At 64.2% G+C, this 221,046-nt stretch carries 230 protein-coding genes, 2 tRNA genes, 1 other RNA gene and 1 pseudogene (1 of these 234 only partly in view); 94 read left to right on the top strand and 140 right to left on the bottom strand.

Features of this window, described 5'->3' with window-relative positions:
* A protein-coding gene (locus B6V72_RS04295) for an L-malyl-CoA/beta-methylmalyl-CoA lyase (protein ID WP_075773975.1) crosses the window boundary here: on the top strand, positions 1–861 show its 3' portion. Its footprint begins 96 nt before the window's first position; the window shows 861 of its 957 coding nt (coding positions 97–957); its start codon lies beyond the left edge, outside the window; it ends in the stop codon at positions 859–861.
* Between the two features lie 191 nt (positions 862–1,052).
* Here the strand turns inward: B6V72_RS04295 and B6V72_RS04290 are convergent, their stop codons facing one another.
* Positions 1,053–1,520, bottom strand: a complete 468-nt coding sequence (locus B6V72_RS04290; protein ID WP_088734814.1) for a GyrI-like domain-containing protein — start codon at positions 1,518–1,520, stop codon at positions 1,053–1,055.
* Positions 1,521–1,703: 183 nt separating this feature from the next.
* Between B6V72_RS04290 and B6V72_RS04285 the strand changes: the two genes are divergently transcribed.
* A complete protein-coding gene (locus tag B6V72_RS04285; RefSeq protein WP_075773973.1) occupies positions 1,704–2,663 on the top strand; it encodes an acetyl-CoA carboxylase carboxyltransferase subunit alpha in 960 nt (319 codons plus the stop codon).
* Positions 2,664–2,702: 39 nt separating this feature from the next.
* Here B6V72_RS04285 and B6V72_RS04280 read toward each other — a convergent pair whose 3' ends face one another.
* Positions 2,703–3,923, bottom strand: a complete 1,221-nt coding sequence (locus B6V72_RS04280; RefSeq protein WP_088727373.1) for an MFS transporter — start codon at positions 3,921–3,923, stop codon at positions 2,703–2,705.
* Positions 3,924–4,006: 83 nt separating this feature from the next.
* Here B6V72_RS04280 and B6V72_RS04275 point away from each other — a divergent pair, with 83 nt between their 5' ends.
* Complete coding sequence (locus B6V72_RS04275) at positions 4,007–4,339, top strand: helix-turn-helix transcriptional regulator (protein WP_075773971.1); 333 nt, start codon at positions 4,007–4,009, stop codon at positions 4,337–4,339.
* Positions 4,340–4,438: 99 nt separating this feature from the next.
* Here B6V72_RS04275 and B6V72_RS04270 read toward each other — a convergent pair whose 3' ends face one another.
* From B6V72_RS04270 to B6V72_RS04260, 3 genes are read right to left on the bottom strand one after another with little or no spacing between them, the layout of a single operon-like run.
* Positions 4,439–5,215: a lysophospholipid acyltransferase family protein gene (locus B6V72_RS04270; RefSeq protein ID WP_240496944.1), complete on the bottom strand. Its 777-nt coding sequence runs from the start codon at positions 5,213–5,215 to the stop codon at positions 4,439–4,441.
* Positions 5,215–6,099, bottom strand: coding sequence for an FtsX-like permease family protein (locus B6V72_RS04265; RefSeq protein WP_088722625.1), 885 nt, complete (start codon positions 6,097–6,099; stop codon positions 5,215–5,217). Before B6V72_RS04265 ends, B6V72_RS04270 begins: the two co-directional genes overlap by 1 nt.
* Before the next feature lie 8 nt (positions 6,100–6,107).
* Entirely contained in the window at positions 6,108–6,779 is a 672-nt protein-coding gene (locus tag B6V72_RS04260; RefSeq protein ID WP_075773969.1) for an ATP-binding cassette domain-containing protein, read from the bottom strand.
* Between the two features lie 138 nt (positions 6,780–6,917).
* On the opposite strand from B6V72_RS04260, the gene B6V72_RS04255 reads away from it, so the two are divergent.
* Positions 6,918–8,030 carry a zinc-ribbon domain-containing protein gene (locus B6V72_RS04255; protein ID WP_088734812.1) on the top strand — a complete coding sequence of 371 codons (1,113 nt, stop codon included), beginning with the start codon at positions 6,918–6,920 and terminating at the stop codon, positions 8,028–8,030.
* 53 nt (positions 8,031–8,083) lie between these two features.
* On the opposite strand, the gene B6V72_RS04250 is transcribed toward B6V72_RS04255, so the two are convergent.
* From B6V72_RS04250 to argH, 5 genes are read right to left on the bottom strand one after another with little or no spacing between them, the layout of a single operon-like run.
* Positions 8,084–10,843 carry a DUF4175 domain-containing protein gene (locus B6V72_RS04250; protein ID WP_240497680.1) on the bottom strand — a complete coding sequence of 920 codons (2,760 nt, stop codon included), beginning with the start codon at positions 10,841–10,843 and terminating at the stop codon, positions 8,084–8,086.
* A gap of 39 nt (positions 10,844–10,882) precedes the next feature.
* A complete protein-coding gene (lysA, locus tag B6V72_RS04245; RefSeq protein WP_088719544.1) occupies positions 10,883–12,148 on the bottom strand; it encodes a diaminopimelate decarboxylase in 1,266 nt (421 codons plus the stop codon).
* Between the two features lie 12 nt (positions 12,149–12,160).
* The gene (locus tag B6V72_RS19480; protein WP_255415012.1) at positions 12,161–12,286 is read right to left on the bottom strand and encodes a hypothetical protein; all 126 of its coding nucleotides are present in this window, start codon (positions 12,284–12,286) and stop codon (positions 12,161–12,163) included.
* Positions 12,283–12,441, bottom strand: a complete 159-nt coding sequence (locus tag B6V72_RS19120) for a hypothetical protein (protein ID WP_157771608.1) — start codon at positions 12,439–12,441, stop codon at positions 12,283–12,285. Before B6V72_RS19120 ends, B6V72_RS19480 begins: the two co-directional genes overlap by 4 nt.
* Entirely contained in the window at positions 12,438–13,844 is a 1,407-nt protein-coding gene (argH, locus tag B6V72_RS04240; RefSeq protein WP_088734810.1) for an argininosuccinate lyase, read from the bottom strand. The genes B6V72_RS19120 and argH overlap by 4 nt, the downstream gene beginning before the upstream one ends.
* A 27-nt stretch (positions 13,845–13,871) precedes the next feature.
* On the opposite strand from argH, the gene B6V72_RS04235 reads away from it, so the two are divergent.
* Entirely contained in the window at positions 13,872–14,420 is a 549-nt protein-coding gene (locus B6V72_RS04235) for a TlpA disulfide reductase family protein (protein ID WP_088734808.1), read from the top strand.
* A gap of 280 nt (positions 14,421–14,700) precedes the next feature.
* Here the strand turns inward: B6V72_RS04235 and B6V72_RS04230 are convergent, their stop codons facing one another.
* Complete coding sequence (locus B6V72_RS04230) at positions 14,701–15,948, bottom strand: PAS domain-containing protein (RefSeq protein WP_088734806.1); 1,248 nt, start codon at positions 15,946–15,948, stop codon at positions 14,701–14,703.
* A 198-nt stretch (positions 15,949–16,146) separates the two neighbouring features.
* Here B6V72_RS04230 and B6V72_RS04225 point away from each other — a divergent pair, with 198 nt between their 5' ends.
* From B6V72_RS04225 to B6V72_RS04210, 4 genes are all read left to right on the top strand, one after another.
* The gene (locus tag B6V72_RS04225; RefSeq protein ID WP_088735087.1) at positions 16,147–16,965 is read left to right on the top strand and encodes an EAL domain-containing protein; all 819 of its coding nucleotides are present in this window, start codon (positions 16,147–16,149) and stop codon (positions 16,963–16,965) included.
* 141 nt (positions 16,966–17,106) lie between these two features.
* Positions 17,107–18,282, top strand: a complete 1,176-nt coding sequence (locus B6V72_RS04220; RefSeq protein WP_075773962.1) for an acetyl-CoA C-acetyltransferase — start codon at positions 17,107–17,109, stop codon at positions 18,280–18,282.
* Between the two features lie 105 nt (positions 18,283–18,387).
* A complete protein-coding gene (locus tag B6V72_RS04215) occupies positions 18,388–19,110 on the top strand; it encodes a beta-ketoacyl-ACP reductase (protein WP_075773961.1) in 723 nt (240 codons plus the stop codon).
* A gap of 67 nt (positions 19,111–19,177) precedes the next feature.
* Positions 19,178–20,098, top strand: a complete 921-nt coding sequence (locus tag B6V72_RS04210) for a DMT family transporter (protein ID WP_088734804.1) — start codon at positions 19,178–19,180, stop codon at positions 20,096–20,098.
* Between the two features lie 80 nt (positions 20,099–20,178).
* Here the strand turns inward: B6V72_RS04210 and B6V72_RS04205 are convergent, their stop codons facing one another.
* From B6V72_RS04205 to B6V72_RS04195, 3 genes are all read right to left on the bottom strand, one after another.
* Positions 20,179–20,346 (bottom strand): DUF465 domain-containing protein, encoded by a 168-nt coding sequence (locus tag B6V72_RS04205; RefSeq protein WP_075773960.1) that lies wholly within the window; start codon positions 20,344–20,346, stop codon positions 20,179–20,181.
* Between the two features lie 118 nt (positions 20,347–20,464).
* Entirely contained in the window at positions 20,465–21,232 is a 768-nt protein-coding gene (locus B6V72_RS04200; RefSeq protein ID WP_088719539.1) for a methyltransferase, read from the bottom strand.
* A gap of 4 nt (positions 21,233–21,236) precedes the next feature.
* Entirely contained in the window at positions 21,237–21,449 is a 213-nt protein-coding gene (locus tag B6V72_RS04195; protein ID WP_075773958.1) for a DUF2007 domain-containing protein, read from the bottom strand.
* Positions 21,450–21,485: 36 nt separating this feature from the next.
* Between B6V72_RS04195 and B6V72_RS04190 the strand changes: the two genes are divergently transcribed.
* Positions 21,486–22,520, top strand: a complete 1,035-nt coding sequence (locus B6V72_RS04190; RefSeq protein WP_240497679.1) for a polyprenyl synthetase family protein — start codon at positions 21,486–21,488, stop codon at positions 22,518–22,520.
* Between the two features lie 46 nt (positions 22,521–22,566).
* On the opposite strand, the gene B6V72_RS04185 is transcribed toward B6V72_RS04190, so the two are convergent.
* The 3 genes from B6V72_RS04185 to B6V72_RS04175 all read right to left on the bottom strand — a co-directional run bounded on the left by B6V72_RS04185 (position 22,567) and on the right by B6V72_RS04175 (position 27,120).
* Positions 22,567–23,448, bottom strand: a complete 882-nt coding sequence (locus B6V72_RS04185; RefSeq protein ID WP_088734802.1) for a 4-(cytidine 5'-diphospho)-2-C-methyl-D-erythritol kinase — start codon at positions 23,446–23,448, stop codon at positions 22,567–22,569.
* Positions 23,435–25,309: a tetratricopeptide repeat protein gene (locus B6V72_RS04180; RefSeq protein WP_088734800.1), complete on the bottom strand. Its 1,875-nt coding sequence runs from the start codon at positions 25,307–25,309 to the stop codon at positions 23,435–23,437. The genes B6V72_RS04185 and B6V72_RS04180 overlap by 14 nt, the downstream gene beginning before the upstream one ends.
* A gap of 164 nt (positions 25,310–25,473) precedes the next feature.
* Positions 25,474–27,120, bottom strand: coding sequence for an electron transfer flavoprotein-ubiquinone oxidoreductase (locus tag B6V72_RS04175; RefSeq protein WP_088734798.1), 1,647 nt, complete (start codon positions 27,118–27,120; stop codon positions 25,474–25,476).
* A gap of 237 nt (positions 27,121–27,357) precedes the next feature.
* Here B6V72_RS04175 and greA point away from each other — a divergent pair, with 237 nt between their 5' ends.
* Both greA and B6V72_RS04165 read left to right on the top strand, forming a co-directional pair.
* A complete protein-coding gene (gene greA / locus B6V72_RS04170) occupies positions 27,358–27,828 on the top strand; it encodes a transcription elongation factor GreA (protein ID WP_078522518.1) in 471 nt (156 codons plus the stop codon).
* Between the two features lie 63 nt (positions 27,829–27,891).
* A complete protein-coding gene (locus B6V72_RS04165) occupies positions 27,892–28,938 on the top strand; it encodes a hypothetical protein (protein WP_233242995.1) in 1,047 nt (348 codons plus the stop codon).
* A gap of 74 nt (positions 28,939–29,012) precedes the next feature.
* Here the strand turns inward: B6V72_RS04165 and B6V72_RS04160 are convergent, their stop codons facing one another.
* On the bottom strand, positions 29,013–29,600 hold the full coding sequence (locus tag B6V72_RS04160) for a GNAT family N-acetyltransferase (RefSeq protein ID WP_240497678.1): 588 nt from the start codon (positions 29,598–29,600) through the stop codon (positions 29,013–29,015).
* Positions 29,597–30,199, bottom strand: a complete 603-nt coding sequence (mobA, locus tag B6V72_RS04155; protein ID WP_255415013.1) for a molybdenum cofactor guanylyltransferase MobA — start codon at positions 30,197–30,199, stop codon at positions 29,597–29,599. Before mobA ends, B6V72_RS04160 begins: the two co-directional genes overlap by 4 nt.
* 88 nt (positions 30,200–30,287) lie before the next feature.
* Between mobA and B6V72_RS04150 the strand changes: the two genes are divergently transcribed.
* Together B6V72_RS04150 and B6V72_RS04145 are read left to right on the top strand one after the other, a co-directional pair.
* The gene (locus B6V72_RS04150; protein ID WP_240497064.1) at positions 30,288–31,034 is read left to right on the top strand and encodes an AzlC family ABC transporter permease; all 747 of its coding nucleotides are present in this window, start codon (positions 30,288–30,290) and stop codon (positions 31,032–31,034) included.
* Positions 31,031–31,360, top strand: coding sequence for an AzlD domain-containing protein (locus B6V72_RS04145; RefSeq protein ID WP_075773953.1), 330 nt, complete (start codon positions 31,031–31,033; stop codon positions 31,358–31,360). Before B6V72_RS04150 ends, B6V72_RS04145 begins: the two co-directional genes overlap by 4 nt.
* A gap of 353 nt (positions 31,361–31,713) precedes the next feature.
* Here B6V72_RS04145 and rpmG read toward each other — a convergent pair whose 3' ends face one another.
* The 4 genes from rpmG to rnpB form a co-directional block, all read right to left on the bottom strand.
* Positions 31,714–31,881, bottom strand: coding sequence for a 50S ribosomal protein L33 (gene rpmG, locus B6V72_RS04140; RefSeq protein ID WP_036638206.1), 168 nt, complete (start codon positions 31,879–31,881; stop codon positions 31,714–31,716).
* A gap of 158 nt (positions 31,882–32,039) precedes the next feature.
* A complete protein-coding gene (locus B6V72_RS04135) occupies positions 32,040–32,750 on the bottom strand; it encodes a tellurite resistance TerB family protein (RefSeq protein WP_088719534.1) in 711 nt (236 codons plus the stop codon).
* Positions 32,751–32,830: 80 nt separating this feature from the next.
* Positions 32,831–33,214 carry a DUF302 domain-containing protein gene (locus tag B6V72_RS04130; protein WP_075773951.1) on the bottom strand — a complete coding sequence of 128 codons (384 nt, stop codon included), beginning with the start codon at positions 33,212–33,214 and terminating at the stop codon, positions 32,831–32,833.
* A gap of 195 nt (positions 33,215–33,409) precedes the next feature.
* An RNA gene (gene rnpB, locus B6V72_RS04125) (RNase P RNA component class A) lies at positions 33,410–33,824 on the bottom strand.
* Positions 33,825–34,021: 197 nt separating this feature from the next.
* Between rnpB and B6V72_RS04120 the strand changes: the two genes are divergently transcribed.
* On the top strand, positions 34,022–34,456 hold the full coding sequence (locus B6V72_RS04120; protein WP_075773950.1) for a DsrE family protein: 435 nt from the start codon (positions 34,022–34,024) through the stop codon (positions 34,454–34,456).
* Between the two features lie 175 nt (positions 34,457–34,631).
* Positions 34,632–35,651 (top strand): hypothetical protein, encoded by a 1,020-nt coding sequence (locus B6V72_RS04115; protein ID WP_088734794.1) that lies wholly within the window; start codon positions 34,632–34,634, stop codon positions 35,649–35,651.
* A 49-nt stretch (positions 35,652–35,700) separates the two neighbouring features.
* On the opposite strand, the gene B6V72_RS04110 is transcribed toward B6V72_RS04115, so the two are convergent.
* The 5 genes from B6V72_RS04110 to B6V72_RS04090 form a co-directional block, all read right to left on the bottom strand.
* The gene (locus B6V72_RS04110; protein WP_146696165.1) at positions 35,701–36,582 is read right to left on the bottom strand and encodes an SPOR domain-containing protein; all 882 of its coding nucleotides are present in this window, start codon (positions 36,580–36,582) and stop codon (positions 35,701–35,703) included.
* 65 nt (positions 36,583–36,647) lie between these two features.
* A complete protein-coding gene (upp, locus tag B6V72_RS04105) occupies positions 36,648–37,280 on the bottom strand; it encodes a uracil phosphoribosyltransferase (protein ID WP_075773947.1) in 633 nt (210 codons plus the stop codon).
* An 11-nt stretch (positions 37,281–37,291) separates the two neighbouring features.
* Positions 37,292–38,509 carry a phosphopentomutase gene (locus B6V72_RS04100; protein WP_088734790.1) on the bottom strand — a complete coding sequence of 406 codons (1,218 nt, stop codon included), beginning with the start codon at positions 38,507–38,509 and terminating at the stop codon, positions 37,292–37,294.
* Positions 38,506–39,828 carry a thymidine phosphorylase gene (locus tag B6V72_RS04095; protein WP_088734788.1) on the bottom strand — a complete coding sequence of 441 codons (1,323 nt, stop codon included), beginning with the start codon at positions 39,826–39,828 and terminating at the stop codon, positions 38,506–38,508. The genes B6V72_RS04100 and B6V72_RS04095 overlap by 4 nt, the downstream gene beginning before the upstream one ends.
* Positions 39,828–40,220 carry a cytidine deaminase gene (locus tag B6V72_RS04090; protein ID WP_088734786.1) on the bottom strand — a complete coding sequence of 131 codons (393 nt, stop codon included), beginning with the start codon at positions 40,218–40,220 and terminating at the stop codon, positions 39,828–39,830. Before B6V72_RS04090 ends, B6V72_RS04095 begins: the two co-directional genes overlap by 1 nt.
* A gap of 242 nt (positions 40,221–40,462) precedes the next feature.
* On the opposite strand from B6V72_RS04090, the gene B6V72_RS04085 reads away from it, so the two are divergent.
* The 4 genes from B6V72_RS04085 to B6V72_RS04070 all read left to right on the top strand — a co-directional run bounded on the left by B6V72_RS04085 (position 40,463) and on the right by B6V72_RS04070 (position 47,990).
* A complete protein-coding gene (locus tag B6V72_RS04085) occupies positions 40,463–42,739 on the top strand; it encodes an NADP-dependent malic enzyme (RefSeq protein ID WP_075773943.1) in 2,277 nt (758 codons plus the stop codon).
* Positions 42,740–42,945: 206 nt separating this feature from the next.
* Entirely contained in the window at positions 42,946–44,838 is a 1,893-nt protein-coding gene (locus B6V72_RS04080) for a propionyl-CoA synthetase (protein WP_075773942.1), read from the top strand.
* Positions 44,839–45,169: 331 nt separating this feature from the next.
* Entirely contained in the window at positions 45,170–46,543 is a 1,374-nt protein-coding gene (locus tag B6V72_RS04075; protein ID WP_168173008.1) for an ATP-binding protein, read from the top strand.
* On the top strand, positions 46,530–47,990 hold the full coding sequence (locus tag B6V72_RS04070; protein ID WP_088734782.1) for a sigma-54 dependent transcriptional regulator: 1,461 nt from the start codon (positions 46,530–46,532) through the stop codon (positions 47,988–47,990). The genes B6V72_RS04075 and B6V72_RS04070 overlap by 14 nt, the downstream gene beginning before the upstream one ends.
* Before the next feature lie 3 nt (positions 47,991–47,993).
* Here the strand turns inward: B6V72_RS04070 and B6V72_RS04065 are convergent, their stop codons facing one another.
* A complete protein-coding gene (locus B6V72_RS04065) occupies positions 47,994–48,758 on the bottom strand; it encodes an NAD kinase (RefSeq protein ID WP_199224616.1) in 765 nt (254 codons plus the stop codon).
* 157 nt (positions 48,759–48,915) lie between these two features.
* Between B6V72_RS04065 and glyA the strand changes: the two genes are divergently transcribed.
* A complete protein-coding gene (gene glyA, locus B6V72_RS04060; RefSeq protein ID WP_088722290.1) occupies positions 48,916–50,208 on the top strand; it encodes a serine hydroxymethyltransferase in 1,293 nt (430 codons plus the stop codon).
* A 72-nt stretch (positions 50,209–50,280) separates the two neighbouring features.
* Here glyA and B6V72_RS04055 read toward each other — a convergent pair whose 3' ends face one another.
* A complete protein-coding gene (locus B6V72_RS04055) occupies positions 50,281–50,652 on the bottom strand; it encodes a hypothetical protein (RefSeq protein ID WP_075773939.1) in 372 nt (123 codons plus the stop codon).
* A gap of 143 nt (positions 50,653–50,795) precedes the next feature.
* Here B6V72_RS04055 and B6V72_RS04050 point away from each other — a divergent pair, with 143 nt between their 5' ends.
* Positions 50,796–51,584: an alpha/beta fold hydrolase gene (locus tag B6V72_RS04050; protein WP_088734780.1), complete on the top strand. Its 789-nt coding sequence runs from the start codon at positions 50,796–50,798 to the stop codon at positions 51,582–51,584.
* Between the two features lie 19 nt (positions 51,585–51,603).
* Here the strand turns inward: B6V72_RS04050 and B6V72_RS04045 are convergent, their stop codons facing one another.
* The 3 genes from B6V72_RS04045 to B6V72_RS04035 form a co-directional block, all read right to left on the bottom strand.
* Positions 51,604–52,095: a cytochrome b/b6 domain-containing protein gene (locus B6V72_RS04045; RefSeq protein WP_088719525.1), complete on the bottom strand. Its 492-nt coding sequence runs from the start codon at positions 52,093–52,095 to the stop codon at positions 51,604–51,606.
* A 123-nt stretch (positions 52,096–52,218) separates the two neighbouring features.
* Positions 52,219–52,401 carry a hypothetical protein gene (locus B6V72_RS04040; protein ID WP_075773936.1) on the bottom strand — a complete coding sequence of 61 codons (183 nt, stop codon included), beginning with the start codon at positions 52,399–52,401 and terminating at the stop codon, positions 52,219–52,221.
* A 111-nt stretch (positions 52,402–52,512) separates the two neighbouring features.
* Positions 52,513–52,830: a hypothetical protein gene (locus B6V72_RS04035; protein ID WP_088734778.1), complete on the bottom strand. Its 318-nt coding sequence runs from the start codon at positions 52,828–52,830 to the stop codon at positions 52,513–52,515.
* A gap of 361 nt (positions 52,831–53,191) precedes the next feature.
* On the opposite strand from B6V72_RS04035, the gene B6V72_RS18930 reads away from it, so the two are divergent.
* Complete coding sequence (locus B6V72_RS18930) at positions 53,192–53,329, top strand: entericidin A/B family lipoprotein (RefSeq protein WP_109171601.1); 138 nt, start codon at positions 53,192–53,194, stop codon at positions 53,327–53,329.
* 98 nt (positions 53,330–53,427) lie between these two features.
* On the opposite strand, the gene B6V72_RS04030 is transcribed toward B6V72_RS18930, so the two are convergent.
* Both B6V72_RS04030 and lepA read right to left on the bottom strand, forming a co-directional pair.
* Entirely contained in the window at positions 53,428–53,907 is a 480-nt protein-coding gene (locus B6V72_RS04030) for a pyridoxamine 5'-phosphate oxidase family protein (RefSeq protein WP_088734776.1), read from the bottom strand.
* Positions 53,908–54,050: 143 nt separating this feature from the next.
* Positions 54,051–55,850, bottom strand: a complete 1,800-nt coding sequence (gene lepA / locus B6V72_RS04025) for a translation elongation factor 4 (RefSeq protein ID WP_075773933.1) — start codon at positions 55,848–55,850, stop codon at positions 54,051–54,053.
* Between the two features lie 119 nt (positions 55,851–55,969).
* On the opposite strand from lepA, the gene B6V72_RS04020 reads away from it, so the two are divergent.
* Both B6V72_RS04020 and B6V72_RS04015 read left to right on the top strand, forming a co-directional pair.
* The gene (locus B6V72_RS04020; RefSeq protein WP_075773932.1) at positions 55,970–56,161 is read left to right on the top strand and encodes a heavy metal-associated domain-containing protein; all 192 of its coding nucleotides are present in this window, start codon (positions 55,970–55,972) and stop codon (positions 56,159–56,161) included.
* Positions 56,162–56,365: 204 nt separating this feature from the next.
* Positions 56,366–56,674: a hypothetical protein gene (locus B6V72_RS04015; RefSeq protein ID WP_075773931.1), complete on the top strand. Its 309-nt coding sequence runs from the start codon at positions 56,366–56,368 to the stop codon at positions 56,672–56,674.
* Between the two features lie 23 nt (positions 56,675–56,697).
* On the opposite strand, the gene B6V72_RS04010 is transcribed toward B6V72_RS04015, so the two are convergent.
* The gene (locus B6V72_RS04010) at positions 56,698–57,168 is read right to left on the bottom strand and encodes a low molecular weight protein-tyrosine-phosphatase (RefSeq protein WP_088727391.1); all 471 of its coding nucleotides are present in this window, start codon (positions 57,166–57,168) and stop codon (positions 56,698–56,700) included.
* Between the two features lie 28 nt (positions 57,169–57,196).
* On the opposite strand from B6V72_RS04010, the gene B6V72_RS04005 reads away from it, so the two are divergent.
* Positions 57,197–57,886 (top strand): NAD-dependent deacylase, encoded by a 690-nt coding sequence (locus B6V72_RS04005; RefSeq protein WP_088734774.1) that lies wholly within the window; start codon positions 57,197–57,199, stop codon positions 57,884–57,886.
* Positions 57,887–57,920: 34 nt separating this feature from the next.
* On the opposite strand, the gene B6V72_RS04000 is transcribed toward B6V72_RS04005, so the two are convergent.
* Genes B6V72_RS04000 through B6V72_RS03990 form a run of 3 tightly spaced genes read right to left on the bottom strand, consistent with a single transcriptional unit; the run spans position 57,921 to position 60,619 of the window.
* Positions 57,921–59,291, bottom strand: a complete 1,371-nt coding sequence (locus B6V72_RS04000; RefSeq protein WP_088734772.1) for a glutamate--cysteine ligase — start codon at positions 59,289–59,291, stop codon at positions 57,921–57,923.
* 51 nt (positions 59,292–59,342) lie between these two features.
* Positions 59,343–59,897 carry a hypothetical protein gene (locus tag B6V72_RS03995; RefSeq protein WP_088734770.1) on the bottom strand — a complete coding sequence of 185 codons (555 nt, stop codon included), beginning with the start codon at positions 59,895–59,897 and terminating at the stop codon, positions 59,343–59,345.
* On the bottom strand, positions 59,894–60,619 hold the full coding sequence (locus B6V72_RS03990) for a 16S rRNA (uracil(1498)-N(3))-methyltransferase (protein ID WP_088734768.1): 726 nt from the start codon (positions 60,617–60,619) through the stop codon (positions 59,894–59,896). Before B6V72_RS03990 ends, B6V72_RS03995 begins: the two co-directional genes overlap by 4 nt.
* A gap of 12 nt (positions 60,620–60,631) precedes the next feature.
* Between B6V72_RS03990 and ubiA the strand changes: the two genes are divergently transcribed.
* From ubiA to B6V72_RS19115, 4 genes are all read left to right on the top strand, one after another.
* Positions 60,632–61,612: a 4-hydroxybenzoate octaprenyltransferase gene (gene ubiA, locus B6V72_RS03985; protein WP_075773925.1), complete on the top strand. Its 981-nt coding sequence runs from the start codon at positions 60,632–60,634 to the stop codon at positions 61,610–61,612.
* Between the two features lie 78 nt (positions 61,613–61,690).
* On the top strand, positions 61,691–63,778 hold the full coding sequence (locus B6V72_RS03980) for an OmpA family protein (RefSeq protein ID WP_088734766.1): 2,088 nt from the start codon (positions 61,691–61,693) through the stop codon (positions 63,776–63,778).
* Between the two features lie 11 nt (positions 63,779–63,789).
* Positions 63,790–64,116 (top strand): hypothetical protein, encoded by a 327-nt coding sequence (locus B6V72_RS03975; RefSeq protein ID WP_075773923.1) that lies wholly within the window; start codon positions 63,790–63,792, stop codon positions 64,114–64,116.
* Positions 64,117–64,348: 232 nt separating this feature from the next.
* Positions 64,349–64,507, top strand: coding sequence for a hypothetical protein (locus B6V72_RS19115; RefSeq protein ID WP_168173007.1), 159 nt, complete (start codon positions 64,349–64,351; stop codon positions 64,505–64,507).
* On the opposite strand, the gene B6V72_RS03970 is transcribed toward B6V72_RS19115, so the two are convergent.
* From B6V72_RS03970 to B6V72_RS03950, 5 genes are read right to left on the bottom strand one after another with little or no spacing between them, the layout of a single operon-like run.
* Entirely contained in the window at positions 64,495–64,707 is a 213-nt protein-coding gene (locus B6V72_RS03970; protein ID WP_088722284.1) for a formate dehydrogenase subunit delta, read from the bottom strand. The two genes, B6V72_RS19115 and B6V72_RS03970, sit on opposite strands and share 13 nt — an antisense overlap.
* Positions 64,704–65,474: a formate dehydrogenase accessory sulfurtransferase FdhD gene (fdhD, locus tag B6V72_RS03965; protein WP_088727394.1), complete on the bottom strand. Its 771-nt coding sequence runs from the start codon at positions 65,472–65,474 to the stop codon at positions 64,704–64,706. Before fdhD ends, B6V72_RS03970 begins: the two co-directional genes overlap by 4 nt.
* Entirely contained in the window at positions 65,471–68,356 is a 2,886-nt protein-coding gene (gene fdhF / locus B6V72_RS03960) for a formate dehydrogenase subunit alpha (protein ID WP_088727395.1), read from the bottom strand. Before fdhF ends, fdhD begins: the two co-directional genes overlap by 4 nt.
* Complete coding sequence (locus B6V72_RS03955; RefSeq protein ID WP_088734764.1) at positions 68,353–69,876, bottom strand: formate dehydrogenase beta subunit; 1,524 nt, start codon at positions 69,874–69,876, stop codon at positions 68,353–68,355. Before B6V72_RS03955 ends, fdhF begins: the two co-directional genes overlap by 4 nt.
* Entirely contained in the window at positions 69,873–70,325 is a 453-nt protein-coding gene (locus B6V72_RS03950; protein ID WP_075773918.1) for a formate dehydrogenase subunit gamma, read from the bottom strand. Before B6V72_RS03950 ends, B6V72_RS03955 begins: the two co-directional genes overlap by 4 nt.
* A gap of 138 nt (positions 70,326–70,463) precedes the next feature.
* On the opposite strand from B6V72_RS03950, the gene B6V72_RS03945 reads away from it, so the two are divergent.
* From B6V72_RS03945 to B6V72_RS03905, 9 genes are all read left to right on the top strand, one after another.
* Complete coding sequence (locus tag B6V72_RS03945) at positions 70,464–71,303, top strand: S49 family peptidase (RefSeq protein WP_075773917.1); 840 nt, start codon at positions 70,464–70,466, stop codon at positions 71,301–71,303.
* A gap of 4 nt (positions 71,304–71,307) precedes the next feature.
* The gene (locus B6V72_RS03940) at positions 71,308–71,520 is read left to right on the top strand and encodes a hypothetical protein (protein WP_075773916.1); all 213 of its coding nucleotides are present in this window, start codon (positions 71,308–71,310) and stop codon (positions 71,518–71,520) included.
* On the top strand, positions 71,517–72,497 hold the full coding sequence (locus B6V72_RS03935; protein ID WP_088719512.1) for a calcium/sodium antiporter: 981 nt from the start codon (positions 71,517–71,519) through the stop codon (positions 72,495–72,497). Before B6V72_RS03940 ends, B6V72_RS03935 begins: the two co-directional genes overlap by 4 nt.
* Positions 72,494–73,270 carry an SDR family oxidoreductase gene (locus B6V72_RS03930; protein WP_088722277.1) on the top strand — a complete coding sequence of 259 codons (777 nt, stop codon included), beginning with the start codon at positions 72,494–72,496 and terminating at the stop codon, positions 73,268–73,270. Before B6V72_RS03935 ends, B6V72_RS03930 begins: the two co-directional genes overlap by 4 nt.
* A gap of 298 nt (positions 73,271–73,568) precedes the next feature.
* Positions 73,569–75,476, top strand: coding sequence for an excinuclease ABC subunit UvrC (gene uvrC, locus B6V72_RS03925; protein WP_077701319.1), 1,908 nt, complete (start codon positions 73,569–73,571; stop codon positions 75,474–75,476).
* A 1-nt stretch (position 75,477) separates the two neighbouring features.
* On the top strand, positions 75,478–76,536 hold the full coding sequence (locus B6V72_RS03920; protein WP_088734762.1) for a lysine-2,3-aminomutase-like protein: 1,059 nt from the start codon (positions 75,478–75,480) through the stop codon (positions 76,534–76,536).
* Positions 76,537–76,581: 45 nt separating this feature from the next.
* Positions 76,582–77,211, top strand: coding sequence for a CDP-diacylglycerol--glycerol-3-phosphate 3-phosphatidyltransferase (gene pgsA / locus B6V72_RS03915; RefSeq protein WP_075773912.1), 630 nt, complete (start codon positions 76,582–76,584; stop codon positions 77,209–77,211).
* Positions 77,204–77,452 (top strand): molybdopterin converting factor subunit 1, encoded by a 249-nt coding sequence (gene moaD / locus B6V72_RS03910; RefSeq protein WP_088719508.1) that lies wholly within the window; start codon positions 77,204–77,206, stop codon positions 77,450–77,452. Before pgsA ends, moaD begins: the two co-directional genes overlap by 8 nt.
* Position 77,453: 1 nt before the next feature.
* A complete protein-coding gene (locus B6V72_RS03905) occupies positions 77,454–77,894 on the top strand; it encodes a molybdenum cofactor biosynthesis protein MoaE (RefSeq protein WP_088725420.1) in 441 nt (146 codons plus the stop codon).
* On the opposite strand, the gene B6V72_RS03900 is transcribed toward B6V72_RS03905, so the two are convergent.
* A complete protein-coding gene (locus B6V72_RS03900) occupies positions 77,895–78,713 on the bottom strand; it encodes a sulfotransferase family protein (protein ID WP_088719506.1) in 819 nt (272 codons plus the stop codon). It lies immediately after the preceding gene.
* Positions 78,714–78,863: 150 nt separating this feature from the next.
* On the opposite strand from B6V72_RS03900, the gene B6V72_RS03895 reads away from it, so the two are divergent.
* Entirely contained in the window at positions 78,864–80,438 is a 1,575-nt protein-coding gene (locus tag B6V72_RS03895) for a DUF5928 domain-containing protein (protein ID WP_088734760.1), read from the top strand.
* 11 nt (positions 80,439–80,449) lie between these two features.
* Complete coding sequence (locus B6V72_RS03890; protein ID WP_075773907.1) at positions 80,450–80,830, top strand: HIT domain-containing protein; 381 nt, start codon at positions 80,450–80,452, stop codon at positions 80,828–80,830.
* A 40-nt stretch (positions 80,831–80,870) separates the two neighbouring features.
* Here B6V72_RS03890 and B6V72_RS03885 read toward each other — a convergent pair whose 3' ends face one another.
* Positions 80,871–81,857, bottom strand: a complete 987-nt coding sequence (locus tag B6V72_RS03885; protein WP_088722272.1) for an adenosine kinase — start codon at positions 81,855–81,857, stop codon at positions 80,871–80,873.
* A 19-nt stretch (positions 81,858–81,876) separates the two neighbouring features.
* Positions 81,877–82,521, bottom strand: a complete 645-nt coding sequence (gene nth, locus B6V72_RS03880; protein ID WP_088719503.1) for an endonuclease III — start codon at positions 82,519–82,521, stop codon at positions 81,877–81,879.
* 115 nt (positions 82,522–82,636) lie between these two features.
* Here nth and B6V72_RS03875 point away from each other — a divergent pair, with 115 nt between their 5' ends.
* The 3 genes from B6V72_RS03875 (at position 82,637) to B6V72_RS03865 (ending at position 85,173) form a co-directional block, all read left to right on the top strand.
* Positions 82,637–83,491 carry a methylated-DNA--[protein]-cysteine S-methyltransferase gene (locus B6V72_RS03875; RefSeq protein WP_088734758.1) on the top strand — a complete coding sequence of 285 codons (855 nt, stop codon included), beginning with the start codon at positions 82,637–82,639 and terminating at the stop codon, positions 83,489–83,491.
* 141 nt (positions 83,492–83,632) lie between these two features.
* Positions 83,633–84,313, top strand: a complete 681-nt coding sequence (locus B6V72_RS03870) for an OmpA family protein (protein WP_075773903.1) — start codon at positions 83,633–83,635, stop codon at positions 84,311–84,313.
* 98 nt (positions 84,314–84,411) lie between these two features.
* Positions 84,412–85,173 (top strand): FCD domain-containing protein, encoded by a 762-nt coding sequence (locus tag B6V72_RS03865; RefSeq protein WP_075773902.1) that lies wholly within the window; start codon positions 84,412–84,414, stop codon positions 85,171–85,173.
* A gap of 58 nt (positions 85,174–85,231) precedes the next feature.
* Here the strand turns inward: B6V72_RS03865 and B6V72_RS03860 are convergent, their stop codons facing one another.
* The 5 genes from B6V72_RS03860 to B6V72_RS03840 form a co-directional block, all read right to left on the bottom strand.
* A complete protein-coding gene (locus tag B6V72_RS03860; protein WP_088734756.1) occupies positions 85,232–85,789 on the bottom strand; it encodes a F0F1 ATP synthase subunit B in 558 nt (185 codons plus the stop codon).
* Positions 85,790–85,793: 4 nt separating this feature from the next.
* Positions 85,794–86,357, bottom strand: a complete 564-nt coding sequence (locus B6V72_RS03855; protein ID WP_088734754.1) for a F0F1 ATP synthase subunit B' — start codon at positions 86,355–86,357, stop codon at positions 85,794–85,796.
* 91 nt (positions 86,358–86,448) lie between these two features.
* Positions 86,449–86,685 carry a F0F1 ATP synthase subunit C gene (locus B6V72_RS03850; protein WP_038144344.1) on the bottom strand — a complete coding sequence of 79 codons (237 nt, stop codon included), beginning with the start codon at positions 86,683–86,685 and terminating at the stop codon, positions 86,449–86,451.
* Positions 86,686–86,749: 64 nt separating this feature from the next.
* Positions 86,750–87,505 carry a F0F1 ATP synthase subunit A gene (locus B6V72_RS03845; protein WP_233243003.1) on the bottom strand — a complete coding sequence of 252 codons (756 nt, stop codon included), beginning with the start codon at positions 87,503–87,505 and terminating at the stop codon, positions 86,750–86,752.
* Between the two features lie 7 nt (positions 87,506–87,512).
* A complete protein-coding gene (locus tag B6V72_RS03840) occupies positions 87,513–87,869 on the bottom strand; it encodes an AtpZ/AtpI family protein (RefSeq protein WP_075773898.1) in 357 nt (118 codons plus the stop codon).
* Between the two features lie 215 nt (positions 87,870–88,084).
* Between B6V72_RS03840 and B6V72_RS03835 the strand changes: the two genes are divergently transcribed.
* Positions 88,085–88,495 (top strand): metalloregulator ArsR/SmtB family transcription factor, encoded by a 411-nt coding sequence (locus B6V72_RS03835; RefSeq protein WP_088722268.1) that lies wholly within the window; start codon positions 88,085–88,087, stop codon positions 88,493–88,495.
* Here the strand turns inward: B6V72_RS03835 and B6V72_RS03830 are convergent.
* Positions 88,492–89,241 carry an SDR family oxidoreductase gene (locus tag B6V72_RS03830; protein WP_088734752.1) on the bottom strand — a complete coding sequence of 250 codons (750 nt, stop codon included), beginning with the start codon at positions 89,239–89,241 and terminating at the stop codon, positions 88,492–88,494. The two genes, B6V72_RS03835 and B6V72_RS03830, sit on opposite strands and share 4 nt — an antisense overlap.
* 220 nt (positions 89,242–89,461) lie before the next feature.
* Here B6V72_RS03830 and B6V72_RS03825 point away from each other — a divergent pair, with 220 nt between their 5' ends.
* Positions 89,462–90,523: a hypothetical protein gene (locus B6V72_RS03825; RefSeq protein WP_088734750.1), complete on the top strand. Its 1,062-nt coding sequence runs from the start codon at positions 89,462–89,464 to the stop codon at positions 90,521–90,523.
* A 182-nt stretch (positions 90,524–90,705) separates the two neighbouring features.
* Here the strand turns inward: B6V72_RS03825 and B6V72_RS03820 are convergent, their stop codons facing one another.
* Positions 90,706–91,482, bottom strand: a complete 777-nt coding sequence (locus tag B6V72_RS03820; protein WP_075773894.1) for a cell cycle transcriptional regulator TrcR — start codon at positions 91,480–91,482, stop codon at positions 90,706–90,708.
* A 132-nt stretch (positions 91,483–91,614) separates the two neighbouring features.
* On the opposite strand from B6V72_RS03820, the gene B6V72_RS03815 reads away from it, so the two are divergent.
* The gene (locus B6V72_RS03815) at positions 91,615–92,265 is read left to right on the top strand and encodes a ribonuclease T2 (RefSeq protein WP_088734748.1); all 651 of its coding nucleotides are present in this window, start codon (positions 91,615–91,617) and stop codon (positions 92,263–92,265) included.
* Between the two features lie 4 nt (positions 92,266–92,269).
* On the opposite strand, the gene B6V72_RS03810 is transcribed toward B6V72_RS03815, so the two are convergent.
* From B6V72_RS03810 to B6V72_RS03800, 3 genes are all read right to left on the bottom strand, one after another.
* A complete protein-coding gene (locus B6V72_RS03810) occupies positions 92,270–92,734 on the bottom strand; it encodes an STAS/SEC14 domain-containing protein (RefSeq protein ID WP_088734746.1) in 465 nt (154 codons plus the stop codon).
* A 64-nt stretch (positions 92,735–92,798) separates the two neighbouring features.
* Complete coding sequence (locus B6V72_RS03805; RefSeq protein ID WP_088735084.1) at positions 92,799–93,785, bottom strand: NAD(P)H-quinone oxidoreductase; 987 nt, start codon at positions 93,783–93,785, stop codon at positions 92,799–92,801.
* A 14-nt stretch (positions 93,786–93,799) separates the two neighbouring features.
* Entirely contained in the window at positions 93,800–94,468 is a 669-nt protein-coding gene (locus B6V72_RS03800; RefSeq protein WP_077701322.1) for a COQ9 family protein, read from the bottom strand.
* A gap of 107 nt (positions 94,469–94,575) precedes the next feature.
* Here B6V72_RS03800 and rpsU point away from each other — a divergent pair, with 107 nt between their 5' ends.
* On the top strand, positions 94,576–94,782 hold the full coding sequence (rpsU, locus tag B6V72_RS03795; protein WP_011748553.1) for a 30S ribosomal protein S21: 207 nt from the start codon (positions 94,576–94,578) through the stop codon (positions 94,780–94,782).
* 206 nt (positions 94,783–94,988) lie between these two features.
* Positions 94,989–96,437, top strand: coding sequence for a TrkH family potassium uptake protein (locus tag B6V72_RS03790; RefSeq protein WP_088734744.1), 1,449 nt, complete (start codon positions 94,989–94,991; stop codon positions 96,435–96,437).
* Between the two features lie 3 nt (positions 96,438–96,440).
* Here the strand turns inward: B6V72_RS03790 and B6V72_RS03785 are convergent, their stop codons facing one another.
* The gene (locus tag B6V72_RS03785) at positions 96,441–96,905 is read right to left on the bottom strand and encodes an Lrp/AsnC family transcriptional regulator (protein WP_075773891.1); all 465 of its coding nucleotides are present in this window, start codon (positions 96,903–96,905) and stop codon (positions 96,441–96,443) included.
* Positions 96,906–97,048: 143 nt separating this feature from the next.
* On the opposite strand from B6V72_RS03785, the gene ald reads away from it, so the two are divergent.
* A complete protein-coding gene (gene ald, locus B6V72_RS03780; protein ID WP_088725415.1) occupies positions 97,049–98,173 on the top strand; it encodes an alanine dehydrogenase in 1,125 nt (374 codons plus the stop codon).
* A 100-nt stretch (positions 98,174–98,273) separates the two neighbouring features.
* Here the strand turns inward: ald and mscL are convergent, their stop codons facing one another.
* The 4 genes from mscL to B6V72_RS03760 all read right to left on the bottom strand — a co-directional run bounded on the left by mscL (position 98,274) and on the right by B6V72_RS03760 (position 101,431).
* On the bottom strand, positions 98,274–98,702 hold the full coding sequence (gene mscL / locus B6V72_RS03775) for a large conductance mechanosensitive channel protein MscL (RefSeq protein ID WP_075773889.1): 429 nt from the start codon (positions 98,700–98,702) through the stop codon (positions 98,274–98,276).
* A 107-nt stretch (positions 98,703–98,809) separates the two neighbouring features.
* The gene (locus B6V72_RS03770) at positions 98,810–99,484 is read right to left on the bottom strand and encodes a hypothetical protein (RefSeq protein ID WP_088734742.1); all 675 of its coding nucleotides are present in this window, start codon (positions 99,482–99,484) and stop codon (positions 98,810–98,812) included.
* Between the two features lie 105 nt (positions 99,485–99,589).
* Entirely contained in the window at positions 99,590–100,381 is a 792-nt protein-coding gene (locus B6V72_RS03765) for an inositol monophosphatase family protein (RefSeq protein WP_075773887.1), read from the bottom strand.
* Positions 100,382–100,525: 144 nt separating this feature from the next.
* Positions 100,526–101,431: a LysR family transcriptional regulator gene (locus B6V72_RS03760; protein ID WP_088734740.1), complete on the bottom strand. Its 906-nt coding sequence runs from the start codon at positions 101,429–101,431 to the stop codon at positions 100,526–100,528.
* 93 nt (positions 101,432–101,524) lie between these two features.
* Between B6V72_RS03760 and metF the strand changes: the two genes are divergently transcribed.
* From metF to B6V72_RS03745, 3 genes are all read left to right on the top strand, one after another.
* A complete protein-coding gene (gene metF / locus B6V72_RS03755) occupies positions 101,525–102,391 on the top strand; it encodes a methylenetetrahydrofolate reductase [NAD(P)H] (protein ID WP_088725413.1) in 867 nt (288 codons plus the stop codon).
* A gap of 222 nt (positions 102,392–102,613) precedes the next feature.
* Positions 102,614–102,946, top strand: a complete 333-nt coding sequence (locus B6V72_RS03750; RefSeq protein ID WP_075773884.1) for a GYD domain-containing protein — start codon at positions 102,614–102,616, stop codon at positions 102,944–102,946.
* 90 nt (positions 102,947–103,036) lie between these two features.
* Entirely contained in the window at positions 103,037–103,528 is a 492-nt protein-coding gene (locus tag B6V72_RS03745) for a PaaI family thioesterase (protein ID WP_088734738.1), read from the top strand.
* Here B6V72_RS03745 and B6V72_RS03740 read toward each other — a convergent pair.
* Positions 103,430–104,650: a DUF2235 domain-containing protein gene (locus tag B6V72_RS03740; protein WP_088734736.1), complete on the bottom strand. Its 1,221-nt coding sequence runs from the start codon at positions 104,648–104,650 to the stop codon at positions 103,430–103,432. The genes B6V72_RS03745 and B6V72_RS03740 overlap by 99 nt on opposite strands.
* Positions 104,651–104,838: 188 nt before the next feature.
* Here B6V72_RS03740 and B6V72_RS03735 point away from each other — a divergent pair, with 188 nt between their 5' ends.
* Positions 104,839–107,958, top strand: a complete 3,120-nt coding sequence (locus B6V72_RS03735) for a valine--tRNA ligase (protein ID WP_088734734.1) — start codon at positions 104,839–104,841, stop codon at positions 107,956–107,958.
* Positions 107,959–108,048: 90 nt separating this feature from the next.
* Here B6V72_RS03735 and B6V72_RS03730 read toward each other — a convergent pair whose 3' ends face one another.
* Positions 108,049–109,344, bottom strand: coding sequence for an MFS transporter (locus B6V72_RS03730; protein ID WP_088727411.1), 1,296 nt, complete (start codon positions 109,342–109,344; stop codon positions 108,049–108,051).
* 137 nt (positions 109,345–109,481) lie between these two features.
* Between B6V72_RS03730 and B6V72_RS03725 the strand changes: the two genes are divergently transcribed.
* Together B6V72_RS03725 and B6V72_RS03720 are read left to right on the top strand one after the other, a co-directional pair.
* Positions 109,482–110,591, top strand: a complete 1,110-nt coding sequence (locus B6V72_RS03725; protein ID WP_088734732.1) for a pyridoxal phosphate-dependent aminotransferase — start codon at positions 109,482–109,484, stop codon at positions 110,589–110,591.
* Between the two features lie 135 nt (positions 110,592–110,726).
* Complete coding sequence (locus tag B6V72_RS03720) at positions 110,727–110,933, top strand: hypothetical protein (RefSeq protein WP_075773878.1); 207 nt, start codon at positions 110,727–110,729, stop codon at positions 110,931–110,933.
* Here B6V72_RS03720 and B6V72_RS03715 read toward each other — a convergent pair.
* Positions 110,924–112,135, bottom strand: coding sequence for an aminotransferase class V-fold PLP-dependent enzyme (locus B6V72_RS03715; RefSeq protein WP_075773877.1), 1,212 nt, complete (start codon positions 112,133–112,135; stop codon positions 110,924–110,926). The genes B6V72_RS03720 and B6V72_RS03715 overlap by 10 nt on opposite strands.
* Positions 112,136–112,332: 197 nt before the next feature.
* On the opposite strand from B6V72_RS03715, the gene B6V72_RS03710 reads away from it, so the two are divergent.
* The 3 genes from B6V72_RS03710 to B6V72_RS03700 all read left to right on the top strand — a co-directional run bounded on the left by B6V72_RS03710 (position 112,333) and on the right by B6V72_RS03700 (position 115,546).
* Positions 112,333–114,033, top strand: coding sequence for an ABC transporter ATP-binding protein (locus B6V72_RS03710; protein WP_088719486.1), 1,701 nt, complete (start codon positions 112,333–112,335; stop codon positions 114,031–114,033).
* A 50-nt stretch (positions 114,034–114,083) separates the two neighbouring features.
* Positions 114,084–114,815 (top strand): folate-binding protein YgfZ, encoded by a 732-nt coding sequence (locus B6V72_RS03705; RefSeq protein WP_088734730.1) that lies wholly within the window; start codon positions 114,084–114,086, stop codon positions 114,813–114,815.
* Between the two features lie 398 nt (positions 114,816–115,213).
* The gene (locus B6V72_RS03700; RefSeq protein ID WP_075773874.1) at positions 115,214–115,546 is read left to right on the top strand and encodes a DUF6280 family protein; all 333 of its coding nucleotides are present in this window, start codon (positions 115,214–115,216) and stop codon (positions 115,544–115,546) included.
* Positions 115,547–115,732: 186 nt separating this feature from the next.
* On the opposite strand, the gene B6V72_RS03695 is transcribed toward B6V72_RS03700, so the two are convergent.
* The 3 genes from B6V72_RS03695 to B6V72_RS03685 all read right to left on the bottom strand — a co-directional run bounded on the left by B6V72_RS03695 (position 115,733) and on the right by B6V72_RS03685 (position 119,330).
* Positions 115,733–117,040 carry a hypothetical protein gene (locus tag B6V72_RS03695; protein WP_146696164.1) on the bottom strand — a complete coding sequence of 436 codons (1,308 nt, stop codon included), beginning with the start codon at positions 117,038–117,040 and terminating at the stop codon, positions 115,733–115,735.
* Between the two features lie 144 nt (positions 117,041–117,184).
* Positions 117,185–118,546, bottom strand: a complete 1,362-nt coding sequence (locus B6V72_RS03690) for a TolC family outer membrane protein (protein ID WP_075773872.1) — start codon at positions 118,544–118,546, stop codon at positions 117,185–117,187.
* A gap of 133 nt (positions 118,547–118,679) precedes the next feature.
* On the bottom strand, positions 118,680–119,330 hold the full coding sequence (locus B6V72_RS03685; RefSeq protein ID WP_088719483.1) for a protein-L-isoaspartate O-methyltransferase: 651 nt from the start codon (positions 119,328–119,330) through the stop codon (positions 118,680–118,682).
* A gap of 194 nt (positions 119,331–119,524) precedes the next feature.
* On the opposite strand from B6V72_RS03685, the gene B6V72_RS03680 reads away from it, so the two are divergent.
* Positions 119,525–119,598, top strand: a tRNA-Cys gene (locus B6V72_RS03680).
* Between the two features lie 142 nt (positions 119,599–119,740).
* Here B6V72_RS03680 and B6V72_RS03675 read toward each other — a convergent pair.
* The 26 genes from B6V72_RS03675 to rpmC all read right to left on the bottom strand — a co-directional run bounded on the left by B6V72_RS03675 (position 119,741) and on the right by rpmC (position 137,964).
* Complete coding sequence (locus B6V72_RS03675; protein WP_088734726.1) at positions 119,741–120,472, bottom strand: hypothetical protein; 732 nt, start codon at positions 120,470–120,472, stop codon at positions 119,741–119,743.
* A complete protein-coding gene (locus B6V72_RS03670; RefSeq protein ID WP_240497677.1) occupies positions 120,462–121,400 on the bottom strand; it encodes a sugar kinase in 939 nt (312 codons plus the stop codon). Before B6V72_RS03670 ends, B6V72_RS03675 begins: the two co-directional genes overlap by 11 nt.
* A gap of 12 nt (positions 121,401–121,412) precedes the next feature.
* The gene (locus tag B6V72_RS03665) at positions 121,413–122,363 is read right to left on the bottom strand and encodes an NAD(P)-dependent oxidoreductase (RefSeq protein WP_088734724.1); all 951 of its coding nucleotides are present in this window, start codon (positions 122,361–122,363) and stop codon (positions 121,413–121,415) included.
* Positions 122,360–123,103 (bottom strand): amino acid ABC transporter ATP-binding protein, encoded by a 744-nt coding sequence (locus tag B6V72_RS03660; protein WP_075773869.1) that lies wholly within the window; start codon positions 123,101–123,103, stop codon positions 122,360–122,362. Before B6V72_RS03660 ends, B6V72_RS03665 begins: the two co-directional genes overlap by 4 nt.
* A gap of 58 nt (positions 123,104–123,161) precedes the next feature.
* Positions 123,162–123,989 carry a transporter substrate-binding domain-containing protein gene (locus B6V72_RS03655; RefSeq protein WP_088719476.1) on the bottom strand — a complete coding sequence of 276 codons (828 nt, stop codon included), beginning with the start codon at positions 123,987–123,989 and terminating at the stop codon, positions 123,162–123,164.
* A gap of 35 nt (positions 123,990–124,024) precedes the next feature.
* Entirely contained in the window at positions 124,025–124,681 is a 657-nt protein-coding gene (locus B6V72_RS03650) for an amino acid ABC transporter permease (protein ID WP_088734723.1), read from the bottom strand.
* Between the two features lies 1 nt (position 124,682).
* Complete coding sequence (locus B6V72_RS03645) at positions 124,683–125,351, bottom strand: amino acid ABC transporter permease (protein WP_088719475.1); 669 nt, start codon at positions 125,349–125,351, stop codon at positions 124,683–124,685.
* 142 nt (positions 125,352–125,493) lie between these two features.
* Positions 125,494–126,507 (bottom strand): LacI family DNA-binding transcriptional regulator, encoded by a 1,014-nt coding sequence (locus B6V72_RS03640; protein WP_088722250.1) that lies wholly within the window; start codon positions 126,505–126,507, stop codon positions 125,494–125,496.
* Between the two features lie 123 nt (positions 126,508–126,630).
* Positions 126,631–128,079 (bottom strand): DUF2252 family protein, encoded by a 1,449-nt coding sequence (locus tag B6V72_RS03635; RefSeq protein ID WP_075773864.1) that lies wholly within the window; start codon positions 128,077–128,079, stop codon positions 126,631–126,633.
* A gap of 82 nt (positions 128,080–128,161) precedes the next feature.
* Positions 128,162–129,097, bottom strand: a complete 936-nt coding sequence (locus B6V72_RS03630) for an asparaginase (protein WP_088734722.1) — start codon at positions 129,095–129,097, stop codon at positions 128,162–128,164.
* Positions 129,098–129,107: 10 nt separating this feature from the next.
* Entirely contained in the window at positions 129,108–129,653 is a 546-nt protein-coding gene (locus tag B6V72_RS03625) for a biotin transporter BioY (protein WP_075773862.1), read from the bottom strand.
* 1 nt (position 129,654) lies between these two features.
* A complete protein-coding gene (locus B6V72_RS03620; protein ID WP_088734721.1) occupies positions 129,655–130,269 on the bottom strand; it encodes an energy-coupling factor transporter transmembrane protein EcfT in 615 nt (204 codons plus the stop codon).
* Positions 130,244–130,990: an ABC transporter ATP-binding protein gene (locus B6V72_RS03615; protein ID WP_233242999.1), complete on the bottom strand. Its 747-nt coding sequence runs from the start codon at positions 130,988–130,990 to the stop codon at positions 130,244–130,246. Before B6V72_RS03615 ends, B6V72_RS03620 begins: the two co-directional genes overlap by 26 nt.
* 107 nt (positions 130,991–131,097) lie before the next feature.
* Positions 131,098–132,738 (bottom strand): BCCT family transporter, encoded by a 1,641-nt coding sequence (locus B6V72_RS03610; RefSeq protein ID WP_088725397.1) that lies wholly within the window; start codon positions 132,736–132,738, stop codon positions 131,098–131,100.
* A gap of 38 nt (positions 132,739–132,776) precedes the next feature.
* Positions 132,777–133,193 carry a universal stress protein gene (locus B6V72_RS03605; protein WP_075773859.1) on the bottom strand — a complete coding sequence of 139 codons (417 nt, stop codon included), beginning with the start codon at positions 133,191–133,193 and terminating at the stop codon, positions 132,777–132,779.
* Between the two features lie 485 nt (positions 133,194–133,678).
* The gene (rpmD, locus tag B6V72_RS03600; RefSeq protein ID WP_075773858.1) at positions 133,679–133,864 is read right to left on the bottom strand and encodes a 50S ribosomal protein L30; all 186 of its coding nucleotides are present in this window, start codon (positions 133,862–133,864) and stop codon (positions 133,679–133,681) included.
* Between the two features lie 12 nt (positions 133,865–133,876).
* On the bottom strand, positions 133,877–134,446 hold the full coding sequence (gene rpsE, locus B6V72_RS03595; RefSeq protein WP_075773857.1) for a 30S ribosomal protein S5: 570 nt from the start codon (positions 134,444–134,446) through the stop codon (positions 133,877–133,879).
* A gap of 114 nt (positions 134,447–134,560) precedes the next feature.
* Positions 134,561–134,920 carry a 50S ribosomal protein L18 gene (gene rplR / locus B6V72_RS03590; protein WP_075773856.1) on the bottom strand — a complete coding sequence of 120 codons (360 nt, stop codon included), beginning with the start codon at positions 134,918–134,920 and terminating at the stop codon, positions 134,561–134,563.
* Positions 134,921–134,931: 11 nt separating this feature from the next.
* Positions 134,932–135,465, bottom strand: a complete 534-nt coding sequence (gene rplF, locus B6V72_RS03585; RefSeq protein ID WP_075773855.1) for a 50S ribosomal protein L6 — start codon at positions 135,463–135,465, stop codon at positions 134,932–134,934.
* A 10-nt stretch (positions 135,466–135,475) separates the two neighbouring features.
* Complete coding sequence (gene rpsH / locus B6V72_RS03580; RefSeq protein WP_088719470.1) at positions 135,476–135,874, bottom strand: 30S ribosomal protein S8; 399 nt, start codon at positions 135,872–135,874, stop codon at positions 135,476–135,478.
* Between the two features lie 10 nt (positions 135,875–135,884).
* Positions 135,885–136,190 carry a 30S ribosomal protein S14 gene (gene rpsN / locus B6V72_RS03575; protein ID WP_075773854.1) on the bottom strand — a complete coding sequence of 102 codons (306 nt, stop codon included), beginning with the start codon at positions 136,188–136,190 and terminating at the stop codon, positions 135,885–135,887.
* Positions 136,191–136,209: 19 nt separating this feature from the next.
* On the bottom strand, positions 136,210–136,767 hold the full coding sequence (gene rplE / locus B6V72_RS03570) for a 50S ribosomal protein L5 (protein ID WP_075773853.1): 558 nt from the start codon (positions 136,765–136,767) through the stop codon (positions 136,210–136,212).
* A complete protein-coding gene (gene rplX / locus B6V72_RS03565; protein ID WP_088734720.1) occupies positions 136,767–137,072 on the bottom strand; it encodes a 50S ribosomal protein L24 in 306 nt (101 codons plus the stop codon). Before rplX ends, rplE begins: the two co-directional genes overlap by 1 nt.
* Positions 137,072–137,440, bottom strand: a complete 369-nt coding sequence (rplN, locus tag B6V72_RS03560; RefSeq protein WP_075773851.1) for a 50S ribosomal protein L14 — start codon at positions 137,438–137,440, stop codon at positions 137,072–137,074. Before rplN ends, rplX begins: the two co-directional genes overlap by 1 nt.
* Before the next feature lie 77 nt (positions 137,441–137,517).
* Entirely contained in the window at positions 137,518–137,751 is a 234-nt protein-coding gene (rpsQ, locus tag B6V72_RS03555; protein WP_075773850.1) for a 30S ribosomal protein S17, read from the bottom strand.
* Positions 137,752–137,763: 12 nt separating this feature from the next.
* Positions 137,764–137,964 (bottom strand): 50S ribosomal protein L29, encoded by a 201-nt coding sequence (gene rpmC / locus B6V72_RS03550; protein ID WP_088734719.1) that lies wholly within the window; start codon positions 137,962–137,964, stop codon positions 137,764–137,766.
* Between the two features lie 187 nt (positions 137,965–138,151).
* On the opposite strand from rpmC, the gene B6V72_RS03545 reads away from it, so the two are divergent.
* Positions 138,152–138,787: a 2OG-Fe(II) oxygenase family protein gene (locus B6V72_RS03545; RefSeq protein WP_088719469.1), complete on the top strand. Its 636-nt coding sequence runs from the start codon at positions 138,152–138,154 to the stop codon at positions 138,785–138,787.
* Between the two features lie 82 nt (positions 138,788–138,869).
* Positions 138,870–139,403 (top strand): flavodoxin domain-containing protein, encoded by a 534-nt coding sequence (locus B6V72_RS03540; RefSeq protein WP_088728040.1) that lies wholly within the window; start codon positions 138,870–138,872, stop codon positions 139,401–139,403.
* Positions 139,404–139,477: 74 nt separating this feature from the next.
* Here the strand turns inward: B6V72_RS03540 and rplP are convergent, their stop codons facing one another.
* Genes rplP through rplB form a run of 5 tightly spaced genes read right to left on the bottom strand, consistent with a single transcriptional unit; the run spans position 139,478 to position 142,120 of the window.
* Positions 139,478–139,891 (bottom strand): 50S ribosomal protein L16, encoded by a 414-nt coding sequence (gene rplP / locus B6V72_RS03535; protein ID WP_075773846.1) that lies wholly within the window; start codon positions 139,889–139,891, stop codon positions 139,478–139,480.
* Positions 139,892–139,905: 14 nt separating this feature from the next.
* Entirely contained in the window at positions 139,906–140,613 is a 708-nt protein-coding gene (gene rpsC, locus B6V72_RS03530) for a 30S ribosomal protein S3 (protein WP_075773845.1), read from the bottom strand.
* Complete coding sequence (rplV, locus tag B6V72_RS03525) at positions 140,613–140,993, bottom strand: 50S ribosomal protein L22 (protein ID WP_078521290.1); 381 nt, start codon at positions 140,991–140,993, stop codon at positions 140,613–140,615. The genes rpsC and rplV overlap by 1 nt, the downstream gene beginning before the upstream one ends.
* Before the next feature lie 5 nt (positions 140,994–140,998).
* Positions 140,999–141,277, bottom strand: coding sequence for a 30S ribosomal protein S19 (rpsS, locus tag B6V72_RS03520; RefSeq protein ID WP_075773843.1), 279 nt, complete (start codon positions 141,275–141,277; stop codon positions 140,999–141,001).
* Between the two features lie 3 nt (positions 141,278–141,280).
* A complete protein-coding gene (rplB, locus tag B6V72_RS03515) occupies positions 141,281–142,120 on the bottom strand; it encodes a 50S ribosomal protein L2 (protein WP_075773842.1) in 840 nt (279 codons plus the stop codon).
* A gap of 256 nt (positions 142,121–142,376) precedes the next feature.
* Between rplB and B6V72_RS03510 the strand changes: the two genes are divergently transcribed.
* Positions 142,377–142,682 carry an SH3 domain-containing protein gene (locus tag B6V72_RS03510; RefSeq protein WP_075773841.1) on the top strand — a complete coding sequence of 102 codons (306 nt, stop codon included), beginning with the start codon at positions 142,377–142,379 and terminating at the stop codon, positions 142,680–142,682.
* 124 nt (positions 142,683–142,806) lie between these two features.
* Here B6V72_RS03510 and B6V72_RS03505 read toward each other — a convergent pair whose 3' ends face one another.
* The 21 genes from B6V72_RS03505 to secE form a co-directional block, all read right to left on the bottom strand.
* Positions 142,807–143,103: a 50S ribosomal protein L23 gene (locus B6V72_RS03505; RefSeq protein WP_075773840.1), complete on the bottom strand. Its 297-nt coding sequence runs from the start codon at positions 143,101–143,103 to the stop codon at positions 142,807–142,809.
* Entirely contained in the window at positions 143,100–143,720 is a 621-nt protein-coding gene (rplD, locus tag B6V72_RS03500) for a 50S ribosomal protein L4 (RefSeq protein WP_075773839.1), read from the bottom strand. Before rplD ends, B6V72_RS03505 begins: the two co-directional genes overlap by 4 nt.
* On the bottom strand, positions 143,717–144,583 hold the full coding sequence (gene rplC / locus B6V72_RS03495; RefSeq protein WP_075773838.1) for a 50S ribosomal protein L3: 867 nt from the start codon (positions 144,581–144,583) through the stop codon (positions 143,717–143,719). The genes rplD and rplC overlap by 4 nt, the downstream gene beginning before the upstream one ends.
* Before the next feature lie 10 nt (positions 144,584–144,593).
* Entirely contained in the window at positions 144,594–144,902 is a 309-nt protein-coding gene (rpsJ, locus tag B6V72_RS03490; protein WP_036639457.1) for a 30S ribosomal protein S10, read from the bottom strand.
* A gap of 213 nt (positions 144,903–145,115) precedes the next feature.
* Positions 145,116–146,291: an elongation factor Tu gene (gene tuf / locus B6V72_RS03485; RefSeq protein WP_077701325.1), complete on the bottom strand. Its 1,176-nt coding sequence runs from the start codon at positions 146,289–146,291 to the stop codon at positions 145,116–145,118.
* Between the two features lie 60 nt (positions 146,292–146,351).
* Entirely contained in the window at positions 146,352–148,475 is a 2,124-nt protein-coding gene (gene fusA / locus B6V72_RS03480; RefSeq protein ID WP_075773837.1) for an elongation factor G, read from the bottom strand.
* A gap of 18 nt (positions 148,476–148,493) precedes the next feature.
* On the bottom strand, positions 148,494–148,964 hold the full coding sequence (gene rpsG, locus B6V72_RS03475) for a 30S ribosomal protein S7 (RefSeq protein ID WP_075773836.1): 471 nt from the start codon (positions 148,962–148,964) through the stop codon (positions 148,494–148,496).
* A gap of 12 nt (positions 148,965–148,976) precedes the next feature.
* Entirely contained in the window at positions 148,977–149,348 is a 372-nt protein-coding gene (gene rpsL, locus B6V72_RS03470; RefSeq protein ID WP_038074720.1) for a 30S ribosomal protein S12, read from the bottom strand.
* Positions 149,349–149,592: 244 nt separating this feature from the next.
* A complete protein-coding gene (locus B6V72_RS03465; protein WP_168173006.1) occupies positions 149,593–150,321 on the bottom strand; it encodes a phosphatase PAP2 family protein in 729 nt (242 codons plus the stop codon).
* Between the two features lies 1 nt (position 150,322).
* Positions 150,323–151,771 carry a glycosyltransferase family 39 protein gene (locus tag B6V72_RS03460; RefSeq protein WP_088734717.1) on the bottom strand — a complete coding sequence of 483 codons (1,449 nt, stop codon included), beginning with the start codon at positions 151,769–151,771 and terminating at the stop codon, positions 150,323–150,325.
* Positions 151,746–152,051 carry a lipid-A-disaccharide synthase N-terminal domain-containing protein gene (locus tag B6V72_RS03455; RefSeq protein WP_075773834.1) on the bottom strand — a complete coding sequence of 102 codons (306 nt, stop codon included), beginning with the start codon at positions 152,049–152,051 and terminating at the stop codon, positions 151,746–151,748. The genes B6V72_RS03460 and B6V72_RS03455 overlap by 26 nt, the downstream gene beginning before the upstream one ends.
* Before the next feature lie 5 nt (positions 152,052–152,056).
* Positions 152,057–152,806: a glycosyltransferase family 2 protein gene (locus B6V72_RS03450; RefSeq protein ID WP_075773833.1), complete on the bottom strand. Its 750-nt coding sequence runs from the start codon at positions 152,804–152,806 to the stop codon at positions 152,057–152,059.
* 117 nt (positions 152,807–152,923) lie between these two features.
* Positions 152,924–153,634, bottom strand: a complete 711-nt coding sequence (locus B6V72_RS03445) for a hypothetical protein (RefSeq protein WP_088725392.1) — start codon at positions 153,632–153,634, stop codon at positions 152,924–152,926.
* Between the two features lie 135 nt (positions 153,635–153,769).
* Positions 153,770–157,996, bottom strand: coding sequence for a DNA-directed RNA polymerase subunit beta' (rpoC, locus tag B6V72_RS03440; protein WP_075773831.1), 4,227 nt, complete (start codon positions 157,994–157,996; stop codon positions 153,770–153,772).
* A 50-nt stretch (positions 157,997–158,046) separates the two neighbouring features.
* Complete coding sequence (gene rpoB / locus B6V72_RS03435) at positions 158,047–162,183, bottom strand: DNA-directed RNA polymerase subunit beta (protein ID WP_075773830.1); 4,137 nt, start codon at positions 162,181–162,183, stop codon at positions 158,047–158,049.
* Positions 162,184–162,431: 248 nt separating this feature from the next.
* Positions 162,432–162,806 carry a 50S ribosomal protein L7/L12 gene (rplL, locus tag B6V72_RS03430; protein ID WP_075773829.1) on the bottom strand — a complete coding sequence of 125 codons (375 nt, stop codon included), beginning with the start codon at positions 162,804–162,806 and terminating at the stop codon, positions 162,432–162,434.
* A gap of 66 nt (positions 162,807–162,872) precedes the next feature.
* Positions 162,873–163,385 carry a 50S ribosomal protein L10 gene (rplJ, locus tag B6V72_RS03425; protein ID WP_075773828.1) on the bottom strand — a complete coding sequence of 171 codons (513 nt, stop codon included), beginning with the start codon at positions 163,383–163,385 and terminating at the stop codon, positions 162,873–162,875.
* Positions 163,386–163,643: 258 nt separating this feature from the next.
* Positions 163,644–164,342: a 50S ribosomal protein L1 gene (gene rplA, locus B6V72_RS03420; protein ID WP_075773827.1), complete on the bottom strand. Its 699-nt coding sequence runs from the start codon at positions 164,340–164,342 to the stop codon at positions 163,644–163,646.
* 3 nt (positions 164,343–164,345) lie between these two features.
* On the bottom strand, positions 164,346–164,798 hold the full coding sequence (rplK, locus tag B6V72_RS03415; RefSeq protein ID WP_075773826.1) for a 50S ribosomal protein L11: 453 nt from the start codon (positions 164,796–164,798) through the stop codon (positions 164,346–164,348).
* A gap of 106 nt (positions 164,799–164,904) precedes the next feature.
* Positions 164,905–165,444, bottom strand: coding sequence for a transcription termination/antitermination protein NusG (gene nusG / locus B6V72_RS03410; RefSeq protein ID WP_075773825.1), 540 nt, complete (start codon positions 165,442–165,444; stop codon positions 164,905–164,907).
* A 243-nt stretch (positions 165,445–165,687) separates the two neighbouring features.
* Positions 165,688–165,873, bottom strand: a complete 186-nt coding sequence (secE, locus tag B6V72_RS03405; RefSeq protein WP_075773824.1) for a preprotein translocase subunit SecE — start codon at positions 165,871–165,873, stop codon at positions 165,688–165,690.
* Between the two features lie 240 nt (positions 165,874–166,113).
* Between secE and B6V72_RS03400 the strand changes: the two genes are divergently transcribed.
* Both B6V72_RS03400 and B6V72_RS03395 read left to right on the top strand, forming a co-directional pair.
* Positions 166,114–166,605, top strand: a complete 492-nt coding sequence (locus B6V72_RS03400) for a DUF4405 domain-containing protein (protein WP_088734716.1) — start codon at positions 166,114–166,116, stop codon at positions 166,603–166,605.
* Positions 166,606–166,721: 116 nt separating this feature from the next.
* Positions 166,722–169,091, top strand: coding sequence for a glycosyltransferase (locus B6V72_RS03395; RefSeq protein WP_168173005.1), 2,370 nt, complete (start codon positions 166,722–166,724; stop codon positions 169,089–169,091).
* Between the two features lie 3 nt (positions 169,092–169,094).
* Here B6V72_RS03395 and B6V72_RS03390 read toward each other — a convergent pair whose 3' ends face one another.
* Positions 169,095–170,162, bottom strand: a complete 1,068-nt coding sequence (locus tag B6V72_RS03390) for a DUF2793 domain-containing protein (protein WP_088734714.1) — start codon at positions 170,160–170,162, stop codon at positions 169,095–169,097.
* Positions 170,163–170,305: 143 nt separating this feature from the next.
* Here B6V72_RS03390 and B6V72_RS03385 point away from each other — a divergent pair, with 143 nt between their 5' ends.
* Positions 170,306–171,703, top strand: coding sequence for a phosphomannomutase (locus B6V72_RS03385; RefSeq protein ID WP_088734713.1), 1,398 nt, complete (start codon positions 170,306–170,308; stop codon positions 171,701–171,703).
* Here B6V72_RS03385 and B6V72_RS03380 read toward each other — a convergent pair.
* The 3 genes from B6V72_RS03380 to B6V72_RS03370 form a co-directional block, all read right to left on the bottom strand.
* Positions 171,700–174,426: a DUF4214 domain-containing protein gene (locus B6V72_RS03380; RefSeq protein WP_088734712.1), complete on the bottom strand. Its 2,727-nt coding sequence runs from the start codon at positions 174,424–174,426 to the stop codon at positions 171,700–171,702. The genes B6V72_RS03385 and B6V72_RS03380 overlap by 4 nt on opposite strands.
* Before the next feature lie 134 nt (positions 174,427–174,560).
* On the bottom strand, positions 174,561–175,214 hold the full coding sequence (locus B6V72_RS03375) for an ABC transporter ATP-binding protein (RefSeq protein ID WP_075773817.1): 654 nt from the start codon (positions 175,212–175,214) through the stop codon (positions 174,561–174,563).
* Positions 175,215–175,219: 5 nt separating this feature from the next.
* Positions 175,220–176,449 carry a hypothetical protein gene (locus tag B6V72_RS03370; protein WP_146696163.1) on the bottom strand — a complete coding sequence of 410 codons (1,230 nt, stop codon included), beginning with the start codon at positions 176,447–176,449 and terminating at the stop codon, positions 175,220–175,222.
* Positions 176,450–176,524: 75 nt separating this feature from the next.
* On the opposite strand from B6V72_RS03370, the gene B6V72_RS03365 reads away from it, so the two are divergent.
* Positions 176,525–177,322, top strand: coding sequence for an ABC transporter permease (locus B6V72_RS03365; RefSeq protein WP_088734710.1), 798 nt, complete (start codon positions 176,525–176,527; stop codon positions 177,320–177,322).
* Here the strand turns inward: B6V72_RS03365 and B6V72_RS03360 are convergent.
* The 3 genes from B6V72_RS03360 to B6V72_RS03350 all read right to left on the bottom strand — a co-directional run bounded on the left by B6V72_RS03360 (position 177,288) and on the right by B6V72_RS03350 (position 181,120).
* Entirely contained in the window at positions 177,288–178,448 is a 1,161-nt protein-coding gene (locus tag B6V72_RS03360) for a hypothetical protein (RefSeq protein ID WP_146696162.1), read from the bottom strand. The two genes, B6V72_RS03365 and B6V72_RS03360, sit on opposite strands and share 35 nt — an antisense overlap.
* Complete coding sequence (locus tag B6V72_RS03355; RefSeq protein WP_146696161.1) at positions 178,445–180,775, bottom strand: glycosyltransferase; 2,331 nt, start codon at positions 180,773–180,775, stop codon at positions 178,445–178,447. The genes B6V72_RS03360 and B6V72_RS03355 overlap by 4 nt, the downstream gene beginning before the upstream one ends.
* Before the next feature lie 269 nt (positions 180,776–181,044).
* Positions 181,045–181,120: transfer RNA gene (locus tag B6V72_RS03350), tRNA-Trp, on the bottom strand.
* A 162-nt stretch (positions 181,121–181,282) separates the two neighbouring features.
* Between B6V72_RS03350 and B6V72_RS03345 the strand changes: the two genes are divergently transcribed.
* A complete protein-coding gene (locus B6V72_RS03345; protein ID WP_075773814.1) occupies positions 181,283–181,843 on the top strand; it encodes a type 1 glutamine amidotransferase domain-containing protein in 561 nt (186 codons plus the stop codon).
* A gap of 9 nt (positions 181,844–181,852) precedes the next feature.
* Here the strand turns inward: B6V72_RS03345 and B6V72_RS03340 are convergent, their stop codons facing one another.
* The 4 genes from B6V72_RS03340 to tuf (B6V72_RS03325) form a co-directional block, all read right to left on the bottom strand.
* Complete coding sequence (locus tag B6V72_RS03340; RefSeq protein ID WP_088734707.1) at positions 181,853–182,839, bottom strand: zinc transporter ZntB; 987 nt, start codon at positions 182,837–182,839, stop codon at positions 181,853–181,855.
* A 70-nt stretch (positions 182,840–182,909) separates the two neighbouring features.
* Positions 182,910–183,578, bottom strand: coding sequence for a CatB-related O-acetyltransferase (locus B6V72_RS03335; RefSeq protein ID WP_088734706.1), 669 nt, complete (start codon positions 183,576–183,578; stop codon positions 182,910–182,912).
* Between the two features lie 123 nt (positions 183,579–183,701).
* A complete protein-coding gene (locus B6V72_RS03330; protein ID WP_088734705.1) occupies positions 183,702–184,577 on the bottom strand; it encodes an alpha/beta fold hydrolase in 876 nt (291 codons plus the stop codon).
* 142 nt (positions 184,578–184,719) lie between these two features.
* Positions 184,720–185,895, bottom strand: a complete 1,176-nt coding sequence (gene tuf / locus B6V72_RS03325; RefSeq protein WP_077701325.1) for an elongation factor Tu — start codon at positions 185,893–185,895, stop codon at positions 184,720–184,722.
* 167 nt (positions 185,896–186,062) lie between these two features.
* Between tuf (B6V72_RS03325) and B6V72_RS03320 the strand changes: the two genes are divergently transcribed.
* On the top strand, positions 186,063–187,439 hold the full coding sequence (locus tag B6V72_RS03320; RefSeq protein WP_088734703.1) for a cytochrome P450: 1,377 nt from the start codon (positions 186,063–186,065) through the stop codon (positions 187,437–187,439).
* 132 nt (positions 187,440–187,571) lie between these two features.
* On the opposite strand, the gene parC is transcribed toward B6V72_RS03320, so the two are convergent.
* Positions 187,572–189,800 carry a DNA topoisomerase IV subunit A gene (gene parC / locus B6V72_RS03315; RefSeq protein WP_075773808.1) on the bottom strand — a complete coding sequence of 743 codons (2,229 nt, stop codon included), beginning with the start codon at positions 189,798–189,800 and terminating at the stop codon, positions 187,572–187,574.
* Positions 189,801–189,969: 169 nt separating this feature from the next.
* Between parC and B6V72_RS03310 the strand changes: the two genes are divergently transcribed.
* From B6V72_RS03310 to B6V72_RS03295, 4 genes are all read left to right on the top strand, one after another.
* Positions 189,970–190,497: an SH3 domain-containing protein gene (locus tag B6V72_RS03310; RefSeq protein ID WP_088734701.1), complete on the top strand. Its 528-nt coding sequence runs from the start codon at positions 189,970–189,972 to the stop codon at positions 190,495–190,497.
* A 121-nt stretch (positions 190,498–190,618) separates the two neighbouring features.
* The gene (locus tag B6V72_RS03305; protein ID WP_088734699.1) at positions 190,619–191,458 is read left to right on the top strand and encodes an SDR family NAD(P)-dependent oxidoreductase; all 840 of its coding nucleotides are present in this window, start codon (positions 190,619–190,621) and stop codon (positions 191,456–191,458) included.
* Positions 191,459–191,519: 61 nt separating this feature from the next.
* Entirely contained in the window at positions 191,520–191,723 is a 204-nt protein-coding gene (locus tag B6V72_RS03300; RefSeq protein ID WP_075773805.1) for a twin transmembrane helix small protein, read from the top strand.
* Positions 191,723–192,295 carry a cob(I)yrinic acid a,c-diamide adenosyltransferase gene (locus tag B6V72_RS03295; protein WP_075773804.1) on the top strand — a complete coding sequence of 191 codons (573 nt, stop codon included), beginning with the start codon at positions 191,723–191,725 and terminating at the stop codon, positions 192,293–192,295. The genes B6V72_RS03300 and B6V72_RS03295 overlap by 1 nt, the downstream gene beginning before the upstream one ends.
* A gap of 63 nt (positions 192,296–192,358) precedes the next feature.
* Here the strand turns inward: B6V72_RS03295 and B6V72_RS03290 are convergent, their stop codons facing one another.
* Positions 192,359–194,548 (bottom strand): primosomal protein N', encoded by a 2,190-nt coding sequence (locus tag B6V72_RS03290; protein WP_088735080.1) that lies wholly within the window; start codon positions 194,546–194,548, stop codon positions 192,359–192,361.
* 137 nt (positions 194,549–194,685) lie between these two features.
* On the opposite strand from B6V72_RS03290, the gene fsa reads away from it, so the two are divergent.
* The 5 genes from fsa to B6V72_RS03265 all read left to right on the top strand — a co-directional run bounded on the left by fsa (position 194,686) and on the right by B6V72_RS03265 (position 198,371).
* A complete protein-coding gene (fsa, locus tag B6V72_RS03285; RefSeq protein WP_088719447.1) occupies positions 194,686–195,336 on the top strand; it encodes a fructose-6-phosphate aldolase in 651 nt (216 codons plus the stop codon).
* Positions 195,337–195,460: 124 nt separating this feature from the next.
* Positions 195,461–196,183, top strand: coding sequence for a DUF484 family protein (locus tag B6V72_RS03280; RefSeq protein WP_240497676.1), 723 nt, complete (start codon positions 195,461–195,463; stop codon positions 196,181–196,183).
* A complete protein-coding gene (locus B6V72_RS03275) occupies positions 196,183–197,103 on the top strand; it encodes a tyrosine recombinase XerC (RefSeq protein ID WP_088734697.1) in 921 nt (306 codons plus the stop codon). The genes B6V72_RS03280 and B6V72_RS03275 overlap by 1 nt, the downstream gene beginning before the upstream one ends.
* Positions 197,104–197,145: 42 nt before the next feature.
* On the top strand, positions 197,146–197,838 hold the full coding sequence (locus B6V72_RS03270; protein WP_088719445.1) for a CDP-alcohol phosphatidyltransferase family protein: 693 nt from the start codon (positions 197,146–197,148) through the stop codon (positions 197,836–197,838).
* A gap of 50 nt (positions 197,839–197,888) precedes the next feature.
* Positions 197,889–198,371 carry a hypothetical protein gene (locus B6V72_RS03265; protein WP_088734695.1) on the top strand — a complete coding sequence of 161 codons (483 nt, stop codon included), beginning with the start codon at positions 197,889–197,891 and terminating at the stop codon, positions 198,369–198,371.
* A gap of 4 nt (positions 198,372–198,375) precedes the next feature.
* Here the strand turns inward: B6V72_RS03265 and B6V72_RS03260 are convergent, their stop codons facing one another.
* Positions 198,376–199,212, bottom strand: coding sequence for a DMT family transporter (locus B6V72_RS03260; RefSeq protein ID WP_075773798.1), 837 nt, complete (start codon positions 199,210–199,212; stop codon positions 198,376–198,378).
* A 332-nt stretch (positions 199,213–199,544) separates the two neighbouring features.
* Here B6V72_RS03260 and truA point away from each other — a divergent pair, with 332 nt between their 5' ends.
* Positions 199,545–200,312 carry a tRNA pseudouridine(38-40) synthase TruA gene (truA, locus tag B6V72_RS03255; RefSeq protein WP_075773797.1) on the top strand — a complete coding sequence of 256 codons (768 nt, stop codon included), beginning with the start codon at positions 199,545–199,547 and terminating at the stop codon, positions 200,310–200,312.
* Here truA and B6V72_RS03250 read toward each other — a convergent pair.
* Together B6V72_RS03250 and B6V72_RS03245 are read right to left on the bottom strand one after the other, a co-directional pair.
* On the bottom strand, positions 200,274–202,391 hold the full coding sequence (locus B6V72_RS03250) for a polysaccharide biosynthesis protein (RefSeq protein ID WP_088734693.1): 2,118 nt from the start codon (positions 202,389–202,391) through the stop codon (positions 200,274–200,276). The genes truA and B6V72_RS03250 overlap by 39 nt on opposite strands.
* Positions 202,388–203,005: a sugar transferase gene (locus B6V72_RS03245; protein ID WP_088734691.1), complete on the bottom strand. Its 618-nt coding sequence runs from the start codon at positions 203,003–203,005 to the stop codon at positions 202,388–202,390. The genes B6V72_RS03250 and B6V72_RS03245 overlap by 4 nt, the downstream gene beginning before the upstream one ends.
* 198 nt (positions 203,006–203,203) lie before the next feature.
* Between B6V72_RS03245 and B6V72_RS03240 the strand changes: the two genes are divergently transcribed.
* From B6V72_RS03240 to B6V72_RS03180, 13 genes are all read left to right on the top strand, one after another.
* Positions 203,204–204,070, top strand: coding sequence for a branched-chain amino acid aminotransferase (locus B6V72_RS03240; protein ID WP_075773794.1), 867 nt, complete (start codon positions 203,204–203,206; stop codon positions 204,068–204,070).
* Between the two features lie 74 nt (positions 204,071–204,144).
* Entirely contained in the window at positions 204,145–204,600 is a 456-nt protein-coding gene (locus tag B6V72_RS03235; protein ID WP_075773793.1) for a universal stress protein, read from the top strand.
* 3 nt (positions 204,601–204,603) lie between these two features.
* Positions 204,604–205,062, top strand: coding sequence for a DUF2267 domain-containing protein (locus B6V72_RS03230; RefSeq protein ID WP_088722214.1), 459 nt, complete (start codon positions 204,604–204,606; stop codon positions 205,060–205,062).
* 70 nt (positions 205,063–205,132) lie between these two features.
* Positions 205,133–205,693: a NifU family protein gene (locus B6V72_RS03225; protein ID WP_075773791.1), complete on the top strand. Its 561-nt coding sequence runs from the start codon at positions 205,133–205,135 to the stop codon at positions 205,691–205,693.
* Complete coding sequence (gene tsaB, locus B6V72_RS03220; RefSeq protein ID WP_088734689.1) at positions 205,686–206,336, top strand: tRNA (adenosine(37)-N6)-threonylcarbamoyltransferase complex dimerization subunit type 1 TsaB; 651 nt, start codon at positions 205,686–205,688, stop codon at positions 206,334–206,336. Before B6V72_RS03225 ends, tsaB begins: the two co-directional genes overlap by 8 nt.
* The gene (rimI, locus tag B6V72_RS03215; protein WP_088719439.1) at positions 206,336–206,761 is read left to right on the top strand and encodes a ribosomal protein S18-alanine N-acetyltransferase; all 426 of its coding nucleotides are present in this window, start codon (positions 206,336–206,338) and stop codon (positions 206,759–206,761) included. The genes tsaB and rimI overlap by 1 nt, the downstream gene beginning before the upstream one ends.
* A gap of 153 nt (positions 206,762–206,914) precedes the next feature.
* On the top strand, positions 206,915–207,904 hold the full coding sequence (locus B6V72_RS03210) for a BMP family ABC transporter substrate-binding protein (protein ID WP_088725366.1): 990 nt from the start codon (positions 206,915–206,917) through the stop codon (positions 207,902–207,904).
* Positions 207,904–209,586: an ABC transporter ATP-binding protein gene (locus B6V72_RS03205; RefSeq protein WP_077701331.1), complete on the top strand. Its 1,683-nt coding sequence runs from the start codon at positions 207,904–207,906 to the stop codon at positions 209,584–209,586. The genes B6V72_RS03210 and B6V72_RS03205 overlap by 1 nt, the downstream gene beginning before the upstream one ends.
* Complete coding sequence (locus B6V72_RS03200; RefSeq protein WP_075773787.1) at positions 209,586–210,683, top strand: ABC transporter permease; 1,098 nt, start codon at positions 209,586–209,588, stop codon at positions 210,681–210,683. Before B6V72_RS03205 ends, B6V72_RS03200 begins: the two co-directional genes overlap by 1 nt.
* Position 210,684: 1 nt before the next feature.
* Entirely contained in the window at positions 210,685–211,650 is a 966-nt protein-coding gene (locus B6V72_RS03195; protein WP_075773786.1) for an ABC transporter permease, read from the top strand.
* Positions 211,634–212,434 carry a purine-nucleoside phosphorylase gene (locus B6V72_RS03190; RefSeq protein WP_088728018.1) on the top strand — a complete coding sequence of 267 codons (801 nt, stop codon included), beginning with the start codon at positions 211,634–211,636 and terminating at the stop codon, positions 212,432–212,434. Before B6V72_RS03195 ends, B6V72_RS03190 begins: the two co-directional genes overlap by 17 nt.
* A gap of 78 nt (positions 212,435–212,512) precedes the next feature.
* On the top strand, positions 212,513–213,430 hold the full coding sequence (locus B6V72_RS03185) for a sulfite exporter TauE/SafE family protein (RefSeq protein WP_075773784.1): 918 nt from the start codon (positions 212,513–212,515) through the stop codon (positions 213,428–213,430).
* The gene (locus tag B6V72_RS03180; RefSeq protein WP_166504624.1) at positions 213,430–214,254 is read left to right on the top strand and encodes a TIGR02186 family protein; all 825 of its coding nucleotides are present in this window, start codon (positions 213,430–213,432) and stop codon (positions 214,252–214,254) included. Before B6V72_RS03185 ends, B6V72_RS03180 begins: the two co-directional genes overlap by 1 nt.
* Here the strand turns inward: B6V72_RS03180 and B6V72_RS03175 are convergent.
* The 3 genes from B6V72_RS03175 to B6V72_RS03165 form a co-directional block, all read right to left on the bottom strand.
* Positions 214,251–214,967, bottom strand: coding sequence for an SDR family oxidoreductase (locus tag B6V72_RS03175; protein WP_088734687.1), 717 nt, complete (start codon positions 214,965–214,967; stop codon positions 214,251–214,253). The genes B6V72_RS03180 and B6V72_RS03175 overlap by 4 nt on opposite strands.
* Positions 214,968–215,017: 50 nt before the next feature.
* Positions 215,018–216,562 carry an AAA family ATPase gene (locus B6V72_RS03170; RefSeq protein WP_088734685.1) on the bottom strand — a complete coding sequence of 515 codons (1,545 nt, stop codon included), beginning with the start codon at positions 216,560–216,562 and terminating at the stop codon, positions 215,018–215,020.
* A 145-nt stretch (positions 216,563–216,707) separates the two neighbouring features.
* Positions 216,708–218,690, bottom strand: a complete 1,983-nt coding sequence (locus B6V72_RS03165; RefSeq protein ID WP_276206141.1) for a protein meaA — start codon at positions 218,688–218,690, stop codon at positions 216,708–216,710.
* 163 nt (positions 218,691–218,853) lie between these two features.
* On the opposite strand from B6V72_RS03165, the gene B6V72_RS03160 reads away from it, so the two are divergent.
* Both B6V72_RS03160 and ccrA read left to right on the top strand, forming a co-directional pair.
* Complete coding sequence (locus tag B6V72_RS03160) at positions 218,854–219,159, top strand: hypothetical protein (RefSeq protein WP_088719433.1); 306 nt, start codon at positions 218,854–218,856, stop codon at positions 219,157–219,159.
* Positions 219,160–219,307: 148 nt separating this feature from the next.
* Positions 219,308–220,600, top strand: a complete 1,293-nt coding sequence (ccrA, locus tag B6V72_RS03155; protein ID WP_075773779.1) for a crotonyl-CoA carboxylase/reductase — start codon at positions 219,308–219,310, stop codon at positions 220,598–220,600.
* A 285-nt stretch (positions 220,601–220,885) separates the two neighbouring features.
* Here ccrA and B6V72_RS19350 read toward each other — a convergent pair.
* Positions 220,886–221,046, bottom strand: a pseudogene (locus tag B6V72_RS19350) (sugar ABC transporter ATP-binding protein); the annotation flags it as partial.

Below are 221,046 nucleotides of genomic sequence, written 5' to 3'. Positions count from 1 at the left end.
GCTTCCGCCGCCGATGTGATCAATCTCGACCTCGAGGATTCGGTCGCCCCCGATGACAAGGCGCAGGCGCGGCGCAACATCATTCAGGCCAGCCACGAGATCGACTGGGGCAACAAGTACCTCTCGGTGCGCATCAACGGTCTCGACACCCCCTACTGGTATCGCGACGTGGTCGAATTGCTCGAAGAAGGTTCCGAGCGCATAGACCAGATCATGATCCCGAAAGTCGGCTGTGCGGCGGATGTCTATGCGGTCGATGCGCTGGTCACGGCGATCGAAACCGCGAAGGGCCGCAGCAAGAAAATCTCGCTCGAAGTCATCATCGAAAGCGCCGCCGGTCTCGCGCATGTCGAGGAAATCGCTGCATCTTCTTCGCGTCTGCAGGCGATGAGCCTCGGCGCGGCCGACTTCGCCGCCTCGATGGGCATGCAGACCACCGGCATCGGCGGGACGCAGGAAAACTACTACATGCTGCGCAACGGCGAGAAGCATTGGTCCGACCCGTGGCACTGGGCACAGGCCGCGATTGTCGCCGCCTGCCGCACGCACGGGATTCTGCCCGTCGATGGCCCGTTTGGCGATTTTTCCGACGATGACGGGTTCCGCGCGCAGGCGCTCCGCTCGGCGACTCTGGGCATGGTCGGCAAATGGGCGATCCACCCCAAACAAATTTCCCTTGCAAATGAGGTCTTTACGCCGTCAGATGAGGCGGTCACCGAGGCGCGCGAAATCCTCGCAGCGATGGAAGAAGCCAAGGCACGCGGGGAAGGCGCGACGGTTTACAAAGGCCGTCTCGTTGACATAGCGTCGATCAAACAAGCTGAAGTGATTGTAAGACAAGCTGAAATGATTAAAGATTAAGCCGCGCGCGAACGAATCGCGATATAGTTATCGAATCCCGGAGCGGTTGGGAGGGGAGGCCCGGCCGCATGAGGGAAAAGGAGCGCCCTGGCCCCGTGCCGGGGCGTTTCCGTTTTCTGGAATCGGGCACTCTCGCCGCGTAACCTTTCTTAACAGCCCCGTGCGACCGCCCCGTGACAGACCGCCACCGCTCAGTCCTTGAGCGGCAAACGAATCTCCGTCAGCAGATTTCCGGGCTTCGGCTCGAAGGGATCGTTCAGATAGACCTCGTAGCGATCGAGACCGCGCGGCGCTTCGCCCGACGCGGGATACCACTCCTGCGCCAGCCAGCGGTACGCCTCGGGCAACTGGTCATAGGGCCCTGCGATCGTCAGGATCGCATATCTCCCTGCGGGATAGCGGATTTCCTCGAGAGGCGGGAAGATCACGAACCCCTCGCCCACTATGAAACAGGCATGCGAACGCAGATCCTCCGCCGGGACCGTGCGCGGATTGTCATGCCCGATCATCGCCGGATGCTCGACCTCCGCCCAAGACGGCTCGGGAATCAGCGAAACGAGCCTCCGGAACACCGGCGCCACCGCAGGATAGGGTCCGGTATGCGCCAAACCCGCCAACCGCACCGGCGGCAGCGTCCGTATCTCGACCTCGTAGGCCATCGCACCCTTCCTTGAAAGCTAACCGGGCCTCGCCTCGAGCAGTTTAGCACTCCGCGCGGGCCCGCCTATCTAGCAGGCTCCCGCCACCCGCACATCTGCGATAGGCTACCCATGCGCCACCCAGTTGCAATTCCCGAGCGTTGAAGACATTAAGGGCCCGAGTTTCCGGATGCGGAGTGATCCATGACCTATCTCGAATTCGAAAAGCCGCTGGCAGAAATCGAAGGCAAAGCCGAAGAGCTGCGCGCGCTGGCCCGGCAAAGCGAAGAGATGGATGTCGACAAGGAAGCGTCGGCCCTCGACAAGAAGGCCGAGACGATGCTGCGCGATCTCTACAAGGATCTGTCGCCCTGGCGGAAATGCCAGGTCGCGCGCCATCCCGACCGGCCGCATTGCAAGGACTATATCGACCAGCTCTTCACCGAATACACGCCGCTCGCAGGCGATCGCAACTTCGCCGACGACCATGCGGTGATGGGCGGCCTTGCGCGTCTCGGCGACAAGCCGGTGATGGTGATCGGCCACGAGAAGGGCAACGACACCGCGAGCCGCATCGAGCGCAACTTCGGCATGGCCCGCCCCGAGGGCTACCGCAAGGCGATCCGCCTGATGGACATGGCCGCCCGCTTCGGACTGCCCGTCGTCGCCCTGATTGACACGCCCGGCGCCTATCCCGGCAAGGGCGCGGAAGAGCGCGGCCAGTCCGAAGCCATCGCCCGCTCGACCGAGAAATGCCTGCAGATCGGCGTTCCGCTGATCTCGGTCATCATCGGCGAGGGCGGCTCGGGCGGCGCCGTGGCCTTCGCCACCGGCGACCGTGTCGCGATGTTGGAACATTCCGTCTATTCGGTGATCTCCCCGGAGGGCTGCGCCTCGATCCTCTGGAAGGATGCCGAGAAGATGCGCGAAGCCGCCGAGGCGCTGCGCCTGACTGCGCAAGATCTCAAGAAGCTTGGCGTGATCGACCGCATCATCTCGGAGCCGATGGGCGGCGCACAGCGCGACCCCAAGGCGACCATCGCTTCGGTCGGCTCTGAAATCTCGCTGATGCTGGCCGAGCTGGAGGGCAAGAAGGCCGCCGATCTCATCAAGGCCCGGCGCAAGAAGTTCCTCGACATGGGCGCGAAGGGGCTTTCGGCCTAAACCGAAACTCCTCCCGAAACGCAAAGACCAGCGCCGGCCTCACGCCGGCTCCGCCTGCCTGCGCATCAGCCCCGCCCCGAGCGCGAGCGCGATTATGACCGCGCCATAAATCTCGGTCGTCAGCCGCAGTCCCAGTTCCGGCACCGCCAGCCCTGCGAGCACCGCAGGCACCCCGAAGGCCGAATATGCCAGTGTGAACAGTGCCGCGAACAGGCCGCCACGCTCATCCGGCGCAGCCAGCGGCGCAAGCGAACGTAACACCCCCGCGAAGCAGGTGCCGAACCCGATCCCGGCGAGAATGACGCTCGCGATATAGAGCGGAAAACTCTCCGTCATCAGCGCCGCCAGCGAAAGCAGCGTGCCCAGCACCAACCCGTCCGTGCCCAGAAGCGCAATCCGGCGTGGCGCCAGATTGCGCGTCGCATAGCACGAGGCCGCTCCGGTCGCCGCCAAAAGCGCCACGATCGCGCCCTGCGCCAGCGCTGTGTGAACCTCGAAGACCTGCGCCACGATGGGCGCGCCCAGCGACAGGAACAGCGAGCCGGTCCCCCACCCCGCCACGACGGCAGGCGCGCCCCGCCGGAACGCTGCGCGAATATGCGGCGGGACCGAGACCTGCGGGCGCAGCGAGGCGAGCGTCCCCGCATGGCGCGGCGCGGTCTCCGGCGGCAGCCAGACCAGCAGCGCCAGCACGGCATAGACCAGAGCAAGTCCAAGGAAGGTCACCAAACGCGGCGCGGGCACATAGGCCAGCAATGCCCCACCCGCGAGCGCGCCGAGTGCCAGCCCCGCCAAGGGCGCAACTGCATTCCAGACCGCCGCCAGTCCGGGCCGCGCCGGCGGCTCGTGATCGGTCGAACTCGCGCTCAGCGTCGAGATCAGCAGACCGCTCGCCAATCCTTGCAACACCCGCGCCATTAGCAGCGTCGTGGCCGTATCGGCCCGGAGGAATTCGAGCATCCCGACCGCCAGCAGAACGAACCCCACTGAAAGGACGGGCCGCCGCCCGAGGTGGTCGGAGAGCCGCCCGAAGACCAGCAAGGTCACCAGAAGAGCCCCGGCATAGATCGCGAAGATTCCCGTCATCATCGCCGAGGAAAAGCCGATCTGCGCCTGCAGCACCGGGTAGAAGGGCGACGGCGCACTGGCCCCGGCCAGCATCAGCACGAGCCCTGCAAGGGCCAGAACGAAGCCCGCGCGGCTCCGCGTTGGCGGATTTGGAGAGGTGGGGCGCGGGCCGGGACGGGTCTCATCGGTCATCGCTGTCTCCTGATGCGATAGGTTCGAAAATTGTTGAACCTCCACATACTCGACACAGCCGATGGTTCAAGTATTATCGAACCATGAGCACGCCCCCCGAACTTCCTCACCCGCCCGCAGACTCGCTGTCGCTGTCGCAAGTGCTGTTCGCGCTCAGTGATCCGGCGCGGCGCGAAATCGCCCGCAACCTGCGCGAGGGCCCGCTTGAAGCCGCCGCCTGCAGCTCTGCGGGCGCGGGCGTTCCGAAATCTACGAAATCCCATATTCTCAAGGTCTTGCGGGAATCCGGCGTAATACGGAACGAGCCGAATCCGAACGGCCGCGGCCGCCTTCTCACCCTGCGCCGGGACGATCTCGAAGCGCGCTTCCCCGGCCTGATCGACCCGATCCTCGACGCCGATCTACGCGAGGGATGATCACGCCAACGTGTTCCGCGCCCGCGCTTCGCGGCGCCGCCGCACATCTTCCTCTTGGCTAAAATATCCCCGCCGGAGGCTCCCTCCCCCGGCATCCACTCAGGGCTTCGGCAGCTCGAACCCGGCCTCCGCCATGAGCGCATCGGAGCGCGGCTCCACCACCGCTTCGACCGCCGCCAACGTCTGTGGTGCCGAGCCAGCCGCGTCGATCACCGGCAGGAACTCGGTCACCGCCACGCCCGAGCGGATCGGCCAGCCTCGCTTGTTCCAGAACAGCCCGGCATTGGTCGCGGCGGGCACGACCGGCAGCTTCGTGGCCTCCGCCACCACCCCCACGCCCTGCTTGTAACGGCGTTTCTCGCCCGGCGGCACGCGCGTGCCCTCGGGATAGATGATCAGTTGGCCCAGCCCATGCGTCGCACGCGCCTCTTCGACCGCCCCAAGCATCACCTTCATCGCCTCCGACCCCTTGGAGCGATCGATCGGAATACACCCCGCCTTGTGCGCGAACCAGCCCATCACCGGCACGTTCAACAGCGCCTTCTTCATCACGAAAGCCCGGCGCGGCAGGTGATTGGCGAGGATAAGGATGTCGAAAAAGCTCTGATGCTTGGCCGCGATGATGCAGTCGCCCTGCGGCGGCGTGCCGCGCAACTCGTAGCGCAAACCCAGATAGACGCGCGCCATCGTCAACAGATGCTGCGTCCAGATCCCGGCCACGCGATGCACCCCGTCCCGCCCCTTTGGGAGCACCTGAAACACAAGGCCCCACGCCCCGATCAGCACCGTCGCGAGCGCAATGTGGACGTAGTAAATTCCGGTCATCACATGGGTCAGCGGCGTGACCTTTCCGGGTCGGTGCGAAGGATCGGACATCAGCGAAGTCTCCTGAGCATACGCAGCGCGGCGAAACGCGTGGCGGCAAAGGCCACGATCGCGGCGATCGGCGGAATGATCAATGGCCAGAGCCATGCGGCCCCGGAAAAGCCCAGGCCGGTGAGGAAGCCGCCCGCGGCCTCGGTCGAGGGGAGCAGCGCCACCGCGAGCATCCCCAACACCGTGCCCGCCACCGCACCGATCAGTCCGCGCGTGGTGAACCGGCGCACGAAGGCCCGCGCGATGAAGGCGTCGCGCGCGCCCACAAGCCGGAGCGTCGCGATCACCTGACCATTCGCGGCCAGCGCGGCCTGCGCGGCCAGCGTGATCATCCCCGCCATCGCGCCGAAGATCAGCAGCAGCGAGAGCAGCCCCAGCGTCCGGATCCGCTGCGCGGCGGCCACCAGCGGGCGCCGCCAGCGGGTATGGTCGTCGAAGATCGCGCCGGGCGCTTCAGCCTGCAGCCGCAGCCGCAGCCCCTCGGCATCGACGCCCGCGCCGGTCTCGGTCACCGCGATCAGCTTCGGCAACGGCAACGCATCCACCGGCAGATCGGGACCGAACCACGGCTTCAGCAGCCCCTTCATCTCGTCATCGCCCAACACCCGCGACGAGGCGACACCCGGCGTCGTTTTCAGCACCTCCTGCACGGCGGCAACCTGCGCATCCATCTGCTCGGGCGGGGCGGAGATGCGGATCGTGGCGGACCGCGCGAGGCTATCCGCCCAGCGATCGGCAAGCCGCCCGGTCGCCAGCGACAGAGCGAGCGCAAAAACCGCCAGAAACGCCATCGCGGCGGCCGTGAACAGGGTCAGCCGCGCGGTAAACCCGGTCGGCGGCACGACACGATCCGGCCCCGTGGTCTCGGATGCGAATGTCAGCATGGTCAGCTTCACAGATCGGCCCCCGCCGTATGCAGATGGCGCTTCGCGATCCGCAGCACCCGCGCCGAGACCTGCGGCTTCGCCTGCCGGATCAGGTTCAGATCGTGGGTCGCGATCACCACCGTCTTGCCCATCTTGTTCAGCTCGACCAGCAAAGACAGCAGCCGCAGCGACATCTCCCAATCGAGGTTCCCCGTCGGCTCGTCCGCAAGGATCACGTCGGGCGACATGATGACGGCCCGCGCCAATGCAACCCGTTGGCGCTCCCCGCCCGACAGCTGCGGCGGCAGCGCATTCGCCTGCCGCTTCAGCCCGACCCACGCCAGCAATTCGCGCAGCTGGGTCATGTCGGGGGTGCGGCGATTGACCGTCATCGGCAGCGCCACATTTTCTTCCACCGAGAGGTGATCGAGGAACTGGCAATCCTGGTGCACGACACCAATACGCTGGCGCAGCCCCGCGATTTCGTCGCGGCTCATCGTGCGCACATCCTTGCCGAACAGAGACAAATGACCCGCCGTCGGCAGCAGCTCCGCGTAGCACAATTTGAGAAATGTGGTCTTCCCCGCGCCCGACGGCCCGGTGAGAAAATGAAATGACCCTGGGGCAAGCGTCAGGGACATATCGCTCAATAGCTCCGCCCCGCTATAGCTCATCGCCACATTTTGCAGCTCGATCACTGCCAGCCCCTCTATTTGGTGCGCGTTTCGCGAATTAAGCGGCCCAAATCATTTGGACATTCCGCCCGCGCTTGCTACAACATAAGACAGTGGTTGGCCAGAACGGCAAAACGCCAACACGGGCAGGGATGGGACAATATGCGGTTGGTTTGCCCCAATTGCGGTGCGCAATACGAAGTGGATGACGCCGTCATCCCAGACGGCGGACGGGATGTGCAATGCTCCAATTGCGGGCATGGCTGGTTCCAGCCGAGCAAGGATATGCTCTCTGCCGACAGCGACCCGACAGGCCCTGCGGCCCCGCCGGCAGGCTGGGATCCGGATCCCGACACCGAAACGGCCTCAGAACCTGAAACCTCCCGAGCCGAGACAGAGGCGCCCGTTGCCTCAAAGGCGACCGAGGAGCCGTCCGAGCCCGCGCCGATGCCGGAGCCCGAACAGCAACCCAGCCACGACACGGCGACCCATCTGCCCGAGCCCGAGCCGGTGGTGACGCAGCAAAGCGACGATGATACCGATGCAGCCGTCGCGGCGATGGTCGCGGCGCCGGAGGTCGAGGAAGATGACGCGGACGAGCCGGGCCTAGGCCCCGCCCCGCGCGTCGGGGCCAAACCGCGCAAACCGCTCGATGACGGGCTCCTGTCGATCCTGCGCGAAGAGGCCGAGCGCGAAGCCGCGCAGCGCCGCGCCGAAGGCTCGAGCGAATTGCAGACGCAAGAGGAGCTGAACCTCGAAGAACGCGAAACCAGCGAAGATGCTGAACGCGCCGCAGAGGCCGCCGCCGCCGATCTGGCGCGCCGTCGCAAACGCGCACAGGATTTTTCCGACCTCCGCGATCCCGACGCCGAGCGCGAAGAAGATCGCGTGGCCGACCTGCTCGGCGAGGACGATGAGGACCTGCAGACGATCCGCGGGCGCGAACGCCTGCCCGATATCGACGAGATCAATTCGACCCTCACCGCGACCTCCGATCGCGAAGGCGACAGCGTCGCCGAATTCTCGCCGGAGATGGCGCGCCGCCGTCGCTCTGGCTTCAGCCGGGGCTTCATCTTCGTGATGGCCGTGACTGCGGTCTTGGCGCTGCTCTATGCTTTCGCGCCGGACATCGCAGCGAAGTTCCCGGCGCTGAAATCGCCGCTGACGCAATATGTCGTCGCGGTGGACGAGGGGCGCATCTGGCTCGACGACCAGCTCCAGATCCTCACCCATCGCCTCTCGCCAGAGACGGCCTCGGACGGCTTCACCGAATAAGTTTTCCTAATATTTCGACGCCGCGCATAAGTTGAACTTATGCGCGCCCGGCATCAGCCCGCATTCGAGAACTGATCGAGCAGCCGCTTGAGGTAATCCAGTTCTTCCTCGGGGCGCAGACGATCGGCCGAGCGGCGCCGGATTTCATCGAGCAGGTCCTGCGCCCGGCGATAGACATCCTCGCCGTTGAGCATCTGACGATCCGTGCCGAGCTGGTTGCCCTCGCCCTGCGCCCGGCCCAGCGGATCGCGTGGCATTTCGCGCCCACCGAGTTGTCCAGGTTGGCCCGCCTGCTGATTGCCCTGCTGGCCGGGCTGCTGACCGTCGCGGCGCGCCTGTTCGTTGCGCATCGCCTCGCCCAACGCGCGCATCCCTTCGCGCAGCGCCTCGATCGCGTCGGCCTGACGGTCGATCGCCGCCGAATTGTCGCCCTGGCGCAGGGCCTGCTCGGCCTGATCCATCGCGCGCCCGGCGTCGTCGAAACGCTTCTCGGCCTGCTGGCCCGCCTCGTTGCCAAAGCCCGGCAGCAGCCCGCGCTGGCGGTCGAGTTCGCGGCGGAGCGCACGTTGGCGATCCGCGAGGCTCTGGCCGTCCATACCGCCCTGCCCGCCGTTCATGCCGGGCTGGTCGCCCTGCCCCTGGCCGTCGCGCTGCGCTTGTCCGTCCTGGCCTTGGCCGGGCTGCTGGCCCTGACCTTGTTGGCCTTGCTCACCGTGCTGGCCTTGTTGCCCCTGCTGACCTTGCTGCTGACCCTGTTGCCCTTGCTGACCTTGTTGGCCCTGCTGACCGTTCTCGGCCTGCTGCTGGCGCTCCTCCGGGGTCATGAACTGGTCCTGCAGGTCGCGGAACGCGTCGTCCGAAAGCTCCTGCTGCTTGCGCAAGGTGTCCTGCATGTCGCGCATGGCCTGACCGCCGGGCATGTCGCCCTGACCGTTCTGGCCCTGCTGGACCTTGAGGTTCTCCATCATCCGCGAGAGCTGATCGAGCAATTCCTGCGCCTCGGCCATCCGGCCTTCCTCCATCAGCTTCTGGATCTGGTCCATCATCTGCTGGATCTGGTCGCCGGTTATCTGCTGGCCCTGCTGCGGCTGCTGCCCAAATTGCGGACCCTGATCCTGCTGTTGCGAGCGTTCGGCGAGCATGCGGATGTAATTGTCGGTGGCCTGTTTCAGCTCCTGCATGAGCTTGGCGATTTCGTCCTTGGAGGCCCCGTTGCGGATCGCTTCGGAAAGCTTCTCCTGCGCCTTCTGCATCGCGGCCAACGCATCGGCCAAGCCGCCATCTTCGACAAGCTCCGCCATCTTCCACAGCGCCTCGGCGATCTCGTCGCGGGCCTCGGGGGACAGGTCGGGATCGTCGAGCCGCCCGATCACGAGGCGGATCATCAGATACACCTCCTCGCGCTTGATGAAGCCCTCGTGCCGGTTCGAGATCGCGCGGAGAAGCTGATCGGCATAGCCGCGGTTGTCGCGCGACCACAGCAGATCGCGGCGCACCTCAATCAGCGCGGCGGCGAGCGGGTCGAAGAAGCGCTTGCCGGGCAGGATGATTTCCTGCGTGCCGGAGGTGCCGGTCTGGCCGCGCCCGTCCTCGACATCGAGCGTAAGCTTCACCGGCAGGTTCGCCCAAGGATGCTTCGCGGCATCCTCGACAAGGCTCTCGGTGAAATCGGCGCGCGAGCCGGAAATCGGCAGCGGCAGATCATAGATCAGATCGTCTCGCGGCTCGGGCGGGATCTCCAGGCCGTAACGGCGATCGACCTTCGCCAGATCGAGCGAGATCACCGCATGGCCCTTGGTCACGGCGTAGTCGTCCTGCGCGGTGAAGGGCAGGCTCAGCTTACCATCGGCGCGGCGGTCGGGGGTACCGGCCAGCGCGACCGAGGGCGCCTCGTCGGGGCGCACCACCACGTTGAAGCGGCGCGCGGCGGGGCCCTTGAACTCCAAAAGCCCGTCGCGGACCGCTTCGAATTCGTGGGTCTCGATGCCGCTGGCGGTCTGCGCCGCACCCTGTTCGGGCAGCGCGGCCGGATTCGAAACGCTCTCGGAGAAGCCGATCGCGCCGGACGAGCCGTACAGCCGGATCGAGAAACGGGTGCCCTCGGGCACGATCAGTTCGTCGCCCTCGACCTTGTTCAGATAGAGCCCTGGCTTGCCGGTATAGCGCGGCGGCGCGGCCCAGCCTTCCCAGCTCGGTCCCATCGCGGCCTCGGCAGAGCCTGCAGGCGTCGGCAGCCCCTCGGTCGGATGCAACAGTCGCTGCGGCACCCCGAAGATCACCGCGACGACCAAGGCCGTGAGCGCAGTCAAACGCAGCGCATAAGGATCACGGCGGGCGAGATCGGGTTTCGGTCGCGGCGCGCGGGCGGCCTGCGCGGCTTTCGCCATGCGCCGCAGATGCGCCATCCAGAGCGCGCGGGCTGCGGGATCGTTCTGCCCCAGCGCCATTTCGTCGGTCAGCGCGGAAAGTGGCCGGCCCGGCAACGTCGCATCGAGACGCGCGATCGCATCGGTCCGGCGCGGCCAACGCATCCGCCACGCGCCCCAGCCCAAAGCCACGAGCGACGCGATCAGCGCGACCAGCCAGAACCAGCGCCCGCCCGGCCCCAGATAGGCGGGCAGCGCGAAGGCGATGGCGGTGGCGATCAGCGCGAGAACGGAGAGAAGCGGCCAGAAGGCGGCCAGCCCTCGCTCGAGGATCATCCCGGCATGGGTCAGCAAAATAGGCTGGGCGAGCGGGGCCAGAGCGGCCTGCCCGTCCTCCTTCGTCGCGGTATCGCGCGAAGCTTTGCTGAACCAGCTCCTGACCGGCATTCTCTCCCTATCCGTCGGCCCTGATTCCCTTCCTACGGATCAGAGCCACTCCGGGATCGTATCGCGGGAGAGCATTTCCTCAAAGCTCGGTCTTGCACGAATGAGAGCGAATTCGCCCCCCCGCACCAGAACCTCGGGGATCAGCGGGCGGGAATTGTATTCCGACGACATGACCGCGCCGTAGGCCCCCGCCGAGCGGAAGGCGACCAGATCGCCCGGGCCCAGCGGTGTCAGGTTGCGCGCCTTGGCGAAGGTGTCGCCGGTCTCGCATACCGGGCCGACGATGTCGTAAGGCGCGGAGTCGGTGCCCGGCTCTGGTTCGAGCACCGGGACAATATCGTGATAGGCGCCATACATCGAGGGCCGCACGAGGTCGTTCATCGCTGCGTCGAGAATGAGGAAATCGCGTCCCTCGCCCTCTTTCAGCCAGATCACCGAGGAGACCAGCAGCCCGGCATTGCCCGAGATCAGGCGGCCCGGTTCGATTTCGATCTCGCAGCCCAGATCGCCCACGGTGCGCTGGATCACCTGCCCGTATTCGATGGGCAGCGGCGGCGCGGAGTTAGAGCGCTCATAGGGAATGCCCAAGCCGCCACCGAGGTCCAGCCGACGGATATCATGGCCATCCGCGCGCAACGTCTCGGTCAGTTCGCGGACCTTCAGAAAAGCCGCCTCGAACGGCTCCAGATCGGTCAGCTGCGAGCCGATATGCACATCGATGCCGACGACATCGATGCCCGGCAGCTTCGCAGCCTCGGCATAGACCGCGCGCGCCTTGGCGATCGGGATGCCGAACTTGTTCTCGGATTTCCCGGTCGCGATCTTCTCATGGGTCTTCGCGTCGACATCCGGGTTCACCCGCAGCGCGATCGGCGCGGTCACGCCCATCGACGCGGCAATCTCGGAAATCGCCAGTAGCTCCGGCTCGGATTCGACATTGAACTGGCGGATGCCGTTTTCGAGAACGTAGGCGATCTCCTCGCGGGTCTTGCCCACGCCCGAGAACACCACCCGCTCGCCCGGCACGCCAGCCGCCCGCGCACGGCGATATTCACCGCCCGAAACCACGTCCATCCCCGCGCCGAGATCGCCCAGCACCTTCAGTACGGCGAGGTTCGAGTTCGACTTGATCGCGAAGCAGATCAGGTGTTCGGTCCAGCCAAGCGCCTCTTCGAACAGCTTGAAATGCCTCTCCAGCGTGGCGGTCGAATAGACGTAGAACGGCGTGCCCACGGCCGCCGCAATCTCGGGGATCGGCACATCCTCTGCATGAAGGACGCCGTCGCGATAAAGGAAATGATCCATGAGAGGTCTCGATTACTGGGCCGAAGCCTGCTGGGATTGCGCGCTGTCCGCCTCGGACGGAGGAACGGGCGGGCCGTCGACACCGCAGGCAGCGAGCGAAAGAAGAAGCGTCAGGGCGAGGGTCAGGGTCTTGGTCATGGAGTCACCGACAGGGTCATGATGCCGACACGCGCCGTCGCGGCGGGATAGACTTTGATGCCGTCACGATTGATGCCGACATGCGTATGCAAGGCCGGGTCGGCGGCGCAGCCGCCAAGAAGGCCGATCAGCACGAAAGGGACCGCGAAGTTCATCCAAGCAGTTCCTTCCAGCGGGCGACCTGCGCGCGCACCTGATCGGGCGCGGTGCCCCCGTAAGACTGACGCGAGGCGACCGAGTTGTGAACCCCGAGCACGTCGAACACGCTCTCGGTGATCGCCGGGTTGACCGATTGCATCTGCTCGAGGCTCAGATCGGGCAGATCGCAGCCCCGCTCCTCGGCCATCGCGACCAGCGAACCGGTGACATGGTGAGCGTCACGGAACGGTAGCCCCGCCTCGCGCACCAGCCAGTCGGCCAGATCAGTCGCGGTGGAGAACCCGCCCGAGGCCGCGGCCTCCAGCTTGTCGGCATTGACGGTCATGTCGCCGATCATCCCGGCCATCGCGGCGAGCGCGAGCATCAGGTTGTCGGCGGCGTCGAAGACCTGTTCCTTGTCTTCCTGCATATCCTTGGAATAGGCGAGCGGCAGCCCTTTCATCACGGTGAACAGCGCGACCGACGCCCCGAGGATGCGTCCGATTTTGGCGCGGATCAGTTCTGCCGCGTCCGGGTTGCGTTTTTGCGGCATGATCGACGAGCCCGTCGACCACTTGTCCGACATCGCGACGAAACGGAACTGCGCGGAGGACCAGATCACCAGTTCTTCGGCAAGGCGCGACATGTGCACCGCGCAAATCGCAGAGGCCGACAGGAACTCCAGCGCGAAATCGCGGTCCGACACCGCGTCGAGCGAGTTCGCCATCGGCCGATCGAAACCGAGCGCCTCGGCCGTGGCATGACGGTCGATGGGGAAACCTGTGCCAGCAAGCGCCGCCGCCCCTAGAGGAGATTCGTTCATCCGTTTGCGCGCATCAATGAACCGGGATTTGTCGCGCGCGAACATCTCGACATAGGCCATCATGTGGTGGCCAAAAGTCACCGGCTGCGCGGTCTGCAGATGGGTGAAGCCGGGCATGACCCAATCGGCGCCTTCCTCGGCCCGGGTCAGCGCGGCGCGGATCAGCGTGTCGAGACCCGAGATCGCGGCGTCGCATTGTTCGCGCACCCAGAGGCGGAAATCGGTCGCGACCTGATCGTTGCGCGACCGCGCCGTGTGCAGCCGCCCCGCCGGTTCGCCAATGACCTCTTTCAGCCGCGCCTCGACATTCATGTGGATGTCTTCGAGCGCGGTAGAGAACGGAAAGCCGCCCGCTTCGATCTCGGACAAGACGGTGAGCAAACCTTCCCCGATCGCCTCGGCATCCTTGTCGCTGATGATGCCCTGCGCAGCGAGCATCGCGGCGTGGGCCCGGCTGCCGTGAATGTCCTGCGCGTAGAGCCGCTGATCATACCCGATCGAGGCGTTGATCGCCTCCATGATCGCATCAGGTCCCGCGGCGAAACGCCCGCCCCACATCGCGTTGGAGGACTTGTTCTCGTCGGTCTGATCGGTCATGGTCGAAGGCCCTTGCTAGGAGGCTATATGTTACGGTTTCTCGTCCTTTATACGGCGCTGGCGCTGGGTGCAAATGTTGCGCAGGCTGCGGATCTCGATGCGGTGAAATCGGGGCAGATGGAATCCCTCGTTACCTATGACGAACCGCTGCCGCTGCCGCCCTTCACGGTGACCGATGAAGGCGGCGACGAGCATTCGATGAAAGATTTCGAAGGCAAGGTTGTGCTGATCAATTTCTGGGCGACGTGGTGTCCGCCCTGCCGCGAGGAGATGCCTTCGCTGAATGCGCTGCAAAAAGAGTTCGGCGAAGATGGATTTCAGGTGATGACGATCGCCACGGGCGGATCGAACTCGCCCGAGAAAGTCGCCGCCTTCTTCGACAAGGAAGGCATAGACGTCTTGCCCCGTTTCCACGACGACGCCAATTTCGCCGCCCGCGCGATGGGAGTGCTGGGACTGCCGGTTTCGGTTCTGGTCGACAAGAACGGCCACGAGGTTGCACGAATGATCGGCGGGGCGGAATGGGATTCGCCCGAGGCGAAGAAGGTCATTCAGGCATTGATCGACGAGGATTGAGGCGCGATGACGCCGTGACGCGTGTGGTTTAAGGCGAACCGCTGCGCCATCGCGGTATCCTCGTAGATGCTGTGCTGCGCATTTATACTGTACTTCGCATATACTGTACTTCGCATTCCACTTCATATGGCGCATGCGTTCGGACACCCGATGACGCCCCGTGGGCTCCGCGCTTCGCGAAACCTCGCTTATTTTCTTTGAGCGATGTGGCACTGCTAATGCCACAAGGCTCTGGGCGCCTCATGGCCGTGATAGCACAGCCATAAGCCCTGAGACACGCTCATGCCGCGGTTCTTTCGGCTCGGAGGTAGCGCCCTAGCCAATGCTCGATCTCTTCGGATAGAGAAAGGATAGCCTCGAGCCGTCCCTTGATGTCGTCATGGAAGCTGTCGAGCTGGTCTATTGTGGCCGCGAGCCCACCGTTGGTATCCCGCATGCGCCCGCACTCGACCCGCCCGAGAACCCGGATCGTGTCGAGCCCGAGCAACTGGCGACGAAGATCTCGACTTTGGTCCATCATATCGTCAGCGAGTTCTGCCGCTTGGCGCATCGCGGCATTCGCATCGGCAGTGCCCCTGACGACGAGAGACTGAAGCAATGTGCGCTCCTCGTCTCGGGTATGACCTTCGCGAGGTTGGCTAGGCTGCGCCTCTTCGCCCATGAAATTTTCGCTCATCTCGTTGAGGACACGAGCGCATCCTAGTTGGAACACGGCGCGCGCAACCTGGTAGGCCATCTGGCCACAAAGATTGTCGCGGCCGGCGACGAATTTGCGCAGCCGTTCCGATATAACGGCAGACGAGGCTTTGTAATTTTCCGAGATTGCGGACACAGGCCCCCCGGATGGTTCCAACCGCGAAGCGACAATCCGCATATTGTTGGGCACGGATTGCAGCGCCTCGAAACTGCGCAAAAGTCCGAATTGTTCCTTCGTTAGCCGTCCCATCGCGGTGTTCAACTCGGCCAGCATCCGCGTATTCTCATCGGCAGTTCGACCGAGGCGGCGATCCCGTTCGGTCAGTTCAAGCGCCAGGGCATAGGCCATGAAGGCCGTGTAGTTGGAGTAGACGCCACGCTCTGCGAAATCGCGCAGCAGACCCGCGCTCTCCCCCGGGTCGAGGGCCTCTGCCCGCTCGCGCGCAGAGAGCTCGCGATAGAATGAATGAATCCGATCGGAGAGGTCGCTCGTCGGCTTCAGCCGGACGGAAACATAACCGCTCTCGATCGGCATGACGACCGCAAACACCCAGTACCAACCGCCACCTTTCGCCCTGTTTTTCACATAGGCGCCCATGGGATAGCCCTCTTTGATCGCATCCCACAGCACCCGGAACACCGCGCGCGGCGTATCGGGGTGGCGCACGATCTTATGCGGGGCACCGATCATCTCGGACCACTCGAAGCCCGCGGTGCGGCGAAAAATTTCGTTACCCGATTGGATCACACCGCGCGTGTCGGTGCGCGAGTAGAACAATTCTTCCAGCGCGAAAGGCACCTCGCTGGTGCCGCGCATTTCCGGCTGCCCCATTGTCGTTATCGCCCATTCTGTTCCATCAAGACTCACCCTAGGCAACCGGCGGTTACGAACGGCTTAACGCTGCAGAAGAATTTTTTGTTAACCACGAGTCCGATGCCTTTCCCCCTCTTTACCGCTTCTTAGGCGCTTGCGGGGATGCTTGTTGCGAAGGTGAAGGAGGGGCACATGACGATTCGAAACGCGAAAGCCATGCCCGTGCATCGTGACGAAGACAGCCCACTGAGCTTCGCGGCTGCGGAGCAAAGACGACAGTCCATTGCCATGGTGCACGCGGCGATCGATAGGCACGACGTCATGCTGGCCTTTCAACCCGTAATCCAAACCTGTCGTCCCGACCGTCCTGCCTTCTATGAAGGGCTGATCCGTGTGCTCGACGACCGCGGGCGGATTATCCCGGCCAAAGATTTCATGGACGCGATCGAACGCACGGAGGTCGGGCGAAAGCTCGACTGCCTCTCGCTCGAACTCGGTTTAAAGGCGCTTCTCGGGCAACCGGATCTGCGCCTTTCGGTCAACATGTCGGCGCGCTCTATCGGCTACGCGCCCTGGACCAAGGTGCTTAATCGCTGCCTCGCAATCGATGAAACGGTCGCCGATCGCCTCATACTCGAAATTACCGAAAGCTCGGCCATGGAAATGCCTGAGCTGGTCAGCATCTTCATGGAGGACCTGCAGGCCCGAGGTGTCAGTTTCGCGCTCGACGATTTCGGGGCGGGCTACACCTCCTTCCGCTACCTTAGGGATTTCTACTTCGACATCATCAAGGTCGACGGTCAGTTCATTCGCGGCATCTCCCGCGATCCGGACAATCAGGCGTTGACGAAATCGCTGCTCGATGTAGCGCGCCATTTTGAGATGTTCACGATCGCCGAAGCGGTCGAGTCGCTGGAGGATGCCGAATATCTGGCGAGCCTCGGCATCGATTGCATGCAGGGCTATTACTTTGGCGCGCCGACGATCCACCCTCCGTGGAGCCAGACGCCCGAGCCGCAGAGGAGGCGCGCATGACCCCGGCGAAAGCGCAATAAACTTGCGCTAACAATTTCCCGAGCGACGGGATTAAGCTTGACCTCTCGCCTCCATCCGCCATGCTGCGCAGCAGCAGAACGGACGCGCTTTCGCGCCCGCTTAAGTGATGAGGAGGATCCCATGACCAATGTCGTCATCGTCTCGGCCGCGCGCACGCCCGTCGGCTCGTTTTTGGGCGCGTTCGCCAATACGCCCGCACATGACCTCGGCGCCGCCGTGATCGAGGCCGTCGTCGCCCGCGCCGGGATCGAGAAGTCCGATGTGTCCGAAACGATCCTCGGTCAGGTGCTGACCGCGGGCCAAGGCCAGAACCCCGCCCGCCAAGCCCATATCAACGCGGGCCTGCCGATCGAAAGCGCCGCCTGGTCCATCAACCAGGTCTGCGGCTCGGGCCTGCGTACCGTTGCGCTCGGCGCCCAGCATATCATGTGCGGCGATGCCGATATCGTCGTAGCCGGCGGTCAGGAAAGCATGTCGCTCAGCCCCCATGTCGCGCATCTGCGCGCGGGCCAGAAGATGGGCGACATGAAGATGATCGACTCGATGATCAAGGACGGGCTGTGGGACGCGTTCAACGGCTACCACATGGGCCAGACCGCCGAGAATGTCGCGACCCAGTGGCAGATTTCGCGCGAGCAGCAGGACGAATTCGCGCTCGCCTCGCAGAACAAGGCGGAAGCCGCGCAGAAGGCGGGTAAGTTCGCCGACGAGATCGCACCCTTCACCGTGAAGACGCGCAAGGGCGACATCGTCGTGGATCAGGACGAATATATCCGCCACGGCGCGACCATCGAGAACATGCAGAAGCTGCGCCCCGCCTTCACCAAGGACGGCTCGGTGACCGCGGGCAACGCGAGCGGCATCAACGACGGCGCGGCAGCAGTGCTGTTGATGTCGGAAGAAGAGGCCGAGAAGCGCGGCCTCACGCCGCTGGCCCGCATCGCGTCCTACGCGACCGCCGGCCTCGACCCGTCGATCATGGGCTGCGGTCCGATCCCCTCCTCTCGCAAAGCGCTGGAAAAAGCGGGCTGGAAAGCCTCCGATCTCGACCTGATCGAGGCAAACGAAGCCTTCGCGGCGCAGGCTTGCGCCGTGAACAAGGATATGGGCTGGGATGTCAGCAAGGTGAACGTCAACGGCGGCGCCATCGCCATCGGCCACCCGATCGGCGCAAGCGGCGCGCGAATCCTCAACACCCTGCTCTTCGAGATGAAGCGCCAAGGCGCGAAAAAAGGCCTCGCCACGCTCTGCATCGGCGGCGGCATGGGCGTCGCAATGTGTATTGAAGGCCTCTAACGGCAAAAAAATGCTGCATCTGCAAAAAGAGCGCGCAACTTTGTTGCGCGCTCTTGTCATTTTCGGTAACAGCGTTTCAAGGGGCAATCCATTGGAGGAGGAATCATGTCGAGAGTTGCATTGGTCACCGGCGGATCGCGCGGCATTGGCGCGGCGATCTCGAAGGCGCTTCAGGCGGCGGGCTACACGGTCGTCGCGAACTATGCCGGCAATGACGAGGCTGCGGCCAAGTTCACCGAGGAAACGGGGATCAAGACCTACAAGTGGTCGGTCGCCGATTACGACGCCTGCGCGGCGGGCATCGAGCAGATCGAATCCGAAGTCGGCCCGATCGACGTTTTGATCAACAACGCCGGCATCACGCGTGACGCGCCCTTCCACAAGATGACCCGCGAGCAGTGGAGCGAGGTGATCGACACCAACCTCAGCGGCATCTTCAACATGACTCATCCGCTCTGGACGAAGATGCGCGAGCGCAAGTTTGGCCGCGTCGTGAACATCTCCTCGATCAACGGCCAGAAGGGCCAGTTCGCGCAGGCGAACTACTCGGCAGCGAAGGCGGGCGATCTGGGTTTCACCAAAGCTCTGGCGCAGGAAGGCGCCCGCGCAGGCATCACGGTGAACGCGATCTGCCCCGGCTATATCGCAACCGAAATGGTCATGGCGGTGCCGGAGAAGGTGCGTGAGTCGATCATCGGCCAGATCCCGGTCGGGCGTCTGGGCGAGCCCGAAGAGATCGCGCGCTGCGTGGTGTTCCTCGTCTCCGACGATGCGGGCTTCATCACCGGCTCGACGATCACCGCGAATGGCGGTCAGTATTTCATCTGATTTCGCCTCTTGGCATTCTCGACGGGGGCCCGCATTTTGCGGGCCTCTTTGTTTTGGCGGGGGCAGGATGACGCGCGGCAAAGCCACTTCGATCGGGTTCACGGCAGTGTTGCTGTGGGCGCTTCTGGCGCTGTTCACCGTGGGATCGGATCCGGTGCCGCCCCTGATGCTGAACGCGCTGTGCTTCGCCCTTGGCGGCGCGGTGGGCATAATCTGGCTGTTCGCGACCGGCGCGCTAGGGCAACTGCGGCATGTCTCGTGGAAGGTCTATCTCGCCGGAACCGCGGGGCTTTTCGGATATCATTTCCTGTATTTCTCGGCGCTACGTCTCGCGCCTCCGGCCGAGGCCGGGCTAATTGCCTATCTCTGGCCGTTGCTGATCGTGCTGTTTTCCGGGCTGCTGCCCGGCGAGCGGCTGACCCTTTGGCATGTCGCGGGCGCGGTACTGGCCTTCGGGGGCGCCGCGCTGATCCTGGGAGGCGGGATTTCCGCCGATCCGGAGGCGCTGCCCGGCTATGGGCTGGCGCTGATTTGCGCGCTGACATGGTCGAGCTATTCGCTGCTGTCGCGGCGCTTCGGCGCGGTGCCGACGGCGGCGGTCGCGGTCTATTGTCTGGCGAGCGCAGCGCTGTCCGCCGTCGCCCATCTGGCGCTGGAGCCAACGATCTGGCCACAAAGCGCGGTCGGCTGGGCCTCGGTGATCGGCTTGGGACTGGGGCCCGTCGGGCTCGCTTTCTACACATGGGATCTTGGCGTGAAGCGCGGCGATATTCAGCTGCTAGGCACGGCCTCCTATGCGGCACCGCTGGTCTCGACGCTGGTGCTGGTCGCCGTAGGGATCGCGAGCGCGCGCCCGACCCTGCTGATTGCGGCAGCGATGATCGCCGGGGGCGCGGGGCTGGCGGCGCTTGGCGGTCGGGGTCGGCGCGCCTCGCCCCCTCCGCCGGACATGACCGGGCAAGAGATACCGCGGAAAGGTTCGGCCTGAGTAGGCGCCCTCTCGAACGGCCCCGTTATAATGACACGGGCCGCCCAAAGGACGGCCCGGTTAAACTCGTGGGAGGGCCCTCAGGCCGTTTCGAGGCGGCGGATTTCCTCTTTCAGCCGAAGTTTTTGCCTTTTCATCTGAGCGATTTCAAGATCGTCGACGCCGGGTCTGCGCGCAGCGCGCTCTACCTCCATCGACAGAGCCTCATGTTTCTTGCGAAGTTCGGTGATATGCGAACCAAGCGACATGGCAGTCTCCTCTCCAGTTGTCAGCCCGTCGATTGCAGCACAGCTTTTGAGTCGTGTCACGGAAATGTCGTATAGTGACGGGGCATCTCCATCATTTTCGCGAAATCTTGCGAAAGCACTAACGAGGAATAGGCAATTTTTGACCTTCGCGCAGAATTTCGCGCGCAATATCCGTCAAATCCTCCGCATCGTGTGAATGCATCGGCGCCGCGTGCAAGATCAGCGGCGCGAGAAGCTGCAGCGGCGTTCGCACCCCCTTGCGCGCCGTCACGATCACCCGCCGCGCCGGGCGCCCCAACCGCGGCGCGATCGGCAGGACGGTGATCGCGCCCGCGCGCCCCTGGAGCCCCGCCAGAAGGTCTGCCAGCCGGTCGGCCTGCTGGATGAGCGTGATCCGCCCCTCGGGCTTGAGACGCCGCAACCCCGCGTCGAGCCATGCGCTGATCGGCGTCGCCTCCCGCTGCGCGCGCTCGCGACCGGGATCGGCGGCGGGCGTCCCGTCTTCGGGGCTGAAATAGGGCGGATTGGCGATGACGTGATCGAAACTGCGCGCCCGCAATTCGGCGGGCATCTGCGCCAGATCGCCTTCGATCACCTCGAGCGCGATCCCGTTATCCGCCGCGTTGCGCCGGGCGAGATCGGCATAGGCGGGCTGCAGTTCCAGCCCGCTTTGCGCAAGCCCCGGCACCCGCCAGCCAAGACACAGGCTCGCCACCCCTGCCCCGCAGCCGAGCTCGAGAACCGACTGACTCGCTTGCGCTGGACAGGCCGCCGCCAGCAGGACCGGGTCCATCGCGGCGCGGTAGCCCGCGCGCGGCTGGGCGATCCGCAACCGCCCGCCGAGAAAGCCATCGACTGTCAGATCTTCGGGCGCGAACCGATCCATGCGCTCAATCCGATTTTATCTCGTTATCGCGCAGCACCGCCTGCGCCATGAACATGTCGCTGTCACGCACCATCAGGCGGCGCGGGAGAATCCCAAGCGAGCCTTCCAGCACGCTCGTATGGACGTCGAGTTGAAACGTGCTTATACCCTCGCCCTCGAGAAGGGCGGTCGCCATGGCCAGTTTCACCGGGTCCGTGCTGCGCAGTAGCTCTTTCATATCCCTCACTTACGGCCCCTTGCTAGGGCTGTCGAGATGAGGCAGATCGAAGGGATGAACATGAGCCTCGACGACAAGCCCGACAACACAGCGAAACCGCATGACCGGCTCGCGGAAGCCTTGGCCGACGACATGGCGGCGGTGGATGCGCTGATCGCCGAGCGCATGGCCTCGGAGAACGCGCCGCGCATCCCCGAAGTGACCGCCCATCTGGTCGGCGCGGGCGGCAAGCGGCTGCGGCCGATGCTAACGGTGGCGGCGGCACGGCTGTGCGGCTACGAGGGCAATCTGCACCACAACCTCGCCGCGGCGGTCGAATTCATCCATACCGCAACGCTGCTGCATGACGATGTGGTCGACGAGAGCAAGCAGCGCCGGGGCCGCCCGACCGCGAACCTGCTCTGGGACAACAAGTCGAGCGTGCTGGTTGGCGATTACCTCTTCGCGCGGTCGTTCCAGCTGATGACGGATACAGACAACCTGCGGGTTCTGTCTATCCTGTCGAACGCCTCCGCCGTCATCACCGAAGGCGAGGTGCTGCAGCTCTCGGCGGCCGAAGACCTGAACACGACCGAGGACACCTATTACAAGGTGGTGCGCGGCAAGACGGCGGCTCTGTTCTCGGCGGCGACCGAGGCGGGCGCGGTTCTGGCCGGCGCGCCGGAGGAACAGATCGCGGCGCTGCACGATTACGGCGAGAGCCTCGGGATCGCCTTCCAGGTGGTCGACGATCTGCTGGATTATCTCAGCGATGCCAAGACGATGGGCAAGAACGTGGGCGACGATTTCCGCGAGCGCAAGCTGACGCTGCCGCTGATCAAGGCGCTGGCCAAGGCCGACGGCGAGGCCCGCGCTTTCTGGACCCGCACCATCGACAAGGGCGATCAGCGCGAGGGCGATCTGGAGCATGCGTTGGAGTTGCTGAAGGCGACCGGGGCGCTGGAAGAGACCCGCGCCGCAGCCCTCGAGTGGGCCGATCGCGGGCGCGAGCGCCTGCAGATCCTGCCGGAAAGTGAGCTGCGGCAGATGCTGGACGATCTGGCCGATTACTTGGTGGCGCGGTTGCGCTGAGGGGGCACTACCCCCCGCCCTGCGGGCTCCCCACGGGATATTTGGGTCAAGAAGTAGAGGCGCGGCTATGGGGCTGCGCCTTTTGCGTCTGATCGCCGAGCATGCCGGAGGCCCGCCACCAGCCAGGGCGGCGCTGAGCCAGCGTGGCTTCCGCAGCCTGCGCGGCGTCCAGCGTCTCGAACAGCGCGAAACAGGTCGCACCAGAGCCCGACATGCGCGCGAGACGACAGCCGGGGAGCGTCATGAGCGCGTCCAGCACCTCCCCGATCACGGGGGCCGAGGCGATGGCAGGCGCCTGCAGATCGTTACGCTGCGTGGCCAGCCAGTCGATGCAGTCAGGCGCGCCAGTAAAAGTCGGCAGCACCTCGGGCATCGGCGGATTGTCCTTCGAATCTAGCCCCTTGAAGATCGCAGGCGTCGGCACCTCCACACGCGGGTTCACCAGTAGCGCGGGCAGCGGCGGCAGCGACACGAGGTCGAGCGCCTCACCAATGCCGCGCACGCGCTGGGGGCGTGGCGTCAGGCACATCGGCACGTCTGCCCCAAGTTGTGCGGTCTCCGCCGGAAGCGGATGGTCCCAAAGCGCAGCCAGCGCCCGCAGCGCAGCCGCCGCGTCTGACGATCCACCGCCGATGCCCGAGGCGGGCGGCAGATATTTGTCGAGATGGATTTCTGCTCCCTGCCCCGCCGGGCGCGACAGGAGGGACGCGGCTTTCAGCACGAGGTTCGACGGATCGGCAGGCACGCCCGCCGCCTCGGGGCCTGCCACGCTGAGCGACAGCGCGTCGCTCTCGCGCAGCACCAACCGGTCGCCCATCGGCCCGAAAGCCACGAGACTGTCGAGCAGGTGATAGCCATCGGCCCTCTGGCCGATGACATGCAGCGTCAGGTTGATCTTCGCAGGCGCGAAAGCGTCAATTATTCGCATCGCTCGCGGGCGTTTCGGGGGCGGCCTTGGGGCTATCCTTGCTCGGGCCCTTATCCTCGAGCGGCGGCAGACCCTGCTCCTTGCGCTGCTGGTCCAGACCTACCTCGATCTTGCGGCGGATCGCGTCGGGATCGAGTTCCTCGGTGGTCTCCGCATCGTCGGTCGCGAAGGACAACGCGCGGCGCCACTGGAATTTCGCCTCGCGCTGGCGGCCCACGGCCCAGAGCACATCGCCCAAGTGGTCGTTGAGCAGCGGATCGCGCGGCTCGAGCTCCACGGCTCGCTCCATCTTCTGGGCCGCCTCTTGGTAATGGCCAAGCTTGAACAGCGCCCAGCCGAGGCTGTCGATGATGAAGCCCGCATCGGGACGCTCGGCGGCGGCCTTGCGGATCATGTCGAGCGCCTCGTCGAGGTTTTCGCCCTTGTCCACGTAGGAATAGCCCAGATAGTTCAGCACAGAGGGCTGATCGGGCGAAAGGCGCAGCGCCTCGCGGAAACCCTTCTCAGCCTCGTCCCAGTTACCCGAGCGTTCCTGCGCGATGGCGCGCGAATACCAGACGAACCAGTCCTTCGGCTCGGGTTGACCGAGCAGATCGATCGCCTTGTCATAGGCTTTCGCAGCCTCGGCAAAGCGGCTCTCGCGGCGGAGCGTATCGCCCAGAGCGGTCCAGACGCCGACGAGGTTGGGTCGGCTGCGCGACAGGTTCTCGAGCACTTCGATGGCCGCATCGTTGCGGCCCGCGCGCACCATCGATTCCGCGCGCCCGATTTCGGCGGCGTGGTAGATCGGGCTGTCGGGCTTGATATCGGCATAGGCTTCGATGGCCAGATCGTATTGGCCCTGCTGGTCGAGCATCGACGCGGTCAGCAGAGTGGCGTCATCCATGTCGGGCCGGATCATGTTGGCCAGCCGCGAATGCACCAGCGTGAACGTGTCGGGCGCATCGCCGATCAGGGCCTGCGCGACCGAGTAATAGACCTCTGCAACGCCGTCGGACGCATTGCGCACAACGTCGAAAGGCAGCGTGTCGCCCGCCTCCAGCTTGGAGCGGATATCTTTAAGCTGCGGGTCGAGATCCTTGCCGAAGCGATCCTCGATCAGCTTCAGCGCCTCCTTGTTCTTCTCGAGTTGCGAGAGCACCTCGACATGGGCCAGAACGCCGCGACGGGTCGAGGTGATCTTCTCGCCATCTTCGCCCGAGAGGATCGCATCAGCCCCCTCGTAATCGCCGACGAGCGCTAGTGCGAGCGCCTTGTGGAAACCCGCGAAGGCTGCGAGGCCCTGCTGCTTGCCGACCTCGTCGAAGGCAGCGGAGGCGTCGGACATCTTGCCGTCGCCCGCAAGCACCCAGGCCTTGGTCAGCCCGCCCACGAGCGGCCCCGGATCGGCATCGCTGTCGAGCAACTTGAGCGCGGCGCTCCAGTTCTTGTCATGCGCGTCCGCAGCGAGCACGGTCAGCGCCGCGATCTGGCTTCCGGTGCCGGCCTCGACCATCTGCTGCGCAAGCGGCGTGGCACGGTCGAAATCGGCGATCGCGATCTCTGAGACGAGCGTGGCCTCTGCCGTCGTGCCACTGGTATCGCCGCTGGCCATCAACTGGCGGTAGTAATGCGCGGCTTCGGCGAAATCGAATTGCTGCGACGCGATGCGCGCGGCGAGATAGGCCCCCGCCTCCGCAGGGCTCGGGTCATTCGCGGTGTCGCCTGCATCGCCTTTGGCAGCAGCAGTATCGGCAGCCTGCGCGGCATCCTCGGCGCTGCCGGCCGTCGGCGCATCCTGAGCGAACAGCGGCAGGGGCGCGGTGGAGCCCATCAAGAGGGCGAAGAGCGCAAGGCGCAGCGGGGTCTTAAAACTCGGCACGAAACGGTCCTCTCATTCGGGTCGAAATCGAGCGTAACGGGGCGCTGCGGGCATTACAATGAGCCGAACCACCGCACGCGGGAAGCCGCCGTTACAGACACGGCGTTGTGATGGGGGCGAGGAGCGGTGGAAACGAAAAAGGGGCCCGCAGGCCCCTTTCGCGATCACATGTTCGGGTAGTTCGGCCCGTCGCCGCCCTGCGGGGTGGTCCAGTTGATGTTCTGGCTCGGGTCCTTGATGTCGCAGGTCTTGCAGTGGACGCAGTTCTGGAAGTTGATCTGGAACTTCGCGTCGTCGCCCTCGCCGACCACCTCGTAGACGCCCGCCGGGCAATAGCGCTGCGCGGGTTCGTCATATTTCGGCAGGTTCACCGAGATCGGGATCGACGGATCCTTCAGCTTCAGGTGGCAGGGCTGGCTCTCTTCATGGTTGGTGTTCGAGAAGCTGACATTGGTCAGGCGGTCGAAGCTCAGCTTGCCATCGGGTTTGGGGTAGTCGATCGGCTTGAAGTTCTTCGCCTCGCCGGTCGCTTTCGCATCCGATTTGCCATGCTTAAGCGTGCCGAACAGCGAGAAGCCGAAGAGATCGTTGGTCCACATGTCGAGCCCGCCGAGGACGAGCGAGGGGACCATCCCCCATTTCGACCACATCGGCTTCACGTTGCGGACCTTCTTGAGGTCTTCCGCGATCGGACCGGAGCGCAGATCGGTCTCGTACTCGGTCAGCTCGTCGCCCGAACGCCCGCCCTTGATCGCGGCTGCCGCGGCTTCCGCCGCCGCGATGCCGGAGAGCATCGCGTTATGGTTGCCCTTGATGCGCGGCACGTTCACGAGCCCCGCCGAACAGCCCAGCAGCACCGCGCCCGGTACGGTCAGTTTCGGGATCGACTGCCAGCCGCCTTCCGAGATCGCCCGCGCGCCGTAAGCCACGCGCTTGCCGCCCTCCAGCAGCTCCGCAACCATCGGGTGATGCTTGAAGCGCTGGAACTCCATATAGGGGTAGAGATGCGGATTCTCGTAGTTCAGGTGCACGACGAAGCCGACATAGACCTGATTGTTGTCGAGGTGATAGATGAACGACCCGCCGCCCGCATTGCCGCCCAAAGGCCAGCCCATCGTATGGGTCACGGTGCCCTCGCGGTGCTTCTCGGGGTCGATCTCCCAGATTTCCTTCATGCCGAGGCCGAATTTCTGCGGGCAGTGACCGTCGGAGAGGTTGTGCTTCTCCATCACCACCTTGGCGAGCGAGCCGCGCACGCCCTCGGCGATCATCACGTATTTGCCACGCAGTTCCATGCCCGGCTCGTAGCCCGGGCCCTCGGTTCCATCAGGGTTCTTGCCGAATTCGCCCGCGACGACACCGGCCACCCGGTCTCCATCCCAGACGATTTCCGACGCGGCCATGCCCGGGAAAATCTCGACGCCGAGGGCTTCAGCCTGCTCGGCCATCCAGCGGCAGACATTGCCCATCGAGACGATGTATTTGCCATGGTTCGACATCAGGCGCGGCATCGGCCAGTTCGGAATGCGCATCGCTCCGGCCTCTCCGAGGACATAGAAATTGTCCTTCTTGACCGGCACGGTGATCGGCGCGCCCTTGTCCTTCCAGTCGGGGATCAGCTGATCCAACCCGCTGGTGTCGAGCACCGCGCCCGACAGGATATGCGCGCCCACTTCCGAGCCCTTCTCGAGCACGACGACCTCGAGCTCCGGGTCGATCTGTTTGAGGCGGATCGCCGCCGAAAGCCCTGCAGGCCCCGCGCCCACGATCACCACATCATATTCCATCGACTCGCGCGTCACGTCGGTCATGTCTGTCGAACCCCTTGTTGGTCGTCCTGGCTGGCGTCCTGCCTAGCCTACCTCGCGTAACGAGGCAATTGTTACGCTGCGATGCCGCGCAACAATCTTGCGCCAAATTACGCCGCCTTCCCGAACTGACGAGATCGGCAATTCGCCGCGAAAATCGCGCTGTCCACTTGACTTCCGGGGGTGAGAGCAGATTTAGATGCCCTGAATTGGGGACAGTTCCGAGTTCGGGAGCCTTCCATGGACAAACAACCGATGACGCGCGCAGGTTTTGACGCGCTCAATACAGAATTGAAAAAGCTCAAGTCCGAAGAGCGTCCCGCGATCATTGCCGCGATCGCGGAAGCGCGGGAACTGGGCGACCTCTCGGAGAATGCCGAATACCATTCGGCACGCGAGAAGCAGGGCTTTATCGAAGGCCGGATCAAGGAGCTCGAAGGGCTTCTGGGCCGTGCCGAGGTAATCGACCCGTCGAAGATGTCGGGCGCCGTGAAATTCGGCGCGACAGTGACCATCGTCGACGAGGACACTGACGAAGAGAAGACCTACCAGATCGTCGGCGAACCCGAAGCCGATCTGGAGAAGGGCAAGCTCAACATGAAGTCGCCTCTGGCGCGCGCGCTGATCGGCAAGGACGAGGGCGACTCTGTCGAGGTTCGCACGCCGGGTGGCGACAAGGCTTACGAAATCCTCAAGATCGTTTTCGCCTGACACGGACGCCCCTGCGCGGCTGCCTCTGAGCATGTGCCCGTGCGCCACTGACGGAGAGCCTGAATGGAAGGACCCGCAGAGCAGGACAAGGATCGGTTCGCCATGCCCGGCGGATCTCACCCGCCTGCCGGTCGTCCACGCCTCAAGACACGCTTTCCCGGCGCGCCGGAATGGATCGCGCTGGGGCTGAGCATCCTGTGGGTCTTCCTGGTCGCGGCCTTCTGGTTCTTCGCACCCGGGATCGCGCGCGCCGCGTCGCTGTTTGCCACCGTCAGCCTCGTCGTGGGGATGGCGGTGCCGATCGTGATGGTCTGGGTCGCCGCCGTGACCGCGCGCGCTACCCGCGAGATGCGCGCCGAAACCGCCGCGCTGCGACAATCGATCGAGGCGATGCGTACCGCCTGGCTCAATCAGCAGGCGATGCGTACCGATCAGAATGTCGAGAAGAAGCTCGACGAGATCGCTGCCGTCGCCCGTCAGGCGGAGACCACGATCGCGACCTTCGCCTCGCGCCGCGACGTGCAGGCAAGCCAGCCCTCCGCCGACCGCAAGGCGGCGCTGGTCGCGCCGCCCCCGCCCCGACCCGATGACAGCGAACCGATGCTGGCGCTCGGCACCCCGGCGGAGGACCTTCGCGCGCCGCTCTCGGTCGCGGATTTCGTCCGCGCGCTGAACTTCCCGGATTCGCCCGACGATACCGAGGGCTTCCGCGCGCTACGCCGCGCGCTCGAAGACCGTTCGACGGCAAAGCTGCTGCGCTCGGCGCAGGATGTGCTGAACCTGCTCGCGCAGGACGGCATCTACATGGATGACCTCAAACCCGACCGTGCCCGGCCCGAACTATGGCGCCGTTTTGCGCAAGGCGAGCGCGGCCGCGAGATCACCAGCCTCGGCGGCATTCGCGATCGCTCGTCGCTGGCGCTCAGCGCGGGCCGGATGCGCGGCGATACGATCTTCCGCGACGTGGCGCATCACTTCCTGCGCCAGTTCGACCGGACCTTCGCCGAGTTCGAGAAGAACGCCTCCGATCAGGACATCGCCGAGATGGCCGAAACCCGCACCGCGCGCGCCTTCATGCTTCTGGGGCGCGTCACCGGCAGTTTCGACTGAGGGGCCAGCCCCTCGGGCTTCGCCCTCACCCCCCGGGGATATTTGAGCCAATACGAAAGGGCGCGGCGGAGCCTTCAGAGCGCGCGGCGCATCAGTTGCACCGAACGGAAATCGAAGACCAGCCGCGTCAGTCGCGAACTGCGCCGCCCCGTCACCTCGAAGCCCAGCCGTTGGTACAAGGCGCGTGCGCGCAGGTTCTCGTCGATCACGTCGAGACAGAGCGCCCGGTAGCCACGCATGCGCGCCTCGTGGGACAGCGCCTCGATCAGCGCGCGCCCGATGCCTGCGCCGCGCAGTTCCGGGTGGACGGCGATCCCGTCGACCATCATTCCGCCTTCGGGCAAATCGTGGGCCAGAAGATGCAGGCAGGCGCCGCGCCAGAGCCCGCCACCGCGCCCGTAATGGCTGCGCAGATCGGCCCAGCTACCGCCGACGAAGGAGCCGCGCAGCGTGCGAAACCCGACCACCCCGACCAGCGCGCCATCGCCATCGAGCGCCGAGAGCGCGTGGCTCGGATCGATCACCTCGGCGATGAAGCCCAAGGCGCGCTGCTCCGGCCCCATCACGCGGCCGAGCTTGCCGCCGAAGGCCTGCCAGTAAAGCTCCGCCGCCGCTGCGCGATGCTCGCGTGCGAGCCCGTGCCGGATCGACACCTGGGTCACCGGGTCGCCTCAGCCAGATGCGCGGCCGCCGTGGCGAGATCCTCGGGCGTGTTGAGATTGGTGAACGGGTCTGGGCTGCCCTCGAACGCCACCCGCGTCGCCTCCGGGAAGGCCGCACGCAATCGGCGTTCGCCCGAGGCGAACAGCTCGGCTATCCGCGGCCGCTCCATGACCGGGCACAGCGCGACGCTCGGGTGGTCGCGACCGGCCGAGGCGGCGTAAGCCGCGCCGCCGGGAGCGCGCAGCCGGGCAACGAGGTCGCGGGGCAGGAAAGGTGTGTCGACGGGAACGCTGAGCAGCATATCCGCGCCCTGCTCCGCCGCCCAATCCAGCGCGCTCAGGAGCCCCGCCAGGGGGCCCTCGCCCTGCCTTTGGGGCGGATCGGGTAGAACGGGGATCGGAGCGAATCGAACCGCCGCACCATTGGCGGAGATCGCGAGCCCTGCCACCTGCGGACCGATCCGTGCTGCGACATGGGCAAATAGCGGGCGTCCGGCGAGCATCACCATCGCCTTGTCGACGCCGCCCATGCGCCGGCCCTGCCCGCCCGCAAGGATCACCGCGACCACGCGCGGCCCGACTTCTTCGCCAGCGGTCAAGATGATTGCCTCCAATACAATCGCGCGCTTTGCCTTTGCCCGCATCCTTCCCTATCTGTCCCGCAACTGAGAACGGGAGACAAGCATCATGTCGGACATGACTGCGAACGGGACGGCCCCGAAAGGCGCGGTGCGGGCCGCCTATTGGCGCGGATTTCGGCATGGCCTGCCGTTCCTTCTGGTCATCGTGCCTTTCGGCCTCCTGTTCGGCGTGGCCGCAACCAGTGCGGGGCTCGATCTGGTCCAGGTGATGGGCTTCTCGGTGATGGTCATCGCGGGCGCCGCGCAGTTCACCGCATTGCAACTGATGGGCGATCACGCGCCGGTCGTGCTGATCCTCGCAGCCTCGCTTGCGGTCAATCTGCGCATGGCGATGTATTCGGCGGCCCTCACCCCGCATTTCGGCAAGGCGAAGACGTGGCAGAAGGCGTTGGTGGCCTATTTCATGGTCGATCAGGCCTATGCGATGGCGGCCAATGAATACGAGGCCGAGCCCGACATGAGCCGCGCCGAGAAGCTGGCCTATTACGCGGGTGTCTGCTCCCCGGTCTGCCCGAACTGGTATGTCGCGACCCTTGTCGGCGCGTTGGTCGGCGCGCAGATCCCGCCGGAATTCGCGCTCGATTTCGCGGTGCCGATCACCTTTCTTGCGATGATCGGGCCGGCGCTGCGCACGTTGGCCCATGTCGCCGCGGCGGCCGTCTCGGTCGTGGGCGCACTGGCGCTGAGCTTCCTGCCCTCAGGCGTTGGGCTGATGATCGCCGCCGTCGCCGCGATGGTGACAGGCGCGCAGGTCGAGCTTTGGGTCGCGCGTAGAAAGGCGGTGCGGGAATGAACGGCTATTCGGACGCTTTGGTCTGGGGAATCATCGTCGCACTGGGGATCGGCACCTACTTCCTGCGCTATTCCTTCATGGGGTTTCTCGGCGACCGGCAATTGCCCGAATGGGCGCTGCGCTACCTGCGCTACACGCCGGTTGCGGTGCTGCCGGGGCTCGTGGCCCCGCTGGTGCTGTGGCCCGCAGGTACCGGCGGTGAGACCGACCCCGCGCGGATGATCGCGGCCTTCGCGACGCTCGGCGTCGGGATCGCGACGCGCAACACGCTGTGGGCGATTCTGAGCGGGCTCGCAGCGCTTTACCTCTCGCTGTGGCTGGTGTGAGCCGCAGCCTGCGCTGAAGGCGCAGATCGGGGACTCCAGAGAAGCCACCGAAGCGGCGAACGCGGATTGCGCGAGCAATGCACCGGGGAAACCCCGGTAACTCCATTTTGAGCCTCCAGAGGGCCGCGCCCGACCTCGGGTGGGCGCTTTCCCCGCCTATGGCAGGGTGCTTTATCTCGCAAGCCCGCAAGACACATAGACCCGCGACGACATCGCCAATGCGCCCTCCCCGGGGGAGAGGTCGGGCGCGGCCCGGGCGACTTCGCGGCTGATCCGGGCAGCCAGCTTCCAATACAAAAAGAAAAAGGCCGTGCCCGGAGGCACGGCCTTCTAACCGTCAAGGTCAGGCGATCTTACTTGATCTTGCCTTCCTTGTATTCGACGTGCTTGCGCGCGACCGGATCGTATTTGTTCACGGTCATCTTTTCGGTCATGGTGCGGGCGTTCTTCTTGGTCACATAGAAGTGCCCGGTGCCCGCCGTCGAGTTCAGACGGATCTTGATCGTCGTCGGCTTCGCCATTGTCTATCTCCTAGCTCCGGGCATCGAAAAAACTACGCACCCGCGGAATCCTTGAAGCCCGCCTTTTAGCGATGCGCGATGCGGAGTCAACCGGCAAACCGGGCCGCAAGCTGAAAATTCTTCGCCCGCGCCCCATAAAGCCGGAAGGCTCTCTCCGCTCAGATCAGCGGCTTGCCCATCGTCTCGTGGATCTGGGCGACTTTCTCCGTCTCGAGGCCCAGCGCGGCAGCCAGATTCGCCAGATATTGCTTCTCCGCCTCGGTATCGACTGTGATCGGAAGAAGCGCTGCGGAATAGACCTGCGACTTCATGTGATCCGAGGTGGCATTGGCCAGAGCGGTGATGTCGATCGGGCCGTCGAGTTCGGCCTTCACGAAGGCGATTTCCTCATCGGAGGCATCGGACAGGTGATCGAGAATGGTCTGCCGCTCTTTGTCGTCGATCTCGCCATCGGCTTTCGCGGCCTGAATCATTGCGCGGATCATCAGCTTGGCCTGATCTTCCATCATCGCGTTGACCGGCGTGCCGGAGGTCACGGCGCCGAGCATTTCCGAGATATTGCCCGCGCCCGTCTTCGCAGCGCCGGTCATGGCGCCGATCAGCGCGCCCAGTCCCGCCTCGGTCGCAGCCGTCGCGGAGGCCGCCTGAGAGCCGAATTGGCCGAACAGACCGCGCACGGTCTCCTTGCCGCCGGGCATGCCCATCTTCTCGGCCCACTCGCCCATCTGGTCACCCATACCGCCGGGTTCGCCCGCCTTGCCGAGCGCGTCCTTCATGCCGTCGAGACCGCCCATCTTGTTGAAACGCTCCACGCCCTTGGCAGCGGCGAAGCCCACCGCGAGCGTGGCCAATGTCTTCACGAAGCTCATATCATTCCCCCGAAATTCGGTTTCCTGTTGCGACAGCTTCGCGCGCGTCGGCGCGCTTGGCTAGAAAAAACTCGTGCGGCCTACAGTTTGGCGATCACGTCGGCGAGCATCTGGCGCACCTGGCTGGCGACTTCCACGAGATCGTCGTTCTCGACCGCCAGCATCGAAGCCACCGGGTCGACCGCGCTGACCTCGATCCCGTTTTCGACCTCGCGCAGGACCACGTTGCAGGGCAGCATCGCCCCGATCCGCGGCGCGAAGCCGATCGCCTCGTAGGCCAACTTCGGGTTGCAGGCACCGAGGATTTTGTAGCGCGGCATGTCCTTGTCGAGCTTGGCCTTCATCGTGGCCGAGACGTTGATCTCGGTCAGCACGCCGAAGCCCGCATCAGCCAATCCCTCGCGCACTTTCGCCTCGACCTCGTCGAATGCCCCGGTCATCACCTTGTCGATCGTATAGCCCATGGCAATCTCTCTCCCCTATTCGTCTCAGCTTTGTTTGCCTTTGCTTCGAGCGTGGTTAATTCGGTCCGAAACGCAAGTCACGATCATGGCGAGGCCTGTGCTTCAACGCGCGCTCGCTGTGCCGCAATGGCGGGAACCCGTGCGGGTGGGAGCTTGTTCCATGCCCGCGTTTTCTGGCGATAGTGGAAGCGGAATTTGCGCGGACGGCCTGTAAGCCGGATTTTGTCCCGAGGGCTCGCGCCCCCGTGGATGACCATTCCTCTCGCCCTGCGATTGCTCGCAGGGTCCAGCCGCCAACCCGGATCGCTCGGGGCGAAGCTCCCCTGCCATCACCGCAAGCGGCGCAGCACACGATCCCTATTCGGCGTTGCTCCCGGTGGGGCTTGCCGTGCCGGTCCTGTTGCCAGTCCCGCGGTGGGCTCTTACCCCACCGTTTCACCCTGACCCCGGCCGAAACCGGGGCGGTCTGTTTTCTGTGGCGCTTTCCGTCGGGTTTCCCCGCCCGGGCGTTACCCGGCACCGTTGCTTCATGGAGTCCGGACTTTCCTCGGGCACCCGGCTGCCCGCATTGCGCGGGGCTACGAGCGCTCGCGGCCATCCAGCCATCCGCGCAAGGCAGCAGATAGACATTCGCACTCATGCGGTCAATCGCCCGGATGGGCGCACCGCGCGCGCCCGTAGCCGGGCCGAGAGCGCCAGCCATCCATCACGAGGACGTGAAATTTGCGGAGCGATCCGTGCAATCGCTTGCTTTTCGACCCCGGCACGTCGAGGCTGAGCTTCCATTGAAGTGAAAGGGAGATCACGATGGACAAGGGAGGACTGCGCCTCGGGCTCGCGCTCGCGGCGATGGTTTGGGCGTTGCCCGCGATGGCGAACGAGAAGATCGCGATTCAGGTCAACAGCGCCGACCCACAAGTGATGAACATGGCGCTCAACAACGCGCTCAACATGATCCAATACTACAAGGACCAGGGCGAAGACGTGCAGATCGAGCTGGTCACCTACGGGCCCGGTCTCAACATGCTGCGCGCCGATACCTCGCCGGTGAAAGCCCGGATCGAGGAAATGGCGATGCTGGGCCAGCCGATCCATTTCCGCGCCTGCGCCAACACGCTCGCCGGTATGACGAAGAAGCTCGGCAAGGAGCCTCCGATGGTCGAAGAGGCGGAGATCGTCCCGTCCGGCGCGGCCTACCTCGTCGATCTGCAGCGCGACGGTTACGCCTATCTGCGCCCCTGACGGACGAGAGCGCGGGCAGCACCACGCATCCCGCGCACTCCACTCTGAATTGCGCCCCAGATCGCCCCGCTCGGCCTTCCGAGCGGGGCGGCTTACGTTGCAGGCAGGGCTGTTTGATTGACCCCCCGGCAGGATCGGCTATCCTCTTGACAAACAAGAGCAGTAACGGGCCCGCATGACCGCCCTTTCCGAATATGAGCGCCTCGAGGCGATCGGCATATGGCGTCCCGATGCGGACGCACAACGCCGCGAGGTGATCCTCTCGCTGGGCGACGCGACGCTTGTGCTGTCGGAGGTGCGCTCCGGCACGGCACTCGCACATTGGTCGCTGCCCGCGATGCACCGTCGCAATCCCGGCAAGCGCCCCGCGATCTTCGCCCCATCCGAGGAGCCGGGCGAAGAGCTCGAGGTCGAAGACGAAACGATGATCGCCGCGATCGAGAAGGTTCACGCGATGATCGCCGCACAGCGCCCGCATCCGGGGCGGCTGCGCGGCGTGCTCATCGGGGCGGTTCTGCTGGCAGTCGGCGCGGTGGCGCTGTTCTGGCTACCCTCGGCGCTGGTCGATCATGCCGCGCGCGTCGCACCCCAGGCAAAGCGCGTCGAGATCGGGCGTAAGCTGCTGTCGGAGATGGTAAAGATGACGGGCGCTGCCTGTCACAGCCCCGCCGGCGATCGCGCGCTCTCGGCCCTCGCCGAGCGACTGCCCGGACAATCGGCGATCGCGGTCCTGCCGCAGGCGCTCGAAGGGGCGCGGCTGTTGCCCGGCGGGATGACCGTGGTCGGTCGCGACACGATCAACGGGCCGGACACCCCCGAGGTCGTCGCGGGCTACATCATCGCCGCGCAGAACAGCGCCGCCGGAGAACGCCCGCTGCACCGGATGCTCGACCGTCTCGGGCCCGCGGCGGCGCTGCGGCTGCTGACGACGGGCGACCTTCCCGAGAGCGGACTGGCCGAATATGCGCAGGACCTGTTGCAGCGTCCACCTGCTCGCGCCGATGGCGACACGCTTCTGCGCGCCTTCCGCGAGGCCGGGGTCAGCGCGACGCCCTACGCCTACGCGCTCGACCCGACCGGAGAGTCCGTGCTGGGCCTGATCGAGGCCGATCCGTTCAAGGGCCAGCCCGCGCCGAAGCCGGTTCTCGAAGATGCGCAATGGGTGGCCCTGCAGGATATCTGCTCAGCGCAATGAAAAACGGCCCCGAAGGGCCGCTCGATCTTGCTTCGGTCGTCATACTTCCTCAGCGCACGAGCGCATCGGGAAAGCCCGCTCGACGCGCCGAGGCCAGCGCCGAGTTCAGCTTCGCGGTATCGTAGAACGGCCCGGCATAGACCACAGTCAGCTCCTGCGTCTTGGACGTCGCGACCGGCAGGCCCAGCGCCTGCAGACGCTTCGTCGCGGTCGCAACATTCGCGACATTGGCGAAGCTGCCGACCTGCACATATTGCTTGCCGTTCGAGCCGACCGGCGCGACCGATTTGTTCGACACAGTGACGGTCGGCACCACCACGATCCGGGTTCTTGGCACCGGCGGGTGAGAGCTTTCGACATAGACCTGATCGGGCGTCGCGGTGGGCCGTAGCTGCATCGGCGTCTCCTCGGTCCAGCGCGCCCGCATCTGTTCGTTGCCCTGGACGGTGCGTGGACCGCGATAGGGGTTGAGGCGCCCGTCCTCGAAGGCATTCGTCCAGCCGTTCTCCGGCTGGGGCGCGCGGGTTACGATCGGGGCGAGCCCACCGACGCTCACCCTGTGCGACACGCGCGCGCTGCCGCGCGGCGCGGGCGGGGACGCAGGGGTCGGCGAATAGGGAGCGCGCGTTGCCACCTTCGCCCGGGTGGCAGGTTTCGCGGTTGCAGGCTTCGCCGCCAGCGTCACAGTAGGCTTGTAGCCGCAGACGATGCCGCGGTCGCTATTCATTCGTGGCACCCAGCGCACGGCGCCACCATAGTCGGCGCGCACGAAGACGCAGCCCTCGCTGTCGACATATTGCGGCTCGGTATAGCTTGCCGGGGGCATCTCGGCGGGCGCATATTGCTGCGCCCGCAATTCCGATGCGAAGCCTCCCAGCCCCAGCGTGAGAATTGCGGCCAGACCGACCGCTGCTCCTGCGTTCAATCGCATATACAACCCCTAAACTATCTAGGGGGAGGATAGCCGGGTTTTCCTTTGAGTAAAGGACGTTGCCCTTACTTCGTCCCGAACATCCGGTCGCCCGCGTCGCCCAGACCCGGCACGATATAGGCGTGCTCGTTGAGCTTCTCGTCGAGCGCGGCGGTCACGATCGGCACGTCCGGGTGCGCCTCTTTCATGCGCGCGACGCCCTCGGGGGCGGCCAGCAGGCACATGAAGCGGATGTTCTTCGCGCCCTTTTCCTTGATCAGGTCGATCGCCGCGACCGAGGAGTTGCCGGTGGCCAGCATCGGGTCGACCACGATGGTCAGACGATCTTCGAGCTCGCTCGGCAGCTTGCAGTAATACTCGACCGGCTTCAGCGTCTCGGGGTCACGGTAGAGACCGACGAACCCCACGCGCGCCGCCGGCACCAGTTCCAGCACCCCATCCAGCAGACCGTTGCCCGCCCGCAGGATCGAGACCAGCGCGAGCTTCTTGCCCGCGAGGATCGGCGCGTCCATTTCCTGAAGCGGCGTCTCGATGTTCTTCGAGGTCAGCTCCAGCTCCGACGTGATCTCGTAGGCCAGCAGCAGGCTGATCTCGCGCAGCAGACGGCGGAAGGACGCGGTCGAGGTGTCCTTCTCGCGCATCAGGGTCAGTTTGTGCTGCACCAGCGGATGTTTGACGACGGTCAGATGGTCACTCATGGTCTTGTCCCTCACAGAAAGCTTTTGCCCGGCCCTTGCGCCGGAATGTTCAGATGCGTGGCGAGCGAGGCCGCTAGGTCGACATAGCCCACATTCCCCACGCTGCGCGACCCGATACCCGGGCCCGCGCCCAGAACAGGCACGCGTTCGCGGGTGTGATCGGTGCCGCGCCAGCTTGGATCATTGCCGTGATCGGCGGTGAAGATCGCCAGATCGCCCGGTTGCAGGCGGTCGAGAAATTGCTCCGCCACCGTGTCGAACCATTCCAGCGCGCGGGCATAACCCGAGATGTCGCGGCGATGGCCGTAGAGGCTGTCGAACTCGACGAAATTGGCGAAGGTGAGCGAGCCCTCCTCAGCCTCACCCGTCAGCCGGATCAGGTGATCGGCCAGATCGGCATCGCCCTTGCCCTTGTGCAGATGGGTGATGCCGCGATGCGAGAAGATATCCCCGATCTTGCCGATCGCATGTGTCACGCGGCCCGCGTCATAGGCCCAGTCCAGTAGCGTCGGAGACGGTGCCGGGATCGCGTAATCGCGGCGGTTCGGCGTGCGGGCGAACTCGCCATTCTCGCCGCTGAACGGCCGCGCAATCACACGCCCCACCTTCATCGCATGCAGCGTCGGCGCGAGCCCCTCGCAGAGCTTCAGAAGGCGGTCGAGGCCGAAATGTTCTTCATGGGCTGCAATCTGGAACACACTATCGGCAGAGGTGTAACAGATCGGCCAGCCGGTACGGATATGCTCGTCGCCCAGTTCCTCGATGATGTTCGTGCCCGAGGCGTGGCAATTGCCCAGGATGCCGTCGGTACCCGCGATCTCGCAGGCTTTCGCGACGAGATCCGGCGGGAAGCTGTTAACCTTGTCCGGGAAGTAATGCCATTCCCACGGCACCGGCACACCTGCCAGTTCCCAATGGCCCGAGGGCGTGTCCTTGCCGGGAGAGACCTCGGTGGCCGCGCCCCAGAGCCCGACAGGTTCAGTCATCAGCCCCGGCGCATCCTCGCCCGAGGCGAGCTTCACCGCAGCGCCCAGCCCCAGACCGGCCAAAGTCGGCATCTTCAGCGGCCCCGAGCGGCCCTCCTCTGCCCGTCCTTCGGCGCAGGCCTGCGCGATATGGCCCACGGTATTCGCGCCCGTATCCGGCGCGCCGTCGTTGAAGAAACGATCCGCATCGGGCGCGCCGCCGATCCCGACGCTGTCCATGACGATCAGAAAGGCGCGGCTCATTGCACATCCTCCGGGCCGATACGTTCGTGGATCAGGGGCGGCTCTTCGGGGGCCTCGTCGCTCAGCTCGATCGCAGCCAGAAGGGCCGCTTCGGCGGCATCGGCGTCGCGATCATTCGCGGCATGGATCGTCACCAGCGGTTCGCCCGATGTCACGTCGTCGCCCAGCGAGACGATCTCCCACAGCCCGACCGAGGGATTGATCCTGTCGGTGCCGACCAGACGCCCGCCGCCCAGATGCACCACCGCTTCGCCCACCGCGCGGGTGTCGATGCGGCCGACGAAGCCTGCGCGCGGCGCCTCCACGGCGCGGATCACCGGGGCGGAGGGCAGTCGGTCGGGGAAACGTTCGACGAAATCGCTCGGGCCACCCAACGCGGCGACCATCTTGCCGAACACCTCGACCGCGCGCCCGTTGCTGAGCACCTCGTCGATCCGCGCCGTGCCGTCGACCGCGTCCTTGGCCAACCCCGCGAGAACCAACGCCTCGCCGCCCAGAGCCGCGGTCACGTCCCAAAGCGCCTCGTTCACACCGGTGCCGGTCAGCGTCTCCATCACCTCGATCACTTCCAGCGCATTGCCCGCCGAATGGCCGAGCGGCTGGTCCATGTCGGTGATCAGCGCCGTGGTCTTGCAGCCCGCACCGTTCGCGGTGGCGACGAGGCTCTGCGCAAGCGCCTTCGCATCCTCGGGCCGCGCCATGAACGCGCCCGAGCCGACCTTAACGTCGAGGATCAGCCCTTCGAGCCCGGCGGCCAGCTTCTTCGACAGGATCGACGCGGTTATCAGGTCGATGCTCTCGACCGTGCCCGAGATGTCGCGGATCCCGTAGAGGCGCTTGTCGGCCGGGGCGATCTCGCCCGTCGCGCCGACGATGGCGCAGCCGACCTCGCCCACGACCTTGCGCAACGCGCCGATACCGGGGGTCGCGTCATAGCCGGGGATCGCTTCCATCTTGTCGAGCGTGCCGCCGGTATGGCCCAAGCCCCGTCCCGAGATCATCGGCACGTAGCAGCCACAGGCCGCCAGCGCGGGCGCAAGCAGCAGCGAGACGGAATCCCCTACCCCGCCGGTCGAGTGTTTGTCGATCACCGGGCCGGGCATGTCCCAGCGCAGAACCTCGCCGGAATCGCGCATCGCCTGCGTCAGCGCCACACGACCGTCGGTGCCGATACCTTTCAGCAGGACGGCCATCGCGAAGGCCCCCGCCTGCGCATCGGAGACCGAGCCGTCGGCCAGACTGCGCGCGAACCATTGGGCTTGATCTGCGCTCAAGCTTTTGCCGTCGCGCACCGATTGGATAATGCTGCGGGCATCCATCAGGTGTTTTCCATATGGCTCATATCGAAGCGACCGGGCAGCAGATCGCCCACCGTCGTATCGAGTCGCTCGCCCTCGGTCGTGGCCAGCGTCACCGGCGTGTCGTGACGAGCGAATTCCGCCAGCTTCTGACGGCAGCCGCCACAGGGCGGGACCGGCGTCGGGCTGTCGGCAATCACGGCGACCTCGGTGATCTCGGTCTCGCCCGCGGCCACCATCGCGGCGATCGCGCCGGCCTCGGCACAGGTGCCTTCGGGATAGGCCACGTTCTCGACATTCACGCCGCTATAGACGGTGCCGGACGCCCCGCGCACCGCCGCACCGACCTTGAATTTCGAATAGGGCGCATAGGCGTTTTCGCGCACCTGACGGGCAGAATCGAGCAGCGACATCGGCGGTCTCCGGTCCGTGGCCGGAGCGTAAAATTTGTCCAGCCGGTTGAGTTCTCCCGATCCTGCGCCGCACCTGCTCCGGATGCAAGCGCTCACCTCGCGCTACCCGTCCGCCTCGCGCGGAGTTCATGCCGCGACGTAATTCGCAGGGGTTGCAATCACTCCCGTCGTGCTATCTAGAACGACGGGAGAATCGCGCGCGAAAAATTAGTTTAGCGCTAAACCAGTTCGGGGAGGATCTCATGGAAGAGGCGCGTCAGGACACCCTGCGTCAGTCGGCACTGGAATATCACGCCAAGCCGAAACCCGGAAAACTGGAAATTCGTGCGACGAAGCCGCTCGCGAACGGCCGCGATCTGGCCCGCGCCTATTCGCCCGGCGTGGCCGAGGCGAGCCTCGCCATCAAGGAAGATCCCGACACCGCGCATGACTACACCGCGCGGGGCAACCTGGTGGCTGTCGTCACCAACGGCTCGGCGGTGCTGGGTCTGGGCAATATCGGCCCGCTCGCCGCGAAACCGGTGATGGAAGGCAAAGCGGTTCTGTTCAAGAAATTCGCCAATATCGACGCGTTCGACATCGAGGTGAACCAGAACGACCCCGAGAAGCTGGCCGAGATCGTCTGCGCGCTCGAGCCCTCTTTCGGCGCGATCAACCTTGAAGACATCAAGGCGCCCGACTGCTTCATCGTGGAGAAAATCTGCCGCGAGAAGATGAACATCCCGGTCTTCCACGACGACCAGCATGGCACCGCGATCGTTGTGGGGGCAGCCGCGACCAACGCGCTGCGCATCGCGAAGAAGAACTTCGAGGACATCAAGATCGTCTCGACGGGCGGCGGGGCGGCGGGCATCGCCTGTCTCAACATGCTGCTGAAGCTGGGCGTGAAGCGCGAGAACGTCTGGCTCTGCGATATCGAAGGGCTGGTCTACAAGGGCCGCGAAGCTGACATGACGCCGCAGAAGGCCGAATTCGCGCAGGACAGCGATCTGCGCACGCTCGACGAGGTGATCGAAGGCGCGGACATGTTCCTCGGCCTTTCCGGTCCCGGCGTGCTGAAGCCCGAAATGGTGCAGAAGATGGCAAAGCAGCCAATCATCTTCGCGCTGGCGAACCCGAACCCGGAAATCCTGCCCGATCTCGCCCGCGAGGTCGCCCCCGACGCGCTCATCGCGACTGGGCGCAGCGATTTCCCGAACCAGGTCAACAACGTGCTGTGCTTCCCGTTCATCTTCCGGGGCGCGCTGGATGTGGGCGCGACGACGATCAACGACGAGATGCAGATCGCCTGCGTCGAAGGGATTGCCAAACTCGCGCGGCAGACCACCTCCGCCGAAGCCGCCGCCGCCTATCGCGGAGAGAAACTCACCTTCGGCGTGGACTACCTGATCCCCAAGCCGTTCGACCCGCGGCTGATCGGCATCGTCGCCTCCGCTGTGGCGAGAGCCGCGATGGAGACCGGCGTGGCGACCCGCCCGCTGGAAGATCTCGATGCCTACAAGGTCCAGCTCGACAGTTCGGTATTCAAATCGGCCCTGCTGATGCGTCCTGTCTTCGACGCCGCTGCGACTGTGAGCCGCCGTATCGTTTTCGCCGAGGGCGAGGACGAGCGAGTGCTGCGCGCCGCCAACGCGATGATCGAGGAAACCACCGACACGCCGATCCTGATCGGTCGTCCCGACGTGATCGAGATGCGCTGCGAACGGGCTGGCCTGCCGCTCGATCTCGGCGCGGTCGAGATCGTGAACCCGGAGAACGACCCGCGTTACCGCGACTATTGGGGCACCTATCACGAGCTGATGGCCCGCCGCGGTGTCACGCCCGACCTTGCGCGTGCGATCATGCGCACCAACTCCACCGCGATTGCCGGCGTTATGGTCCATCGCGAGGAAGCGGATTCGCTGATCTGCGGCACATTCGGGCAGTATCTGTGGCACCTGAAATACGTGCGCGAAATCCTTGCCCGCGACGGGCTCCATCCTCAGGGCGCGCTGAGCCTGATGATCCTGGAGGACGGCCCGCTTTTCGTGGCCGACACCCACGTCCATCACGCGCCGACGCCGGAGCAGATCATGGAAACGGTCTGCGGCGCGGCGCGGCACGTCTCGCGCTTCGGGCTGAAGCCGAAGATCGCGCTGTGTTCGCATAGCCAGTTCGGCAATCTCGACAGCGACTCGGGCGAGCGGATGCGCGCCGCGATGAATCTGCTGATCCAGCGCGAGGTGAATTTCGACTTCGAAGGCGAAATGCATGTCGACGCGGCGCTCGACCCCGACACCCGCGCCCGCCTGATGCCGAATTCGCGCTTCGAGGGGGCGGCCAACGTGCTGGTCTTCGCCAATACCGATGCGGCGTCGGGCGTGCGCAACATCCTCAAGATGAAAGCGGGCGGTCTGGAAGTCGGGCCGATCCTGATGGGGATGGGCAACAAGGCGCATATCGTCACGCCCTCGATCACCTCGCGCGGCCTCCTGAACATGTCGGCCATCGCAGGCACGCCGGTGGCGCATTACAGCTGAGTCGCACTCGCCAGCGAAATTTGCAAACCCCCACGAGGGTGCAAATAACCTGAAAACTCGCCCGCAGTTTGCAAAAGTTTGCGGGCGATTTGTCGCGGTTTCTGCAAATTTCTTGGCAGGGCAACCGATTGTGCGCGGTAACATTCTTGCGTCAGCCGTTTCCGCTCCGTAACACATCTCCAAATTCCTGAGGAGGAGATGTTCGCATGGGCTACAAAGAGGTCTATTCCGCCTGGCAGGCCGATCCCGAGAAATTCTGGATGGACGCCGCCGAGAAGATCGACTGGGACGAGAAGCCCTCGAAGGCCCTGTTTGACGGGAACGCGCCGCTCTACGAGTGGTTCTCGGACGGGATGGTCAATACCTGCTGGAACGCGGTCGACCGCCATGTCGAGGAAGGACGTGGCGATCAGATCGCGATCATGCATGAAAGCCCGATCACCCACTCGACCAAGGGCATCACCTACAAGGAATTGCAGACCCGCGTTGCCTCGCTGGCGGGCGCGCTGAAGATGCGCGGCGTCGAGAAGGGCGATCGCGTCATCATCTACATGCCGATGATCCCCGAGGCGCTGGAGGCGATGCTCGCCTGCGCCCGGATCGGCGCGGTCCATTCGGTCGTGTTCGGCGGCTTCGCAGCGCATGAACTCGCGGTGCGGATCGACGACTGCACCCCCAAGGCGATCATCGCGGCCAGCTGTGGTCTCGAGCCGGGCCGCACAGTGCATTACAAGCCGCTTCTCGACGAGGCGATCGAGCAGGCCGAGCACAAGCCGGAATTCTGCGTCATCTTCCAGCGCGAACAGGAAGTGGCGAAGCTGATCGAGGGGCGCGACTTCTCGTGGCACGGTTTCCAATATGGCGTGAAGCCCGCAGACTGCGTGCCGGTCGAAGGCAACCACCCGGCCTATATCCTCTACACCTCGGGCACGACCGGACAGCCGAAGGGCGTCGTGCGCCATACCGGCGGCCATCTCGTCGCGCTGCAATGGTCGATGAAGAACATCTACAATATCGAGGCGGGCGACCGCTTCTGGGCGGCGTCCGATGTCGGCTGGGTCGTGGGTCACTCCTACATCTGCTACGGCCCGCTGATCGCAGGCGCCACCACGGTGGTGTTCGAAGGCAAGCCGATCGGCACGCCGCATCCGGGCGTATTCTGGCGGATTATTCAGAACAACCGCATCAAGAGCTTCTTCACCGCCCCCACGGCGCTGCGTGCGATCAAGCGCGAAGACCCGAATGGCGAGTGGATCAAGCGCTATGCGCTGCACGACCTGCAGGCACTCTACCTCGCAGGCGAACGGGCCGATCCCGCGACCGTCGAATGGGCGCAGAAACATCTTGGCGTGCCGGTGGTCGATCACTGGTGGCAGACCGAGACCGGCTGGGCCATCGCCGCAAACCCGATCGGGATCGAGGAACTGCCGACCAAGGTGGGCAGCCCCTCGGTGCCGATGCCGGGCTATGACATTCAGGTGCTCGACGAGGGCGGCCATCCGGTCGGGGCGGGCCAGCTCGGCGCCATCGCGATCAAGCTGCCGCTGCCTCCGGGCACGCTGCCGACGCTGTGGAATGCCGAGGCGCGCTTCAAGAAGGCGTATCTCGAACAGTTCCCCGGCTATTACGAGACGGGCGACGCGGGCTATGTCGACGAAGATGGCTATCTCTACATCATGGCGCGCACCGATGACGTGATCAACGTCGCCGGTCACCGCCTCTCGACCGGCGCGATGGAGGAGGTTCTCGCAGGGCATCCCGACGTCGCCGAATGCGCCGTGATCGGCGTGGCGGACGAGCTTAAGGGGCAGACGCCGCTGGGCTTCCTGTGCCTCAGTTCTGGCTGCAACCGCCCGCATGAAGAGATCGTCAAGGAATGCGTGAGCCGCGTGCGCGAACAGATAGGTCCGGTCGCGGCCTTCAAGCTCGCCACTGTGGTGGATCGGCTGCCAAAAACCCGCTCTGGCAAGATCCTTCGCGCGACGATGGTGAAGATCGCGGACGGGCAGGAGTGGAAAATGCCTGCCACCATCGACGATCCGGCGATCCTCGACGAGATAACCGAGGCGCTCAAGGGGCTCGGTTATCCCCGAAAGTAAGGCAAGCTTATAATAAGCGTCGCTGATTGTGAGAGACGCGAATAGGCACCACTTTAGAAGTTTACGCGAAAGTTAAGAAGCCGCATCCACAATGGGTGCGGCTTTACGTTATTGTTTATGCTATCAAAGATTGATTTGAGAACCGCACCCCGGAATCATCCATCGAGGGGTTATTTTGATGAACCGAGAGCTACCAGACCCCGCTGACCAAGCCCCTCTCGCGACATCGCGATGCGATCGGGGGCCTCTATGGCAGCACGATCTGCGCGCCGCGCTTGCCGATGTGATGTGCGGATTGGACGCGGCGCTCGCCGATCCCGGCGGGCGAGGCATGCATGGGCAACTCCAACGCGCACGCGAAGCGGCGAACGATCTCGCTCAGCTGATCGATCTGGACGACGCGGTGGCGGGTGCGCCCGTGGTCCAGAGCGATGACGCAGCCGATCGGGGCACCCCCTCCGAGACACCGCCCTTGGTCATCGCCGATGCGCTTGAACGTGTGCGCCGTCGCTGGACCAGCGCGGCCTCCGGTCGCGGCATGGCGCTCGCAGTTCATATGTCCCCCGATATTCCGCCGGTGCTGGCGATCGACCGCGTGCCGCTCACCCGCATCTTCGCCAACCTGATGCGCAACGCACTGTGCTATGCGCAGCGTGGCACGATCCATCTGTCGCTTGACTTCGACCAAGCCGAGGGGCTTTTGCTGACCGTGCGGGACGAGGGGGATGGCTTTCCCGCCGAACGCCTCAGCGATCCGGCATGCGCGGGGCAACGCAGCGAGACCGCGACGTTCCGCAGTCCAGAAGGGCAAGGCCTGGGGCTCGCGATCTGCCACGCGCTGGTGGCGGAGGCCGGCGGCCGGATCGAACTCGCCAACGCACCGGAAGGCGGCGCCGAAATTCGCGTGTCGCTTCCCGCCCGTCCCGTCGATATCGGCTCCACGATGCCAGACGCTCCGCTGCCCGATCTCAGCGGATGGAACGTGCTCGTCGCGGACGACAGCGAGACGAGCCGCGCCTTGCTCGAACAGTTCCTGAGCGCGTTGGGCGCGCAAGTGACAGGGTTGAGCAACGGCGACACCGCCGCTGCCCAGTTATTGACCGAACGGTTCGATCTCGCGGTGCTGGACATCGAGATGCCGGGTCTCCGCGGCACCGAGGTGATTGCGGCTATTCGCCGCTCCGGGCTGCCTTGGGCGGACCTTCCGATCATTCAGTGTAGCGGCCATCGCGGAGCTCAGATGGGTGGGGCCGATGCCTGCCTCCTCAAGCCGATGCTGGGTCTGCAGCCGATCCTGCGCGCTCTGGAAGACGCCGGCTGCACGACGACGGTGCCGCGGGTGACCACACCGCCGCGCGGTCTGCTCGCGCACCTGCGCCTGACCGAGAAGGCGCTGCCGGAAGGGCTCGGGCGCGAGTTGATCGCCGATCTCGAGACGGTACGTCACGGACTCTCGCTCGCGTTGCCCCCTTTCGACCTCTGCGCCCTGCAATTACTTAGTCATAAGCTCAGTGCCGTGGCTGGAGCCGCCGGTGACACACCCCTGTCGCGGCAAGCACGGGCGCTTGACAGCGCTACCCGTCATGGGACTTATGAAGATATTCAAACCCTTGGCCGTGTCGCCCTCATTTTCATCGACCGGCTGATCGCCACCACTCGAAATAATTTGAACACGAAGACTGATTTACAGCATGAGACCCAGTGACTCCGATACGAAGACCCCGGACAGCGAGACGCACGGGGGGACGGACGACCAGCCTTACGCGTCAGGCCGACGCGCGCGGGACGGCGAAGACACAGAAGCCGATCATTTCCTTCTGATCGAAGATGTCGGATCGCTGCGCGCGATCTACGACGCTTATCTGCGCAATGCCGGCTTCGTCACCCATCTCGCGGCAAGCGCCGAGGAAGGGATGCGCATCTTCCGCGAGAACCCGATCCGCATGGTTCTGCTCGATCTGATGCTGCCCGACCGTGATGGTGATGAGCTGATCGCGGAGATGCTGGCCCTCCGCCCCTACACGGCGATTATCGCGGTCACCGCCGACCGGTCGATCGATCGCGCGGTGCGAGCGATGCAGGAGGGCGCGATCGACTTTCTCGTCAAACCGATCGACGAACCGCGCTTCCGAAGCGCCATCGAGAGCGCGCGCAGCCTGTCGCTGCGAGCGGATGCCAACGATGCGAACGCGGTCGAAGCGACGGTCGGGGAGTTCATCGGCAGCGCGCCGAAGATGCGCGCGCTCTATGCCCGGACCCGCGCCGCCGCCCGCTCGACCGCGCCGGTCTATATCTGGGGCGAGAGCGGCACCGGCAAGGAACTCTGCGCCCATGCGGTTCACAGCACGAGCCCCCGCGCCGACGGCCCCTTCGTCGCGCTTGATTGCGGCGCCCTGCCCGCGGAACGGATCGACAGCGAGCTGTTCGGTCACAGCCGCGGCGCCTTCCCCGGCGCCTTGGAAGACAAACCCGGTGCGCTCCATGACGCAGATGGTGGCACTCTGTTGCTCGACAATATCGGCGAGCTCGCTCCCACCGCGCAGATCAAGCTGCTGCGATTTTTGCAAAGCGGCCAGATCAAACCGCTCGGTGCCAGCCAGGCGATTGACGTCAACGTGCGTATCGTCTGCGCCGCCACCAGTTCGCCGACGGCACTGCTGCAAAGCGGCGCGATCCGCGAAGACCTCTATTACCGGCTAGTGGTGCTCGCGATTGAGATGCCGCCGCTGAGGATGCACCGGCAGGATATCGGCCCTCTGGCGCGGATGGCGCTGGAGCGGTTCGCCTCCGAGGAAGATCGCTGCTTCAGCGAGATCGAGCCCGAAGCGATCGCCCGTCTTGAAGACCGCCCCTGGCCCGGCAACGTGCGCGAACTCATGAACGTGATCCGCGCGACGATCGTCATGCATGAGGGGCCGGTGCTGCGCGCCCATATGCTTCCGGAGTTCGACCCGACGATGGCCGCCGCCGCCGCGCCCGCCGCGCAAGCCGCCGATCCCTTCGCGAACCGCACCCTGGCAGAGATCGAGCGCGCCGCGATCGAAGCCGCGATAGACCGCCATGACGGATCTATCCCGCGGGCGGCGCTGGAACTGGGGGTCGCGCCCTCTACGATCTATCGAAAGCGCGATGCGTGGCTGTCGAAGGACTGAGCGTCAGGCGAATTGCTCGCGCATCAATCGCTCTTCGAGACCGTGGCCGGGATCGAAGAGGATGCAATGCTCGATCTCCGGCTCGGAGCGCACCTCGACCCATTTGACCGGCTTGACCGATCGGCTGTCCGCATCGGCCATGACCGGTCGCTTGTCGGATTCCAGAATGTCGAAGCGCACGAGCGCGGAGGATGGCAGGATCGCGCCCTGCCAGCGACGTGGCCGGAAGCTCGCGATGCCGGTCAGCGCCAGCACGTCGGAGCCGATCGGCAGGATCGGCCCGTGGGCGGAGAAGTTGTAGGCGGTCGATCCGGCCGGGGTGGAGACGATCGCGCCGTCGCAGACCAGTTCTTCCATCCGCACCTTGCCGTTGATCGAGATCTTCAGCTTCGCGGCCTGCGGACCCGCGCGCAGCAGCGAGACCTCGTTGATGGCGAGCGCCTCATGCAGCATCCCGTCTTCTGTCTCGGCTTTCATCGACAGCGGATTGATCACCGCCTGCTCCGCCGCCTCCAGCCGCTCTGGCAGATCGTCGGCGACATAGTCGTTCATCAGGAAGCCGACCGAGCCGCGGTTCATCCCGTAGACCGGCAACCCCGTGCCCTCGTGGAGGCATTGCAGCATGAACCCGTCACCGCCAAGCGCCACGATCACATCGGCCGCATAGCGCGGCACCTGCCCGTAACGCGCCACCAGATCCTCGAGCGCCTTCTGCGCCGTCTCGGCATGGGAGGCTGCGAAATGGATATGGGTAAATTGCTTCGCCACCGCGCCGTCCTCCTGCTTGTCCAAGGTGTTGCAAGGGCTTGGACGAAAGACAAGCGTCAATCCGGCGCGGAAATGACCGATTTGGTCGTTTGTCTGCTTTCAGCCCTGCGAAATCTGCGCTAAACGGTCGGCGACCGGATCTTTGCGAGGAATGGCCATGAAAGACCAACGCGATGCGGGCTTCTTCACCGAAAGCCTCTCCAGCCGTGACCCCGAACTGTTCAAGTCGATCACCGATGAACTCGGTCGCCAGCGCGACGAGATCGAACTGATCGCCTCGGAAAACATCGTCTCGAAGGCGGTGATGGAGGCGCAGGGTTCGGTGATGACGAACAAATACGCCGAAGGGTACCCGGGCAAGCGCTACTACGGCGGTTGTCAATATGTCGACGTCGCGGAGAACCTCGCGATCGACCGCGCCAAGCAGCTCTTCGGCTGCGAATTCGCGAACGTCCAGCCGAACTCGGGCAGCCAGGCGAACCAGGGCGTGTTCACCGCGCTTCTGAAACCCGGCGACACCATCCTCGGCATGAGCCTCGATGCGGGCGGCCACCTGACCCACGGCGCCAAGCCGAACCAGTCGGGCAAATGGTTCAACGCGATCCAGTACGGCGTGCGCAAGCAAGACAGCCTGCTGGACTACGAGCAGGTCCGTGAACTCGCGCTGGAGCACAAGCCGAAGCTTATCATCGCCGGTGGCTCGGCCATCCCGCGCCAGATCGACTTCGCCAAGTTCCGCGAAATCGCGGACGAGGTCGGCGCCTACCTGATGGTCGACATGGCCCACTTCGCGGGCCTCGTGGCGGGCGGTCAGCACCCCTCGCCCTTCCCCTATGCCGATGTCGCGACCACCACGACGCACAAGACGTTGCGCGGTCCGCGTGGCGGCATGATCCTCACCAACAACGAGGAGATTGCGAAGAAGGTGAACTCTGCGATCTTCCCGGGCATTCAGGGCGGTCCGCTGATGCATGTCATCGCCGGCAAGGCCGTGGCCTTCGGCGAAGCGCTGCGCCCCGAGTTCAAGAACTACGCAGCCCAGGTCGTGAAGAACGCTCAGGCGCTGGCCGACGAGCTGATGAAGGGTGGCCTCGACATCGTCACCGGCGGCACCGACACCCACGTGATGCTGGTCGACCTGCGCCCGAAAGGCGTGAAGGGCAACGCGACCGAGAAGGCTCTGGGCCGCGCGCACATCACCTGCAACAAGAACGGCATCCCGTTCGACCCGGAAAAGCCGATGGTCACCTCGGGCATCCGTCTGGGCACCCCGGCGGGCACGACCCGTGGCTTCGGCGAAGAAGAGTTCCGCGAGATCGCACGCCTGATCGTCGAAGTGGTCGACGGGCTCGCTGCGAATGGCGAAGAGGGCAATGGCGAGGTCGAAGCGGCCGTGAAGGCCAAGGTCTCGACCCTGCTGAGCGGCTTCCCTATCTACCCCGAACTCTGATCCGGATTCGAGATCACGACGAAGGCCCCCGCGTTCCGGGGGCCTTTTTTCATGTGGGAGATTGCGGGCGGATCAGATCGCCCCGGTCCAGACCATCGCCGCCAGCAAGGTGCCGCCCACGATCACCACGATCACCGCGATCGACGTGGCGAGGCCAAGCGCCGCTGAGCGCAACCGCTCTGCCGCGCCCAGCGGTTCGAGATAATCGCGGCAGGTCGCGAAGGCCGCCTCCACCCGGCGGGCATCCAGTTGTCGGGCGATCTTGGGGGCCTGCATCTTGCGCTCGGCATCGATCAGCACCAGCGCCGCCTTGCGCACCTTGCGCGGCAGCGCCCGGGCCCGCGAGGCGACCCGCGCCTCGAGCGTCGGCCCCTTAGCGCCCAGCCGCTGCGCCAGAAGCCGCGAGACCTGCCGCACCATCTCGTTTATCTTCTCCGGTCCCATGCGACCCTCTCCCCTACGCGGCGTTCGGCACGACCGCACCGGACGCTAGCCGCCGCGCGAGATCAGCGCAACAGCGCGCATGGCCGCAGTTTTTTTCGCATCCGCTCTGGAAGCGCCTGGAAGAGCGATCTAGCTTAGGCCCCATGTTGAACACGACCCTCTACTCCTCCGACAGCAATCCCGGCGCGCGGCCCCTGATCATCGCGCCCGGCCTTTTCGGATCGGCCCGGAACTGGACCGCGATCGCCAAACGGCTGAGCGCGGACCGGCCCGTGATCGCGCTCGACATGCGCAATCACGGCGACAGCTTCTGGGACGACGATCACAGCTATGAGGCGATGGCGGGGGATATCGCCGAGGTGATCGAGGCGAATGGTGGGGTCGCGGACGTTCTGGGCCATTCGATGGGCGGCAAGGCGGCGATGACGCTCGCCCTGACGCGGCCGGAACGTGTCGAGCATCTCATCGTCGCGGATATCGCGCCCGAGAACTACGACCACGGCGACAACCACACTGCGCTGATCGAAGCGATGCAGGAGATGGATATCAGCGATCTGACCTCGCGCTCCACCGCGGACGAGCGGCTGGGCGAGCAGGTCTTCGATCCGGGCACCCGCGCCTTCCTGCTACAATCGCTGGTGCTGCGCGACGGCCCGCCGCGCTGGAAGTTCAACCTTGCGGCGCTGAAGGCGAATATGGACGGCATTCTCGACTGGCCCGAGACACTCGAGGGCAAACAGTTCGACGGACCGACGCTGTTCCTGTCCGGCGCGGACTCGCATTATGTCCAGCCGGAGATGCACGAGCGTATCCGCGGCTTCTTCCCGCAGGCTCGCTTCGAGGAAGTCGACAACGCGGGGCACTGGCTGCACGCCGAGAAACCCCGCGAATTCGAAGCCGACGTGGCGCGTTTCCTCAACTCCGCGAGCTGAGGAAACCGCGTCCCTTCGTTCAGGCGCCCGGCTTCATCATCCGGCGGAGCAGATGATCGCGCTTGACGTATTGGTGGTAGAGCGCGGCCGCCACATGCAGACCGGCGAGCCACAGGAGGGCCGTCGTCAGGATCGAGTGCGTCTCGGCCGCCCATCCCAGCTGCCCGTAATAGGCCACGAGCCCCGCAATCGGGATCAGGAAGAGCAGCACGTAAAGGAGCCAGTGGATTGCCGCTGCGCCGAACCGCAGAATGGCAGGATCGTTCTCCGGCGGCTCGGGTGTTCCATGGCCTGCGCGCAGCGCCAAGCGCCAAATCGCAAGCACGAGCACCGTGATGCCGATGACGATGTGACCATAGGTCAGAAACCCGGCATCGGCCGATCCGTTCTTCATCAGGTCATGGAAAGTGTGGCCCATCTCGTCATTGAACAGGTACTGGACGATGAGCAGCAGGACGACGGCCCAGTGAAGCCATATCTGCGTTTTCGAATAACCGGGGGCGTAGGACATGTTACCTCTTCAAAATTGGCGAAACGGCTCTGCGCTTCGCCAGACTAGCGCGAGGAAGGCGCAGAGGTTCCGCCCCGTCACGAAGTTGGGATTCCCCCGCGACGACGGCTCGCGCGAATGCGATCAGGCGTTTTCGCGGATCGCCTTGGCGACGAACCACGCGATCGGAAGGGCCACGAGGAAGCCGATTACTGCCGAAACGATGATCGCGTTGGTCGTGACCATATTCATCGTCAATACGGCGATAATGAGGATGCCCGCAAGGGTCGGTCCGGCGAGGGCGTAGATGATACCGAAGAGGCGCATATCTGATCTCCAGTGAGAACACATTTCGGACGTCAGATTGGCCACGATCACGGCGATGTTACCTTGATCCGCATCAAATCCGCCCTCTCGCCGCTGCGGCAGGGCGTCGCATCAGCAATCGAGCTGGAAGCGCGCTTCGCCCGTATCGCCGGGCAGCGAGGGCGACCGATAGAGCCCGCCCGCCGAACCCGTGACCTGGCAGCCAGATACCTGTTCCGCCGCTCGGATCAACAGGGGCGGCACGCGGCCCCTCTCTGCCCGGCGCAGATAGCCCATTCGCACGACCTCCGCCCGGTCCCCCTTGAGGAATACGACGAAATCGATGCCGTCGAGCCTCACCTCGTGCCGCGACGCACCGAGGAACTGCGGCGCCGGGGAAGCGCAGCCCGCGAGGAGGCAAAGAGCGAGGAAAAACGAGGCTCTAGACATGGAAAGGCTCCGGGGAGGGACAACCCGGAGCCTTTCAGAGCTTGATTAACAATGAGTTAACCAGCTCGGGCGGAGTGTGCGGCCCCCGCGAGGGACATAGCAGGGGCCGCAAGACCGTTCTGACAGGGATCATGCCTGGCGGGGCGGCCAGAACGGGTCATTCCTTTTGTTACGCCGCTCGGACCGGAGTCCGGCTAAAATGCTGTCCGGGAGGGCGACGACGAATAGGCGCAGAGGCGTCTTTCTTCGGGCTCTCCCTTATGTGTTCGAGGGCAAAACGCCGCTTCTTGCCTACAGTTCCACGGAACCGTAAATTTTTTCGTACGTTGGCCGACAATGGCTTAATAGGAGAGCGTAAGAGATGACGAAATCGGTTCAAATGGCAGCAATGACCGTGATTCTTCTGGGCCTCGCGGCCTGCAACACGGTGCAAGGCGCGGGGCAGGATCTGTCCGTCGCGGGCAGCACGATTGCGGGTGAAGCCCGTCAGGCGCGCTAAGCACGACCGAAGCTTGCCGGAAACATCAAAGGCCCCGGAAATTTCCGGGGCCTTTGCATTTCGAACTTCGGACCGATGCCGTCCGGGATGCGTCCGGCTCAGTATTTCACATGGGCGACGCGATCTTTCATCGACTCGCCCGGGTCCGACGACAGAAGGATTTTCGCGCCCGCCACCAAGGCATTGCCGCTGTCCCAGATCTCGGCCGCATCCGCATCGAAGCGCAACAGCACCAGCTTCGGGTCGTCCTTGCCGTCATACCAGGCGCTGACAAAGGGGTTCCACAGACGCTCGACGATCTCCGGGTCGGTGTTCTCCGTCAGACTGCCGGTGACGGTCGCGAAGACATCATGCCCCTTGTCGGCGAAGGTGAACATCGCACCGGCGCCGGGGTCCAGCCCGTCCATCAATTCCGTGTCGCGCGCGGTGAAGAACCACACAGGGCCGGGCTTTTCCTCGACGATCGCCGTCATCGGACGCGGCGCCGCCGTATCGACGCCGGCCCGCGCCAACATCACTGTGCGATCCGAGTCGAGGGCGTCCCAGAAATCTTTCTCGATCTTGGCTTGGTCGGTCATGTCGTTTCCTCCTGAAATAGGTCTGGGAGGAGAACGTGAGCCCGCCTTCCCATGTTCCTCAGAAAGGCCGCCGCCCTGCGCCGCCAGAAATGAAACGGCCCGGCTCAATCGCCGGGCCTTCAATCAAGAAATTTCGAAGAGGATCACTCGTCCATCTTCAGCGCAGCGATGAACGCGCTTTGCGGGATCTCGACCTTCCCGAACTGGCGCATCTTCTTCTTACCGGCTTTCTGCTTTTCCAGCAGCTTCTTCTTACGGCTCGCGTCGCCGCCATAGCATTTCGCGGTCACGTCCTTGCGCATCGCCGAAAGGGTCTCGCGCGCGATCACGCGGCCTCCGATGGCGGCCTGGATCGGGATCTTGAACATGTGGCGCGGGATCAGGTCCTTGAGCTTCTCGCACATCGCGCGGCCCCGGGCCTCGGCCCGGTCGCGGTGAACCATGATCGAGAGCGCGTCGACCGGCTCGTCATTCACCAGAATCGACATCTTCACGAGGTAGTCCTCGCGATATTCGGTGATCTGGTAATCGAAGCTGGCGTAACCCTTCGTGACCGATTTCAGCCGGTCGTAGAAGTCGAACACGACCTCGGCCAGCGGCAGGTCATAGACCACCATCGCGCGGCCACCGACATAGGTCAGGTCCTGCTGGATGCCGCGGCGGTCCTGACAGAGCTTGAGCACATCGCCCAGATATTCGTCCGGCACGAGGATCGTCGCCTTGATGCGCGGCTCCTCGATATGGTCGACATAGGTCAGGTCGGGCATGTCGGCGGGGTTGTGAAGCTCGATCACCTCCCCGTCCTTCATGTGAACCTTGAACACCACCGAGGGCGCGGTGGTGATCAGGTCGAGATCGTATTCCCGCTCCAGACGGTCGCGCACCACTTCGAGGTGCAACAGCCCGAGGAAGCCGCAGCGGAAGCCGAAGCCGAGCGCTGCCGAGGTTTCCATCTCCGCCGAGAAGCTCGCATCGTTCAGCTGCAGTTTCTCGATCGCGTCGCGCAGCGCCTCGAAATCGTTCGCATCGACCGGGAAGAGGCCGCAGAACACGACTGGGATCGAGGGTTTGAAGCCCGGCAGCGCGTTGGCGCAGGGCTTCTTTTCATGGGTGATCGTGTCGCCGACCTTGGTGTCGCGCACCTGCTTGATCGAGGCGGTGAAGACACCGATTTCGCCGGGGCCCAGCTCGTCGATATTGACCATCGCGGGTTTCAGAACGGCGAGACGGTCGAGCTTGTAGGTCGCCCCCGTCTTCATCATCTTGATCTGGTCGCCCTTCTTGATCACGCCATCCATGACGCGGATGAGAACCACGACGCCCAGATAGGGGTCGTACCACGAATCCACCAGCATCGCTTTCAGCGGCGCGTCACGGTCGCCCTGCGGGGCGGGCAGACGATGGACGATAGCTTCCAAAACGTCCGGGATGCCCAGGCCGGTCTTCGCGGAAATCTCGACCGCCTCGGAGGCGTCGATCCCGATCACATCCTCGATCTGCTCCTTCACGCGCTCGGGCTCTGCGGCCGGAAGGTCGATCTTGTTGAGGACCGGGACGATCTCGTGATCCGCGTCGATCGCCTGATAGACGTTGGCCAGCGTCTGCGCCTCGACGCCCTGCGAGGCGTCCACAACCAGCAGCGATCCCTCGACCGCCTGCATCGAGCGCGACACCTCATAGGCGAAGTCGACGTGGCCGGGGGTGTCGATCAGGTTCAACACATAGGTTTTGCCGTCCTTGGCGGGATAGTCGATCCGCACCGAGTTGGCCTTGATCGTGATGCCGCGCTCTCGCTCGATATCCATCGCGTCGAGGAGCTGGTCCTTCATATCGCGTTCGGCCACGGTACCGGTCAGCTGGATCAGCCGGTCGGCAAGCGTGGATTTACCGTGGTCGATATGCGCCACGATGGAGAAATTGCGGATGCGATCAAGATCAGTCATGGGCGCGCGTATACAGGGGAAAAAGCGGGCCGGGAAGAGGGATTGAACGCCATCTGCCATTGACCTCGGCCCGGTCGCGTCCGACATATCCCTGAGACACGAAACACGGGAGACGCAAGATGATCTATTCCGTTCCGAACATGACCTGCGGGCATTGCAAAGCCTCGGTCGAAGCCGCGATCGAAGAGGTGGGCGGCAAGGCCGATGTCTATCTGGAAGATCGCGAGGTCGAGGTGGAAGGGCTGCCCGAATCCACCGTGATCAGCGCGTTGAAAGGCGCGGGCTACGAGGCCACCCCGGTCGAAGAATGATCTGGAGGGGCGTCGCGGTCCAGATGTAGTAGGCCCAGCGCCGCGCAACGCGACGGTTAGAAATCGGGTTCCCTGCCCTGCCCCGGACAAGCGAAATCCTGCCTGTTTTATTGCCTGCTTTTTGAAATTTGTTTAGAATCGCGGACAAATGAGCAGGCAGGATCGGCAAATACATGCCGGCCGCAACGACAAAAGGGGCAGTAGATGACTTTCAAGACGACACTCGGACTCTGCGCATTCTCGGGCGCCGTGGCGCTCGCTTCGATGGCCTCGGCCGGGCCCATCGACAACGCCTGCCTGAAGGCGGGGCGCGCCAGCAATCCCGGCACCTGTGGGTGCATCCAGCAAGTCGCCGACATGACGCTGAGCCACCGCGACCAGCGCCGCGCCGCCAGCTTCTTCCACGATCCCGACCGCGCGCAGGAAGTGCGGATGTCGGATCGCAAGTCGGATTCGGACTTCTGGGACCGCTACAAGAACTTCGCCTCCACCGCGGAAGGCTTCTGCAAGTAAGCGGTCAGTCTGCGGCGCGCGGTCTACTGCCCGCGCCGCTTTTCTTCCTCATCGGCCAGCAAATCGGCGATCAGCTGATCCGCGCCCGCCTCGATCATGTCGAGGGCTCCCTCGAAATTGCGGGTAAAATAAGGGTCGGGCACATCGCGCGGCCCGTCCGGCCCGTCGATGAACATCTGCACCTGCGCGCGCATCTCGCGCGGCGCCCCGTCCAGCGCATCGCGCAGGTTATTTTCATCCATCGCCAGGATCACATCGAACGCGTCGTAATCGGCGGGCTCGATTTTCCGTGCACGCAGAGCGCGCATGTCATAGCCGCGCGCCTCCGCCGCCGCGATCATCGGTTCGTAGGGCGGCTCTCCCAGATGCCAGCTACCGGTGCCGGCGCTGTCGAACTCGATATCGAGGCCGGCCGCGGCGGCCTTGTGACGGGTCACCGCTTCGGCGGCGGGCGAGCGGCAGATATTGCCAAGGCAGAGAAAGAGGATACGCATAGGAGGAGTGATAACGGAGGGCAGCGCGATGGCCAAGGTCGTGATTCTGACTGGCGCCGGTATTTCCGCCGAAAGTGGTCTCAAGACGTTTCGCGCGAGTGACGGCCTTTGGGAAGAGCATCGCATCATGGACGTGGCGACGCCGGAGGGTTTTGCGCGCGACCCCGAATTGGTGCATCGCTTCTACAATGCGCGCCGGGCGGCGGCGCGCGCGGCACAGCCAAACCCTGCCCATGTCGCGTTGGCGGAACTCGAGGCCGATCCGGGCCACGAGGTTCTGGTGGTGACGCAGAATGTCGATGACCTGCACGAGCGCGCTGGCTCTCGGCACGTGATCCACATGCACGGCACGCTGTTTGGAGCCTTGTGCCACGCATGCGGCCATCGCTGGCCCGCGCCAGAAGCGATGAAGCCGCGTGACACCTGCCCCGAGTGCGGGCGAAAAGCCACGCGGCCCGACATCGTCTGGTTCAACGAGATGCCCTACCAGATGGACCGGATAATCCGAGAGCTGGAAGCCGCGGACCTCTTCGTCTCGATCGGCACCAGCGGCAACGTCTATCCGGCGGCAGGCTTCGTACAGGATGCCGCGATGGCCGGTGTCGAGACGCTGGAGCTGAACCTCGACCGCTCGGCGGGCAGCGAGATGTTCGACATCTCGCGCCAGGGACCGGCGAGCGTGCTCGTCCCGCAATGGGTGCGCGAGCGGCTGGGATAGAGCGGCGGGGCGGCTAACCGCCCTGCCCTGTCCGTTAGTAGCTGTATTCGGCGTAGATCTTGCTCAGATCGCCATTCCACTCGCCGTGATATTTCTCGAGTAGTTCGTCGGCAGGCACGCGGCCGGTCTCGACGCTCTCTTCCAGCGCGTTGAGGAAATGGGTCTCGTCGGGGATCATTCCGCCTGCGCCGGGCTTCGCCCGTGCCGCCAGACCGGATTTCGCGATCGCCACCGTTTCGCGTGCGAGGTCATGCAGCTTCACGCCGTTGAACTCGCCCTGCAGCGCATCGACCGCCGCCGCACGGCGCAGACCTTCGCGAGTCTCGTGATCGAAGCCCTTCACCAGATCCCAAGCGGCATCGAGCGCGGTCTGGTCATAGCACAGGCCGACCCACAGCGCGGGCAGCGCACACAAACGCCGCCAGGGCCCGCCATCGGCACCGCGCATCTCGATGAATTTTTTCGCCCGCGCCTCGGGGAAGACGGTGGTCAGGTGATCGGCCCAGTCACTCAGCGTCGGCTTCTCGCCGGGCAGCGCGGGCAGCTCGCCCTTGAGGAAGTCGCGGAACGACTGGCCCAGGGCATTGATATATTTGCCGTCGCGATAGACGAAATACATCGGCACATCTAGAACGTAGTTCGCGTAGGCCTCGTAGCCCGCGCCCTCTTCGAACATGAAGGGCAGCATGCCCGTGCGCGCATCGTCGAGGTTCTGCCAGATATGGCTGCGCCACGATTTCATGCCGTTGGGCTTGCCATCGAGGAAGGGCGAGTTCGCGAAGAGCGCCGTCGCGACCGGCTGCAGCGCCAGCGCCACGCGCATCTTCTGCACCATGTCGGCCTCGGACGCGAAGTCGAGATTCACCTGCACGGTGCAGGTGCGATACATCATCTGCGTGCCCAGCTCGCCCACGCGCCCCATGTAATCGGTCATCAGCCGGTAGCGCCCCTTGGGCATCATCGGCATCTGCTCCTGCGACCAGATCGGAGCCGCGCCAAGGCCGATGAACCTTACGCCGAGATCGTCGGCGACCGACTGCACTTCGCGCAGGTGGAGGTTCACCTCGTCGCAGGTCTGGTGGATCGTCTCGAGCGGCGCGCCCGACAGTTCCAGCTGCCCACCGGGCTCGAGGCTCACATTCGCGCCGTTCAGCTCCAGCCCGATGATGTTGCCCTGCTCTTCCACCGGCTGCCAGCCAAAGCGGTCGCGCAGACCTTCCAGCATCGCCTTGATCGACCGCAGGCCGTCATAGGGCAGCGGCAATTGCTTGTCCGCGCAATAGCCGAATTTCTCGTGTTCGGTGCCGATGCGCCAATCGTCGCGCGGCTTCTCGCCCGCGGCCAGATATTCGGCCAGTTGCTCGAAGCGCTCGATCGGGCCACCGCCCTGCTGCGGAATGGACATGTCTTTTCTCGCGTCGCTTTATGGAGCGCCACAGGTGGCGCGGGGGCTAGCTCAAGTCAAGCGTGAAACCTGTTTACGAATCCAGAGGCTCTGTGCGGTAGTCTGCTGGTCGAGCGCGGCGGAGATTTTCCCCATATCGATCCCCGGCAAGCTCGCGAAGGCATCGTAGAGCGCATCCGCTCCCGCCGCATCGAGCGGGATCAGAAGCGCCTCCCCCGACAGGCTGCGAAGCCGCCAATATTGCTTGCCCTGCAGTGTCAGCAGACGGATTTCGGCCAGTTCGCGCAGCGGCAATTCGCCGCCCATCCCGAGCGCCGAGACATTGCTGCCCGGCCCCGCAATGGCGCGCGCCCGGCTGGCTGCGAAATAGGAGATACGACCCTCGTCGATCTCGACCAGACCCGGCGCGCTGGTTTCACGCGCGAAGCGCAACCGACGCCAGCCGATCAGCGCCCAGCCGAGGCCGAGCACGACCGCGACCAGTCCCAGCGGCATAAGGATCAATCCTCCGAGCCAGATCAGCCACGCGCCGAACGCCACCACGACGCCCGCCGCGATCACCTCGCCCCAGCGCTTGAAGCCTTCTGCGACCTCGGGACGGATCACCGCCAGTCTCCCAGCGCCGATTGCCACAATGTAATCGCCGCGCAGACCGCCGTATCGGCGCGCAGGATGCGCGGGCCAAGGCTGACCGGAGTGACGAAATCGCGGGCACGGAGCATCTCGCGCTCGGCCTCCGAGAACCCGCCTTCGGGCCCGATCAGGATCGCCCAAGGGCCGGGCCGCAGCCCCGCGAGCGTCTCTGCGGGGCCAACCAAAGCCTCGTCGGCCCAGAGGATGCGACGGCTCGGATCCCAGCCATCCAGCAGCTTCTTGAGCCCCTGCAAATCCTCGACCGGGGGCACATAGGTGCCCAGACATTGCTCCGCCGCCTCCTTGGCATGGGCCTGCAAGCGGTCCTGCCGGATGCGCGCGGAATTGGTGAACTCGGTCTGCACCGGCAGCACCTTGGCGCAGCCCAGCTCGGTCGCCTTTTCGACGATGAAATCAGTGCGCTCTTTCTTGATCGGTGCGAAGATCAGCCAGAGATCGGGCGGCGCGAGCTGCGGCGCGGCCTGCTCGACGCAGGCCAGAATACCGCGCTTCTTGTGAGCCTCGACGACCTCCGCCGTCCACTCGCCATCGCGCCCGTTGAACAGCGCGACACGGGCGCCCACGGCCAGCCGCATCACCGCGAAGAGGTAATGCGCTTCGTCCTGAGTCAGAGGCACGGCTTGCCCCGCGCCCAGCGGGTGCTCTACACAGAGCCTGATCTTGGCACGTTCCATGAGGCGGACTTTATGAGCGGAAAACCCGAAACGCCAGAGGCGGCGGAAGACGCAAACGGTACGGTCGCGGATGCCTATCGCGGCAACTGGGTCGACCGGCTGGCCCCGGCATGGACGCGGCCCTATCTGCGCCTGAGCCGCGCCGACCGGCCTATCGGGACGTGGCTGCTGCTGCTGCCCTGCTACTGGTCGATCGCGCTGGCGGCGTCCTCGACGGGCGGCTTCATCTGGTGGGATCTGTGGCTGGCCATCGGCGCCTCCGTCGGAGCCTTCCTGATGCGCGGCGCGGGCTGCACCTGGAACGACATCACCGACCGCGACATCGACGCCGGCGTGGCCCGCACCCGCTCGCGCCCGATCCCCTCGGGGCAGGTTTCGACGAAACAGGCGCTGGCTTGGGCTGTGATCCAGTCGCTGATCTCCTTCGCGATCCTGCTGACCTTCAACACCCCCGCGATCATTCTCGGGATCGTCTCGCTCGGCCCGGTCGCGATCTACCCCTTCGCCAAGCGCTTCACCTGGTGGCCGCAGATCTTCCTCGGGATCGCCTTCAACTGGGGTGCGCTGCTGCTGTGGGTCGCGCATACCGGAAGCCTCAGCTGGCCGCCCGTCGTGCTTTATTTCGCGGGCATGGCCTGGACGTTGTTCTACGACACGATCTACGCGCATCAGGACAAGGAAGACGACGCGCTGATCGGCGTGAAATCCACCGCGCGGCTCTTCGGGGACGACAGCGCGAAATGGCTGGGCGGCTTCCTGATGACCTCCGTCGCGCTGATGACCATCGCCGTGATGGGCGCACTGTTGCCCGGCGCGCCGCCGCTGCGCCTCGCGCTCTCGTTGCTCGCGCCCTGGGCGATGGGGTGGCACATGCTCTGGCAGATGCGTCAGCTCGATATCGACGACCCGGACACCTGTCTGAAACTGTTCCGCGCGAACCGCGATACGGGCCTGATCGCTGCGCTGTTTCTCGCCGTTGGCGCAATCGTGTAACGGCGTATCGATTGATCCCCGCGCCCCTGCACCTTAAGGAAACGGGATAAAGATTCCCCTGGGGAGGGCCTGAGACCGATGCGCAGCCGCGCCACCTTGTTGACGATCGCCGCCTTTGTCCTCGCACTCGTCGTCTCCGCAGTCATCGCGGGCGGCGCGGCGACAATTGTCGAAAAATCCACGAAACAAGAAGTGCGCGTCGCGATGGAGGCGCAGGGCTACGGCTGGATGCGTATCCATACCGATGGGCTGCAGGTGATCCTCTCCGGCACCGCCCCGACCGAGGCCGAGCGCTTCCGCGCCGTTTCCGAGGTCGACAAATACGTCGACAGCTCGCGGGTCGTCGACAATACCGACACCCAGATCACGAAGCCGATCACGCCACCCGCCTTCTCGCTGGAAATGCTGCGCAACGAGAACGGCATCTCGCTGATCGGGCTGGTGCCATCCTCGATCGACCGCGAGGCGATCGTGGAGAAGCTCTCGAAAGTCGCAGGCGAGGATGGCGTCACCGACATGCTGGAGAGCGCCGATTACCCGGTGCCCGGCGGTTGGGACGAAGCGATGAAATTCGCGATGACGACGCTCGAGACGCTGCCGCGCTCGAAAGTGTCGGTCAGCGCTGGCAAAGTCTCGGTGGAGGCGATCACCGACAGCCCCGCCGAAAAGGGTCGAGTGGAGACTTCGCTGGCACGCCGCCGCCCCTCCGATCTCAAGCTCAGCTTCGACATCTCCGCACCGCGCCCGGTGATCACCCCCTTCACGCTGCGCTTCCTCATCGACAAGGCGGAAGGCCCGCATTTCGACGCCTGCTCCGCCGATAACGAACGTGCGCGCGACCGCATCCTGACTGCGGCCCGCGCGGCTGGCGCGAAAGGCACGCTGAGCTGCACGATCGGGATGGGCACGCCTTCGCCCGACTGGTCCAAGGCCGCGCAGATGGCGATCAAGGCGCTCGGCGATCTCGGCGCGGGCTCGGTGACCTTCTCGGATGCCGATATCGCGCTGGATGTGCCTTCGACCGTCGATCAGCAGCAATTCGACGATGTCGTGGGTGAGCTGGAATCGAACCTGCCCGGGGTGTTTTCGCTCAAGGCCAAGCGCGAGCCCGCCCCCGAGGCGAAAGCCGGCGAGGCGAGCTTCACCGCCACCCGCGACGGCAATGGCCATGTCGACCTGAAGGGCCGCGTGACCGATGCGCGTGAGCGCCAGACCGTCGAGAGCTACGCACGCGCCAAGCTCGGCCATGCCAATGTCCATGGCGCGACCCGCGTCGACAAGGAGCTTCCCGCCGGTTGGCCGGTACGCACGCTGGCCGCCCTCGACGCCCTGTCGGTGCTGCACGAAGGCAAGGTCACCGTGACCCCCGACGGCATCTCGGTCAGCGGCGTCTCGGGCGATCCGCAGGCCTCCGACACGATTTCGCGCATCCTGACGAGCGAGCTTGGCGAAGATGCGCAGATCGACCTGAGCGTGAAATACGACAAGCGCCTCGATGAGCAGCTCGCCCTGCCGACCGGCAAGGAGTGCGTGGCCCGCCTGAACGACACGCTGAAGAAGAAGAAGGTCGATTTCGATCCGGGTTCGGCGCAGGTCGCTGCGGAAAGCCTCGACGCGCTCGACGCGTTGGCCAAGGCAATGAAGAACTGCACCGACTTCAAGATGGAAGTGGCCGGCTATACCGACAATCAGGGCCGCGAGGAAATGAACCTGCAGCTCTCGCAACAGCGCGCGCAGGCGGTGATCCGCGGGCTTCTGGACCGTGGCGTGCTGATCGGCAACCTGGAGGCAAAAGGCTACGGCGAAGCCCAGCCCATCGCCTCGAACGACACCGAAGCCGGCCGCGAGCAGAACCGCAGGATCGAGTTCGTGCTGCTGGACGAGGCGCCGGTGGGTGACGAGGCGCTGCCCGATGCCACGGCAGACGCGACGGCAGGCGCTGACGAGGGGACTGGGGATGGCGCTGGCGAGCCGCACTGGAACGGCGCCGTGACCGATGACGGCGCCCCCGCCACCGAGAACGGCGCGCAGGACAAATCCGGCGATGGGGACACCGCCGCAGAACCGGGGCAACAGACCCCGCAACAAGAAGAAATTCCGGTCGAGACGCCCGGCGAGAAGACGCCGCGCCCGCAATCCCGGCCGGAGGACCTGTCGAAGGGCTGAAGGGACGCCATATGAACAGAGACGAATTCATCATAGCCACAGCGATCATCCTTTTCGTGGCTTTCGCGCTTGGCTGGTTCGCAAGCTGGCTGATCCACCGCCTCACCCGTGTGAGCCAGGCCGATATGGGCGAGCTGGAGCAGATGGCGCAGGCTTTGCATGAAGCCGAGGAGACCCGCGATCAGGCGCTCGTCTATGTCGAGCAGCGCGAAGCGGAACTGGCCAATCAGCTCAGCCAGACCGAGGCCGAGCTGCGCGCGGCGATGGATGGATTGCGCGACGCCCGTCACGAGGCCGAGGAATTGCGCGCCTATATAGAGCGTACGAAAGAGGCCTGATCTCTCGCGGCTCCCCGCCCAATATTGCCGCAGATTCTCCAAACGCTCATGTCAGGCGGCAGACGCCCGTGGCGCTTTGGCCCGCGCCCCGAAGTTGGTATCGAGTCCTGCCCGCCATGCGCGGCCGATCTGCAAGCCAATAGCTGCGCCATGCTCCAGACCTTTCCCGTGGCTCCCTCCCCTGCCGGACCGCGCTCGGCGGTGCGCGCGGGCTTGACGATGCGCAGATGATATGTCCGGGGCAGGTCTTCCGCGCGCGACCTATCCAGACCATCCCGACTGGACGATCGGACCGGGGCAGCGGTTCGCGGCCCCCTACCCCTTCGCGGATGAGGCGAAGTTCACCCTCTCGGTCGCGCCAATCGTGACGCCGGGCGATCAGCCGCGCTGAGGGGGACGGATATCCGGCAGGGCCGCTTTCACCAGCGGGTGCAGCTCCAGCTTGTCCGCCGCCGCGAGGAACGTGTCGCGCATGGTGGGCGCCCAATTGGCATTGATGTGATCTGCCACGGCATGCGCCTGATCGCCGGGCTGGCTTTCGAAGAACTGTGCGATCTGATTGGCCATCCCGGCGAGTTTCTCAGGCTTCATGCGGTGGCCTCCTGCGGCGCGGTGTAAAGCGCGAGGCCCCGGCCTGCGCGTGCAATCACGGTAAGGCCCGCGTCCCGCGCCTCGCTCACCGCCAAAGCGGTGGGGGCGGAGGGGCCGACTATCACCGGGATACGTAGGGTCGCGACCTTCTGGATCAGGTCGACCGAAAGCCGGGAGGTCATCACCAGCGCGCCGCTCGCCGGATCTATCCCGCCCCGGATCAGCGCCCCGATCAGCTTGTCGAGCGCGTTGTGGCGTCCGACATCTTCGCGCGTCAGCACGATCCCCTTGCCCGGCTGCCAGAAGCTTGACGCATGGGCGGCGCGGGTTTCGTCCTGCAGAGGCTGATGGTCACGCAGGGTCTCGAGCGCCTCCGAGGCCTGTTCCGGCGTCATGGTAAAGGCGGGCGGGAGAACCGGAGCGAGCTTGCGCCGCGCCTCCTCCAGCTGCTCGATCCCGCAGAGCCCGCAGCCCACCGGCCCCATCGTAGCGCGGCGGCGTTCGGCAAACCGGGCGCCTGCCGGAGCTGCCAGCCAGTTGCGCGCTTCGATCCCGGCCTCGGTCACTTCGAGCTCCTGCCGGGTGATCTCGGACGCGTCCTCGATGAGCCCTTCAGAGAGCGCGAATCCAAGTGCGAAATCCTCCAGATCGGCGGGACTCGCCATCATCACCGCCTGCGTCACCCCGTCGAAAGACAGCGCCACGGGCACTTCCTCGGCAAGGCGCTGCACAGCGCCGCTGGGCATTTCCCAATCGGTCGCCGTCATTCAGCAGCCTCGACGCGGCGGGTCAACTTGGTCTGCGCGGTGTAGAGCTCCTGCCAGTCCGACGGCCCGTTCGACAGCCCCACCTGCACCGCCGTAACCTTGTATTCCGGGCAGTTCGTCGCCCAATCGGAATTGTCGGTGGTGACGACGTTCGCCTGCGTTTCGGGGTGGTGGAAAGTCGTATAGACGACGCCGGGCGAGACCCGGTCGGTGATCGTCGCGCGCAAAGACGTCTCGCCCGCTCGGCTGGTGAGCCGGACCCAGTCGCCCTCGCGAATGCCGCGCGTCTCGGCATCATGCGGGTGAATTTCCAGCCGGTCCTCGGCATGCCAGACGGAATTCTCGGTCCGCCGCGTCTGCGCGCCCACGTTATACTGCGACAGGATGCGCCCGGTGGTCAGCAGCAGCGGGAAGCGCGGCCCGGTGCGCTCCTCGGTCGCGACATAGGCCGTGCGGATGAACCGCCCCTTGCCGCGCACGAAGCCATGTTCATGCATCACCGGCGAGCCTTGCGGATGCGCATCGTTACAAGGCCACTGCACCGAGCCCATACGGTCGATCAGGTCGTAGGTCACGCCCGCGAAGGCGGGCGTCGTACGACCGATCTCGGCCATGATCTCGGACGGGTGGGTGTAACTCCATCCCGCGCCCAGCGCATTGGCCAGCGCCTGCGTCGCCTCCCAGTCGGCCAGCCCTGCTTTCGGCGCCATGACCTTGCGCACCGGGTTGATCCGGCGCTCGGCATTGGTGAAGGTCCCGTCCTTCTCGAGGAAGGTGGAGCCCGGCAGGAAGACATGGGCGTAGCGCGCGGTCTCGTTCAGGAAGAGGTCATGCACGATCACGCAATCCATCGCCGCGAGGCCCGCGGCCACGTGATGGGTATCGGGATCGGATTGCAGAATATCCTCGCCCTGAATGTAGATCGCCTTGAAGTCCCCCGCGACGGCGGCGTCGAGCATATTGGGAATACGCAGCCCCGGCTCGGGGTCGAGCGTCCTACCCCATTCTGCTTCGAACACCGCGCGCACGGAGTCGTCCGAGACATGGCGATAGCCCGGCAGTTCGTGGGGGAAGGAGCCCATATCGCACGAGCCCTGCACGTTGTTCTGCCCCCGTAGCGGGTTCACCCCCACACCGGGGCGTCCGATATTGCCGGTCATCATCGCGAGGTTGGCAATGGCGATCACGGTGGTCGAGCCCTGGCTGTGCTCGGTCACGCCCAGCCCGTAATAGATCGCCCCGTTCGGCGCGGCGGCGTAGGTCCGCGCAGCGTGGCGCAGCGCGTCGGCCGGCACGCCGGTCAACTCTTCGACCGCCTCGGGAGAATGGGCCGGATCGGCGGCGAACTCGGCATAATCCGTCCATTCGTCCCAATCGCAGCGCTCGCGGATGAACGCCTCGTCGAAAAGCTTCTCGGTGACGATCACATGGGCCATCGCGGTCAGCACCGCGACATTGGTTCCCGGACGTAGCGGTAGGTGATGCCCCTCGCCCATATGCGGGGTCTCCAGCAGATCGATCCGGCGCGGGTCCACCACGATCAGCTTCGCGCCCTGCCGCAGCCTTTTGCGCAGCCGCGAGGCGAAAACCGGATGGCCGTCGGTCGGGTTCGCCCCAATGACCACGGCGCAATCCACCTGCTCGACGGAGTCGAAATCCTGCGTGCCAGCCGAGGTCCCGAAGGTCTGCTTCAGCCCGTAGCCGGTCGGCGAATGGCAGACCCGGGCGCAGGTATCGGTGTTGTTCGTGCCCATAACCGCGCGGGCGAGTTTCTGCACGAGGAAGGTCTCCTCATTGGTGCAGCGCGACGAGGTGATGACGCCCACTGAATCCTTACCGTGCTTGGCCTGCGCGCGCTTGATGCCGTTGGCAGCAAATTCCAGCGCCTCTTCCCACGACACTTCGCGCCACGGGTCAGTGATGCTGTCGCGGATCATCGGGTTGAGGATGCGGTCGCCATGGTTCGCATAGCCCCAGGCGAAACGGCCCTTCACGCAGCTATGGCCACGGTTCGCCTTGCCCTCTTTCCACGGCACCATGCGCACCAGCTGGTCGCCGCGCATCTGCGCCTCAAAAGAGCAGCCCACGCCGCAATAGGCGCAGGTCGTAACCACGGAACGCTCCGGCACGCCGATCTCGTCGACGGTCTTCTCCTGCAGGGTCGCGGTCGGGCAGGCCTGCACGCAGGCGCCGCAGCTGACGCAATCCGAGTTCAGGAAATCTTCCGTACCGGTCGAGATGCGGGCGTCGAAGCCGCGCCCGTCCACGGTCAGCGCGAAAGTGCCCTGCACCTCTTCGCAGGCGCGCACGCAGCGCATGCAGACGATGCATTTCGACGGATCGTAGAAGAAATACGGGTTGGAGTCGTCGCGCGGAATATAGAGCGGATTGGCGCCGTCCGCCGCGCGCGTCTCGACATGGTTCTCGCCCGGCGTGTAGCGCACGTCGCGCAGGCCGACGGCCCCTGCCATGTCCTGCAATTCGCAATCGCCGTTCGCCGCGCAGGTCAGACAGTCGAGCGGGTGATCGGAGATATAAAGCTCCATCACCCCGCGACGCAGCCTGTGCAGCTGCTCGGTCTGGGTTTTCACGACCATGCCTTCGCGCACGGGCGTGGTGCACGACGCAGGCGTTCCGCGCATCCCCTCGATCTCGACCACGCAAAGACGGCACGAGCCGTAAGCGTCGAGCATATCGGTCGCACACAGCTTCGGCACGGTGATCCCGGCCTCGGCGGCGGCGCGCATCACGGAGGTGCCCTCGGGCACGCTCACATCCATGCCGTCAATCACCAGCGTCACAGGCGGGCCCGATTTGGCAGGCGTGCCCATATCGGAGAGTTTCGGCCCGTGCACTCCGTCGGGGATGATGAAATCCTTCATTCCGCAGCCTCCTGTGAGAGCGAGAATTCTTGCGGGAAAAGCCGTATCGCCGAGCGCACCGGGAAGGGCGTGAAGCCCCCCATCGCGCATAGCGAGCCCTTCTCCATCACTTCGCATAGCTCGTGCAGCAACTCGATCGCCGCCGGGTCGCCCGCCGCCACGCGGTCGAGCGTTTCCATGCCGCGCACCGCGCCGATCCGGCAGGGCGTGCATTTCCCGCAGCTCTCGATCGCGCAGAACTCCATCGCGTAGCGGGCGAGCGCGAGCATGTCGGCGCTGTCGTCATGCACCACGAAACCGGCATGGCCCACGAGGCCACCCTGATCGGCGAAAGCCTCGTAGCAGACCGGCAAATCGAAATCGTCCGGCCCGTGATAGGCGCCCAGCGGTCCGCCCACCTGCACCGCTTTGAACGGACGGCCCGAAGCCGTGCCGCCGCCGATCTCGTTGACCAGCGTGCCGAGCGACATCCCGAAACCGGTCTCGAACAACCCGCCATGTTTGACGTTGCCCGCGATCTGAAGCGGGATCGTCCCGCGCGAGCGACCCAGCCCGAACTCGGCATAGGCAGCGCCGCCGTGGACCAAGATCCACGGCACGGCGGCCAGCGAGAGCACGTTGTTCACCACGGTCGGCTTGCCGAACGCGCCTTCCAGCGCGGGCAGCGGCGGCTTGGCGCGCACCATCCCGCGCTTTCCTTCGAGCGAATTGAGAAGCGAGGTCTCCTCGCCGCAAATATAGGCGCCCGCGCCGACGCGCACCTCCAGATCGAAGGCCGGCCCCTGCCCTATCAGGCTGTCGCCGATGATCCCGGCCGCGCGCGCTGCCTTGATCGCTGCGTTCAGCGTGCGGATCGCGTGGGGATATTCCGAACGGACATAGATGAAGCCCTTGGTCGCGCCGACCGCAAGACCCGCAATCGCCATGCCCTCGAGCAGGCAGAAGGGATCGCCTTCCATCAGCATCCGATCCGCGAAAGAGCCGCTATCGCCCTCGTCCGCGTTGCAGACGATATATTTCTGCGAGGCCTCTGCCCCGGCGACAGTCTTCCATTTTATGCCGGTCGGGAAGCCCGCACCGCCACGACCGCGCAGCCCCGATGTGATGACCTCTTCGATGGTCTGCTCCCCGCTCAGTTCCAGCGCACGCTTGAGACCCTGCCAGCCCTCGCCCGCCTCATAATCGGCCAGCGACAGCGGATCGGTCCGACCGCAGCGCGCGAAGGTCAGGCGGGTCTGTTTTGCGAAGAAGGGGATTTCCTCGACCGGGCCGAGCGCCTTCGGGTGATCGCCGTCTTCGAACAGCGCAGGTACGTCCTCGGGCGTCATCGGTCCGAAGCCGTAGCGCACGCCGTCGCGCTCGATCTCGACCAAAGGCTCCAGCCAGATCATCCCGCGCGTGCCGTTGCGGATGATCTCGACCGTTTCGCCGCTCAGACCAGCCGCCGAGGCAATCGCCGCCGCGACCTCATCGGCCCCACAGGCTACGGCAGCGGCATCGCAGGGAACCCAGATCTTCATGCCGAGACCTCCGCAACCAGAGCCTCGATCCGCTCGGGCGTCGCCCGCCCGACCAACTGATCGCCCACCATCGCGGCGGGCGCGCAGGCACACAGCCCGAGGCAGTAGACCGCCTCAAGGGTCACGTCACCCTTCGTTTCTCCGACTTTCATGCCGAGCGCGCGCTCCAGCCGCGCGATCATCTCCGTCCCGCCCATCGATTGGCAGGCCTCGGCACGGCACAGCTTGATCACATGCTTGCCCGCGGGCGCATCGCGGAAATCGTGATAGAAAGAGACGACGCCCGCCACCTCCGCCCGGCTCAACCGCAGCGCATCGGCAATCGGCTGATAGCTATCGGCGGGCACGCAGCCGTAAGCGGCCTGCACATCGTGAAGAATGGGCAGCAGCGCACCTTCGCGCCCCGCATGATCCGCCAGAATCGCGGCGAGCCTGTCGTCTTCGGTCATTTCCATCCTCCCGGCCCCGATGATGGGGCGAGCATGCCCCGGCCAGCAAGTCACGACTGGTTCAATCGCGAACAGGCGCGGACAGGAACCGTCATCGCCGTGCTTGCGCGGGCAGGGGTGAGCCTCTACATCCCTCACATGAGCCTGATCCAACGCCTCCCCTTCGTCAAGAAATCGCCCTTCGTCGCGGTGATCCGTCTGCACGGTGCCATTGGCATCTCGCGCCCGGGATCGCCCGGCCTGTCGGATGCCGCGATGGCCCCGATCATCGAGCGGGCTTTTTCCCGCGGGAAACCGGCGGCGGTGGCCCTGATGATCAATTCGCCCGGCGGATCGCCCGTGCAATCGGCGCTGATCGCGGGGCGTATCCGCAGGCTCGCGGACGAAAAAGGTATTCCCGTGCATGCCTTCGTCGAAGACGTCGCGGCCTCGGGCGGCTATTGGCTCGCCTGCGCCGCCGACCAGATCTGGGCCGACCCGACTTCGGTCGTGGGCTCGATCGGTGTGATCTCGGCAGGGTTCGGCCTCGACGAGTTCATCAGCCGTCACGGAATCCAGCGCCGTGTGCACACGGCGGGCGGCTCGAAAAGTTTCATGGACCCGTTCCGCCCAGAAAAGGACGAGGACGTCGCGCGGCTGAACAAGCTGCTCGAGGACATGCATGTCAGCTTCAAGGAACATGTCGAGTCCCGGCGCGGTGCAAAACTGGCCTCGGATCGCGACCTCTTTACCGGCGATATCTGGACCGGGCGACAAGCGCTGGCCGAGAAGACCGGCCTGATCGACGGGCTGGCCCATGCGGTACCGAAGCTGAAAGAAATCTACGGCGAGAAGACACGCATCGTGCCCTATGCGCCCAAGCGTTCTCTCTTCCGGCGTTTCGGCGCGCAGATCGGCGGCGAGATGGCGGCGGCGACGGCAGGCGCACTTATCGACACGACCGAAGAGCGCGCGCTCTGGGCGCGCTACGGGCTGTAACCCGATGCTCATCAAGGGCATGACCCTCTTCCTGGTCGTCATGGCGGTGCTCGCCATGTTCGGCAAGCTGCGGATGCCGAAGATCAAGGGCCCGCGCGGTCCGGGCCGGCTGTCGGCACGTTGTCCCGATTGCGGACGTCCGAAAATCGGACGCGGCCCCTGCCCCTGCAAGACGACCTCCAAGACCAAGAGCAAGAAGACGGAGCGCCGGTCATGATCTGGGATTTCGGCGAGATCATTGCCGGGCTGGCGTTGCTGGTCGTGGCGGGCGATCTGCTGGTGAAAGGCGCGGTGGCGATGTCGCTGCGCCTTGGCATTCCGGCGCTGATCGTCGGGCTTACTGTCGTGGCCTTCGGCACCTCCGCGCCCGAGCTGATGGTCTCCGTCGCCGCCGTCCTCGACAATGCGCCGAGCATCGCGCTCGGAAACGTCGTGGGCTCGAATATCGCGAATATCCTGCTGGTGCTGGGACTGCCGGCGATCATCTCCGCGATCCGCACCGACCTGCACGACACGCGCGAAAGCTTCGTGCTGATGATGGGCGCGACGATTCTGTTCATTCTCGTCTGTTTCATGGGCCCGATCCGCTGGGCGCAGGGGCTGCTTCTGCTCTTTGCTCTGAGCATCGTCCTGTTCCGGCAGATCCGCGAGGCGCGCGCCCATCGCGCCAATCGCGGCAACGGGAGCGCGGCCGAGACCGAGGCGAATGAAGAGATCGAAAGCGTCGATCCGAAGATGCCGCTCTGGCGGATCGGGCTTTACGTTCTCGCGGGCCTCGTCGGCTTGCCGCTGGGCGCGAACTGGTTGGTCAGCGGCGCATCGGAGATCGCCAGCGCCATGGGCATCTCGGATGCGGTGATCGGCCTGACGCTGGTGGCGCTCGGCACCTCGCTGCCGGAGCTGGCGACCTCGATCACGGCGGCGATGAAAGGCCGCTCGGACCTCGCGCTCGGCAACGTCGTGGGCTCGAACATCTTCAACCTGCTCTGCATCATCGGCGTTGCGGGGCTGTTCGGCGATATTCCGGTGCCTCGGCAGATGCTGCAGATCGACCTTTGGGTCATGGCAGCCGCCTCGATCGCGCTCGCGCCATTCATCTTCGGCAACCGCGTGATCACCCGCGGCGTCGGTATCGCTTTTTCCGTGGCTTATCTGGCCTATATGGTGGCCCTCTTCATTGGAGGCAGCGCATGAAACGAGCATTGGTGACAGGCGGCGCGAAGCGGCTGGGGCGCGCGATGGCGCTTTATCTGGCCGAACGCGGCCTGGACGTCGCGATCCACTATCACGGCTCCGCGGAGGACGCGGAGGCCACGGCAGCGGAGGCCCGCGCGAAGGGCGTGCGCGCCGAGATCCTACAGGCCGACCTGCTGGACGAGGCAGCGACGGCGGCCCTGGTGCCGCATGCGGCGCAACTGCTCGACGGGCCGCTCGATCTGCTGATCAACAACGCCTCGATCTTCGAATACGACACGATCCGCTCGGCCACGCGCGAAAGCTGGGACCGGCATATCGGCTCCAACCTCCGCGCGCCCTTCGTGCTGATCCAGCATTTCGCGGCACAGGCCCCGCAAGCCGACCGCTCAGGCGCGGAACCCAAGGCCCGTGCCCTGGTGGTCAACATGGTCGATCAGCGGATGCGCAAGCTGACGCCCGAGTTCATGACCTACTCACTCGCGAAGATGGGGCTGTGGACGCTGACCCAGACCGGCGCGCAGGCGCTGGCCCCCGATATCCGGGTGAACGCGATCGGCCCCGGCCCCACCCTGCAGGGCGCGCGCCAGTCGGAAGATCACTTCAACCGGCAGCGCGCGGCGACGATCCTTGAGCGTGGCGCGGACCCTGCGGATATCGTTGCAGCGCTGGGATATTTCATGGATGCGCCGGCCGTCACAGGGCAGTTGCTCTGCGTAGATGGCGGCCAACATCTAGGCTGGCGGACGCCCGATGTATTAGGTCCGGAATGAGCCTGAAATCGAATCACAGGCCGAAGTTGTGCACTGCGCGGCGGCCTGTAACGAGACCGTCACAAAAGTATTAATCCTTTCAATAGCTTGGCAAATGTGCAGAAAATTTCTCAATGAAATCAATGCGCTCCGCAATTGCTCAAAAAACGGGCAAACACTCGATCAACCCTTATATTAAGGTCGGAACCCGCGGTCCCACATGTTTGCCAACAGACTTATCCCCAAATTTCGTGGACATGTTTTTTCTTGAAAACGGCCGCGCGAGGTTGCAGCCACGGGGGAGAATCGAAGCCTGCTCATGAATGATGACGAGAACAACAAGGACACCCTCGATCCCCCGGCGGCCACGCGCCCGCAACACGGGCTGACGGGCCATGCTCTGATCGCGGATTACCTCAAGCGTCTCGACGGCTCGCCCGGCGTGTACCGGATGCTGAACGCGAAGGGCGAGGTGCTCTATGTGGGCAAGGCGCGCAACCTGAAGGCGCGGGTTTCGAACTATGCGCGGCCTTCGGGACACTCGGCACGGATCGCGCGGATGATCTTCGAGACCGCCTCGATGATGTTCCTCACGACGCGGACCGAGACCGAGGCGCTGCTGCTCGAGCAGAACCTGATCAAGCAGCTCAAGCCGCGCTACAACGTTCTCGCACGCGACGACAAGAGCTTCCCCAACATCCTGATCGCGACCGATCACCCCTACCCGATGATCAAGAAGCATCGCGGCGCGCGCAAAGAGAAGGGACATTACTTCGGCCCCTTCGCGAGCGCTGGCGCGGTGAACCGCACGCTGAACCAGCTGGAGCGGGTGTTCCTGCTGCGCAACTGCTCGGATTCGATGTTCGAGACCCGCACACGCCCCTGTCTCCAATACCAGATCAAACGCTGTTCGGGGCCTTGCGTCGGCAAGATCTCCGAGGAGGATTACGCAGCGCTGGTCGACGATGCGAAGCGCTTCCTGCAGGGCAAGTCCACCACGATCCAGCGCGAATTGGCGGAGCAGATGCAGCAAGCCTCGGACGATATGGAGTTCGAGCGCGCCGCTGCGCTCCGTGACCGGATCAAGGCGCTGACCAACGTGCAGCAAAGCCAGGGGATCAATCCTCGTACCACCGCCGAGGCCGATGTCATCGCGCTCCATCAGGAAGGCGGGCAGGCCTGTGTTCAGGTTTTCTTCATCCGCGCGAACCAGAGCTGGGGCAACCACGACTTCTACCCGAAGACCGGCTCCGGCGCCGAGGCGCCCGAAATCCTGCAGGCCTTCATCGCGCAGTTCTACACCAACCGCCCGCCGCCGAAGCTGATCCTGCTGTCGCACCCGGTCGAGGATGAGGAACTGGTAAGCGAATTCCTCTCCGAGCGCGCCGAGCGCAAGGTCGAGATCACCGTGCCGCAACGGGGCGAGAAAGCCGAACTCGTCGAGAACGCCGCGCGCAACGCCCGCGAGAGCCTCGGTCGGAAGATGTCAGAATCCGCGGCGCAGGCGAAGCTGCTGGCCGGCGTGGCCGAAGCTTTCGGGCTGGAGAAGCCACCGCAGCGGATCGAGGTCTACGACAACTCGCATATTCAGGGCGCGCATGCCGTGGGCGGGATGATCGTCGCGGGGCCGGAAGGATTCATCAAGAGCCAGTATCGTAAGTTCAACATCAAGAACGCCGACCTGACGCCGGGCGACGACTTCGGGATGATGAAAGAGGTACTGACGCGCCGCTTCACCCGCTTGCTGAAGGAAGACCCAGAGCGCAAATCCGAATCCTGGCCCGATCTGCTGCTCATCGACGGCGGCGCCGGGCAGGTCTCGGCGGTGCGCGAGATCATGGACGAGATGGGCGTGAGCGACGTCGCGATGGTCGGCGTCGCGAAGGGCGTCGACCGCGACCACGGCAAGGAAGAATTCCACCGTACCGGCCAGCGCCCGATCGCCCTGCCCCGGCAATCGCCGGTCCTCTATTACATCCAGCGCCTGCGCGACGAGGCGCACCGCTGGGCCATCGGGACGCACCGCGCGAAACGCGCCAAGGCGCAGATGGCGAACCCGCTGGATGAAATTCCGGGCATCGGCGCGGCCCGCAAACGCGCGCTGCTGGCGCATTTCGGCTCCGCCAAGGCGGTGAGCCGCGCGGCCCCGATCGATCTTATGGAGGTCGACGGCATTTCCGAGGCGATGGCCGAGACCATCCACAATTTCTTCAACGAGAAGGGCTGAGATGACCGATCACAGCCGCCACCCCCGCGCGCTGACCCGCGTGGCCGATCTCGAACGCGACGGTCTGACCGCCTCGGGGGCGCGCGTCGATCTGGAGCGCGTCGCCAAGGAATTCCGCATCCGCGTGACACCCGAGATGCGTGGGGCCATCGCCGATCCGACCGATCCGGTGGCCGCGCAATTCGTGCCCTCCGCGGCGGAGTTGGTGACCCGCCCCGAAGAAATGGAAGACCCCATCGGCGACGATGCCCATTCCCCAGCGCCCGGGCTGACGCATCGCTATCCGGACCGGGTGATCCTGCACATCACCAAGACCTGCGATGTTTATTGCCGCTTCTGCTTCCGCCGCGAGACGGTGGGGGAGAACGGGCCGCTGCCGGAAGACCAATTGACGCAGGCGCTCGACTATATCGCCGCGACCCCGGCCATTCGCGAGGTGATCCTGACCGGAGGCGATCCGCTGACGCTCTCGACGCGCAGGCTCGGCGCGGTGCTGGAGCGTCTTTCCGGCATCCCCCATCTCGACCAGGTCCGGCTCCACACCCGCGTTCCGGTCGTCGCGCCAGAGCGCATCACCGATCAGCTTTGCGCTCTGTTGCGCAATGCGCCTACTGCGTGGATCGTGCTGCATACCAACCACGCGCAGGAACTTACGCCTGTCGCTCGCGACGCCATCGCCCGACTTGTCGATCGCGGCATCCCAATGCTGTCGCAAACCGTACTGCTGCGGGGCATCAACGACAGTGCCGACGCGTTGGAGGGCCTGTTCCGCGCCCTGACCAAGCTGCGCGTCAAACCCTATTACCTGCACCATTGCGACCTCGCGCGCGGTACCTCGCATTTCCGCACCACCATCGCGGAAGGCCGCGCGCTGATGGCCGAGCTGCGCCGCCGCTGCTCGGGCACCATGCTGCCGACCTATGTGCTCGACATCCCCGGTGGGCATGGCAAAGTGCCGATCACGTCCGACCATTTCACGCCGGGGGACAGTCCCGGAGACTGGCATGTGACCGACCGACGCGGCACGGTGCATGCATATCGCGATCCCGCGACCCGTTAACGCGCCCTCTTCCGCTTTGCCAAGCACGCAGCTAGGTTGCCTCCCATGAAATGGACCCTTCCCAATATCCTGACCGTGCTCAGGCTCTTGGCTGCCCCGGGCGTGGCGGTCATGTTCCTCTATTTCTCGCGGCCCTGGGCCGACTGGCTGGCGCTCGCGCTGTTCATCGGCGCAGCAATCACCGACTGGTTCGATGGCTACCTTGCCCGGGCGTGGAAACAGGAGAGCCGCTTCGGCGCGATGCTCGACCCGATCGCAGACAAGGCGATGGTGGTGATCGCGCTTGTGGTGCTGACCGGCTACTCGGGCATGAACCCCTGGCTGATCCTGCCCGCCACCGTGATCCTGTTCCGCGAGGTCTTCGTCTCGGGGCTGCGCGAATTCCTCGGCGCGGATGCCGGGCGGCTGCGGGTGACCAAGCTCGCGAAGTGGAAAACGACCGCGCAGATGGTGGCGATCGCCGTGCTGTTCCTCGGCACCGGGCTCGCCTATCTCGAACAGGGTCAGGCCCCGCGCGCGGGGGAAGGTGATATCCGCATGGGGGCCACCCCCGCCGATGTCGCGACCCATGTGGGGCTTGCGCTGATCTGGATCGCCGCCGTGCTGACCGCGATCACCGGCTGGGACTATTTCCGCAAGGCCCTGCCCTATCTGAAGGAGCCGAGCCATGATTGACGTTCTCTATTTCGCATGGGTCCGCGAGCGGATCGGCCTGCCGAGGGAAAAGGTCGAGACCGAGGCAAAAACAGTGGCCGATCTGGTCGAGGAGCTGAAAGCGCGCGAGCCGCGCTACGAGGCGGCCTTTGCCGACGTCTCGGCGCTGCGGGTCGCGCTCGATCAGGATCTGGCAGAGTTCGATGCGCCGCTCGAAGGTGTGCGCGAGGTGGCCTTCTTCCCGCCGATGACGGGAGGCTGAGATGAAAGTCTCCGTTCAGGCCGAGCCCTTCGATCTGGGCGCAGAGCTTGCCGATTTCGGCACGGGCCGCGCGGATGTCGGCGCGGTCGTTAGCTTCACCGGCATCGTACGCGACGACACCGGCGCGATGGAGGCGCTGGAGCTGGAGCATTACCCCGGCATGACCGAGCGCGCGATCGCGGGTATCGTGGATCAGGCGGTCGAGCGTTGGTCCCTGTCGGACGTGACCGTGATCCACCGCCATGGACGTCTCGTCGTGGGCGAGCAAATCATGATGGTCGCCACCGCCGCACGCCACCGCGTCGCTGCCTTCGAGGCGGCCGAATTCCTGATGGATTACCTGAAATCCCGCGCGCCCTTCTGGAAGAAGGAACACGGGCCCGAAGGCACCTCCTGGGTCGCCGCGAAGGATGAGGATGAGGACGCGCTGAAACGCTGGTGATCAGTCGCCCAGCTTTGCGTGCACCTCGTCCAGATCGACCTCGCCCACCGGCATCTTGTTGTCCGGATCGTCGAAGTCGTATTGGAACAGCTGGAAATCCTTCTTGTAGATTTCCCAGATCAGGTGGCGCGACAGGTCGTCAAAATAATCGCTGACCTTATGCGCACGCTTCGGCCCGTGCCCTTCGGATTCGTTGAACCGCGGCACGTCGGCCAGATCGACCTTCACCGGCGTCTCGACCGCGTCGAGCACCGACTGCATCCCTTCGTTGAATTTCTCGGTGAAGAAGATGTTGTCGTAGCGCCCGCCGTTGACGATGAAGGTCGAGATATGGCCCGACATGGCCGACCAGTGAATGTCCGGCTCCATCGGGCGGCGCCAGCGGATCGTGTCGCGCGCGAACAGCAAGAAGCGGCGGAACGAGGCGATCTGGTCGAAATCGAAGTTATCTTCCGGCGAGCCGACCTCGATCCCGTATTTCTGCACCAGCTGCGGCACCAGATTTCCGCGATAGCGTTTGCCGTTGCGCTGGATGCCCGCGATCTTGTCGAAGAAGCTCGACAGGATGCGCTGATACGGGTTGCGAACGCAGGTGAAGGCGTAGCTTTTGTGCGCCACCACGTTCTCGGTGATCGGCGTCTGGCTTTCCTCCTGCGACCACTTATGCAGCCCGGTCTTGGAATCGTGGATATCGCCGTCGAAGAATTTCCCGTGGTCGGAATAGAACATGATCTGCCCGATGGAGGAGCAGGCGCATTTCGGCACGACGCGATACACCATGCTTTCGCTCTCGGTCATCCAGGTTCCGGGAAATCCCATTCAAAGCCCTCCAGAAGGTCGCGCACCCGTGAATGGGTGACGCAGACATAATAAATATCGAGTAAAGAGCAAAGAAACCCTGTCTTTTCAACGCTCATTCCGGCTAACAAGTCGGATAATACCAGCAAGTGACAGCGCATCGTTTCCCGTATGGCCCGAATCGCCTTTATTCTTCTGACCCATAAGGACCCGGACGGGATCATCGCTCAGGCGGAACGACTGACGCAGACCGGCGATTATGTGGCGATCCATTTCGATGCCCGCGCCAAACCAGAGCATTACCGCAAGCTGCGCAGCGCGCTCGATGCCAATCCCAATGTCACCTTCGCGAAAAAGCGCGTCAAATGCGGCTGGGGCGAATGGAGCCTCGTCGCCGCGACCTTGGAGGCGGTAAAAGCCGCCGTCGCCGATTTCCCGCGCGCCACGCATTTCTACATGCTCTCGGGCGATTGCATGCAGATCAAATCGGCCGAATACGCGCATGACTTTCTCGACGCAGAAGAGGTCGATTACATCGAAAGCTTCGACTTCTTTTCGTCTGGCTGGATCAAGACCGGGATGAAGGAGGACCGGCTGGTCTATCGCCACTGGTTCAACGAGCGCAATCAACCCAAGCGGTTCTACCTTGCCTACAACCTGCAGAAACGGCTGAAGCTGTCGCGCGAGGTGCCGCGCGATCTGCAGATGATGATCGGCTCGCAATGGTGGTGCCTGCGGCGGCGCACGATGGAGCAGGTGCTAGATTTCATCAAGGCGCGGCCCGATGTGATGCGGTTCTTCCGCACGACATGGATTCCGGACGAGACCTTCTTTCAGACCATCGTCCACCACCTGATCCCCGAGACCGAGATCCGCGCCCGGACGCTGACCTTCCTGATGTTCACCGATTACGGGATGCCGGCGAATTTCTACAACGACCATTACGACCTGCTACTCGCGCAGGATTACCTTTTCGCGCGCAAGATCAGCCCCGAGGCGAAGGACCTGAAGCAGCGTCTGGGCGAGCTGTGGACACGCGAGGGTGTCCAATTCGCCGTCTCGAACGAAGGCCGCGCGCTGCATCGCTTCCTGACCGGGCGCGGTCGCGTCGGCCGTCGCTTCGCACCGCGCTTCTGGGAGGCGGAGGCGACCTTGGGGCGCGAGCGCACGCTGACCCTGATCCTGTGCAAGAAATGGCATGTCGCGAAGCGGCTGGTGGCCGAGTTCCGCAAACGCTCCTCGATCCCCGCGCTCGATTACGTTTTCAACGAGATGGCCCCCCTGCCCGATCTCGGCGGCATCGAGACCAGCCCCGAAAAGCGCAACCGTCACCGCCGCGCCCTGATGCGGATGGTGTTCGACCATGAGAACGCCGACCGCATGGTGATCTGCGTCGATCCGGCCGAGCTTGACGTGATCGAGGATTTCACCCGCGACAAATGCCAGACCCGCATCCTCGAGATCGAGTGCCAGTTCTCCGACGACTATCTCAAGGGGCACGCGCAACGCGTGGGCCTCGCTGGGCATCATACGCCGCCGCAGGTGCTCGATCAGATGCTGCCGACGATCCGCGCCGACCTGCATCATGAATCCGAACGGCTCCGCGATGCCGAGTTCGAGAATTACGCGCTCATGCGCGAGGGCGGCGAGATCGAGGACAACGCACGCGCGCTGGCCCATGCGCTCGACATCCCCTCCGATATGGCGCAGGAATTGGCCGAACTCGACTACATCTTCCGCGACTGAGGAGAGAGGCCATGGCCTATACCTATGACGATCAGAACATCTTCGCCAAAATCCTGCGCGGCGAGATCCCGAACGACACCGTTCTGGAGACCGAGCATACGCTCGCCTTCCGCGACATCGCCCCGAAAGCGCCCGAGCATGTGCTGGTGATCCCGAAAGGCGCCTATGTCGCGCTCGATCATTTCTGCGCTGAAGCCAGCGATGCAGAGATCGTCGATTTCCACCGCACCGTGGCCGAGGTCTGCAAGATGACCGGCGCGAGCCCGGGCGAAGGCGGCGAGGGCTATCGCGGCATCACCAATGCGGGCGAGAATGGCGTGCAGGAAGTGCCGCATTACCACCTGCATATCCTCGCAGGTCGCCCGCTCGGGCCGATGCTGCTGATGCGTTAAGGCTGGCGGCGCGCCCTGATCCCGGGCGCGCCGGACAGGCTCAGATGAGCCCGCGCTCTGCGAACAGCGCCTTCACATCCACTTCCGGGCGCGCGCCATAATGGCCGATCACCTCGGCCGCCGCGGCGCAGCCCATCTTGCCCGCGGTCTCGAGGTTCTGCCCCGTCGCGTAGCCATAGAGGAAGCCCGCCGCGAACTGATCCCCCGCGCCCGTCGCATCGACCGGCACCACGCGCTTGACCGGAACCGTGGCACGCTCCTCGCCGCGGATCAGGATCACGTCGTCGCCCGAGCGGGTGCAGACCACCAGCTCGCATTCCTCGGCCGCCTGTTTCAGCGCCGCATCCAGATCGGTCTGGTAGAGCGATTCCCATTCGTGCTGGTTGCCGATCACGTAATCCATCTGGTCGCGCACCAGACGACGGAAATCGGCGCGGTGACGGTCGACGCAGAACGGGTCCGACAGCGCGATCCCCGCCTTGCCGCCGCCCCGGTGACAGCCCTGCGCCGCCTTCAGGAATGCGGCCTTCCCGTGATCCTTGTCGAAGAGATAGCCTTCGAGGAACAGAATCTGCGTGTTCTCCACCACTTCGAGGCTGACATCCTCTGTCGAGACCTCCGCCGAGATCCCCAGATAGGTGTTCATCGAACGCTCACCATCCGGCGTCACGAAGATCATCGAACGCGAGGTCGGCAGCTCGCCATCCTTCACCGGCGGGTTCGGGAAATCCGTGCCCTCGCCATGCAGAGCCGCCTCGTAGAAGCGCCCCAGCGTGTCGTCGCGCACCCGGCCGATAAAGGCGGTGGTCAGGCCGAGATTCCCCAGCCCCGCGATCGTGTTGCCGACCGAGCCGCCCGGCGCCTGCGTGCGTTCTTTCATCGCGCCGTACAGCGTTTCGCCGCGCTCGCGCTCGATCAGTTGCATGATGCCTTTCTCGATGCCCATATGCTCGAGAAAGCTGTCGTCGCATTGCGCGATCACGTCCACGACGGCATTGCCGATGCCGACGACCTGATACTGTTTCAAAGGTTTTTCTCCTCGTGTTTCACACGGTCTTTTCGTCGAACTGGCACAGATCCTTGATCGGACAGGCCTGACATTTGGGTTTGCGCGCCACGCAGATATAGCGACCGTGCAGGATCAGCCAGTGATGGGCGTGGCGCTGGTACTCGACGGGCACGTTGTCTTCGATGGCGCGCTCGACCGCGTCGACATCCTTGCCCGGGCAGATGCCGCTGCGATTGCCGACCCGGAATATATGCGTATCGACCGCCTGCGCGGGATGGCCGAACCACATGTTCAGCACGACATTCGCGGTCTTGCGCCCCACGCCCGGCAGCGATTGCAGCGCGGCACGCGAGGATGGCACCTCGCCGTTATACTGATCGACGAGGATCTGGCTCAGCTTGATGACGTTCTTCGCCTTCTGCCGAAAGAGACCGATCGTCTTGATATGCTCGGTCACGCCCTCAAGGCCCAGCTCCAGCATCTTCTCGGGCGTGTCGGCCACGGCGAAAAGCTTCCGCGTGGCCTTGTTCACGCCCGCATCGGTCGCCTGCGCCGACAGCGCCACGGCCACCACCAGCGTATAGGCGTTGACGTGCTCGAGCTCCCCCTTGGGATGGGGCTCGGAGGCTTCGAACCGCGCGAAGACCTCTTTCATCGTGGCATAATCGAATTGCTTGGCCATGCTTTCCTAATGCCCGCCACGCGCGCGAAGGGCAAGGCCACGCGAAAACCGCAGCTTTCGGGTCGCGCGCCTGCCGCCCGCGTCCTAGGATCGGGGAAAGCCCTAGAGGTGCGTGATGAACGACCACAGCGACATCGCCGACAGCTACCACTATCAGGTCATCGCCCGCGCGCTGGCCGAGATCGACGCGGCACAGGCGGCGGGCGAGTTGCTGACGCTCGAGGCGATCTCCGCGCGGCTCTCGATGAGCCCCGCGCATTTCCAGCGGCTGTTCTCTGCCTGGGTCGGGGTGTCGCCGAAACGCTACCAGCAATATCTGACGCTCGACTTCGTGCGCGAATTGCTGAGCCAGCGCCTGCCGCTCGACGAGGTGGCCGACCGTGCGGGACTGTCCGGCACGGGCCGTCTGCACGATCTGGTTCTGCGCTGGGAGGCGATGACGCCCGGCGCCTTCGCGCGTGGCGGAGAAGGTGTCGCGATCCGGTGGGGACGGTTCGACAGCCCCTTCGGCCCGGTGATCGCGATGGGCACGGATCGGGGGCTTTGCGGCATGGGCTTCACTGCCGAGATGGGCGAGCAGGAGACATTTGACGATCTCGCCCGCCGCTGGCCCGACGCCCGCTTCACCGAAGACCCCGAGCCGCTGCGCGCTTGGGTCGACGCCGCCTTCTCCCGCCATGGCGAGGCGAAGCTGACGCTGATCGGCGCGCCCTTCCAGATCAAGGTGTGGGAGGCGCTGCTCTCGATCCCCTCGGGACAGGTCACGACCTATTCCGACATCGCCGAGGCGATCGGCCACCCGAAAGCGGTCCGCGCCGTCGGCACCGCCGTAGGCCGCAACCCGATTTCCTTCCTGATTCCCTGCCACCGCGCCTTACGCAAATCGGGCGGATTGGGCGGCTATCACTGGGGTTTGGGCGTCAAACGCGCGATTCTGGGCTGGGAAGGCGCCCGCGCAGAGGCAGATTGAGCGTCGCTCCGCCGCTTCTACCGGCAGATGATGCGCGGAATTCCGCGCTTCGCGAAAAGGGCATGGAACCTGCGCGTTTTTTACGCGTATCTTCCGTCAAGCCTCGAAACATGGGGCGACCAGAGAAGGCAGAGACAGAACATGACCACCGTTCTCAAGACCAAAACCATTCTTCTGAGTGCCGCCGCAGCGATGGCGCTCACCGCTTGTGTGCCGGGCGGCTATACCGGGGCGAACAACCCCGACCAGAGCCCGAACGCAAATCGCAATGCCGGTGCGATCACCGGTGCGCTGATCGGCGGCGCCCTCGGCGCGAAAAGCAAAGGCGACGAGAAGCTGACCAAAGCCGCAGCCGGCGCAATCGTCGGCGGCGTGATCGGCGGCGCGATCGGTTCGCAGCTTGACCGTCAGGCACAGGAACTGCGTCGCGACCTGACCACCAACGGCGTCAGCGTCGTGCGTCAGGGCAACCAGCTGATCGTGACGATGCCGCAAGACGTGCTCTTCGCGACCGACAGCGCAGCCGTGCGCCCCGATCTGCAGCGCGATCTGTACACGCTCGCCGGCAGCCTCAACCGCTATCCGGATACCACCGTCGAGGTCGTCGGCCACACCGACAACACCGGCGATGCGGCCTACAACATGCGCCTTTCGCGTCAGCGCGCGCAGTCGGTGGCCAATGTCCTCATCAATGGCGGCGTCCCGAGCTACCGCGTCATCCCGACCGGTCGTGGCGAGGATCAGCCCATCGCGAGCAACCTCACGCCGGAAGGCCGTCAGGCCAACCGCCGGGTCGAATTCATCATTCGTCCGAACAACTAAATCGCTCATCAGAGCGGGAAAAGGGCCGGGAAATCCCGGCCTTTTTTCATTGCCTACCCCCTGATCTGGTCATACATCTTGACCACATGGAGGGGAAAATGCCGTTTCAGAAGATTGAATCCGAGAAGCTCGCGAATGCCGTCGTGCGCCAGATCGAGCAGCTCATCCTGCAGGGCATCCTGCGCCCAGGAGAGCGCCTCCCCTCGGAGCGAGAGCTCTCCGAGCGTCTCGGCGTGTCGCGCCCAAGTCTGCGCGAAGCGGTCGCGGAGCTGCAGGAATCCGGCCTTCTGACGACCCGCGCCGGGGCGGGCATCTATGTCGCTGAAGTGCTCGATTCCGCCTTTTCGCCCGCCCTGATCCGGCTCTTCGCCCGCAACGACCAGGCGCTGTTCGATTACATCTCGTTCCGCCGCGACATGGAGGGACTAGCCGCCGAGCGCGCCGCGCAATGCGGTTCGGACACCGATCTCGAAGTGATCCAGACCCTGTTCTCTCAGATGGAAGCGGCCCATTCAAAGCGCAATCCCACGCAGGAAGCGCAGCTCGATGCGCAGTTCCACATGGCGATCATCGAGGCGAGCCATAACGTCATCATGATCCATATGATGCGCGCGATGTTCGATCTTCTGGCCGAAGGCGTGTTCTACAACCGCTCCATGATGTTCAAGAACCGCGGCACGCGCAGCAAGCTGCTCGACCAGCACCGCGCGATCAACGATGCGATCCAGCGCCGCGACGCCAACTCCGCGCGCAAGGCCATCGCGGCCCATATGGAATTCGTCGAGGTCGAGATGGCGGCGATGCGCCGGGCCGAGCGCAACGAGGCCACCGCGCGATTACGTCTCGAACATAACCGCTGAATAAAGAAAAACCCCGGCCCATCGGACCGGGGTTTTTAATGTCACCCGTAAGGGAAGATCAGTTCAGGCGCTGTTCGACTTCCGAAAGCGAGCTGTCGATCATCGCGGCGCGGTCCGACGCGCTCAGCTGCTTGGCGAGCACATCGCTAGCGGCGGCCACGGCGACCGACACGGCGCGGTCCTTGACCTCTTTCAGAGCCTGCGCCTCGGCCGAGGCGATCTGCTCGTCAGCGGCCTTCAGGCGGCGCTCGATCGAGACCTTCAGATCTTCCTTGGCCTTCTCTGCGGCGGCTTCGGCGTCGCGCTTGGCGGCGGCGACGATCTGATCGGCCTGCCCCTGCACTTCGCGCGCCTTGCGCTCGTAGCTGGCCAGAACCGCCTGTGCCTCGTCACGCAGCTTGCGAGCTTCGTCGAGATCCGAACGGATGTTCGCCGCACGCTTGTCGAGCATCTTGCCCAGCGTCGCCGGCACCTTCGCGTAGAGCACGATGGCCACGAAGATGATGAAGGCGATGGTCACGATGAAATTCGTGTTCCACAGCGAGAAGAACGGACCAGTTGCCGCGAAGGCGGGCTGTGCCGCCACGAGCGGAAGGAGAAACGAGAGTTTCTTCATCGTCTTACCCTTTCAGCCGTTGTTCGACAGCTGCGTTCACAGCCGCTGCGTCCGAGTTGCCACCCAGAGCCGCGACGATCTCGCCGGCGGTATCCTTGGCGACCTGATCGACCGCTGCAAGTGCGCCGTCCCGGATTTCCGCGATGCGCGCTTCCGATTCCGCGGAGCGTGCCGCGATCTCGGCATCTGCCTTGGCGATGGCCGCGTCGAGGTCCTTCTGGATCTCGGCCTTGGTTTCGCCTGCGATCTTCTGCGCCTGAGCGCGAGCTTCGGCCAGAGCTTTCTCGTAAGCGGCTTCGGCCTCTTCGGCCTTGCGCTTGAAGTCTTCGGCCGCGGCGATGTCACCCGCGATCGTGCCCTGACGGTCGGCGAGAACTGCCTCGATCCGGGGCAGTGCGATGCGCGTCAGCAGCCAGTAGATCGCGACGAGAGCGACCAGAAGCCAGAAGATCTGGTTCGGGTAGCTCGAGAAGTCGAGCTGCGGCATGCCGCCCTGCTGCGCGGAATGTGCCGCGCTTTGGGCCGCATCAGCGGCTGCGTGCGCCGTATTTTGCGTTTCGCTTGCCATGTCGTCCCTCGACCCTGATCACAAATCCCCTTGCGGGTCACGGGATGGGCTCCGAATGAGCCCACCCGCCCTCAAGGAAAAGCGTGCTGGATCAGACTGCGAACATCAGCAGCAGAGCGACGAGGAACGAGAAGATCCCGAGCGCTTCTGCGAAGGCGATGCCGATGAAGAGGGTCGCGGTCTGGCCAGCGGCGGCCGAGGGGTTGCGCAGGGCACCCGACAGGAAGTTGCCGGCAACGTTGCCCACACCGATAGCCGAGCCGCCCATGCCCATGCAGGCCAGACCAGCGCCGATGTAAGCACCCATTTGAACGATATTGCCTTCCATTGTCGTAACTCCTTGAGGTTGGAAGTGGCAGAAACTTGGTGAACTGGATCGATCCGCTATCCGGTCAGTGTGCCGGGTGCAGCGCGTCGCGCAGGTAGACGCAGGTCAGGATCGTGAAGACATAGGCCTGGATGAAGGCCACGAGAACTTCGAGCCCGTACATCGCGGTGATCGCGAGGATCGACAGCGGGGTCACAGCGAGGCCGACGCCGGAGAACAGGATCAGCGGCGCGAAGGCGGCGAACACTTTCATAACCGCGTGGCCGGCCATCATGTTGCCCGCAAGACGAATGGAGTGGCTGACGGGACGCACGAAGTAGGAGATCACCTCGATGATCGCGAGGATCGGGCGCAGCGCCAGCGGGGCCGAAGCCACCCAGAACAGGCTCAGGAAGCCCGCGCCGTTCTTGACGAAACCGATGACGGTCACCGCAACGAACACCGCGACTGCCAGCAGACCGGTCACCGCGATATGCGAAGTCGTGGTGAAGCCGCGCGGCAGCAGGCCGAGGAAGTTCGAGAAGACGATGAACAGGAAGACCGTGAAAATATAGGGGAAGAACTTCAGCGCGTCCTTGCCCGCCACGTCCTCGACCATCTTGTGGATGAAGCCGTAGGACAGCTCCGCGATCGACTGGGCGCGGGAGGGCACCACGGCGCGGCCACGGGTGCCGATGACCAGCATGAAGAAGATCGCCAGAACGGCAATCGCCATCCACAGCGTCGCATTGGTCGGCGTATACCAGTGAACCGGACCCTCGCCGAAGAGGGGCTTAACGATGAACTGATCCATCGGGTGGAAGGTCAGTTCACTGCGCATTTCCTGTTCAAGATTTGCCACGGTCGTCTTCCTCTTCATCGGCCATGTCGGCCGCACGCTCTTCGTTCATTTCCTTGGCCGAGCGAAGCATCACCTTCACCCCGGCCGCGAGCCCGAGAAGCGTGAACAGCACCATCATCCAAGGCATCGTGCCAAGCAGCACATCAAGCCCGTATCCGATGCCGAAGCCGATCCCCAGCCCCGAAACCATTTCGATCACCATACGCCAGGCCATGTTCGCCTGGGACAGATGATGATCGGCACGTTGCGGAGGCGGTTCTTGCGTCTTTCTCACTGCCGCAAGCTTCTTCTCAAGCGCTGCGAGGCGCTCGGGATCGGGCTCGTCGGAGCGGTGATCAGGCATGGTTCGGCCCCCACTCAGGTCCCAGCCGTGATAGCCGCGCCCCCAGCCTGAGTCAATTCCGGATAGCCCCTTGAAGACACCGCGCAACCCATTGATCCGTAACGATTTTGAAAATAGGCATCAAATTCGCGCCGCGCCAAGCTCACGGGAATGCGAGCAATGGCATATTCAACCGATCGGTTGACGTTTGTCGCGTACCGCCCCATCAAGGAGCGATGCTACCGCCGCCCGCCCCTTCTCTCGATGCGATCTTCGCCGCGCTCGCCGACCCGACCCGGCGGACGATCCTGACGATGCTGCTCGAAGACGACATGGCAGTGACCGACGTGGCAGAGCCCTTCGAGATGTCGCTCGCCGCCGTTTCCAAGCACCTCGCGATCCTGACCAATGCCGGGCTGATCTCGCAGGAGAAACGCGGCCGGGTGAAATGGTGCAAGCTGGAGCCGCTCGCAATGTCTGCCGCGACGACATGGATCCAGGGCTTCGGCCAGTTCGAACCGCTGGACTTCGATGCGTTCGAGAAATTCCTCGAAACCGAACTCGCGCAGGTCGAGATCGAACCTGTCGAGCCCTTGGAGACCGGGCAAAGCGACGCGCCGTCGAACAACGCGCCGCAACCCGATTAAATCGAACCCGCCTCGACCATGTAGTTGTTCGCGGTGCACATAGCCGCATCGTCGGACGCGAGGAACAGCACCATCCGCGCGACATATTCCGGCTGGATCAGATCCGGAAGGCATTGATTGCGACGATGATCCTCCAGCGCCTCGGGCGTCGCCCAGAGTGTTTTCTGCCGATCCGTCATGATCCAGCCCGGCACGACCGTGTTGACCCGGATACGATGCCCGCCCAACTCGCGTGCCATCGTGCGGGTCAAACCGTGCACTGCCGCTTTCGCCGTCGCGTAGGCCGGGAAACCGCTGCCGGCCTCCCACCACGAATTCGAGCCCATATTGATGATCGACCCCGCCCCTTTCGAGATCATGTCCGGCGCAACCGTCTGGATCGCGAAGAACATGTGGCGCAGGTTGGTGTGCTGGCGTTCGTCCCAGTACTCCGCATCGATCTCGCGCCAGTCGTGGCGGTCGTCGCGCGCGGCATTGTTCACCAGAACTTCCGCGGGGCCGATCTTCTCGCGCAGCTGACCCAGCGCCCCCTTCATCGCGGCGATGTCGCGCAGGTCGCACAGCTCGTACTCGACGCCCAGCCGTTTCGCGACCGCCGCACTCCCCTCCGCATCGCGGTCGAGAAAGCCGACCTTCGCCCCCTGCGCGGCGAAGCCTTCGACGATCAGCGCTCCGATCCCGGAGGCGCCCCCGGTCACGATCACGGATTTGCCCTTCAGGCTCGGATAAATGGCGAATTCCGGCATCTGTTCCTCCTCTTCTCGACGGGAGCATCGCGCCCGGGGTCGCGACTGTCCAGCCGGTGGCGGCGCGGCCCGCGTCACAAATCCTTCGCCCCTGCGTCAGCGGGCTGTCACAGCCCGGCGTATTATGACGCCCGAAGCGCCCCGAGCCGACGGTCTGCCGCCCGATGCACCGCGCCACCCTCTGGGCCTTCGTCATATCAAGTCTACCTTGGGGGTATATATGCCACGTCCTTCCCGTTCGATCACGCTTTGCGCGGCGCTCGCTGGCGCCGTTCTCTCCACTGCCCTGTTGGCTCCGGCCCATGCACAATCCGCCTCCGACGCGGGCGTGCTGAAGGTCGCGCTCTGGGGCGACGAGTTCTACAGCAAGGACCCGGAGGAAAAGGCGAACTGGATCGACCAGACCGTCGCCTCGATGAACGCACACGATCTCGACTTCACGATCTTCGCCGGCGACACCAAGAGCGGCAGCAGCGAGTGCACCGATCAGGCGATCGGGGCGGACGTGCAGGCGATCTTCAACCGCCTCGACATGCCGACACTCTACGCCCTCGGCGACAATGAATGGGTCGACTGCCACCGGACCAACAACGGCAGCTACGACCCGGTCGAGCGGCTGTCCTACCTGCGCAAGACCTTCTTTGCTGCCGCGAAGTCGCAAGGCCAGAACCCGATCGACGTCGAACGTCAGGGCACGCCGGGCGAAGCTTACAGCGAGAACAGCCGTTTCGAGCGCGACAACGTCATGTTCGTGGCCCTCAACGTGCCGGGCAGCAACAACAACCTCGTCGTGACCGACAAGCAGTGCACCAAGAAATCCGACCGCACGCAGGCCGATTGCGATGCCGCAACCGCGGAATACGAAGCCCGCAATCCGAAGAACGTCGAATGGCTCAAGGAGTCCTTCGCGAAGGCGCGCGAGAATAACGACGCGGGCATCCTGATCGACATTCAGGCCGACATCTTCTTCCCGTTCGAGCTAAGCGACGGCGGCTACGAAGAGGATTTCCTTCCGACCCTCGACGACAAGAACGGCTTCACCGACTTCTACAAGACTCTCGTCGAGGAGACGCATAACTTCGAAGGTCAGGTCCTGCTGGTCCATGGCGACTCCCATTACTTCAAGGTCGACAAGCCGATGATCCAGCCCGATGGCCGCAGCACCGCGAACTTCACCCGCGTCGAGGTCTTCGGCAGCAGCGACAACAGCTGGGTCGAGATGACGGTCGATCCGAAATCCGACGCCGTGTTCTCGTTCCAGCCGGTGGTGCTGAAGCAGTAAGTCGCAGCTGCAGCGGAACAGGGCCGCCTCTCGAGCAGCTCACTCCGCCATATCAGCGACGGGCGACGGTTCATTCGTCGCCCGTGTTCCTTTTCCATCCTCAGCGGCGCGAAACGACGCACCCGCAATGTGAAAAGGCCGCCCCCGATGGAGCGGCCCTGATCTTTCGCAACGGCGACAACTTATTTGTGGTTGTCGTCTTCGTCCTCGTCCTCGTTGTCGTCGGGCAGGTTGAAGAAGCTGTCCGCGTCCGAATAGTCGGCATTGTCCGCGGTCTCTTCCTCTTCCTCGGTCTCCTGCTTGAGATCGGAGGAGGAGAAGTTCTCCAGGCCGGCGATGCCCGAGGGCAGACGCGGTTCGTCGGGCATGCCCAGCGACTGCTCGGTCGAGACCAGCTTGCGGCGCTCGTCATCGCTCATCACGCCTTCGGCGGCGGCTTTCTTCGCGGCCTTCTGCACTTCGATATCCAGTTCCGACTGGCGGCAAAGACCCAGCGCGACCGGATCGATCGGGGTCATGTTCTGGATGTTCCAGTGCGTGCGCTCGCGGATCGACTGGATCGTGGGCTTGGTGGTGCCAACGAGACGCGCAATCTGCGCATCGGCCAGTTCCGGATGGAATTTCACCAGCCACAGGATCGCGTTCGGACGGTCCTGACGCTTCGACAGCGGGGTGTAGCGCGGGCCGCGACGCTTGTCCTCGCCCAGCGCCGCCTTGTTGAACTTCAGCTTCAGCTTGTGCAGCGGGTCTTTCTCGGCCTTGTCGATCTCTTCCTGATCGAGCTGGTTCGAGGCGACCGGATCGAAGCCTTTCACGCCGGTGGCGACGTCACCATCGGCGATGCCCTGTACTTCCAGCTCGTGCAGGCCGCAGAAATCCGCGATCTGCTTGAAGCTGAGCGTCGTATTGTCCACCAGCCACACGGCGGTGGCCTTTGCCATCAGGGGCTTGTTCGTCATTGCAGCCATCCTTTACATATCTCTCCCGGGCCGAGAAATCGGCTGCGGCGCGAGATTTCCCTGCCGCGGTCCATTTCTGGAAGGGGAATTGCCGCCTCATATAGTCAATCGCGCGTCAGGAGAAAAGAGAAAATGACTCGTTTGAGCCTTCTGACCGCAGCCCTGCTTGCGCTTTCGACCCTCACATCCAGCGTCTCCGCCGAGGGCGAGCGCGCGGGCGATTTCGACTATTACCTCCTCTCGCTCAGCTGGTCGCCCACGTGGTGCGCGCTGACCGGCGACGCGCGCAACTCGCCGCAATGTGACCCGGCGGAGTATCGCGGCTTCGTGCTGCACGGGCTCTGGCCGCAATACGAGACCGGCTGGCCCAGCTTCTGCCGCACGCCGCAGCGCGATCCGTCGCGCCAGCAGACCGCAGCGATGGAGGACCTGACCGGCGCGCCGGGGCTGGCGTGGTACGAGTGGAAGAAGCACGGGCGCTGCTCGGGGCTGTCCGCCACGGATTACTTCGCGTTGGAGCGCAAGGCTTACGAGAGCATCGAAATTCCGCGCGTGCTGGCGAACCTCGACCGCGACGTAAGATTGCCCGCGAAAGTGGTCGAGCAGGCGTTTCTCGAGGCCAATCCCGGCCTCGATGCCGACGAGATCACCATCACCTGCAAATCCGGACGCATCCAAGAAGCGCGCATCTGCCTGACCAAGGAGCTGGAGCCGCGCCGCTGCGGGGCCGATACGATCCGCGATTGCAGCCTGTCGAACGCGCTGATGGAAAAGGTGCGCTGAGGCGCTATTCGTCGAGCGGCGGCTGACGATCTTCCAGCGTCGGCAGCTTGTGTGTCGCCGCGACGTCGTGACTGTGATCTTCCTCCAGCTTGCCCGAGGAACAGATCCACGCTTTCGCCTGCTCGAGCTCGCTGAGATGAAACAGCTTGACCGTGCCGGGGATCATCGGCGCGAAGGCCTGAATGCCCCAGCGGATCCAGTCGACATCGCTGACCAGCACCACGGCGGCGAAATCGCCCAGATGCGACAGGCCCAGCTTGGTGTCGTCCCATGCTCCCTTCGCAGTGTAGCCGTCGAATTCTTCCCCGATGATATAGAGCAGCTTCACCTTTCCCTCGGCGGCGATCTTCTTCTCCACCGCCGGGATGAGGTGTTTTTCGTAGGCTTCCGCACCGATCGTGCCTTTGGCTTCGAAAGCCAGCACATCCGCCGGAAATCCATCCAGAAATTCAAAGCGTCCTTCGCTCATGACCGCCTCCCCTCGTTGGTTCGCGCGCCCGCAAGCATACACCCGGCGCGCGCTTCACGAAAGTTCAGCCGCCCGCAACTTCCAACACGATCTTGCCAATATGCTGGCTCGTCTCCATCCGGGTATGAGCTTTTGCGGCCTCGGCCAGCGGGAAGCTGCTGTCATGGATCACCCGCAGTTTGCCCGAATTGATCATCGGCCAGACATTGGCGTTCAATTGCCGCGCGATCTCTGCCTTGGCCGCAACCGATTGCGGGCGCAGCGTCGCTCCGGTAAGCGTCAGCCGCTTCGCCATGACCTGCGCAAAATTGATTTCAGCCTTCGGACCGGCGAGGAAAGCGATGAAGACCAGCCGCGCGTCATCGGCCATCGCCTTGATGTTGCGCGCGATATAGTCGCCGCCCACCATGTCGAGCACGAGGTTCGCCCCGCCTTCGGCCTTCAGCACGTCGACGAAATCGCCGGTCTTGTAGTTGATCGCGGTCGCGCCGAGTTCTTCGCAGACCGCGCATTTCTCCGCTGACCCGGCGGTGGTGAACACCCGCGCACCCAGCGCCGTCGCGATCTGGATCGCGGTGGTGCCGATGCCCGACGAGCCGCCATGCACGAGGAACCGCTCGCCCGCCTGCAAGCCGCCGCGCATCACAACGGTCGACCAGACGGTGAAGCAGGTCTCGGGAAGGCAGGCCGCCGATTTCAGATCGAGCCCGGCGGGCACGGGTAACGCATGTTCCGCCGGGCAGGTCGCGTATTCCGCGTAACCGCCACCGGGCAGCAGCGCGCAGACCTCGTCGCCAATCTCCCAATCGGTGACGCCCGGGCCGATCGCCGCGATCCGACCCGAGCATTCCAGCCCCGGCAGATCCGACGCGCCGGGCGGCGGATTGTAGGCGCCCGCACGCTGCAGCGCGTCGGGGCGGTTCACTCCGGCATAGGCCACCTCGATCAGGATCTCGCCATGTCCCGCGACCGGCACGGCGCGGGTCACTTCCTTCAGTACCTCCGGCTTGCCATGTTCGGAAATCTCGACGCAGCGCATCTCGGTCGGCATCTCGACAGGCTCCATCACTGCGCCTCCCGACCCGGCATGTCGGCATTGCCCTTGGGCGCACGGATGCCGCCAAGGAGTTTCGGCAGGAAGGGCAGCTTCATCGCGGCCCCCTTCACCTTCTCGAACTGCATCACATCCTCGATCCGGCGGTCGAGGAAGGCCCAGGTGTCACCCTTGCCCTCGCTCTCGTCGCCCATCCAGTAGAGCACCGTTGAGCTGTAGACCCCCGAAAGCGTCATCCGCTTCGTGTACCAGTTGTAATCCTCGCTGACATCACCCAGCGCGCGCCAGATCTTGTCCGACGTTTCCCAGATCAGCTTAGAGCCGGTCGTGGCGTTCTGCGGCAGCGCGAAGATCGCGGCGCCACGGCGCACCAGCTCCGGATCGGCCTCTTCCAGACGGAAGCGCACGGCAGTCGCGATCCGGTCGCGGAACTTCAGTCCCGACAGATCCGCCTCTTCCAGACGCCTGAGCATTTCGGCATCGCCCTCGCGGTGATAGGCCACCGCCAGATCGACGGCACCACGCGGACACACGACCCGCGCCAACCCCGGATCGAGCCCCAGATCGGACACTGCGAGCTTGAAGGCAGGCTCGGACCAGCCATCGAATGGGACATGCGGCTTGATCGCCGCCAACAGCTCGGACCGCGTGCGTTCCATATCGAGATGGTCGTTTTTCATCGCGTTTCCTCTCTCAGCTTTGACGGTAGACAAACCGCCTTTTGGTGACTATATGGAGCGCTCCTGCAAGCAACTGCAACTCTAACTTAGGAAGGTGGTGACACCACATGCAGGTCAGCGTTCGCGACAACAACGTCGAACAGGCGCTCCGTGCTCTGAAGAAAAAGCTTCAGCGCGAGGGTGTGTTCCGCGAAATGAAGCTCAAGCAGCATTTCGAGAAACCCTCGGTCAAAAAAGCGCGCGAGAAAGCCGAAGCCGTCCGCCGTGCCCGTAAACTGGCACGTAAGAAGGCTCAGCGCGAAGGCGCGCTCTAAGCGCACCGCTCCGCGTCTGAAAAGGCGCCTGAAAATGCTGGCGGGCTTGCCCGCACCGATGACCCCCGAGGCTTGGCCGCGGGGGTTTTTGGTTTCTGGAGGACACCGCTACAAGAAAGCGCAATCGCCGCCGCTTTGATCTTGCCTAAAGCGCTGCGCCCCCTACCCTAGCGCCAGCACTTCGCTCTGGCGGGAACCGCTTTCAAATGTCCGATATCCGGCCCGTCCTGCACCTCTTTGGCCTGATCGTCACAGCCCTCGGAACCGCTATGCTGGTGCCCGCGGCGCTGGATTTCAGCGACCTCAACCCGAACTGGCAGGACTTCCTGGAAGCGGCGTTCGAGACTGCGCTGATCGGGGGCGCTCTCGCGCTCGCGACCCGCACCAAGAGCGCGAGCGGGCTCACCACGCGGCAGGCCTATCTGCTCACCGCGGCGATCTGGCTCGGCCTGCCGATCTTCGCCGCCCTCCCTTTCATCGAAGGCGCACCGCGCGCGACCTGGACGAATGCCTATTTCGAAGCCGCCTCGGGCATCACCACGACCGGCTACACCGTCTTCGAACATCTCGACACGCTGCCACGCGGTGTCGTGTTGTGGCGCGGGATGCTGAACTGGTTCGGCGGGCTCGGGATCGCCTTCGTCGCGATGATCTTCCTGCCGGTGCTCCGCATCGGCGGCATGCGTTATTTCCAGGCGGAAGGCTTCGACACGCTGGGCAAGGTCATGCCGCGCGCCCATAACATCGCGCGCTCGCTGCTCTGGGTCTATGTTTCGCTGACGCTGGCCTGCGCGATCAGCTACACCGCCACGGGCATGACCTCCTTCGACGCGATCTGCTACGCAATGGCGACGATCGCGACCGGGGGCTTCGGCACGCATGACAGCTCCTTCGCGAACTTCTCGCCCGGGTCGCAATATGCGGGCGTCGTCTTCATGCTGGGTTCGGCCTTGCCCTTCATCCGCTATGTCCAGCTTGGCCGAGGCGACCTGCGCCCGTTCTGGCACGACCCGCAAATCCACGCCTTCTTTCGTTGGTTCGGCCTCGCGCTCGCGGCACTCCTGATCTGGCTCTACACCCACGCGCCCGACGGGATCGAGCCGACCTTCCGTTCCGCCGCTTTCAACCTGTCCTCGATCATGACCGGCACCGGCTTCGGCACGGCCAACGTCTCGAATTGGGGCAGCTTCGCGATGGTGCTGGCCTATTGGGTCGGGCTGATCGGCGGCTGCACCGGGTCCAGCTCGGGCGCGCTGTCAGTTTTTCGCTGGCAGGCACTCGGCGCGGTGATCCGCGCCGCCGTGCGCCGATTGCAGATGCCACATCGAGTACTGCAGCCGCGCCTCGGCGAAAGGCTGCTGGAGGAAGACATCCTCTCCTCTCTGATCCTCTATTTTACCGGCTACATCCTGACGCTGGGCCTGATCTCGGTCGGGATTTCGATGACCGGGGCCGATTTCGTCTCGGCCATCTTCGCGACCTGGGGGGCTCTCGGCAATATAGGCTACGGGGTCGGTCCGCTGACCGATCGCACCGGCACGATGATCGACTTCAGCGACACCGCGACATGGCTGCTGACGCTCGCAATGCTGCTCGGCCGGATCGGTATGCTCGCGATCCTCGTCGTATTCCTGCCGCGCTTCTGGCGTGCCTGACTCTCAGACCGGCATCGCCGTGGTCGAGACCACGCATTTGAGCGAGAAACTCGACTGGATCTGCGCCACGCCCGGAATGTTGGCCAGCTTCGCCCGGTGCAGCCGCGCAAAATCCTCGGCATCGGCGGCGACCACTTTCAGAAGGTAATCCGCAGCCCCCGCCATCAGATGACATTCGAGCACCTCCGGGACCTGCTGCACACCCTTCTCGAAGGCATCCAGAACCTCGTCGGCCTGACTGGACAGCTTGATCTCGACATAGACCGTCGTCGTCCGCCCCAGCTTGCGCGGGTTCAGCAGGGCGACGTAATCGCGGATGTAACCCTCCTCCTCCAGTCGCTGCACCCGCCGGTGACAGGCCGAGGGCGAGAGGTTCACCCGCTCGCTCAACTCGGCATTGGAGATTCGCCCCTGCCGCTGCAAAACCTCCAGCAACCGACGATCTGTCGCGTCCAGCTTGTCGCTCATGCAAAATCCTGCCGCTATTCACGTATTTTATCGAAGATACGAGCGGCCCACCCCATCCACAACCGCCAAATGGCAAAGCACTTGCTTGTGACGGAGCGCATACTGGTCGCAGGACGTTTCCATGTTTTGGAGGAGGACACGCGATGAAGATCGGAACCGTACGCGAAATCAAGGCGCAGGAATTCCGCGTCGGGCTGACCCCGGCCGCGGCGCAAGAGGCGGTCGCCCATGGCCACGAAGTGCTGGTGGAAACCGGCGCAGGCCTGGGCGCGGGTTTCAATGACAGCGATTACGAGGCCGCCGGCGCGAAGATCCTCGGCGATGCGGCAAAGGTGTTCGCCGAGGCCGAGATGATCGTGAAGGTGAAAGAGCCGCAGGCCTCCGAGCGCGCGATGCTCCGCGAAGGCCAGCTTCTGTTCACCTATCTGCATCTGGCCGCCGACCCGGCGCAGACTCATGACCTGATGAAATCGGGCGCGACCTGCATCGCCTACGAGACGGTGACGGCGAAGGACGGCACCCTGCCGCTGCTCGCGCCGATGTCCGAGGTGGCTGGTCGCCTCGCGCCGCAGATGGGCGCGTGGACCCTGCAGAAGGCCAATGGCGGGCGCGGTGTGCTGCTGGGCGGCGTGCCCGGCGTGTCGCCCGCGAAGGTCGTCGTGATCGGCGGCGGCGTCGTGGGCACCAACGCCGCGCGCGTGGCTGCCGGGATGGGCGCGGATGTGACCGTGCTCGACAAGTCGCTGCCACGCCTGCGCTATCTCGATGACACGTTCGGCGGAACCTTCCGCACCGCCTATGCCTCGAAAGCGGAGACCGAGGCGCTGGTCGCGGCCTCCGATCTGGTGATCGGGGCGGTGCTGATCCCCGGGGCCGCCGCCCCGAAACTGGTCACCCGCGAAATGCTCAAGACGATGAAGCCCGGCGCGGCGATCGTCGATGTCGCGATCGATCAGGGCGGCTGCGTCGAGACCTCGCACCCGACCACCCATGACGACCCGATCTACGAGGTCGAGGGCATCATGCATTACTGCGTGGCCAATATGCCCGGCGCGGTCGCGCGCACCGCGACGCTCGCGCTGTCGAACGCGACCCAGCCCTTCCTGCTCGCATTGGCCGACAAGGGATGGGAGCGCGCCTGTGCCGAGGATCCGCATCTCGCGGCGGGGCTTAACGTCCATGCCGGCAAGGTGACCTATAAGGCAGTGGCCGAAGCGCTCGACTTGCCGTTCGACGCGCCGGACGCGGTGATGCACGCGGCCGAATAAAGGCCACGACGCCAAGAACAACTGCACCCATGACGAGGACGGCCCGGCGCTTTGCCCCGGGCCGTTCTTCTATCTTCAGGCGGCGCTGCGCGCCGCGCCGTCACTTCCGAAGTGCGTCGCGAATTTCGAGCAACACGTCGAGCTGGCTCGGACCGGTATGCACCTCGGGCGCGACATCGTCCGGCTTCTCCGCCGCAGCCTTGATGCGGTTGACCATCTTCACCAGCATGAAGACCACGAAGGCGATAATGAAGAAATTGATCACCGCCATCAGGAACGCGCCATAGGCGAAGACCGAGGCACCCGCCTTGCGCGCCTCTTCAAGGCTCGCCCCGGTGGGAACCTCGCCGGAGAGCACAGCGTAGTTATTCGTGAAATCAACGCCTCCGGTGAACAGACCGATGATTGGGTTGATGATGTCGCCGACCAGCGAGGTCACGATGGCGGTGAAGGCCGCGCCGATGATGATGCCCACCGCCATGTCCATGACATTGCCCTTGGCGATGAAATCCTTGAATTCCTGAATCATTCCAGCCCCTCATTGCGATGCGCGTTCTGCGCGACGACAGGCTACCACGATCTTTGCGTCTGCATAGCCTCAAGCAGCGAGCGCGAGGCAGGCTTGCCGGTTTCGTTTTAGCACAACCTTCGGCGTGCATCCTCGACAAGGCGGCGGGCGACCTGCGCCGCCGTGGACACCGTGTCGCCGCCGGAACGGGACGAGAGAGGCGCGGCGACCGGCAAGGCCGCGAAACCGTCGCTGAGCCGTGCGCGCGCTTCCTGTCTGGCGATGTCGGCGATGGCGTCTGCATCACAGCGGAGCGCCTGCTGGATTCGCTCTGCCACCCCCGAGCAGGGTCCCGCCCCGTCGCCCTCAGAGGGACAGTCAAAGCCGCAGGCACAGCCGAAATGCTGGGGCATTTGTGAGATATTGCGCAGACGCCGCTGCGCAGCACGGATGCGATCGCAGGCCGCATCGCGTTGGTCGGCGCGCAGGGCAAGCTCCAGCGGCATGGCCTCTGCCACGGTCGCCCGCTCCTCCTGAAGCCCCTCGGCCGCCGTGCGCAGCGCCGCCGCAGTGTCCGCCTCCGCCGTTTCGGCATCGTCGAGGCAGCCCGAAATCATCTCGTCCAGGAAGGCGACCCGATGCCGCGCGATCAACTCGGCGGCCTCGGCGAAGGCGAGATCGGACACCGCCTGCCGTAACTCCTCCAACGCGCGTTCGACCGCGCAATCGCCCGGCCCGTGCAGCGCAGTCAATGCGCGCTGTTCAAGCGCGAGTGACGCGGACCCGAATTCCTGTCCAACCATGGCGGCATCCCCTTTCTGGTAACCGCTTCAGGCTGGCACAACGGAATGAACGAAAGGTGAACTTTCACTCACCTTTCGCCGCCTCATCGAATTTTCAAAGATTTCTCAGTCGTTTGACCGAAGCGCCTTGGTGAGAGCCGGGAACATTTCAGCATTCGACGCGATCACCGAACCCGATTCGAGAACGTCGCGCCCCTCGCGCACTGCTTCCACGAAACCGCCCGCTTCTTTCACGAGGAGAATCCCCGCGGCCATGTCCCAGGCGTTGAGCCCGCGCTCCCAATAGCCCTCGTAGCGACCCGCCGCGACATAGGCGAGGTCGAGCGAGGCCGCGCCCCAGCGACGAACGCCCGCGCATTGCGGCATCAGCTTCGCAAGGTCCTGCAGCGTCGCCGGAAGGGTCGACTTGCCGCCGAAGGGCACGCCCGTCGCGAAGATCGATTCGATCATCTTGTGACGGCCAGAGACCCGCAGACGCGTGTCGTTCATGTAGGCGCCGAGGCCCTTCTCGGCGAAATACATCTCGTCTTTCGCGGCGTCAAACACCACGGCCGCGATGATTTCGCCCTTATGCTCCAGCGCGATCGAGATCGCCCAATGCGGCAGGCCGTGCAGGAAGTTCGTGGTGCCGTCGAGCGGGTCGACGATCCAGCGGCGGGTCGGGTCATCGCCCGCCTCTTCACCGGTCTCCTCGCCGAGCCAGCCATAGGAAGGGCGCGCGCCGCGCAGCTCGTCCTTGATGATCTTCTCGGCTTCGCGATCGGCCTTCGAGACGAAATCGCCCGGACCCTTCGAGGAGACCTGAAGGTTCTCGACCTCGCGGAAATCCTTGACGAGCGAGCGGCCTGCCTTGCGGGCGGCCTTGATCATCAGGTTGAGGTTTGCGCTGCCTTGCATCTCTGGGCTCCTTCGCGTTTCAAGCGGTCGCCTTACAGGGGTTGCGCGGAAAATCCAAGAGCTTTGGCACGTGAGGCAAACTGAGGAGGGGCTCTGCCCCGCTCGCTGCGCGAGCCCCCGGGATATTCGGACAAGCCCGATGGATCAGGCGCGCTGAAGCTTCACCGGCTCGGTGCGTGCAAGCCGCAGGAAATGCGCCATGAAGGGCTGAGTGGCATCCTCGGACCGCGTCGCGGCGTAAAGGCGCTTGGTCAGCCCGTGTTCGGTCACAGGTTTGGTGATGTAGTCAGGCTGGTACTTCACCTCGCGCAGCACCCAGTCGGGCAGCACCGCCACGCCGCGATTCGAGGCGACCAGCATCAGGATCACTGCCGTCAGCTCCACCTGTCGCACGGCTTTCGGCTCCACCCGTGCGGGCGTGAGCAGCTGGGTGAAGATGTCCGATCGACCGCGGTCGATCGGATAGGTGATCAGCGTCTGATCCGCGAAGTCCTGCGCCTCGATATATGGCTTCGCCGCCAGCGGTGAATTCGCGGCGGCGATGAAGGTCGGCGCGTAGTCGAAAAGCGGATTGAAGGTGACGCCGTCGATCTTTTCCGGATCCGACGATATCACCAGATCGACCTCTTCGCGGCTCAGCGCGGGAAGCGCGTTGAAAGCCAGACCGGGCCGGATATCCACGTCGATATCGGGCCAGGCATGGCGGAAACGCTCCAGCACCGGAAACAGCCAGTCGAAACAGGCGTGGCACTCGATCGCAATATGCAGACGGCCCGCCCGCCCCGACCGCAGCGCGTCGAACTCGGCCTCGGTCGCCGCGATCTCGGGCAGGATGCGTTCGGCCAGCCGCAACAGCTTCCGCCCCGCCGCCGAGAGCTTCAGCGGCTTCGAGCGGCGCACGAACAGCTCCACCCCGGTCTGGTCCTCCAGCCCTTTGATTTGGTGCGACAGCGCCGATTGTGTTATGTGCAGAACGTCCGCTGCCTTCGCGAGCCCTCCGGCATCGTGAATCGCCTTGATTGTGCGCAGGTGACGGAACTCGAGATGCATCTTGCTGTTACACTCATAACCATTTTGAGGATTATGAGTTTGTCTCACAAAGCCCGATCTGGCACAAGAGAGCGAACGAAAGGACAAAATCCCATGACGACGCCCAAGGTCAGTTTCGAATTTTTCCCGCCGAAGACGCTCGATGCGTCGTTCCGGCTGTGGGAAACCGCGCAGGTTCTGGCACCGCTCAAACCCGAGTTCACCTCCGTGACCTATGGCGCGGGCGGCACGACGCGCAAGCTGACCCACGAGGCGGTGGGGACGATCCACAAGAATTATGGCCTCAATGTCGCCGCCCACCTGACCTGCGTGGAAGCGACCAAGGCAGAGACGATGGACATCGTGGACGCCTATGCCGAGGTCGGCGTGACCGAGATCGTGGCGCTGCGGGGCGACCCGCCGCAGGGTGCCAAGCATTTCACCCCGCATCCCGAGGGCTTCGCCTCTTCGGTCGAACTGATCGAGGCGCTGGCCGAGGATGGCCGCTTCACGATCCGCGCCGGCGCCTATCCCGAGCCGCATCCGGATGCCGCCGACAATATGGCCGACGTGCGCTGGCTCAAGCGCAAGGTCGAGGCGGGTGCGACCTCGGCGATCACCCAGTTCTTCTTCGAGCCCGAGACCTTCTTCCGCTTCCGCGATGCCTGCGAGCGCGAAGGGATCGACGCGAAGATCATCCCCGGCATCCTGCCGATCCAGTCGTGGAAAGGCGCCAAGAAATTCGCGCAAAGCTGCGGCACCTCCATCCCCGCCTGGGTCGAGGAAGCCTTCGAGGCCGCGATCCGCGACGGGCGCGAGCATCTTCTGGCGACCGCGCTGTGCACCGAGCTGTGCGACAAGCTGATCGAGGGCGGCGTGGAAGACCTGCATTTCTACACGCTCAACCGTCCCGGCCTGACCCGCGACGTCTGCCACGCGCTGGGTGTGACGCCTGACACGGTGCTCGAGAAAGTGGCCTGAAAGGGTACTCAATTGGATTGAACGAAGGGGCCCGGCTGGGCCCCTTTCCTTTTTTGGTCGTGGTGCGTCACGCGTCTGACGCTTGTCGCAACGCCCACACCACCGCCCAGAAGACGCTCAGGAAATCGCGCCGGTCGTGATAATGTTTACCTAACGGAAACCAGTTCAAATCTGCCGACGAGATCGCGCCGATGACTGGCGTCCGTTCTAGGGAGGTAACACATGGGACGTTTTGTGATCACGGGGAGCTTCTCTCCTCAGGCCATAAAGGGCTTCATGGACAGCCCGACGGACCGATGGGAGACCATCGACGCGTTGATAAAGGCGGCTGGGGGGAAACTGGAAAACTACTACATAACCACCGGTCCGAGTGACTTTTTGATCATCGCCACGGGCGACGACATGAAGAAGGTGCTGCCGGCGATCATGGCCGCCGCTGGCTCGGGGTCATTGTCGAAGGTGCAGACGCAGGAGGCCTTCACGACCGCCGACTTCAAGGAGATGCAGAAGGCTGCGGCCGGCATTCGTTCGAACTTCGTGCCACCGGGCAGTTAAGGCCACTTCGGTCGCAGGTCGACACCTACCTCCCCTTTCCTTTCCGCTCGGCGACGATAGCTTAGTGCCGACCCGGAAAAGGACCCGAAGATGCCCGACCAATATTTCGCCGAAGGCCCCGAAGATTTCCTCCCACTCGAGGAGGTGCTTTCGATGTCGGGGCTCGACTACGTTCGCAAGATGGTGACGGGCGACGTTCCCTCCCCCACCGTGCAGAAGCTGATGGCCTATCGGATCACCGAGGCCGAGGAAGGCCGCGTCACCTGCCGCGGGACGCCGGGCCATCCGCAGACCAACGGCTATGGCGGCATTCACGGCGGCTGGTATGCGATGATGCTAGATACGGTGATGACCTGTTCGGTGATCACCGGACTGAAGAAGGGTCAGACGCAGACCACGCTTGAATTCAAGGTGAACCTGATCCGCGCGATCAAGCCCGGCACCGAGGTGATCGGCGTGGGACAGCTCGATCACATCGGCCGGTCAACCGGCGTCGCGCGGGGTGAGATCCGGGGCGCCGAGGATGGACGCCTCTACGCGACCGGCACCGCCACCTGTTTCGTTATGACGCCTGACCTCTGAGACAGGCTCGGACCGGCGCGCGAGACGACGGATTTCGGGACGCAGGATGCGCGGCCTGAAAATCGCGCGCGAGCCTTCGGGCAAGACCACGCTCTCATGCAGCCCTTCAGAGGGGTCGCGCCCCACGACGCGCGGCGCGCGCAGCCAGAACAGCTTGCCCCAGCCAGTCCAGGTGCCGACCGAGGGCGCATTCGGATCGCGCGGGAACTCCGCCTGCCAACCGGGCGGCAGGCTCAGACCCAGCGATTCCGCCCGCTCCAGCATCCACACGAGCGGAATATTGGCGAGTGGGCGCGCATCCGCGAAATGCCCGAGCATCCCGCCGATATCGCCATGGGCGCCGCGAAACCAGCGCTGCTCGATCCGGGTCGCGGGAGAATCGGCGTCGGAAGCGCCCTCGTCGCTTTCCCACACCAGCGGCTCCAGCACAGAGCGCCGCTCGTCGAGCGCGAGCGCCTGAAACCCGTGGCGCACATGGTCGCTCAGGTGGTGGTCGTGAAAGCGCACGCGCTCCTCGTTGACGATCCAGAAGAACGGCACGCGAATGCCCAGCGCCTGAACCGTATCAAAGGCGCCGACCATCTCGATCTCGACATTCTCGTGGCACAGGCTGTTGCGGAAGCTTTGGAGGACGTCCGCGGGCGTCTCTTCCTCGTAGTGGCGCCATGCAAGCCGCGTGTTGCGTTCGATCGCATGCTCCGGGCGCAACAGACCGATCCGCCCGATCATCCCCGCCAGCGAGCGCGCAGCGAAGCCGCCCCGGGAATAGCCGATCAGGAAGATGCGGTCGCCCGGGCGGTAGCGCATCGCGAGCCAGCCATAGGCGCGGGAAATCTGCTGATTCACGCCCCAGCCGAACCAGACATCCGACATGTCGTGCCAATCGCGCCAGCGCAGGCCGCGCCCGTAATAGACCGAGACTTTCGGCGCTGCCCGGCGCAGGAAGCGGTAGATCAGCCCGATCGAGGTCAGCCGGTCGGCGCGCAGCGAGCCGAGCGTCCCGTCGAGCAACACGACATGATCGACCGGGCCACGGCCCGCGCCTGCCGCCGAGCGCGCCTCGGCCCGTTCCGGGCTGCGGCGGCGCAGGGCAGAGATCACACGCTCGAAGAGACCGCGCATATCAGCGCTCCACATAAGTTGGGCTTATACTATCCAATGTAGGATAAGTTTCACTTATCTTCAGGGGCAATCGCGGCAGTTTGTTGACCCGATCGTGCCCGCCGCGCTTTTTCGGACCGCGCGCACGGGGTTTTCCTTGTCGCCTGCGCGGGCTAAACAGCCCTCAAGCCGAGCCAAGGATGCCTGACATGACGATGGACAAGACTTTCGATGCCGCGAGCGCCGAGCCGCGGATCTACGCGAAATGGGAAGAGGCCGGAGCCTTCAAGGCCGGGGCCAACGCGTCGCGCGACGAGACCTTCTGCGTGATGATCCCGCCGCCCAACGTGACGGGCGCGCTGCATGTGGGCCACGCCTTCAACAACACCGTGCAGGATATCCTCGTGCGCTGGCACCGGATGCGCGGCTTCGACACGCTCTGGCAGCCGGGACAGGACCATGCGGGTATCGCGACCCAGCTGATGGTCGAGAAGGAACTGGCCAAGACCGGTCAGCCCAAGCGCATCGAACTCGGCCGTGAGAAATTCCTCGAGAAGGTCTGGGAGTGGAAAGGCGAATACGGCTCGACCATCATCAACCAGCTCAAGCGTCTGGGCTCGAGCTGCGATTGGTCGCGCAACGCCTTCACCATGTCGGGGGCTCCCGGCGCGCCGGAAGGCAACGAGGGTAACTTCCATGACGCCGTGATCAAGGTCTTCGTCGACATGTACGAGAAGGGCCTGATCTATCGCGGCAAGCGCCTGGTGAACTGGGATCCCCATTTCGAGACCGCGATCTCGGATCTGGAAGTGGAGAATATCGAAGTCGCCGGTCACATGTGGCACTTCAAATACCCGCTCGCGGGCGGCGAGACCTATACCTATGTCGAGAAGGACGAAGAGGGGAACGTCGTCTTCACGGAAGAGCGCGACTACATCTCGATCGCGACGACCCGCCCGGAGACGATGCTGGGCGACGGCGCTGTCGCGGTGCACCCGTCCGATGAGCGTTACGCGCCGATCGTCGGCAAGCTCTGCGAAATCCCGGTGGGCCCGAAAGAGCATCGCCGCCTGATCCCGATCATCACCGATCAATATCCCGATCCCGAATTCGGCTCGGGCGCGGTGAAGATCACCGGCGCGCATGACTTCAACGACTACATGGTCGCCAAACGCGGCGGCATCCCGATGTATCGCCTCATGGACACCAAGGGCGCGATGCGCGCCGACGGGCTGTCCTACGAAGAATGCGCGGCCCGCGCGATGGAGATCTCCCGCGGCGCGGATTTCACCGAGGCAGAGATCGACGCGCTCAACCTCGTGCCCGAGGAGCTGCGCGGTCTCGACCGGTTCGAGGCGCGCGAAGCCGTGATCCGTCAGATCACCGAGGAAGGCCTCGCGGTGACGACCACGAAGACCGTCACCGACGAAGACGGCGTTGAGACCGAAACCACCGTTCCGTATGTCGAAGACAAGCCGATCATGCAGCCCTTCGGCGACCGCTCGAAAGTGGTGATCGAGCCGATGCTGACCGATCAGTGGTTCGTCGATGCCGAGCAGATCGTCGGCAAGGCGCTCGACGCGGTGCGCAACGGCGACACCGTGATCATGCCCGAAGCGGGCGAGAAAACCTATTTCCACTGGCTGGAAAACATCGAGCCCTGGTGCATCTCGCGCCAGCTCTGGTGGGGCCACCAGATCCCGGTCTGGTACGGTCTGGACATGGAAGCGCCCGACTTCCGCGATGACGAAGGCGATGGCACGATCGACCTCGTGGAGATGGGCCGCCTGCTCGTCGAGACGAAGATGGTGCATCGCGACGACCGCTACCACTGCGCCTCGGACTTCGAGAGCGTCATCGGCTGGTTCAAGGCGCAGAATGCCGAGCTGCCGACGCCGCTCAACGTGGCGCGCATCGTTGAAGTGGAAGATCGCCACAAGGCGATCGAAGTGCTGGCCGCGAGCCTCGCGCAATACGAGATGACCGAGGACCCGACGCAGCTCGTCTACCCGGTCTGGCGCGATGCCGATGTGCTCGACACCTGGTTCTCGTCGGGCCTCTGGCCGATCGGCACGCTGGGCTGGCCCGAGGATACCGAGGAGATGCGCAAGTATTTCCCGACCGATGTCCTCGTGACCGGCTTCGACATCCTGTTCTTCTGGGTGGCGCGGATGATGATGATGCAGTTGGCCGTCATGGATCAGGTGCCCTTCCACACCGTCTACCTGCACCAGCTCGTCCGTGACGAGAAGGGCAAGAAGATGTCGAAGACGACGGGCAACGTGATCGACCCGCTCGAGATCATCGATGCTTACGGCGCGGACGCGCTGCGCTTCACCAATGCCGCGATGGCGGCGATGGGCGGCGTGCTGAAGCTCTCTGAGGAGCGCATCAAGGGCTATCGCAACTTCGGCACGAAGATCTGGAACGCGACGCGCTTCGCCGAGATGAACGGCGTGTTCGAAGGGCCGGTCGTGACCGAGATCCCGCAGCCGACGCATACGGTGAACCGCTGGATCATCGGCGAGACCGCGAAGATCCGTGAGCAGGTGGACGAGGCCTTCGCCGCATACCGCTTCAACGACGCGGCGCTGGGGCTTTACGGTTTCGTCTGGGGCAAGGTCTGCGACTGGTATGTCGAATTTGCCAAGCCTCTGTTCGATGGCGAGCATGCCGAGGAAACCCGCGCCACGATGCGTTGGGTGCTCGATCAGTGCTACGTCCTGCTGCACCCGATCATGCCCTTCATCACCGAAGAGCTGTGGGATCTGACCGCACCGCAGGGTGACCGCGCGAAGATGCTCGTCCATGCCGACTGGCCGGATTACAAAGCCGCCGATCTGGTGGATGAGGCCGCCGACCGCGAGATGAACTGGGTGATCGAACTGATCGAGGCGATCCGCTCCTCGCGCACGCAGATGGGCGTGCCGGTAGGCCTGAAGCTGCCGATGGTTCTGGCCGAGGCCGATGACGCCGCGCGCGCGGCGCTCGCCAATAACGAGTCGCTGATCTTCAAGCTGGCGCGCATCGAGAGCATCACCGAGGCGCCGATCCCGAAAGGGGCGATCTCGATCCCGGCGCAGGGCGCGCTGTTCGGGCTGCCGCTGGAAGGCGTGATCGACATCGCCAAGGAGAAGGCGCGTCTGGAGAAGGCTCTGGGCAAGATGGAGAAGGAAATCGGCGGCATGAAGGGTCGTCTGAACAATCCGAAATTCATCGACAATGCCGATCCCGAGGTCGTGGTGGAAACCCGCGAGAACCTCGCCCGCGCCGAGGAAGAGGCCGAGAAGGTGCGTCAGGCCGTGGCGCGTCTGGCGGAGCTGGGCTGAGCGAGGCTTTTAGCGATCAGGGCCGCGCCTGACCCTCGGGTGGGCGCGGCCCGGGCCTGGTCGTCCCGCGCCGTGAGCTGAGCGGAGACCTTACTCCGACACTTCCTTCATCGTGAACGCCACGCCCGAGGCGACCACGCAGATCCCCGCATAGACGATCAGCACCATATCCGGCCCCGCTATCGCGAGCGCCGAACTCGCCGCGCCGAAGGCCAGCAGCATCACGCCTACACTCGTGTTCGACACCGCCGTATAGGCCGCGCGATCGTCCTTGGGCGACATGTCCACGAGGTAGGTCGAGCGGCCCAGCCGCACCCCCTGATAGCCGATCATCAGCCCGAACAGCGCCACCGGCGAGGCCCAGATCGTGCCCATCAGCCCCGACCAACTCAATCCCACCGCAAGCGCCAGGAACGCGGCGGCGACCAGCCCGGTGAAGATCAACACCTTGCGCGAAGAGCGATCTGCCAGCCGCCCCCAGATATAGGAACTCACCAGCGAGGCCAGCGCCGAGGCCAGCACCATCGCCCCCAGCGCGCCGAACCGGTTATCTCCGGCATTCGCGGCGAGCAGAACGATATAGGGCGGCGCGAGCGCGGTCGGCAGCAGCAGCACCCGCGCGATCACGAACTTGCCAAGATCGGCATCCTTCCACAGCAGGCTAAGCTCTGACAGGCCGATGCTGCCCTTCGCCTCGCCCGGCTGGTCTTCCTCGCGCAGCGTCGAGAACAGCGCAGCCGCCGCCACCCAGAGCACGGCGGCCAGTGAAATCGCCCCGATCACGAGGCTCATCCGCGGGACGAATCCGCTCATCAGGATCAGCGCGAACAGGATCACCCCGGCCGCAGAAACGCTCGTCGCGATGCCAGTCGTCGTGCCACGCCGCGTGCGGTCCACGGTCTTGCCCAGCACGTCCTTGTAGCTCACCGAGGACAGCGAGCGCGCGATGGCCAGCACGCCCAGCGCCGCGAGCATCGCAAGCCCCGCGGCCATCCCCTGCATCGTCAGCGCAATCACCACGATCGCCGCCGCCGCCAGCCCCTGGATCATGCTACCGGCGGCCCAGGCCCATTTGCGCTGCGGCATCTTGCGGACATGCGGTGCGGTGAACAGCTGCGGCAATAGCGAGCCCGCCTCGCGCACCGGCACCAGCCAACTGACCAGAGCGGCGGGCGCGCCCACCGCCTGCATGAGCCAGCTGAGCACCAGCTTCGGGTCGATCAGCCCGTCTGCCAGCTTGGTCATCGACAGCGATCCGACATGGCGCAAAAAACTGCCGGGTTCGTGCTTGGCGGCGGTGTCGCTCAGCTCTTTCACATTCCCCGGCGCATCGCCGGTCAGCGTTTCGAATAGGGAGGAGGAGAAAGAGGTGTCGCTGGCGCTCATCGGCTGGCTTCCCGAACTTATGTCATTTCACGATATTACGCAGGGAAAAGCGCTTGGCCCAGTCCCCGGTTCCGCCGCGAGGAACCGATCGACGCACCCTCTTGCCGCATCCGCGCTTTGCGCTTACGCCTGTAGCCATGACCGGACCTCGATATACCCGCCTGATCGACAGCCTTCCCGCCACCGTGCCCTTCGTCGGGCCCGAGGAACACGAGCGCCTTGCCGGTCGCCGCTTCACTGCGCGGCTCGGAGCCAACGAGAACGGCTTTGGCCCCTCGCCGCGGGCGATTTCCGCGATGGCGGCTGCGGCAGGCGATGCCTGGAAATACGGCGACTCGACGAGCTTCGATCTGCGTACGGCGATTGCCGCGCATCACGATGTCGCGGTCGAGAACGTTCTGGTCGGCGAAGGGATCGACGGGCTTCTGGGCTACCTGTGCCGCCTGATGATCGAACCGGGCGATCCCGTTGTCACCTCGGAAGGTGCCTACCCGACCTTCAACTACCATGTCGCGGGCTTCGGCGGGGTGCTTCACAAAGTGCCCTATGCCGGGGATCACGAAGACCCGCAGGCGCTGATCGCGAAGGCCGCCGAGGTGGGCGCGAAGCTCGTCTATATAGCCAATCCCGATAACCCGATGGGCACGCATCATCCGCGCGAGACGATCGAGGCGATGATCGACGCGGTGCCGGATGGCACGCTGATGGTGCTGGACGAGGCCTATGTGGAATTCGCCGACGACGGGACCGAGGCGCGCATCGCGGCCGACGATCCCCGAGTGATCCGGATGCGGACCTTCTCGAAGGCCCATGGTCTGGCGGGCGCGCGCGTGGGCTATGCGCTTGCGGCCCCCGGCCTGATCGCGGCTTTCGACAAGATTCGCAATCATTTCGGCATGTGCCGCATCTCTCAGGCAGGCGCGCTGGCCGCGCTGCAGGACAAGACGTGGCAGGCCTACATGCGTCTCCTCGTGGCAGGCGCACGCGACCGGATCGACGAGATCGCGCGCGAGAACGGGCTGAGCACCCTGCCCTCCGCCACGAATTTCGTCGCCGTGGACTGCGGGCAGGATGGTGATTTCGCGCGGGCCGTGCTGCAGGAACTGGACGCGCGCGCGGTGTTCGTGCGGATGCCCTTCGTCGCCCCGCAAAACCGTTGCATCCGCGTCTCGGTCGGGCCCGAAGCCGAGCTCGACGCTTTTGCCGCGGCCCTCCCTGACGCGCTGGATGCCGCCCGCGCGCGCTGATCTGCGCGCCCTCCCGGACACAAATCCGCCTACCAAATCGGCAAAAAAGCACCGGCGTCAGCACGTCTCGCCGCAAGGTGAATTGCGCCGACTCGGGGCCGGGCCCATGTTTTGCTCGACAACAGGAGCAGACACATGAGCCGCAAGATCCGCAACGCCCGTATCGCAATGTTGAGCCCGCTGGCCTTCGCGTTGGCCTTCGGCGCCTATGCAGGCAACACCCAGACCAGCCGCGAGATGCGGCTGTCGTCCTCACGCACCGAGGCGCCGCAGGTCTCGCGGGAAGCCTCGGAAGAGGTCGAACAGCTCACCGACTGGCTGGAGCGTCACGGTCAGGCCTGACCGGCGCCTTTCGCGATCGCACCAGCCGCCGCGGCGATGCCGCCGGGGTTGTGCGGGATTTTCAGCGCCTGCATCCCGGCCTCCATCGTCGCCAGCGCGCCCAGCGTCATATGGGCGTTCACATGGCCCATATGGGCGACCCGCAGGAAATCGTTGGCCTCGGGCGTGCCGGGTTCGGCCATGCCGAGCCCGATGCCGAGCGTCACCCCCGCCTCGCGCTCCAACCAGCTGCGCAGCCGCTGCGCATTGCCCGCGCCGATCCGCGCTGCCGTCACCGAATGCGCGCGATGCGCTGGGTTCGCGATGTTGAGCGCGATATCCCCTTCCTGCCCCCAGGTCTCGAACGCAGCCCAGACGGCAGAAGCGAGCGTGGCGTGACGCGCCCAGATATGGGTGAGCCCCTCTTCCTCGAGGATCATCTTGAGCGACTCGTCGAGGCCGAAGAGGTGATGCGTCGGGGCGGTGCCTCCGAAATACTGGTAGACCATCTCGGGGAAGGCGCGCGGCTGCCAGTCCCAATAAGGCGTGACCATATCGGCCTCGCGGCTCGCCGCCAGCGCCTTGTCGGAGAACCACACAAAGCCCAGACCCGGCGGCACCATCAGCCCCTTCTGGCTGGCGGCGACCATCACATCGACGCCCCAATCGTCCATCCGGAACTCGTCGCAGGCGAGCGAGGCGATGCAATCGACCATCAGCAGCGCCGGATGCCCCGCTGCGTCGATCGCCGCACGGATCGCCGCCACGTCGTTGACCACGGAAGTCGCGGTATCGACATGGGTCAGCAGCACGGCCTTGATCTCGTGATCCTTGTCGGCGCGCAGGGCCTCTTCGACGCGGGCCGGATCGGCGGGAGCCTTCAGGCCGAATTCCAGCCGCTCCACATGAACGCCCATCGTCGCCGCGTTACGCGCCCATATATTGCCGAAGCGCCCTGTCACGAGGCTCAGCGCCTTATCCCCGCGCGAGAAGACGTTCGCGATCGAGGCCTCCCATGCGCCGTGGCCGTTGGCAATGTAGATCGCGACATGGGACGAGGACATTGCCACCCGCCGCAGGTTCGCCGCGACCCGCACCGAGATCTCCTCGATCTCGCCCTCATAGATGTTGGGCGCCGGGCGATGCATCGCGGCCAAAACACGGTCGGGCATCGTCGAGGGTCCGGGAATTGCGAGGTAAGGGCGACCTTGGGCAAGGCTCATCGGGTATCTCCGTCTGGCACAACGAATAATCGGTAATGCCGCCCGCGCGCGGCGTCAATCTCGCGCCCGGCTTGCACGCAGGCCCCGTCTCGCGGTAATTCACGGACTTAACCGCGCGCTCGAGAGGCGCGCCTATCGCATGGTGCCTCGTGGCCAAGACTGCAAACCCTTACACGTCGAAACACCTCGCCGGCCGGATGTGGCGCGATTATCTGCGCAAGCACTGGCCGATGATCGGGGTGTCGATGGTCCTTCTGATGATCGAAGGCTCAACGCTGGGCGCACTGAGCTGGATGCTCAAACCGCTCTTCGACAAGGTCTTCGTGCAGGGCGAGAGCGAGTTGATCTGGTGGGTCGGCGCCGCGATCTTCGGGCTGTTCGTGGTCCGGGCGACGACTTCGGTGGCCTCGCGCACGGTGATGACCAGCGTCTCGCTGCGCACGTCGAGCGACATGCAGACCGATCTGTTCCGCCACATGCTGCGGCTCGACCAGCGCTTCTACCAGGCCAACCCGCCCGGCGCGCTGATCGAACGGGTGCAAGGCGATACGAGCGCAGTGCAGAACGTCTGGAAGATCTTCATTTCCAGCACCGGGCGCGATGCGGTCTCGCTTATCTCGCTGTTCGCCGTTGCGGTCGCCATCGATCCGGGCTGGACCATGGGCGCCGTGATCGGCGCGCCGCTTCTGATCCTGCCGGTCGCGATGGCGCAGCGCTACATCCGCCGCAAAACCCGGCAGATGCGCGAAAGCTCTTCCGACCGCGCGACCCGGCTCGACGAGGTGTTCCACGGTATCGCTGCGGTGAAGCTCAACGGGATCGAGGACTATCAAGCGGGGCGCTTCGCGCGGCTGGTGGACGAGGTCCGCATCGCGCAGATCAAGACCACCTTCATCTCGGGGCTGGTGCCCGCGATGATCGACATCATCACCGGACTTGGCTTCTTCTTGGTACTGATCCTCGGCGGTCAGGAAATCATGGCGGGCGAGCGTTCGGTCGGCGATTTCATGTCCTTCTTCACCGCAATGGCGCTGGCCTTCCAGCCGCTTCGCCGCCTCGCGAATTCGGCGGGCTCTTGGCAGACGGCGGCGGCGAGCCTCGAGCGGATCTATCGCCTGTTCGATACCGAACCGTCGATCACCTCGCCCGCGCACCCCGCCGCCCTGCCCGAGACCACGCGGATCGAGTTCGACGGCGTACATCTGCATTACGGCGACAAGCATGTCCTGCGCGGCCTCAGCTTCGTGGCGGAGCCCGGCCAGACCACCGCACTCGTCGGCCCTTCGGGCGCGGGCAAGACCACCGTGTTCAACCTGCTGACCCGGCTCGTCGATCCCGATAGCGGGCGCATCACTCTGGGCGGCACGCCGCTGAGCGATCTCGGCCTTGCCGAACTGCGCCAGCATTTTTCGACCGTGTCGCAGGACTCGGCTCTCTTCGACGAGACGATCCGCGAGAACGTCCTGCTCGGCCGGCAGGAGGTCGATCCCGACCATATCCAGACCGCGCTCGAAGCCGCGCACGTGACCGAGTTCACAGACCTTCTGCAGAACGGCATCAATACCGGCGCAGGCCCGCGCGGCTCGGCGCTCTCGGGCGGACAACGGCAAAGGGTCGCGATTGCGCGCGCCGTGCTGCGCGACGCGCCGATCCTGCTGCTCGACGAGGCGACCTCGGCGCTCGACACGGTCTCCGAGGCAAAGGTGGCGCAGGCGCTCTCGGAGCTCAGCGAGGGCCGCACGACGCTGGTCATCGCCCACCGCCTGTCGACCGTGCGCAACGCCGACAAGATCGTCGTGGTGGTTGAAGGTCAGGTCGTCGAACAGGGCACGCATGACGAACTGCTGGCCAAGAACGGGCCCTATGCGGGGCTGTGCCGGATGCAGCTTCTCGATTGAGTTGGCATTCCCGCCCCGGCTGCCTACATGGGCGGGGAAAGGAGACCTCCATGGCCGAGCGCATTCTCTACGAGATCACTGGCACGGATCGCGAGCACTTCCTGCAAGGGCTGGTGACGAACGACGTGCGCCACGTGAAAGACGGGCTGGTCTATACCGCCCTGCTGACGCCGCAGGGAAAATACCTTGCCGATTTCTTCTTGCTAGCGCGAGGCGACGCGATCGTCATCGATATCGACGAAAGCATCGCCGAGGCGACGATCAAACGACTGGGCATGTACAAGCTCCGCGCCGACGTCGCGATCGCGCCCTCGGATCTGAAGGTCTACCGCGGCACAGGTCCGGCACCCGAAGGCGCGCTGACCGATCCACGCCATCCCGACATGGGCTGGCGGCTTTACGGCGACGAGGCGGGCGATGACGGCACCGATTGGGATGCGATCCGGGTCGAGCATTGCATCCCCGAGACCGGTATCGAACTGACCCCCGACACTTTCATCCTCGAAGCCGGGTTCGCTCAGCTAAATGGCGTCGATTTCCGCAAGGGCTGCTATGTCGGGCAAGAGGTCACGGCGCGGATGAAGCACAAAACGGAGCTGCGCAAAGGCTTCGTCACCGTAGGTGTCGAAGGGTCCGCGGAACCGGGTACCGAGATTACCTCCGAAGATCGCAGCGTGGGGCGTCTTTTCACGCGTTCGGGCGATCGCGCGATCGCCTATCTGCGCTTCGGGCGCGCCGATGGCGAGTTGTCGGCTGGCGAGGCCGTGGTCACTTATTTATGACCGCCGCGGATCAACTGTTTCGAAAAGCGCAAGCCCCACGGCGGAGATTTGCGGAACATCGTGACGCAGAGGAAACGACGATCGGCCGCACCTGGGGCACCAAAGGTTTTTTCGCTGCGCCCATCCCGTAAACTTGTAATGTTTACAGAATATTAACCGGCTCTTGATGCGATACGGGTTTCGCGCTTCGCGAATGACAGCCCTTGAATTTCGGGCGCCCGCGCTTAATTCGCGTTCAATGCGACCCTTCGCGAAGGACCAGGTTTTGGAAACGGGCAAAGGTGCCATGCGTTAAGCGCATAGCTGCCATGTGACCCAAGCCATATCGAATCGGGGGCCGAAAGGCCTAGATGGCCCTCACGCCAGGAAACGCAAGAGCAATAACAAAGGACGGAAGAATGCGCGATTTCGTTGACGGCTCGGCCTTCAATTACGAGCAGGGCCAACGAGCCCGCAAACTGTTCGCCGCTGTGGTCCTCGCGGCCTTGGACGATGCGATTGCAGATGACAAGAAATACGGCAATGGCCCCGAGCAGATCGCCCGCTGGGCACGCTCGCGCGATGGCCGTGAAGTTCTGTCCTGCGCCGGCATCGATCCGAACGAGCGCGTCGTCCGGGGTTTGATGGAATTCGTCGGCAAGGGTGTCCGTACGTCGGTCGCGCTGTCGCGCGAAGAAAGCGAACGCCGCCTCGCCGCGATCTCGGATGAGCACGAGGCCGAAGCGGCCTGATCCTGTCAGGCGCCACGGCGACAGTTGAGTACCCAAAACGGCGCGTCCCTCAGGGCGCGCCGTTTTGAATTTTCAAGGGCAGCTTTGCGCCGAGATTACCGCAATCGGGGGCTGAAGCGCATGTTCGCGGGGGCAAACAGCGCGCGATCGTCGCCCCTGCCCCGGCTGTCTTGGCGATGGCGCGAGTCAGTCCAGATCGCGGCTCATCAGCGCGCGCTGCACTTCGCGGCGCACCATCTTGCGCAGATTACGTGTGATCTTCGCGCCAAGTGCGCCTTGCAACTCTTCGCGCAGCATCGCCGAGACGATCTGACGAAGTTGGGTTTCGTTCATCGATTGCACCGCCGGATGCAGCGGCGCTTCGGGTTGGTCCGGCGTCGACGCGAGTTCAGCCTCGAGCGCGGCGATCTCGTCGGCTTCGGAATCCTCTTCCAGCGTCGCACGCAATTCGGCATAGCTCGACATACGTGGCTCCGGCTCCGGGATGCGCGCCCCGGCATCGCTGAGATGCAGGCGGCGTGGCGGTGCGGAATCGGTCGGTGGCGCGGTTGTCGCCTCCGGCGCGGCAGCGCCACCCGCGTCCGGTTCCGGTGCAAGATCTTCCCAATCCTGTGTCGAAGGCGCCTCCTCCGGTGTCTCAGCTCCCGGCGGGACATCGAAGCCCAAGAGGGCGTCAGCCCCGATCGGCGTTTCGCCGGGATGAACGTCTTCCGGCTCCCCTTCGTCTGTGTCGGCCCCTGCGAAATCAAGCCCGGCCAAGGGATCGGTTTCGGCAGGCGCGTCGGCATCCTCTGCCGGGAGCGGCTCTGTGATACCTTCGTCCGCGGCCCCAAACTGATCCGGCGATTGCGGCGCGACAAACCCGGCCACGTCCTCCCAATCGGCAGTGGCAAAAGTCTGCTCCGGATCCGCACCTTGGGACCAGACCGGCGTGAAGCTCTCGGGAAGTTCGGTCAGGGGTGCAGTGCCGGCAGGTTCGAACCTGTCGCCTGTCTCGGATTCGAAATCTGAGCCATCGCGCGCGACTTCCGCCTCGAGTTGCGCGAGCGACCCTTCCAGCCGCTTGAGTTCATCGTCGAACCCGCCCTGCTGCAGTTCCGCCTCCGACGGCCAGGGCTCGGCCTCGGCATCGTCGAATTCGGGTTCGAAATTCTGCGGCTTCCGACGTGCCTCGGACAGTGGCGCGGGCGCGTCGGCCCCGGCAGGCGCGGCGGCCTTCTCCGGCTGGTCCTGCGCGAAATTCTGCGGTTCGGCCGCCTCTTCTTCAGGCGTCACTCCCGGCGCGGACCATTCGAGATCATGGATGTCGCCGTTCGGCTCCGCCTGCGTGTCGGAGACGAGATGCGCGGGCGTCAGAACCAGCGGATCGGGGGCCGCACGCTCGGCCTTGGAGGCCGGATAACTCTCGGCCATACGCGGGCTGTCCTGCGACACCAGTCGCCGGATCGATGCCAGCACATCTTCGATTTCAGGTCTGGGTCGGGTATCAGCCATAATCACTCCATCCTGCAGCGCGCACGCGCGCCTGTCCAGCCGTGACGGATCCGAAACTGCGAGGGACACCCGGAGGCTGCGATACCCGCGCCACTATGGCGCGGCGGGCGGGCCCTGAGAGCCCGCCGGAACACCGGTTGGTCGTTACTGGCCGATGGCCTTGAGCACACGATCCAGACGCTTGCCCTGCGGGCTGAGCGTAAGGGGCGCGGTGCGGACCGCATTGTAATAAGCCGCGGGATCATAGGTCGGAATTCCAAGCTTCAGGTTTTCTACCGTCAACAGCCCCATAGCGGACAAAAGTTGATAATAAGCTACCTGCAGCGTGGCGGCCGCGTCGATCCGTCCGGCCTGCGCGTCAAGCAGATCCTGTTCTGCCGAGAGCACGTCGAGCGTGGTGCGGGCCCCCAGAAGCGCCTCTTCCTTGACGCCCTGATAGGCGGTACGCGCTGCGGTGATCTGCTGGTCATAAGCCGATATCTGCGCCTTCGCGATGTCGATCGCCGACCAGGCATTGGCCACGTTCTGCGCGACCGTCACGCCGGCCTGGCTGAGTTGTGCACGGGCCGACTGGTCGTTCGCCACAGCCTGGCGCTGTGCCGAGAGAAGCGCACCGCCGGAATAGAGCGTCTGGCTCATTTCGATCCCGGCGGACTGGGTCTGGATGCCCTGCTCTTCCTGCTTCAGGCCGAGCGAACCGGTGATTTTCGGCAAACGATTGGCGCGGGCGTAATCAACGCCGAGGTCATAAACCGCAACAGTGTGCTGCAGTTGCTTGATGCTCGGATGGCTGCGTAGGGCGATATCGCGTGCGGCATCCAGCGAGCCCGGCAGCGAGGGCCGCTTCGGGAACGCCGCGAGATTGCTCGGGTAGTGCCCGGTCGCGGCCTTGTAGGCCTCGCGCGCGGAACGCAGCTTGCCCTGTGCCGCGGCGAGCGACGCGCGGGCGGAAGCCAGCTGCGCCTGTGCGAGCGAGACGTCGGTCTTGGTGACTTCACCCACTTCGAACCGGTCGTTCGACGCCTTGAGTTCCTCGTTCAGGACGCGCGCGGAATTCTGGTTGATCGCAACCTGCTCGGAGGCCGACTTCACGTCCGAATAGGCCTGGATCGCTGCCAGAAGCACGTTCTGCTCGACCGAACGCAGCCCCTCGCGGGTGGCGAGCACGGTCTCTTTCTTCATCGAGACATTCAGCTTGTTACGGCCGAAATCGAACAGCGTCATCGACGCGCCGAGCGTGGTCGAGGCTTTTTGCGAGATCGTGCGCGTGGCGTCGGCATTGAGGTAATCGTAGCTCGCTGTCCATTGCAGGACCGGGCGCAGATTCGCGACGGCTTGCGCGACGTCTTCATCCGCGGCCCGCAGCGCAGCACGGTTCTGCTCCAGCAGGTTCGAATGGCGATAAGCAGAGACCAGCGCGTCGGCCAGCGTCTCGGCCCCGGCCGTGATCGGCGCCATGGCGGTCGCCGCGACCAAAGCGGTCCATGTCAGTGTCTTGCGCAGCATCGAATGCCCCTCGTTTTCCTGTATCGCCACAGATGCAGGAGTCCCTCTGCCGCCGGGCGCAATTACTTTAAGTTTATCGGCTCGCCGCTCGATTGCATATCCTGCAAAACAGCTAGCCTATTCGATGTGCCTTTCAGAGCACGAATTCACGCGGCTGCACGAAGCCCGGAAGGACCGGTGCGGTGCCATTGAACAGGTCGCGCCAGCTCATCGCTCCGTCGATCTTGTAGCCGATCCGAGCGATGCCGAGGGCGCCTTCCATGAAAATCGCGGCGATCCGACCGCCTTCCTTGAGCTGCTCGATCAGCGCGGGCGGAATGGCTTCCACTGCGCCTTCGATCAGAATTGCGTCATAGGGGCCGTGCTGCGCCGCACCCTCGGTCAGCGCGCCGGTCACGACGGCGACATTGTCGGCCCCGGCCTCGGCCAGCGCGGCCTCCGCCTGCGACGCCATGTCCCCGTCTTCCAGCGCGACGACTGCCTCGGCCATCCGCGCGATCACCGCGGAGGAATAGCCGAGCCCCGCGCCCACATCGAGCACCAGATCGTCGGGCTGAATGTCGAGCGCGTCGAGCATCTTCGCGAAATTGCGCGGCTCGAGCAGAACCCGGCCCGGTGCCAGTTCGAGGTTTTCCCCGATATAGGCGGCTTCGCGCTTGGCCGCGGGCACGAATTGCTCGCGCGGCACATGCAGCATCGCCGCGATGATCGGGAATTTGGTCACGTCGTTGGGGCGGACCTGCGTGTCGACCATCACGGTGCGGCGCGTAGCGAAATCTTGCATGTCGAGAACTCTTCGGTAGCAAACCCTTGTGGGCGGTTTTGCCACAGAAGCAGGGCCTGAGCAAGTTATGCGAGAGCCGGATCCGACCTGCCGTCGCGCTCAGGGGCGATGGCGCCCGCGCACAATGCATCTCGGGCGCAACTCGCCTCTTGCGCGGGCGCCTGCGATACCGTATCTGACGCCCACACCACGGTGGCGAGTTGGCGGAGTGGTGACGCAGCGGATTGCAAATCCGTGTACACCGGTTCGATTCCGGTACTCGCCTCCACCTTTCCCCGAAAAATTCAGTTTTCGCCCACGGGGCGACTCTCGAGAGGGCCTGCCCCCGATCGCGGCGGCGAGGGCGGAATACGAAGGCCCCGCCTCTTTCGAAGCAGGGCCGGCTATCTCTCCGTCAAACCGATGAGTTTTCAGAGCGCGCACGTGGTCAGCGAAACCTGACAGCCTTCGAGCCCCCCGTGCAGCTGCACCCCCACCGGCAGAGGCTGCGGGCCGATGCGCGCGCCGGTGACGATGCAATGCTCCGCCCGCAGCCCCGGCCCGATCACGGTGGCGCGCTCGGCGAGGAAGCCGAGGAAGGACACGATCTCGGAAAGTGACATCCCAGCGGCCATTTCAGGCGGCTCGGCAGGCGCGCCGATCGCAAGCGGCAGGCGCGAGAGGTCACGGGTTTGCCAATCGGGCACCTCATCTCCCATGACGATCGCCCGGTTCGAGAACCGATCCGCCATCTGTGCCAGCGGCGGCTGCTTTTCGAGCGTGGTGAAGCGCGACTGGAGCACTTCGAAGGCGACATGAACGCTGCCGATCGCTTCCAGAATCTCGTGAGATTTGGCCTCGGGCGAAATATCGGCACGCAGCCGCACCGCGATTTCCAGTTCGAGCCGCGCATGGGGCGCAACGGCAAGGGTCGCACCCGAGCGATGGATCGCGCGACCCAGAACCGGGGCGCAGGACAGGTCCTGCCCGCCCAGCAGCGCGTGTTTCCAGCCCCCCACGGGGCCGAGATGGCGCAGGCTCTCGGCCTGCACGGCATAGGCTTCCGCCGGCGTGACCGGCAGCGGGGTCAGCGCCTCGAGCGTCTCGCCGTCATTCGCGGCAGCCAGCGCCTCTGCGGCGCTTGCGATCTGGTCACGCTGCATGGTGTGCAACCTCTTCTTTCATGGCATCGCGCGGGATGATCGCGCCGGGATGACGGACGACTCGGCTTGCGAGACGCGCACCGTCGAGAATTGCGGCCTCCAGCGTTTTACCGCGCTGCAGGGCCGAGAGGAGAGCGGCATCGAAACTGTCGCCTGCCGCAGTCGTGTCGACAGCCGCGACGGGATCGGGCAGCGCAACGCGCAGCGTCGCCCCCGATGCGTCGCGCGCGAGCACCGCGCCGCCGCCCGTCGTCAGCACGATGGCGCCCGCTGCGTGTTTCTCGCAGCGCGCCATGATCGCCTCGGGGTCGGTCTCGTTCCAGAGCGCCGCGAGATCGTCGAGCGAGGGCAGCGCGAGGCTCGTCACTGCCAAGGCGCGCTCGGTCCACTCCGCCGCCTCGGCCCGGTCACGCCAGAGCCGCGGGCGGTAATTCGTGTCATAGGCGACGGTGATCCCGCGCTGGCGCAGCGCGTCCAACTCCGCCAGCAAACGGCTGCGCGCCGTGTCGGGAAGGATCGCCAAGGTGATGCCCGAGAACAAAAGGACGCGTGCCTGACCGAGCGCCGCGACCTCCTCCCCGTCGGCGCCGAACATCCGGCGCGCCGGCGCCTGATCGCGCCAATAGGTAAAGCTGCGCTCGCCCGTGGCATCGGTGGCGATGAAGCTCAGCCCCGGGCTGCCATCGGCCTCGGACCCGATTGCCTCGATCTCGACCCCCTCCTGCGCGATCGTATCGCGCATCCAGTGGCTCATCCCGTCCGAACCGAGCCGCGAAAGGTAGCCCACCCGCAGATCGGGCCGCAGCCGCGCGAGGTAGATCGCCGCATTCAGCGTGTCGCCCCCAAGCCGGCGGTGGAACAGATCGGGCGTTGCAGGGTCGTTTGTGAACTCGGCGAGAGGCTCGCCGATGCAGAGAAAGTCCAGCATGCAAGGCTCCGATCAGGCGGGCCCTACCGGGCTCGGAAGCGGGCTTCCGGCCAGATAGGCGTCGATATTCGCGATCACCAGCTGCGCCATCGCGCGTCGCGCCTCGTTCGTGGCCGAAGCGATATGTGGCGTGAAAAGCGTGTTCGGCGCGCGCAAAAGACCGTCCTCCGCCCCATCGGGCGCGACAGGTTCGACCTCGAATACATCAAGCGCGGCGGAGCCGAGCGTGCCGCCATGCAAGGCCGCAGCCAGCGCCGCGCTGTCGACGACCGAGCCGCGCGCGACATTGACCAAGGTGCCTTCGGAGCCGAGCGCCTCCAACACCGGCGCATCGACAATATACCGCGTCTCAGGCGTGGCCGAGAGCGTGACGAACAGGACGTCACTTTCGGCGGCCAGCGTCCGGGCATCGGGGCGCCATGCCTCGGGGGCGTCATCATGGGGCTTGCGGGCATGATAGATCACATCAACCCCCAGCGCGCGCAGCATGTCCGCCAGTGCGCGCCCGATCCGGCCATAGCCGAGAATACCCGCACGGCAACCGGTCAGCGCCTGACCGAGCCGCGGTTTCTGCCCGTTCGACCAGCCGCCCGAGCGAAGCAACCGCTCGCCCTCGCCGATCCGCCGACGCACCGAGATAGCGAGACCCAGCGCCAGCTCGGCCACCGCTTCCGACAGCACGTCGGGCGTGGTCGTCACATGGATGCCGCGCGCGGCCGCCGCATCCAGATCGACCGCATCGGTACCGACGCCATTGACCGCGATCAGACGCAGGTCGGGAAATTCGGCGATCTCCTCGCCGGAGAGGCCGCGCGCGCCGCTGGTCAGCACGACCTCGATGCCCTCGCGCGCTGTGGCGTCACGGGTGACCGGATGCTCGGCACAGAACGCTTCCATCATGTCGGCGGGCTTCAGTTCGATCAACGCGAGGATCGACGGGGTGGCGTTGGCATCATCACTCATGAGATCTGCCCCAGGAAGTTGCGCAGACGCTCCGACTTCGGATTGCCGAAGAACTCTGCCGGCGGCCCCTCTTCGATGATCGCGCCCTGCTCCATGAAGATCACGCGGTCGGCGACGGCACGGGCGAAATCCATCTCGTGGGTCACGCAGAGCATCGTCATGCCTTCACGGGCGAGGTCGATCATCGTGTCGAGCACCTCCTTGACCATCTCGGGATCGAGCGCCGAGGTCGGCTCATCGAACAGCATGATCCGCGGCTCCATGCAGAGCGCCCGCGCAATCGCGACCCGCTGCTGCTGACCGCCCGAAAGCTGGGCGGGAAATTTGTCCGCCTGCTCGGGGATCTTCACGCGCTCCAGATACTTGCGCGCGGTCGCCTCCGCCCCGGCCTTGTCCGCCCGCCGCGTCTTGAGTGGCGCGAGCGTGCAGTTCTGCAGCACGGTCAGGTGGGGAAACAGGTTGAATTGCTGGAAGACCATCCCGACTTCGCGGCGCACCTTGGCGACGTTCTCGCCGCCTGCCGTCAGCTCGATCCCGTCGACGGTGATCGTGCCATCCTGAATCTCTTCGAGCTGGTTGAGCGTGCGGATCAGGGTCGACTTGCCGGAGCCGGACGGACCGCAGATCACGATCCGCTCGCCTTGTTCGACCGTCAGATCGATCGACTTCAGCGCCTGAAACGCACCGAAGAACTTGGTGACGCCGCGCATCTCGACGGCGGGCTGCTGTGCTTGTGTCATGGGATGCCTTGTAGGGTGACCCGGCGCAGCGCGGGGCTGCGCCGGATGTGGGGTGAGATCAGTTCGAGGCCGATTTCGGTGTCGCGGCTTCCTCGGCCGATCCGTTGCGGACGAAATCGGGGATGTCCGTCGCCAGCCACTGCTGCGAGATCTTGTCCATCGTGCCGTCTTTCATTGCGGAGCCGACGAACGCGTTGATCTTGGCCAGAAGCTTGTCTGCGCCCGGCTCGACCGCGATGCCCTGGACCTGGCTCGAAAGCGGGAACTTCTCGTCGAAGCGACCCGGCGCAGCCTTCGCGATCTGCGCGGCCACGACGTTGGACACACCGATCAGCGGCACCTGCCCCGAGAGGAGTGCCTGCACTGCGGCCGCGTCGTCGTCGAAGCGGCGGATCGTGGTGTCGTCGGGGGCGACCTTGGTCACGCCCGCGTCCTGAGTCGAGGCACGCACGACGCCGACCGATTCACCAGACAGATCAGCCGGCTTCGAGACCTTTTCCTCTTTCTTGCCGTAGACCATAATCTCGATCCCGGCATAGGGGCGCGAGAAATCGACCCGCTTGGCGCGCTCGGGCGTGATGCCCAACGAGGCGACCAGCACATCGACCTGACCTGAGAGCAGGTAGGGGATACGGTTCGGGCCGGTCACCGGCACGATCTCGATCTTGGTGCCCAGGTAGTCGGCGAGCGCCTTGGCGGTATCCGCGTCATAGCCTTCGGGCTTGCCGCTGGTGCCCATCAGACCGAAGGGCGGGAAATCGACGAGCATGCCGACCTTGAGCACGCCGGCCTTCTCGACCTGATCGAGCGTGGTGGCTTGCGCGTGGCCTGCCATCAATGCGCCGACCGTCAGGGCCGCCGTTGCGACTGTCTTGAGAAACTTCATGTTTTACTCCTCCTAAACCTGAAGCGGGTGAAAAATCAGCGGGTGAATGCGAGGCGCATCCGCCCTTCCAGCCGGCGCGCATAAAGCGACAGCGGCCAGCAGATGATGAAGTAGATCGCGGCCACCAGCCCGAAGACCACGAAGGGGTCGAAGGTCGCGTTGTTGACGATCTGACCGGCGCGCGTCAGCTCGGTGAAGCCGATGATCGAGGTCAGCGAGGTGCCCTTGATCAGCTGCACAAGGAAGCCGACGGTCGGGGCTACGGCGATCCGCGCCGCCTGCGGCAGAACCACATGCTGCATCCGGTCGCGATAGCTCAGCGAAAGCGCGGTCGCGGCCTCGGTCTGCCCCGACGGCACCGCCTCGATCGAGCCGCGCCAGATCTCGCCCAGATAGGCGCTGGCATGGAAGGTCAGCGCGATCGCCGCCGCCAGCAGCGGGTTGATCGGCAGGTTCAGCACGGTCAGCCCGAAATAGAACAGGAACAGCTGCATCAGGAGCGGGGTGCCCTGGAAGATCCGGATGAACCCGGCGCTGATCCGGCGCAGAGCCTTCGAGCCCGAGCTGCGCGCGAGTGCCACGAACAGCCCGCCGATTGCGCCGCCGATGAAGGCGATGACCGACAGCAGAAGCGTCCAGCGCACGGCCTCGATGATGAACAGGATGTCGGAGGGACCGAATTGGCGGATCATGTCAGCGGCTCGCAGGATAGTTGAAAATGGCGTTCTGGACGAGTTTGAAGAGGCCCGAGAACAGCAGCGAGAGAACGAGGTAGAACGCGGTCACGACGAGGTAGATCTCGAAGCTGGCGAAGGTCTTGGCGTTCAGATCCGCCCCTACCGAGGCCAGATCGTTCGCGGAGATCGTCGAGACGACCGACGAGGTCAGCATCAGGTAGATGAACTGGCTCGTCATCGCCGGATAGACGTTGCGCAGCGCCGGCTTCAGGATCACGTAGCGGAAAATCTGAATCGGCCCGAGACCCAGCGCGCGCCCTGCCTCGATCTGGCCATGGGGCACGGATTCGATCCCGGCGCGGGTGATTTCGGTCCCGTACGCGCCGACATTGATCACCAGAGCGATCAGCGCCGCGACATTCGGATCGAGAGAAATCCCGATCGCGGGCAGCCCGAAATACAGAAAGAAGATCTGCACGAGGAAGGGCGTGTTGCGGATGATCTCGACATAGGCGCCGACGATCGCGTGCAGCACCTTCGAATGCGAGGTGCGCGCAGCAGCCCCGAGAACCGACACGATCAGTCCCAGAAGCATCGCCGCGAAAGACAGGCGGATGGTCAGCCATGCGCCGTAAAGCAGTAGGTCCAGGTTCTCGAATACGGGCGTGAAGTTGAAGTGATACACGTCGCCTCCCTGCGTGTAACCACATGCCCTCGCGCTCCTCAACGGTCGGGCATGCTCATTTAGATCGATCTAATTAGAACGATCTAAATTCCGAGTCGCAAATCACGGGTACGTGAGTGAAAGACGTCGGGGTAAGTTGGGATCAGTCGGCGGGACCGGTGGTGTCGCGCACCCGCAGGCGCGGCGTCACGATCTCGGTTTTCCGCTCTGCGCCCGGATCTGCGATTCGCCGCAGCAGCAGGCGCGCCGAAGCCGCGCCGATCTGGCGCGGGAAGACCTGCACCGTGGTCAGGCGCGGCGGCGCACCGAGATCGATGAAGGACAGGTTGTCGTGGCCCACCACCGAAAGATCGCGGCCGGGCATCAGCCCCAGATCGAACAGTCCCCGCAGCAGGCCCGAGGCGAGGATGTCGTTGAAGCAGATCGCTGCGGTCGGGCGTGGCTCGAGCGCCATCAGCATCGCGGCCGATTGAGGCGAGCCATCCCATGCGAGCGGCACGTCGATCACCCCAGCATTGATGAGCTCCTGAGCCCGCATCTCCTCCTCGAAGGCCGCGAGACGTTCATCCCGCGTGGAAACCTCCCCCGCGAGCGCGACGAAGGATATCCGTCGATGGCCGAGATCGCGCAAATGCCGCACGCTCAGCCGCACCGCGAGGCCGTGATCGGAGCCTGCGAAATCGCTGAGATCGCGGCCCACGTGGCGCATCGCCTGCACCAGCGGCACGCCAGCCGCGACCAGCTTCTCTATCGTATCCGGCGCGGTCCCTTCGGCGGGAAACAGGATGATCCCCTCCGCGTCATGCTCGCGCAACCGGCGGAGCAGACCCGATTGCCGTTCCGGATCGTCCCGCGAACTGGCGAGCATGACCTGATAGCCCTGCTCGTCCAGCTCGGCCTCGATCCCCTCGACGAATTCCGAGAAGAAGCTGTTCACGAGGTTCGGAATGATCACGCCGATAGTGCGGCTTTTCTGACCGCGCAGACGTGCCGCGCCGCTATTGGGCACGTAGTCGAGCTCGGCGATGACCTTCTCGACCTTCTCGCGCGTCTTCGCCGCCACGAGGTCCGAGCCGCGAATGACGAGCGAGGCCGTCGCGCGGGACACGCCCGCCGCCCGCGCCACATCCATCAATGTCGTACGCTTCACCGCCATAATCGCGGAGTAACGACAGGAAGGCGCTCGCGCAAGCACGACACCTCCGTCACGCGACTAGCTGCGCTCATTGGGAAACGGCCGCCCCGTCTGGGGAGACCGTGTCAACGCGGGCACGAGAGCTTAGCGGTAGTGCTTCTGCGTCATGTCGAAAGCGCCGCGTTTCAGATCCATCTTGAAGAACTTGTGGTCACGCTTGAGGCGCTTCACCGCCTCTCGCCCGAAACACAGCAGATCGTCGACGAACAGATCGAAGGGCTGCATCGCCTCGATGATGCGCGGCTCGATCCGGTAGTCCAGCTCGCCCGCATCGTCGGAGCGCGCGTGGGCCTGCGCCAGCGCCTGCCCGCAGGCATGGGCATAGTCACGCCAGCTGTCCTTCGAAAGATCGTCGAGGTCGATATCGTCGCGGAACGGCGCACGTTCGCGCGACATGAAGCTCATATCGTCGATCTCCACGCTGCCGTAGAAGACATCGCCATGCGCCAGATGCACCCGCTGGCCATGCGCGATCCGGTCGCCCTTTTCACCGGCGACAAAATCGTTCTCCGGGACCAGACCTTCGAGCGCGGACTGCCGGGCACGCTTGAACTCGATGATCAGATCGTCGCTGGCATTCTTGCTCGGACCTTCGATCAGGCAATAGTAGCGCGGCAGCCCCAGCGAGGCCGTTCCCTGCCCATGGCGGATGCACACATCCTTCACCTTCAGCTGCCCGGCGCGCCCACCGGGATCGATCCCGTTCTGCTTGGCCACGTCGTTGATGTAACCCTGAAACTCCGAGATCCGACTGGAGATCGGCGTCAGTTCGTCATTCGCCCGGAAGCCCCGTCCGGTTTCGTTGAGATAGCGATCCCAGAGCCATTCCTTCCGACTATTGCGCGCCTTCTTGAACATCCGTCGGATCACCTTCGGACTGTTATCGGGGCGCATCTGCTGGCTCGCCTCCTTGTCGTGGCGGGCATAGAATTCCATCCCGTCACGATAGCCTTCGACGAATTTGCGCACGATCTTCTCACGGTGCTTCTTCTTCTGGTCTCCCTCCTCCTTGGCGGCGATCAGAAAGCCAGTGATGCCGCGCTTCAGATCCCAGGTGAAGGGCCCGTAGAGCACGTCGTCGAAATCGTTCACGCCGAAGATCGGCACGTTATCGGCATTGGGCATGATCCCGAAATTCTCCGGATGGACATCCCCGAGCGCGAGCACCGTCGGCATCCGCTCATCCTCGCCCAGCATGTCGCGGTGAAACAGCAGCGACGTGCCGCGGAAGAAGGAGAACAGCGAATCCGCCAGTTCCTCGAATTTCTCGCTCGCGCCCTCGGCCTTCTCGTCGATGCGCACCGCGTGGTCCTCGATGATCGTCGAGCGCACATGCAGGCGACGCGCAAGCCCGGTCAGATCGCCCGGACGCATCACGCAGGGGTATTTCACATAGGCCTCGGCGAGCTCGCGATAGGCCTCGACGCGGCTCTGGAGCTGTTGGACGGGCGCAACCCCGGTGGCCTTGCGCGACCGTTTCTGGCTCGACGCTTTCGAATTGGAAGATTTCGGCTTGTTATTGCCTTCCGCCATGGGGGTGCTCCTTTTCGGGGTTCGCTCTCCTAACGGGAGGACGGGCGAAGGCGTTCCGAAAAACCGGCGTGAGCCCCAAGGCTCAGGGCGTGTATTCTCCGCAGAGCGACCGGGAGAGGCGCGCCGCCCGCGTCTGCGGATCGTCGAACGTAAGGACATGGGAGAGCTTTGTATAGGCCGACTCCGGCGTCATGTCGCGCCCGTCGATCACCCCGTGATCGCGCAGGACCGCCCCCGCCGCATAGGTGCCAAGCGCCATCCCTCCCTCGGGACATTGGCTGACCCCGATGACCGGGACCGCGCGGGCCTGCGCCGTGGCAAGCGCCGCGCGCAGGCCGGGCGTGTCGGGCGCAGTCCCCGAGCCGTAGCAGCGCAGCACCAGACCGTCACAGGTCTTGGCTGCATGGTCGAGCAGGCTCTCCTCCGCCCCCGGCGCCACGGCCAAAACGGCGATCCGCGCGGGCCTGACCGGATGACGGATCAGGCGCGGCCCCGGCTGGCAGGGCGGGATGTCGGAAGGATCGGCGGCGAAGGCATCGAAAGCGCGCGAGTGGCTTTTGCGGACCCGCGCGCCGTGCAACAGGCGTCCGGCGAATTGCACCCATATGCCTGGCGTAGCTATCCGCGCCGCCGCAATCGCGTCGCGCAGATTGCGCGCGCCGTCATTGCCCTCGACCGAAAGCGGCAGCATCGAGCCGGTCACGATCACCGGCTTGCCCAGCCCTTCGAGCGCGAAGCATAAAGCCCCCGCCGTATAGGCGAGCGTATCGGTGCCGTGGGTCACGATCACCCCGTCGAAACGGTCGTGATGCGCGGCGATGGTCTCGGCGATCCGATCCCAATCGGCGGGTGTGGCATTGGCGCTGTCGATCAGCGGATCGAGACGTAGGGTCTCAACCTCGCGCCCCTCGGGCAGGGTCGCGAGGAAATCCTCGACCACGCCCTGCTGCGGTACGAAACCCGCATCAGAGGCGACCATGCCGATCGTCCCGCCCGTATGGATCAGAAGCAGCGCCACGCCGCGTCCCTCAGTTCCGCGACAGGACGCTGGAAGGCCGTGCGCGGGCCAGAGAGACGGTCAGCGCCGCAACGATCAGCGCCTTGATCAGATCGCCGGGGATGAAGACGACCATTAGCGAAGTGCTTTCGATCAGGCTCTTGCCGAGCGCAAGCGACAGCCCGACGATTCCCATCGCGTAGGACAACACGATCCCACCAAGGATCGACCCTACGAAGACCGATGCGCCCAGCGGAACCGAGCGCCATTTCTCGACGACGAAGCCGGTCAGCCACGCGGCCAGCGGCCAGCTGAACAGGAACCCGCCCGTCGGACCGAAGAAGACGCCGAGGCCCCCACGACCGCCGGCCAGCAGCGGCAGACCAACGGCCACCAGCAGCAGGAACAGCAGGACCGCCAGAGCACCACGCTTCGAGCCCAGAACGGCGCCGGCCAGCATGATCCCAAGGCTCTGCGCCGTGATCGGCACACCGAAGCCCAGCGTGATCTTCGGGATTAGCGCGAGTACCGCGATCAGGGCCGCAAACAGCGCGATCAGCGCGACATTCTTTTCCATCTCAAGTCTCCCTCTCGGATGTGAGCCCTCCCCGGGCCCGTAGCGCATCGCCGACATGGTCGGCATCGTCAAGCGCAAGAAGCGTGAAGGGCAGCACCAGCCGCCAGCTCGGCCGCCGCGTGGCCCGGGCGCGCCAGCTTTCGGTCAGGCGCGCACCCTTGTTGGTCAGCACCGGCACCATGCGGATCACCAAAGCGATCGCGATCTCCAGCGCGGCGGTCGACAGCCCGAAGCGGCGCAACGGTGTCGTGAGCCAGCGCACAACCGCGATCATATCACTGAGCCGCGTCGTCATCGACACGAGGTTCGCCAGCGCCACCGCCGAGATCATCCGCATCACGATCACCGCGCCTTCCGCGATCTCGCCGATCACCATCTGCCAGATCGCGACGATGACGATAAACGGCCAGAGCAGTTTCAGCGCCGACAGGCCCGCGCGCAGGAAGGCGCGACCGGGCAAGGCATAGGCGATCAGGATCGCCGTGGCGACGCCCGAGAGGATCAGCGGGCTTTCGATATAGAACAGACCCACGGTCGCGAGGCAGAGCGCTGCGAGTTTCAAACCCGCAGGCCAGTCATGGGCGGCGGTCTTAACGGGAGAGCTGAGCGATATCATCGGCCTCTCCCGCGCGGGTCATCTCTTCGACATAGGCGGGCAGCACCTCGCGCGCCGCGCCATGCATTCGCAGCCGCCCTTGGTCGAGCCAGAGGATTTCGTCGTAATGCTCCAACTCGCGCGGGTCGTGGGTCACCTGCACCAGCGTCCCGCGATAGAGCGTCAGCGCGCGACCCAGCTGCGCCTTGGTCGGGATGTCGAGGCCGGAGAAGGGCTCGTCCAAGATCAGCAGGTTCGGGGCCATCGCGCTCACCGCCATCAGGCATAGAAGCTGCTTCTGGCCCTGGCTGAGCGTCGTGACATAGGCATCGCGCCACGCCGCCTTGCCGAACTGCGCGAGTGTCTCTTCCGCCGCAGCCTCGGCTTCGGTTTTCCTCATCCCCTGCTGGCGCAGCCCGAAGGAAATCTCCTCGATCACGGTGGGGAAGATGATCTGATGATCGGGGTTCTGGAACAGGATGCCGACCTCGCGCAGCGCGGCCTTGCGGTCGGCGGCCAGATCGTGGCCGTTGATCCGCAGGCTGCCCCGGCTCGGCGCAATCAGCCCGGCCATCAGCCGCGAGAGGGTAGATTTGCCCGATCCGTTGCGCCCCACCACGCCGATGCGGCGGGCACGGGTCTCAAGCGAAATCCCCTCCAGCACCGGGCGACCGTCGAGATCGTGGCCCAGATCGGAAATCGCGATATGGCTCGCAGAAGTAAGGGTCGCGCCGTCAGACATGCGCCGGGTCATATACGCAGTCGCGCCGCGTTTCCAGACGCCCTGCGCATAGCTAAAGGCGCGCAAGGTTTCCCCCGCGCGCCTCTCTGTCTCAAGTGTCACTCAGTTTACCGAGGCTCGGTCCGAAGACCCTTCCAGATCGCCCAGCACATCACCAGCAGAACCAGCGTGAAGGGAAGACCGGTCGAGATCACCATCGCCTGTAGCGCGCTCAGCCCCCCGCCGATCAACAGCACGATCGCGACCGCGCCCTCGAAGGTGGCCCAGAACACTCGCTGCGGCACCGGAGCGTCGACCTTGCCGCCTGCCGTGATCGTGTCGATCACGAGCGAGCCAGAGTCCGACGAGGTCACGAAGAACACGATCACCAGGATGATCGCGATGACCGAGGTGATCGAGGTCAGCGGGAGACCCTCCAGCATCGCGAACAGCGACAGCGGCGGGTTGTAGCTATCGATGACCTGCGCCTTCACCGGCGAGCCTGCCGGGTCCGAGATAACCTGGTCGATCGCGACGCCACCGAAGACCGCCATCCACAGCACGCAGACGAGCGAGGGGATCAGCAGCACGCAGATGATGAACTCGCGCACGGTACGGCCACGCGACACCCGGGCGATGAACATACCGACGAAGGGCGACCAGGAAATCCACCACGCCCAGTAGAACGCGGTCCAGCCGTCGCGATAGCTGTCATCCGTGCGCCCGATCGGGTTCGACAGCGGGATGATGTCCTTGGCATAGGCCAGAAGACCCTGACCGAAATCGGTGAAGATCATCAGGGTCGGACCCGCGAAGAGAACGAAGAGCAGCAGCAGCGCCGCGATGCCCATGTTGATCTCCGAGAGCAGCTTCACGCCGCCGTCGAGGCCGCGCAGCACCGAGAACAACGCAACGCCGGTGATGATGGTGATCAGAATGATCTGCACCGTCGTGTTGATCGGAACGCCGAAGACGTGATTGAGACCCGCATTCGCCTGCTGCGCGCCGAAACCGAGCGAGGTCGCAAGACCGAACAGTGTCGCGAACACCGCGATGATGTCGATGATGTGGCCGGTCCAGCCCCAGACCTTCTCACCGAAGATCGGATAGAAAGCCGAGCGGATCGTCAGCGGCAGCCCCTTGTTATAGGAGAACAGCGCCAGCGCGAGCGCCACGACCGCATAGATCGCCCAAGGGTGCAGACCCCAGTGATAGATCGTCGCGGCGAGACCCATTTCCTTGGCCCGTGCGACATTCTCCGGGATCAGGTTGCCATCCGCATCGAAGGGCGAAGGTGTGCCCAACGGCTGCGATACCGCCATGTGATAGACCGGCTCGAGCACGCCGAAGAACATCAGACCGATGCCCATACCGGCCGCGAAGAGCATCGCGAACCAGCCCATATAGGTGAAGTCCGGCTCGGCATCCGTGCCCCCCAGACGCACCGCGCCATAGGGCGAGACGATCAGGGCGAGACAGAAGATGACGAAGATGTTCGCGGCGCTCATGAAGAACCAGTCGAAAGTCGAGGTCAGCCACGGGCGCATTGCGCCGAAGATCTCGCTCGCCTGTTCGGGCAGGGCTAGCGCATAGAAGACGAAGGCCACGATCGTCAGCGCCGAGATCATGAAAACCGGGTTGTGAATGTCGAAACCGAAGGGCCCGACTTGGCCTTCCAGGTTGTCCTGACCGATTTCGTAATCGGTTTCGATGAGTTGCGTGTCCCCTTCGGGGGCAGGGATACCCTGAACTTCTTCAGGTTCGGCCATATGCCGTCCTCCTGTCCTTATTGGTTATGTTGGTCCGCTTATCCGCGTACGAGGAAGACCGACGCATCGCTGTGCGCGGCCAGATGTCCCCCATGCGAGGCAAAGAGATAGTTGGCCGCGTTGGGCACGTGCGTGGCCATCACGACGAGATCGGCCTCGAGATCGTCGGCCACCTTCAGCAACGTCTTGTCGAGATCCACGGCAGGATCGGGCACGACGACCGCCTTCCCCGAGGCCTTGTGCCCGAATTCGTTGGCATGACTATCCGCGAAAGCGTCCAGCTTCGCGGCATATTCCTTGGCATTATGGCCGAATTCGCTCGGCTCCTGGCTCGTAACACCTATGAAAACGACTTCCGCGTCGTGTTTCGCTGCGATTTCCGAAGCGACTCTCAACGTCTTGTCCATCTTCTCGACGTGACGCAGGTCGACCGGAACCATGATTTTCTCAAACATCTCGATCCGTCCCTCAGTCTTGAAGCGCAGCACCCTATTGCAGGATGCAACGATATCCAACCAACCCAGTGTGTCACAATCGGTTCCGGAAATCGTGAATAAATATTAAAGAAATGACATGCCGTTATCGGGTGCGGCGCGCGACGGCCCCAATTTCGCCCAAAACCGCCATACGCGAATGTACCATGTCCAATCGCCTCAGACCGGAGAGGGCGAGACGTTTTCACCGCCGATATGGAACAGATTTCAGCGGCACCAACACCGTGATCGCGGTCGCGGCGCCTCGACATCACCCACGCAACGGGCGTTCATTCCGGCGAAACATGCGGCCCGTCTCTCGGCTTTGGAGGACGCGTATCCGGCGGACGATCCGTCACTCGCGGGCGGCCTCTCCGCACCCGCCCCGCCAGGAGCCAAGCGCTACAAATGCAAAACGCCCCGGCCTTTCGGTCGGGGCGCTTCGTTACTCAGATGAACCGGTCGGTTCAGCCACGCTCTTCGACGATTTCGACGAGGTGCGGGATCTTCGCGACCATACCGCGCACGGCCGGGGTATCTTCCAGCTCACGGGTACGGTTCATCTTGTCCAGACCCAGGCCTTTCAGCGTGGCACGCTGGATGGCGGGGCGACGGATCGGCGAACCGATCTGCTTGACGACGATGGTAGCCATTGATCGCTCTCCTTACGCTTCCGTGGCTTCGGCAGGTGCCTCGGCCTCGGGCTTCTTGAGGATGTCGGCCACTTTCTTGCCGCGGCGCGCAGCCACCTGACGGGGGCTTGCTTCGCGGGTCAGACCGTTCAGCGTGGCACGGATCATGTTGTAGGGGTTCTGGGTGCCGGTCGATTTCGACACGACGTCCTTCACGCCCAGCATCTCGAACACGGCACGCATCGGACCACCGGCGATGATCCCGGTACCTTCCGGTGCGGTGCGCATCACGACCTTACCAGCGCCGTGACGGCCCTCGATGTCGTGGTGCAGCGTGCGGCCATCGCGCAGCGGGACGCGGATCAGGTTGCGCTTCGCTTGCTCGGTGGCTTTGCGGATCGCTTCCGGAACCTCTTTGGCCTTGCCTTTGCCGAAGCCGACACGGCCACGCTGGTCGCCGACGACCACGAGGGCTGCGAAGCCAAAGCGCTTACCACCCTTCACGGTTTTCGACACGCGGTTGATCGCGACGAGGCGATCGGCGAATTCCGGGTTTTCGTCGCGGTCGTCGCGGCGGCCCCGGCGGTTGTCACGTTCTGCCATGAGGCATTCCTTCTCGTGATGGCGTGGTCTCACGCCGTTTGTCTCAATCCAGGTGCCCCGCCCCGAAGGGCGCGGCCCGGATCATCGGGGGGACGCGAACGTCCCCCACCAGTCTTAGAACTTCAGACCGCCTTCGCGGGCTGCGTCGGCGAGCGCCTTGATCTTCCCGTGGAACAGGAAGCCACCGCGGTCGAAGTAGCAGGTTTCGACACCGGCCTTCTTCGCACGCTCGGCGATCGCGGCGCCAACCTTGGCTGCCGCTTCGACGTTGTTCTTGCCGACCACACCGAGATCCTTCTCGAGCGTGGAAGCGGCGGCCAGAGTGCGACCGTTGACGTCGTCGATCAGCTGAACGCTGATGTTTTTCGACGAACGATGCACCGAAAGACGGGCGCGACCAGCGGCCATCTTGCGAAGCTTGTTCCGGACGCGCAGGCGGCGCTTGAGGAACAGATCCCGTTTGCTGTTTGCCATTTTCGCGTTCCTTACTTCTTCTTACCTTCTTTGCGGAAGATATACTCGCCCTTGTAGCGGATGCCCTTGCCCTTATAGGGCTCGGGAGCACGCCATTCGCGGATATTTGCCGCGACTTGGCCCACCTGCTGCTGGTCGGAACCTTCCACAACGATCTCGGTCTGCTTCGGAGCGGTGACAGTCACGCCCTCCGGAACCTCGAAGTTGACTTCGTGCGAATAACCGAGCGACAGCTTCAGGACGTTGCCCTGCATCTGCGCACGATAACCAACACCCTGGATCTCCAGCTCCTTCTTGAAACCTTCGGTCACGCCCTGCACGAGGTTCGCGACCTGCGAGCGGGTCATGCCCCACTGCTGGCGCGCGCGCTTCGAGAGGCCACGCGGGGTGACGGTGACGAGGTTGTCCTCGACCTTGAGGGTCACATCGTCGGTCGCGGTGAAGGAACGGGTGCCTTTCGGCCCCTTCACTTCGATGGTCTGGCCCGACAGCTGCGCCGAAACGCCGCTGGGAAGCTCGACCGGTTTCTTACCAATACGAGACATTGAGCCCTCCTTAGAATACGGTGCAGAGCACTTCGCCGCCGACATTGGCGGAGCGTGCGTTTGCATCCGACATCACGCCCTTCGAGGTCGAGACGATCGAGACGCCGAGGCCCTGACGGACCGACGGGACGTCTTTCGCGGCCATGTACACGCGACGACCGGGGGTCGAGACGCGCTGCAGCTCGCGGATGACCGGGGTGCCCTCGTAGTACTTGAGGCTGATTTCCAGCTCCGGATGGCCGGCAGCAGACGTCGTCTGCTCGTAACCACGGATGTAGCCTTCGTCAGCCAGCACGTCGAGAACCCAAGCGCGGAGCTTGGAGGCCGGGGTGCGGACGGTGGATTTGCCACGCAGTTGTGCGTTGCGGATGCGGGTCAGCATATCGCCGAGAGGATCGTTCACAGACATGTCGCCCTCCTTACCAGCTCGACTTCACCATACCGGGGATCTGACCGTAGGAGGCCAGGTCACGCAGCATGATCCGCGAGAGTTTGAGCTTACGGTAGTAAGCGTGGGGACGACCCGTGAGCTGGCAACGATTGTGCAGCCGGACCGCCGACGAGTTGCGCGGGAGTTCCGCGAGTTTCAGCGACGCCTTGAAGCGCTCTTCCATCGGGCGCTCCTGGTCGTTGATGATTTCCTTGAGCGCGGCCCGCTTGTCAGCGTACTTGTTCACAAGACGCTGGCGCTTCGCTTCGCGCGCAACCATGGATTTCTTAGCCATAAGTTTCGTTCCTCCGCGATCAGGCGTTGAAAGGCATGTTGAAATGCTTCAACAGCGCCTTCGCTTCGGCATCCACGTCAGACGTGGTCACCATGATGATGTCCATACCCAGAACCTCATCGACCTTATCGAAGTCGATTTCCGGGAACACGATGTGTTCCTTGAGGCCCATTGCGAAGTTGCCACGACCGTCGAAGGCCGGCTTCACGCCGCGGAAGTCGCGAACGCGCGGCAGGGCAACGTTGATCAGGCGATCGAGGAATTCGTACATCCGGTCACCGCGCAGGGTCACTTTCGCGCCCAGCGGCATTTCTTCACGGACGCGGAAGCCTGCGATCGACTTCTTCGCCTTGGTCATCACGGCCTTCTGACCAGCGATGAGCGAGAGCTCTTCGGCGGCCTGCTTGACCTTCTTGGTGTCTTTCACGGCTTCGCCGACGCCCATGTTCAGCACGATCTTGTCGAGCCGCGGGATCATCATGTCGTTCTTGTAGCCGAACTCTTCTTTCAGCGCGGCTTTGATCGAGTCGCGGTAAAGAGCGCGAAGACGCGGAGTGTAGGTAGCTTGATCGAGCATCAGATCACATCCCCCGTGGTCTTGGCGTAACGCACCTTCTTGCCGTCTTCCTCGCGGAAGCCGACGCGGGTGGCTTTGCCGTTTGCGTCCATCAGAGCCAGGTTCGACAGGTCGATCGGCATCGCCTTGGGCTGGCGACCGCCCTGGTTGGACTGGGTCTGACGCTGGTGGCGGATCGCAACGTTCACGCCGTCGACGACAGCTTTGCCGGCTTTCGGGTCAACAGAGGTGATCTCACCCTGCTTGCCCTTGTCCTTGCCAGCGAGAACGACGACCTTGTCGCCTTTGCGGAGCTTAGCAGCCATTACAGCACCTCCGGAGCAAGCGAGATGATCTTCATGAAGTTCTTCGCACGCAGCTCACGCACGACCGGCCCGAAGATACGGGTGCCGACCGGCTCGCCCGCGTTGTTCAGGATGACGGCGGCGTTGCGGTCGAAACGGATGGCAGTGCCATCGTCACGACGAACTTCCTTGGCGGTGCGCACGACGACGGCCTTGCGGACGTCACCTTTCTTCACGCGGCCGCGCGGGATCGCTTCCTTGACCGACACCACAATGATGTCGCCCACGGATGCGTAACGGCGGTGCGAGCCGCCGAGGACCTTGATGCACTGAACCCGGCGAGCGCCGGAGTTGTCAGCAACATCCAGATTGGTCTGCATCTGGATCATGGGGTTACTCCCGACCTTTGGGGACGCCTATGCAGTAAGGGCCCCAGGGTTTCGAATACTGGCGAAATGGCCGCGGCTTACGCCGTGACCACAACCCGCCAGCGCTTGGTCTTCGAGATCGGCGCGCACTCTTCGATGCGAACAATGTCACCGGTCTTGAACTGGTTTTCCGCGTCGTGGGCGCGGTATTTCTTGGACTTCCGGATCGTCTTCTTGAGAACCGGATGCGTGAAGCGGCGCTCGACCGAAACGGTGATGGTCTGGTCGTTCTTGTCCGACGTCACGGTACCTTGCAGGATGCGTTTGGGCATAGGAAGCTCTCCTTACTTCGCGGCTTCAGCGGCTTTTTGGTTCAGCACGGTCTTGATCCGTGCAACGTCCCGACGAACGGTGCGCATGCGCGCGGTGTTCTCGAGCTGGTTCGTGGCCTGCTGAAAGCGGAGATTGAAGGCTTCTTTCTTCAGCGAGATGAGCTGGTCACGCAGCTCATCAGGCGTCTTCGCCTTGAGTTCTTGGGCGTTCATCCCGGGTCCTTTCTTGGCATCAGAGGGCCCCTCGCGGGTGACCCTACTTCTGATGGGTTATGTCGGTCCTGATTTCAGGAACTTGGGGCCAATATCAGAGCGAATCGAATATGGCAAGGATTGTTTGGCCTCCGGCCCGCTTTCGCGTAACAGGGGGTAAATCCACGCCCAGTTGCGAGAGCCCCCAATGCCCGAGTCCAAATCCCAGATCGAGTCCCTTTTCGTCACCCGCCTCTACCGCGCCTCCCTATCCGAATTCGGCCCCAAGGTCGATACGAACGAGCTGGAGGCCTCGTGCTACGCCATCGCCGAGGATGACGAAGCCGGTCAGGACTGGTGTGAGGAGAACGGCTATCCGGGCTATACCTCCTACGCCTCGCTCACCGACCTGCCCTGGCGCTTCCCGATCTTCGCGGACATGGTGAAGGCGCTCGACAAGCACGTTGCGGCCTTTGCCAAAGATCTCGAATTCGATCTGGGCGAGGGTAAGCTGGTGCTGGAAGACCTCTGGATCAACATCCTGCCCGAAGGCGGCACCCACAGCTCGCACCTGCACCCCCATTCGGTGATCTCGGGCACGACCTATGTCGCGATGCCCGACGGCGCCTCGGCGCTGAAGCTGGAAGACCCGCGCAGCGCCCGGATGATGGCGGCCCCTACCCGCCTCAAGACCGCCCGGCGCGAGCTGCAGCCCTTCATCTACATCGCCCCCGAACCGGGTGAGGTGCTGCTCTGGGAGAGCTGGCTGCGCCACGAGGTACCGATGAACATGGCCGAAGACGAGCGGATCTCGGTCAGCTTCAATTACAAATGGGTCGACTGAGCCCGGCGCTTTGATCGTCATCATAGCCAAGCCGCATCTCACCTGATTTTCTTGCTGCGCAACCAGACACCGGGAGCGCAGCATGAAAGCACTCGTCGCCTATGCCTCGACCGAGGGGCAAACCCGCAAGATCGCGCGGCACGTCGCCGACCGCATCGCGGATCTGGGTCACTCCGCGGAATTGATTTCCACCGATGAGGCCGAAGGGATGGATCTCGGCCGGTTCGACCGGATCGTCCTCGCGGCCTCGATCCATGTCGGACATTATCAGGGTCGCTTCGCGGATTTCGTCGCCGAACAACGCGATATCATCAAGAACCGCCCGAACCTCTTTCTCTCGGTCTCGCTGGCCGCCGCCGGTCATGACGCAGAGGATTGGCGCGCCCTCGATAAAATCCTGAAGGACTTCGAAGCGGCGACCGGCTGGACGCCGGATCTGACGGAACAGATCGCGGGCGCCTATCTGCCGTCGAGATACGATATCTTCCGCCGGTTCGTGATGCGCCGGATCGTGGCGAAGAAAAATCCCGATGCCGATCTCGATGCTGATATCGAATATACCGACTGGAAGGCACTGGACGCGCTGATCGACGGCTGGATTTCCGACGGCGCCTGATCTCGGCACCAGATACGCAAAAGCCCCGCCATCTCTGGCGGGGCTTTCGTTTGTCTTCAGCAGTCAGACCGGGATTACCAGTCCTGACGCTCGACGATGCGGCAGGCCACCGGAAGCTTGGCCGCGCCGAGGCGCAGAGCCTCGCGTGCGGTCACTTCGTTGACGCCGTCGATCTCGAACATCACGCGGCCGGGCTTGACCTTGGCGGCCCAACGGTCGACCGAACCCTTACCTTTACCCATACGGACTTCGGTGGGCTTTGCGGTGATCGGGGTATCCGGGAAGATCCGGATCCAGACACGGCCTTGACGCTTCATGTGGCGGGTGATCGCACGACGCGCAGCTTCGATCTGACGGGCGGTGACGCGCTCGGGCGCCTCTGCCTTGAGGCCGAAGTGACCGAAGTTCAGGTCGAAACCACCTTTGGCTTCACCATGAATCCGGCCTTTGTGCATCTTGCGGAACTTCGTCCGTTTCGGTTGCAGCATAACTATCTACTCCCTCAGCGATCGCGACGCGGGCCGCGCGGTGCCGGGCCCTCTTGGGCTTCGGCGTGCTTGCGGTCACGAGCTTGCGGATCATGTTCCATGATCTCGCCTTTGAAGATCCAGACCTTCACGCCGATGATCCCGTAGGGGGTCGACGCTTCGGACAGCGCGTAGTCGATGTCGGCACGCAGGGTGTGCAGCGGAACGCGACCTTCGCGATACCACTCGGTCCGTGCGATCTCGGCGCCGCCCAGACGGCCAGCGACGTTCACGCGGATACCAAGACCACCCATGCGCATCGCGTTCTGCACCGCGCGCTTCATGGCGCGACGGAACGAGACACGACGCTCGAGCTGCTGAGCGATCGACTCGGCAACCAGCTGCGCGTCAAGTTCCGGCTTGCGGACTTCGACGATGTTCAGGTGCAGCTCGCTGTCGGTGAAGTTCGCCAGCTTCTTGCGGAGCGCTTCGATGTCAGCGCCCTTCTTGCCGATGATGACGCCCGGACGCGCAGCGTGAATGGTCACGCGGCACTTCTTGTGCGGACGCTCGATGATGACACGGCTGACGCCGGCCTGCTTGGCTTCCTCGTGGATGAACTCGCGGATCTTGATGTCCTCGAGCAGCAGGTCGCCGTAGTCCTTGCTGTCGGCATACCAGCGGCTATCCCAGGTGCGGTTGACCTGGAGGCGCATGCCGATCGGATTAACCTTCTGACCCATTACGCTTGCTCCTCAACCTGACGCACCTTGATGGTGATTTCCGAGAACGGCTTCATGATCTTGCCGAAGCGACCACGCGCCCGCGGACGGCCACGCTTCATCACCAGGTTCTTGCCGACCCAGGCTTCCGCCACGACGAGTTCGTCCACGTCCAGGCCGTGGTTGTTCTCTGCGTTGGCGATCGCCGACTGAAGGCACTTCTTCACGTCGAGCGCGATGCGCTTCTTCGAGAAGGTCAGGTCCGAAAGGGCCTTGTCGACCTTCTTGCCACGGATCATCGCGGCGACGAGGTTCAGTTTCTGCGGCGAGGTGCGAAGCATACGGGTCTTCGCCATCGCTTCGTTCTCCGCCACGCGGCGCGGATTCTTTTCCTTACCCATGACGATTACTTCCTCTTGGCTTTTTTATCGGCCGCATGCCCGTAATAGGTGCGGGTCGGCGAATATTCACCGAACTTCTGGCCGATCATTTCCTCGGTGACGTTGACCGGGATGTGTTTCTGACCGTTGTAGACCCCAAAGGTGAGGCCGACGAATTGCGGCAGGATGGTGGAGCGACGCGACCAGATCTTGATGACGTCGCCTTTGCCCGACTCGCGAGCCTTCTCTGCTTTTTTCAGCAGGTAGGCATCAACGAAGGGGCCTTTCCAAACAGAACGAGACATATGTTAGCGACCCTTCTTCTTCGCGTGACGCGAACGCAGGATGTACTGGTCCGTCTTCTTGTTGACGCGCGTGCGCTTGCCCTTGGTGGGCTTGCCCCACGGCGTAACCGGATGACGGCCACCCGAGGTGCGGCCTTCACCACCACCGTGCGGGTGGTCGATCGGGTTCATCGCGACACCGCGGACGGTCGGACGAACACCCATGTGGCGCTTACGACCGGCTTTACCGAGGTTCTGGTTCGAGTGGTCGGCGTTCGACACGGCACCGATGGTCGCCATGCATTCCTGACGCACGAGGCGCAGTTCGCCCGACGAAAGACGCAGCTGAGCGTAGCCGCCGTCACGACCGACGAACTGGGCGTAGGTGCCCGCGGCGCGTGCGATCTGGCCACCCTTGCCGGGCTTCAGTTCGACGTTGTGGACGATGGTACCGATCGGCATGCCCGAGAACGGCATCGCGTTGCCCGGCTTGACGTCGTGACGCGAGCCCGAAACGACCTTGTCACCAACAGCGAGACGCTGGGGTGCGAGGATGTAGGCCTGCTCACCATCTTCATAATTGATCAGCGCGATGAAGGCGGTCCGGTTCGGATCGTATTCGATCCGCTCGACGGTGCCATGAACATCGAACTTGCGACGCTTGAAATCGACGATGCGGTAGAGACGCTTCGCGCCACCACCCTTGTGCCACATCGTGATCCGCCCGGTGTTGTTCCGGCCACCCGACTTGGTCAAACCCTCAGTGAGGGCTTTGACCGGACGGCCTTTCCAAAGCTCCGAACGGTCGATCAGAACCAGCCCACGCTGGCCCGGCGTCGTCGGCTTATACGACTTGAGTGCCATGCTTTCTGTCTTCCGTTGGTTTGCGGCGAGTTGCCTCGCCTGTCTGTGTGTATAGGGCCCCGAAGGTCCCCGAATTCAAAAATCACGGGCCCCGGAACGAATCCGAGGCCGCGAGACTGGCGCGATGTAGCAGGCTTATGGGGGTGAGTCTATAGCCTTGGCCTGTTTTTACACGCGATGGCCCAAGCAACTGGCGCTTCGCGGTCCGGGCAGGCAAAATGGCCCCCGAGGCAGACGACATAACAGGAGAAAATCGATGCGTCCAACCCGAGCAATTCTGCTCGCCGCTCCGCTCTGCGCGGCAGCCACCCTCGCCACCCCCACCCTCGCCGACGCTTGGCGCGGAACCTACGAGGTCGCAGGCGTGAAGGGGCAGGACATGCTGAAACTGCGCGCAGGCCCCGGCACCGGCTACAAGGTAATTCTGGGGCTTCCCAACGGCGCAATCGTCCATGTGCGCAGCTGCGAGCGCAGCGGCAATACCCGCTGGTGCAACGTCTCGCTCGACGTCGCGCGCAACCTGCGCGGCTATGTCTCGGAGAGCTACCTGCGGGAGAAGTGAGTGGTGTGCGCTGCCCGGGCTGGCCACCCGGGCGCCCCATGAGAGACAAGCCCCTAATCCAACTCCGCAAACGAAAAGGCCCCCGCGATCACGAGGGCCTTTCCAATGTCTCGGTCGTACCGGATTACAGACCGGTGGTGACGTCGATCGTGTTGCCTTCTTCCAGCGTCACGTAGGCTTTCTTGAAGTCCGAGCGACGGCCGGGGGTGCCCCGGAAGCGCTTGGTCTTGCCCTTGGTGATGGTGGTGTTGACCGCCTTCACCTTGACGCCGAAGAGAGTCTCGACAGCTTCTTTGATCTGCGGCTTCGAAGCGTCTTTCGCCACTTCGAAAACAACAGCGCCGTTCTCCGAGGCCATGGTGGCCTTCTCGGTGATGACCGGCTTGACGATCACGTCGTAATGTTCGGGTTTCGCGCTCATTTCAGACGAGCCTCCAGAGCTTCGACACCCGCCTTCGTGAGCACGAGCGTGTCACGCTTGAGGATGTCATACACGTTGGCGCCCATCGAAGGCAGCACATCGATGCCGTCGATGTTGCGCGCGGCTTGGGCGAAGTTCTCGTTCACCTCGGCCCCGTCGATCACCAGCACCTTCTTCCAGCCCAGCTCCTTGGCGGCTTTCGCCAGCAGCTTGGTCTTGGCTTCGGCGAGCTGCGCGTCCTCCAGGACGATCAGTTTGCCAGCGGCGGCTTTCGACGACAGCGCGTGCTTCAGACCCAGAGCCCGGAACTTCTTGGGCAGGTCATGAGCGTGGCTGCGCGGGGTCGGACCCTTGTAGACACCACCCTTGCGGAAGATCGGCGCCTTGCGGGAACCGTGACGTGCGCCACCGGTGCCCTTCTGACGGTAGATTTTCTTGGTCGAGTAGCTGACCTCCGAGCGGGTGAGAACCGAGTGGGTGCCCTGCTGAGCCTTCGCGCGCTGCCAGCGCACGACGCGATGCAGGATGTCCGCACGCGGCTCGAGCCCGAAGATCTCGTCGGCGAGGTCGATCGAACCGGCCTTGCCGGCGTCGAGCTTGATCACATCGAGTTTCATTCTTTGTCTCCTTCGGGCGCTTCGCCGCCGTCTTCGCCTTTATCGGCTTCGATCGACGCTTCGGCTTCCTTCAGCGCGGCAGCTTCCTGAGCGGCCTGCTCCTCGGCGAGACGCTGAGCTTCGGCTTCGGCCTCGGCGGCAGCGGCGGCAGCGGCTTCTTCGGCAGCTTTCGCAGCGGCTTCGGCAGCCGACTTCAGCGCGGCGGGGTAGATGATGTTCTCGGAAAGCGGTTTCTTGACCGCATCCTTGACCGTCACCCAGCCACCTTTGGCGCCCGGAACCGAACCCTTGACCATGATCAGGCCACGGTCGGCATCGGTCTTGACGACCTGAAGGTTCTGGGTCGTGACACGGACGGCACCGAGGTGACCGGCCATCTTCTTGCCCTTGAACACTTTACCCGGGTCCTGACACTGACCGGTCGAACCGTGCGAGCGGTGCGAGATCGACACGCCGTGCGTGGCGCGCAGACCGCCGAAGTTGTGACGCTTCATCGCACCGGCGAAACCCTTACCGATCGAGGTGCCCGCGATATCCACGAACTGACCTTCGAAATAGTGGTTCGCGGTGATTTCCTCGCCCACTTCGATCAGATTTTCTTCAGCGACGCGGAATTCCGCGACCTTGCGCTTCGGGGCGACATTGGCTTTCGCGAAGTGACCACGCAGGGCGGCGGTCGTACGCTTGGCCTTGGCTTCACCAGCGCCGAGCTGAACGGCCGTGTAGCCGTCGGTCTCGGAAGTGCGCTGAGCCACCACCTGAAGCTTGTCGAGTTGGAGAACGGTCACAGGAACCTGCTTGCCGTCCTCAAGGAAGAGCCGGGTCATGCCCAGCTTCTTGGCGATAACACCAGTCCGCAGCATAATGCCCTCCTTACACCTTGATCTCGACGTCGACGCCCGCTGCGAGGTCGAGCTTCATCAGCGCGTCCACGGTCTGGGGGGTCGGATCGACGATGTCGAGAAGACGCTTATGCGTCCGGATTTCCCACTGGTCGCGCGACTTCTTGTCGATGTGCGGACCACGCAGAACCGTGAATTTCTCGATCTTGTTCGGGAGCGGGATGGGCCCGCGAACCTGAGCACCCGTGCGCTTCGCGGTGTTCACGATTTCCTGGGTGCTGGCGTCCAGCACGCGGTAATCGAACGCCTTGAGCCGGATGCGGATATTTTGGCCGGTCATATGTCATGCCTCTTCGCATGGCGTGAAGGTTGAGAGGCAGACGGCACCGAATGTAGCGCCTGCATCGAACCTATAAATCTTGGCAGATCAGGCGCGTCCTCTATGGCGTCACCCTGAGTCTGTCAAGAGCGAATGGCGCGCCTTTCGGCGCACCATTCAGATTCTTTCCAACTGTCGTTTTCGGGGCCCCGGAGAGGGCCCCGAAGTCACCGATCACTCGATGATTTTCGACACCACGCCGGCGCCGACGGTACGGCCGCCTTCGCGGATTGCGAAGCGCAGACCGTCTTCCATCGCGATCGGAGCGATCAGTTCGACTTCGAACTTCAGGTTGTCGCCCGGCATCACCATCTCGGTGCCCTCGGGCAACGTCACGGTGCCGGTCACGTCCGTCGTGCGGAAGTAGAACTGCGGACGGTAGTTCGCGAAGAACGGGGTGTGACGGCCACCTTCCTCTTTGGTGAGGATGTAGGCTTCAGCTTCGAACTTCGTGTGCGGCTTCACCGAACCCGGCTTGCACAGAACCTGACCACGCTCGACGCCGTCACGGTCGATGCCGCGCAGCAGCGCGCCGATGTTGTCGCCAGCTTCACCACGGTCCAGCAGCTTGCGGAACATCTCGACGCCCGTGCAGGTCGTCTTCGAGGTGTCGCGGATGCCCACGATTTCCAGTTCGTCGCCGACGTTGATCACGCCACGCTCGACGCGGCCGGTCACAACCGTACCACGGCCCGAGATCGAGAACACGTCTTCGATCGGCATCAGGAAGGGCTGGTCCACGGCGCGCTCCGGCGTCGGGATGTAGCTGTCGACAGCTTCCATCAGAGCACGGATCGAGTTCTCGCCGATTTCCGGATCACGGCCTTCCATCGCGGCCAGAGCCGAACCCTTGATGATCGGGATATCGTCGCCGGGGAAGTCGTAGGACGACAGAAGTTCGCGAACTTCCATTTCCACGAGCTCGAGCAGCTCCTCGTCGTCGACCTGGTCAACCTTGTTCAGGTACACGACCATCGCCGGGATGCCGACCTGACGGCCGAGCAGGATGTGCTCGCGCGTCTGCGGCATCGGGCCGTCAGCTGCGTTCACGACCAGAATCGCGCCGTCCATCTGCGCGGCACCCGTGATCATGTTCTTCACGTAGTCGGCGTGGCCGGGGCAGTCGACGTGCGCGTAGTGACGCGACTCGGTCTCGTACTCCACGTGCGCGGTCGAGATCGTGATGCCGCGGGCTTTCTCTTCCGGCGCGCCGTCGATCTGGTCATACGCGCGGAAATCACCGAAATACTTCGTGATCGCAGCCGTCAGCGTCGTCTTGCCGTGGTCAACGTGGCCAATCGTGCCGATGTTGACGTGCGGTTTGTTACGTTCAAACTTTTCCTTTGCCATGATGGCCTCCTGTCAGTGCGTTGGGTGGGAAAGGCGCCGGGTCTCCCCAGCGCGCGTCCCTTACGCGTATTTCTTCTGAATCTCGTCCGAGATGTTCTGCGGCACGGCTTCGTAATGGCTGAAGAGCATCGTGAAGACCGCACGGCCCGAGGACATCGAACGCAGGTTGTTGATGTAGCCGAACATGTTGGCGAGCGGCACGAAGGCGTTCACGACGACCGCGTTGCCGCGGGTGTCCTGACCTTGCACCTGGCCCCGACGCGAGGTCAGGTCGCCAATGATGCCACCGGTATATTCTTCCGGGGTCACCACTTCGACTTTCATCATCGGCTCGAGCAGCTTCGCGCCAGCCTTGCGCAGACCTTCACGCATCGCGGCACGCGACGCGATTTCGAAGGCGAGCACCGAGGAGTCGACGTCGTGGAATGCACCGTCAACCAGCGCAACCTTGAAGTCGATCACCGGGAAGCCTGCCAGCGGACCGGAGTCCATGACCGACTTGATGCCCTTTTCGACGCCCGGGATGTATTCCTTCGGAACAGCACCACCAACGATGCGGCTCTCGAACGAATAACCTTCGCCCGGCTCGGTCGGCGAGATCTCGAGCTTGACGCGCGCGAACTGACCGGTACCGCCGGTCTGCTTCTTGTGCGTGTAGTCGATCTCGGTCGCGTGGCTGATCGTCTCGCGATAGGCCACCTGCGGCGCACCGATATTCGCCTCGACCTTGAACTCGCGCTTCATGCGGTCGACCAGGATGTCGAGGTGAAGTTCGCCCATGCCCTTCATGATGGTCTGGCCCGACTCGAGGTCGGTTTCGACGCGGAAGGACGGGTCTTCGGCTGCCAGGCGCTGAAGGGCGAGGCCCATCTTTTCCTGGTCGGCTTTCGACTTCGGCTCCACGGCGATCTCGATCACCGGATCGGGGAAGGTCATCGTTTCGAGAACGACCTGGTTGTTCGGGTCGCACAGCGTGTCACCGGTGGTGGTCTCTTTCAGACCGGCCAGCGCGATGATGTCGCCCGCATAGGCTTCTTCGATCTCGGTCCGGTTGTTCGAGTGCATCATCATCATACGACCGATGCGCTCTTTACGACCTTTGGTCGAGTTCAGGATCGAGTCGCCCTTCTTCAGCGTGCCCGAGTAGAGGCGCGTGAAGGTGAGCGAACCCACGAAGGGGTCGTTCATGATCTTGAACGCGAGACCCGACAGGGGCTCTTCGTCCGAGGCATGACGTGCGATGTTGCGGGTTTCCGTCTCGTCGTCCGGCGAGAAGCCCATGTAGGCGGGCACGTCGAGCGGCGAGGGCAGGAAGTCGACCACGGCGTTGAGCAGCGGCTGGACACCCTTGTTCTTGAAGGCCGAACCACCGAGAACCGGAACGAAGGACAGCGACAGCGTGCCCTTGCGGATCAGGTTGCGCAGCGTCGGGATATCGGGCTCTTCGCCTTCGAGATAGGCCATCATCGCGTCGTCGTCTTGCTCGACGGCGTTCTCGATGAGGTGCGAACGCCATTCGTCCGCGGTCGCCTTCAGATCGTCACGGATCGGCTGACGCACCCAGGCAGCGCCCAGATCTTCGCCTTTCCAGACCCACTCTTCCATGGTGACCAGGTCGACGATGCCTTCGAGTTGATCTTCGGCACCGATCGGGAAGTTCACCGGAACCGGAGTCGCACCGGTGCGGTCCTTGATCATCTTCACGCAGTTGAAGAAGTCCGCGCCGATCTTGTCCATCTTGTTGACGAAGACGAGGCGCGGAACCTTGTAGCGGTCAGCCTGACGCCACACGGTCTCGGTCTGCGGCTCAACACCGGCGTTCCCGTCGAGCAGCGCGACAGCGCCGTCGAGCACGGCCAGCGAACGCTCCACCTCGATGGTGAAGTCGACGTGGCCGGGGGTGTCGATGATGTTCATACGGAACTTGGTATCATCCGTACCTTCGGCGGTCGGATCTTCCTGCCACTGCCAGAAAGTCGTGGTAGCTGCCGAGGTGATGGTGATGCCGCGCTCGGCCTCTTGCTCCATCCAGTCCATGGTAGCAGCACCGTCGTGCACCTCGCCGATCTTGTGCGACTTGCCGGTGTAGAACAGGATGCGCTCGGTCGTCGTGGTTTTACCAGCGTCGATATGCGCCATGATCCCGAAGTTGCGATAACGCTTTAGGGGATATTCGCGAGCCATGGTGGCGTCCTTCCGTTATTACCAGCGATAATGGCTGAACGCTTTGTTCGCGTCGGCCATCTTGTGGGTGTCTTCGCGCTTCTTGACCGCGGAACCACGCGAGTTCACGGCATCGAGGAGTTCGCCGGCGAGGCGCTCTTCCATGGTGTTCTCGTTGCGGGACTTGGCGGCAGCGATGAGCCAGCGGATGGCCAGCGCTTCGCGGCGGGTCGGGCGCACCTCGACCGGAACCTGATAGGTGGCACCACCCACACGACGCGAACGCACTTCGACCGAAGGCTTCACGTTGTCGAGGGCTTCGTGGAACACCTCGATGGGCTCACGCTTGAGCTTGCCCTCAACGCGGTTGAGCGCGTTGTAGACGATTTTCTCGGCGGCGGACTTCTTGCCGTCGATCATCAGGTTGTTCATGAATTTGGTCAGCACGCGATCGCCATATTTGGCGTCGGGCAGGACTTCGCGCTTCTCAGCGGCGTGACGACGAGACATCTCGAGATCTCCTTACTTCGGACGCTTCGCGCCGTATTTCGAACGGCGTTGACGACGGTCTTTAACACCTTGCGTATCGAGCACACCGCGCAGGATGTGGTAACGAACGCCCGGAAGGTCTTTCACACGGCCGCCACGAATGAGCACAACGGAGTGCTCCTGGAGGTTGTGCTTCTCGCCCGGGATGTAGGAGATGACCTCGAAGCCATTCGTCAGGCGCACCTTGGCGACCTTACGCATAGCGGAGTTCGGTTTCTTCGGCGTCGTGGTGTAGACGCGCGTGCACACGCCACGCTTTTGCGGGCATTCTTGGAGGTGCTGCGACTTAGAGCGCTTCACCTTGGGCTGCCGCGGTTTGCGGATCAGCTGTTGGATCGTCGGCATTCGGTTCCCCGTTCTGCTGTCAATACTCGCCCCGTTTCCGGAGGCGCCACTTCTCGACGCGTTTCCGCGCGGATTCGCGAAAACGCCAAATCGCATTCCTCCCCGGCCCGAGGACCGCGGCGAATGCGTTGAATTCCAGAGGATCGGGGCGAAGGCCCGGATCATGACCACTAGAAATCGGCGACCCTTCGGGCAGACTTCACCCGTCAGGTAGCGCGGCGTATAGGGGGAGTCGTCTGGGTTGTCAACTCTCGCGCCGGGCCTCGCCGCGCACTTGCGCCACAAGCCGCGCGCCCCACCCTGCGAAGAGGATTCCCCAGAGCAGCCAGGCCACCGTAAGGCTTACCAGTCCGGCGAAATAGGTGTCGGATAGAAAGTGCCGTCCGGTGCCGATCCGCTGCACGATGATGAAGACCGCGACGAAGACGCCGACTGCGCGCAGATAGAGCACGCCCCAGCGTGGCAGGTGCGCCCGCCACAGCTCTGCGCCGAGCCATATTAGCAGCCCCAGCGCAACTGCCGCCGCGACCTCGCCCGACACGAACGAGCAGTTCCGCGAGCATTGATCGGTGAAGGTGCCTGGCAGGCTGAAGTGATGCGCGCCGCCGAAGAGATCAACATTCGCAGGTCGCGCTCGCCCGGAATTCGCCTTCAGCACGCCGTTCACGACCACGATCGGACCAAGCAGATAGAGAAGGCAGATGAAGGCCCAGATCCGCGCAGGCAAACGCAGCACCGTGCGATGGCGCAATCCCGCCCATGGCCACGCAACGAGCGAGACGACGAACAGCACGATGGAGATATCCCAGATCCGCTGGCGCAGCCATTCCCAGAGCGGGTTGGTGATTACCGTGAACCCCTCCCCTGCCCGGTAGAACAGCCCGGCGGTGCCCAGATCGAGTTCCGGCACCAGGCGGAACAGCAGGAAGCCTCCGATCCACGCCGCCAGCAGCAGCCGGATGGCAAAGCTCATATCAATTTTCGGAACGGACACAGCGCGCCTCCACCAGATAAGCCGCATACCCCTTATCGGCCCAAGTCCCCGTCGCGTCGAGCTGCGCCGCCGGCGAGACCGGGCCGCTGCCGCAATCGGGCGGGCTGTTGGCGATCAGAAGTAGGCGACCTTTGTAGTCCTGTGGCAAGGGCCACATCTGCTCGTAGTAGCTGTCGGCCCGCACGACGGGCCTCAGTGCGTAGACGGTTACGCCCGCGCCCTGCCCCGTATAGAACAGATCGGCGAGGATTGCGCGATTGCTGGCATACACCGGAACATCGGCCTCTTTCGCGAGCGTCAGGATCTGGCGGCTCAGATCGGCCTGCCCCAACCACCGCTTCAGGAGCGGCGCGCCGTCTTTTTGCGGATAGGGTGCGAGGACGGTCAGCAGCGGGATCGACAGCGCGATCAGACCGTTGATCAGGATCGCAATCCAGCGCCAGATGCCGCGCAGAACCATCGCCGCCAGGACGGTTCCGGCGAAATAGGCGGCGACCGCCCAATTGGCATAGGCCCGGTCCAAGAGCGCCTCGAGCGTCACCGCGACCAGCGGCGGCACCGAGAGCATCGCCAGCCCGCGCTTCGCCGGGTCACCCCAGCTCGCATAGCCGATCAGCAATGCCACCATCGTCACCGGCCCGAAGACGGCGAATTGCGAGGCGACGAACTCGACCATCGAGCCGAAATTCAGCTCGGCCCCTTCGCGGACCCAGCCGACGTTATCCATCGTATGCGAGACCGTGGTCAGGCCATGGGTGAGGTTCCAGACCACGTTCGGCGCGATCACGAGCCCGAACGCCAGCGCCGCAATCACCGTATTGCGCCAGCCGATCCGCCATGCCGGCGCGACAAGTGCGGCCAGCGCCAGACCGGGCATCAGGTAGATTGCAGCGTATTTCGCCATGAAGGCCAGCCCTGCCGTCAGCCCCGCGGCCAGCGCGTCCGACCAATGGCGGCTACCGCCCGCGCGTTGCAGGAACAGCAAGCTCAAAGCGTAGAAGGGCGCCATCACCGTATCGGTCGAGATCAGCACCGAGCCGAGCGCGACGAAGGGCAGCGTCACATAGATCGCAGCCGACCAGATCGCGACCCGACGCGATGCGATCCGGGCCCCCAAGGCGCCAAGTACCAGCGCCGTGATTCCGTGCAGAATGGCGCCCGGCATCCGCACCCAGAACGGCGCATCGGAGCCCGCCAGATCGGTCACCGCCCGAAGCAGCCAGCCGATCAGCGGCGGCTTGGAATAATAGCCGAAGTCGAGATGCTGGCCCCAAAGCCAGTATTGCGCCTCGTCGACGAAGAGATCGGTTTTGTTGAACGCCAGGAATACGAGCCGCAACGCAGTGGCTGCGGCGACGACGATCAGGGTCGGGAGGAACCAGCCGTCCCGATCCGCCCCGCGATCAAGCTTCGCGCCGACGCTTGGCATAGATCAGCCACAGATTGCGCCCGTAGATGAACACCCCGAGCGACTGGCCGAGAACGAAAACCGGGTCTCTGCGATAGAGCGCATAGGTCAGCAGCATCGCACCGCCCGCGACCGAGAAATACCAGAACGAAATGGGCACTACGGATTCGCCCTTGCGCTCGGAGGCAATCCACTGGACGAGAAACCGCCCGGTGAACATCAGCTGCGCAAGCAGGCCGAACAGGACCCACCACAGCTCGACTATGCTTTCCACGTGAAGCATATCCATCAGCCAGTCCATCGGCGTCACTCCTCGCGCGCCACTTCTCCGGGCTGCGCTTTCTTGCGCCGGCGGAGAAGCCACGCAACGCCCATCAGGTCGACGATGCCGACAAGACCGCGCTGCAGATTGTTGTAATTCGAGCTGCCGCCGCCGCGCGAGCGGTGGGCCACGTCGACATGGGCCACCTGCCACCCATCGCGCGAGAACAGCGCGGGGAGGTAGCGATGCATATGGTCGAAATAGGGCAGCGCCAGGAACGCTTCGCGCCGGAACGCCTTGAGGCCGCAACCGGTGTCGCGGGTGCCATCCTTGAGGATCGCGCCGCGGATCTTGTTCGCGAGCTTGGACGCCAGCTTCTTCGACATCGTGTCCTGCCGCCCGACGCGTTGCCCCGCGACCAGCCCGATCATCTCGGAGCCCTCGGCGCGCAGCGGCGCCATCAGCGCAGGCAGTTCCGACGGCGGGTTCTGACCGTCACCATCGAGCGTGCAGATGATGTGGCCCTTCGCGGCCCGAACGCCCGAATGCACGCCCGCGCTCTGACCGCCCGAGGCCCGCTGACCGGCGGCGTTCAAATGCTGCAGCAGACGCAGGTTCGGATGGGTCTCCATGCGCTCGCGCAGAATCTGGTCCATCCCGTCATCCGAGCCGTCATCGACCACGATCACCTCGTAGTCGCAGACCGGCGCGCAGGCGGCGTCGATCTCATCGAGGAGCCCCGCGATGTTGGGCGCCTCGTTCTTTGCCGGGATGACGATGGAAATCTCGGGCATGGGTGCCAGAACTCTTTTATCGCTGCGCCACGGTAGCGCCGAAGGTGCGGCTCTATTAGACCTGCGACCCGGTCTTGTAAACGGATCATGCCGGGACAGCCGCCCCCCTGTGGCCGATCAGCCGAATTTCGCGAAAAGCTGCGCGTAGCTCGCTTTGAGGGCGTTTCGCATCTCCATCGCGCGCTCCATGTCGCCCGCCATCGCCGCATCATAGAAAAACGCGACGGAGACCGCGAAGCCGTCCACGAGTTTTTGATAGCTCATATCGGCGTCGGCCTCCGGCGCCGGATGCTTGACGACCTGCGCCGCGAGGTAGCTCAGAAGCGAGGCATCCGCGATCAACTGGCGCGCGCCCTCGCCGCCCATCCCGACGTAATCGCGGGCGAGCACTTTTTCCATTTCCGCGTGATAGGCATTCATCCGGTCCGAGAAGCCGACGACACCGTTGCGCAGGTGCAGATCGCCGATACTCTCACGCACCCCTTCGAGGGTCTCATGCGCCTCGGGCAACTTGCCGGCGGCGACCTCTTCCTTGGCCTTCGCGGCCAGTTCGCCGACCTTGTCGAAGGTCGCACCGAGCACCGCGTCATCGGCATATTGCGGCGGCGGCGAAGCGGTCCATTCGTCCGACAGGGTCTGCCACTCGCCGACGAAGCGATCGAGCGCGGCCTTGGTTTCCGCCTGCTTGCCCTGGTTCGACAGGAACAGCGCCGCACGATAGTCCCCATAGGCCTTGCGCAGCTGGGCCTCCGCATCCTGATAGGCTCCTGCGAAAGCAGGCAACGCGATCAACGCGCTCAGCGCAAACGGGGTGACAAAGCGGATCATCGGGGTCCCTCCTCCGGCAAACAGGCTTTCGCCTTTCGACGTTACACTGCCCCACGGATCGGGTTCGCGCAAAGAAAAACCCCCGCGCGAGCGATCGCGCGGGGGTGTGTCATATCGTCTCCAACCGGAGTTGGATCAATCGCGGCTTTCGGGCGTCTCGACCGGACCGAAATCGGCCTCTTCCTCGGTCGGAGCCGCCAGCGCTGCCGCGGCTTCCGCCTCGGCCTGACGCTGCTGGATGACCTTGGAGTCGCGCTCGGTCGCGATCTTGCGGACCTTGGTGGTCGCGCCACCGGTACCCGCCGGGATCAGACGGCCGACGATGACGTTCTCCTTGAGGCCCACGAGCTTGTCGCGCTTGCCCTGCACCGAGGCTTCGGTGAGGACGCGGGTCGTCTCCTGGAAGGAGGCCGCCGAGATGAACGACCGGGTCTGCAGCGACGCCTTGGTGATGCCGAGCAGCACGGGTTCGCCATGCGCCGGACGCCCACCACGGGCCGCGACCTTGTCGTTCTCCTCGTCGAACTCGACCTTGTCGACATGTTCGCCCTTGAGGAGCGTCGTATCGCCGGAGTCGAGGATCTCGATCTTCTGCAGCATCTGGCGAACGATCACCTCGATGTGCTTGTCGTTGATCTTCACGCCCTGCAGTCGATAGACGTCCTGCACCTCGTTGATGAGGTAGTCGGCCAGAGCCTCGATCCCCATGATGCGCAGGATGTCGTGCGGCGCCGGGTTGCCGTCCATGATGTAGTCACCCTTCTGCACGAAGTCGCCTTCCTGCACCGGGATGTGCTTGCCTTTCGGCACCATGTACTCTGCCGGCTCCAGACCCTCGTCACGCGGATCGATCGCGATCCGACGCTTGTTCTTGTAGTCTTTGCCGAAGCGCACATAGCCATCGATTTCGGCGATGATCGCGTGATCCTTGGGACGGCGTGCCTCGAAGAGTTCGGCCACACGCGGCAGACCGCCGGTGATGTCCTTCGTCTTCGCGCCTTCGCGCGGAATACGCGCAACGACGTCGCCCGCCTTCACGTCCTGACCGTCTTCCACCGAGAGGATCGCGTCCACCGACATGGTATAGGTCACCGGGTTGCCCGCTTCGTTGCGGACCGGTTCGCCATCCTCGCCGAGGATCAGAACTTCCGGCTTCAGATCGTTGCCCTTGGGCGCAGCGCGCCAGTCGGACACGATCTTCTGGGTCATGCCGGTCGCATCGTCGGTATCCTCGCGAACGGAGATACCCGAGATGAGGTCCACGAAGCGCACCTTACCGGGCTTCTCGGCGATGATCGGCAGGGTGTAGGGATCCCATTCGATCAGCTTGTCGCCCCGCTTGACCGTTTCGCCATCCTTCACGAAGACCTTGGTGCCGTAGCCGATCTTGTGCGAGGCAAGCTCGTCACCCTGATCGTTCACGATCACGATCTGCATGTTCCGGCCCATGACGATCTGCTCGTCCATCTCGTTGAGGATGATGTTGGCGTTACGGAACTCGATCTTGCCTTCCTGGCTTGCCTCGAGGAACGACTGCGAGCCACCCTGAGCAACACCGCCCAAGTGGAAGGTCCGCATCGTCAGCTGCGTACCGGGTTCACCGATGGACTGCGCGGCGATGATGCCCACCGCTTCGCCCTGGTTCACCAGCGTACCGCGTGCGAGGTCGCGACCGTAGCAGAGCGCGCAAACGCCCTCTTCGGCCTCACAGGTCAGCGCCGAGCGGATACGGACGGATTGGACGCCCGCCTGCTCGATCGCGTCGGCCTTGCGCTCGTCGATCAGCTCGCCGGCGCGGACGATCACTTCGTCCTCGCCCGGAACCGTCACATCGTCCGCTGCGACACGGCCCAGCACGCGCTCCGAGATCGGAGCGACGACTTCGCCGTCGTTCACAGCCGCCGACGCGGTGATCGCGCGGTCGGTGCCGCAATCATGCGTACGCACGATGCAGTCCTGAGCGACGTCCACCAGACGACGGGTCAGGTACCCCGAGTTCGCCGTCTTCAGTGCGGTATCCGACAGACCCTTACGGGCGCCGTGGGTCGAGTTGAAGTATTCAAGAACGGTCAGACCTTCCTTGAAGTTCGAGATGATCGGCGTCTCGATGATCTCGCCGTTCGGCTTGGCCATGAGGCCACGCATGCCGCCCAGCTGCTTCATCTGCGTCACCGAGCCACGCGCACCCGAGTGGGCCATCATGTAGACCGAGTTCGGTTCCTGCTCGGCGCCATTCTCGTCGTATTTCGGCGCCGAGATGGTGTTCATCATCGCGTCGGTGACCTTGTCGTTACACTTCGACCATGCATCGACGACCTTGTTGTACTTCTCACCCTGGGTGATCAGACCGTCCATGTATTGCTGTTCGAAGTCCTTGACCTGGTCGCGGACGGTTTCGACGATGTCCCACTTGTTGTCCGGGATCACCATGTCGTCCTTGCCGAACGAGATGCCCGCCTTGAACGCTTCCTTGAAGCCCATGCCCATGATCTGGTCACAGAAGATGACCGACTCTTTCTGACCGCAATAGCGGTAGACGGTGTCGATCGTGTTCTGAACGTCTTTCTTACGCAGAAGACGGTTCACCAGCTCGAACGGAGCTTTCGCGTTCAGCGGCAGCAGCGCGCCGAGGCGCACCCGGCCGGGCGTGGTCTCGAAACGCTGGTAGACCTCGTTACCTGTTTCGTCGATCTGCTTGATCCGCGCGGTGATCTTGGCGTGCAGATGCACTTCGCCCGAATTGAGCGCGTGCTCCACTTCCTCGACCGAGGAGAAGGACATGCCTTCGCCCTTCATGCCTTCGCGTTCCATGGTCACGTAGTAGAGACCCAGAATCATATCCTGCGAAGGAACGATGATCGGCGCGCCGTTGGCGGGCGACAGAACGTTGTTCGTCGACATCATCAGCACGCGCGCTTCCAGCTGGGCTTCCAGCGAGAGCGGGACGTGGACGGCCATCTGGTCACCGTCGAAGTCAGCGTTGAACGCCGAACAGACGAGCGGGTGCAGCTGGATCGCCTTGCCTTCGATCAGCATCGGTTCGAACGCCTGAATACCCAGACGGTGCAGCGTCGGCGCACGGTTCAGCAGAACCGGGTGCTCGCGGATGACCTCGTCGAGGATATCCCACACCTCGGGGCGCTCTTTCTCGACCAGCTTCTTCGCCTGCTTCACGGTGCTCGACAGGCCTTTGGCCTCGAGGCGCGAGTAGATGAAGGGCTTGAAGAGTTCGAGCGCCATCTTTTTCGGCAGACCGCACTGGTGCAGCTTGAGTTCCGGGCCGGTCACGATGACCGAACGCCCCGAGAAGTCGACGCGCTTACCCAGAAGGTTCTGACGGAAGCGACCCTGCTTACCTTTTAGCATGTCCGAGAGCGACTTCAGCGGGCGCTTGTTGGTGCCCGTGATGACGCGGCCGCGACGGCCGTTGTCGAACAGCGCATCGACCGATTCCTGCAGCATCCGCTTTTCGTTGCGCACGATGATGTCGGGCGCACGCAGTTCGATCAGACGCTTCAGACGGTTGTTCCGGTTGATCACGCGACGATAGAGATCGTTGAGATCCGAAGTCGCGAAACGGCCACCGTCGAGCGGGACGAGCGGACGCAGTTCCGGCGGGATCACCGGAAGCACGGTCAGCACCATCCACTCGGGACGGTTGCCCGACTCGAGGAACGACTCGACGATCTTCAGACGCTTGATGATCTTCTTCGGCTTCAGCTCGCCGGTGGCTTCCTTCAGCTCCTCGCGGAGCTGCTCGGCCGTGGCTTCGAGATCGATGCCAGCGAGCATTTCACGGATCGCTTCCGCGCCGATATTGGCGGTGAAAGCATCCGCGCCATAGGTGTCCTGCGCGTCGAGATACTCTTCTTCGGACATCAACTGACCGTATTGCAGGTCGGTCAGACCCGGCTCGATCACCACGAAGTTTTCGAAGTAGAGGATACGCTCGAGGTCGCGCAGCGTCATGTCCAACATCAGGCCGATGCGCGAAGGCAGCGACTTGAGGAACCAGATGTGAGCGACGGGCGAGGCCAGTTCGATGTGGCCCATACGCTCGCGGCGCACTTTCTGGAGGGTGACTTCGACGCCGCATTTCTCGCAGACGACGCCGCGATACTTCATGCGCTTATATTTGCCGCACAGGCATTCGTAGTCTTTGATCGGGCCAAAGATGCGCGCGCAGAACAGACCGTCACGCTCGGGCTTGAACGTACGGTAGTTGATGGTTTCCGGCTTTTTGATTTCACCGAAGGACCAGCTCAGGATCCGCTCCGGCGAGGCGAGCGAGATCTTGATCTCGTCAAACGCCTTCGGCTGCGCGAGCGGGTTGAACGGGTTTTGGGTCAGTTCCTGGTTCATCTGTAAATCCTTGAATGAGGGCGGAAGGGCTTAGAGGAGGGCCGAAGCCCTCACTCCTCATCCTCCGCGTCCAGGAGTTCCATGTTGAGGCCGAGGCCCCGGACCTCTTTGACGAGAACGTTGAACGACTCCGGCACGCCGGCTTCGAAGTTGTCCTCGCCCTTGACGATCGACTCGTAGACCTTCGTCCGGCCTGCCACGTCATCCGACTTCACCGTCAGCATCTCCTGCAGGGTGTAGGCGGCGCCGTAAGCTTCCAGAGCCCAGACCTCCATCTCCCCGAGACGCTGACCGCCGAACTGCGCCTTACCACCCAGCGGCTGCTGCGTGACGAGCGAGTACGGACCGGTCGAACGGGCATGCATCTTGTCATCGACGAGGTGGTGAAGCTTCAGGAAGTACTTCACACCCACCGTGACCTGCCGCGCGAACTGCTCGCCGGTGCGGCCATCGAACACGATCGACTGACCGGATTCGTTGAAGCCCGCACGCTTGAGCGCGTCGTTGATGTCGGCCTCCTTGGCGCCGTCGAAGACCGGGGTCGCGATCGGAACGCCGGTGCGGACGGCTTCGGCGCTCTCGATGAACGCTTCGTCATCCATACCTTCGATGATCTCACCGTAGGTCTCGTCGCCATAGCCGATCTTCATCGCTTCGCGAACCGGGGTCAGGTCGCCGTTACGACGATAGGCTTTCAGCGCCTCGTCGATCTGGTTGCCCAGACCGCGCGAAGCCCAGCCCATGTGCGTCTCGAGAATCTGACCGACGTTCATGCGCGACGGCACGCCCAGCGGGTTCAGCACGAGATCGACAGGGGTGCCATCGGCGAGGAACGGCATGTCTTCCATCGGAACGACTTTCGACACAACGCCCTTGTTGCCGTGACGGCCAGCCATCTTGTCGCCAGCCTGAAGCTTGCGCTTCACAGCCACGAAAACTTTGACCATCTTCATCACGCCCGGAGGCAGATCGTCGCCCTGACGGACCTTCTCGACCTTGTCCTCGAAGCGCAGGTCGAGCGCGCGCTTCTGCGCCTCGAACTGGTCGTTGAGGGCTTCGACTTCCTTGGCGTCGCCCTCGTCTTCGAGCGCGAGCTGCCACCACTGACCCTTCGACAGGGTGCCCAGCAGTTCTTCGTCGATGGTCGAACCAGCCTTGACGCCTTTCGGCCCCTTCACGGCGGTCTTGCCGGTGATCAGGGTCTTGAGACGCGCGTAGATGTTGCGCTCGAGAATGGCGAGCTCGTCGTCCCGGTCACGGGCCAGACGCTCGACTTCCTCACGCTCGATCTGCAGCGCACGCTCGTCCTTGTCGACGCCGTGACGGTTGAAGACGCGGACTTCCACGATCGTGCCGTAAGCCCCCGGCGGCAGACGCAGCGAGGTGTCGCGCACGTCCGATGCCTTCTCGCCGAAGATGGCGCGGAGGAGTTTCTCTTCCGGCGTCATCGGGCTTTCGCCCTTCGGCGTGATCTTACCGACGAGAATGTCACCCGGCCCCACTTCGGCGCCGATATAGACGATACCGGCCTCGTCGAGGTTGCGCAGGGCTTCCTCGCCGACGTTCGGGATGTCGCGGGTGATCTCTTCCGGGCCGAGCTTGGTATCGCGCGCCGCCACTTCGTATTCGTCGATATGGATCGAGGTGAACACGTCGTCGCGGTGGATCCGCTCGGAGATCAGGATCGAGTCTTCGTAGTTGTAGCCGTTCCACGGCATGAAGGCGACGACCACGTTGCGACCGATAGCCAGTTCGCCCATGTCGGTCGACGGACCGTCAGCGACGATCTGGCCCTTCACCACCCGGTCGCCCACTTTCACGATCGGACGCTGGTTGATGGTCGAGGACTGGTTCGAACGCTTGAACTTGCGCAGACGATAGATGTCCACGCCCACATCGCCCGCTTCGAGATCGTCGGTCACGCGGATAACGATACGCTGCGCATCGACCTGGTCGATGATGCCGCCGCGGTTCGCCATGATCGCAGCGCCGGAGTCGCGTGCGACGGTCGCTTCCATGCCGGTGCCGACATAGGGAGCTTCCGAGCGCAGAAGCGGCACGGCCTGACGTTGCATGTTCGCACCCATCAGAGCGCGGTTGGCGTCGTCGTTTTCGAGGAACGGAATGAGCGCTGCACCGACCGAGACCAGCTGCTTCGGCGACACGTCGATCAGGTCCACCATTTCCGGCGGGTTGAGCGCGTATTCGCCCGACTGGCGGGTCGAGACGAGATCGTTGATGAACTTGCCGTTCTCATCGAGAGTCGCGTTCGCCTGCGCCACGGTGTGACGCATTTCCTCGGTCGCGGACATGTAGACCACCTCGTCGGTGACCTGACCGTCGGTGACCTTGCGGTACGGGGTTTCGATGAAGCCGTACTTGTTCACGCGGGCGAAGGTGGCCAGCGAGTTGATCAGGCCGATGTTCTGCCCTTCCGGCGTCTCGATCGGACACATCCGACCGTAGTGGGTCGGGTGAACGTCGCGCACCTCGAAGCCAGCACGCTCACGGGTCAGACCGCCCGGACCGAGCGCCGACAGACGACGCTTGTGCGTGACTTCCGACAGCGGGTTGGTTTGGTCCATGAACTGCGACAGCTGCGAGGAGCCGAAGAATTCACGCACCGCGGCCGCGGCCGGTTTCGCGTTGATCAGATCCTGCGGCATGACCGTGTCGATCTCGACCGAGGACATACGCTCCTTGATGGCGCGCTCCATGCGCAGCAGGCCGACGCGATACTGGTTTTCCATCAGTTCGCCGACCGAACGCACACGGCGGTTGCCGAGGTGGTCGATGTCGTCGATCTCGCCCTTGCCGTCGCGCAGCTCCACCAGGCCCTTGATGCAGGCGATGATGTCTTCGCGGCGCAGCGTGCGTTGGGTGTCCGGCGCATCGAGGTCGAGACGCATGTTCATCTTGACGCGGCCCACGGCCGAAAGGTCGTAGCGCTCGGAGTCGAAGAACAGGCTGTTGAACAGGGTTTCCGCGGCCTCGACGGTCGGCGGTTCGCCCGGACGCATAACGCGGTAGATATCCATGAGCGCAGTTTCCCGGTTCATGTTCTTGTCCGACGCCATGGTATTGCGGATGTAGGGACCGACATTGACGTTATCGATGTCGAGCACCGGGATCTCGGTGATGCCGTTGTCGATCAGGGTCTTGATCGAACCGCCCGAGAGTTCCCCGTTCTTGTCGTATTCCGCCGTCAGCTCGTCGCCGGCTTCGATGTAGATGAAGCCGGTTTCCTCGTTGATGATGTCCTTGGCGCAGAAGCGGCCCATGATGTGATCGAACGGCACGAGCAGCTCGGGAACCGAGTTGTCGTCACGCCATTTCTTGACCATGCGCGGGGTCGCCTTGTCGCCCGCCTTCAGGATCACTTCGCCCGACGCCGCGTCGACGAGATCGAAGGTCGGACGGGTGCCGCGCACGCGGTCGGGGAAGAACTTGGTGACCCAGCCCGACTTGCCCTTCGCGGTGTAGGTGACGGTCTCGTAATAGGCATCCATGATGCCTTCCTGGTCGAGCCCCAGCGCATAAAGCAGCGTCGTCACCGGCAGTTTCCGGCGGCGGTCGATACGCGCAAACACGAGGTCCTTGGCGTCGAATTCGAAGTCCAGCCACGAGCCGCGATAGGGAATGATGCGGCAGGCGAACAGCAGCTTGCCCGAGGAGTGGGTTTTGCCGCGGTCATGGTCGAAGAAAACGCCCGGCGAGCGGTGCATCTGGCTCACGATGACCCGCTCGGTGCCGTTCACGATGAACGTACCGTTCTTGGTCATGAGGGGCATATCCCCCATGAACACGTCTTGTTCCTTGATGTCCTTGACCGAGCGCGCGCCGGTTTCCTCGTCCACATCGAACACGATGAGGCGCAGGGTCACCTTGAGCGGCGCCGAATAGGTCATGTCGCGAGCCTGGCACTCGTCGACATCGTATTTTGGTTTTTCGAGCTCGTATTTCACGAACTCCAGGATGGCGTTGTCGTTGAAATCCTTGATCGGGAAGACCGACTGGAAAACGCCCTGGATACCCTCGCCATCGGTGGGCTGGTCCACTTCGCCGGAGCGCAGGAACAGATCGTAGGAGGATTTCTGAACCTCGATGAGGTTCGGCATTTCGAGGACTTCGTGGATTTTGCCGTAATAGCGACGGATGCGTTTCTGACCAACGTAAGCTTGAGCCATGCTCTGCGTGACCTTTCGTCTCTTCGCGGCACATGCAATGTCGGGGCCCATTGCACGCCGCAAGGCGAATGAAGGGGGGGCGGTTCCATACCTGCCTTCCGTCCCACCGGAAGGCTCCCGAACCGCGAACACCGCCTTGGAGAGGGCTTCAGGGCGCTAAAGCCCTCTCCGAGACAGGTTCGGCTGGGCCCGGGAAAACCCCGGACCCAGCCCATTTTTCAGATCGGATGCGGACGCATCCGGCTCGCTTACTTGAGCTCGACTTTCGCGCCAGCGTCTTCGAGCTTTTTCTTGATCTCTTCAGCTTCCGCTTTCGCAGCGCCTTCCTTGACCTTGCCGCCAGCTTCAACGAGCTCTTTGGCTTCTTTCAGGCCCAGGCCGGTGATGCCACGGACTTCCTTGATCACGTTGATCTTCTGAGCGCCTGCTTCGACGAGAACGACGTCAAATTCGTCTTTCTCTTCAGCAGCTTCTTCGCCACCAGCAGCCGGACCAGCCATCATGACGGCGCCACCAGCAGCCGGCTCGATGCCGTATTCGTCTTTCAGGATGGTTTTCAGTTCCTGGGCTTCCAGGAGGGTCAGACCCACGATTTCTTCGGCGAGTTTTTTCAGATCAGCCATTTTTCAGTTCCTAGATTTGGGTTTCCAACGTCGCGGTTTCAAGCCGCTACGGGACAAGTCGATTGCTTACGCAGCCTTTTCCTCGATGGTGGAAAGGATACTCGCGATGTTCGAAGCAGGCGCGCCAACGGCACCGGCGATGTTCGAAGCGGGTGCGCCGATCTGCGACACGATCTGAGCGATGAGCTCTTCACGCGACGGCATGTCAGCGACAGCTTTGACACCAGCGATGTCGAGTGCCGAGTCTCCCATTGCGCCGCCGAGGATCGAGAGCTTCTCGTTCTCTTTGGCATAGTTGACGACCACTTTCGCCGCAGCGACAGGGTCCTCGGAATAGGAAAGCACGGTCATGCCCGTCAGGTATTCAGCGATGCTTTCGCAGGGCTGACCTTCAAGGGCGATCTTGGCGAGCTTGTTCTTGGCAACACGAACCGAACCACCCGCTTCACGCATGCGTGCGCGGAGATCCTGCATGTTAGCAACCGTCATGCCTTCGTAGTGAGCAACCACTACGACGCCAGAGCTTGCGAAGATCTGGCCGAGTTCCTCGACCACTTTCTCTTTTTGGGCTCTATCCACAGTTACACTCCAAGTATGGGGGTTTCCCCCCGGCTCTCATTGTCCCGGTTTCCCGGGGTCGGGTCCGAAGGGCCCGAGGCCAGATCGCCCGAGATCGGCCCGAAGGCCCAAACCCGGAATTGGTCTCGATCCCCATCTCAGGAAGGAAATTAAGCCGTCACCTTGCGGGATCTGGCACCCTCCGTCTCGGACAGGTCAGGGCGGAGGCTTCAGGCCGCCGCCCCACCACCCACCGAGGTTTCCCCCGGTGGAATTCTCTTAGTTGCCGGTCGCCGACGTGATGTCGACTGCGACGCCCGGGCCCATCGTCGAGCTCAGGGACACCTTCTTCATGTAGGTGCCCTTGGCGCCGGCGGGCTTGGCTTTGGTCACGGCATCCACGAAGGCGCGGATGTTTTCGGCCAGTTGCTCCTCCGAGAAGGAGACCTTGCCGATGCCGCCATGAATGACGCCGGCCTTTTCGACCTTGAACTGAACCTGGCCACCTTTCGCCGCTTCGACAGCCGCTTTCACGTCCATCGTCACGGTGCCGACCTTCGGGTTCGGCATCAGGTTGCGCGGGCCCAGGACCTTACCCAGACGGCCGACGATCGGCATCATGTCCGGGGTCGCGATGCAACGATCGAATTCGATCGTGCCGCCCTGAATGGTTTCCATCAGGTCCTCGGCGCCGACGATATCGGCCCCGGCTTCCTTGGCCTCATCCGCTTTCGCGCCACGAGCGAAGACGGCCACGCGGACGGTCTTGCCGGTGCCGTTCGGCAGAGCGACGACGCCACGAACCATCTGGTCGGCGTGACGGGGGTCAACACCGAGGTTCATCGCGATCTCGAGGGTCTCGTCGAATTTCGCGTTCGCGTTCGACTTGATCAGCGAAACGGCTTCCTCGACGGAGACGTTCGACTTGCCGGCGAAGGCTTCGCGGGCGGCTTTGGTGCGTTTACCGAGCTTTGCCATGACTTAGCCTTTCACCTCGATGCCGATCGACTTCGCGGAGCCGAGGATGATGTTCATCGCGCCTTCGATGTCGTTGGCGTTCAGGTCCTTCATCTTCGCTTCGGCGATCTCACGCACCTGAGCGGCGGTGATGGTCGCGGCGGTGACGCGGCCCGGAGCTTCCGAACCCTTCGGACGGTTACGCTTGCCGACCGGCTTGAGACCGGCCGCCTGCTTGATCATGAAGCTAGCCGTGGGCTGCTTGATCTCGAAGGTGAACGACTTGTCGGCGTAGTAGGTGATGATCGTCGGGATCTTCGCCTGCTTGTCCATTTCCTGCGTCTTGGCGTTGAACGCCTTGCAGAATTCCATGATGTTGATCCCGCGCTGACCCAGCGCCGGACCGACCGGCGGGGACGGGTTCGCGCCGCCTGCCGGAATTTGCAGCTTGAGCTGCCCAACAACTTTCTTGGCCATGTGGCCCTCTCCTTATCACTGTCACGCCCCTAGGGGGTCGCGAAGTTTAGTGGTTCGGTCCGGGCCGCCCTGTCGCGCAGGGCCCCTCGCCTCCCACGGCTCCCACTCAGGCGGTTTTCTGCACCTGCGTGTATTCCAGCTCGACCGGCGTCGGCCGGCCGAAGATCGAGACGGTGACTTTCAGGCGGCTCGCCGCCTCGTCCACTTCCTCGACCATGCCCGAGAAGCCCTCGAAGGGCCCGTCGGTCACATTCACGTTCTCGCCGACCTCGAAGGTGATGAGACTGCGCGGTGCCGCCTGCTCACCCGATTCGTCGACACGGCTGAGGATGCGGTTCACTTCCGCATCGCCCATCGGCATCGGCCGGCCCTGCGGCCCGAGGAACCCGGTGACCCGGTTCGTCGAGTTGATCAGGTGATAACCCTTGTCGGTCATCTCCATCCGCACCAGCACGTAGCCCGGCATGAAGCGACGTTCGGAGGTCACTTTCTTGCCGCGACGCACCTCGATCACTTCTTCGGTCGGCACCAGAACCTCTTCGATCTGGTCTTCCAGACCTTGATCGATCACGGCCTGACGGATTTGCTCGGCCACTTTCTTCTCGAAGTTCGAGAGAACGCTTACCGAATACCAACGCTTCGCCATGCCGATTCTTTGCCTCTTGCCGCCGACGCCGGAGCGCCGAAAATTCCTGTTATTTCACGGTATTACCCGCGTCTCCCAGAATAAAAAACAGCGCGCACCACGCGAATCGATGCACGCCGCCTCTGGGAAAGTCCCGCCCCTTTACCGCCGGAGCCCTGTGATTTCAAGAGCGTAAGGCTGGAGCGCGATCACTTCCTCGCCGCAACTGCGAATTAGGTCTGGCGGCGAGCGCCCGGGGGCCTATCAGCTCCCGATCACCTGCGTCACGCCGAGACGGATCACCCAGTCCACCAGCGAGAAGAAGATTGCCGTCAGTGCCGCCATCGCCAGCACCATGCCGGTCGTCAGCAGAACTTCGCGGCGGCTCGGCCAAGCCACCTTGCCCGCTTCCGAGCGCACCTGCTGGAGAAACTGGAGTGGGTTTGCCATCGTCGTCGTTCCTTACGCGCCCAATGCGGCGCCCTTGAGCCGAAAAAACCGCGCCGCATTCGGCGCAACTGCCGCCAGATACTTGCTCCCCTCGCGGATTTCAAGGCTGTTGCGCCTTCCTGCCCCCGCGCAAGCGTCATGCGCGGGCTGCAAGGCGGCTTTGAGGACGGAAATTTGCTCGTCCCGCGTGGAAGTTGATGTCCGCAAACGCACGCGGTCGCAGTTTCACAGGAGCCTTCAATGCCCGCCATCCTCAACCGCTACGCCACGCCGCTCATCACCGGTCTTTTTCTCGTATCGCTGGTTTCGGGAATCGCCCTTTTCTTCCATTGGGGCAGCGCGTGGTTTCACGGGATGCATGAATGGCTCTCGATGGTTTTGATCGTGCCTTTCGGACTGCACATCTGGAAGAACTGGCGACCGATGAGCTGCTACCTGAAGCGCGCACCCATGGCGCTGGCGCTTGCCCTCTCCCTCGTCGCGGCACTCGCCTTCGCGCTTCCCTCCGTCATCGGGCCGGAGAACGGCGCGCGCCGGGGTCCGCCGCAATTCGCGATCGCCCAAGCGCTGTTCGACGCACCGCTGTCCGAGGCCGCCCCGGTGCTGGGAATCTCGGGAACGGATGCCGCCGCCAAACTGGGAGCCACCGTGACGCAAAGCCTGACTGAGATCGCCACGGCGCAGGACAGCTCCGCCGCGGCGCTGGCCGAACAATTGATGGCGCAGCCGTAATGACGCCGTCCGCGTCACCCGCCAATTTCCGGGTGGCGCCGAGTGTCGCGATTATCGCCGGCGATGGACAGGGGCTTATCCATCGAAAATTGACTTTTCTCGAAGACAATTTTGGCATGTCGACTTTCCCCCCGCCCCCGTCCGCCGTCTCGTTCCTCCACCGCCTGCGCGGCTATCGCGGCGCGCTCGAGCGGCTCGAGAACGGAAGGGCAATCGGTTGGCTCGCGAAGACAGGCGACAGCGCCCCGCTCGATATCGAGATTCACTGTAACGCCGGGCGGCTCGGGTCGGGGCGCGCGGCAATGTCTCGCGCAGATCTTGTGCAGGCAGGCATCGGCACGGGCAACCACGGCTTCGCGCTCCCTCTCTCGCCGGCGATGAAGGACGCCGCAGGCGGTGCGATCAGCCTGCACCTTCCCGGCGGTGGCCCGATCGCCACGCTGCGCTTCGACCCCGATGCGGCACCGTGTCCGAAAGAGAGAGACGCTCTGCGGCGCCATATGCTTGGCCCGATCGTAACGCTACGCTCCGCCGGGACAGAGCGGCCCCGCACTCCCCATCTGAGCGCGCAGCACCCCCTTTTCACCTCGCGCGCGGGGGAAGAGGCGCTGCCCGCACCGCTCTTTTCCTACATTGACTACGCGCGCCATCGTGCGGGGATGGCGAAGCAGCTTCCTCTCGATGGCAGCGACAGGGCGGTATCGAACATTCTCCGCTGGTATCTTGAGAGCCACGCCGCGCAGCACCCGGCACAGCAAATCCCGCTGAGTCGCGCCGCGATCGACTGGCTCAATACGGAGATCCACCCCGGCGGCCCGAGCCGAGCGATGCATATCCTCGGCAAGACCGGGGACGATCGCGACACCACGACAGCATGGGCACTTCGCGGGGCCCCCTCGCTCGGCGTCGCCGATTGCCTCCTCCCCGACAGCCTGATCGAGTCTTTGTCCCAGTCGGAAACGCCCGGCCCCTGGCCGATGACCCGCGGCCTTCTGGCCCTGCGCGAGGCCATCCCGCCGCTCGCGCAGTTTTCGCCGAAAATCGAGCGCCACCGCCGGGTGCTGCATGTGCTCGCGATGATCCTCGCGGTCGAACGGCCCGAGATCCTGCTGTTCCTGCGTCGAAGTGAAACGAAGATGCTTCTCGAAGGCGGTCGCCTCTCGGATGTCTGCGCGCGGCTGCATCCCGGCCCGCCGATCACCCGCGCGCACTATGCAGCGGCGCTGCGCGAGAATGGGTTCGACCTCGACAGCATGGCGTTCCTGCGCGCACCCGGCGGCCATCGTCTCTCGGCTGCCACCCGCCCTGCCCCGAAGGGCGCCCCGGTCGATGTTCAAGTCCTTGGCCCCTTCGCGAAAGCCTCCGGACTGGGCCAATCGACGCGGCTCTCGCATGACATTTTGTCCCGCTGCGACGTCACGCTCAACGCGGTGGAAAGCGCGCGCGACAATCCGACGCCAGCGCAAGGCGGAACCAAGACCGCCGCATCCCGCCCCGCGCGGATCAACCTCCTGCACCTGAATGCAGACGCGATCCCCCCGGCCTTCTCCTTCGACGCCGACTGTTACTCCGACGCCTACAATATCGCCTATATGCATTGGGAATTGAACCGCGCCCCTGCCTGCCATCGCCTCGCCCTCGATCTGATCGACGAGGTCTGGGTGCCCTCGGAATATTGCGCCGAAATTTACCGCAAGGCGACCGACAAGCCGGTGGTGAATGTCGGGATGTGCTATCCTGAACCGCCCGCCATCGACCGGGGCCACGCGCGCAGCGCCCTGCGCCGACGCAACGATTGGCCCGAGCAATGCTTCGTCTGCCTCGCCAGTTTCGACAGTTTCTCGTTCGTACAACGGAAGAACCCGCTCGGCACGATCCACGCCTTCCGCGCGGCCTTTGCCGAGGATGCGGAGGTGCGCCTACTGATCAAGACGCAGAATCGCGGCCGTATCTGCGATCCGGCGCAAGCCATGCTTTGGTCCGAAATCGAGAGACTCCTGGCGGCGGACCCGCGCATCTCTTTGCTCGACGAGACGCTCGATCACGCGGAAGTGCTGGAGCTGATGACCGGTGCGGACCTCTACGTGTCGCTGCATCGCTCCGAGGGCTGGGGGTTCGGTATGCTCGAGGCGATGGTGCTTGGCGTGCCGGTCCTATGCACGGGTTATTCCGGCAATCTGGAATTCTGCAACGAAGAGACCGCGTGGCTTGTGCCTGCGACCGAGGTCGAAGTCGCACCGCAGGACTATCTCTATGTCGAACCGGGGATGCGCTGGGGCGAGCCCGATCACGCCGCCGCGGTCGCCCAGTTACAAGCGGCGCGCAGCCACCCGGATGCGCGCAAGAAAAAGGCGGCGCAGGCCGAAACCTTCGTGCGCCGCCATTTCTCCGCCGATGCGATCGCCGCGCGCTACAGTGACCGCCTGTCCGAGATTTTCATCCGACTCGACGGGGCGCACAAACCGCTCGCTCGCCCCGCCGAGTAAGCGTCACACCCAGCGCCCGATCGCGGTGACGCTCAGATCGCAACTCTCACCGCTGAGGAAACTCGCGCCATTCGCGGCATAGACCACGGCGCGCGCGCCCGAACTCGTGATGGCCTCGACTCCCGCGAAGGAGAGCGCACCCGCACTAATGGCACTACCCGCTGCGAGGCTGTCCGCATCGAGCGCGACACTCAGACAGGGCGCCTGCGCGAATTGCGCCGGATAAGCCCAGTCCTCCTTGAGCGCCCAATCCGCGACGTAACTAAGGCTCAGCTGCGCCGAACAAATCTGCGTGCCATCGGCAAAGCGGATGTAATCGCCCGAGGCGGTGCTGCCCTGCTCGATCACGGCACCCGTCGATACGCCGCCGACCTGCGCGACCGTGCCGACGACGCCGCTGCCTGTCAGCGCTCCGTCGATCACCGCGCCTTGCGACATCGTCGCGCGGCCGGTGGCCGCGTCGATGCGCAGACCCTCGAACCATGTCGCGCCATCCGCACTCGCCTTGATCGCGAAGTCGTCGCTGCCCGCCAGTCCCATTTCGGCCCGGCCAGACCAGTTCGACTGGAACAGCAGGCTCGCCGTCTCCGCCGCCGCTGCCTTGTTCAGCTTGAGCTGATGACCCGCCCCGGCATGGCTCAGCAGCGTAGCCTCGGCAGCAACCGAAAACCGGTTCACCGCATCATAGCCGGTCATGATCCCGACACCGTCGAGTTGGCTCAACTCCGGCAACGGCGGCACGTCCCAGGCGCCTGCTGCGAAGACCAGTTCTACCGCCTCATCCAGCACGAAAGCGCGCCAGCCCGCACGCGGGCTCAGAAATCGCCAAGCCCCGGCCGAGAAGATCGCAAGCGCGCCGTCGTGCCCCGCCCACGCGCCCAGCGCACCGGCTGGCAAGAGATACCTCGCCCCCTCGGATGGACCGGTCGGAGGTTCGCTTACACTGCGCGAAATCACCGCAAGCTGCACAAGCGTATCGAGCCGTTGCAGCGCCTCGTTATGGGTGACGTGTTTCTGGGCCTGGCTGCCAAGGATGAGCGGCAGCGCGAGATTGGCGGTCTGATCGGGCATCGGGATTTCCTGCGATGGTTGCGATGGGACCGACGATAGGAATCTGGCGTTAACTGTATCTGAGAGCGGCGCACGGTGCTTGCCTGTTCCCCCCCCTCCCCCTAGGGTCGACGCGATTGCAACGGCGCGACAATCGAGGACATATGGCACCGAAATTTGGCACCAGCGGGCTGCGCGGCCTTGTCACCGAACTGACCGACGCGCTGGTCACCGATTACACCCGCGCGTTCCTGTCTGCCTGCCCGCAGGGCGGAGCCGTCCATGTGGGCTGGGACTTGCGCCCTTCCTCCCCAGCGATCGCCGAGACCGTCATCGCCGCAATCCGCGACGCCGGACTCACCGCGATCCGCGAGGGCGCGCTCCCTACCCCCGCGCTCGCGCTCGCATCGATGGGGGCGGGCAACGCCGCGATCATGGTCACTGGCAGCCACATCCCCGCCGATCGCAACGGGCTGAAATTCTATGTCCCGCATGGCGAGATCGCGAAAGAGGACGAGGCCGCCATCCTCGACCGGCTCGGTCAGGACCATCCCGTGACCGAGAAGTGCGGCTCCGAAATCCCCGGGGCAGATACCGCGGCGCACTACATCGCCCGCTATGTCGACGCCTTCGGCTCGGAGGCTCTCGACGGCCTGCGCATCGGCGTCTATCAACACAGCTCCGTCGCTCGCGACATCCTGGTCACCGCGATCGAGGCGATGGGCGCGACCGCTGTTCCGCTCGCCCGATCGGACGAGTTCATCCCCGTCGACACCGAGGCGGTCGCCCCCGAGACTCGCGAAACATTGCAAGGCTGGTGCACCGAGCAACGGCTGGATGCGGTGATCTCGACCGATGGCGATGCCGACCGCCCGATGCTGACCGACGAGACCGGCACGCTGATCCCCGGCGACGTGCTGGGGGCGCTGACCGCGCGGCTTCTCGGGGCGAAAATCCTCTGCACCCCGGTCTCCGCCAATACGATGGTCGACGCGATGCCAGAATTCGACAGCATTCATCGCACTAAGATCGGATCGCCCTTCGTGATCGCCGCGATGGGGGCCGCGCGCGCTGCCGATCCAGCCGCGAAGGTCGTAGGCTATGAGCCCAATGGCGGCTTCCTTCTGGGCTTCACCGCAACGGGCCCTGTCGGGCAGATCGCACCGCTCGCAACGCGCGATTGTCTGCTACCGATCGTCGCTCCGCTGGTCTCAGCGAAAAAGGCCGGCACCGGCCTCAGCGGACTTGTCGCCCAGCTGCCCGCGCGCTTCACCGCAGCCGACCGGGTCGCCGAAGTCTCGACCGACCGCTCGCGCGCCTTCATTGATCGCCTCGCGGCCGATCCCGTCGCACGGAGGGTATTCTTCAGCGATTTCGACCCGGCCGAGCGGATCGACCAGACCGACGGTCTGCGCCTAACCTTCCCCTCGGGCGAGATCGTCCATCTGCGGCCCTCTGGCAACGCTCCTGAATGCCGCTGCTACGCCGAAGCCGCGACGCCCGAGCGCGCAGAGAGCCTTGTCGCAAGCTACCTCGCCGCACTACGAACGGAACTCACCTAGCCCGAGAGGTCGAACATCCCGTCGGAGAACAGGCCGAGATCGGTGTCTATGAACTCGACCGTGACGCCCTGATCGGAGAACGTCACGCCGGAGCCGGTCTCGACCATATGGTGGCGGGCCTCTGCGGCAGAGCTGTAGTTGAACCCCTCGAAGCTCAGCTGATCCCAGGGTTCGATATCGATGATGACGTGATGCCCCTCTTCATCAGCGCGGAACACGAACTGATCCGCCATCACGCCACCCTGGAGCAGGTTGTACCCCTCGCCGCCATCGAGTTGATCCTCGAAGCCGAAAGAACGGAACCAATCGATCTGCGACTGCGCCGTCTGGGTTATCATCTCGGGGCTTTGCGCGAAGGCGGCGACGACCTTCTCGCGAGTGTAGCCCCCGCTGTCGAGTTGATCGACCCACCATGTCAGCCCTTCGCTATCCGGCGCCCGCCCAAAGACATTCTGATAGAGCAGCGAGACGAAACCGGCATCGTCGAGACTGCCGTAAGTTGCGGTAAATTCCGGCGAGTTGACGAAGCCCGAGACCACGTCGAGAAACTCCATTCCGTCGGCCTGCATCTCGCTCCAATACATCATCCCGCCGAGATTCGGCTCGCGCCCGAGCGTCGCCTGATACAGGCGAAACACGTCGTCGGTGAAATCCGTCTGAGTGCTGGCCTGGCTCAGGAGAAGCGTGTCGATTTCCGTGGCCTTCCGAAATTCCGGGCTTTCCGAAAATCCCAAGACAACCTCCTCCCGGCTTCGTTCCCCCCGATCGAGCTGGTCGAGCCAATAGCTCAGCCCCCCGCTATCGGGGTTTCGATCCAGCACGTTCTGGTAAAGCAGCGTCAGAAACTCCGCGTCGCTCGTCTGCGCGTAGTTCGACTGGAATTCCGGCGAGTTGATGAATCGGTCCGCGACTTCCTGCAGATCGATCGCGCCACTCGACAGAAGGTCCGTCCAATAGTGCAGACCGTTTCCATCGGGCGCCCGGTCAAGCGTCGCCTGATAGACCCGGAACACCTGTGCCGCGAACGGATCGTAGCTGCGATCGATCCGTCCGCCATTTAGCAGGTCATCCCCGCCCATGCCTTGCAGGATATCCGCCCCGTCATTGCCGACCAGCAGATCGTCCCCGCCGCGCCCATCTATGATATCGCCCTGCGCTGTACCTTCTTTGTGGATATCGCCGACCTCGAGCGGGTTGATCGCGGAATGCCACAGATCGCGCAGCTCCGAGGTTTCGAAATCCGCAGCGCTCAGGCTTGAGCCCTTCGCGGTATTCACGATCACCCGTTCGTCGCCGATCCGAATATCCGCCCCCGTCGCGGTCGGGGTAATGTCCAAAGCCTCCTTGGTGTAGAACCAGGCCATGCTCGAGAGGTCGAGCCGATCGATGCCGGGCTCGTAATCCATGATGAAATCCGTGCGCCCATCCGCATCGAGCACGAAGACGTCCCCCCCTTCGCCCCCCCAAAGCGTATCCACACCGCCGCCGTCTTGCACGATGTCCGCCCCTGCCCCACCGTGGATTTCGTCATCGCCTGCGCCGCCGGAAATCTGATCGTTTCCCGCTCCACCTTTCACGGTATCGCCGCCATCGCTAAGCTTCCGCGCCAGACCGGCAGGGCCCAACTCCACCTTGATATGGCTGATCCCCATCCCCTGACCGCTCGCGCTCGCTGACACGTCGCCCGCCACGAAAATATCGAGCCCGGTCGCATCCGCGATCATCGCCGCCGCAGCCGGATCCGTCAGCGCGGTTTCGATCTCGTCCGCCAAGGTCCCGATCTGGACCAGTTTGCCGCCGGGCAGCAGCGTAAGCAGGCTGACCCCGTCATCGGCGCCTCCGGCCAGCACATAGAGCTGATCGCCCATCGTCACGGTTTCGAGCGTCGTCACGCCCTCGAACCGCGTGCCGAGGTCGTCATTGATCTGATCGGTGACCTCCATCCGCCCGCCCGGACCAAGCGCCACGACAGAGATCGAGCTTGTGCCCGCCGCTCCCAGAAGCGCATAAGCCTGACCGCCCACATGGACCGTCTCGATCGAATTAGGGGTGTTGATGAAGAGGCCGTCGCGCGCATCGATCTGACTGGCGATCTTCAGCTGTCCCTGCGTATCGAGCGCGAGCGTGGTCAGCGAATTATCCGTAGCCGAGGCGGCCAGAACGTATTGCGCCCCGTCGATCTCGACCGTGCCGAGAGTATGGACATCATTCGCTGACCAAGTGGCGCCCGCAGTGCCCTGCGCGATCTCTGTCATCCGGCCTCCGGCACCCATCTGCCAGACATGCAGCCCGCTCCCATGCGCCAGGGCGCCGACGAAAAAGCTCTGCGCGTCGAGTTGCAGCGGCGCGATCGCAAGCACCGCACCCGGCGCAACCGCCCCCGGCAGCGTAAACACATCGCTGATTCCACCGTCATTCTGGTTTAGCCAGACCGCTTGAAACGCGCCCGATGCCGAACCGGTCGCCATCAAGGCAGGACTGCCGTCGATCGAGATCTCGGTCAGCGTCCCGGCTGCATCCAGTCCCGCACTTTCGCTCAGATAAGCCAGATCGCTCGAATTCAGCCGCGCGCTCAGCGGAAGCTGCGCGATGCCGCCCGGCGCATTGGAAATCGAGTAAAGCGTTGGCCCCGTCTCACCCTGCACGAGAAGCAGGTCGGTGATCGACGTCATGAAATCTTCCGCACCATTCGTTACGGTCGCGACCGGCGTCAATTGAGGCATAGCCACCTCCGTTTTCAACGTTCTCACTGTCTCAAGGATGAGGCGCGGCTGGGCTCAGAGCGCGGAGGGAAAGCGGCCCGAAAATGGTTTTTTCTCAATATTTTAATGGAATTCAACGGCTGACATCGCCCAACTCAAAGCATATTGCGTTCGTGGCAGGCAATCGCGGCATTGAGATCGTCGAAAAACTCAAGCCGTCCACGCTCGAGCACCGCGCCGCAATCGCAAATCTCGCGCAACTGGTTCATCGAGTGGCTGACCACAATCGCTCCGGCTTCTTTCAGCCGGTCGCGAAACAGGGCTGCGCTCTTCTCGCGAAACGCCGCATCGCCGACCGCCGTGATCTCGTCGACGAGATAGGTGTCAAAACTGATCGCCATCGACGCCGCAAAGGCCAATCGCGCGCGCATCCCGGAAGAATAGCTGCGCAGCGGCATTCGGAAATGCAGCCCGAGCTCTGCAGTCTCCTCCACGAAGGCCACCATCTCATCCGTATCCACCCCGTAGATCCTCGCGATGAAGCGGCAATTTTGCGCGCCTGTCAGGTCATTGTGAAACGACCCTGCGAAGCCGACAGGAAAGGAGACGCTGCCCCGCGTGATCACCCGACCCCGATCGGGCCGTGCGGTCCCCGCTATCATTTGCAGAAGCGTTGATTTCCCCGCCCCGTTGCGCCCCAGAAGTGCGACGGATCGCCCGCTGGGAAAGCTCGCGCAGATATCGAGCGCCACGATTTTCTCGCCACCGGGAACGCGGAAGCTCTTGCCGAGATTTTGCAGCCGGATCATCGCCGTTACCGACGGTCCCGGATCGCATAGCCCGCCAGCACGCCAATCGCCCAAAGCAAAATCAAGCTGCCCGCGAGCAGCGCAAGAAGCGTTTCGCGGCGTGGATATTCGGCGCTCTCAGCGAGGGTCGGCGCCATGAATGTCGCGAGAAAACGGCTCTTGCGGCGCGCCTCGGCCTCCGCCGCCTCAAAGCTCGCACGCGTTGCCGCATAGGCACGCTCTGCGAATTCGCGCTCCGTCATGAGCCGCTCGAATTCGCCCACGATGCTTGCATAGGCTTCGTCCTTCGTGCCGCCCTCGATGCCAAGCTTGCGCCGTTCCGCCACGATCCGTTTCTCGATCACCGCCAGCCGCCGCTCGGCCTGCTTCAACCGCGGATCCGTACCGCTGCGCACGGTGCCGCGTAGTAGATCGCTCTCGATCATCACATGCGCCTGCTGCTCAAGCAGCGATCCCAGAACCCCAGCTTGGCTTTGCAAATCCATCTCCGGGCTGATCAGTTGATGGCGATTGCGGAAGGTGGTGAGTGCCATGCGCGCCGCCTTCAGTCGCCCCTCCGCGCGCCGCAACTCGCCGCGCGCATGGCGGATCGCGTCTTCGCGCGCCGCGTTGCTGAGCCGATTAATCATCGTCGAGCTGCGGGCCATCAAGGTCTGCGCGATCCTCTGCGCCGAGACCGGGTCGAAAGCCCGCACCTCGATGTCGAGCAGCCCGGCGCCCGCGCCGTGCCGCACATGGACCATGCGCCGCCAATAGGCGACAAGATCCTCCAGATTGGCGTCGGTCGATAGCCCGAACACCGGATCTGATCGCTTGCGCGACCAAATCGCTCTCAGATCGAGCGCATCGTCGATCTCGGCGACAAGGCTGGGGCTTTGAATAAACTCATACAGAATATCCGTATCGTCCGAAGACGCCCCCGACAGGCTGGATAGCCCGCCGAAAATATCGAATGCCGGGCCGGCCTCCTTGCGCTGAACCGTAAAGCCGACGCGGGAGACGAACTGATCTGCAGCCTGCGCGTAAAGAAAACAGGCAGCGGCCAGAACCGGCGCGATCACCAGCGCCACGAAGCTCAACCCCACCGCATGATGGCGCCGCCGCCAACGCGCCTTGCGGGCAGGCGGGGCGTAAGCGCTCGGCACTGGTCGTAGCGGCTGGGAGACGTCGCGCAACCCCGCCCCCGCCGCGAGAACGGTCGCGGCACGCGCGGGCTCGTTAACCGCGTGTTTCACAATTGGCTCCACTATTGATCGCATCGGATCCCAGCGAACACGATCCGAATTGAAAACCGGTAAACGAGGCTCGAAATGTTTTTCTCACATGCGCCCAGTCCCCCCAACCGGTCCTTCCCGGCTCTTCGTGCGATCGGCGCGCTCATCTTGCGCGAGATGTCCGCCAGCTACGGTCGCTCGCCGGGGGGCTATCTCTGGGCTCTCCTCGAGCCGGTCGGCGGCATCGCCTTGCTCACTCTTTTCTTTTCGTTGACCTTCCATGCTCCGCCGCTCGGAGCCAGTTTCGCGCTTTTCTATGCGACAGGGCTACTGCCCTTCATGCTGTTTTCGGAGGTCCAATCGAAAGTCGCCAACGCGCTCACCTACTCGCGCGCCCTTCTGGCCTATCCGACGGTGAGCTTTCTCGATGCACTCATCGCGCGACTTGTTTTGAATGCACTCACGAAACTCATCGTCTCTTACCTAGTTCTTCAGGGCTGCCTGCTGATCTTCGACTCCCGCGCGAGCCCTGATCCGCTGCGGATATTCGAGGCGGCGAGTCTTGCCGTGCTGTTGTCCTTCGGCATCGGAACGCTCAACTGTTTTCTCTTCCTGCGTATCCCTGTCTGGCAGCAGATATGGTCGATCCTGATGCGACCTATGTTCTTGATATCCGGTGTGTTTTTCTTCACCGATCACCTGCCGACGTGGGCCGCAGACGTCCTGTGGTTCAACCCGCTCGTACATGTCATCGGCTATCTGAGGCACGGGTTCTTCCCGACCTACGAGCCCGATCATCTTTCCGCGCCTTGGGTCATCGGCGTATCACTCGTGGCGCTGGCCATCGGCCTTCTGGCGCTCAGGACGCGTTACCGGGATCTCCTCGCAAGGTGAGCGTTGCGGACCGGCGCGAAGGCGCACCGAACAGCGCGGCGCGCCATCGACCACAACGGTCCTTGTGCAGAAGGGTATCGAGACGCTTTGCGATCAACCGATCGAGTTCTCCAAGCGTTGCGTCCGCTGGCCATGACCCAGAGAGGAGCCGCCCCGCAAAGACGCGCAATTCGTCGAGATCGTCTAGCTGTGCAGGACCTTTCTCTATTTCGGGATGATAGGGATAGGGTGAAGCCCAGAACGGATCGTCGCATATGGCCTCCGCCTGGGTAGCGGGTAACACGCGCTCGAGCTTTTGGCGCTGGGTCTGCGCGATCTCCTGCAGCGTCTCCACATGATGCGGCGCGATTGCCCACGCGCGGCGAAGCATAGGCCCCGCCGCCAAACACCTCTGCAACAGGAACTCGATTTCGGCGCGATGGGTATCTGGGCGGAAGCGCCGATTGCGCAGTAGGAAACCAATCTGCGCCGCGCTGCCAGTTCTGTGACGCTGCCGGGACGGCTGGCTCGATGTTTGAAAGAGAGCATCGGTGCAAGCGACCGCGTCATGCCCTGCTGGGGCGACCTGCAAGCGAACATTGGGAATACGCACCCAAGCCGCGAGATCGGCACCGAAGCTATAAGGACACCGCCAGGCGCGCAGCCAATCGTCAAAGCAGGGACGGCTCCAGACGCCCCACTGCCAGAACGCCGCATTCATCCATGTCAAAGGCGGCCGCAGGAAGGCCAACACGGTGACGGGCGGATGGCCAAGGTCGGCGAGCAGCGACGCAAAAATTTCGGGGCGCCGAATCCATCCCTCATTCGAGAAAAACGGGATGTAGCCGCCTCTGTGGGCGCGCGCCATTTCTCTCTGGAGGAAAGCGGCGAAGGGTCTTGCCCCGACCTCGCGACCCGGATCTGGCATCGAGACATATCCGTAAGGAGAAAGCGCCGCGGCATGTGACACGGCCCTGCCGCGCAGCGGCATCACCAATCCCCTGACCTTCGCCGCGCCGATATAGCGCACGCGATGTCCGGTGCGTGACGCCCTGTCCGGGTGTACGCTCCATGCCGATTGAAGGGCCGAACTGCCGCATTTCGGAGCGCCGACGTGGAAGACGGCAAGACTGTCCTCGAATGTCACGCCACCCACCTTTCGCAGTCGGGCTGTCCGAGCAGGCGACCCATGTCGACATCCAATGGATACCGTGGCAGTGGCAAAACGCATCCCTGTCTGCCCGCAGCCCTGACCGCCTCAGCCTGTGCGCCGAGATCGAAACAGGTCACCGGCAGGCCGGTGCCGAGGGCCTCGTGCGTCGTGAACGAAAAGGTCTCCGGCCAGAGCGACGGGATAAACCACCGATCGATTCCGTGATGCGCAACGAGTATCGGCAAGTCAGACCGCTCGAACGGCCCATGGATGTGGTTCGGCGCGTCAAGATGAAACCGCGGATCGAGAGTCCCCAGTAGCACGAGCCGCGCGCGCCCGTCAGCGATGCACGCATCGCCTACGGCTTCCACGACCGAGGCTCCCTTGTGCAGGCCGATATGGCCAAGCACGCCAATAACGGGCTGCGCAGATCTGTCAGCATTCGAAGAGGTGCCGGAGTTCGCCAGGTGCCTGTGATGCGGATAGGTCAGACGTGCAGGTCGCCTCCTGTCATGCGGCTTGCAGTCGATCTTATCCGCAAGGTCGGGGCGAACCGACGCAACGATGCCAGCGGAACTGTGCGAGAAAACGCGCAAGCGCGTCGCCGCGGTCATTGCGGCACCCCATGCAGCTTCCCATTCCGATCGGTCGCCGCTTGAATGCGCGCGAGGCGGCTTTCGGAATCCGGGGCGCAGATCGATACGCACCGGGATGTCGCGCAAACTGGGCCCCTCTTCCAGGAGGGTGTATGCCTCACTGAGAGGGAAATAGTCGTGGAAAAGAATGTCGAGTTGGTGCCCTCGGGACAGATTGACTAACAGCTCAGGGATTTCGAGCGGCGCCGAATGACCGACGCCGCAGGAATAGATTACGTGGCGTTCTGGAAGGACCTGCAGCAGAGAAAGGATCGCTGCCCGATCCGCCGTCTCTGTGATGCATAGGCCGAGCGGGTCGTGAAGCTCGATGGACCAGCGAGCCGTACCGCCGACACGCAGAACGATGCCGCGCCGCCCGGCGCGAAGCTCCGCGGCGATTTCCTCACGCAGCCGAATCTCTGCGCCGCCACCAAGGGAATGCCCGAGCCAGATTTTGAGCGGCGCGGCCTGCAATGCGCCCGCACGCGCCAAGGCAAGCACAAAACGAGGAGCTGCCAGCGGGTCGCGGCTAAGAAACCGATCGATCGCGCGCGGATAGCTCGGATAGCGCCGCTCGATCTTCGCGTGATTGCGTTCCACCAGTTTCTGGCGCGCCGACGGACCGAACGAGGCACTGCCCCGATGCTCGACGAAAAGCGAGCTTATCCCGACATGGCGCCCCCCGAGCCGCCGTACCCTTTGGCACCAATCCGTCTCCTCTCCGTAGCCGCGCCCGAACCCCGGATCGAAGCACGGGAGTTGGGAAAGAAAGCGGGGTGCGAGCGCCATGCAAAAACCGATCCCGGTGGGCAGATCGGCGCGCGCTTGCGAAGGTTCCAACTTCGCGGCGATGGCATCGATCTGATCGACGGCCCCGGGCGGCAGATCGCTCCGCGTACCAGGCATCGGCACCGACAATATCTGCGCGTCATTCGACATTGGCGTCACGCTTGCCACCTCAGGGTCGGTGAACGGCTCCACAAGCCGCGACGCCCAGCCCGCAGGCACGAAGACATCCGAATTCAGCAAGACCACAGGACGGTCTGGGAAGCGATTCAGGACCTCCTCATACCCGCGATTCACGGAGGCGACGAAGCCCAGATTCGCTGCATTTTCCAGAAGCGTCACGTTGGCTTTGGCCTTACACCAATCGCGCAAAAACGGCCGCATCTCGGGATCGGTCGAGCGATCTTCGACCACGATCATGTGCCAATCGAGATCCGTATGCCGAACGATGCGATCGAGCGTCTCGCGCAGCAGATTCCGCGCGTTGAAAACCGGCAAGACAATCACGATCGCGGGGGAAGCCGACGGTTCGTCAGGCGGTCCGGTGCGCAACAAGTCGGACGGTAGAAGCGCACCTCGCGATTGCGCCACAAACCCCAGTGCCGACTTCACCCTCATCCCCGCGGAACTGTCGCCGCGGCTTCGCCATCGCCAGATGTCGCCGGCATGAGAGGCGAGCCGCCAAAGAAATATCGGCGCAATACGCAGCTGCCCGAAAGTGAGACGAAGGCGTCCGATCGGCGGCAAGGTCCAGCTTTCGTTTCCTTGCCCTTCAGCTCCTTTACCGGGAATGGCCAGTTCTACCCGAGCGGGCCAAAACGGCAGATCGAAGGCGAATTTCGCCACCCCTGAAGCGTCGGGTTCAAGGGCGCATCGTTGCGTCACGCTGTCCAACCGCAAGACCAGCTCCGGAGCGGCGATTCGCCCCTCCAGCCGAAGACGGTTTCCGCTATACTCATAGCGCGTGACATGCAGGCCCCAAGCCTCCGCGCGCGCGCCCAAACCGCCCACAGTCCGAGAGATTCGGAGATTCGCGTCGGCATATCGCTGAAAGACCCGGAAAATTCTGCCCAGCACAACGATTCCTCGCGATAGCGTCCAAAACCGGCGTCAGGTGACGCCATCTTTCGGAACGTTACGCGAACGAACGTAAATTTTCAGGAAACGGCTGGCAGGGGCAGAGGGACTCGAACCCGCGACCCTCGGTTTTGGAGACCGATGCTCTACCAACTGAGCTATACCCCTAGGCCGTGGCGTGGGTGCTAAAGTCTCGCGCGACCGAAATCAAGTACCTTTCCATCGATCTCTCGCATTTCCCCGCCGAAGAAATCGCCGTGGAACGCAAGCCGAGCACAGATCGTTTTTCCTCCGAACCCGCGCAAGCTGCGCCTCTGGAAAGGAAAGCATATGCCCAAGATTACCGAAGCCCGCATTCTGATCATGGCCACCGATGGTTTCGAGCAGGCCGAATTGACCGTTCCGCGCGACAAGCTGATCGAAGCAGGCGCGCAGATCGACATCGCCTCGCTCGACGGCGAAGATATCCGCGGTTGGGACGAAACCGACTGGGGCGAAACCGTTTCGGTGCAGCGCAAGATCTCCGATGTCGACGCGTCGAATTACGATGCGATCGTTCTACCCGGCGGTCAGATCAACCCCGACCTTCTTCGTGTCGAGAAAAGCGCGCTGGACCTGCTGCGCAATTTCTATGACCAGGGGAAGGTTGTAGCCGCGGTCTGCCACGCACCTTGGCTTCTGATCGAAACCGGGATCGCCAAGGGGCGCAAGATGACCTCGTATCACTCGGTGCGCACCGATGTCGAAAACGCCGGTGGCGAATGGGTCAACGAATCCGTGGTTTCCGACAATGGCGTCGTCACCTCGCGCAACCCGAAGGATCTCGACGATTTCGTCGCAAAGATCATCGAGGAGGTGCAGGAAGGTCGCCACATGCGCGACGCCGCCTGATCGCGTGAATTACCGCTTCCTGCGCTTCGAATAGAGGCGCAGGAGGCCCATGACCATCAACTGCACGGCGACGATCACCACGCAGACGATCACCAGATAATTGAACGCATTGTCGGAATTCAGCCCCGGCATCCCGCCGATGTTGACCCCGAACAGTCCGGTGAGAAACCCGAGGGGCAGGAAGATCGTGGAGACCACCGACAGCACGAAGGTGTTGCGGTTCACCCGATCCGACAGCTGGCTCGAGAGTTCCTCGCGGAGCACCTGCGCCTGATCGCGCAGCTCGTCCATATCTTCCGAAATCCGCGTCATCTTCAACGCTTCTTCCTCGATCTCGCGCCGCGTGACCTCGTCGATGATCGGGCTCTCCGCCTGCGTCAGACGGATCAGGGCTTCGCGTTGCGGCGCGAGGTAACGCCGCGCCGCGATCACCTGCAGCCTCAGGTCGAGAACGTCGCGGCGCATGTGATCGGCGTGCCCGCCATAGACCTGATCCTCTAGCGTTTCGGCGCGTTCGTCCAATTCGCTCTGGAACACTCCGATATTGCCGACGATATCCTCGGTGAGTTGCACGAGGAAGCTGCCCGCGTCGCTGGGCCCTTGGCCGTCGCGGATCGCTGCGTTCATGTGCTCGATCGCGCGCACGCGCTTGCGCGAGATCGTCAGGATGCGCTGCCGGTCGAGATACATCCGCAGCGAGACCATATCCTCGGGGTCTTCGCCCTCGTTGAAGTTGATCGCGCGCAGGATCACCAGAAGCCCCTCGCCGATCTGGCTCATGCGCGGGCGCGTATCGACATCGAGCAACGCCTCCACCGCCTGCGGGTCGAGGTAATCCAGCTCCTCGCGAATCCAGCGCTGCGCCCGCGGGTGCGTCCCGTCCAGATGCGCCCAGGCGAGCCGTTCGTCCCGTAGCGCCTCGACGATATCGGCAGGCCCGTCAGGATCGGGCGCGCCCGAGAGGATATGCGAGAAGAGGATCGGGCTGTTGGTCATCCGGGCTCCGGGCGAAATCGTAGCGTTGCCCAGAGCCTAGCGTCGTTGCGCGCAGCGGCAAGCCTCTCGCTTAGGGTGCGTGTCTGGCCAGTGCGGCGACATCGCCTGCTTCCAGTGCCGGAAGCGCGGCCTGTATGGCCTCCACCGGCCAGTCCCACCACGCCAGTTCGAGCAATTGTGCAATCTCATCGGGGTTGAACCGGGACCGCACCGCGCGCGCCGGATTGCCAGCAACGATGGCGAAGGGCGGCACGTCCTGCGCGACCACCGAGCTAGCCGCCACGATCGCCCCCGCGCTGATGCGCACCCCGGGCACCACCATTGCATTGAAGCCTAGCCAGACATCCGGCCCGATTACCGTATCGCCGATCGCGGCATTCTCCTCGAGATATTTCCCCGCCGTCTCCATGTCGAAAATCCGGAACGGATAGGTCGTAATCCCGCCCATCGGGTGATTTGCGGAGGCGGTGATGAAGCGCACCCCATGAGCGATCTGCGCGAAGGGGCCGATCACCAGCCGCTCGGAGCAGCCAGGAAACAGATACGGCGCCAGCTCCGCCGCCGCGTCCGGCACGGGAACGAGAGGACTGTAATAAGCATAGCGCCCGACCTCGATATTGGGATGATCGATCACCGCCTGCAGGAACACGGTGGGTTCATGCGGCATGCCATCGGGCAGCAGTACAGGATTGCGGGTATCGGGCGCAGGAAAGCGCCGCGGCAGCGGATGGGCAGACATGGAGAGACCTCTCTCGATCAGAGTTTCAGGGAAACGGGATCAGAAAAGGGTCTTGTCCATCGGCGCCTCCATTGCGTGCTCGTCCAGTCTAGCGCAAGCGACGGGTCCGCGCCAGCCGTCCGGTCACAGCTTGCGCGCGCGCCACTCCGTCATCGCCTTCGCGATCTGCTCCGCCGCGTCAGGGTCGAGGTGGAAATGGTGGTCGCCTGCGATCTCCACGCTCTCATAATCGGCGATCAGCTCGGCCCCCCATCGCGCCAACTCCGCCGTGCCCTCGCGCCGCGCCCGGATCCCGTCCGCAGCCCAGATATTGAGCACCGGTGCCCGGATCGCCCGCAGCACCGCCTCCACATCGTCGCGATCGAGCTTCGCTGCAGAGCTCGCGAACAGCCGCCGGTCGCCGCGCAGATGCCAGCCCTCGGAGCCTTCTTCCAGCGCACGCTCCGCCAGCGCCTCGGCCACCGCGCGCGCGTTGCCCTGCCCCGCGCGGCGCGCGATATAGGCTTCGCGCGTCGGGAAACGGCGCGGAGGCCGCGCCGCCTGCGTTGGCACCTCGGTCAGGTAGGCGCGCAGAGTTGTGACGAAATCCTGCGCCACCGGCTCGGGGGCAAGCGAATCGAGCGCGATGAAACCCCGCACCCGCTCCGGCATCGCCGCCGCCAGCAACGCCGAGATATTGGCGCCGCGCGAATGGCCCAGCAGCACGCAGTCCTCCCAGCCCAGAGCATCGAGCACCCGCAGGATCTGCGGCAAGTCGTCCCAGATATTGTAGCTCGCATGGGCCGCGCGATGCCCGCTCAGCCCCTGCCCGCTCAAATCGAGCGCGACGACGTGGCAGCCATTCAGCCGCGGCGCGAGCACGGCAAAGCTTGCTGCATGATCCATCCAACCATGCAGCGCCAAGACCGGCAGCCCCTCCTCGGAGCCCCATTCGAGCCCTGCGATCCGTAGCCCGTCCACGTCCCAGCGCCGCTCACGCGCACCGTTCGTCTCCACCATGTCTTGCATCCTCCCACGCCCCAATCCGCAGAAGATCTAGCGCGAGACACCCGCGATTGCGACCACCGGCACCGCGCCTTTCACGCAAAGCAAAAGGGCCGCCCAAGCGGGCGGCCCTTCGCAAGTCCAAATGATCCGAAGATCACTCGATGATTTTCGACACCACGCCGGCGCCGACGGTACGGCCGCCTTCGCGGATTGCGAAGCGCAGACCGTCTTCCATCGCGATCGGAGCGATCAGTTCGACTTCGAACTTCAGGTTGTCGCCCGGCATCACCATCTCGGTGCCCTCGGGCAACGTCACGGTGCCGGTCACGTCCGTCGTGCGGAAGTAGAACTGCGGACGGTAGTTCGCGAAGAACGGGGTGTGACGGCCACCTTCCTCTTTGGTGAGGATGTAGGCTTCAGCTTCGAACTTCGTGTGCGGCTTCACCGAACCCGGCTTGCACAGAACCTGACCACGCTCGACGCCGTCACGGTCGATGCCGCGCAGCAGCGCGCCGATGTTGTCGCCAGCTTCACCACGGTCCAGCAGCTTGCGGAACATCTCGACGCCCGTGCAGGTCGTCTTCGAGGTGTCGCGGATGCCCACGATTTCCAGTTCGTCGCCGACGTTGATCACGCCACGCTCGACGCGGCCGGTCACAACCGTACCACGGCCCGAGATCGAGAACACGTCTTCGATCGGCATCAGGAAGGGCTGGTCCACGGCGCGCTCCGGCGTCGGGATGTAGCTGTCGACAGCTTCCATCAGAGCACGGATCGAGTTCTCGCCGATTTCCGGATCACGGCCTTCCATCGCGGCCAGAGCCGAACCCTTGATGATCGGGATATCGTCGCCGGGGAAGTCGTAGGACGACAGAAGTTCGCGAACTTCCATTTCCACGAGCTCGAGCAGCTCCTCGTCGTCGACCTGGTCAACCTTGTTCAGGTACACGACCATCGCCGGGATGCCGACCTGACGGCCGAGCAGGATGTGCTCGCGCGTCTGCGGCATCGGGCCGTCAGCTGCGTTCACGACCAGGATCGCGCCGTCCATCTGCGCGGCACCCGTGATCATGTTCTTCACGTAGTCGGCGTGGCCGGGGCAGTCGACGTGCGCGTAGTGACGCGACTCGGTCTCGTACTCCACGTGCGCGGTCGAGATCGTGATGCCGCGGGCTTTCTCTTCCGGCGCGCCGTCGATCTGGTCATACGCGCGGAAATCACCGAAATACTTCGTGATCGCAGCCGTCAGCGTCGTCTTGCCGTGGTCAACGTGGCCAATCGTGCCGATGTTGACGTGCGGTTTGTTACGTTCAAACTTTTCCTTTGCCATCTCGCGGGGCGCCTCTGGTTAGGGGGCCGCTAGCAGCGAGCCCGAGTCAATATCGCGCGCTACCTATTGCCCTGGCGGGGAAAAATCAAGCCCGGAATGCAGGGTTTCCCCTGTCTGTGTTCGCGGTTTCGCTTGGGCAGCGACCCGCTCCGCACTACCATCCCGTCATGGATTACGCTGCGACAGACGACACCCACCGCCTTCCCGCCCGCGCACCGCTTGCCGAGCACCCGCTGGGGATCCTCGCGAGCTTCCGGGCTGCGCGGCGCAACCTGTTGGAAATAATACCGGAACTGGCCACCCATGCACCGATCATCTCGGGCAATACAGGCGCGCGCTGGCATATGGTCATGGACCCTGACAGCCTGCGTCACATCCTCAAGACGCGCGTCGAGGATTATCCGAAATCGGTGGTGACCAAGCTCATTCTCGGCCCTGCCGTAGGGGAAGGTCTGTTCGTCGCCGAAGGAGCCGAATGGCGCTGGCAGCGTCGCGCCGCCTCGCCGGTTTTCGCCGCGCGCAACATGGAGGCGCTCGCCCCCGTCATGGGGGCCGCAGCGGAGGCCTCCGCTGCGCGCATCGGGACTGCCGCCGATACCGGTCGCGCCGTGGATCTGCATCAGGAAATGGTGGCCGCGACCTTCGAGGTGATCTCGGACGTGACCTTCTCGGGCGACGAAGGCTTCGACCGCGCCGCGATCCATCGGGCGATCGACGCCTATATCGCGCAGACGGCAAAGGTCTCGCTGCTGGATCTCTTCGCGCTGCCCGCTTGGGTGCCGCGCCCGCATCGGGTGATCTCCTCGGGCGTCGTGCGCGACCTCAAGCGCCATGCGGACCGCGCGATCGAGGCCCGGCGCGCGAGCGAGGCGAAGGCGGTGCCCGACCTTCTGGACCTGCTCGACGGCGCGCAGGACCCCGAAACCGGCCGCGAGATGAGCCCGGCCGAGCTACGCGACAACCTGCTGACCTTCATTGTCGCAGGCCATGAGACCACCGCCCTGACGCTCGCCTGGGCGCTCTATCTCTGCGCCTTCGACCCGGCGGCGGTGCAGGAGGCCGCTCGCAGCGAGGCGCAGGCCGCGCTCGGCGCGCATGCGGCGACCGTCGATGACCTGCCAAAGATGCCCCTCGTCGCGCAGATCGTGAACGAAAGCCTGCGCCTCTACCCGCCTGCGGGCTTCCTGTCGCGCACGGCGCGCAAACCCGACACGCTTCTGGGGCGCGAGGTGCGCGCAGGCGACACGGTGATGCTGCCGATCTACGCACTCCACCGTCACCACGCGCTCTGGGACAACCCGCATGCTTTCCGCCCGGATCGTTTCGCCGATCCGACGCATGACCGCTTCGCCTTCCTGCCCTTCGGGGCTGGGCCACGCATTTGCATCGGCGCGGGCTTCGCGATGCAGGAAGCACAGATCATCCTCGCCACGCTCCTCGCCCGGTTCCGCTTCACCGCCGTTCCGGGGCGCGAGCCTGTGCCGGAGATGATCCTGACCACACGCCCAAAGGGCGGCATCTGGCTGACGGTAGAGCGCGCGTGACGGGCGAGAGCGAACACTCATGCTTCGCCTTGGCGAAAATATCCCGGGGGTGAATTGCCCGACAGGGCAAGAGGGGGCGGCGCCCCCTGCCGGATCGCCCGGGCCTGCCCGGACGATCCCTCAGGCAAAGCCTCAGGTGAACCTGTTGTCCCGTGGGAAGCCACGCGGGGCCATGCGGCCCGCCGAGGCGCGCTTGCCGGTCCATTCGGCGAGGTCGGTCTCGGTCCGCGTGCGGCCCGCCGGATCCTTCCAGCTCAGACCATCGGCCAAGGTGAAGGTCTTGGCGTCGCTCAGCCCCCCGTCCTTGTATTTCTGCAAACGGACGCCTTTGCCGCGCGCCATTTCGGGCAGCTCTTCCAGCGGGAAGACCAGCAGCTTGCGGTTCTGACCGACGCAGGCGACCGTGTCGCCGTCGATCTTCGAGCAGACGGTGGTTTTCGCCGCCCCCTTCATGTTCAGAACCTGCTTGCCCGACTTAGTCTGCGCCACGAGTTCCTCGCCCGGACAGACGAACCCGTCGCCATCCGACGAGGCCAGCAGGTATTTCTCGCCCGCCTTCGGCAGCAGCAGATGCGTCACCTCCGCCTCGTTGGGCAGGTCGACCATCAGCCGCAGCGGCTCGCCCATGCCGCGCCCGCCGGGCAGATTCGCCCCGAGCACCGTATAGGCGCGCCCGTTGGAGCCCATCGCGACGATCCGGTCCGTGGTCTCGGCATGCATGGCGAACATCGGCCCGTCGCCATCCTTGAACTTCACCTCGGCGTCTAGCGCGTTGTGGCCCTTCATCGCCCGGATCCAGCCCATCTTCGACAGGATCACGGTAATCGGTTCGCGTTCGATCATCGCCTCGATCGGCACTTCCTCGACCTCACCAGCCTCGGCGAAGCCGGTGCGTCGCGCGCCGCCCTCGGCGTTGCGGCCGAATTTCTTGTCGATCTCTTTCAGCTCACCGCCGATCGTCTTCCATTGCAGCTTTTCGGAGGCGAGAAGGTCTTCCAGTCCCGAGCGCTCTTCGATCAGTGCATCACGCTCGCGCTTGAGTTCCATCTCCTCGAGCTTGCGCAGACTGCGCAGGCGCATGTTTAGGATCGCTTCGGCCTGCACGTCCGACAGTTCGAACTCGGCCATCAGCATCGCTTTGGGTTCGTCCTCGTAGCGAATGATCTCGATCACCCGGTCGAGGTTCAGGAAGGCGATAATGTAGCCTTCGAGCACTTCCAGACGCGCGTCGATCTTGTCCATCCGATGCTGCGAACGGCGCAACAGCACCTCGCGCCGGTGATCGAGGAAGGCGCGCAGCACCTCCTTGAGCGAGCAGACCTTCGGCACCCGCCCGTCGATCAGCACGTTCATGTTGAGCGAGAAGCGGACCTCCAGATCGGAGTTCTTGAACAGCATCCCCATCAGCATCTCGGGCTCGACGGTGCGCGATTTCGGCTCCAGCACGATGCGGATATCGTCGGCACTCTCGTCGCGCACATCGGCCAGCGCGGGCACTTTGCGGGTCTGGATGACCTCGGCCAGACGCTCGATCAGCTTGGATTTCTGCACCTGATACGGAATCTCGGTGACGACGATCTGCCACTGACCGCGGCCGAGATCCTCTTTCTCCCAGCGCGCCCGCAGACGGAACGCACCGCGCCCGGTGCGATAGGCGTCGCGGATATTCTCGGGCGGCTCGACCAGCACGCCGCCGGTCGGGAAGTCGGGGCCGGGGATATGCTCAACCAGCTCGTCATCAGTGATGGCGGGGCGCTTGATCATCTCCAAGAGCGCCTCGACCAACTCACCGAGGTTATGCGGGGGGATGTTCGTCGCCATGCCGACCGCGATGCCGCTCGCGCCATTGGCCAGCAGGTTCGGAAAGGCGGCGGGCAGCACGACCGGCTCGGTCAGCGTGCCGTCGTAGTTCGGGCGGTAATCGACCGCGTTCTCGGCCAGACCTTCCAGAAGCGACTCGGACGGTGAGGCCAGACGTGCCTCGGTGTAACGCGAGGCTGCCGGGTTATCGCCGTCGATATTGCCGAAGTTGCCCTGCCCGTCGACGAGCTTGTAGCGCATCGCGAAATCCTGCGCGAGACGCGCCATCGCGTCGTAGATCGCGGCGTCGCCATGGGGGTGGTAGTTCCCCATCACGTCACCCGAGATCTTCGCGGATTTCCGAAAGCCGCCGGTGGGCGACAGCTTCAGTTCGCGCATCGCGAAGAGGATGCGCCGATGCACCGGCTTCAACCCGTCGCGCGCATCGGGCAGCGCCCGGTGCATGATCGTCGAGAGCGCATAGGTCAGATAGCGCTCGCCAATCGCGCGGCTCAGCGGTTCGGAACTGGTGGAGAGGGGATTTTCTTCGTCACTGCTCATGCCGATTTACTAAAGCCGAGCCCGATCCCGGTCCAGCGGGAAAAGCAGGAATAAGAATTTCCAAGGAACTTTTCCCCCGTCGGCGGAATTTCACCGACGTAGAGCAGGCGGAATCGTGTTAACATTTCAATGATTCCCCAGCTGCCAATTCGGAATCAGGGGGTTGAACATGGGTAAGTTGTTGCTGACCACTTTGGCGGGTATTTACGCCGTTATGGCCATCGCCGGTCGCGACGTCCCCGGGGACGTCGAACAGGCCTCTGCGGCTACGTCAAATGACACGGTACAGGTGTCACGCGCCGCGACCGACAGTCAAGAACTTTCGGCCAGCGAAGCGCCTCAAATTGTCGCGAAGGCGGCCGCCACATCGCCGACCGATACGCCGAAAGTCGAGAAGGCGTCGCTGATCACGCGCATCACGCCGAACACGCGGATGCCGGGCCCTGAGCTCAAACCCTCGCCGGAACATCGCAAGACCACTGCGCCGGAAGTCGACGGCGGCACGCTCTGGAGCGTCTCGGCCAATGCCCTCAACGTGCGCTCGGGCCCCTCGACCAGCAATGCCGCGATCGACAGCGTCCGCAAAGGCGATCAAGTGCTCGTTGTGGCCGAGAGCGGCGGTTGGGCGCATGTGAAGATCGAAGGCGGCGGCACCGAAGGCTGGGTCTCGAAGAAATATCTGCGCCCGGCGAACTGAGCTTTCACAGGCGGTGCACCGCTAAATTCTTGTTTTTCCACCCGGGTCAAAATATTCCCGCCGGAGACATATCTCCGGCGGGTTTTTCTTTGCCTCGCCGGATCAGAGGGAAGGCGCGCGCATGGCCAAGACGATTCTGATCACCGGATGCTCCTCGGGCATCGGCTACGACGCGGCCCACGGGCTGAAGGCCGCGGGCTGGAAAGTCTTCGCCACCTGCCGCCGCGAAGAGGATTGCCAACGTCTGCGCTCCGAGGGCTTGGTCTCGTTCCAACTCGACGTGGCCGATCCCGAAAGCATCGAGGCTGGCTTCAACGAGGCGCTCGCGCGCGGGCATGGCCGGCTTGATGCGCTCTACAACAACGCCGCCTTCGCCTGCCCCGGCGCTGCCGAGGACATTCCGCCCGGCGCGCTGCGCGAGATTTTCGAGACCAACCTGTTTGGCCTGCACGACCTGACGACCCGCGCGATCAAGGTGATGCGCGCACAGGGCGACAACGGCGAAGGACGCATCCTGCAATGCTCCTCGGTGCTGGGCTTCGTCGGTCTGAAATGGCGCGCAGCCTACGCCTCGACGAAATTCGCGCTGGAAGGGCTGACCGACGTGATGCGGCTCGAGATGGCAGATACGGACATCAAGATCGTGCTGATCCAGCCGGGTCCTATCACCTCGAAAATCCGGGTCAATTCGATCCCGTCTTTCGAGAAATGGGTGGATTGGGAGAACTCCGCCCGCCGCGCGCAATACGAGGGCAGCTTGCTAAAGCGTCTCTACCAAGGCCGCGGCAAGCCCGACACGTTCGAACTGCCGCCCTCCGAGGTGACGAAGGCGATCCTCAAGGCGCTCGAGGCCCCGAACCCGAAGCCGCGCTACAAGATCACCACGCCCACGAAGACGATCAGTGTCGTGCGCCGCTTCCTGCCGGACCGGATGCTCGACTGGGTGCTGGCCAAGGGCTGAAAATCCTTTCGCATTTTCGTGATCTGCAGCTATGTCTTGAGCCCAGAGGGAGAGAGACTACATGCGCAACGACCCGTTATTCTACATCGTCGCCGTGGCAAGTCTGGCGGTTCTGGTGATCTTGATGATCGGCATCGCGGGCTTCGGACGCGGGGGCGATTTCAACAAGAAACATGCCAACAAGCTGATGCGGTTGCGCATTGCCGCCCAGGCGGTCGCGATCGCGCTGATCCTGTTGTTCGTTTATCTCAGAAAGGGTGGCTGATGGTCGTTCTCAATCGCATCTACACGCGCACCGGCGACGCCGGGGAAACCGCGCTCTCGAACGGGGTGCGCGTCGCCAAACATTCCGCGCGCGTGACCGCCTATGGCACCGTAGACGAGTTGAACGCGACCGTGGGCATCGCACGCCTGCATGCCGACGAGGCGCTGCAAAAGCAGCTCTCCGTGATCCAGAACGACCTCTTCGATCTGGGCGCAGATCTGGCGCGACCGGACATGGAACATGACGACGAGGCGGGCTACCCGGTCCTGCGCATGGTCGAGTCCCAAGTGACCCGGCTCGAGACCGAGATCGACGCGATGAACAAGAAGCTCGAGCCGCTGCGCAGCTTCATCCTGCCGGGCGGCACAGCGCTCGCGGCGCACCTTCACATGTCGCGCACCGTCGCGCGTCGTGCCGAGCGCGAAGCCGTGTCCCTCGCCGCGATCGAAGGCGTCAACGAATGGGCAGTGAAATATCTAAACCGCCTGTCCGACTGGTTCTTCGTCGCAGCCCGGATCGCGAATGACGATGGCAAGGATGATGTGTTATGGGTTCCCGGAGCGAACCGCTAACGAAGTCAGTGACGGAGCTTCCAGACACCACCGGCGAAGGGAAGAGGCAGCCGCTAGGCGCGCTCAAAGGAAGCTCTGCGGATCGATATCGACTGCGAGCCGCGCATTCGTCGGCAGCTTCAGCCCCTTGAGCCAAGCCTTGAGCGCGCCCTGCAGCGGCGCGCTTTTCTCTGCCTTCACCAGCATCCGCACCCGATGCCGCCCGCGCACCCGCGCGATCGGCGCAGGCGCGGGCCCGAAGACCTGCGCGCCGATCCGGCGCAGCGCGGCGTCGTTGCGCGCCAGGTGATTGCCGATCTCGAAAAGCGGCTGCAGATCCGGCCCCGACAGGATGATCCCGGCCATCCGCCCGTAAGGCGGTACGCCCTGGGCCTGCCGCGCGGCCGCCTCCTGCGCCCAGAACGCCTCCTCGTCGCCGCCCAGAATCGCCCGGATCACCGGGTGCTCGGGCTGATAAGTCTGCAACAGCGCCGCGCCCTTCTCCTCGGCGCGGCCCGCCCGGCCCGCCACCTGCCGCATCAGTTGGAATGTCTTCTCCGCCGCGCGCAGGTCCGAGCCCTGCAGGCCCAGATCGGCGTCGATCACGCCCACCAAGGTCAGCCGTGGGAAGTTATGCCCCTTCGCCACGATCTGGGTGCCGATGATGATATCCGCCTCGCCCTGTGCGATCTCGGCGATCTTCTCCTTCAGCGCGCGGGCTGAACCGAACAGGTCAGAAGACAGCACCGCCAGGCGCGCGTCGGGGAAGCGCTCCGCAACCTCCTCGGCCAGCCGCTCGACCCCCGGCCCGACCGGCGCGAGCTTCCCTTCCACTTCGCAACTCGGGCATTTCACCGGGATCGGCTTCGTCTCGCCGCATTGGTGGCAGACGAGGCGCTTCAGGAAACGGTGCTCCACCATCCGCGCGTCGCAATGATCGCAGCCGATCTGATGCCCGCAGGCGCGGCAGATCGTGACCGGCGCATAGCCGCGACGGTTGAGAAACAGCATCGCCTGCTGCCCCTCGGCCACCCGCGCCAGCACCTCTTTCACCAGCGTCGGCCCGATCCAATGCGCGCTCTCGATCGCCTCGTCGCGCATGTCGATCGTGCCCATCTCGGGCAGTTCCGCCGTGCCGAACCGTGCGCCCAGATCGAGCCGCTGATACTTCCCCGCCTCCGCGTTGGCCCATGTCTCGAGACTGGGCGTCGCCGAGGCCAGCACCACCTGCGCCGAACAACCCGAGGCGCGCAGCACCGCCATGTCGCGCGCATTATAGAGAACGCCCTCCTCCTGCTTGTAGGAGCTGTCATGCTCCTCATCGACGACGATCAGCCCCAGATCGCGGAACGGCAGGAACAGCGCAGAGCGCGCGCCGACGACAAGCTGCACCTCGCCCGCGCCGCAGGCCTTCCACAGCCTGCGCCGCTCGCTCTGCGTGACGCCGGAATGCCACTCGCCGGGGCGCGCGCCGAACCGCGCCTCGACCCGCGAAAGGAACTCGGAACTCAGAGCGATCTCGGGCAACAGCACCAAGGCCTGCCGCCCCTTGCGCAGACATTCCGCGACGGCCTCGAGATAAACCTCCGTCTTGCCCGATCCGGTCACGCCCTTAAGCAGCGTCGTCGAATACGCGCCGGAGCCTGTCCGCAACGCCGCCGCCGCGGCGGTCTGCGCCTCCGACAGCGCCTTGCCGGGCCGCGCCGGATCGAGCCGCGGGAAGGGCTGATCGCGCGGGACCTCCGCCTCGATCAGCGCACCAGTCTTCACCAGCCCTTTCACCACCTGCGTCGTCACCCCCGCCAGATGCGCCAACTCGCTCAGGTAAAACCCCGCGCCGCCATGCTCTTCCAGCACCTCGAGCACCCGCGCCCGCGCATCGGTCATCCGCGACGGCTCACGATCGCCCAAGCGGTAGATTTTGCGCATCCCCGGCGGATCGCCCAAGCCCGGCGCCCGCGTCGCGAGCCGCAAAACCTGCGGCAGGGGCGTCATCGTGTACTCCGCCATCCGCTCGAGAAAGATGCGCAGTTCGTCGCGCATCGGCGGCACGTCGAAGACCCGGTTCACCGCGCGCAGCTTGGCCGCGTCGAAGCCGCCCTCTCCTGGCCCCCAGACCACACCCAGCACCTTGCGCGGCCCCAGCGGCACCTCGACGAAAGCGCCGTTGTAGCAGCCGCCCTCCGGCGCGCGGTAATCGAGCGGCCGCCCGATCGGCTCCGCTGTCAGCACCGCGACCCGCGCGCCCTCTTCGAACCAACCGGGTTCAGACATCGCCATGCCTTCCAACTGCACTAAATATTCCCGGGAGCGGCGAAGCCGCGGGGCTGAGCCCCTCTGGCGTTGCGACCTCTTTCACCCTCGCCGCTTTTGCGCTAACACGATCGCGACTGCCGCCAAGGAGAGCTGCCATGAAATTCTTCGTCGATACCGCTGACACCGCCGCGATCAAGGAACTCAACGATCTGGGTATGGTCGATGGCGTGACCACCAACCCGTCGCTGATCCTGAAATCGGGCCGCAACATTCTCGAAGTCACCAAGGAAATCTGCGACATGGTCCACGGGCCGGTCTCGGCCGAAGTCGTGGCCACCGAAGCCAAGGACATGATCGAAGAAGGTATGAAGCTCGCCAAGATCGCCCCCAATATCGCGATCAAGGTGCCGCTGACCTGGGACGGCCTGACCGCTTGCAAGGCTTTCGCATCCGAAGGCCACATGGTCAATGTCACGCTGTGCTTCTCGACCGCGCAGGCGATCCTCGCCGCGAAGGCGGGCGCGACCTTCATCTCGCCCTTCATCGGCCGCCTCGACGACATCAACCTCGACGGGATGGATCTGATCGAAGACATCCGCACGGTCTATGACAACTACGATTTCTCGACCCAGATCCTCGCCGCCTCGATCCGCTCGGTGAACCACATCAGCGACGCCGCGCGCATCGGCGCCGACGTGATCACCGCCCCGCCGGCGGTTATCAAGTCGATGGCGAACCATCCGCTGACCGACAAGGGTCTGGCCCAGTTCCTCAAGGATTGGGAAGCGACCGGCCAGAAGATCTGATCTTCCGGCGTGAGTCCGAAACGGCACAGGCCCGCCTATCCGGCGGGCCTTTTTCGTCGCGGGGGCCGATTTTTGGACTGCGTCGCGATGCGCATCGTGTATGCTCGGAAAAAATGACGCATCGATGAGCGACGAGACAGGCATGACCGAACCGGCCCTCGTGGAGCAACTCCGCGACAAGATCATTTCCGACCCTGACGTGATTCTCGAGGACCGCGACCTGATGCGGGCGCTGATCGCCGCGAACGAAGCGGCGATGGGCGGCAATATCGTCGATCTGCGCGGCGCGGCCATGTCCCGGCTGGAGGCGCGGCTCGACCGGCTGGAAGATACCCACCGGTCGGTCATCGCCGCCGCCTATGAGAACCTCGCAGGTACCAACCAGATTCACCGCGCGGTTCTGCGGATGCTCGACCCGCATGACTTTCAGTCCTTCCTGTCGAATTTGGCTTCCGAAGTGGCCGAGATCCTGCGCGTCGATGCGGTGCGTCTGGTGCTCGAGAGCCACCAGAACGAGGACGACCCCGCGCTTCGCCAGCTGGGTGAGGTGCTTTGCGTGGCCGAACCCGGCTTCATCACCGAATACATGCGCGGCGGGCGCGGCGGGCAGCCGCGACAGGTCGTGCTGCGCCAGACCGTTCCCGGCTCCGAGGCGATCTTCGGCGAGGCCGCGAACTGGGTGCGCTCCGAGGCGCTGATGCAGCTCGATCTGGGCGAGGGCCGGCTGCCGGGCATGCTGGTCATGGCCGCCGAGGATCCGCATCAGTTCAAACCCTCGCAGGGCACCGATCTTCTGGCCTTCTTCGCAGGCGTATTCGAACGCACGATGCGCCGCTGGCTGGATTGATGGCGGAGCCGTCCGCAGGGCTGCAAGACGCGCTCGCCGAGTGGCTGAGCCATCTGCGCGGTTTACGCGACGCGTCCGAGCATACGATCACCGCCTATCGGCGCGACGTGGCGGGCTTCCTGGGATTTCTGCAAAATCATCATGGCGAGAGCCTCGGCACCGCCCGGATCGCGCAGCTCGGCCCTTCCGACATGCGGGCATGGATGGCGCATGAGCGGTCGCGCGAGGTCTCGTCGCGCTCGCTCGCCCGCGCCCTGTCCTCGGTCAAAAGCTTCATCCGCTGGCTCGCCGATCGCGACGGGTTCGACGCGAGCCATATCCTCTCGACCCGCAGCCCGAAATATCAACGCAAGCTGCCGCGACCGCTGAACAAAGACGCCGCCGCCGAGATGATCGAACAGGTCGACACGCAAGCGATGGAGCCGTGGATCGCCGCGCGCGATGCCGCCGTGCTGACGCTGCTTTATGGCTGCGGGCTGCGGATATCCGAGGCGCTCGCGCTGCGCGCCGACGCCCATCCGCTGCCCGAGGTGCTGCGCATCCGCGGCAAGGGCGACAAAGAACGGCTGGTCCCGGTCGTCCCCGCCGCCCGCGAGGCGGTGGCCGAATACATACGCCTGTGCCCCTACCCGGCCGAGCCGGACGCCCCCTTGTTCTACGGCGCACGCGGAAAGCCGCTCAATCCGCGGATGATTTCCAAGGCGATGGAGCGGGCGCGCATGTCGCTTGGCCTGCCTTCGACCGCGACGCCACATGCGATGCGCCACAGCTTTGCCACGCATTTGCTGGCCGCTGGCGGCGATCTGCGCGCCATTCAGGAACTGCTGGGCCATGCGAGCCTCGGCACCACCCAGATCTACACTGCCGTCGACGCGGCGCGACTTATGGAAATCTACGACAAGAGCCATCCGCGCGCCTGAAGTTCGCTTGCCCCTGCGTCGCAAATCCGGCATCACGGACAAATGGATATCCGCATCAAAGCCCTTTTCGTCCACCTTCTGACCGCCACCGGCGCGGTGTTGTCGATGCTCGCGCTTCTCGCGGCTGCGGAGGGTCAATGGTCGATGATGTTCCTTTGGCTCGTCACCGCGTTCTTCGTTGACGGGATCGATGGTCCGCTCGCGCGGCGCTACGATGTGAAGGCGAATTTTCCGCTCTATGACGGTGTCCTGATGGACCTGATCATCGACTACCTGACCTATGTCTTCATCCCTGCCTTCGCGCTGTTCCAGTCGAGCCTGCTGCCGGGATGGACGGGCTGGCTCGCGATCATCGCGATCACCTATGGCAGCGTGGTCTATTTCTCCGACACCCGGATGAAGACGAAGGACAACTCGTTTCAGGGTTTTCCGGGCGCGTGGAACATGCTGGTGCTGGTGCTGTTCGCGCTGAAGCCCGGCTATTGGACGATCCTCGTGGTGGTCGTGGCGCTTGCCATCGCGATGTTCCTGCCGCTGAAATTCATCCACCCCGTGCGCACGAAGCGCTGGCGCGTGGTCTCCCTGCCTGTGGCGCTACTGTGGACCTTCTTCGCGGGCTGGGCCGCATGGGTCGATTTCGACCCGGCGAGCTGGGCGCATTGGGGGCTGGTCGTGACCTCGTTCTACCTGCTGCTCGTCGGCATCGTGCAACAAATCGTCCCTGAACGGCGTTGACCTGCGACGGCCGCTCCGGCGGTCCGCGGCAACAGTTTTCAGGAGGCCTCATGCGTCACACTTTCGCGCTCATTGCCGTCGTGTTCTCGGCGCAGTCGGCCGTCGCCGCGCCGCGCTATCTCGACGACCGCTCCACCCCCGCTGCGCTGGTCCGCTCGCTCTATAACGCGATCTCGCTGCATCAATACGCCCGCGCCTGGAGCTATTACGCCGATCCGGAAGAGGATGGCGATTATGCGGATTTCGCGAGAGGCTACGCCGACACGGCGGAGGCCTCGGTCACGGTCGGCCCCATGACGTCGGAAGGCGCGGCCGGCTCTATCTACACGACTCTCGCGGTGACGGTGACCGCCCGGACGCGTGACGGAAAGACCGAGAGCTTCGGGGGCTGTTACGTGGTGCGCCAGATTCAACCCGCGATCCAGGAACCGCCCTTCACGCCGCTGCAGATCACGGACGGGTACCTCGTGGCGCGATCTTCGGACGAGGCCACGCCCGCAAGCTGCGACGCCGACGGTCGGCCGCGGTTCTAAGCACTCAGACCCGCGTCAGCACCACGCCCGAGACGATCAGCAGCGCGGCAAGCGCCTTCGTAACCCGCATCTTCTCGCCGAAAACGAGCCAACCGATCAGCACCGCGAACAGGATCGAGGTCTCGCGCAGGGTCGCGACCAGCGCGATCGGCGCGCGGGTCATCGCCCAGATCGAGATCGCGTAAGCCCCGTAAGACGCCGCAGCCCCGAGCGTCGCGATTCCCCATTCGCGCGGCACGGCGCGCAGCATCGCGGTGCCGCGCTGCGCCAGCATACCTGAGGCGAAGAGCACGCCACCCAGCACCATTATCCACCCGACGTAGCCCACCGGCTCGCCCGATATGCGCGCGCCCATCCCGTCGACCAGCGTGTAGGTCGCGGTCGCGAGTGCCGAGCCCATCGCGTAGGGCAGCAGACGGCGACTCTCGCCATCGGTGAACACGCCGCGCGCCATCAAGGCGATGCCGAGGCCCAGCACCGCGATCCCGGCATATTCGAGCCCGCTCATCGCGTCGATCGCTAAGGCGGCGGAGACAACCGCCACCATCATCGGCGCGGTTCCACGCGCGATCGGATAGACCCGGCTCAGGTCGCCCTGCTCATAGGCATGGGCGAGGAAGAACTTGTAGCCAAAATGGATGACGCCCGCGGCGAGGATCCAGCCCAGCGCGGCACTGTCCGGCAGCGGTCGCGACAGGGCGACCGCCAGGCCGATCACCGCCTCGGCAATCGACAGCATCACCATCGCACGGATTTTCGAGCCACCAAGCCGGATCAGCGCGTTCCACAGGGCGTGCAGAAAGGCCGCGCCCAGCACCGCCGCCATGATCGTCAAACTCATTTCCGCGCCCTTCCCTGCCCGACCGACAATCGGTAGCTCCGGGCCACGACAAGGGCAAGCGGCCTCGCACCGTGCTGAGATGTCTGGCCTCGCCGCAACGGCTTCTCTCCGCGCGGGGCGCACGAAGAAACTGGGGAAGGGGCTACGGCGCTCTCGAGTCAACCGACATGCGAGGAATGCGACCGAATGATACAGTGAATCGGAAACTTCGTCCCAAGGCGGCAACCCCGCCGCGGGTCTGGAAAGCGGTGCCGTCCGCCGAACTCCCAGGTTGAAAGAAGGGGCGCGCGAAGGGATTGCGGAACGCAGCGCACTCGGGCTATGGGCGATCCATGCCCAGATACGCCTTGAAAATCGAATATGACGGGGGCCCCTTTGCCGGGTGGCAACGTCAGGCCGATCAGCCTTCGGTGCAAGGCGCGGTCGAGGACGCTTTGGCGAAGCTCGAACCCGGCCCCCACACGATCGCCGCGGCGGGACGCACCGATGCGGGCGTTCATGCGACCGGGCAGGTGGCCCATGCCGATCTGAAGAAGGACTGGGACCCGTTCCGACTTTCGGAAGCGCTGAATTATCATCTCCGCCCCGCGCCGGTGGCGATACTCGCCTGTGCCAGGGTCGACGACGAGTTCCACGCCCGGTTCTCGGCGCAGGAGCGGCGCTACCTGTTCCGGCTCGTGCAACGTCGTGCGCCGACGACCCATGACCGCGGTCTGGTCTGGCGCGTGCAGAACCCGCTGGACGTGGAGGCGATGCGCGAAGGCGCGTCGCATCTGATCGGGCACCATGATTTCACGACGTTTCGTTCGACCATGTGCCAATCGAAATCGCCGGTCAAAACGCTCGACGAGATCCGGATCGAAGAACATGACATTCTACATGGGCGCGAGGTGCGGTTTCATTTGCGCGCTCGCAGCTTCCTGCACAACCAGGTCCGTTCGATCGTCGGCACGCTGGAGCGGGTCGGTGCTGGCTCCTGGCCGGCCGAGCGCGTCGCCGAAGCGCTCGCCGCCCGCGACCGCGCCGCATGCGGCCCGGTCTGTCCGCCGCAGGGCCTCTATCTAAGCGCCGTCGGCTATCCCCGCGATCCCTTCGGCTGACACGGTCTGGCCCCCGGCCGGGGCGCGCGGCATCGGCAGCTGAGTTGGAAACGAGGTCTTGCGCTTTTCCATCGGTGCGAAGCTCCGACTTTCCTTCATCGCGCGCGTGACCTGGCTTGCCATTGCTCCGCTTCGCCTGCGCGGCGTGATCTCGAAATTCCGCGCTTTTTGAATATCAGCGTCAGGCCCTCCGGGCACCTGAACGACAGGCGAAGCAGGGTCGTCGCCCTCCAACCGTTGCAGACGCGAGATGATCTCATCCAGCCGCGCCGCGCAACGCTGCCCCAAGGCAGCGTCGAGATAGCGCAGAAACATGGCGGTCTCGCGTCTCGAGAGATGAGGCACGGGGACATCTCGAATCTTCGGATGTGCGGTCGCTTGGCTACGCGCGCCGGTCACCGGAGCTTCATGCAATTTCTCGCCCGGACGCAGGCCGATAGGCAAAAGCTCGATATCGCCTTCTGGACAGTCCGGTCCGCGAAGGCGCAACCCGCGCGCTTCGACCATCTGCCGGGCGAGATCGCCGATCCGGATCGGCGCGCCCATGTCGAGTGCATAGACCCGTCCTGCGCCCTCCCAACGCCCTGCGATCAGCACAAGCCGCGCGGCCTCGGCGATCGTCATGAAGTAACGCGTGGCCTCGGGATCGGTGAGCGTGATCGGCCCGCCCTGCGCGATCTGTTGCTCGAATATCGGCACGACCGACCCGGATGAGCCGAGCACATTCCCGAAGCGCACGATGGAGAAGACGGTCGCGCCCGCACGGCGCGCAAGATCCTGCACGACCAATTCGGCCATTCGTTTAGACGCCCCCATGACCGAGCGGGGCGCGATCGCCTTGTCGCTCGAAATCAGCACGAAACGCGCAACTTTCGCGGCGCGGGCGGCGCGCGCGAGACAGACCGTGGCGGCGACGTTATTCGCGCATCCCGAGAAGGGATTCTGCTCGACCAGAACGACATGTTTGTAGGCGGCGGCGTGGAATACGACGTCGATCGTTTCGCGCGCGAATATCTCATGCACCAGCGCCGCATCCGCTGCAGAGCCGAGCCGCGTGACAAGTTCGGTGCCCGCGCGCTCCGCCAGCGGGCTCAGGTCGGAGAGGATTGTGAAGAGCGCCGTTTCCGATAGCTCGAGAAGGACCAGTTTCGCCGGACGACAGGCGAGTATCTGGTGGCAAAGCTCCGCCCCGATGGAACCGCCCGCCCCCGAGATGAGCATGGTTTTGCCGCAGTAGAACTCCGCGTCGGGCGGATCGTCTTCCGTGATCTCGGAACGACCAAGCCACCGTTCGGAGCGCACCGGCTGCAGCCGCGCGGCGAGATCGGCGCCACAGACCAGAAGCGCGAAATCCGGCAATGCCTCGCAGCGCAGTCCGAGGGCCGAGAGGTCTCGCGCCAGCGCGGCCTTGCGCGGCGTGGACAGGAGCGGGTCGGCGAGAACGACGCGATCGACGTTGAACTTGCGGATCAATGCCTCGCGCGTCACGTGGCCGAGAACCGGAACCCCGTCCAAGGTCGCACCGCGCAGAACCGGGCTGTCATCGAGAAACGCGCAGGTCAGGAAACCGGATCGATCGCGCAACGCCCGCGCCAGCGCGAGCCCCTCCGGGGTCGCGCCGTAGATTGCGATGCGCGAGACGACGTACGAGCGGCGATACAGCACTGCGGTCAGCCCCAGAAGAGCCCAGCGTTGAGCCACGAGGCCAGACAGGAACGCGCCCCCGAAGAAGAATGCGATCGCGCCACCTCGCCATCCAGGACTGATCCAGAGGGCAAATACCAGAAGGCAGGAGACACCCAATGCCTTCCCCGCCCCATCCCTTGCGAAGTCCTTCAGGGGCAAGCGGGCAAGACCGGTGCCGAGGCTCACTGATGCGGCGACGATACCCCCCACGGTCAGAAAGATCGGCGAAGGGAGCCCAAGGCTCGATCCCGGCGACGTGGTTGCGAAATGCATTGCTGCGGCAAGGCATCCTATCGCCAGAAGCGCATCGAGCGTCGCGATGACAGCCGCCTTTCGCGGGCGCGACAATGCGATCAGCCGCGTCGCGATCTTGTCGGTGAGCACCGAACTCATGCGCGCGCTCCGCGCAGGGTTTGCCAGATCAGCGCGAGATCGAGCCAGCACGAGGCCCGACGTTGGTACAGCAGATCAAGCCGCGCTTTCTGTGGAACGCAGACGCGGTCATAGATCCGCCGCGCCTCCTCCGCGGAACGACACGATGCCATCAGCCGCGCCTCTTTCGCGGCGAACTGCACGCTCGCAAGCCCGGTGATCCCCGGCGGACTTGTAAGCACCTGCGCGTAAAGCTCGGGAAATCGCTCCACCACCTCGCGCAGCGGCGGGCGCGGTCCGACGAAGCTCATGTCGCCGCGCAGCACGTTCCATATTTGCGGCAATTCATCCGCGTGGCAGCGGCGCAACAGCCGGCCAAGCGGCGTAACCCGTCCGGCTTTATGTCCGCCGGAGACGCCGTAATCGCCGGGATCCGCCGCCATCGTGCGAAACTTCCACATGCGGAAGCTACGCGTGGGACTGTGCATCCGCTCACCCCCGTGGAACCACGGTCGCCCCTGCACCATCGCGACGACCAGCCAGACCAGCGCGATCAGCGGCACCACCATGGGTAGCGCGAGCATCGCCAGTGTCAGATCGAAGAGACGTTTGCGCCTGCGCCGGACCTGGGTCATGCCAATTCTCCTGCTGTGGATCATCACCGAAGAAACGAAACCTTCGCGAGCCTATGTCTCTTCCAGTTGCGATGCGGTTAACGCCGCCAGATCACGAGATGTGACCGGACCTCACGGCACCTGACACCGATACAATCGGCTGTATGGACTTCGCCGGACGCCAATGGTTGGATCGCGCCCGATACGAAGGAGGCACCGATGGCATTCGGCAAAAACATCCGCACATGGTTCGAAGGCGCATGGCACGAGGGCGATATCGCCGTGATGCGCGCCGCCGATCACGGGCTTTGGCAGGGCAGCTCGGTCTTTGACGGGGCGCGACTTTTCGACGGGGTCGTGCCCGATCTAGACCTGCATTGCGCACGCACCAACCGCTCCGCCGAGGCGCTGATGATCACGCCGACCATCGCACCCGAGGAGATGGTCGAAATCGCGCGCGAGGGGCTGCGGAAATATGACAAGGGTGCCGCTGTCTACGTGCGCCCTATGTACTGGGCGATCGCGGGCTCGGATCTGGGCGTCGCGCCGAAGCCCGGCGAAACCGGATTCGCGCTGTGCCTCGAAGAGGTGGCAATGCCCGACCCGGGCAAGTCGACGACGCTGACCACGACGCAGTTCCGCCGTCCCGTTCTTGCCGACAACGTCACCGACGCGAAGGCGGGCTGCCTCTATCCGAACAACGCCCGAATGCTGGTCGAGGCGCAGCGCAAGGGCTTCGGCAACGCGCTGGTGCAGGACGCCATGGGTAACGTCGCCGAAAGCGCGACCGCGAATGTCTGGATGGTAAAGGATGGCGAGTATTTCACGCCGATGCCGAACGGCACCTTCCTCGCAGGCCTCACACGCAAGCGGATCATGGGCCTTCTGCGCGAGGGCGGCGAGACGGTGCATGAAGCGGTGCTGACGCTCGACGATTTCCGCAATGCCGACGAGGTCTTCCTGACCGGCAACTTCGCCAAGGTCACCCCGGTCGCGGGCTTCGACGATGTCAGCTACACGCCCGGCAAGGGCACACAGCGGGCGCGCGAAGCCTATATGGACTGGGCGCAAGGCTCGCCGCTTTGAGCCTCGACACCCCTGCGGTTGCCAAAGGCCCCTCGCCGGGCGATGATCCGCAGACACCCCGTCCCGGAGGAGCCATGCGCAAGTTTCTGGTTGTGCTCGACGATACCCGCGAATGCCTCAACGCGATGCGGTTCGCGGCGATGCGCGCGAACCATACCGGCGGCGGCGTGATCATCCTTTCGGTGATTCCACCCGACGAGTATCAGCATTGGATCGGCGTAGCCGAGATCATGCGCGACGAAGCCCGCGAGCGGATCGAGGCGCATTTCGAGGTTTTCGCGAAATGGATGCGCGACCGGCAGGGCGTAGAGCCGGAACTGGTGATCCGCGAAGGCGAGCCGGTGCCCGAGATCATCGCCGTGATGGACGAGCATCCCGAGATCGGCGTTCTGGTACTCGGCGCGGGCTCCGGCAAGGGCGGCGCGGGTCCGCTAGTGACGCAGATGGTCAAGCAGGCGGGGACGCTGCCCTGCCCGTTGACGATCGTGCCGGGCGAGATGTCGAAGGAAAAGCTCGAACAGATCACCTGACCGATGCCGATGCCCTGGACCTATCGCCATGCGCAGAAGGAGTTCGCCTCTTTCCTCGCAGATGCGCGCGATCGGATGGGCCTCGATTCCGACAACATGACCTACACGGCGATCGAGGGCGTTTTCGTGACCTTCCGCGCGCGGCTGCGCCCTGTCGAGGCCATCGCCTTCGCCGATTGCCTGCCTGCGGTGGTACGTGCGGTTTTCCTGTATCACTGGGATGTGATGGCAGCGCCGCGCCCGTTCGGCAGCCGGACCGAGATGACGCGCGAAGCGCAGGCGTTGCGCCCACATCACAACCTGACCCCCGATAACGCCATCGAGGCCACCGCCTTTGCGCTCTGGCGCCATGTCAATCATCGTGACTTCGGGGCCGCTCTCGCGCGGATCGGGCCGGAAGCGGAAGCATTCTGGCGCCCGGAAGTGGCCGATCCTGCCGAGATCGCGCCGCGCATCATTTAGCGCATAGCCGCGATTACTTGATTAATTCAGTCGGAAGGCGCATATCAGCGGCAAGCCAAGGAGGCACGCGATGTTTATTCAGACCGAGACGACCCCGAACCCCGCGACGCTGAAATTCCTGCCCGGCCAGACCGTGCTGGAGACCGGCACCGCTGATTTCCCCTCCGCCGAGACGGCGGCCAAATCGCCGCTGGCCAAGCGCGTTTTCGCAGTACCCGGCGTGACCGGAGTGTTCTTCGGTTCGGATTTCGTGACCGTGACGAAGGATGACACGACCAGCTGGGATCATGCGAAACCGGCGATCCTCGGCGCGATCATGGAGCATTTCCAGTCCGGCGCCCCGGTGATCGAAGGCGAAGCTGCGCCCTCGGGCCATGCCGAGCATGACGGCGAGGACGGTGCGATCGTCTCGCAGATCAAGGAGTTGCTCGACACCCGCGTGCGCCCGGCCGTGGCGCAGGACGGTGGCGACATCACCTTCCACGGCTTCGAGCGTGGCGTGGTCTACCTGCACATGCAGGGCGCCTGCGCAGGCTGCCCGTCGTCGACGCTGACGCTCAAGATGGGGATCGAGAACCTGCTCAGACATTACATCCCCGAGGTTTCAGAGGTGCGTCCGGTCAATGCCTGATCTGACGTTAGGCTTCGACACATCGGCCGCGCATTGCGCGGCCGCTTTGCTGTCGGGTGAAGACTGCCTCGCTTCCCGCCACGAAGAGATGGGACGTGGTCAGGCGGAACGGCTTGTGCCGCTTCTGGAAGAACTCCTCGCCGAGGCGGACGTTTGCTGGCGCGACGTGACGCGAATCGGCGTCGGGATCGGACCGGGAAATTTCACCGGCGTCCGTATTGCCGTATCCGCCGCACGCGGGCTTTCACTGAGCCTGAGGGCCCCGGCTCTGGGCGTCTCGATCACCGAAGCCACACAATTCGGTAGTAAGGGCCCGGTGCTTGCGGCGGTCGCAGCCCCGCGCGAGCGTGTCTATCTCGAAGGATTCCGCATGGCCCGGCCCGTTTCGCTCGATCTGCACGATCTCGATGCGCTGCCCGAAGGGCTGACCGAACCCGGGCTGACGTGCATCGGCTCCGCAGCCGAAGCGGTCGCCCAACGGATCGGCGCCGCTGTCGCGCCTGCGGCTTTTTCGCCGGCCGAAGCGATCGCACGCATCGCGGCGAAGCGCGAAGTGGTTGCCGGCGAACGGCCCGCACCGCTCTACCTGCGTGCCGCAGATGCCGCCCCGCCCTCCGATCCGCCGCCAAGGATCCTCGACTGATGCGCGCCGAAGCTCTCGCCGAACTGCACGCCGCCTGTTTCACCACGCCACGCCCTTGGAACGAAGCCGAGTTCCGGGATCTGATGCGCGGTCCCGGCACCTTTCTGCTAAACGAGAACCGAGGCTTCCTGCTGGGACGCGTCATCGCGGGCGAAGCCGAGCTTCTGACCCTCGCCGTCGACCCGAAAGCGCGCCGCAACGGCACGGGACGCGCGTTGGTCGAGCGTTTCGCGCAAGAAGCCGCAGAGCTGGGGGCCGAGAGCGCCTTCCTAGAAGTCTCCGCCGAGAATGATGCCGCACGCGCGCTTTACGCAGCGACCGGCTGGAAGGAATCAGGCCGTCGCAAGGGCTATTACCGCGGTCCGGAGGGCGAACGCATCGACGCGCTGGTTCTTACGCTGCCACTCTCTAGAGCGGGAAGCTGACCGTTCAATCAAATTTGTCTCGCGACCTCGCGTCATCCGCAACTTGACGCTTGACCCCCTCGGCAAGCTCTGCCCAAATCGCTGTGTCCGCGCGCCGAACAGAGCGCGCCAACAGGCTTTTCCAACAGGGCCATAACGACTCGGGAGTAATCCATGACCTATTTCACCAAGTTCCTCGGCGCCGCGACCGCGCTCGCGCTGAGCGCCGGGGCCGCGCTGGCCGATCCCGCGATCATTTATGATCTGGGCGGCAAGTTCGACAAGAGCTTCAACGAAGCCGCCTTCAACGGCGCGAAGCGTTGGGCGGAAGAGACCGGCGGCTCCTACAAGGAACTGGAAATGCAGTCGGAAGCTCAGCGTGAGCAGGCCCTGCGCAAACTCGCCGAGTCGGGAGCCAATCCGATCGTGATGACCGGCTTCGCCTTCGGCGACACGCTCAACACCGTCGCCCCCGACTATCCCGACACGAAATTCGCGATCATCGACATGATCGTCGACCAGCCCAATGTGCAGTCGATAATGTTTAAATCCGAACAGGGTTCATACCTCGTCGGCATGATGGCTGCGATGGCCTCGAAAACCGGCACTGTCGGCTTCGTGGGCGGCATGGATGTTCCCCTTATTCGGCAATTTGCCTGCGGCTATGTTCAGGGTGTGAAAGCGACCAATCCCGACGCGAAAGTCATCCAGAACATGACGGGCACCACCCCGGCGGCCTGGAACGACCCAGTGAAGGGCGGCGAGATCGCCAAGGCCCAGATCAGCCAAGGTGCCGACGTGATCTACGCCGCTGCCGGTGGCACCGGCATCGGTGTTCTGCAAGCGGCGGCCGACGCAAACATTCTGTCGATCGGCGTGGACAGCAACCAGAACTATCTGCACCCGGGCCAAGTACTCACGTCGATGCAGAAGCGCGTCGACAACGCAGTCTTTGACGCGTTTTCCGCCGGTCCGGATTTGAAGACCGGTACAAGAACGATGGGTCTTTCCGATGACGGCGTTGCAGTCGCAATGGACGACAACAACAAGTCGCTAGTTACCCCCGAAATGCAAAAGGCTGTCGAACAAGCCAAACAGGAAATCATCGACGGCAAGATCGAAGTGCATGACTACATGTCGGATGACAGCTGCCCGGTCGAGTGATGAACGGAACAGAGTCGAACAACGCGGGGCGGCAGGCAACTGCCGCCCTTGCCACTGAAAACGCCAGCGATGCGGCCGAGGCGGCCCACGCTGCCGCAACGCCCACGGGCGCGCCCGCGATCGAGCTGAAAGGCATCTCGAAAGCCTTCGGCACGGTGCAGGCCAACAAGGACATTTCGATCCGGGTCATGCCCGGCACGATCCACGGCATCATCGGCGAGAACGGCGCGGGGAAATCCACGCTGATGTCGATCCTCTACGGCTTCTACAAGGCGGATGCGGGCGAGATCTGGATCAAGGGCAAGCACACTCATATCCCCGACAGCCAGGCTGCGATCAGCGCCGGCATCGGCATGGTCTTCCAGCATTTCAAGCTGGTGCAGAATTTCACCGTGCTCGAGAACATCATCCTTGGCGCCGAGGATGGCGCGCTTCTGCGCCCCTCGCTGTCGAAGGCGCGCAAGGAACTCAAGCGCCTCGCCGAGGAATACGAGCTCAACGTCGATCCCGACGAGAAGATCGAAGAGCTTTCCGTCGGCCACCAGCAGCGCGTGGAAATCCTCAAGGCGCTGTATCGTCAGGCGGATATCCTGATCCTCGACGAGCCGACCGGGGTGCTGACACCTGCAGAGGCCGACCACCTGTTCCGCATCCTCGATTTCCTGCGCAAGGAAGGAAAGACGATCATTCTGATCACGCACAAGCTGCGCGAGATCATGGAGATCACCGACACTGTTTCTGTGATGCGCCGCGGCGAGATGACGGCGACCGTGAAGACCGCCGAGACCTCGCCCGAGCAACTGGCCGAGCTGATGGTGGGCCGCAAGGTTCTGCTGAACGTCGACAAGACGGCAGCCCAGCCCGGCAAGACCGTACTGGAGATCGAGAACCTCCGCGTGAAGGACGAAGACGGGATCGAACGCCTCAAGGGCATCAATCTCGAAATCCGCGCGGGCGAGATTCTCGGCATTGCGGGTGTGGCGGGCAACGGCCAATCCGAACTGCTGGAAATCCTCGGCGGTTTCGCCAAGGGCACCGGCAACATCCGCATCAACGGCGAAGAGATCGACCTCACCGGGAAGCATAGCGACGGCCAGTCGCGGCGGCGTCGGGGCATCTCGCACGTTCCCGAAGATCGCCACAGTCTCGGGCTGATCCTCGATTTCGCCGCGTGGGAGAACATGATCTTCGGCTATCACTCGGATCCGGCCTATCAGAAGAACCGCTTCGTTATGGACAATACGGGGATCGTCGCCCACACCGCCGAGGCGATGGAGCGTTTCGACGTGCGCCCGCCGATCCCGACCCTGCCGGCAAAAAGCTTCTCGGGCGGCAACCAGCAGAAAATCGTGCTGGCGCGAGAGATCGAACGAGATCCGGCCCTGCTGCTGGTGGGGCAACCGACCCGCGGCGTCGATATCGGCGCGATCGAATTCATCCACAAACGCATCATCGAACTGCGCGACCAAGGCGCTGCGATCCTGCTGGTCTCGGTCGAGCTTGACGAGATCCGGGCGCTCTCGGACCGGGTCGCGGTCATGTTCGACGGGCAGATCATGGGCATCGGCCCCGTCGAGACCGCCACGCAGACCGGCATGGGCTGTTTGATGGCGGGCATGGGCGGAGAGGACGTGCGCGGCATGGACGGCTGGACGATCGCCGCGCCCGAGGAGAGCCAATAATGGAAAAGACACCGAAATGGGTCGACGTGGCCCTGATTCCGCTCCTCAACCTGCTGATCGCCTTCGTGATCTCGGGGATCGTGGTGCTGCTGATCGGTGAAGACCCGATCAAGGCGATCAAGGTCATGGTCTCGGGCGCGCTCGGCTCGCCCTATGGCTGGGGCTACACGCTGTATTACGCCACGAACTTCATCTTCACCGGCCTCGCCGTCGCGGTCGCCTATCACGCCAGCCAGTTCAATATCGGCGGCGAGGGTCAGGCGACGCTGGGCGGGCTTGGCGTGGCGCTGGTACTGCTGGCCTTCCCGTGGCCGCATTGGAGCATCGCGCTGATCGCGGCGATGGCGGGCGGCGCGATCTTCGGCGCGGCCTGGGCGGCGATCCCGGCCTATCTGCAAGCGAAGCGCGGCAGCCATATCGTGATCACCACGATCATGTTCAACTTCATCGGCGCGGCGGTGCTGAACTACATGCTGGTCAACGTGCTGCGTCCGCGCGGCTCGATGGACCCGGCCACCGCGCGCTTCGGGCCCGCGACCCATCTGCCGACCTTCCATGATTTCCCGTTGGTCGGACAGTTCTTCTCGAAATCGGTCCCAGCGAACGTGTCGTTCTTCGTGGCGATCCTTGCCTGCTACCTCGTCTGGGTGCTGATCTGGCGCACGAAGCTGGGCTTCGAGATTCGCGCCTTCGGGCGGTCGGAAAGCGCGGCGCGCTATGCAGGCATTTCGCCGGTGAAGATCGTGATGGCCGCGATGCTGATCTCTGGCGCTCTCGCCGGGCTGATGGCGATCAACAACGTGATGGGCGAGGCGCATCGTCTCGTGCTGAATTCGGTCGAGGGCGCAGGCTTCATCGGGATCGCCGTCGCGCTGATGGGCCGCAACCACCCGTTCGGCGTGTTCCTTGCAGCACTTCTCTTCGGCTTTCTCTACCAAGGCGGCGGCGAGCTGGCGCTGGAAACCACGATCCCGCGCGAGCTGATCACCGTGATCCAGGCGCTGGTGATCCTGTTCACCGGGGCCTTCGACAACATGCTGCGCGCACCGATCGAGAGCTTCTTCGTCGCGCGCGCCAACGCCCGGAAGGAGGCCTGAGATGGATTTCGGAACGATCATCGAAATTCTCGATAGCGCCGTTCGTCTCGGCACACCGCTGCTGCTGGCCTGCCTCGCGGGCCTGTTCTCGGAACGCGCAGGCATCTTCGACATCGGCCTTGAAGGCAAGATGCTGATGGCCGCCTTCTTCTCCGGCGCGGTCGCGGCGGTGACGGGCAATGCGTGGCTCGGTCTTCTGGCGGGTGTCGCGGGCTCGATGAGCCTCGCCTTCGTGCACGGCCTCGCCTCGATCACCTTCCGCGGCAATCAGCTGATCTCCGGCGTCGCAGTAAACTTCCTTGCCTCGGGCTTTACCGTGCTGATCGCACAAAGCTGGTTCCAGCAGGGCGGCCGCACGCCGCAGCTTTCGGGCAACGGGCGCTTCGATCCGATCACGCTGCCCGGTGCGGACGCGATAAAGGATGTTCCCTTCTTCGGGCCGATCTACTCGAACCTGATCTCGGGCCACTCGATCCTCGTCTATGTCGCCTTCGCGATGGTGCCGATCACCTGGTGGGTGCTGTTCCGCACCCGCTTCGGCCTGCGCCTGCGCGCGGTGGGCGAGAACCCGGAATCGGTCGACACCGCGGGCATCTCGGTCATCCGGATGCGCTACACCGCCGTCGCCATCACCGGCGTTCTGGCGGGGCTGGGTGGCGTCTATCTGGCAACCGGTCTGGCGGCTGGCTTCGTGAAGGAAATGACCGCCGGGCGCGGCTATATCGCTCTGGCCGCTCTGATTTTCGCGAAATGGCGGCCGGTTCCGGCGCTTGGCGCGACGATGCTCTTCGGCCTGCTGGAAGCGATCTCGAACCGCTATCCGAACATCGATCTGGGCGTCATCACGCTGCCGATCCAGTTCATGCAGGCGGTGCCCTACATCCTCACCGTGATCATCCTCGCCGGCTTCATCGGCAAGGCGATCCCGCCGCGTGCAGGGGGGCAGCCCTATGTCAAAGAGCGCTGAACTCGCGCAACTGATCCGCGAACGCGCGGGCGACGAGGCCCCGCGCCTCGGCCTGATCCTCGGCTCCGGCCTCGGCCATCTGGCCGAGGAGGTCGAGGGTGTCGCGATCCCCTATTCGGAGCTTCCGGGCTTTCCCCATGCGGGCGTCTCGGGCCACAATCCGAAGCTGGTGATCGGCACGCTCGAAGGCGTCCGCGTCGCGGTCTTCGGCGGTCGGGTTCACTATTATGAACACGGCAACCCCGCCGAGATGCGTCTCCCGCTGGAGATCCTCAAGGAGCTCGGTTGCGAAAGCCTGCTGCTGACCAATGCGGCCGGAAGCCTGCGTGAGGACATCCAGCCCGGCGGGCTGATGATGCTGAACGATCATATCAACTTCTCGGGCAACAACCCCCTGATCGGCGAGCCTTCGGATGCGCGTTTCGTGCCGCTGACCGAGGCGCACGACCCGAACATCCGTGCCGGGCTCAAAGCCGCGGCCCAGGCCGAAGGGATCGAACTGCCCGAAGGCGTCTATTGCTGGTTCTCCGGCCCGACCTTCGAGACCCCCGCCGAAATCCGCGCCGCCAAGGTCTTCGGCGCCGATGCGGTGGGCATGTCGACCGTGCCGGAAGTGATCCTTGCGCGTTTCCTCGGGCTGCGCGTCGCCGCCGTCTCCGTCATCACCAATATGGGGGCGGGCATGGCGCAGGAGAATATCAGCCACGAGCAGACTAAGGCGATCGCCCCCATGGGCGCAGCCAAGCTCGAGCAGGTTTTGCGACGATATCTGCAACAGTTGTAACCCTGCGGCACGGCGGGGTTTGACTTCGCCTGTCCTTCGGGGACACTAACGATGCAACCTCCTCAGCGGGTGCAGTCCATGCAGATCTACCTGCCCATCGCCGAAGTCTCGGTCAATATCTTCACCCTGCTGGGGCTCGGCGGCATCGTGGGGCTGCTCTCAGGCCTGTTCGGCGTGGGCGGCGGCTTCCTGATCACGCCGCTTCTGTTCTTCATCGGCATCCCGCCTTCCGTCGCGGTGGCGACCGGCGCCAACCAGGTCGTCGCCTCCTCGGTCTCGGGGGTTCTTGCGCAGCTCAAACGCAAGGCGGTCGACATCCCGATGGGGCTCGTGCTGCTGGTGGGCGGCCTTCTTGGCTCGGCAAGCGGTATCTACGTCTTCAACCTGCTCACCGCGCTCGGCCAGATCGACCTCGCGGTGCAGCTTTGCTACGTCGTCTTTCTCGGCCTGATCGGACTACTTATGCTGCAGGAGGGCATCCGCACTCTGCAAAAGCAGCGCAAGGGCGGTGGCGCGCGCAAGAAACGCGTGCAGCACACCTGGGTCCACAAGCTGCCCTTCAAGTTCAAGTTCCGGGCCTCGGGCCTGTATATCTCGGTGATCCCGCCGCTGCTGGTCGGCACCTTGGTCGGGATTCTCGCGGCGATCATGGGCGTCGGCGGCGGTTTCATCATGGTTCCGGCGATGATCTACCTGCTGAACATGCCGACCAAGGTCGTGATCGGCACCTCGCTGTTCCAGATTCTATTCGTCTCGGCCTTCACGACGCTGATGCACGCGATCACCAATCAGACGGTCGACGTGATGCTGGCGCTGCTGCTGATCGTCGGCGGCGTGATCGGCGCACAGATCGGCTCGCGTCTGGGCGCGCGGCTGAAGGCGGAACAGCTTCGTATTTTGCTGGCGCTTCTCGTGATCATCGTCGCAGGCAAGCTCGGCCTCGACCTCGTGCTGCATCCGGCCAATCTCTACTCCATCGCATCGGGGGGCGAATGATGATCCGTGCCGCTCTTCTCGTCCTCGGCCTTTGCGCAGCCGCCCTGCCCGCTTTGGCGCAGACCCGGCAGGTACTCCCCGCGCGCCCCGGGATGCCGATCACCAATCGCCCCGAGCCAGACGAGCAGATCGTCGCGGGGCTGAGCCGTGACAACATCGGCATCACAACGTCCTTCGACGGGTCACAAATCCTGATCTATGGCGCCATCAAGCGCGAGGCCCCGCAGCCCGACGGGCAGAAACTCGCAGTGATCGTGACGCTGGAAGGTCCGCTCGGCCCGGTCACGATCCGCCGCAAATCGCGCGAATTCGGCATCTGGGTGAACACGGCCTCCGTCGGCGTGGCCGCCGCGCCCAGTTATTACGCCGTCGCCACCTCCGGTCCGATGGAGGACATCCTCTCGCGGCGCACCGATATCCAGCAGCGCATCTCGATCCCGCTCGCGATGCGGGCCTTCTCCGGGCCGATCACGGTCGAGGATTCGATCCCCTTTACCGAGGCGATGGTCGATATCCGCAAGCAGCAAGGCCTCTACAAGATGGAGTCGGGCGGCGTGCATATCGTCGACGACACACTGTTCCGCGCCGACTTCGCGCTGCCGGCGAACCTCATCGAGGGCGATTACAAGACCCGCATCTTCCTACTGCGCGGCGGCAAGCTGGTGGACAAATACCAATCGGCGATCGAAGTGCGCAAAGTCGGGCTTGAGCGGTGGCTCTACTCGCTCGCCCATGAGAACGCGCCGCTCTACGGGCTTTTGTCACTGGCGCTTGCGGTCTTCGCTGGCTGGGCCGCCGCTGCGATCTTCCGCTTCGTGCGTTAACCACGCCCGAGGAAGGGCATTCCGCTCGCCATCACCGTCATGTTGAGCACATTCGCATCCAGCGGCAGCGACGCCATGTGCAGCACCGAGCGCGCGACATTCGCCACATCCATCGTAGGCTCCGCCGTCTTCGCCGCCGCCGCATCCATATTCGCCAGAAGCCCGGTGCGCGCGTTGCCCACGTCGATCTGCCCGCAGGCGATGTCGAAATCGCGCCCGTCCAGTGCGATCTGCTTGGTCATACCGTTGATCGCGTGTTTCGTGGTCGTATAGGCGAGCGATTTCGCGCGCGGCACCTGCCCCGAGATCGAGCCGTTATTGATGATCCGTCCGCCGCGCGGCGCCTGCCTGCGCATCTGCGCGAAAGCGGCCCGGGCGCAAAGAAACATCCCCGTCAGGTTCACCGCGATACAGGCATCCCAATCCTCGAGCGTAACCTCGTCGGGCAAGGCCACAGGCGGGAACATCCCGGCATTGTTGAACAGCACGTCGATCCGGCCGAACCTGGCGACCACCTCGGCGAAGGCGCGCTCCACCGCTTGCGCATCGCTCACGTCGCAGGTCACCGCCAGCCCGTCGCCCTTCGCGGCGACCTCCGCCAGCTTGTCTTCCGAACGTGCCAGACAGGCGACCTGCCAGCCCTCGGCCAGCGCGGCCTCTGCCACCGCGCGCCCGATCCCGGCACTCGCCCCGGTCACCACCATCACGCCCATGTCACCCCTCCTTCGCCTTGGCTTAAATATCCCCGCCGGAGCCTCCGGCCCTATCCGTCCTGCGGTTCGGCTTTCAGTTCCAGCTTACCGCCGCCTTTCGGCAGGTCGTCAATGGTCAGCGGCGCCGAGGGCCGTGCCAGCCGCGCCCGCACCACCCAGAGCAGGCGATGCTGCGCCCGGGTGATCGCGACATAGGCCAGCCGCTTCCACAGCGGGATACCCGCCTCGATGCGCCCTGCCCTGTAAGCCGCGTAGATATCCGGCGCGAAAACCTGCACATCCTCCCATTGCGAGCCTTGCGCCTTGTGGATCGTCACCGCAGCGCCATGCAGGAAGGTGGCGCCCATCCGGGCCGCGAACGGAATGAACGGCTCTTCCTCGTCCGGCATCTCGATCTTCACGATCGAGGCCGCCGAAAGCCGCGGATCTTCCGCCCCCATCACATGTAGCCGCGAGAAACCGGGCTTCTTGCCGGGGCCGAGATAGATCACCTGCGCACCCTTGATCAGGCCGCGCGCCTCCAGATCGATCCGCTTCTTGCGATGCTTCACCGGCAGTTCGATCCCGTCGCAGATCAAGGGCTCGCCCGGCAGCATCATGTCGGCGGGCGCGGAATGGGCCGCGCGGAAGGCATGGATCAACCGGATGCGCGTCGCGTTGCGCCAGACAAGCACCGGCGAGCGCGCCATCAGATCGCTCTCCACCCGCTCGGCCCAGACGACGCGGTCATCCTTCGCCGCCGCCTTCTCGATCTCGCGCTCGAACTGCTCGAAGGTCAGGCTGTCGTCGCCCAGCATATGCGCCAGATCGAGGATCGGGTTATCTTCGGCCTGCCGGTGGATGCGGTGCAGAATGTGTTTGCGCTCGTCGGGCAGCCGTTCGAACACCATCTCGCCCGACTGGTTCACCGGAGCGAGCTGCGCCGGGTCGCCGAACAGAACCAGCGTCGGGAAAATCTCGCGCAGATCGTCGAACTGCCGCTCGTCGAGCATCGAGGCTTCGTCGACAAAACCGATATCGAGCGGGTCTTCGCGCCGTTTCCAGCCATTGATGAAATCCGAGCCGCGCAACCCCGCCGAAGCCAGCGCCGCCGGGATCGATTTGTGCAGATCGTAGAAGGCCTTCGCCCGGTCGAGCGTCTCTTCGGTGAGCCCCATCTCGATCAGCAATTCAGGTTTCGGACGCTCGCCCTGACCGGTGAGCCACTCCGCGATCCGTTCGTATTCCGGGTCGTAGACGGGGGTGTAGAGAATGCGGTGGATCGTCGTCGCGGGCACCCCGCGCGAGCGCAACACGCTCGCCGCCTTGTTCGTCGGCGCGAGGATCGCCAGCGTGCGCTTCTCCTTGCGCCGCTTGCCCTCGAAATCGCCCGAGACCAGATCGACGCCTGCCGCCCCCAGCGCCTTGTAGAGTTCCGCCAGAAGCAGCGTCTTGCCCGACCCCGCCTTGCCGATCACCGACAGCACGCGTTTGCTGCCGCTTTCAGGCGTCATCGCGCCTTCGAGAATATCGACCCCCGCCGCCTCGAGCGCGGAAGCAACGGCATCCCAAGCCTCGGCCTGGTCCTCGGAAAACTGGATCATGGGGGTCGTCATGGCGCGACCTTACCCGCGCACATTGGCGGGCGGAAGGGAGAAAGGGCGCGGTTTTCGCGGGGTCCGCCACCGGGAGCCTCCGGCGGGGATATTTGGGTCGAGAAGAAGACGCCTGCCCCTTCCCGATCCCAATTGGCTTGCGCGTTCAGGCCGCCTTCTCGGCCGGGGTCGCGAGCGTCACGATATCCATCATTATCCGGTTCAGCTCGAAATCCTTGGGCGTGTAGACGCGCGCGACGCCGAAGCTGAGAAGCTTCTTCGCGTCCTCATCCGGGATGATCCCGCCCACGACGACCGGGACATGGTCGAGGCCCGCCGCGCGCATCCGCTCCATCAGTTCCTCGATCAGCGGCATATGCGAGCCGGACAGGATCGACAGCCCCACCACATGCGCCTCGTCCTCGATGGCTTTCGCGACGATCTGTTCCGGCGTCAGGCGGATGCCGTCATAGGTGATGTCCATGCCGCAATCGCGGGCACGGAAGGCGATCTGCTCGGCGCCGTTCGAGTGGCCGTCGAGGCCCGGCTTGCCGACGAGGAATTTCAGGCGGCGGCCCAGCTGCGAGCTGACCGCGTCCACGGCTTCGCGGATATCGTCGAGCCCTTCGGTCTGGTTCGAGGGCGAACGCGAGACGCCCGTCGGACCGCGATACTCGCCGTGAACCGCACGCATCACGCCCGCCCATTCGCCGGTAGTCGCGCCCGCTTTCGCGGCAGCAATCGAGGCTTCCATGACGTTCTTGCCGGCTTTCGCGTCCGCCTTGAGCTGGGCCAGCGCAGCCTGCACCGCAGCCTCGTCGCGCTCGGCGCGCCATGCGTTCAGCCGGTCGATCTGCTCCTGCTCCACCGCCGGGTCGACGACCATGATCCCGCCATCGCCTGCGGTCAGCGGAGAGGGCTCGCCCTGCTGCCAGCGGTTCACGCCGACGACGATGGTCTCCTCGGCCTCGATGCGGTTGATCCGGGCGGCGTTCGATTCCACCAGACGCGACTTCATGTAGTCGATCGCGGCGATCGCCCCGCCCATCCCGTCGAGCGTTTCGAGTTCGGCGCGGGCGCCATCTTTCAGTGCCTCGACCTTGGCGGTCACCGCCGGATTCCCGTCGAAGAGGTCGCCATATTCCAGCAGGTCGGTCTCATAGGCCATGATCTGCTGCATCCTGAGCGACCATTGCTGATCCCACGGGCGCGGTAGACCCAGCGCCTCGTTCCACGCAGGCAACTGCACCGCGCGGGCGCGCGCGTTCTTCGACAGCGTCACGGCCAGCATCTCGATCAGGATACGGTAGACGTTGTTCTCCGGCTGCTGCTCGGTCAGGCCCAGGGAGTTCACCTGCACACCATAGCGGAAACGGCGGAATTTCTCATCCTCGACGCCGTAGCGGTCACGGCAGATTTCGTCCCAAAGCTCCGTGAATGCGCGCATTTTGCACATCTCGGTGACAAAGCGGATGCCCGCATTCACGAAGAAGGAGATGCGGCCGACCATCGCCGGGAAGGCCTCTTCCGGTACTTTGGTTTTCAGATCGTCGAGCACTGCAATCGCCGTCGCCAGCGCGAAGGCCAGTTCCTGCTGCGGCGTCGCCCCGGCTTCCTGCAGGTGGTAGGAACACACATTCATCGGGTTCCATTTCGGCAGGTGCTCGCGGGTATAGGCCGCGACATCGGTGATCATCGCGAGCGAGGGCTTCGGCGGGCAGATATAGGTGCCGCGCGACAGGTATTCCTTCACCAGATCGTTCTGCACCGTGCCCTGCAGCTTCGAGACATCCGCGCCCTGCTCCTCGGCCACAGCGATATAGAGCGACAAGAGCCAAGGCGCGGTCGCGTTGATCGTCATCGAGGTGTTCATCTGCTCGAGAGGGATCTCATCGAACAGCGCGCGCATGTCGCCCAGATGGCAGACCGGCACACCGACCTTGCCCACCTCGCCGCGCGACAGGACATGGTCGCTGTCATAGCCGGTCTGGGTCGGCAGATCGAAAGCCACGGAGAGCCCCGTCTGTCCTTTGGCGAGGTTGTTGCGATAGAGCGCGTTCGAGGCGGCAGCCGTGGAATGGCCCGCATAGGTGCGAAACAGCCAGGGGCGGTCTTTGGCGGGCATCGTGTCGGTCATTGCGGCCTCCATCGGGGTGCGAATCTTGCTTGCGCAATATTGTTGCGCGTTGGGATGGTTTAAATTCAATTTTGTGATCCTGTCAATTCGCTGCGTCGCGGCGAGGCGGCGGCCCCAAGGGAACGCATCGTAGCAGGGCGGGGTTTTGACGGGGAGACCACCTTAGGAGAGCCCTTTGAAACTGCTGATCGTTCCCGCCCTCGCCCTTGCTGCCACTCTGCCCGCCTGCACCCGAGAGCAGGTCACCGACAACTCCGTGGATGCTGCCAAGCTCGGCGGTCGGGTGGTGGTCAACACCGCCGTTGGAGCAACAAACCTTGGCTATGAAGGGGGCAAGGCAGCCTATGGCGCAGTGAGGAACGCGCGCAACCAGGAAGGCGAAGCTTTCCCCGACGGGGCGCTTCTCTGCAGCGTCGGCGATGGCAGTTTCGTCAAAGCGAAAAGAGCCAAGGACGGGAGTTACAGCTGCCCCGAACTTTGATCTATGATCCGCGCCGCGCGAAACGGCAGGGACATATTATTTCAAAACTATGCATTACAACTATTGCAAAGTTACTCGGCCATGCGTAACTCTCCTACTCAACCCGCCCCGATTCTGCGGCGCGGCGAGATTTTGACAGGAGAGAGCCATGGCCCTTGATCAGGAAACCGGGATCGCGCCCTACGACGCGCCGGAGAAGGACCTTTACGAGATCGGCGAGATGCCGCCCCTCGGCTACGTCCCCCCGAAAATGTACGCGTGGGCGATCCGCCGCGAACGCCATGGCGAGCCCGAGCAGTCGTTCCAGCAGGAAGTCGTCGACACCTGGGAGATCGACAGCCACGAAGTGCTGGTGCTCGTGATGGCCGCTGGCGTGAACTATAACGGCGTCTGGGCAGGTCTCGGCGTGCCGATCTCGCCCTTCGACGGGCACAAGCAGCCCTATCACATCGCGGGCTCGGACGCTTCCGGCATCGTCTGGAAGGTGGGCGACAAGGTCAAACGCTGGAAGGTCGGCGACGAGGTCGTGATTCACTGCAACCAGGACGACGGCGACGACGAGGAATGCAACGGTGGCGATCCGATGTTCTCGCCCAGCCAGCGGATCTGGGGCTACGAGACGCATGACGGCTCGTTCTCGCAATTCACCCGCGTGCAGGCGCAACAGCTGATGCCGCGCCCGAAACACCTGACCTGGGAAGAGGCCGCCTGCTACACGCTGACGCTGGCCACCGCCTACCGGATGCTGTTCGGTCACCACCCGCATGAGCTCAAGCCCGGCCAGAACGTGCTGGTCTGGGGTGCCTCTGGCGGTCTCGGCTCCTATGCGATCCAGCTCGCGAACACCGCGGGCGCAAATGCGATCGGCGTGATCTCGGACGAGAGCAAGCGCCAGTTCGTGATGGATCAGGGCGCCAAGGGCGTGATCAACCGCAAGGAGTTCAATTGCTGGGGGCAGCTGCCCACGGTCAACACGCCGGAATATAACGAATGGCTGAAAGAGGCTCGCAAGTTCGGCAAGGCGATCTGGGACATCACCGGCAAGGGCGTGAACGTGGACATGGTCTTCGAACACCCTGGCGAGGCGACCTTCCCGGTCTCGACGCTGGTGGTGAAGAAGGGCGGCATGGTCGTGATCTGCGCCGGCACCTCCGGCTTCAACTGCACCTTCGACGTGCGTTACATGTGGATGCACCAGAAGCGTCTGCAGGGCTCGCACTTCGCTAACCTCAAGCAGGCGGCCTCGGCCAACAAGCTGATGGTAGAGCGGCGTCTGGACCCCTGCATGTCCGAAGTCTTCCCGTGGGATCAGATCCCGCAGGCCCATACCAAGATGCTGCGCAACGAGCATAAGCCGGGCAATATGGCGGTGCTGGTTCAGGCTCCGAGAACCGGTTTGCGCACCTTCGAGGATGCGCTGGAAGCGGGCCGCCGCGACTGACGACCCATTTATGTTTCACGAGAAACCCGCGCTCGCGAGGGGCGCGGGTGTTCTGGTGTGGGGTCTTCCGGGTGCGTCAGAGCCTTGGGTGGGCGCTTCGTCCGGCCGGTGCCCGGGCGCTTTATCTTGCAAACCCGTCGGTCACTCGTGTCCGCTTTGTCCTCGCCAATGTGCCCCCGGGGAAGGGGCGGGCGAGGCCCGGGGTGGTCGCCCCAAGCCAACGACGCAACCCCAAACGAAAACGCCCGGCCTTTCCGACCGGGCGCTTCGGTTTCTTGCCTGCGCTCAGGCCGCCTCTGTCGCGCCGTCGGGTGTTTTGGCGCCGGTCATGAAGGCGACGGCGTCCGACATCGAGTGTTGCTTCGGATTGATGACGCAGAGCCGTTTGCCCAGCCGGTGGACGTGGATCCGGTCGGCGACCTCGAAGACATGGGGCATGTTGTGCG

Source organism: Thioclava sp. F34-6 (genome assembly GCF_002213235.1).
GTDB lineage: Bacteria > Pseudomonadota > Alphaproteobacteria > Rhodobacterales > Rhodobacteraceae > Thioclava > Thioclava nitratireducens.
This window is presented reverse-complemented; position numbering and strand designations above follow the sequence as displayed.

Coding starts and splice junctions, on each gene's coding strand:
- B6V72_RS04290 (WP_088734814.1), bottom strand. CDS start 1,520: ATGGCCTACGAGGTCGAGATACGGACGCTGCCGCCGGTGCGGTTGGCG.
- B6V72_RS04285 (WP_075773973.1), top strand. CDS start 1,704: ATGACCTATCTCGAATTCGAAAAGCCGCTGGCAGAAATCGAAGGCAAA.
- B6V72_RS04280 (WP_088727373.1), bottom strand. CDS start 3,923: ATGACCGATGAGACCCGTCCCGGCCCGCGCCCCACCTCTCCAAATCCG.
- B6V72_RS04275 (WP_075773971.1), top strand. CDS start 4,007: ATGAGCACGCCCCCCGAACTTCCTCACCCGCCCGCAGACTCGCTGTCG.
- B6V72_RS04270 (WP_240496944.1), bottom strand. CDS start 5,215: ATGTCCGATCCTTCGCACCGACCCGGAAAGGTCACGCCGCTGACCCAT.
- B6V72_RS04265 (WP_088722625.1), bottom strand. CDS start 6,099: ATGCTGACATTCGCATCCGAGACCACGGGGCCGGATCGTGTCGTGCCG.
- B6V72_RS04255 (WP_088734812.1), top strand. CDS start 6,918: ATGCGGTTGGTTTGCCCCAATTGCGGTGCGCAATACGAAGTGGATGAC.
- B6V72_RS04250 (WP_240497680.1), bottom strand. CDS start 10,843: ATGCCGGTCAGGAGCTGGTTCAGCAAAGCTTCGCGCGATACCGCGACG.
- lysA (WP_088719544.1), bottom strand. CDS start 12,148: ATGGATCATTTCCTTTATCGCGACGGCGTCCTTCATGCAGAGGATGTG.
- B6V72_RS19480 (WP_255415012.1), bottom strand. CDS start 12,286: ATGACCAAGACCCTGACCCTCGCCCTGACGCTTCTTCTTTCGCTCGCT.
- B6V72_RS19120 (WP_157771608.1), bottom strand. CDS start 12,441: ATGAACTTCGCGGTCCCTTTCGTGCTGATCGGCCTTCTTGGCGGCTGC.
- argH (WP_088734810.1), bottom strand. CDS start 13,844: ATGACCGATCAGACCGACGAGAACAAGTCCTCCAACGCGATGTGGGGC.
- B6V72_RS04235 (WP_088734808.1), top strand. CDS start 13,872: ATGTTACGGTTTCTCGTCCTTTATACGGCGCTGGCGCTGGGTGCAAAT.
- B6V72_RS04230 (WP_088734806.1), bottom strand. CDS start 15,948: ATGGGGCAGCCGGAAATGCGCGGCACCAGCGAGGTGCCTTTCGCGCTG.
- B6V72_RS04225 (WP_088735087.1), top strand. CDS start 16,147: ATGCCCGTGCATCGTGACGAAGACAGCCCACTGAGCTTCGCGGCTGCG.
- B6V72_RS04220 (WP_075773962.1), top strand. CDS start 17,107: ATGACCAATGTCGTCATCGTCTCGGCCGCGCGCACGCCCGTCGGCTCG.
- B6V72_RS04215 (WP_075773961.1), top strand. CDS start 18,388: ATGTCGAGAGTTGCATTGGTCACCGGCGGATCGCGCGGCATTGGCGCG.
- B6V72_RS04210 (WP_088734804.1), top strand. CDS start 19,178: ATGACGCGCGGCAAAGCCACTTCGATCGGGTTCACGGCAGTGTTGCTG.
- B6V72_RS04205 (WP_075773960.1), bottom strand. CDS start 20,346: ATGTCGCTTGGTTCGCATATCACCGAACTTCGCAAGAAACATGAGGCT.
- B6V72_RS04200 (WP_088719539.1), bottom strand. CDS start 21,232: ATGGATCGGTTCGCGCCCGAAGATCTGACAGTCGATGGCTTTCTCGGC.
- B6V72_RS04195 (WP_075773958.1), bottom strand. CDS start 21,449: ATGAAAGAGCTACTGCGCAGCACGGACCCGGTGAAACTGGCCATGGCG.
- B6V72_RS04190 (WP_240497679.1), top strand. CDS start 21,486: ATGAGGCAGATCGAAGGGATGAACATGAGCCTCGACGACAAGCCCGAC.
- B6V72_RS04185 (WP_088734802.1), bottom strand. CDS start 23,448: ATGCGAATAATTGACGCTTTCGCGCCTGCGAAGATCAACCTGACGCTG.
- B6V72_RS04175 (WP_088734798.1), bottom strand. CDS start 27,120: ATGACCGACGTGACGCGCGAGTCGATGGAATATGATGTGGTGATCGTG.
- greA (WP_078522518.1), top strand. CDS start 27,358: ATGGACAAACAACCGATGACGCGCGCAGGTTTTGACGCGCTCAATACA.
- B6V72_RS04165 (WP_233242995.1), top strand. CDS start 27,892: ATGGAAGGACCCGCAGAGCAGGACAAGGATCGGTTCGCCATGCCCGGC.
- B6V72_RS04150 (WP_240497064.1), top strand. CDS start 30,288: ATGTCGGACATGACTGCGAACGGGACGGCCCCGAAAGGCGCGGTGCGG.
- B6V72_RS04145 (WP_075773953.1), top strand. CDS start 31,031: ATGAACGGCTATTCGGACGCTTTGGTCTGGGGAATCATCGTCGCACTG.
- rpmG (WP_036638206.1), bottom strand. CDS start 31,881: ATGGCGAAGCCGACGACGATCAAGATCCGTCTGAACTCGACGGCGGGC.
- B6V72_RS04135 (WP_088719534.1), bottom strand. CDS start 32,750: ATGAGCTTCGTGAAGACATTGGCCACGCTCGCGGTGGGCTTCGCCGCT.
- B6V72_RS04130 (WP_075773951.1), bottom strand. CDS start 33,214: ATGGGCTATACGATCGACAAGGTGATGACCGGGGCATTCGACGAGGTC.
- B6V72_RS04120 (WP_075773950.1), top strand. CDS start 34,022: ATGGACAAGGGAGGACTGCGCCTCGGGCTCGCGCTCGCGGCGATGGTT.
- B6V72_RS04115 (WP_088734794.1), top strand. CDS start 34,632: ATGACCGCCCTTTCCGAATATGAGCGCCTCGAGGCGATCGGCATATGG.
- B6V72_RS04110 (WP_146696165.1), bottom strand. CDS start 36,582: ATGCGATTGAACGCAGGAGCAGCGGTCGGTCTGGCCGCAATTCTCACG.
- upp (WP_075773947.1), bottom strand. CDS start 37,280: ATGAGTGACCATCTGACCGTCGTCAAACATCCGCTGGTGCAGCACAAA.
- B6V72_RS04100 (WP_088734790.1), bottom strand. CDS start 38,509: ATGAGCCGCGCCTTTCTGATCGTCATGGACAGCGTCGGGATCGGCGGC.
- B6V72_RS04095 (WP_088734788.1), bottom strand. CDS start 39,828: ATGGATGCCCGCAGCATTATCCAATCGGTGCGCGACGGCAAAAGCTTG.
- B6V72_RS04090 (WP_088734786.1), bottom strand. CDS start 40,220: ATGTCGCTGCTCGATTCTGCCCGTCAGGTGCGCGAAAACGCCTATGCG.
- B6V72_RS04085 (WP_075773943.1), top strand. CDS start 40,463: ATGGAAGAGGCGCGTCAGGACACCCTGCGTCAGTCGGCACTGGAATAT.
- B6V72_RS04080 (WP_075773942.1), top strand. CDS start 42,946: ATGGGCTACAAAGAGGTCTATTCCGCCTGGCAGGCCGATCCCGAGAAA.
- B6V72_RS04075 (WP_168173008.1), top strand. CDS start 45,170: ATGCATGGGCAACTCCAACGCGCACGCGAAGCGGCGAACGATCTCGCT.
- B6V72_RS04070 (WP_088734782.1), top strand. CDS start 46,530: ATGAGACCCAGTGACTCCGATACGAAGACCCCGGACAGCGAGACGCAC.
- glyA (WP_088722290.1), top strand. CDS start 48,916: ATGAAAGACCAACGCGATGCGGGCTTCTTCACCGAAAGCCTCTCCAGC.
- B6V72_RS04055 (WP_075773939.1), bottom strand. CDS start 50,652: ATGGGACCGGAGAAGATAAACGAGATGGTGCGGCAGGTCTCGCGGCTT.
- B6V72_RS04050 (WP_088734780.1), top strand. CDS start 50,796: ATGTTGAACACGACCCTCTACTCCTCCGACAGCAATCCCGGCGCGCGG.
- B6V72_RS04045 (WP_088719525.1), bottom strand. CDS start 52,095: ATGTCCTACGCCCCCGGTTATTCGAAAACGCAGATATGGCTTCACTGG.
- B6V72_RS04040 (WP_075773936.1), bottom strand. CDS start 52,401: ATGCGCCTCTTCGGTATCATCTACGCCCTCGCCGGACCGACCCTTGCG.
- B6V72_RS04035 (WP_088734778.1), bottom strand. CDS start 52,830: ATGTCTAGAGCCTCGTTTTTCCTCGCTCTTTGCCTCCTCGCGGGCTGC.
- B6V72_RS18930 (WP_109171601.1), top strand. CDS start 53,192: ATGACGAAATCGGTTCAAATGGCAGCAATGACCGTGATTCTTCTGGGC.
- B6V72_RS04030 (WP_088734776.1), bottom strand. CDS start 53,907: ATGACCGACCAAGCCAAGATCGAGAAAGATTTCTGGGACGCCCTCGAC.
- lepA (WP_075773933.1), bottom strand. CDS start 55,850: ATGACTGATCTTGATCGCATCCGCAATTTCTCCATCGTGGCGCATATC.
- B6V72_RS04020 (WP_075773932.1), top strand. CDS start 55,970: ATGATCTATTCCGTTCCGAACATGACCTGCGGGCATTGCAAAGCCTCG.
- B6V72_RS04015 (WP_075773931.1), top strand. CDS start 56,366: ATGACTTTCAAGACGACACTCGGACTCTGCGCATTCTCGGGCGCCGTG.
- B6V72_RS04010 (WP_088727391.1), bottom strand. CDS start 57,168: ATGCGTATCCTCTTTCTCTGCCTTGGCAATATCTGCCGCTCGCCCGCC.
- B6V72_RS04005 (WP_088734774.1), top strand. CDS start 57,197: ATGGCCAAGGTCGTGATTCTGACTGGCGCCGGTATTTCCGCCGAAAGT.
- B6V72_RS04000 (WP_088734772.1), bottom strand. CDS start 59,291: ATGTCCATTCCGCAGCAGGGCGGTGGCCCGATCGAGCGCTTCGAGCAA.
- B6V72_RS03990 (WP_088734768.1), bottom strand. CDS start 60,619: ATGGAACGTGCCAAGATCAGGCTCTGTGTAGAGCACCCGCTGGGCGCG.
- ubiA (WP_075773925.1), top strand. CDS start 60,632: ATGAGCGGAAAACCCGAAACGCCAGAGGCGGCGGAAGACGCAAACGGT.
- B6V72_RS03980 (WP_088734766.1), top strand. CDS start 61,691: ATGCGCAGCCGCGCCACCTTGTTGACGATCGCCGCCTTTGTCCTCGCA.
- B6V72_RS03975 (WP_075773923.1), top strand. CDS start 63,790: ATGAACAGAGACGAATTCATCATAGCCACAGCGATCATCCTTTTCGTG.
- B6V72_RS19115 (WP_168173007.1), top strand. CDS start 64,349: ATGTCCGGGGCAGGTCTTCCGCGCGCGACCTATCCAGACCATCCCGAC.
- B6V72_RS03970 (WP_088722284.1), bottom strand. CDS start 64,707: ATGAAGCCTGAGAAACTCGCCGGGATGGCCAATCAGATCGCACAGTTC.
- fdhD (WP_088727394.1), bottom strand. CDS start 65,474: ATGACGGCGACCGATTGGGAAATGCCCAGCGGCGCTGTGCAGCGCCTT.
- fdhF (WP_088727395.1), bottom strand. CDS start 68,356: ATGAAGGATTTCATCATCCCCGACGGAGTGCACGGGCCGAAACTCTCC.
- B6V72_RS03955 (WP_088734764.1), bottom strand. CDS start 69,876: ATGAAGATCTGGGTTCCCTGCGATGCCGCTGCCGTAGCCTGTGGGGCC.
- B6V72_RS03950 (WP_075773918.1), bottom strand. CDS start 70,325: ATGACCGAAGACGACAGGCTCGCCGCGATTCTGGCGGATCATGCGGGG.
- B6V72_RS03945 (WP_075773917.1), top strand. CDS start 70,464: ATGAGCCTGATCCAACGCCTCCCCTTCGTCAAGAAATCGCCCTTCGTC.
- B6V72_RS03940 (WP_075773916.1), top strand. CDS start 71,308: ATGCTCATCAAGGGCATGACCCTCTTCCTGGTCGTCATGGCGGTGCTC.
- B6V72_RS03935 (WP_088719512.1), top strand. CDS start 71,517: ATGATCTGGGATTTCGGCGAGATCATTGCCGGGCTGGCGTTGCTGGTC.
- B6V72_RS03930 (WP_088722277.1), top strand. CDS start 72,494: ATGAAACGAGCATTGGTGACAGGCGGCGCGAAGCGGCTGGGGCGCGCG.
- uvrC (WP_077701319.1), top strand. CDS start 73,569: ATGAATGATGACGAGAACAACAAGGACACCCTCGATCCCCCGGCGGCC.
- B6V72_RS03920 (WP_088734762.1), top strand. CDS start 75,478: ATGACCGATCACAGCCGCCACCCCCGCGCGCTGACCCGCGTGGCCGAT.
- pgsA (WP_075773912.1), top strand. CDS start 76,582: ATGAAATGGACCCTTCCCAATATCCTGACCGTGCTCAGGCTCTTGGCT.
- moaD (WP_088719508.1), top strand. CDS start 77,204: ATGATTGACGTTCTCTATTTCGCATGGGTCCGCGAGCGGATCGGCCTG.
- B6V72_RS03905 (WP_088725420.1), top strand. CDS start 77,454: ATGAAAGTCTCCGTTCAGGCCGAGCCCTTCGATCTGGGCGCAGAGCTT.
- B6V72_RS03900 (WP_088719506.1), bottom strand. CDS start 78,713: ATGGGATTTCCCGGAACCTGGATGACCGAGAGCGAAAGCATGGTGTAT.
- B6V72_RS03895 (WP_088734760.1), top strand. CDS start 78,864: ATGGCCCGAATCGCCTTTATTCTTCTGACCCATAAGGACCCGGACGGG.
- B6V72_RS03890 (WP_075773907.1), top strand. CDS start 80,450: ATGGCCTATACCTATGACGATCAGAACATCTTCGCCAAAATCCTGCGC.
- nth (WP_088719503.1), bottom strand. CDS start 82,521: ATGGCCAAGCAATTCGATTATGCCACGATGAAAGAGGTCTTCGCGCGG.
- B6V72_RS03875 (WP_088734758.1), top strand. CDS start 82,637: ATGAACGACCACAGCGACATCGCCGACAGCTACCACTATCAGGTCATC.
- B6V72_RS03870 (WP_075773903.1), top strand. CDS start 83,633: ATGACCACCGTTCTCAAGACCAAAACCATTCTTCTGAGTGCCGCCGCA.
- B6V72_RS03865 (WP_075773902.1), top strand. CDS start 84,412: ATGCCGTTTCAGAAGATTGAATCCGAGAAGCTCGCGAATGCCGTCGTG.
- B6V72_RS03860 (WP_088734756.1), bottom strand. CDS start 85,789: ATGAAGAAACTCTCGTTTCTCCTTCCGCTCGTGGCGGCACAGCCCGCC.
- B6V72_RS03855 (WP_088734754.1), bottom strand. CDS start 86,357: ATGGCAAGCGAAACGCAAAATACGGCGCACGCAGCCGCTGATGCGGCC.
- B6V72_RS03850 (WP_038144344.1), bottom strand. CDS start 86,685: ATGGAAGGCAATATCGTTCAAATGGGTGCTTACATCGGCGCTGGTCTG.
- B6V72_RS03845 (WP_233243003.1), bottom strand. CDS start 87,505: ATGCGCAGTGAACTGACCTTCCACCCGATGGATCAGTTCATCGTTAAG.
- B6V72_RS03840 (WP_075773898.1), bottom strand. CDS start 87,869: ATGCCTGATCACCGCTCCGACGAGCCCGATCCCGAGCGCCTCGCAGCG.
- B6V72_RS03835 (WP_088722268.1), top strand. CDS start 88,085: ATGCTACCGCCGCCCGCCCCTTCTCTCGATGCGATCTTCGCCGCGCTC.
- B6V72_RS03830 (WP_088734752.1), bottom strand. CDS start 89,241: ATGCCGGAATTCGCCATTTATCCGAGCCTGAAGGGCAAATCCGTGATC.
- B6V72_RS03825 (WP_088734750.1), top strand. CDS start 89,462: ATGCCACGTCCTTCCCGTTCGATCACGCTTTGCGCGGCGCTCGCTGGC.
- B6V72_RS03820 (WP_075773894.1), bottom strand. CDS start 91,482: ATGACGAACAAGCCCCTGATGGCAAAGGCCACCGCCGTGTGGCTGGTG.
- B6V72_RS03815 (WP_088734748.1), top strand. CDS start 91,615: ATGACTCGTTTGAGCCTTCTGACCGCAGCCCTGCTTGCGCTTTCGACC.
- B6V72_RS03810 (WP_088734746.1), bottom strand. CDS start 92,734: ATGAGCGAAGGACGCTTTGAATTTCTGGATGGATTTCCGGCGGATGTG.
- B6V72_RS03805 (WP_088735084.1), bottom strand. CDS start 93,785: ATGCCGACCGAGATGCGCTGCGTCGAGATTTCCGAACATGGCAAGCCG.
- B6V72_RS03800 (WP_077701322.1), bottom strand. CDS start 94,468: ATGAAAAACGACCATCTCGATATGGAACGCACGCGGTCCGAGCTGTTG.
- rpsU (WP_011748553.1), top strand. CDS start 94,576: ATGCAGGTCAGCGTTCGCGACAACAACGTCGAACAGGCGCTCCGTGCT.
- B6V72_RS03790 (WP_088734744.1), top strand. CDS start 94,989: ATGTCCGATATCCGGCCCGTCCTGCACCTCTTTGGCCTGATCGTCACA.
- B6V72_RS03785 (WP_075773891.1), bottom strand. CDS start 96,905: ATGAGCGACAAGCTGGACGCGACAGATCGTCGGTTGCTGGAGGTTTTG.
- ald (WP_088725415.1), top strand. CDS start 97,049: ATGAAGATCGGAACCGTACGCGAAATCAAGGCGCAGGAATTCCGCGTC.
- mscL (WP_075773889.1), bottom strand. CDS start 98,702: ATGATTCAGGAATTCAAGGATTTCATCGCCAAGGGCAATGTCATGGAC.
- B6V72_RS03770 (WP_088734742.1), bottom strand. CDS start 99,484: ATGGTTGGACAGGAATTCGGGTCCGCGTCACTCGCGCTTGAACAGCGC.
- B6V72_RS03765 (WP_075773887.1), bottom strand. CDS start 100,381: ATGCAAGGCAGCGCAAACCTCAACCTGATGATCAAGGCCGCCCGCAAG.
- B6V72_RS03760 (WP_088734740.1), bottom strand. CDS start 101,431: ATGCATCTCGAGTTCCGTCACCTGCGCACAATCAAGGCGATTCACGAT.
- metF (WP_088725413.1), top strand. CDS start 101,525: ATGACGACGCCCAAGGTCAGTTTCGAATTTTTCCCGCCGAAGACGCTC.
- B6V72_RS03750 (WP_075773884.1), top strand. CDS start 102,614: ATGGGACGTTTTGTGATCACGGGGAGCTTCTCTCCTCAGGCCATAAAG.
- B6V72_RS03745 (WP_088734738.1), top strand. CDS start 103,037: ATGCCCGACCAATATTTCGCCGAAGGCCCCGAAGATTTCCTCCCACTC.
- B6V72_RS03740 (WP_088734736.1), bottom strand. CDS start 104,650: ATGCGCGGTCTCTTCGAGCGTGTGATCTCTGCCCTGCGCCGCCGCAGC.
- B6V72_RS03735 (WP_088734734.1), top strand. CDS start 104,839: ATGACGATGGACAAGACTTTCGATGCCGCGAGCGCCGAGCCGCGGATC.
- B6V72_RS03730 (WP_088727411.1), bottom strand. CDS start 109,344: ATGAGCGCCAGCGACACCTCTTTCTCCTCCTCCCTATTCGAAACGCTG.
- B6V72_RS03725 (WP_088734732.1), top strand. CDS start 109,482: ATGACCGGACCTCGATATACCCGCCTGATCGACAGCCTTCCCGCCACC.
- B6V72_RS03720 (WP_075773878.1), top strand. CDS start 110,727: ATGAGCCGCAAGATCCGCAACGCCCGTATCGCAATGTTGAGCCCGCTG.
- B6V72_RS03715 (WP_075773877.1), bottom strand. CDS start 112,135: ATGAGCCTTGCCCAAGGTCGCCCTTACCTCGCAATTCCCGGACCCTCG.
- B6V72_RS03710 (WP_088719486.1), top strand. CDS start 112,333: ATGTGGCGCGATTATCTGCGCAAGCACTGGCCGATGATCGGGGTGTCG.
- B6V72_RS03705 (WP_088734730.1), top strand. CDS start 114,084: ATGGCCGAGCGCATTCTCTACGAGATCACTGGCACGGATCGCGAGCAC.
- B6V72_RS03700 (WP_075773874.1), top strand. CDS start 115,214: ATGCGCGATTTCGTTGACGGCTCGGCCTTCAATTACGAGCAGGGCCAA.
- B6V72_RS03695 (WP_146696164.1), bottom strand. CDS start 117,040: ATGGCTGATACCCGACCCAGACCTGAAATCGAAGATGTGCTGGCATCG.
- B6V72_RS03690 (WP_075773872.1), bottom strand. CDS start 118,546: ATGCTGCGCAAGACACTGACATGGACCGCTTTGGTCGCGGCGACCGCC.
- B6V72_RS03685 (WP_088719483.1), bottom strand. CDS start 119,330: ATGCAAGATTTCGCTACGCGCCGCACCGTGATGGTCGACACGCAGGTC.
- B6V72_RS03675 (WP_088734726.1), bottom strand. CDS start 120,472: ATGCAGCGTGACCAGATCGCAAGCGCCGCAGAGGCGCTGGCTGCCGCG.
- B6V72_RS03670 (WP_240497677.1), bottom strand. CDS start 121,400: ATGCTGGACTTTCTCTGCATCGGCGAGCCTCTCGCCGAGTTCACAAAC.
- B6V72_RS03665 (WP_088734724.1), bottom strand. CDS start 122,363: ATGAGTGATGATGCCAACGCCACCCCGTCGATCCTCGCGTTGATCGAA.
- B6V72_RS03660 (WP_075773869.1), bottom strand. CDS start 123,103: ATGACACAAGCACAGCAGCCCGCCGTCGAGATGCGCGGCGTCACCAAG.
- B6V72_RS03655 (WP_088719476.1), bottom strand. CDS start 123,989: ATGAAGTTTCTCAAGACAGTCGCAACGGCGGCCCTGACGGTCGGCGCA.
- B6V72_RS03650 (WP_088734723.1), bottom strand. CDS start 124,681: ATGATCCGCCAATTCGGTCCCTCCGACATCCTGTTCATCATCGAGGCC.
- B6V72_RS03640 (WP_088722250.1), bottom strand. CDS start 126,507: ATGGCGGTGAAGCGTACGACATTGATGGATGTGGCGCGGGCGGCGGGC.
- B6V72_RS03635 (WP_075773864.1), bottom strand. CDS start 128,079: ATGGCGGAAGGCAATAACAAGCCGAAATCTTCCAATTCGAAAGCGTCG.
- B6V72_RS03625 (WP_075773862.1), bottom strand. CDS start 129,653: ATGGAAAAGAATGTCGCGCTGATCGCGCTGTTTGCGGCCCTGATCGCG.
- B6V72_RS03620 (WP_088734721.1), bottom strand. CDS start 130,269: ATGATATCGCTCAGCTCTCCCGTTAAGACCGCCGCCCATGACTGGCCT.
- B6V72_RS03615 (WP_233242999.1), bottom strand. CDS start 130,990: ATGTCTGACGGCGCGACCCTTACTTCTGCGAGCCATATCGCGATTTCC.
- B6V72_RS03610 (WP_088725397.1), bottom strand. CDS start 132,738: ATGGCCGAACCTGAAGAAGTTCAGGGTATCCCTGCCCCCGAAGGGGAC.
- B6V72_RS03605 (WP_075773859.1), bottom strand. CDS start 133,193: ATGTTTGAGAAAATCATGGTTCCGGTCGACCTGCGTCACGTCGAGAAG.
- rpmD (WP_075773858.1), bottom strand. CDS start 133,864: ATGGCTACCATCGTCGTCAAGCAGATCGGTTCGCCGATCCGTCGCCCC.
- rpsE (WP_075773857.1), bottom strand. CDS start 134,446: ATGGCAGAACGTGACAACCGCCGGGGCCGCCGCGACGACCGCGACGAA.
- rplR (WP_075773856.1), bottom strand. CDS start 134,920: ATGGCAAACAGCAAACGGGATCTGTTCCTCAAGCGCCGCCTGCGCGTC.
- rplF (WP_075773855.1), bottom strand. CDS start 135,465: ATGTCTCGTATTGGTAAGAAACCGGTCGAGCTTCCCAGCGGCGTTTCG.
- rpsH (WP_088719470.1), bottom strand. CDS start 135,874: ATGTCTGTGAACGATCCTCTCGGCGATATGCTGACCCGCATCCGCAAC.
- rpsN (WP_075773854.1), bottom strand. CDS start 136,190: ATGGCTAAGAAATCCATGGTTGCGCGCGAAGCGAAGCGCCAGCGTCTT.
- rplE (WP_075773853.1), bottom strand. CDS start 136,767: ATGCTCGATCAAGCTACCTACACTCCGCGTCTTCGCGCTCTTTACCGC.
- rplX (WP_088734720.1), bottom strand. CDS start 137,072: ATGGCTGCTAAGCTCCGCAAAGGCGACAAGGTCGTCGTTCTCGCTGGC.
- rplN (WP_075773851.1), bottom strand. CDS start 137,440: ATGATCCAGATGCAGACCAATCTGGATGTTGCTGACAACTCCGGCGCT.
- rpsQ (WP_075773850.1), bottom strand. CDS start 137,751: ATGCCCAAACGCATCCTGCAAGGTACCGTGACGTCGGACAAGAACGAC.
- rpmC (WP_088734719.1), bottom strand. CDS start 137,964: ATGAACGCCCAAGAACTCAAGGCGAAGACGCCTGATGAGCTGCGTGAC.
- B6V72_RS03545 (WP_088719469.1), top strand. CDS start 138,152: ATGCCCGAGTCCAAATCCCAGATCGAGTCCCTTTTCGTCACCCGCCTC.
- B6V72_RS03540 (WP_088728040.1), top strand. CDS start 138,870: ATGAAAGCACTCGTCGCCTATGCCTCGACCGAGGGGCAAACCCGCAAG.
- rplP (WP_075773846.1), bottom strand. CDS start 139,891: ATGCTGCAACCGAAACGGACGAAGTTCCGCAAGATGCACAAAGGCCGG.
- rpsC (WP_075773845.1), bottom strand. CDS start 140,613: ATGGGTCAGAAGGTTAATCCGATCGGCATGCGCCTCCAGGTCAACCGC.
- rplV (WP_078521290.1), bottom strand. CDS start 140,993: ATGGGTAAGGAAAAGAATCCGCGCCGCGTGGCGGAGAACGAAGCGATG.
- rpsS (WP_075773843.1), bottom strand. CDS start 141,277: ATGTCTCGTTCTGTTTGGAAAGGCCCCTTCGTTGATGCCTACCTGCTG.
- rplB (WP_075773842.1), bottom strand. CDS start 142,120: ATGGCACTCAAGTCGTATAAGCCGACGACGCCGGGCCAGCGTGGGCTG.
- B6V72_RS03510 (WP_075773841.1), top strand. CDS start 142,377: ATGCGTCCAACCCGAGCAATTCTGCTCGCCGCTCCGCTCTGCGCGGCA.
- B6V72_RS03505 (WP_075773840.1), bottom strand. CDS start 143,103: ATGAGCGCGAAACCCGAACATTACGACGTGATCGTCAAGCCGGTCATC.
- rplD (WP_075773839.1), bottom strand. CDS start 143,720: ATGAAACTCGATGTGATCAAGCTCGACGCCGGCAAGGCCGGTTCGATC.
- rplC (WP_075773838.1), bottom strand. CDS start 144,583: ATGCTGCGGACTGGTGTTATCGCCAAGAAGCTGGGCATGACCCGGCTC.
- rpsJ (WP_036639457.1), bottom strand. CDS start 144,902: ATGACCGGCCAAAATATCCGCATCCGGCTCAAGGCGTTCGATTACCGC.
- tuf (WP_077701325.1), bottom strand. CDS start 146,291: ATGGCAAAGGAAAAGTTTGAACGTAACAAACCGCACGTCAACATCGGC.
- fusA (WP_075773837.1), bottom strand. CDS start 148,475: ATGGCTCGCGAATATCCCCTAAAGCGTTATCGCAACTTCGGGATCATG.
- rpsG (WP_075773836.1), bottom strand. CDS start 148,964: ATGTCTCGTCGTCACGCCGCTGAGAAGCGCGAAGTCCTGCCCGACGCC.
- rpsL (WP_038074720.1), bottom strand. CDS start 149,348: ATGCCGACGATCCAACAGCTGATCCGCAAACCGCGGCAGCCCAAGGTG.
- B6V72_RS03465 (WP_168173006.1), bottom strand. CDS start 150,321: ATGAGCTTTGCCATCCGGCTGCTGCTGGCGGCGTGGATCGGAGGCTTC.
- B6V72_RS03460 (WP_088734717.1), bottom strand. CDS start 151,771: ATGCCAAGCGTCGGCGCGAAGCTTGATCGCGGGGCGGATCGGGACGGC.
- B6V72_RS03455 (WP_075773834.1), bottom strand. CDS start 152,051: ATGGACTGGCTGATGGATATGCTTCACGTGGAAAGCATAGTCGAGCTG.
- B6V72_RS03450 (WP_075773833.1), bottom strand. CDS start 152,806: ATGCCCGAGATTTCCATCGTCATCCCGGCAAAGAACGAGGCGCCCAAC.
- B6V72_RS03445 (WP_088725392.1), bottom strand. CDS start 153,634: ATGATCCGCTTTGTCACCCCGTTTGCGCTGAGCGCGTTGATCGCGTTG.
- rpoC (WP_075773831.1), bottom strand. CDS start 157,996: ATGAACCAGGAACTGACCCAAAACCCGTTCAACCCGCTCGCGCAGCCG.
- rpoB (WP_075773830.1), bottom strand. CDS start 162,183: ATGGCTCAAGCTTACGTTGGTCAGAAACGCATCCGTCGCTATTACGGC.
- rplL (WP_075773829.1), bottom strand. CDS start 162,806: ATGGCTGATCTGAAAAAACTCGCCGAAGAAATCGTGGGTCTGACCCTC.
- rplA (WP_075773827.1), bottom strand. CDS start 164,342: ATGGCAAAGCTCGGTAAACGCACCAAAGCCGCCCGCGAAGCCTTCGCC.
- rplK (WP_075773826.1), bottom strand. CDS start 164,798: ATGGCCAAGAAAGTTGTTGGGCAGCTCAAGCTGCAAATTCCGGCAGGC.
- nusG (WP_075773825.1), bottom strand. CDS start 165,444: ATGGCGAAGCGTTGGTATTCGGTAAGCGTTCTCTCGAACTTCGAGAAG.
- secE (WP_075773824.1), bottom strand. CDS start 165,873: ATGGCAAACCCACTCCAGTTTCTCCAGCAGGTGCGCTCGGAAGCGGGC.
- B6V72_RS03400 (WP_088734716.1), top strand. CDS start 166,114: ATGCCCGCCATCCTCAACCGCTACGCCACGCCGCTCATCACCGGTCTT.
- B6V72_RS03395 (WP_168173005.1), top strand. CDS start 166,722: ATGTCGACTTTCCCCCCGCCCCCGTCCGCCGTCTCGTTCCTCCACCGC.
- B6V72_RS03390 (WP_088734714.1), bottom strand. CDS start 170,162: ATGCCCGATCAGACCGCCAATCTCGCGCTGCCGCTCATCCTTGGCAGC.
- B6V72_RS03385 (WP_088734713.1), top strand. CDS start 170,306: ATGGCACCGAAATTTGGCACCAGCGGGCTGCGCGGCCTTGTCACCGAA.
- B6V72_RS03380 (WP_088734712.1), bottom strand. CDS start 174,426: ATGCCTCAATTGACGCCGGTCGCGACCGTAACGAATGGTGCGGAAGAT.
- B6V72_RS03375 (WP_075773817.1), bottom strand. CDS start 175,214: ATGATCCGGCTGCAAAATCTCGGCAAGAGCTTCCGCGTTCCCGGTGGC.
- B6V72_RS03365 (WP_088734710.1), top strand. CDS start 176,525: ATGTTTTTCTCACATGCGCCCAGTCCCCCCAACCGGTCCTTCCCGGCT.
- B6V72_RS03345 (WP_075773814.1), top strand. CDS start 181,283: ATGCCCAAGATTACCGAAGCCCGCATTCTGATCATGGCCACCGATGGT.
- B6V72_RS03340 (WP_088734707.1), bottom strand. CDS start 182,839: ATGACCAACAGCCCGATCCTCTTCTCGCATATCCTCTCGGGCGCGCCC.
- B6V72_RS03335 (WP_088734706.1), bottom strand. CDS start 183,578: ATGTCTGCCCATCCGCTGCCGCGGCGCTTTCCTGCGCCCGATACCCGC.
- B6V72_RS03330 (WP_088734705.1), bottom strand. CDS start 184,577: ATGGTGGAGACGAACGGTGCGCGTGAGCGGCGCTGGGACGTGGACGGG.
- tuf (WP_077701325.1), bottom strand. CDS start 185,895: ATGGCAAAGGAAAAGTTTGAACGTAACAAACCGCACGTCAACATCGGC.
- B6V72_RS03320 (WP_088734703.1), top strand. CDS start 186,063: ATGGATTACGCTGCGACAGACGACACCCACCGCCTTCCCGCCCGCGCA.
- parC (WP_075773808.1), bottom strand. CDS start 189,800: ATGAGCAGTGACGAAGAAAATCCCCTCTCCACCAGTTCCGAACCGCTG.
- B6V72_RS03310 (WP_088734701.1), top strand. CDS start 189,970: ATGGGTAAGTTGTTGCTGACCACTTTGGCGGGTATTTACGCCGTTATG.
- B6V72_RS03305 (WP_088734699.1), top strand. CDS start 190,619: ATGGCCAAGACGATTCTGATCACCGGATGCTCCTCGGGCATCGGCTAC.
- B6V72_RS03300 (WP_075773805.1), top strand. CDS start 191,520: ATGCGCAACGACCCGTTATTCTACATCGTCGCCGTGGCAAGTCTGGCG.
- B6V72_RS03295 (WP_075773804.1), top strand. CDS start 191,723: ATGGTCGTTCTCAATCGCATCTACACGCGCACCGGCGACGCCGGGGAA.
- B6V72_RS03290 (WP_088735080.1), bottom strand. CDS start 194,548: ATGTCTGAACCCGGTTGGTTCGAAGAGGGCGCGCGGGTCGCGGTGCTG.
- fsa (WP_088719447.1), top strand. CDS start 194,686: ATGAAATTCTTCGTCGATACCGCTGACACCGCCGCGATCAAGGAACTC.
- B6V72_RS03280 (WP_240497676.1), top strand. CDS start 195,461: ATGAGCGACGAGACAGGCATGACCGAACCGGCCCTCGTGGAGCAACTC.
- B6V72_RS03275 (WP_088734697.1), top strand. CDS start 196,183: ATGGCGGAGCCGTCCGCAGGGCTGCAAGACGCGCTCGCCGAGTGGCTG.
- B6V72_RS03270 (WP_088719445.1), top strand. CDS start 197,146: ATGGATATCCGCATCAAAGCCCTTTTCGTCCACCTTCTGACCGCCACC.
- B6V72_RS03265 (WP_088734695.1), top strand. CDS start 197,889: ATGCGTCACACTTTCGCGCTCATTGCCGTCGTGTTCTCGGCGCAGTCG.
- B6V72_RS03260 (WP_075773798.1), bottom strand. CDS start 199,212: ATGAGTTTGACGATCATGGCGGCGGTGCTGGGCGCGGCCTTTCTGCAC.
- truA (WP_075773797.1), top strand. CDS start 199,545: ATGCCCAGATACGCCTTGAAAATCGAATATGACGGGGGCCCCTTTGCC.
- B6V72_RS03250 (WP_088734693.1), bottom strand. CDS start 202,391: ATGAGTTCGGTGCTCACCGACAAGATCGCGACGCGGCTGATCGCATTG.
- B6V72_RS03245 (WP_088734691.1), bottom strand. CDS start 203,005: ATGACCCAGGTCCGGCGCAGGCGCAAACGTCTCTTCGATCTGACACTG.
- B6V72_RS03240 (WP_075773794.1), top strand. CDS start 203,204: ATGGCATTCGGCAAAAACATCCGCACATGGTTCGAAGGCGCATGGCAC.
- B6V72_RS03235 (WP_075773793.1), top strand. CDS start 204,145: ATGCGCAAGTTTCTGGTTGTGCTCGACGATACCCGCGAATGCCTCAAC.
- B6V72_RS03230 (WP_088722214.1), top strand. CDS start 204,604: ATGCCGATGCCCTGGACCTATCGCCATGCGCAGAAGGAGTTCGCCTCT.
- B6V72_RS03225 (WP_075773791.1), top strand. CDS start 205,133: ATGTTTATTCAGACCGAGACGACCCCGAACCCCGCGACGCTGAAATTC.
- tsaB (WP_088734689.1), top strand. CDS start 205,686: ATGCCTGATCTGACGTTAGGCTTCGACACATCGGCCGCGCATTGCGCG.
- rimI (WP_088719439.1), top strand. CDS start 206,336: ATGCGCGCCGAAGCTCTCGCCGAACTGCACGCCGCCTGTTTCACCACG.
- B6V72_RS03210 (WP_088725366.1), top strand. CDS start 206,915: ATGACCTATTTCACCAAGTTCCTCGGCGCCGCGACCGCGCTCGCGCTG.
- B6V72_RS03205 (WP_077701331.1), top strand. CDS start 207,904: ATGAACGGAACAGAGTCGAACAACGCGGGGCGGCAGGCAACTGCCGCC.
- B6V72_RS03200 (WP_075773787.1), top strand. CDS start 209,586: ATGGAAAAGACACCGAAATGGGTCGACGTGGCCCTGATTCCGCTCCTC.
- B6V72_RS03195 (WP_075773786.1), top strand. CDS start 210,685: ATGGATTTCGGAACGATCATCGAAATTCTCGATAGCGCCGTTCGTCTC.
- B6V72_RS03190 (WP_088728018.1), top strand. CDS start 211,634: ATGTCAAAGAGCGCTGAACTCGCGCAACTGATCCGCGAACGCGCGGGC.
- B6V72_RS03185 (WP_075773784.1), top strand. CDS start 212,513: ATGCAGATCTACCTGCCCATCGCCGAAGTCTCGGTCAATATCTTCACC.
- B6V72_RS03180 (WP_166504624.1), top strand. CDS start 213,430: ATGATCCGTGCCGCTCTTCTCGTCCTCGGCCTTTGCGCAGCCGCCCTG.
- B6V72_RS03175 (WP_088734687.1), bottom strand. CDS start 214,967: ATGGGCGTGATGGTGGTGACCGGGGCGAGTGCCGGGATCGGGCGCGCG.
- B6V72_RS03170 (WP_088734685.1), bottom strand. CDS start 216,562: ATGACGACCCCCATGATCCAGTTTTCCGAGGACCAGGCCGAGGCTTGG.
- B6V72_RS03165 (WP_276206141.1), bottom strand. CDS start 218,690: ATGGAGGCCGCAATGACCGACACGATGCCCGCCAAAGACCGCCCCTGG.
- ccrA (WP_075773779.1), top strand. CDS start 219,308: ATGGCCCTTGATCAGGAAACCGGGATCGCGCCCTACGACGCGCCGGAG.